221 protein-coding genes, 2 tRNA genes, 9 pseudogenes, 1 riboswitch and 3 other annotated features (2 of these 236 cut by a window edge) are annotated in these 230,686 nt (G+C 38.5%); of the genes and pseudogenes, 157 read left to right on the forward strand and 75 right to left on the reverse strand.

Annotation, left to right across the window (positions count from 1 at the left end; all coding sequences use genetic code 11):
* The 13 genes from LA20531_RS06025 to dnaA form a co-directional block, all read right to left on the reverse strand.
* On the reverse strand, positions 1–712 hold the 5' portion of the coding sequence (locus LA20531_RS06025) for a phosphate/phosphite/phosphonate ABC transporter substrate-binding protein (RefSeq protein ID WP_056940280.1). The gene continues 236 nt to the left of window position 1, outside the view; only the first 712 of its 948 coding nucleotides appear in the window; the start codon lies at positions 710–712; its stop codon lies off the left edge, out of view.
* A gap of 225 nt (positions 713–937) precedes the next feature.
* Positions 938–2,332, reverse strand: coding sequence for a replicative DNA helicase (gene dnaB, locus LA20531_RS06030; RefSeq protein WP_056940281.1), 1,395 nt, complete (start codon positions 2,330–2,332; stop codon positions 938–940).
* 29 nt (positions 2,333–2,361) lie between these two features.
* Complete coding sequence (rplI, locus tag LA20531_RS06035; protein ID WP_056940282.1) at positions 2,362–2,817, reverse strand: 50S ribosomal protein L9; 456 nt, start codon at positions 2,815–2,817, stop codon at positions 2,362–2,364.
* A gap of 14 nt (positions 2,818–2,831) precedes the next feature.
* A complete protein-coding gene (locus tag LA20531_RS06040; RefSeq protein WP_056940283.1) occupies positions 2,832–4,853 on the reverse strand; it encodes a DHH family phosphoesterase in 2,022 nt (673 codons plus the stop codon).
* A 168-nt stretch (positions 4,854–5,021) separates the two neighbouring features.
* Positions 5,022–5,258, reverse strand: a complete 237-nt coding sequence (gene rpsR / locus LA20531_RS06045) for a 30S ribosomal protein S18 (protein ID WP_003549366.1) — start codon at positions 5,256–5,258, stop codon at positions 5,022–5,024.
* A gap of 28 nt (positions 5,259–5,286) precedes the next feature.
* Complete coding sequence (ssb, locus tag LA20531_RS06050; RefSeq protein WP_013436847.1) at positions 5,287–5,808, reverse strand: single-stranded DNA-binding protein; 522 nt, start codon at positions 5,806–5,808, stop codon at positions 5,287–5,289.
* A 45-nt stretch (positions 5,809–5,853) separates the two neighbouring features.
* Complete coding sequence (gene rpsF / locus LA20531_RS06055; RefSeq protein WP_005723612.1) at positions 5,854–6,150, reverse strand: 30S ribosomal protein S6; 297 nt, start codon at positions 6,148–6,150, stop codon at positions 5,854–5,856.
* Between the two features lie 218 nt (positions 6,151–6,368).
* Complete coding sequence (gyrA, locus tag LA20531_RS06060; RefSeq protein WP_056940284.1) at positions 6,369–8,834, reverse strand: DNA gyrase subunit A; 2,466 nt, start codon at positions 8,832–8,834, stop codon at positions 6,369–6,371.
* Positions 8,835–8,844: 10 nt separating this feature from the next.
* Entirely contained in the window at positions 8,845–10,809 is a 1,965-nt protein-coding gene (gene gyrB, locus LA20531_RS06065) for a DNA topoisomerase (ATP-hydrolyzing) subunit B (protein ID WP_056940285.1), read from the reverse strand.
* Positions 10,810–11,937 (reverse strand): DNA replication/repair protein RecF, encoded by a 1,128-nt coding sequence (recF, locus tag LA20531_RS06070; RefSeq protein ID WP_056940286.1) that lies wholly within the window; start codon positions 11,935–11,937, stop codon positions 10,810–10,812.
* Positions 11,937–12,161 (reverse strand): S4 domain-containing protein YaaA, encoded by a 225-nt coding sequence (gene yaaA, locus LA20531_RS06075; protein ID WP_056940287.1) that lies wholly within the window; start codon positions 12,159–12,161, stop codon positions 11,937–11,939. The genes recF and yaaA (LA20531_RS06075) overlap by 1 nt, the downstream gene beginning before the upstream one ends.
* A 230-nt stretch (positions 12,162–12,391) precedes the next feature.
* The gene (gene dnaN, locus LA20531_RS06080) at positions 12,392–13,522 is read right to left on the reverse strand and encodes a DNA polymerase III subunit beta (RefSeq protein ID WP_056940288.1); all 1,131 of its coding nucleotides are present in this window, start codon (positions 13,520–13,522) and stop codon (positions 12,392–12,394) included.
* A 176-nt stretch (positions 13,523–13,698) separates the two neighbouring features.
* Positions 13,699–15,066 carry a chromosomal replication initiator protein DnaA gene (gene dnaA, locus LA20531_RS06085; RefSeq protein ID WP_056940289.1) on the reverse strand — a complete coding sequence of 456 codons (1,368 nt, stop codon included), beginning with the start codon at positions 15,064–15,066 and terminating at the stop codon, positions 13,699–13,701.
* 477 nt (positions 15,067–15,543) lie between these two features.
* On the opposite strand from dnaA, the gene rpmH reads away from it, so the two are divergent.
* The 7 genes from rpmH (at position 15,544) to gndA (ending at position 24,199) form a co-directional block, all read left to right on the forward strand.
* Positions 15,544–15,684 (forward strand): 50S ribosomal protein L34, encoded by a 141-nt coding sequence (rpmH, locus tag LA20531_RS06090; protein ID WP_003549412.1) that lies wholly within the window; start codon positions 15,544–15,546, stop codon positions 15,682–15,684.
* Positions 15,685–15,735: 51 nt separating this feature from the next.
* Positions 15,736–16,104: a ribonuclease P protein component gene (gene rnpA / locus LA20531_RS06095; protein WP_013438816.1), complete on the forward strand. Its 369-nt coding sequence runs from the start codon at positions 15,736–15,738 to the stop codon at positions 16,102–16,104.
* Entirely contained in the window at positions 16,085–16,981 is an 897-nt protein-coding gene (locus LA20531_RS06100; RefSeq protein ID WP_013438815.1) for a YidC/Oxa1 family membrane protein insertase, read from the forward strand. Before rnpA ends, LA20531_RS06100 begins: the two co-directional genes overlap by 20 nt.
* A 109-nt stretch (positions 16,982–17,090) precedes the next feature.
* Positions 17,091–18,476, forward strand: a complete 1,386-nt coding sequence (gene mnmE, locus LA20531_RS06105; RefSeq protein WP_013438814.1) for a tRNA uridine-5-carboxymethylaminomethyl(34) synthesis GTPase MnmE — start codon at positions 17,091–17,093, stop codon at positions 18,474–18,476.
* Between the two features lie 8 nt (positions 18,477–18,484).
* A complete protein-coding gene (gene mnmG, locus LA20531_RS06110; RefSeq protein WP_056940290.1) occupies positions 18,485–20,383 on the forward strand; it encodes a tRNA uridine-5-carboxymethylaminomethyl(34) synthesis enzyme MnmG in 1,899 nt (632 codons plus the stop codon).
* Positions 20,384–20,758: 375 nt separating this feature from the next.
* Positions 20,759–22,567, forward strand: coding sequence for a pyruvate oxidase (gene spxB / locus LA20531_RS06115; RefSeq protein WP_056940291.1), 1,809 nt, complete (start codon positions 20,759–20,761; stop codon positions 22,565–22,567).
* Between the two features lie 228 nt (positions 22,568–22,795).
* Positions 22,796–24,199, forward strand: a complete 1,404-nt coding sequence (gene gndA / locus LA20531_RS06120; RefSeq protein WP_056940292.1) for an NADP-dependent phosphogluconate dehydrogenase — start codon at positions 22,796–22,798, stop codon at positions 24,197–24,199.
* 168 nt (positions 24,200–24,367) lie between these two features.
* Here the strand turns inward: gndA and LA20531_RS06125 are convergent, their stop codons facing one another.
* Entirely contained in the window at positions 24,368–25,738 is a 1,371-nt protein-coding gene (locus LA20531_RS06125) for an IS4 family transposase (protein WP_005721666.1), read from the reverse strand.
* Positions 25,739–25,977: 239 nt separating this feature from the next.
* Here LA20531_RS06125 and LA20531_RS06130 point away from each other — a divergent pair, with 239 nt between their 5' ends.
* The 4 genes from LA20531_RS06130 (at position 25,978) to LA20531_RS06145 (ending at position 29,655) form a co-directional block, all read left to right on the forward strand.
* The gene (locus LA20531_RS06130) at positions 25,978–27,537 is read left to right on the forward strand and encodes a ClC family H(+)/Cl(-) exchange transporter (RefSeq protein ID WP_056939507.1); all 1,560 of its coding nucleotides are present in this window, start codon (positions 25,978–25,980) and stop codon (positions 27,535–27,537) included.
* A 96-nt stretch (positions 27,538–27,633) separates the two neighbouring features.
* Positions 27,634–28,737 carry a hypothetical protein gene (locus tag LA20531_RS06135; RefSeq protein ID WP_013642613.1) on the forward strand — a complete coding sequence of 368 codons (1,104 nt, stop codon included), beginning with the start codon at positions 27,634–27,636 and terminating at the stop codon, positions 28,735–28,737.
* A 60-nt stretch (positions 28,738–28,797) separates the two neighbouring features.
* Entirely contained in the window at positions 28,798–28,950 is a 153-nt protein-coding gene (locus tag LA20531_RS06140; RefSeq protein ID WP_013438808.1) for an SPJ_0845 family protein, read from the forward strand.
* A gap of 51 nt (positions 28,951–29,001) precedes the next feature.
* A complete protein-coding gene (locus tag LA20531_RS06145) occupies positions 29,002–29,655 on the forward strand; it encodes a Crp/Fnr family transcriptional regulator (RefSeq protein WP_056939508.1) in 654 nt (217 codons plus the stop codon).
* Positions 29,656–29,659: 4 nt separating this feature from the next.
* Here LA20531_RS06145 and LA20531_RS06150 read toward each other — a convergent pair whose 3' ends face one another.
* The 8 genes from LA20531_RS06150 to LA20531_RS06185 form a co-directional block, all read right to left on the reverse strand.
* Positions 29,660–30,706 carry a YdcF family protein gene (locus tag LA20531_RS06150; RefSeq protein ID WP_056939509.1) on the reverse strand — a complete coding sequence of 349 codons (1,047 nt, stop codon included), beginning with the start codon at positions 30,704–30,706 and terminating at the stop codon, positions 29,660–29,662.
* 97 nt (positions 30,707–30,803) lie between these two features.
* The gene (locus LA20531_RS06155) at positions 30,804–32,732 is read right to left on the reverse strand and encodes a copper-translocating P-type ATPase (RefSeq protein ID WP_056939510.1); all 1,929 of its coding nucleotides are present in this window, start codon (positions 32,730–32,732) and stop codon (positions 30,804–30,806) included.
* Positions 32,732–33,019 (reverse strand): cupredoxin domain-containing protein, encoded by a 288-nt coding sequence (locus LA20531_RS06160; protein WP_056939511.1) that lies wholly within the window; start codon positions 33,017–33,019, stop codon positions 32,732–32,734. The genes LA20531_RS06155 and LA20531_RS06160 overlap by 1 nt, the downstream gene beginning before the upstream one ends.
* Positions 33,019–33,396, reverse strand: coding sequence for a cupredoxin domain-containing protein (locus tag LA20531_RS06165; protein WP_025014287.1), 378 nt, complete (start codon positions 33,394–33,396; stop codon positions 33,019–33,021). Before LA20531_RS06165 ends, LA20531_RS06160 begins: the two co-directional genes overlap by 1 nt.
* 11 nt (positions 33,397–33,407) lie before the next feature.
* The gene (locus LA20531_RS06170) at positions 33,408–33,848 is read right to left on the reverse strand and encodes a CopY/TcrY family copper transport repressor (RefSeq protein WP_056939512.1); all 441 of its coding nucleotides are present in this window, start codon (positions 33,846–33,848) and stop codon (positions 33,408–33,410) included.
* Between the two features lie 104 nt (positions 33,849–33,952).
* Entirely contained in the window at positions 33,953–35,581 is a 1,629-nt protein-coding gene (locus LA20531_RS06175; RefSeq protein ID WP_056939513.1) for a peptide ABC transporter substrate-binding protein, read from the reverse strand.
* A gap of 73 nt (positions 35,582–35,654) precedes the next feature.
* Positions 35,655–35,890, reverse strand: a binding site (T-box leader).
* A 101-nt stretch (positions 35,891–35,991) separates the two neighbouring features.
* Positions 35,992–37,302, reverse strand: a complete 1,311-nt coding sequence (locus LA20531_RS06180) for an NCS2 family permease (protein WP_056939514.1) — start codon at positions 37,300–37,302, stop codon at positions 35,992–35,994.
* Between the two features lie 72 nt (positions 37,303–37,374).
* Positions 37,375–37,472, reverse strand: a riboswitch (purine riboswitch).
* Positions 37,473–37,603: 131 nt separating this feature from the next.
* The gene (locus tag LA20531_RS06185) at positions 37,604–38,911 is read right to left on the reverse strand and encodes an NCS2 family permease (protein WP_014566261.1); all 1,308 of its coding nucleotides are present in this window, start codon (positions 38,909–38,911) and stop codon (positions 37,604–37,606) included.
* Between the two features lie 180 nt (positions 38,912–39,091).
* On the opposite strand from LA20531_RS06185, the gene LA20531_RS06190 reads away from it, so the two are divergent.
* The gene (locus LA20531_RS06190; protein ID WP_056939515.1) at positions 39,092–39,823 is read left to right on the forward strand and encodes a MerR family transcriptional regulator; all 732 of its coding nucleotides are present in this window, start codon (positions 39,092–39,094) and stop codon (positions 39,821–39,823) included.
* A gap of 210 nt (positions 39,824–40,033) precedes the next feature.
* On the opposite strand, the gene LA20531_RS06195 is transcribed toward LA20531_RS06190, so the two are convergent.
* The gene (locus LA20531_RS06195; RefSeq protein ID WP_056939516.1) at positions 40,034–41,341 is read right to left on the reverse strand and encodes an NCS2 family permease; all 1,308 of its coding nucleotides are present in this window, start codon (positions 41,339–41,341) and stop codon (positions 40,034–40,036) included.
* Between the two features lie 223 nt (positions 41,342–41,564).
* Between LA20531_RS06195 and LA20531_RS06200 the strand changes: the two genes are divergently transcribed.
* Positions 41,565–42,365, forward strand: coding sequence for a Cof-type HAD-IIB family hydrolase (locus LA20531_RS06200; RefSeq protein WP_056939517.1), 801 nt, complete (start codon positions 41,565–41,567; stop codon positions 42,363–42,365).
* A 70-nt stretch (positions 42,366–42,435) separates the two neighbouring features.
* On the opposite strand, the gene LA20531_RS06205 is transcribed toward LA20531_RS06200, so the two are convergent.
* The 3 genes from LA20531_RS06205 to nagB all read right to left on the reverse strand — a co-directional run bounded on the left by LA20531_RS06205 (position 42,436) and on the right by nagB (position 44,692).
* The gene (locus tag LA20531_RS06205) at positions 42,436–43,122 is read right to left on the reverse strand and encodes a deoxynucleoside kinase (protein WP_056939518.1); all 687 of its coding nucleotides are present in this window, start codon (positions 43,120–43,122) and stop codon (positions 42,436–42,438) included.
* 24 nt (positions 43,123–43,146) lie between these two features.
* Positions 43,147–43,794 (reverse strand): deoxynucleoside kinase, encoded by a 648-nt coding sequence (locus tag LA20531_RS06210; RefSeq protein ID WP_056939519.1) that lies wholly within the window; start codon positions 43,792–43,794, stop codon positions 43,147–43,149.
* A 178-nt stretch (positions 43,795–43,972) separates the two neighbouring features.
* Positions 43,973–44,692 (reverse strand): glucosamine-6-phosphate deaminase, encoded by a 720-nt coding sequence (gene nagB / locus LA20531_RS06215; RefSeq protein ID WP_056939520.1) that lies wholly within the window; start codon positions 44,690–44,692, stop codon positions 43,973–43,975.
* A 120-nt stretch (positions 44,693–44,812) separates the two neighbouring features.
* On the opposite strand from nagB, the gene LA20531_RS06220 reads away from it, so the two are divergent.
* On the forward strand, positions 44,813–45,640 hold the full coding sequence (locus LA20531_RS06220) for an aldo/keto reductase (protein WP_056939521.1): 828 nt from the start codon (positions 44,813–44,815) through the stop codon (positions 45,638–45,640).
* Positions 45,641–45,745: 105 nt separating this feature from the next.
* On the opposite strand, the gene LA20531_RS06225 is transcribed toward LA20531_RS06220, so the two are convergent.
* From LA20531_RS06225 to LA20531_RS06245, 5 genes are all read right to left on the reverse strand, one after another.
* Positions 45,746–46,702 carry an ABC transporter permease gene (locus LA20531_RS06225; RefSeq protein WP_056939522.1) on the reverse strand — a complete coding sequence of 319 codons (957 nt, stop codon included), beginning with the start codon at positions 46,700–46,702 and terminating at the stop codon, positions 45,746–45,748.
* Positions 46,702–47,853 carry an ABC transporter permease gene (locus LA20531_RS06230; RefSeq protein ID WP_056939523.1) on the reverse strand — a complete coding sequence of 384 codons (1,152 nt, stop codon included), beginning with the start codon at positions 47,851–47,853 and terminating at the stop codon, positions 46,702–46,704. The genes LA20531_RS06225 and LA20531_RS06230 overlap by 1 nt, the downstream gene beginning before the upstream one ends.
* Entirely contained in the window at positions 47,846–49,384 is a 1,539-nt protein-coding gene (locus tag LA20531_RS06235) for an ABC transporter ATP-binding protein (RefSeq protein ID WP_056939524.1), read from the reverse strand. Before LA20531_RS06235 ends, LA20531_RS06230 begins: the two co-directional genes overlap by 8 nt.
* A gap of 65 nt (positions 49,385–49,449) precedes the next feature.
* Positions 49,450–50,535: a BMP family lipoprotein gene (locus LA20531_RS06240; RefSeq protein ID WP_056939525.1), complete on the reverse strand. Its 1,086-nt coding sequence runs from the start codon at positions 50,533–50,535 to the stop codon at positions 49,450–49,452.
* Positions 50,536–50,750: 215 nt separating this feature from the next.
* Positions 50,751–51,791, reverse strand: a complete 1,041-nt coding sequence (locus LA20531_RS06245; RefSeq protein WP_056939526.1) for a BMP family lipoprotein — start codon at positions 51,789–51,791, stop codon at positions 50,751–50,753.
* 119 nt (positions 51,792–51,910) lie between these two features.
* On the opposite strand from LA20531_RS06245, the gene LA20531_RS06250 reads away from it, so the two are divergent.
* Positions 51,911–52,516, forward strand: a complete 606-nt coding sequence (locus tag LA20531_RS06250; RefSeq protein ID WP_056939527.1) for an ECF transporter S component — start codon at positions 51,911–51,913, stop codon at positions 52,514–52,516.
* 42 nt (positions 52,517–52,558) lie between these two features.
* Here LA20531_RS06250 and LA20531_RS06255 read toward each other — a convergent pair whose 3' ends face one another.
* Together LA20531_RS06255 and LA20531_RS06260 are read right to left on the reverse strand one after the other, a co-directional pair.
* The gene (locus tag LA20531_RS06255; protein WP_056939528.1) at positions 52,559–54,898 is read right to left on the reverse strand and encodes an ABC transporter ATP-binding protein/permease; all 2,340 of its coding nucleotides are present in this window, start codon (positions 54,896–54,898) and stop codon (positions 52,559–52,561) included.
* 23 nt (positions 54,899–54,921) lie between these two features.
* Positions 54,922–56,025, reverse strand: coding sequence for a YdcF family protein (locus tag LA20531_RS06260; protein WP_056939529.1), 1,104 nt, complete (start codon positions 56,023–56,025; stop codon positions 54,922–54,924).
* 88 nt (positions 56,026–56,113) lie between these two features.
* On the opposite strand from LA20531_RS06260, the gene LA20531_RS06265 reads away from it, so the two are divergent.
* Positions 56,114–56,773 (forward strand): CPBP family intramembrane glutamic endopeptidase, encoded by a 660-nt coding sequence (locus tag LA20531_RS06265; protein ID WP_056939530.1) that lies wholly within the window; start codon positions 56,114–56,116, stop codon positions 56,771–56,773.
* 48 nt (positions 56,774–56,821) lie between these two features.
* On the opposite strand, the gene LA20531_RS06270 is transcribed toward LA20531_RS06265, so the two are convergent.
* The 3 genes from LA20531_RS06270 to LA20531_RS06280 all read right to left on the reverse strand — a co-directional run bounded on the left by LA20531_RS06270 (position 56,822) and on the right by LA20531_RS06280 (position 58,835).
* Positions 56,822–57,223: a helix-turn-helix domain-containing protein gene (locus tag LA20531_RS06270; RefSeq protein ID WP_056939531.1), complete on the reverse strand. Its 402-nt coding sequence runs from the start codon at positions 57,221–57,223 to the stop codon at positions 56,822–56,824.
* Positions 57,224–57,326: 103 nt separating this feature from the next.
* Positions 57,327–57,833: a CHAP domain-containing protein gene (locus tag LA20531_RS06275; protein ID WP_056939532.1), complete on the reverse strand. Its 507-nt coding sequence runs from the start codon at positions 57,831–57,833 to the stop codon at positions 57,327–57,329.
* Between the two features lie 135 nt (positions 57,834–57,968).
* Positions 57,969–58,835, reverse strand: coding sequence for a helix-turn-helix domain-containing protein (locus LA20531_RS06280; RefSeq protein WP_056939533.1), 867 nt, complete (start codon positions 58,833–58,835; stop codon positions 57,969–57,971).
* Between the two features lie 103 nt (positions 58,836–58,938).
* On the opposite strand from LA20531_RS06280, the gene LA20531_RS06285 reads away from it, so the two are divergent.
* Together LA20531_RS06285 and LA20531_RS06290 are read left to right on the forward strand one after the other, a co-directional pair.
* On the forward strand, positions 58,939–60,513 hold the full coding sequence (locus LA20531_RS06285) for an ATP-binding cassette domain-containing protein (RefSeq protein WP_056939534.1): 1,575 nt from the start codon (positions 58,939–58,941) through the stop codon (positions 60,511–60,513).
* Positions 60,514–60,572: 59 nt separating this feature from the next.
* A complete protein-coding gene (locus tag LA20531_RS06290; RefSeq protein WP_224429862.1) occupies positions 60,573–61,166 on the forward strand; it encodes a DUF4097 family beta strand repeat-containing protein in 594 nt (197 codons plus the stop codon).
* Positions 61,167–61,318: 152 nt separating this feature from the next.
* Here LA20531_RS06290 and LA20531_RS06295 read toward each other — a convergent pair whose 3' ends face one another.
* The 4 genes from LA20531_RS06295 to cbpB form a co-directional block, all read right to left on the reverse strand.
* A complete protein-coding gene (locus LA20531_RS06295) occupies positions 61,319–61,429 on the reverse strand; it encodes a putative holin-like toxin (RefSeq protein ID WP_082588994.1) in 111 nt (36 codons plus the stop codon).
* 169 nt (positions 61,430–61,598) lie between these two features.
* A complete protein-coding gene (locus LA20531_RS06300; RefSeq protein WP_056939536.1) occupies positions 61,599–62,768 on the reverse strand; it encodes a cation:proton antiporter in 1,170 nt (389 codons plus the stop codon).
* 40 nt (positions 62,769–62,808) lie between these two features.
* Positions 62,809–62,866, reverse strand: a sequence feature (sodium ion sensor (DUF1646 type); this cis-regulatory element may regulate processes involved in with the transportation of sodium ions).
* A 56-nt stretch (positions 62,867–62,922) separates the two neighbouring features.
* Positions 62,923–64,779 carry a heavy metal translocating P-type ATPase gene (locus LA20531_RS06305; RefSeq protein WP_056939537.1) on the reverse strand — a complete coding sequence of 619 codons (1,857 nt, stop codon included), beginning with the start codon at positions 64,777–64,779 and terminating at the stop codon, positions 62,923–62,925.
* 141 nt (positions 64,780–64,920) lie between these two features.
* On the reverse strand, positions 64,921–65,391 hold the full coding sequence (gene cbpB, locus LA20531_RS06310) for a cyclic-di-AMP-binding protein CbpB (protein ID WP_013438771.1): 471 nt from the start codon (positions 65,389–65,391) through the stop codon (positions 64,921–64,923).
* Between the two features lie 587 nt (positions 65,392–65,978).
* Here cbpB and LA20531_RS06315 point away from each other — a divergent pair.
* The 10 genes and pseudogenes from LA20531_RS06315 to LA20531_RS06360 all read left to right on the forward strand — a co-directional run bounded on the left by LA20531_RS06315 (position 65,979) and on the right by LA20531_RS06360 (position 74,434).
* The gene (locus LA20531_RS06315; protein ID WP_056939538.1) at positions 65,979–67,115 is read left to right on the forward strand and encodes a YncE family protein; all 1,137 of its coding nucleotides are present in this window, start codon (positions 65,979–65,981) and stop codon (positions 67,113–67,115) included.
* Positions 67,116–67,133: 18 nt separating this feature from the next.
* Positions 67,134–67,430: a hypothetical protein gene (locus LA20531_RS06320; RefSeq protein WP_013642571.1), complete on the forward strand. Its 297-nt coding sequence runs from the start codon at positions 67,134–67,136 to the stop codon at positions 67,428–67,430.
* A 152-nt stretch (positions 67,431–67,582) separates the two neighbouring features.
* Positions 67,583–67,735 (forward strand): teichoic acid D-Ala incorporation-associated protein DltX, encoded by a 153-nt coding sequence (locus tag LA20531_RS06325; RefSeq protein WP_013438768.1) that lies wholly within the window; start codon positions 67,583–67,585, stop codon positions 67,733–67,735.
* A gap of 15 nt (positions 67,736–67,750) precedes the next feature.
* On the forward strand, positions 67,751–69,265 hold the full coding sequence (gene dltA, locus LA20531_RS06330) for a D-alanine--poly(phosphoribitol) ligase subunit DltA (protein WP_013642570.1): 1,515 nt from the start codon (positions 67,751–67,753) through the stop codon (positions 69,263–69,265).
* Positions 69,265–70,503: a D-alanyl-lipoteichoic acid biosynthesis protein DltB gene (gene dltB / locus LA20531_RS06335; RefSeq protein WP_056939539.1), complete on the forward strand. Its 1,239-nt coding sequence runs from the start codon at positions 69,265–69,267 to the stop codon at positions 70,501–70,503. The genes dltA and dltB overlap by 1 nt, the downstream gene beginning before the upstream one ends.
* 33 nt (positions 70,504–70,536) lie before the next feature.
* Complete coding sequence (dltC, locus tag LA20531_RS06340; RefSeq protein WP_056939540.1) at positions 70,537–70,776, forward strand: D-alanine--poly(phosphoribitol) ligase subunit DltC; 240 nt, start codon at positions 70,537–70,539, stop codon at positions 70,774–70,776.
* Positions 70,769–72,055: a D-alanyl-lipoteichoic acid biosynthesis protein DltD gene (dltD, locus tag LA20531_RS06345; RefSeq protein WP_056939541.1), complete on the forward strand. Its 1,287-nt coding sequence runs from the start codon at positions 70,769–70,771 to the stop codon at positions 72,053–72,055. Before dltC ends, dltD begins: the two co-directional genes overlap by 8 nt.
* Entirely contained in the window at positions 72,055–72,996 is a 942-nt protein-coding gene (locus tag LA20531_RS06350; RefSeq protein ID WP_056939542.1) for a serine hydrolase domain-containing protein, read from the forward strand. The genes dltD and LA20531_RS06350 overlap by 1 nt, the downstream gene beginning before the upstream one ends.
* Positions 72,997–73,090: 94 nt before the next feature.
* Positions 73,091–73,489 (forward strand): hypothetical protein, encoded by a 399-nt coding sequence (locus LA20531_RS06355; protein WP_056939543.1) that lies wholly within the window; start codon positions 73,091–73,093, stop codon positions 73,487–73,489.
* A 264-nt stretch (positions 73,490–73,753) separates the two neighbouring features.
* Positions 73,754–74,434: pseudogene (locus LA20531_RS06360) on the forward strand (DUF975 family protein).
* A gap of 72 nt (positions 74,435–74,506) precedes the next feature.
* Here LA20531_RS06360 and LA20531_RS06365 read toward each other — a convergent pair.
* Positions 74,507–75,478 (reverse strand): GH25 family lysozyme, encoded by a 972-nt coding sequence (locus LA20531_RS06365; RefSeq protein WP_056939544.1) that lies wholly within the window; start codon positions 75,476–75,478, stop codon positions 74,507–74,509.
* A gap of 289 nt (positions 75,479–75,767) precedes the next feature.
* Here LA20531_RS06365 and LA20531_RS06370 point away from each other — a divergent pair, with 289 nt between their 5' ends.
* Positions 75,768–77,384, forward strand: a complete 1,617-nt coding sequence (locus LA20531_RS06370; RefSeq protein WP_082588996.1) for a putative polysaccharide biosynthesis protein — start codon at positions 75,768–75,770, stop codon at positions 77,382–77,384.
* A gap of 54 nt (positions 77,385–77,438) precedes the next feature.
* On the opposite strand, the gene LA20531_RS06375 is transcribed toward LA20531_RS06370, so the two are convergent.
* From LA20531_RS06375 to LA20531_RS06385, 3 genes are read right to left on the reverse strand one after another with little or no spacing between them, the layout of a single operon-like run.
* On the reverse strand, positions 77,439–77,675 hold the full coding sequence (locus LA20531_RS06375) for a hypothetical protein (protein ID WP_013642562.1): 237 nt from the start codon (positions 77,673–77,675) through the stop codon (positions 77,439–77,441).
* A gap of 47 nt (positions 77,676–77,722) precedes the next feature.
* Positions 77,723–80,263, reverse strand: a complete 2,541-nt coding sequence (locus tag LA20531_RS06380) for an ABC transporter permease (protein ID WP_056939546.1) — start codon at positions 80,261–80,263, stop codon at positions 77,723–77,725.
* A gap of 9 nt (positions 80,264–80,272) precedes the next feature.
* Positions 80,273–80,974: an ABC transporter ATP-binding protein gene (locus tag LA20531_RS06385; RefSeq protein WP_056939547.1), complete on the reverse strand. Its 702-nt coding sequence runs from the start codon at positions 80,972–80,974 to the stop codon at positions 80,273–80,275.
* 85 nt (positions 80,975–81,059) lie between these two features.
* On the opposite strand from LA20531_RS06385, the gene LA20531_RS06390 reads away from it, so the two are divergent.
* From LA20531_RS06390 to LA20531_RS06430, 9 genes and pseudogenes are all read left to right on the forward strand, one after another.
* On the forward strand, positions 81,060–82,367 hold the full coding sequence (locus LA20531_RS06390; protein WP_056939548.1) for a PTS transporter subunit EIIC: 1,308 nt from the start codon (positions 81,060–81,062) through the stop codon (positions 82,365–82,367).
* Positions 82,360–83,232, forward strand: coding sequence for an alpha/beta hydrolase (locus LA20531_RS06395; protein WP_056939549.1), 873 nt, complete (start codon positions 82,360–82,362; stop codon positions 83,230–83,232). Before LA20531_RS06390 ends, LA20531_RS06395 begins: the two co-directional genes overlap by 8 nt.
* Before the next feature lie 316 nt (positions 83,233–83,548).
* Entirely contained in the window at positions 83,549–85,678 is a 2,130-nt protein-coding gene (locus tag LA20531_RS06400) for an ATP-dependent Clp protease ATP-binding subunit (protein WP_056939550.1), read from the forward strand.
* 119 nt (positions 85,679–85,797) lie between these two features.
* The gene (gene lepB / locus LA20531_RS06405; protein ID WP_056939551.1) at positions 85,798–86,430 is read left to right on the forward strand and encodes a signal peptidase I; all 633 of its coding nucleotides are present in this window, start codon (positions 85,798–85,800) and stop codon (positions 86,428–86,430) included.
* A 76-nt stretch (positions 86,431–86,506) separates the two neighbouring features.
* A complete protein-coding gene (locus LA20531_RS06410) occupies positions 86,507–87,253 on the forward strand; it encodes a hypothetical protein (protein ID WP_056939552.1) in 747 nt (248 codons plus the stop codon).
* 144 nt (positions 87,254–87,397) lie between these two features.
* Positions 87,398–88,699, forward strand: a pseudogene (locus LA20531_RS06415) (amino acid permease).
* A gap of 36 nt (positions 88,700–88,735) precedes the next feature.
* Complete coding sequence (locus tag LA20531_RS06420) at positions 88,736–90,112, forward strand: amino acid permease (RefSeq protein ID WP_056939553.1); 1,377 nt, start codon at positions 88,736–88,738, stop codon at positions 90,110–90,112.
* 118 nt (positions 90,113–90,230) lie between these two features.
* Positions 90,231–90,959: a gamma-glutamyl-gamma-aminobutyrate hydrolase family protein gene (locus tag LA20531_RS06425; RefSeq protein WP_013438741.1), complete on the forward strand. Its 729-nt coding sequence runs from the start codon at positions 90,231–90,233 to the stop codon at positions 90,957–90,959.
* Between the two features lie 16 nt (positions 90,960–90,975).
* On the forward strand, positions 90,976–92,367 hold the full coding sequence (locus tag LA20531_RS06430) for an APC family permease (RefSeq protein WP_056939554.1): 1,392 nt from the start codon (positions 90,976–90,978) through the stop codon (positions 92,365–92,367).
* Between the two features lie 52 nt (positions 92,368–92,419).
* On the opposite strand, the gene asnA is transcribed toward LA20531_RS06430, so the two are convergent.
* The gene (gene asnA / locus LA20531_RS06435) at positions 92,420–93,433 is read right to left on the reverse strand and encodes an aspartate--ammonia ligase (protein WP_013438739.1); all 1,014 of its coding nucleotides are present in this window, start codon (positions 93,431–93,433) and stop codon (positions 92,420–92,422) included.
* Positions 93,434–93,504: 71 nt separating this feature from the next.
* Positions 93,505–93,748: a binding site (T-box leader), on the reverse strand.
* Between the two features lie 121 nt (positions 93,749–93,869).
* On the opposite strand from asnA, the gene LA20531_RS06440 reads away from it, so the two are divergent.
* Positions 93,870–94,928 (forward strand): DUF871 domain-containing protein, encoded by a 1,059-nt coding sequence (locus tag LA20531_RS06440; RefSeq protein ID WP_056939555.1) that lies wholly within the window; start codon positions 93,870–93,872, stop codon positions 94,926–94,928.
* A gap of 58 nt (positions 94,929–94,986) precedes the next feature.
* Here LA20531_RS06440 and LA20531_RS06445 read toward each other — a convergent pair.
* The 3 genes from LA20531_RS06445 to LA20531_RS06460 all read right to left on the reverse strand — a co-directional run bounded on the left by LA20531_RS06445 (position 94,987) and on the right by LA20531_RS06460 (position 96,348).
* Positions 94,987–95,060 (reverse strand) — tRNA-Pro (locus LA20531_RS06445).
* 8 nt (positions 95,061–95,068) lie between these two features.
* A tRNA-Arg gene (locus LA20531_RS06450) sits at positions 95,069–95,142 on the reverse strand.
* A gap of 213 nt (positions 95,143–95,355) precedes the next feature.
* Positions 95,356–96,348, reverse strand: coding sequence for a GMP reductase (locus LA20531_RS06460; protein WP_056939556.1), 993 nt, complete (start codon positions 96,346–96,348; stop codon positions 95,356–95,358).
* Positions 96,349–96,545: 197 nt separating this feature from the next.
* Between LA20531_RS06460 and LA20531_RS06465 the strand changes: the two genes are divergently transcribed.
* The 6 genes from LA20531_RS06465 to LA20531_RS06490 all read left to right on the forward strand — a co-directional run bounded on the left by LA20531_RS06465 (position 96,546) and on the right by LA20531_RS06490 (position 102,062).
* A complete protein-coding gene (locus tag LA20531_RS06465) occupies positions 96,546–97,835 on the forward strand; it encodes an adenylosuccinate synthase (protein ID WP_056939557.1) in 1,290 nt (429 codons plus the stop codon).
* 3 nt (positions 97,836–97,838) lie between these two features.
* Complete coding sequence (gene purB / locus LA20531_RS06470; protein ID WP_056939558.1) at positions 97,839–99,134, forward strand: adenylosuccinate lyase; 1,296 nt, start codon at positions 97,839–97,841, stop codon at positions 99,132–99,134.
* An 85-nt stretch (positions 99,135–99,219) separates the two neighbouring features.
* A complete protein-coding gene (locus tag LA20531_RS06475) occupies positions 99,220–99,579 on the forward strand; it encodes a hypothetical protein (RefSeq protein WP_056939559.1) in 360 nt (119 codons plus the stop codon).
* 92 nt (positions 99,580–99,671) lie between these two features.
* Positions 99,672–100,160 (forward strand): hypothetical protein, encoded by a 489-nt coding sequence (locus LA20531_RS06480; RefSeq protein ID WP_056939560.1) that lies wholly within the window; start codon positions 99,672–99,674, stop codon positions 100,158–100,160.
* Between the two features lie 247 nt (positions 100,161–100,407).
* Positions 100,408–101,049 (forward strand): hypothetical protein, encoded by a 642-nt coding sequence (locus LA20531_RS06485; protein ID WP_056939561.1) that lies wholly within the window; start codon positions 100,408–100,410, stop codon positions 101,047–101,049.
* A 92-nt stretch (positions 101,050–101,141) separates the two neighbouring features.
* Positions 101,142–102,062, forward strand: a complete 921-nt coding sequence (locus tag LA20531_RS06490; protein ID WP_056939562.1) for a DMT family transporter — start codon at positions 101,142–101,144, stop codon at positions 102,060–102,062.
* 17 nt (positions 102,063–102,079) lie between these two features.
* Here LA20531_RS06490 and LA20531_RS11365 read toward each other — a convergent pair whose 3' ends face one another.
* Positions 102,080–102,436 carry an ABC transporter substrate-binding protein gene (locus LA20531_RS11365; RefSeq protein WP_201779569.1) on the reverse strand — a complete coding sequence of 119 codons (357 nt, stop codon included), beginning with the start codon at positions 102,434–102,436 and terminating at the stop codon, positions 102,080–102,082.
* A gap of 226 nt (positions 102,437–102,662) precedes the next feature.
* On the opposite strand from LA20531_RS11365, the gene LA20531_RS06500 reads away from it, so the two are divergent.
* Positions 102,663–103,148, forward strand: coding sequence for a C40 family peptidase (locus tag LA20531_RS06500; RefSeq protein WP_056939563.1), 486 nt, complete (start codon positions 102,663–102,665; stop codon positions 103,146–103,148).
* A 329-nt stretch (positions 103,149–103,477) separates the two neighbouring features.
* Here the strand turns inward: LA20531_RS06500 and LA20531_RS06505 are convergent, their stop codons facing one another.
* Positions 103,478–104,164 carry a type 1 glutamine amidotransferase gene (locus tag LA20531_RS06505; protein ID WP_056939564.1) on the reverse strand — a complete coding sequence of 229 codons (687 nt, stop codon included), beginning with the start codon at positions 104,162–104,164 and terminating at the stop codon, positions 103,478–103,480.
* A 214-nt stretch (positions 104,165–104,378) separates the two neighbouring features.
* On the opposite strand from LA20531_RS06505, the gene LA20531_RS06510 reads away from it, so the two are divergent.
* The 4 genes from LA20531_RS06510 (at position 104,379) to LA20531_RS06525 (ending at position 107,629) form a co-directional block, all read left to right on the forward strand.
* Positions 104,379–105,659, forward strand: coding sequence for an ATP-binding protein (locus LA20531_RS06510; protein WP_056939565.1), 1,281 nt, complete (start codon positions 104,379–104,381; stop codon positions 105,657–105,659).
* A 293-nt stretch (positions 105,660–105,952) separates the two neighbouring features.
* Positions 105,953–106,837: a helix-turn-helix domain-containing protein gene (locus tag LA20531_RS06515; protein WP_056939566.1), complete on the forward strand. Its 885-nt coding sequence runs from the start codon at positions 105,953–105,955 to the stop codon at positions 106,835–106,837.
* 141 nt (positions 106,838–106,978) lie between these two features.
* Positions 106,979–107,236 (forward strand): hypothetical protein, encoded by a 258-nt coding sequence (locus LA20531_RS06520; RefSeq protein ID WP_056939567.1) that lies wholly within the window; start codon positions 106,979–106,981, stop codon positions 107,234–107,236.
* 72 nt (positions 107,237–107,308) lie between these two features.
* Positions 107,309–107,629 carry a hypothetical protein gene (locus tag LA20531_RS06525; protein ID WP_056939568.1) on the forward strand — a complete coding sequence of 107 codons (321 nt, stop codon included), beginning with the start codon at positions 107,309–107,311 and terminating at the stop codon, positions 107,627–107,629.
* A 257-nt stretch (positions 107,630–107,886) separates the two neighbouring features.
* On the opposite strand, the gene thiD is transcribed toward LA20531_RS06525, so the two are convergent.
* Entirely contained in the window at positions 107,887–108,705 is an 819-nt protein-coding gene (thiD, locus tag LA20531_RS06530) for a bifunctional hydroxymethylpyrimidine kinase/phosphomethylpyrimidine kinase (protein ID WP_056939569.1), read from the reverse strand.
* Between the two features lie 126 nt (positions 108,706–108,831).
* Between thiD and glpK the strand changes: the two genes are divergently transcribed.
* The 17 genes from glpK to LA20531_RS06610 all read left to right on the forward strand — a co-directional run bounded on the left by glpK (position 108,832) and on the right by LA20531_RS06610 (position 129,531).
* Entirely contained in the window at positions 108,832–110,334 is a 1,503-nt protein-coding gene (glpK, locus tag LA20531_RS06535; protein WP_056939570.1) for a glycerol kinase GlpK, read from the forward strand.
* A 2-nt stretch (positions 110,335–110,336) separates the two neighbouring features.
* Positions 110,337–110,714 carry a helix-turn-helix domain-containing protein gene (locus LA20531_RS11610; RefSeq protein WP_236704129.1) on the forward strand — a complete coding sequence of 126 codons (378 nt, stop codon included), beginning with the start codon at positions 110,337–110,339 and terminating at the stop codon, positions 110,712–110,714.
* Positions 110,671–111,156 carry a hypothetical protein gene (locus LA20531_RS11615; RefSeq protein WP_236704130.1) on the forward strand — a complete coding sequence of 162 codons (486 nt, stop codon included), beginning with the start codon at positions 110,671–110,673 and terminating at the stop codon, positions 111,154–111,156. The genes LA20531_RS11610 and LA20531_RS11615 overlap by 44 nt, the downstream gene beginning before the upstream one ends.
* 103 nt (positions 111,157–111,259) lie before the next feature.
* A complete protein-coding gene (locus tag LA20531_RS06545; RefSeq protein WP_056939571.1) occupies positions 111,260–112,843 on the forward strand; it encodes an ATP-binding cassette domain-containing protein in 1,584 nt (527 codons plus the stop codon).
* Positions 112,844–112,927: 84 nt separating this feature from the next.
* Positions 112,928–113,701 carry a tyrosine-protein phosphatase gene (locus tag LA20531_RS06550; protein ID WP_056939572.1) on the forward strand — a complete coding sequence of 258 codons (774 nt, stop codon included), beginning with the start codon at positions 112,928–112,930 and terminating at the stop codon, positions 113,699–113,701.
* Between the two features lie 7 nt (positions 113,702–113,708).
* A complete protein-coding gene (locus LA20531_RS06555) occupies positions 113,709–114,659 on the forward strand; it encodes a LacI family DNA-binding transcriptional regulator (protein ID WP_056939573.1) in 951 nt (316 codons plus the stop codon).
* A gap of 133 nt (positions 114,660–114,792) precedes the next feature.
* A complete protein-coding gene (locus tag LA20531_RS06560) occupies positions 114,793–115,971 on the forward strand; it encodes an acetate/propionate family kinase (RefSeq protein WP_056939574.1) in 1,179 nt (392 codons plus the stop codon).
* Between the two features lie 127 nt (positions 115,972–116,098).
* On the forward strand, positions 116,099–117,757 hold the full coding sequence (locus LA20531_RS06565; protein ID WP_056939575.1) for an alpha-glucosidase: 1,659 nt from the start codon (positions 116,099–116,101) through the stop codon (positions 117,755–117,757).
* A 3-nt stretch (positions 117,758–117,760) separates the two neighbouring features.
* Entirely contained in the window at positions 117,761–119,482 is a 1,722-nt protein-coding gene (locus tag LA20531_RS06570; protein WP_056939576.1) for a glycoside hydrolase family 13 protein, read from the forward strand.
* A 177-nt stretch (positions 119,483–119,659) separates the two neighbouring features.
* Positions 119,660–121,924 carry a glycoside hydrolase family 65 protein gene (locus LA20531_RS06575; RefSeq protein ID WP_056939577.1) on the forward strand — a complete coding sequence of 755 codons (2,265 nt, stop codon included), beginning with the start codon at positions 119,660–119,662 and terminating at the stop codon, positions 121,922–121,924.
* Positions 121,917–122,582: a beta-phosphoglucomutase gene (gene pgmB / locus LA20531_RS06580; RefSeq protein ID WP_056939578.1), complete on the forward strand. Its 666-nt coding sequence runs from the start codon at positions 121,917–121,919 to the stop codon at positions 122,580–122,582. The genes LA20531_RS06575 and pgmB overlap by 8 nt, the downstream gene beginning before the upstream one ends.
* A 22-nt stretch (positions 122,583–122,604) precedes the next feature.
* Positions 122,605–123,711, forward strand: coding sequence for an ABC transporter ATP-binding protein (locus LA20531_RS06585; RefSeq protein WP_056939579.1), 1,107 nt, complete (start codon positions 122,605–122,607; stop codon positions 123,709–123,711).
* Between the two features lie 88 nt (positions 123,712–123,799).
* Complete coding sequence (locus tag LA20531_RS06590; RefSeq protein WP_056939580.1) at positions 123,800–125,026, forward strand: extracellular solute-binding protein; 1,227 nt, start codon at positions 123,800–123,802, stop codon at positions 125,024–125,026.
* 79 nt (positions 125,027–125,105) lie between these two features.
* Positions 125,106–126,464, forward strand: coding sequence for a carbohydrate ABC transporter permease (locus tag LA20531_RS06595; RefSeq protein WP_056939581.1), 1,359 nt, complete (start codon positions 125,106–125,108; stop codon positions 126,462–126,464).
* Positions 126,465–126,466: 2 nt separating this feature from the next.
* Positions 126,467–127,324: a sugar ABC transporter permease gene (locus tag LA20531_RS06600; protein ID WP_013438713.1), complete on the forward strand. Its 858-nt coding sequence runs from the start codon at positions 126,467–126,469 to the stop codon at positions 127,322–127,324.
* A gap of 154 nt (positions 127,325–127,478) precedes the next feature.
* Positions 127,479–127,970, forward strand: coding sequence for an O-acetyl-ADP-ribose deacetylase (locus LA20531_RS06605; RefSeq protein WP_099202303.1), 492 nt, complete (start codon positions 127,479–127,481; stop codon positions 127,968–127,970).
* Positions 127,971–128,160: 190 nt separating this feature from the next.
* The gene (locus tag LA20531_RS06610; protein ID WP_099202305.1) at positions 128,161–129,531 is read left to right on the forward strand and encodes an IS4 family transposase; all 1,371 of its coding nucleotides are present in this window, start codon (positions 128,161–128,163) and stop codon (positions 129,529–129,531) included.
* 158 nt (positions 129,532–129,689) lie between these two features.
* Here the strand turns inward: LA20531_RS06610 and LA20531_RS06615 are convergent, their stop codons facing one another.
* Complete coding sequence (locus LA20531_RS06615; RefSeq protein WP_056940729.1) at positions 129,690–130,937, reverse strand: MFS transporter; 1,248 nt, start codon at positions 130,935–130,937, stop codon at positions 129,690–129,692.
* A 156-nt stretch (positions 130,938–131,093) separates the two neighbouring features.
* Between LA20531_RS06615 and LA20531_RS06620 the strand changes: the two genes are divergently transcribed.
* From LA20531_RS06620 to LA20531_RS11910, 3 genes and pseudogenes are all read left to right on the forward strand, one after another.
* Positions 131,094–132,092, forward strand: coding sequence for a cytochrome C5 (locus LA20531_RS06620; protein WP_099202307.1), 999 nt, complete (start codon positions 131,094–131,096; stop codon positions 132,090–132,092).
* A gap of 357 nt (positions 132,093–132,449) precedes the next feature.
* A complete protein-coding gene (locus LA20531_RS06625) occupies positions 132,450–132,713 on the forward strand; it encodes a hypothetical protein (RefSeq protein WP_168170602.1) in 264 nt (87 codons plus the stop codon).
* A gap of 353 nt (positions 132,714–133,066) precedes the next feature.
* Positions 133,067–133,668 (forward strand): annotated as a pseudogene (locus LA20531_RS11910) (ATP-binding cassette domain-containing protein); the annotation flags it as partial.
* A 212-nt stretch (positions 133,669–133,880) separates the two neighbouring features.
* Here the strand turns inward: LA20531_RS11910 and LA20531_RS06635 are convergent.
* On the reverse strand, positions 133,881–135,230 hold the full coding sequence (locus tag LA20531_RS06635; protein ID WP_056940753.1) for an IS4 family transposase: 1,350 nt from the start codon (positions 135,228–135,230) through the stop codon (positions 133,881–133,883).
* 155 nt (positions 135,231–135,385) lie between these two features.
* Entirely contained in the window at positions 135,386–135,748 is a 363-nt protein-coding gene (locus tag LA20531_RS06640; RefSeq protein ID WP_056940628.1) for an aggregation-promoting factor C-terminal-like domain-containing protein, read from the reverse strand.
* Positions 135,749–135,948: 200 nt separating this feature from the next.
* Here LA20531_RS06640 and LA20531_RS06645 point away from each other — a divergent pair, with 200 nt between their 5' ends.
* The 5 genes from LA20531_RS06645 to LA20531_RS11920 all read left to right on the forward strand — a co-directional run bounded on the left by LA20531_RS06645 (position 135,949) and on the right by LA20531_RS11920 (position 142,386).
* Positions 135,949–138,483, forward strand: coding sequence for a M1 family metallopeptidase (locus LA20531_RS06645; protein ID WP_056940627.1), 2,535 nt, complete (start codon positions 135,949–135,951; stop codon positions 138,481–138,483).
* 143 nt (positions 138,484–138,626) lie between these two features.
* On the forward strand, positions 138,627–139,880 hold the full coding sequence (locus tag LA20531_RS06650; RefSeq protein ID WP_082589052.1) for an RNA-guided endonuclease TnpB family protein: 1,254 nt from the start codon (positions 138,627–138,629) through the stop codon (positions 139,878–139,880).
* 127 nt (positions 139,881–140,007) lie between these two features.
* Entirely contained in the window at positions 140,008–141,501 is a 1,494-nt protein-coding gene (locus tag LA20531_RS06655; protein WP_056940625.1) for a peptide MFS transporter, read from the forward strand.
* A 140-nt stretch (positions 141,502–141,641) separates the two neighbouring features.
* Positions 141,642–141,791: a hypothetical protein gene (locus tag LA20531_RS11915; protein ID WP_265668874.1), complete on the forward strand. Its 150-nt coding sequence runs from the start codon at positions 141,642–141,644 to the stop codon at positions 141,789–141,791.
* A gap of 109 nt (positions 141,792–141,900) precedes the next feature.
* On the forward strand, positions 141,901–142,386 hold the full coding sequence (locus LA20531_RS11920) for a YczE/YyaS/YitT family protein (protein ID WP_271872662.1): 486 nt from the start codon (positions 141,901–141,903) through the stop codon (positions 142,384–142,386).
* Positions 142,387–142,833: 447 nt separating this feature from the next.
* Here LA20531_RS11920 and LA20531_RS06665 read toward each other — a convergent pair.
* The 3 genes and pseudogenes from LA20531_RS06665 to LA20531_RS06675 form a co-directional block, all read right to left on the reverse strand.
* A pseudogene (locus LA20531_RS06665) lies at positions 142,834–143,028 on the reverse strand (hypothetical protein); the annotation flags it as partial.
* A gap of 83 nt (positions 143,029–143,111) precedes the next feature.
* Complete coding sequence (locus LA20531_RS06670; protein ID WP_056940623.1) at positions 143,112–144,320, reverse strand: L,D-transpeptidase family protein; 1,209 nt, start codon at positions 144,318–144,320, stop codon at positions 143,112–143,114.
* A gap of 133 nt (positions 144,321–144,453) precedes the next feature.
* A complete protein-coding gene (locus tag LA20531_RS06675; RefSeq protein ID WP_005727342.1) occupies positions 144,454–145,311 on the reverse strand; it encodes an IS982 family transposase in 858 nt (285 codons plus the stop codon).
* A 125-nt stretch (positions 145,312–145,436) separates the two neighbouring features.
* Here LA20531_RS06675 and LA20531_RS06680 point away from each other — a divergent pair, with 125 nt between their 5' ends.
* Entirely contained in the window at positions 145,437–146,231 is a 795-nt protein-coding gene (locus LA20531_RS06680) for a DUF4931 domain-containing protein (RefSeq protein ID WP_056940170.1), read from the forward strand.
* A gap of 32 nt (positions 146,232–146,263) precedes the next feature.
* On the opposite strand, the gene LA20531_RS06685 is transcribed toward LA20531_RS06680, so the two are convergent.
* Positions 146,264–146,902 (reverse strand): hypothetical protein, encoded by a 639-nt coding sequence (locus LA20531_RS06685; RefSeq protein WP_056940171.1) that lies wholly within the window; start codon positions 146,900–146,902, stop codon positions 146,264–146,266.
* Between the two features lie 52 nt (positions 146,903–146,954).
* Here LA20531_RS06685 and yaaA (LA20531_RS06690) point away from each other — a divergent pair, with 52 nt between their 5' ends.
* Positions 146,955–147,716, forward strand: a complete 762-nt coding sequence (gene yaaA, locus LA20531_RS06690) for a peroxide stress protein YaaA (RefSeq protein ID WP_056940172.1) — start codon at positions 146,955–146,957, stop codon at positions 147,714–147,716.
* Here yaaA (LA20531_RS06690) and LA20531_RS06695 read toward each other — a convergent pair.
* Positions 147,713–148,456 carry an alpha/beta hydrolase gene (locus tag LA20531_RS06695; protein WP_056940173.1) on the reverse strand — a complete coding sequence of 248 codons (744 nt, stop codon included), beginning with the start codon at positions 148,454–148,456 and terminating at the stop codon, positions 147,713–147,715. The two genes, yaaA (LA20531_RS06690) and LA20531_RS06695, sit on opposite strands and share 4 nt — an antisense overlap.
* Positions 148,457–148,594: 138 nt before the next feature.
* Here LA20531_RS06695 and LA20531_RS06700 point away from each other — a divergent pair, with 138 nt between their 5' ends.
* The 4 genes from LA20531_RS06700 to LA20531_RS06715 all read left to right on the forward strand — a co-directional run bounded on the left by LA20531_RS06700 (position 148,595) and on the right by LA20531_RS06715 (position 151,572).
* Complete coding sequence (locus tag LA20531_RS06700) at positions 148,595–149,194, forward strand: histidine phosphatase family protein (protein WP_056940174.1); 600 nt, start codon at positions 148,595–148,597, stop codon at positions 149,192–149,194.
* Between the two features lie 112 nt (positions 149,195–149,306).
* Positions 149,307–149,834, forward strand: a complete 528-nt coding sequence (locus LA20531_RS06705) for a TetR/AcrR family transcriptional regulator (RefSeq protein ID WP_056940175.1) — start codon at positions 149,307–149,309, stop codon at positions 149,832–149,834.
* Positions 149,835–150,896 carry an ABC transporter permease gene (locus LA20531_RS06710; RefSeq protein WP_056940176.1) on the forward strand — a complete coding sequence of 354 codons (1,062 nt, stop codon included), beginning with the start codon at positions 149,835–149,837 and terminating at the stop codon, positions 150,894–150,896.
* Position 150,897: 1 nt separating this feature from the next.
* Positions 150,898–151,572, forward strand: coding sequence for an ABC transporter ATP-binding protein (locus LA20531_RS06715; protein ID WP_013438693.1), 675 nt, complete (start codon positions 150,898–150,900; stop codon positions 151,570–151,572).
* 40 nt (positions 151,573–151,612) lie between these two features.
* On the opposite strand, the gene LA20531_RS06720 is transcribed toward LA20531_RS06715, so the two are convergent.
* Positions 151,613–153,025 carry a C69 family dipeptidase gene (locus tag LA20531_RS06720; RefSeq protein ID WP_056940177.1) on the reverse strand — a complete coding sequence of 471 codons (1,413 nt, stop codon included), beginning with the start codon at positions 153,023–153,025 and terminating at the stop codon, positions 151,613–151,615.
* A gap of 95 nt (positions 153,026–153,120) precedes the next feature.
* Here LA20531_RS06720 and LA20531_RS06725 point away from each other — a divergent pair, with 95 nt between their 5' ends.
* The 6 genes from LA20531_RS06725 to LA20531_RS06750 all read left to right on the forward strand — a co-directional run bounded on the left by LA20531_RS06725 (position 153,121) and on the right by LA20531_RS06750 (position 157,164).
* Complete coding sequence (locus LA20531_RS06725) at positions 153,121–153,363, forward strand: hypothetical protein (protein ID WP_056940178.1); 243 nt, start codon at positions 153,121–153,123, stop codon at positions 153,361–153,363.
* Between the two features lie 103 nt (positions 153,364–153,466).
* Entirely contained in the window at positions 153,467–154,090 is a 624-nt protein-coding gene (locus LA20531_RS06730; protein ID WP_056940179.1) for a TetR/AcrR family transcriptional regulator, read from the forward strand.
* A 149-nt stretch (positions 154,091–154,239) separates the two neighbouring features.
* The gene (locus tag LA20531_RS06735; protein ID WP_056940180.1) at positions 154,240–154,779 is read left to right on the forward strand and encodes an NADPH-dependent FMN reductase; all 540 of its coding nucleotides are present in this window, start codon (positions 154,240–154,242) and stop codon (positions 154,777–154,779) included.
* A 13-nt stretch (positions 154,780–154,792) separates the two neighbouring features.
* A complete protein-coding gene (locus LA20531_RS06740) occupies positions 154,793–155,341 on the forward strand; it encodes an NADPH-dependent FMN reductase (protein ID WP_056940181.1) in 549 nt (182 codons plus the stop codon).
* A 96-nt stretch (positions 155,342–155,437) separates the two neighbouring features.
* Complete coding sequence (locus tag LA20531_RS06745) at positions 155,438–156,229, forward strand: tyrosine-protein phosphatase (protein WP_056940182.1); 792 nt, start codon at positions 155,438–155,440, stop codon at positions 156,227–156,229.
* 5 nt (positions 156,230–156,234) lie between these two features.
* On the forward strand, positions 156,235–157,164 hold the full coding sequence (locus tag LA20531_RS06750; RefSeq protein ID WP_056940183.1) for an FAD:protein FMN transferase: 930 nt from the start codon (positions 156,235–156,237) through the stop codon (positions 157,162–157,164).
* Between the two features lie 46 nt (positions 157,165–157,210).
* On the opposite strand, the gene LA20531_RS06755 is transcribed toward LA20531_RS06750, so the two are convergent.
* Complete coding sequence (locus LA20531_RS06755) at positions 157,211–157,747, reverse strand: CvpA family protein (RefSeq protein WP_056940184.1); 537 nt, start codon at positions 157,745–157,747, stop codon at positions 157,211–157,213.
* Positions 157,748–157,907: 160 nt separating this feature from the next.
* Between LA20531_RS06755 and rsmG the strand changes: the two genes are divergently transcribed.
* From rsmG to LA20531_RS06905, 29 genes and pseudogenes are all read left to right on the forward strand, one after another.
* Positions 157,908–158,630: a 16S rRNA (guanine(527)-N(7))-methyltransferase RsmG gene (gene rsmG, locus LA20531_RS06760; RefSeq protein WP_056940185.1), complete on the forward strand. Its 723-nt coding sequence runs from the start codon at positions 157,908–157,910 to the stop codon at positions 158,628–158,630.
* A 16-nt stretch (positions 158,631–158,646) separates the two neighbouring features.
* The gene (noc, locus tag LA20531_RS06765) at positions 158,647–159,483 is read left to right on the forward strand and encodes a nucleoid occlusion protein (RefSeq protein WP_056940186.1); all 837 of its coding nucleotides are present in this window, start codon (positions 158,647–158,649) and stop codon (positions 159,481–159,483) included.
* A 14-nt stretch (positions 159,484–159,497) separates the two neighbouring features.
* Positions 159,498–160,277 (forward strand): ParA family protein, encoded by a 780-nt coding sequence (locus tag LA20531_RS06770; protein WP_056940201.1) that lies wholly within the window; start codon positions 159,498–159,500, stop codon positions 160,275–160,277.
* The gene (locus LA20531_RS06775) at positions 160,255–161,139 is read left to right on the forward strand and encodes a ParB/RepB/Spo0J family partition protein (RefSeq protein WP_056940187.1); all 885 of its coding nucleotides are present in this window, start codon (positions 160,255–160,257) and stop codon (positions 161,137–161,139) included. Before LA20531_RS06770 ends, LA20531_RS06775 begins: the two co-directional genes overlap by 23 nt.
* Positions 161,132–161,395 carry a DUF951 domain-containing protein gene (locus LA20531_RS06780; RefSeq protein ID WP_056940188.1) on the forward strand — a complete coding sequence of 88 codons (264 nt, stop codon included), beginning with the start codon at positions 161,132–161,134 and terminating at the stop codon, positions 161,393–161,395. Before LA20531_RS06775 ends, LA20531_RS06780 begins: the two co-directional genes overlap by 8 nt.
* A 57-nt stretch (positions 161,396–161,452) precedes the next feature.
* Complete coding sequence (ychF, locus tag LA20531_RS06785; RefSeq protein ID WP_013438679.1) at positions 161,453–162,553, forward strand: redox-regulated ATPase YchF; 1,101 nt, start codon at positions 161,453–161,455, stop codon at positions 162,551–162,553.
* An 8-nt stretch (positions 162,554–162,561) separates the two neighbouring features.
* Positions 162,562–163,338: a DUF1129 domain-containing protein gene (locus LA20531_RS06790; protein WP_056940189.1), complete on the forward strand. Its 777-nt coding sequence runs from the start codon at positions 162,562–162,564 to the stop codon at positions 163,336–163,338.
* A 118-nt stretch (positions 163,339–163,456) separates the two neighbouring features.
* Positions 163,457–165,181, forward strand: a complete 1,725-nt coding sequence (locus LA20531_RS06795) for an ABC transporter ATP-binding protein (protein WP_056940190.1) — start codon at positions 163,457–163,459, stop codon at positions 165,179–165,181.
* Between the two features lie 54 nt (positions 165,182–165,235).
* Positions 165,236–167,050, forward strand: coding sequence for an ABC transporter ATP-binding protein (locus LA20531_RS06800; protein ID WP_099202374.1), 1,815 nt, complete (start codon positions 165,236–165,238; stop codon positions 167,048–167,050).
* Positions 167,051–167,231: 181 nt separating this feature from the next.
* Positions 167,232–167,918, forward strand: a complete 687-nt coding sequence (croR, locus tag LA20531_RS06805) for a response regulator transcription factor CroR (protein WP_013438675.1) — start codon at positions 167,232–167,234, stop codon at positions 167,916–167,918.
* A 3-nt stretch (positions 167,919–167,921) separates the two neighbouring features.
* Positions 167,922–169,076 carry a sensor histidine kinase gene (locus LA20531_RS06810; protein WP_056940191.1) on the forward strand — a complete coding sequence of 385 codons (1,155 nt, stop codon included), beginning with the start codon at positions 167,922–167,924 and terminating at the stop codon, positions 169,074–169,076.
* Positions 169,077–169,124: 48 nt separating this feature from the next.
* Positions 169,125–170,696, forward strand: coding sequence for a UDP-N-acetylmuramoyl-L-alanyl-D-glutamate--2,6-diaminopimelate ligase (locus LA20531_RS06815; protein WP_056940192.1), 1,572 nt, complete (start codon positions 169,125–169,127; stop codon positions 170,694–170,696).
* 11 nt (positions 170,697–170,707) lie between these two features.
* The gene (locus LA20531_RS06820; protein WP_013438672.1) at positions 170,708–171,457 is read left to right on the forward strand and encodes an aspartate/glutamate racemase family protein; all 750 of its coding nucleotides are present in this window, start codon (positions 170,708–170,710) and stop codon (positions 171,455–171,457) included.
* Between the two features lie 72 nt (positions 171,458–171,529).
* On the forward strand, positions 171,530–171,820 hold the full coding sequence (locus LA20531_RS06825) for a bacteriocin immunity family protein (protein ID WP_013438671.1): 291 nt from the start codon (positions 171,530–171,532) through the stop codon (positions 171,818–171,820).
* 184 nt (positions 171,821–172,004) lie between these two features.
* Positions 172,005–172,190, forward strand: coding sequence for a hypothetical protein (locus LA20531_RS06830; protein WP_056940193.1), 186 nt, complete (start codon positions 172,005–172,007; stop codon positions 172,188–172,190).
* Positions 172,191–172,201: 11 nt separating this feature from the next.
* The gene (locus LA20531_RS06835) at positions 172,202–172,411 is read left to right on the forward strand and encodes a hypothetical protein (RefSeq protein ID WP_056940194.1); all 210 of its coding nucleotides are present in this window, start codon (positions 172,202–172,204) and stop codon (positions 172,409–172,411) included.
* Between the two features lie 281 nt (positions 172,412–172,692).
* The gene (locus LA20531_RS06840; RefSeq protein ID WP_056940195.1) at positions 172,693–173,922 is read left to right on the forward strand and encodes a lactate oxidase; all 1,230 of its coding nucleotides are present in this window, start codon (positions 172,693–172,695) and stop codon (positions 173,920–173,922) included.
* A 41-nt stretch (positions 173,923–173,963) separates the two neighbouring features.
* The gene (locus LA20531_RS06845; RefSeq protein WP_056940196.1) at positions 173,964–174,245 is read left to right on the forward strand and encodes a hypothetical protein; all 282 of its coding nucleotides are present in this window, start codon (positions 173,964–173,966) and stop codon (positions 174,243–174,245) included.
* Between the two features lie 75 nt (positions 174,246–174,320).
* Positions 174,321–174,545 carry a hypothetical protein gene (locus LA20531_RS06850; RefSeq protein ID WP_022087570.1) on the forward strand — a complete coding sequence of 75 codons (225 nt, stop codon included), beginning with the start codon at positions 174,321–174,323 and terminating at the stop codon, positions 174,543–174,545.
* A 92-nt stretch (positions 174,546–174,637) separates the two neighbouring features.
* Positions 174,638–174,829, forward strand: a complete 192-nt coding sequence (locus LA20531_RS06855) for a hypothetical protein (RefSeq protein ID WP_014566198.1) — start codon at positions 174,638–174,640, stop codon at positions 174,827–174,829.
* A 115-nt stretch (positions 174,830–174,944) separates the two neighbouring features.
* Entirely contained in the window at positions 174,945–177,251 is a 2,307-nt protein-coding gene (locus LA20531_RS06860; RefSeq protein ID WP_056940197.1) for a glycoside hydrolase family 31 protein, read from the forward strand.
* Between the two features lie 191 nt (positions 177,252–177,442).
* Positions 177,443–178,840: an ATP-binding protein gene (locus LA20531_RS06865; protein ID WP_056940198.1), complete on the forward strand. Its 1,398-nt coding sequence runs from the start codon at positions 177,443–177,445 to the stop codon at positions 178,838–178,840.
* Between the two features lie 117 nt (positions 178,841–178,957).
* Positions 178,958–179,089 carry a bacteriocin-like peptide, LSEI_2386 family gene (locus LA20531_RS11845; RefSeq protein WP_005720990.1) on the forward strand — a complete coding sequence of 44 codons (132 nt, stop codon included), beginning with the start codon at positions 178,958–178,960 and terminating at the stop codon, positions 179,087–179,089.
* A complete protein-coding gene (locus LA20531_RS06875; protein ID WP_056940199.1) occupies positions 179,077–180,405 on the forward strand; it encodes a GHKL domain-containing protein in 1,329 nt (442 codons plus the stop codon). The genes LA20531_RS11845 and LA20531_RS06875 overlap by 13 nt, the downstream gene beginning before the upstream one ends.
* The gene (locus tag LA20531_RS06880) at positions 180,398–181,198 is read left to right on the forward strand and encodes a LytR/AlgR family response regulator transcription factor (protein WP_056940200.1); all 801 of its coding nucleotides are present in this window, start codon (positions 180,398–180,400) and stop codon (positions 181,196–181,198) included. The genes LA20531_RS06875 and LA20531_RS06880 overlap by 8 nt, the downstream gene beginning before the upstream one ends.
* Positions 181,199–181,342: 144 nt before the next feature.
* Positions 181,343–182,372, forward strand: a pseudogene (locus tag LA20531_RS06885) (IS256 family transposase).
* A 332-nt stretch (positions 182,373–182,704) separates the two neighbouring features.
* The gene (locus LA20531_RS06890) at positions 182,705–182,794 is read left to right on the forward strand and encodes a bacteriocin class II family protein (protein ID WP_082589068.1); all 90 of its coding nucleotides are present in this window, start codon (positions 182,705–182,707) and stop codon (positions 182,792–182,794) included.
* Positions 182,795–182,908: 114 nt separating this feature from the next.
* The gene (locus tag LA20531_RS06895; RefSeq protein ID WP_082589067.1) at positions 182,909–183,082 is read left to right on the forward strand and encodes a Blp family class II bacteriocin; all 174 of its coding nucleotides are present in this window, start codon (positions 182,909–182,911) and stop codon (positions 183,080–183,082) included.
* 438 nt (positions 183,083–183,520) lie between these two features.
* A pseudogene (locus LA20531_RS06905) lies at positions 183,521–185,131 on the forward strand (peptide cleavage/export ABC transporter); the annotation flags it as partial.
* Positions 185,132–185,157: 26 nt separating this feature from the next.
* On the opposite strand, the gene LA20531_RS06910 reads toward LA20531_RS06905, so the two are convergent.
* Positions 185,158–186,207: an IS30 family transposase gene (locus LA20531_RS06910; RefSeq protein WP_099202218.1), complete on the reverse strand. Its 1,050-nt coding sequence runs from the start codon at positions 186,205–186,207 to the stop codon at positions 185,158–185,160.
* Positions 186,208–186,312: 105 nt separating this feature from the next.
* On the opposite strand from LA20531_RS06910, the pseudogene LA20531_RS06915 reads away from it, so the two are divergent.
* The 18 genes and pseudogenes from LA20531_RS06915 to LA20531_RS07015 form a co-directional block, all read left to right on the forward strand.
* Positions 186,313–186,879, forward strand: a pseudogene (locus LA20531_RS06915) (ATP-binding cassette domain-containing protein); the annotation flags it as partial.
* A gap of 10 nt (positions 186,880–186,889) precedes the next feature.
* On the forward strand, positions 186,890–187,486 hold the full coding sequence (locus LA20531_RS06920; protein WP_056940559.1) for a hypothetical protein: 597 nt from the start codon (positions 186,890–186,892) through the stop codon (positions 187,484–187,486).
* Between the two features lie 160 nt (positions 187,487–187,646).
* Positions 187,647–188,954, forward strand: coding sequence for a DUF6568 family protein (locus tag LA20531_RS06925; RefSeq protein WP_056940558.1), 1,308 nt, complete (start codon positions 187,647–187,649; stop codon positions 188,952–188,954).
* Positions 188,955–189,155, forward strand: a complete 201-nt coding sequence (locus LA20531_RS06930; protein ID WP_056940557.1) for a hypothetical protein — start codon at positions 188,955–188,957, stop codon at positions 189,153–189,155.
* A gap of 794 nt (positions 189,156–189,949) precedes the next feature.
* The gene (locus tag LA20531_RS06940) at positions 189,950–190,201 is read left to right on the forward strand and encodes a Blp family class II bacteriocin (protein WP_005726423.1); all 252 of its coding nucleotides are present in this window, start codon (positions 189,950–189,952) and stop codon (positions 190,199–190,201) included.
* Between the two features lie 17 nt (positions 190,202–190,218).
* On the forward strand, positions 190,219–190,413 hold the full coding sequence (locus LA20531_RS06945; RefSeq protein WP_005721006.1) for a bacteriocin: 195 nt from the start codon (positions 190,219–190,221) through the stop codon (positions 190,411–190,413).
* Between the two features lie 69 nt (positions 190,414–190,482).
* Positions 190,483–190,698 carry a hypothetical protein gene (locus tag LA20531_RS06950; RefSeq protein WP_005721007.1) on the forward strand — a complete coding sequence of 72 codons (216 nt, stop codon included), beginning with the start codon at positions 190,483–190,485 and terminating at the stop codon, positions 190,696–190,698.
* 353 nt (positions 190,699–191,051) lie between these two features.
* Positions 191,052–191,591 (forward strand): hypothetical protein, encoded by a 540-nt coding sequence (locus LA20531_RS06960; protein ID WP_056940556.1) that lies wholly within the window; start codon positions 191,052–191,054, stop codon positions 191,589–191,591.
* Between the two features lie 14 nt (positions 191,592–191,605).
* Positions 191,606–191,815: a helix-turn-helix domain-containing protein gene (locus LA20531_RS06965; RefSeq protein ID WP_003549779.1), complete on the forward strand. Its 210-nt coding sequence runs from the start codon at positions 191,606–191,608 to the stop codon at positions 191,813–191,815.
* A 132-nt stretch (positions 191,816–191,947) separates the two neighbouring features.
* Complete coding sequence (locus tag LA20531_RS06970) at positions 191,948–192,142, forward strand: hypothetical protein (protein ID WP_013642485.1); 195 nt, start codon at positions 191,948–191,950, stop codon at positions 192,140–192,142.
* A 26-nt stretch (positions 192,143–192,168) separates the two neighbouring features.
* Complete coding sequence (locus LA20531_RS06975; protein ID WP_013642484.1) at positions 192,169–192,591, forward strand: hypothetical protein; 423 nt, start codon at positions 192,169–192,171, stop codon at positions 192,589–192,591.
* Between the two features lie 349 nt (positions 192,592–192,940).
* Positions 192,941–193,090, forward strand: coding sequence for a hypothetical protein (locus LA20531_RS11625; RefSeq protein WP_236943745.1), 150 nt, complete (start codon positions 192,941–192,943; stop codon positions 193,088–193,090).
* A 36-nt stretch (positions 193,091–193,126) separates the two neighbouring features.
* Positions 193,127–194,023, forward strand: a complete 897-nt coding sequence (locus LA20531_RS06990; protein WP_013642482.1) for an ABC transporter ATP-binding protein — start codon at positions 193,127–193,129, stop codon at positions 194,021–194,023.
* Complete coding sequence (locus LA20531_RS06995) at positions 194,016–195,230, forward strand: ABC transporter permease (RefSeq protein ID WP_056940555.1); 1,215 nt, start codon at positions 194,016–194,018, stop codon at positions 195,228–195,230. The genes LA20531_RS06990 and LA20531_RS06995 overlap by 8 nt, the downstream gene beginning before the upstream one ends.
* 307 nt (positions 195,231–195,537) lie before the next feature.
* Complete coding sequence (locus LA20531_RS07000; RefSeq protein WP_056940554.1) at positions 195,538–196,293, forward strand: DeoR/GlpR family DNA-binding transcription regulator; 756 nt, start codon at positions 195,538–195,540, stop codon at positions 196,291–196,293.
* A gap of 1 nt (position 196,294) precedes the next feature.
* A complete protein-coding gene (gene pfkB / locus LA20531_RS07005; protein WP_056940553.1) occupies positions 196,295–197,209 on the forward strand; it encodes a 1-phosphofructokinase in 915 nt (304 codons plus the stop codon).
* A gap of 25 nt (positions 197,210–197,234) precedes the next feature.
* Entirely contained in the window at positions 197,235–199,238 is a 2,004-nt protein-coding gene (locus tag LA20531_RS07010; RefSeq protein WP_056940552.1) for a PTS fructose transporter subunit IIABC, read from the forward strand.
* A 126-nt stretch (positions 199,239–199,364) separates the two neighbouring features.
* Entirely contained in the window at positions 199,365–200,414 is a 1,050-nt protein-coding gene (locus tag LA20531_RS07015) for an IS30 family transposase (RefSeq protein WP_056940756.1), read from the forward strand.
* Between the two features lie 223 nt (positions 200,415–200,637).
* On the opposite strand, the gene LA20531_RS07020 is transcribed toward LA20531_RS07015, so the two are convergent.
* A complete protein-coding gene (locus LA20531_RS07020; RefSeq protein WP_056940701.1) occupies positions 200,638–201,051 on the reverse strand; it encodes a DUF3021 domain-containing protein in 414 nt (137 codons plus the stop codon).
* A complete protein-coding gene (locus tag LA20531_RS07025) occupies positions 201,048–201,491 on the reverse strand; it encodes a LytTR family DNA-binding domain-containing protein (protein WP_056940702.1) in 444 nt (147 codons plus the stop codon). The genes LA20531_RS07020 and LA20531_RS07025 overlap by 4 nt, the downstream gene beginning before the upstream one ends.
* A gap of 141 nt (positions 201,492–201,632) precedes the next feature.
* Between LA20531_RS07025 and LA20531_RS07030 the strand changes: the two genes are divergently transcribed.
* From LA20531_RS07030 to LA20531_RS07055, 6 genes are all read left to right on the forward strand, one after another.
* On the forward strand, positions 201,633–201,911 hold the full coding sequence (locus LA20531_RS07030) for an ArsR/SmtB family transcription factor (protein ID WP_013438654.1): 279 nt from the start codon (positions 201,633–201,635) through the stop codon (positions 201,909–201,911).
* Positions 201,912–202,151: 240 nt separating this feature from the next.
* Entirely contained in the window at positions 202,152–203,042 is an 891-nt protein-coding gene (locus LA20531_RS07035; RefSeq protein WP_056940703.1) for a metal ABC transporter solute-binding protein, Zn/Mn family, read from the forward strand.
* Between the two features lie 34 nt (positions 203,043–203,076).
* The gene (locus LA20531_RS07040) at positions 203,077–203,724 is read left to right on the forward strand and encodes a metal ABC transporter ATP-binding protein (protein WP_056940704.1); all 648 of its coding nucleotides are present in this window, start codon (positions 203,077–203,079) and stop codon (positions 203,722–203,724) included.
* The gene (locus LA20531_RS07045) at positions 203,724–204,518 is read left to right on the forward strand and encodes a metal ABC transporter permease (protein WP_013642476.1); all 795 of its coding nucleotides are present in this window, start codon (positions 203,724–203,726) and stop codon (positions 204,516–204,518) included. Before LA20531_RS07040 ends, LA20531_RS07045 begins: the two co-directional genes overlap by 1 nt.
* A 100-nt stretch (positions 204,519–204,618) precedes the next feature.
* Positions 204,619–204,912 carry a hypothetical protein gene (locus LA20531_RS07050; protein ID WP_056940705.1) on the forward strand — a complete coding sequence of 98 codons (294 nt, stop codon included), beginning with the start codon at positions 204,619–204,621 and terminating at the stop codon, positions 204,910–204,912.
* 1 nt (position 204,913) lies between these two features.
* Positions 204,914–205,318: a DUF4767 domain-containing protein gene (locus LA20531_RS07055; RefSeq protein WP_056940706.1), complete on the forward strand. Its 405-nt coding sequence runs from the start codon at positions 204,914–204,916 to the stop codon at positions 205,316–205,318.
* Here LA20531_RS07055 and tnpA read toward each other — a convergent pair.
* Positions 205,315–205,779, reverse strand: coding sequence for an IS200/IS605 family transposase (tnpA, locus tag LA20531_RS07060; RefSeq protein ID WP_099202278.1), 465 nt, complete (start codon positions 205,777–205,779; stop codon positions 205,315–205,317). The genes LA20531_RS07055 and tnpA overlap by 4 nt on opposite strands.
* A gap of 99 nt (positions 205,780–205,878) precedes the next feature.
* Between tnpA and LA20531_RS07065 the strand changes: the two genes are divergently transcribed.
* Positions 205,879–207,210, forward strand: coding sequence for an RNA-guided endonuclease InsQ/TnpB family protein (locus tag LA20531_RS07065; RefSeq protein ID WP_099202315.1), 1,332 nt, complete (start codon positions 205,879–205,881; stop codon positions 207,208–207,210).
* Positions 207,211–207,392: 182 nt separating this feature from the next.
* Positions 207,393–207,655: pseudogene (locus LA20531_RS11995) on the forward strand (DUF4767 domain-containing protein).
* A gap of 68 nt (positions 207,656–207,723) precedes the next feature.
* Here LA20531_RS11995 and LA20531_RS07075 read toward each other — a convergent pair.
* Complete coding sequence (locus LA20531_RS07075; protein ID WP_236704200.1) at positions 207,724–208,050, reverse strand: pyridoxamine 5'-phosphate oxidase family protein; 327 nt, start codon at positions 208,048–208,050, stop codon at positions 207,724–207,726.
* 391 nt (positions 208,051–208,441) lie between these two features.
* Here LA20531_RS07075 and LA20531_RS07080 point away from each other — a divergent pair, with 391 nt between their 5' ends.
* The 3 genes from LA20531_RS07080 to LA20531_RS07090 all read left to right on the forward strand — a co-directional run bounded on the left by LA20531_RS07080 (position 208,442) and on the right by LA20531_RS07090 (position 211,028).
* Positions 208,442–209,956, forward strand: coding sequence for an L-lactate permease (locus LA20531_RS07080; RefSeq protein ID WP_056940737.1), 1,515 nt, complete (start codon positions 208,442–208,444; stop codon positions 209,954–209,956).
* Positions 209,957–210,061: 105 nt separating this feature from the next.
* Positions 210,062–210,367: an AAA family ATPase gene (locus LA20531_RS07085; protein WP_162252734.1), complete on the forward strand. Its 306-nt coding sequence runs from the start codon at positions 210,062–210,064 to the stop codon at positions 210,365–210,367.
* Between the two features lie 202 nt (positions 210,368–210,569).
* Complete coding sequence (locus LA20531_RS07090; RefSeq protein ID WP_082589062.1) at positions 210,570–211,028, forward strand: DUF4143 domain-containing protein; 459 nt, start codon at positions 210,570–210,572, stop codon at positions 211,026–211,028.
* A 207-nt stretch (positions 211,029–211,235) separates the two neighbouring features.
* On the opposite strand, the gene LA20531_RS07095 is transcribed toward LA20531_RS07090, so the two are convergent.
* Together LA20531_RS07095 and pepF are read right to left on the reverse strand one after the other, a co-directional pair.
* A complete protein-coding gene (locus LA20531_RS07095) occupies positions 211,236–212,459 on the reverse strand; it encodes an IS110 family RNA-guided transposase (RefSeq protein ID WP_069168716.1) in 1,224 nt (407 codons plus the stop codon).
* A gap of 270 nt (positions 212,460–212,729) precedes the next feature.
* Positions 212,730–214,526 (reverse strand): oligoendopeptidase F, encoded by a 1,797-nt coding sequence (pepF, locus tag LA20531_RS07100; RefSeq protein ID WP_056940473.1) that lies wholly within the window; start codon positions 214,524–214,526, stop codon positions 212,730–212,732.
* A 161-nt stretch (positions 214,527–214,687) separates the two neighbouring features.
* Between pepF and LA20531_RS07105 the strand changes: the two genes are divergently transcribed.
* Positions 214,688–215,920 carry an LCP family protein gene (locus LA20531_RS07105; protein ID WP_056940474.1) on the forward strand — a complete coding sequence of 411 codons (1,233 nt, stop codon included), beginning with the start codon at positions 214,688–214,690 and terminating at the stop codon, positions 215,918–215,920.
* A gap of 65 nt (positions 215,921–215,985) precedes the next feature.
* Positions 215,986–216,675 (forward strand): DUF554 domain-containing protein, encoded by a 690-nt coding sequence (locus LA20531_RS07110; RefSeq protein ID WP_056940475.1) that lies wholly within the window; start codon positions 215,986–215,988, stop codon positions 216,673–216,675.
* Here the strand turns inward: LA20531_RS07110 and LA20531_RS07115 are convergent.
* Entirely contained in the window at positions 216,650–217,228 is a 579-nt protein-coding gene (locus tag LA20531_RS07115) for a GNAT family N-acetyltransferase (RefSeq protein WP_056940476.1), read from the reverse strand. The two genes, LA20531_RS07110 and LA20531_RS07115, sit on opposite strands and share 26 nt — an antisense overlap.
* A 125-nt stretch (positions 217,229–217,353) precedes the next feature.
* On the opposite strand from LA20531_RS07115, the gene LA20531_RS07120 reads away from it, so the two are divergent.
* From LA20531_RS07120 to LA20531_RS07135, 4 genes are read left to right on the forward strand one after another with little or no spacing between them, the layout of a single operon-like run.
* Entirely contained in the window at positions 217,354–217,728 is a 375-nt protein-coding gene (locus tag LA20531_RS07120) for a 6TM ABC transporter family protein (RefSeq protein WP_013438639.1), read from the forward strand.
* An 8-nt stretch (positions 217,729–217,736) separates the two neighbouring features.
* On the forward strand, positions 217,737–219,278 hold the full coding sequence (locus tag LA20531_RS07125; protein ID WP_056940477.1) for an ABC-F family ATP-binding cassette domain-containing protein: 1,542 nt from the start codon (positions 217,737–217,739) through the stop codon (positions 219,276–219,278).
* A gap of 10 nt (positions 219,279–219,288) precedes the next feature.
* On the forward strand, positions 219,289–220,059 hold the full coding sequence (locus tag LA20531_RS07130; RefSeq protein WP_056940478.1) for a threonine/serine exporter family protein: 771 nt from the start codon (positions 219,289–219,291) through the stop codon (positions 220,057–220,059).
* Between the two features lie 3 nt (positions 220,060–220,062).
* The gene (locus LA20531_RS07135; RefSeq protein ID WP_056940479.1) at positions 220,063–220,548 is read left to right on the forward strand and encodes a threonine/serine exporter family protein; all 486 of its coding nucleotides are present in this window, start codon (positions 220,063–220,065) and stop codon (positions 220,546–220,548) included.
* Between the two features lie 195 nt (positions 220,549–220,743).
* Here LA20531_RS07135 and LA20531_RS07140 read toward each other — a convergent pair whose 3' ends face one another.
* Positions 220,744–221,457, reverse strand: a complete 714-nt coding sequence (locus LA20531_RS07140) for a C39 family peptidase (protein ID WP_056940480.1) — start codon at positions 221,455–221,457, stop codon at positions 220,744–220,746.
* A gap of 93 nt (positions 221,458–221,550) precedes the next feature.
* On the opposite strand from LA20531_RS07140, the gene LA20531_RS07145 reads away from it, so the two are divergent.
* Positions 221,551–222,096 (forward strand): hypothetical protein, encoded by a 546-nt coding sequence (locus LA20531_RS07145; RefSeq protein ID WP_013642464.1) that lies wholly within the window; start codon positions 221,551–221,553, stop codon positions 222,094–222,096.
* Positions 222,097–222,212: 116 nt separating this feature from the next.
* Here the strand turns inward: LA20531_RS07145 and LA20531_RS07150 are convergent.
* Positions 222,213–222,407 (reverse strand): annotated as a pseudogene (locus LA20531_RS07150) (class Ib ribonucleoside-diphosphate reductase assembly flavoprotein NrdI); the annotation flags it as partial.
* 159 nt (positions 222,408–222,566) lie between these two features.
* On the opposite strand from LA20531_RS07150, the gene LA20531_RS07155 reads away from it, so the two are divergent.
* Entirely contained in the window at positions 222,567–223,187 is a 621-nt protein-coding gene (locus LA20531_RS07155; RefSeq protein ID WP_056940481.1) for an LVIS_2131 family protein, read from the forward strand.
* A gap of 45 nt (positions 223,188–223,232) precedes the next feature.
* Here LA20531_RS07155 and LA20531_RS07160 read toward each other — a convergent pair whose 3' ends face one another.
* The gene (locus tag LA20531_RS07160) at positions 223,233–224,738 is read right to left on the reverse strand and encodes an O-antigen ligase family protein (RefSeq protein ID WP_056940482.1); all 1,506 of its coding nucleotides are present in this window, start codon (positions 224,736–224,738) and stop codon (positions 223,233–223,235) included.
* Between the two features lie 93 nt (positions 224,739–224,831).
* Positions 224,832–225,134 (reverse strand): DUF2187 family protein, encoded by a 303-nt coding sequence (locus LA20531_RS07165; RefSeq protein ID WP_013438631.1) that lies wholly within the window; start codon positions 225,132–225,134, stop codon positions 224,832–224,834.
* Positions 225,135–225,230: 96 nt separating this feature from the next.
* On the opposite strand from LA20531_RS07165, the gene LA20531_RS07170 reads away from it, so the two are divergent.
* From LA20531_RS07170 to LA20531_RS07185, 4 genes are all read left to right on the forward strand, one after another.
* Positions 225,231–225,779, forward strand: a complete 549-nt coding sequence (locus LA20531_RS07170) for a guanylate kinase (protein WP_056940483.1) — start codon at positions 225,231–225,233, stop codon at positions 225,777–225,779.
* A gap of 182 nt (positions 225,780–225,961) precedes the next feature.
* The gene (locus tag LA20531_RS07175; protein ID WP_056940484.1) at positions 225,962–226,516 is read left to right on the forward strand and encodes a C40 family peptidase; all 555 of its coding nucleotides are present in this window, start codon (positions 225,962–225,964) and stop codon (positions 226,514–226,516) included.
* 268 nt (positions 226,517–226,784) lie between these two features.
* Positions 226,785–227,552, forward strand: a complete 768-nt coding sequence (locus tag LA20531_RS07180; RefSeq protein WP_056940485.1) for a C40 family peptidase — start codon at positions 226,785–226,787, stop codon at positions 227,550–227,552.
* Positions 227,553–227,724: 172 nt separating this feature from the next.
* On the forward strand, positions 227,725–228,600 hold the full coding sequence (locus LA20531_RS07185; RefSeq protein ID WP_056940486.1) for a C40 family peptidase: 876 nt from the start codon (positions 227,725–227,727) through the stop codon (positions 228,598–228,600).
* A gap of 112 nt (positions 228,601–228,712) precedes the next feature.
* On the opposite strand, the gene LA20531_RS07190 is transcribed toward LA20531_RS07185, so the two are convergent.
* Positions 228,713–229,714, reverse strand: coding sequence for a CAP domain-containing protein (locus tag LA20531_RS07190; RefSeq protein WP_056940487.1), 1,002 nt, complete (start codon positions 229,712–229,714; stop codon positions 228,713–228,715).
* A 6-nt stretch (positions 229,715–229,720) separates the two neighbouring features.
* Positions 229,721–230,686, reverse strand: partial view of a GTPase HflX gene (gene hflX, locus LA20531_RS07195; RefSeq protein WP_056940488.1) — the 3' portion only. 309 nt of this gene lie beyond the right edge of the window; 966 of the gene's 1,275 nt are visible here — the last part of the coding sequence; its start codon lies beyond the right edge, outside the window; the stop codon is at positions 229,721–229,723.

Raw genomic sequence — 230,686 nt, forward strand, 5'->3', positions numbered from 1 at the left:
TGAAGTAGATTGGCACAACGTCAGTCATGGCCTTCTTATCATCTTGAGCTGCGATATTACGTGCATCTGAGAAGACAAATGCAGCATCAACGTCGCCGTTCAATACTGAAAGAACTTCTTGGTCGTCACCCTTGATGTTAACAAGTTTACATTCCTTAGTAACGTTTAAGCCTTTCTTGTAAAGTTCCGCAACTGGATAAACGTAACCGGATGCAGAACTTGGGTCACCAATGGCAATCTTTTTACCTTTAAGGTCTTTCCATGACTTGATCTTAGAACCCTTCTTAACCACGATCATACCACGGTACTTGTGCATTAAAGTGTGATTCATCTTACCAGATGGTTCATCATAGCCGTAACGTTCAGCTTGTAAAAGTACGTCCGCAATTCCACGTTTATGAGCAAGAATGTAAGAATATGGTGGCATAAAACCAACGTCAACTTTCTTAGATGACATAGCTTCAACCAAACCACTGTAGTCTGTAGAAACTGTTACGTGAACTGGAATGTGCAATTGCTTTTGTAAAAGCGTTCCAAGTGGCTTGGCCTTAGCTTCCATCTTGTTAGCTTGAGTACTTGGTACGAATTCGACATTCAATTCTTTTGGTTCATTTGATGAAGATGAACTACTCTTTTGATTGTTCGAACATGCCGCAAGTGAAACAGTAGCTAAAACTGCTAAAGCTCCAACTAATACTTTTTTAAACTTCATAAACCTGAAATTCCTCCAAAAAATTAATTAATAAGTTTCATCACATAAATAGGTATAACAGAATAAATGCTAGATTTCAATATAAAATGCGAATTATATTATTTATATTTATGACTATTGTTCTGATATTTATTTTATATTTACTGTGATATCAACGCTCATCACTTAATATTCGGATTTTGAATACTCTTAATAAATAAAAAAGCACATGCTTTTAACATGTGCTTAATTGCCATCAGGATCATCATGAGCATAATCAAGGTTCGAGAAGCGGTTATATGGCTTCGAGAACATTAATTTAACAGTCCCACGACTACCTGAACGGTTCTTTTCAATAATTACTTCAACTTCACCGTTATCGTCTTCTGCTCCGACTTCACTACTGCTACCGCTATTTTCACCATCTTCGGATTCATCACGATAGTAGTCGTCACGATAAAGGAACGAAACAATATCGGCATCCTGTTCAATTGACCCAGATTCACGAATATCGGACAATACAGGCCGTTTATCTTGACGCTGCTCAACTGACCGTGACAACTGTGAAAGGGCAATGACAGGCACGTGAAGCTCCTTAGCAAGCTTCTTAAGTTGTCTAGAAATTGCGGAAACTTCTTGTTGCCGTGATTCACTACGTGGACCTTCAATCAGCTGCAAGTAGTCGACAACAACTAAACCTAAATTACCTTTTTCTTTAGCCAGTCGCCGTGACTTGGCACGAATTTCACTCATTTTGATACCTGGCGTATCGTCAATGAAAATGTCGGTGCCAGCTAGTGATCCAGCTGCCATAACCAAATTGTGCCATTCTTCCTGATCTAATTGACCAGTTCTAAGATGCTGTGAATCAATCAGCCCTTCAGAAGCTAACATTCTTTGTACAAGCTGTTCACCACTCATTTCTAGTGAGAACATCGCCACAGATTTATCAGTGTGTAAACCGACATATTGGGCCACATTTAATGCAAAAGAAGTTTTACCAACACCAGGACGAGCGGCAATAATGATCAATTCGTCATCGTGAAAACCAGTAGTCATTTTATCCAGCTCATAGAAACCGGTTGGCAACCCCGTAACCATATTATTATCTTCAGGCAAGTTGTTAATATCATTAATCGTTGAGTTAACAACTTCCTTAATTGATCTAAAGCCACCGGTGTTGTTCTCAGACGAAACATTCATGATCTCGCTTTCCGCGTCATCAAGAATATCTGTTACATCGTCTGAACCATTGATGGCATTAGTAATAATATTTTGGCTGGCTGAAATCAGTCTTCTGAGCAAGGCCTTTCTGTGCACAATTTGTGCATAAAAGTTAACGTGTGCCGCAGTTGGCGTGGACATTGCTAATTCTGAAACATAGCCAATGCCACCTATATCATCAAGCTGATTACGTTTATTCAGCTCATCCTGAAGAGTCAGTGGATCAATTGCATCCCTACGATCAGACAAGTCCAGCATTGCCTGGAAAATAATCTGATTCGCGCGTTCATAAAAATCTTCAGGCTGGACGACCGCACTAGCATCCGCAATCGCTTCTGGATCAATGAAAATCGCACCTAGAACGGCTTTTTCAGCGTCGGAGTCATGCGGAATTTGTTGAGAAACAATATTATCCATCAATCACAACCACTTTTTTATAAAAATAATTAGTCTTGTTCAGTAACGTGAACGCGAATAGTTCCTTCAACGCCCTTGAATAACTTAACGTGAACGTTAGTGTAACCCAAAGTCTTGATTGGTTCTGGAAGGTTCAACTTACGCTTATCGATCTTGATACCGTATTGCTTTTCAAGGCCTTCAACAATCCTCTTGCTTGAGATTGAACCGAACAAACGAGAATCGTTACCAGCCTTTGACTTGAAGTTAACAATAGTGCTGTCTTTTTCAAGTTCTGCCTTAATCTTTTCGGCTTCAGCCTTTTCTGCTTCATAAGCAGCCTTTTCGTTAGCTTCAACACGCTTCAAAGTGTTCATGTTACCCTTAGTAGCTGCCTTGGCAAGACCACGCTTGATTAAATAGTTTTGTGCATAGCCATCTGGAACTTCCTTAACTTGTCCACGCTTGCCTCGACCTCTAACGTCTTGTGTAAAAATAACTTTCATTCTTGGGTCCCCCTTTAATCATTTTCTTCTTCATATTCATCAATTGCTTTAAGAAATTTTTGTTTTGCCTCTTCAATAGTAACACCCTTGATCTGAGTTGCCGCATTTGAAAGGTGTCCACCACCGCCGAGTTTTTCCATAATAATTTGAACATTGATCTTGCCCATTGAACGAGCAGAAATACCAATCGTATCTGAGCTACGTCTAGTAATGGCAAAGCTTGCACCTACATTTTCCAAATCAAGCGCAGTATCGGCCGCTTGAGCGGTGATGATCGGATCAATAATCTTATCATCAGGACCACAAAGTACGGCCATATGTGGCTTAACCATCTTGAGCGTTGCGACCAAGTGAGTTCGTTCAAGGAAGCTATCAATGTCTTCTTTTAACAACATGCTTACTACGGCTGAATCGGCACCGATTGAACGCAAGTAACTTGCGGCATCGAAGGTTCTCGTACCAGTTCTAAGTGAGAATTCCTTTGAGTCAACAACGATACCAGCAAGCATGGCTGTTGCTTCAAGGTCAGTCAATACTCGCTTGCCATTAGCTGGCTGTTGATATTCAATCATTTCGGTAACCAATTCACAGGCAGACGATGCATATGGTTCAACATATGTAAGCATTGGATTCTCTGGAAATTCCTCGCCACGTCTGTGGTGGTCAATTACGATAATTCTGTTTTTCAACCGGTCATATAACGGTTGTGAATAAGTAATTGAATACTTAGAATGGTCCACCATTACCAACATTGACTTGTCGGTAACCTTGGACAAAGCCTCTTCAGGACTGATAAAGATATCTTTATCCTGATTCTTTTGTTGCATCCGAGTAACCAAACGACCAACGTCATAATTGGTCTTATTGGTATCAAGGACGAAATTGGCTTTAACGCCGTGAAGACGAGCCAATTTTACTACACCAATACCACTACCGACAGAGTCCATGTCAGGACGTTGATGTCCTACTACGAAGACACGATCTGCATCTTTGAACAATTCACTAATTGCTTGAGAAACCATTCTCGCTCTAACACGAGTACGTTTCTCCATTGGGTTGGATTTACCACCGTAGAAACGGGCATCCTTACCTGGCTGACGCAAAACAACCTGATCCCCGCCTCGGCCCAGTGCTAAGTCTAGGTTGGATTGAGCCTGGTTAGCAATTTCGGATAATGAATCACTGCCAAAGGCAATCCCCATCGATAAGGTCAATGGAGTATTGTTACGGCTAGTTTCTTGGCGCACCTTATCCAAAACGGAGAACTTGTCCTTTTCCATTTCTGCCAAATCCTGCATATGAACCAGCAACAGGAAATGATCTTCATCAATCCGCTTTAAATAGGCCTTAAACTTCTTAGCATAATTGCTCAATGTGTTTTGCACATAGGAACTCATGCTGGTCAATTCCTGATCATGCATGGTTTCGCTCAATTCATCGTAGTTATCGATGAAGATTTGACCAATAGCTAGACGCTCAGCCTTATACTTATCTTCAATTTTTGCATAGCGCGTAATATCCAATAGATAAATTACGCCCAAGTTATCTTGAACCACCATCTCAAAGCGATGTCCATCCCAATCGACGATATGATTCTCTGAGGTTTTAGCTTCAATTGCTTCATTAAGCAGCTTATTTAAGTCCGGATCAACAGCCTCAATAGTATGCCCTACCAAATCCGTATCCTTCAAATACAATTGCAAGTATGGATTGACCCATTGAATTTGGTGATCAGAATCATACAGCAAAATACCCAAAGGCATCTTGATCATTGCTTCTTGCTCACTACGCTTTATGCGGTAAGACAAGTTGACTGCGAAGTTATTCGCATTGCCTGCCAAAATATAGGTTCCATAAATTGCAAAAGCAACGGTAAGGATAAAAATCAATACCATTGCCAACCCGAATAACGGATTCATAATCATTGTAATTACGCTTCCCAGTAAGGAAAGCGACAAAATGATTATCATGGAAGCTGTTAATCTTGAATCCTTAATAAACTCAGGCAATTCAAGCTTATGTAAAAAATCTTTCATGAAGATCCTTCCTATAAGAGTAAACTATATCAGTGTCAATTATACCTTATTAAGTACCTGTATTGAAAAGGTTGAAACTAAAAAATCAAATCCAAGTATTCACTCAGATTTGATATGAAAAAAGGCTAGGAGAATATCTCCTAACCTCTGGTTTTTATTCGATCTAAATTAGTCTTCAGCAACGAATGGCAATAAGCCCATGATACGAGCTCTCTTAATTGCATTAGCTACTTTACGTTGGTTCTTAGCACTAGTGCCAGTAACACGACGTGGTAAAATCTTACCTCTTTCTGAGATAAAACGTTTCAACAGATCGACATCTTTGTAGTCAACGTAATCGATGTGGTTAGCTGCGATGTAGTCAACCTTACGACGACGACGGCCACCTCTTCTTTGTTGAGCCATGTTCTAGAATCCTTTCTTAAATTTATTTTTAGAATGGAAGATCATCATCAGAAATATCAATCGTATCACCTGATCCAGCGAATGGATCTTGTGCATTATTTTGATTGTTATTATTCTGTGGATTATTGTTTTGTGATCCGCCATTATTTTGGAAATTGTTAGTACTTGGTGTACTATTATTTCCATTATTTGGTGTATAACCACCATTTTGACCGCGGGCTTCACGATCCTTGCGTGATTCGAGTAATGCGAAGTTATCAACAACAACTTCAGTTACATATACTCTTTGCCCGTCTTTATTATCATAACTTCTGGTTTGAATTCGGCCATCTACACCAACTAATGAACCTTTAGAAGTAAAGTTGCAGAAGTTTTCTGCTGACTTTCTCCAGATTACACAGCTAATGAAGTCTGCGCCTCTCTCACCTTGACTATTTGTAAATTGACGGTCAACAGCAAGAGTAAACGTAGCAACCGAGATTCCGCTCCCAGTAGTACGCAATTCAGGATCACGTGTTAAACGGCCAACAAGTACAACTCTATTAATCATACTTATGTCCTTCCTTTCCTAAATCACATCGATAATAAATTAAAATTATTTGTCTAACTTAACGGTCATTGAACGTAAGATAGCGTTGTCAATCTTTGACAAACGGCTAAATTCGTTAACTGCGTCAGCGTTGTCAGCAGTGAAAGTCATAATGTGGTAAGTACCTTCACGATACTTATCAATTTCATATGCGAAACGACGCTTGCCCCAGTCTTTGGATTCTACCATAGTACCACCGTTATCAGCGATAACCTTGTCGTAGTTTTCTACGAGAGCCTTCTTGTTGTCTTCGTCAACATCTGGCTTGATGATGTAAGTTACTTCGTACTTTGTAGTTGCCATGACTATTGCACCTCCTTTTGGACTATATGGTTCTTGCTAAAATCAAGAACAAGGAGTAATTGGAATATTACTCGCAATTTCTAATTCTAGCATATAAACAAAAAATTACCAAACAGTTTTTCACGTGATCCTGGCAGTTTTTTTACTGCTCACTATTTATTACGCAAAAAAGTTTGATAATTTTTTTAAAAGTTGAAATTTTTTGTTTTTTTAATTATTTATTCATCGTCATCGGTTTGATTTTGTTCAGCTTCAGTTGGAACAATGGTCAAACTTGCAACCTTGCTGTCATCATTAACCTTAATCAAACGAACACCCATTGTGCTACGTCCAGTTTGAGAAACGTCCTTGGTCTTGAAACGAATCATAATTCCGTTCGTAGTAATTACCATGATGTCCTTGCCTTTGTCCACAACGATTACACCGGCAAGAGGACCATTCTTTTCAGTGATGTTGGCAGTTTTAATACCTTTACCACCACGACCCTTAACTGGGTATTCAGCGGCAGGAGTACGTTTACCGTAACCCTTTTCTGAAATGACTAAGACCTGATCGTCCTTGCCTAAAACGCCTGAGCCGACAACGTAGTCGTTTTCACGCAAGTTGATACCACGAACACCGGCAGCGGTTCTACCCATAGCACGAACGTCGCTTTCCTTGAAGGTAACGGCATAACCCAAGTGAGTACCGATCAAAATGTTTTGGTTGCCATCAGTGGTCAAAACGTTGCTCAATTCATCCCCATCGCGGAGAGTAAGGGCAATCAAACCACTGTTTCTAATGTTAGAAAATTCGCTAACGTGGGTACGCTTAACTGTTCCCATCTTGGTGATAAAGAACAAGTAGTTATCATCCGCATTTTCAGGAATGTTGATAACTGTTTGAACCTTTTCGCCCTTCTCTAATTGGAGCAAGTTAACTACTGGCAAACCTTTAGCCATTCGACCATATTCAGGAATTTCGTAGGCCTTCTTTGAGTAAACCTTACCTGCATTGGTAAAGAACAAAAGCATGTCATGCGTACTTGAGTAAATCAAGTGTTCAATAAAGTCGCCGTCTTGAACACCCATACCTTTAATACCCTTACCACCACGGTTTTGGGTCTTAAATTCTTGGATAGGCATTCTCTTGATGTAGCCGTTATGCGTTACAGTCAAAAGAATGTTTTGCTTTTCAATCAAATCTTCGTCTTCGATTGAAACAACTTCACTGGCACCAATTTCGGTTCTACGCTTATCACCAAAACGCTTTTGGATATCGAGCAATTCATCGTAAATGATTTGGTCGATTCTTTCTGGCTTAGCAAGAATATCCTTGTAGTCTGCAATCTTAGCTTGCAAATCTTTGTATTCAGCTTCAACCTTGTCACGTTCCAAGCCGGTCAAACGAACTAAACGCATGTCTAAAATGGCTTGTGATTGTTTATCATCAAGGCCGAAACGACTGATCAAAGTTGCCTTAGCGATATCGCTTGAATGACTGCTACGGATGATGTGGACAATTTCATCGATGTTGTCCAAAGCAATTCTCAAACCTTCGAGAATGTGTGCTCTTGCTTCAGCCTTAGCTAATTCGAACTTAGTTCTGCGAGTTACAACATCTTCTTGGTGATCCAAGTAGTATTGGAGCATTTGCTTCAAGGTGAGGTAATGTGGTGCACCATCAACAATGGCAACCATATTCATCCCGAAGTTGGCCTGCATTTGAGTTTGCTTGAACAAGTTGTTTAAAACAACGCTCGCACTTGCATCCCTACGGATATCAATTGTGATCCGCATACCAGTCTGGTCGGATTCATCACGAACACCGGTAATTCCATCGATGATCTTTTCACGAGCCAAGTCAGCAATCTTTTTAACTAATTCAGCCTTGTTAACCATGAATGGAATTTCGCTGACGATAATTCTTTCACGGCCACTCTTTTCGGTTTCGATATTCGTTTTGGCACGAACAACGATGTTGCCCTTACCAGTTTCATAAGCATGGTAAATACCGCCACGGCCCATGATAATTCCGCCTGTTGGGAAGTCCGGACCTGGAATAACTTTCATCAAATCCTTGGTAGTAGCGTCAGGATTTTTCATCAACATGTGCAAACCACTAATAACTTCACTCAAGTTATGAGGTGGAATGTTAGTGGTCATACCAACGGCAATACCGTTAGCACCGTTGACAAGCAAGTTAGGAATTCTAGCTGGCAAAACTACTGGTTCATTTTCGGTATCATCGTAGTTTCTTTGCCAGTCGATCGTGTTCTTGTTAATATCACGAAGCATTTCCACAGCGATCTTGCTCATTCTTGCTTCGGTATAACGCATTGCGGCTGGTTCATCACCGTCGACAGAACCGAAGTTTCCGTGTCCGTCAACCAACATGTAACGGTATGAGAAGTCTTGTGCCATGTGAGCCATAGCCAAATAAATTGATGAGTCACCGTGTGGGTGGAACTTACCCATAACTTCACCAACAATTCTGGCACTCTTCTTGTATGGCTTGTCAGGCGTTACGCCCAATTCGCTCATTCCGTAAAGAATACGACGCTGTACTGGTTTTAAACCATCACGAACATCAGGTAAAGCACGTGCCACAATAACTGACATCGCATAGTCCAAGAAGGAACTACGCATCATGCTGGTCAGATCAACGTTTCTAATTCTATGATCTTGAGTTTGATTCTCGTCCATTTAAAACCTCCTACGCATCTAGGTTTTCTACATACTTGGCGTTCTTTTCAATAAAGCTACGTCTAGGTGCAACTTCATTACCCATCAAAAGTTCAAAGACCGCATCGGCATCTCTAGCATATTCAGGACTTACACGATCTAATCGTCTGTTTTCAGGATTCATGGTTGTTTCCCAAAGTTGTTCTGGGTCCATTTCACCTAACCCCTTGTAACGTTGAACTACTGGCTTTGGACTTGGTTGCAAGCTGCCTAAGTAGTCGTGCAATTCTTCGTCAGTATCAAGATATTTAACAACCTTGCCTTGACGAACTTGGTACAGAGGTGGACGAGCGATATAAACATATCCCTTGTCGATCATTGGACGCATGTAGTTGTAGAACAGTGTTAAAAGAAGAGTTCTAATGTGGGCACCATCGACATCGGCATCAGTCATGATAATCAACTTGTGATAACGTGCCTTTGAAACATCGAAGTCTGCGCCGAAGCCTGTGCCTAAAGCTGTGAATAAAGATCTAATTTCTTGGTTAGCCAAAATTCGATCCATTGCAGCTTTTTCCACATTCAAGATCTTACCTCTGATTGGCAAAATAGCTTGAGTCAAACGAGATCTACCTTGCTTTGCGGAACCACCGGCTGAGTTACCTTCGACGATGAACAATTCTGAAATGCTTGGATCGTTACTGGTGTTGTCAGCCAGCTTACCTGGCAAGTTGGCAATTTCCAAACCAGACTTTTTACGCGTTACTTCACGCGCACGCTTAGCAGCAGTTCTAGCACGTTCTGCTAGTTGACCTTTTTCTACAATCTTACGCCCAACTGATGGGTTTTCCATTAAAAAGCGGCTAAAGGTTTCAGAGAATGACTTGTCAACAGCAGTTCTAGCATCTGAGTTACCCAGCTTGGTCTTAGTCTGACCTTCGAATTGTGGATTAGGGTGCTTAACTGAAACAACTGCAGTCATCCCTTCACGAATATCTTCACCAGAAAGATTATCATCTTTGTCCTTTAAGATCTTAGCCTTGTGGGCATAGTCGTTAACCACACGCGTTAAAGCGGTCTTAAATCCAGCTTCGTGCATCCCGCCTTCATAGGTGTGAATGTTGTTAGCGAAGGTCATTAACGTTGTCTTATAGCCATTTGTATATTGCAAAGCTACTTCAACGTCGATACCGTTATAAGTGCTTTCCACATAGATAGGATCATCAAACAATACTTTTTGGTCCTTGTTCAAAAAGGCAACGTATTCTTTGATACCACCTTCAAACTTGTAAACATCGGTTTCTGCACTATCTTTACGCTTATCAGTAAAGGTAAGTGTTAATCCTTTGTTCAAAAAGGCTAATTCACGAATTCTGTTCTTTAAAATCTTGTCGTCAAAGACAGTAGTTTCGGTAAAGATATCAGGATCTGGGTAAAAGTGAACGATAGTACCGTGTTCACTAAGTGGAACCGTACCGATTTGTTTCATCTCATCCTTTACACGACCGTGATCAAAGTCAATGAAGTACTTCTTGCCATCACGCATAACAGTAACATCAAGCTTTGTGGATAAGGCGTTAACAACTGAAGCACCTACACCGTGCAAACCACCTGAAACTTTATATCCGCCACCGCCAAATTTACCGCCGGCGTGAAGAACAGTGAAGACAGTTTCAAGTGCTGGACGACCAGTTTTTTCTTGGATATCCACAGGAATACCACGACCATCATCTTGAACAGTAACGCTGCCATCTTCGTTGATAGTAACCTCGATCTTGGTGGCAAAACCAGCAAGTCGTTCGTCAATACTGTTATCAATAATTTCCCACACTAAATGGTGCAATCCTTGAGAACTAGTCGAACCGATATACATACCAGGACGCTTGCGGACAGCCTCAAGACCACCTAAGACTTGGATTTGACTGGCATTATACTTGTCGGCCTCTTTTTCATATTTTTTGACCTTATCAAGATTTTCTTTTGATTTATCAGCCATTTAATTCTCCTTCTCCAAACTAATTTTGCCTGATTGAATGTGGTACACGCGTGGCTTCTTGATTATTTCCCAAGAGATTCCCTCTAAGTCCGTTGTGGTAATAAACGTTTGGGTCTTTCCATGAATGTAATTAAGAAGTGCACTCTGACGACCATGATCCAATTCGCTCATGACATCATCTAACAGCAATAACGGATATTCATCGGTCAACTGGTGAACCAACTGAATTTCCGCTAGTTTTACGCTAAGAGCAATGGAGCGCTGCTGCCCTTGCGAAGCATACAAATGAGCATTTTTACCATCAAGCTTAAACTCAATATCATCGCGATGCGGACCAGATGTAGTAGTTCCTTTGCGGATTTCGGTTGCTTTATTGCGTTCAAAACTTGCTAGGATCTTTTGGTAGATCGTTTCGGTATTATCGTCTGCTTCAATATCTGAAACAGATGGATGATACGCAATTGCGAGTTTTTCACCGCCTAAACTAATATGTGCATAAGCATCACTAGCGTAATGACTCAAATATCTTAGAAATTTAAAGCGGCGAGAAATTACTTCTGCCGCGATACCAGCTAACTGATCTGACAAAACGTCTAGAAAAACCTGATCTTTTGCCTTGCCTTTAGACAGTTGCTTTAAATAATTATTCTTTTGCGTCAGTACCTGGCGATACTTGCTGGCAAAATATAGATATTCCGGATTAATTTGACCAAATTCTTGATCCATGAATCGACGTCGCAAAGCTGGCGCACCCTTTATCAACTCCAAATCTTCTGGAGAAAATAAAATTGCATTCAGCTGCCCCACATATTTGGAGAGCTTGCTTTGCTCAACCCGGTTTATCCACACTTTTTTACCCTTTTTTGTGATTAACACTCGCAAAGTCAGATCAACTTGACTCTTTTGCACATGACCTAATAAATTTGCGTATTCTCCATCAAAACCAATTAATTCTTTATCATTATTTGTTCTATGGGAACGTGTTAATGCCAAAAAATAAATTGCCTCTAGCAAATTAGTCTTGCCTTGTGCATTCTTGCCAATAAAAATATTGACGTTAGGGTCAAAGTCCACATCCAACTTTTTCAAATTGCGAAAGTTTTGCACAGTGAAATGATCAAGATACATTAATCTTCCTGCCGAAACTCGTACTCTTGTCCATTTACGAGCAAACGATCGTTAGCAAAGATTTTTTTGCCGCGTCGCTGCTCGAGTTCTCCATTTAAAGTTACGGGATTATCTTGCAGATAAAACTTCGCTTGTCCACCGGATGAAATAAAGCTTTCCTCCTTCAGGAATTGTCCCAAAGTTATGTACTCGCCTGTAATTGTAAAAAACTTGATAATACTCACCTTCAATGCCCTTTATACCTATATAATTATATTAGTTTTCGACAAAAATAACAAACCTAAAACGCTATTTAAAGCGATATAAGCGTTTTTTTAAAAAATAAACTAATCACACTAGGCCGAAGAAAAAATAACAGAGACCGATTTTGGACGCTTTAAACAAAAATGCAAAAATAAAAGCCACCTTTTGTGGTGGCTTTTTAAGAAACTTAATCTTAATATTGTGTACTTGATTAATAAGTTCTAACAGGAGTAATCAATTGAACAAAGTCAACGTCTTCTTTATCAGGATTGATGATAAATGGACGAAGTGGTTTAGTAAAGTTCATAATTACTGAATCAGTAACAGAAGCTCTGAGGGCATCGCGCATGTAATCTGGGTTAAATGAAATTTCCAAATTATTACCTTCCAAGTTTCTGAAGCTAACATCTTCTTCTACGTTACCAATTTCAGCTGATTTACCTGATAACTTAGCAGTTTGGTTTTCCACATCCAAAGTTAACGTTACAACGTTGTTGCGACCAGCGTGCGTTAACAAACTTGCACGTTCAAGCGCACTAGATAATTCAGGAATATCAAATTCAATGCTGGTAGTCTTTTCGGTTGGAATCAAACGATCGGTATCAGGGTAATTACCGTCAAGCAAACGTGAGTAGAATGAAAGATTGCCAATTACAAAGAGCGCTTGATTGTCCCCTGGGCAAACTTTTACTTCTGGGTCTGCTTCGGCAATAATTCTTGCCAATTCTTGCAAGCTCTTCCCTGGAATAATTAAATCAGTTTCTGATTGAGGTCCGTTTTCTAAAGCAATAGTTCTTTGTGAAAGACGGTGTGAATCAGTGGCAACCGCCTTAATGCTATCAGGATTAAAGAAGAAACGTACACCAGTTAAAATTGCTCTTGTTTGATCATTTGAAGTAGCAAATTGTGTTTCATTGATAATTTCTCTGAAAGCTTTACCTGAAATAGTAAATGATGCAGCATCAGAAATTTCTGGTAAACGAGGATAATTATTTGCATCCAAACCATTAATCGTAAATTCACTATTTTCAGATACGATTTGAGTTTGGAAACTTTCTTTTACTTCAAAAGAGAAATCTTTACCTGGCAACTTTTTAACAATTTCACTGAAAAATCTCGCAGGCAAAACAATTGATCCTGTAGATTCTACGTTCAAGTCCTCATTTACAGGAATCTTGATTTCAATAGAAATATCTGTATCGCTACCTGTTAAAGTTAATTCATCTTCTGTTAAATCCAATTTGATCCCACTAAGAATTGGAATAGTAGCTCTTGATGAAATGGCACGCATAACATTGTTTAAGTTCTCGATAAACAGGTTGCGATTGATCGTAAATTTCATTTTAATCCTCCTAAACGAAAGTGATTTTTCTTTTTTATTTAATTATATATTTAATTAGTAGTAGTAGGGCCTGTGAATTCTGTTGAAAACTCATAAGAAGCCTGAAAATAACGGAATTGTAACGGTTAAAAAAGATGTGTAAAACTCGCAAAGTTGTCCACAGTGGATAACTTTGATTAACGCTCAAGCATTTGTTTCAAATCGAAAACAGCCGTTTTGATGTCAGCATCAGTTTTCATTTGCTTATCGATTTTATCATAAGCGTGCATAACTGTCGTGTGATCTTTTCCGCCAAATTCTTGTCCTATCTTAGGTAAACTTGCATCAGTTAATTCCCGAGAAAGATACATCGCGATCTGTCGTGGTACCACAATCTGCCGTACACGCTTTTTACCCTTCAATTCGGCTGTCGAAGTTTGGAAGTAATTTGCGACAACTTCCTGTATTTTTGAAATTTGTAGTCCACGATTTTTTTGTACGAGTTTCAGATCAACTAAGGCTTCTCGAGCTAAGTTAACGTCGATGTCAGCCTTTTCGATAGTAGCATATGCTTGAACTTTGACTAAAGCCCCTTCGAGTTCTCTAATATTAGTATCTACTTGAGAAGCAATGTAATCGAGAGTGTTGTCATCAATAGTTAAGCCTTCAGATTCAGCCTTTCTTCGTAAAATTGCGATTCGGGTTTCCAAATCTGGAGGAGTAATTTCAACTTGTAAGCCCCATGTAAATCGAGAAACTAAACGTTCAGACAGATCAGGAATTTCTGTAGGTAAACGATCACTGGTCATCACGATTTGCTTTTGATCATTATATAGGGTTTCAAAAGTATGGAAGAATTCTTCTTGAATTCCTTCTTTTTTAGCAAAGAATTGAATATCGTCAACTAGTAATAAATCACAGGTTCTGTATTTTTCGCGAAATTGGTCCTGTGTTTTATTTTTTATTGAATTAATAAAGTCGTTGACGAAGGTCTCACTCTGTATATAAACTACTTTAGCGTTGGGTCTTTCAAGCAGCATTTGATGGCCAATTGCTTGCATCAAGTGAGTTTTTCCGAGACCTACTCCCCCGAAGATAAATAAAGGATTATAAAAACTACCGGGACTGTCTGCGACAGCTAATGCAGCACCGGCAGCTAATTTGTTTCCTTCACCTTGAACGAAATTATCAAACGTATATTTTTCGTTTAACTTCAAATCTTTAGTGAATTCTTGTTGTTCCCTATTTCTTGGCTGCACTCGAATATCGTGTTGTGGCTCAGGAGTTACGATTCTTTCAGGTGTGTCACTGTCTTCAGATATCTTAAATACAGGTAGTATTTCGATACCAGCATAGCCGTATGCTGATTGGATTAATTGTGACGAAAGATTTTTCTCCCAGTAACCTTTTGCAACAGGATTTTGAACTAAAATTTGTAGTTCATGAGTTTTTTTATCATAAGAAATAGGTTTAGTATTTTTAAACCATGCATTATAGGCAACTTCATTAAAACGAGCGCGCATTTCGTCGTTAAAGTGTTGCCAAAATTTTTCAATGTCGAACAATTTGCATTCCTCCATGTTGATAAAAAGCATATTTATTTTAGCATGTTGATAAAAAGTTTTCCACAAGCAAAATAAATATTAACAGTATAAACATCCTGTGGATATTTTAGAATTTAATATGCACAATTTGACATGATAGAGGCGAAACAATTACTTTATGCACAGTTACAGTGTGGATAGCAAAAGCTATTGTACCAAGACTTTAATTCAAAATCTATATGCGTTATCCACATAGTGTGAATTAAGTTTTTAACACGATGTGAGTTGTGGAAAAACTAGGGATTAATTTGTGAATTTTGCTTTGTGGAAAAATAAAAATATTTTTTATCCACACAAAAATAGCCAAAAAATCGAAAAATGTGTAGTAAAGAGTGCAGCATTATTTTCAAGAAATACTTGGTTTTTATTGCTATTCGTGCTATCCTTAATAAGAAATTGTGCAGTTGGCACAAAGAATTTATGGAGGTGCAGTTTATAATGACAACTAAAAGAACTTACCAACCTAAGAAGCGTCACCGTTCACGTGTTCACGGTTTTATGAAGCGCATGAGCACATCAAATGGCCGTAAGGTTTTAGCAAGACGCCGTGCAAAAGGTAGAAAAGTCTTATCTGCTTAAACCACTGAATCCCAGTGGTTTTTTTAGTCTACTAGAGTGGAATGAAACGTTTTGAGAAAGTCTTATCGAGTAAAATCTGAAAAAGATTTCCAGCAAGTTTTCGAATCTGGCGACTCCGTCGCTAACCGTGCTTTTGTCATATATGTAGTAGAAAAACCTGAAAATAAACATTTTCGGGTAGGTATTTCTGTAGGCAAGAAGGTTGGTCATACCGCTGTCGCACGTAATCGACTCAAGCGTTATATTCGGGCCGTAATTGATGAAGAAAAATTGCAAATTAATCCAAATGTTGATTTTTTAATCATTACGCGGCCTTATGCTCGTGATTTTGATATTGTTAAGGTACGCAAGAACTTGCTACATGCGTTAGCTTTGGCACATATCATTGAAGAAATGCCAGATGAAGTTGAGGAAAATTAGATTGAAGGACATTCTGACTAAAAGAAATGTCAAACGTCTTCTTGCAGTCCTAGCTGTAATCACCTTGGCTGTTGTTTTGACAGGGTGTGCAAGTCAGGGTGCAAACGGTCAAGTGGCACCAGTATCACACACAAGTGGTAACTGGTGGGACCGCTGGATTGTTTATTACATGTCAGCTTTCATTTTGTGGCTAGCTAAGTTAATGGGCAATAGCTATGGTTGGGCAATCATTGTCTTCACTGTTATTGTTCGTGTCATCTTGTTGCCTTTGAATGCTATTTCAATTCGAAGCACAACTAAGATGCAAAGCATCCAACCACAAATCAATGAGCTGCGTAAGAAGTATCCAGGACGTGACACTGAATCAAGATCGTTATTACAACAAGAAACTAACAAACTGTATAAGGAAGCAGGAGTAAATCCATATGCTGGATGCTTGCCTCTGATCATTCAGTTGCCAGTTATGTATGCTTTGTATGGTGCGATTTTACGTACACCACAATTGCAAACTGGACGCTTTTTATGGATGGATTTGAGTAAACCAGACCCATATTTCATTATGCCTATCTTGGCAATGGCGTTTACTTTCTTGTCTACATATATTAGTCAATTATCAACACCTGCGTCATCTCAAAACGGAATGACCAAGATAATGACCTACGGAATGTCCATTATGGTTGGTGTAATGGCCTTGCAATTCCAATCAGCCATCACACTTTACTGGGTAATTTCTAACTTATTCCAGGCAGTTCAAACCTTTATTTTGCAAAACCCTCTTAAATACAAGAGAGAACAAGAAGCAAAGGCTGAGGCAGAACGCGAACGTAAACGTAAGCTAAGAAGAACCTACAAGCGTTTAGGACGCAAACAAAAATAAAAGAATATTTAATCTAAAAATGATTTTAGATAAAGTAGTCAAAGTGCTTTATCCATCATGTTTATTCGTGGTGGGATAATGCACTTTTTTATTGAGAAAAGGGAAAATTATGGCTCAAACTTTAACAGAATTTGATACAATTGCAGCGATTTCTACCCCTATTGGTGAAGGTGGAATTTCCATAGTACGAATGTCCGGTGAAGATGCAGTTAAAATTGCTAATGAGGTTTTTAAAGGTGCTAATTTAGCTAAAGTTCCAACTCATACGATCCACTACGGTCATATTATTGACCCTGATACTGGTGAAACTATTGATGAAGCAATGGTTACTGTGTTGCGTGCGCCTAAGACTTTTACCCGTGAAGATATCGTTGAAATCAATTGTCACGGTGGTATCGTTGTTACTAACCGTATTTTGCAGCTTCTTTTAAGCCACGGTGCTCGAATGGCAGACCCTGGCGAATTCACCAAGCGTGCCTTTGTAAATGGACGAATCGATTTGACCCAGGCCGAAAGTGTGATGGATATCGTTCGTGCTAAGACTGACAAGGCACGAAAAGTTGCGGAAAAACAACTTGAAGGTGGACTTTTGCACAAGATACGTGCAATGCGTCAAGAAATTTTAGATACGCTTGCCAATGTGGAAGTTAATATTGACTACCCAGAGTATGATGCCGATACTGTAACTGCTAAGCAAATGGCTGACACAGCTAACTCAGTAATTAAGAAAATCGATCGCCTTTTGAGTACTGCCCAAGAAGGTAAAATCTTGCGTAATGGCCTTGCAACGGCGATTGTAGGGCAGCCAAATGTTGGTAAATCTTCATTGTTGAACTACTTAACTCAAAGTGATAAAGCCATTGTAACGGATGTAGCTGGTACTACTCGTGACACTCTTGAAGAATACGTATCTGTAAAAGGTGTACCTCTAGAATTAATTGATACTGCGGGTATTCACCATACTGATGATAAAGTGGAAAAAATTGGTGTGGAAAGATCTAAAAAAGCTCTTGAACGAGCAGATCTTGTTCTCTTGTTAATCGATGCTAGTCAAGAATTAACAGATGAAGATAAAGCACTTATTGACGAAACTAAAGACAAGAAGCGGATTATCATTTTAAACAAATCTGATCTGGGTCAAAAGCTGACAGTTGATCAGATGAAGCAAATGACTGGCAGCGAAGTTATTTCAACTTCAATTTTGAAGGAAAAGAATCTAGATCAGCTTGAAGAAGTGATCAGCAAGTTATTCTTCTCAGGGATTGAAAACTCAAATGATCAGGTTATGGTTACCAACCAACGACAAACTTCACTTTTGCAAAAGGCGAAAAAGGAATTGCAGGATGTTGTGCAAGCTGTGAATGACGGCGTGCCTGTGGATATTGCACAGATTGATTTCACTGGTGCGTGGGATACACTAGGTGAGATTACAGGGGAAAGTGCACCGGATGAATTGATCACAACTTTGTTCAGTCAATTCTGTTTAGGAAAGTAGGGGAAATAATGATTAAGACATATGATTCAAATGAATATGATGTAATCGTTGTAGGAGCGGGTCACGCAGGCTGTGAAGCTGCTCTTGCTAGTGCCCACATGGGACAAAAGACATTACTGTTAACTATTGGGCTTGATATGGTAGCTTTCATGCCATGTAACCCATCTGTAGGTGGTCCAGCCAAGGGTACCGTTGTTAGAGAAATTGATGCTTTAGGTGGTCAAATGGGTAAAAACATTGATGCTACCTACATTCAAATGCGGATGCTTAATACTGGTAAGGGTCCTGCAGTGCGTGCACTTCGTGCTCAAGCTGATAAGTGGCAATATCATGAACACATGAAGGATACCATTGAAAATACACCTAACTTGACTTTGCGTCAGGCAATTGTAGATGAAGTTGTCGTTGAAGATGGCGTCTGCAAAGGAGTAATTACCAATACTGGTGCTAAATACCATGCTAAAAGTGTTGTATTGACTACTGGTACTGCTGCCCGCGGTAAAATCATTATTGGTGAACTTACTTATTCGTCAGGACCTAACAACACTACTCCTTCAATTAAGTTGTCTGAGAATTTGGAAAAGCTTGGTTTTAAGCTTCGTCGTTTCAAGACCGGTACGCCTCCACGTGTTAACGGCAATACTATTGATTATTCCAAGACCGAAGAAGAACCTGGCGACAAGACTCCACGTCACTTCTCATTTGAAACCAAGGATGCCGATTATTTACAACACCAAATTTCTTGCTGGATGACTTATACTAACCCAACCACGCATGAGATTATCCGCAACAATCTTGATCGTGCACCTATGTTTACTGGTGTAATTAAGGGTGTAGGACCTCGTTATTGTCCATCTATTGAAGACAAGGTTGTACGTTTTGCTGATAAGGATCGTCACCAAATTTTCCTTGAACCAGAAGGTGAGACTACCAAGGAAGTTTATGTAGGTGACTTTTCAACTTCAATGCCAGAAGAAGTTCAATTAAAGATGGTTCACTCTGTTGCCGGACTTGAACATGCTGAAATGATGCGTCCAGGCTACGCAATTGAATATGACGTAGTTGAACCATGGCAATTGAAGCATACCTTGGAAACTAAGAATGTAAAGCACTTATTTACTGCAGGTCAAATGAACGGTACTTCCGGTTATGAAGAAGCTGCAGGTCAAGGCTTGATCGCCGGTATTAACGCTGCGCTTTCTGCTCAAAACAAGCCTGGCTTTACTTTGGGTAGAAACGATGCTTACATCGGTGTTTTGATTGATGACTTGGTAACTAAGGGCACTAACGAACCATATCGTTTGCTTACTAGCCGTGCAGAATACCGTTTGATTTTACGTACTGATAACGCCGACTTGCGTTTGACTGAATACGGTCATGAATTAGGTCTTATTTCTGATGAGCGTTACAAGAGATTCGAAGAAAAGAAGCAAGCCATTAGGGAAGCTAAAGAAAGATTGCATGAAATTACAGTTCACTTGACTGATGAGGTGCAAGACTTTTTGAAGAGCATTGACCAAGAACCAATGAAGTCTGGGGTTAAGGCAGACGTCTTCTTGCGTCGTCCAAATGTAAAGATTGCTGACATCGAAAGATTAACTGGTGAAAAGATTCCAGGAGACCGTTACGTAAAGGAACAGGTAGAAATTGGCATTAAATATGCTGGTTATATCAAGAAAGAGGAAGCTCGTATCGCTCGTTTGAAGCGCCAAGAAGCTAAGAAGATTCCTGCAGATATTGATTATGAAGCAATTGAAGGCTTGGCAACTGAAGCACGTCAAAAGTTTGAAAAGATTCGTCCAGAGACTTTGGCCCAAGCAGAGCGTATTTCCGGGGTAAACCCAGCTGATTTGGCTATTTTGAGTGTTTACATTCAAAACGGACGCTATTCAAGAGTTAAAAAATAATTTTTGCTAAAAGATAAAGAGGGGCATGATTCAAAAATAATCATGTCCCTCTTTTTTTACTGGAAATAAGATAACCCAGGAAATAATTAGGGCCAAGGAAAAAATAATTGAAAAATTTTTCTTAAATTTTAGCTATAAGTAAATAAAAAAATATATAAAATGAAAAAGTTTTAGTATAATAATGTTCATTAAATCACAATGTAAAACGCTATCATTTAGCAAGGCGTAAGTAATAATTTATCTGAGCTTGTGAAATGATTATTATCACAAAAGCGTTTTCATCCGCATAATAACAATACTTTTGGCGTTTTGCAAATGTGAAAAAATGTGTTTTAATACATTATGAAAGAAATGAAACTAAGGAGATGCACTTATATGACTAAAATTAATGGTTCTGATGCAATGCTTAAAGTTATTTATGACTGGGGAATTGATCATATCTATGGTTTCCCAGGTGGATCATTCGACTCCAGCATGAATGCTATTTACGACTTCAGAGATAAGATGAAATTTATCGAAGTTCGTCACGAAGAGGCTGGCGCACTTGCTGCTTCATCTGAATACAAAGTTACTGGTAAATTGGGTGTATGTTTTGGCTCAGCTGGTCCTGGTGCTGCCCACTTGTTCAACGGCTTGTACGACGCTAAGTTTGACAAGACTCCAATGCTTGCCATCGTAGCTAATGTTCCAACTAGCAAACAAGACATCGACTTCTTCCAAGCCTTTGATGAAGATAAATGGTTCTTAGACGCTAGCGTTTGGTGCGCTTCAGCTAAGACTCCAGAGCTTATTCCAGTATTGACTGACGAAGCTATCCGTCAAGCCTACGCAAGAAAAGGTCCTGCAGTTTTAATCATTCCTAAGGACTACGGTTGGCAAAAGATTGAGGACAACTTCCGTGTAAACAAGGATGCTCATCCAGAGCCAAACTACCCAGCACCAACTAAGACTTCAGTTGATGAAGCTGTCAAGCTTTTGAGGGAAGCCAAGAACCCAACAATGTACATTGGTTTAGGTGCTAAGGATGCTGGTGAAGAAGTTAAGGAATTCGCTGAAAAGTTCAAGACACCTATTATGTCATCATACTTAGGCAAGGGTGTTGTTGAAGACAAGTTCCCAGCATACATGGGTACTACCGGCCGTATCGGACCTAAGGCAGCTCGAGAAGTTCAAATGGCAACTGACTTAGTTGTTTGGGTCGGCAATAACTCACCATTCTCAGTATTATGGTTCCCTAAGAACGCTAAGGTTATCCAAATTGATGTTGACCCTGCTAAGTTTGGTAAGCGTCACTCAACTGATGTATCAATGCTTGCAGATGCTAAGAAGGCACTTCGCGCTATCATTGATGCTGGTGAAGAAAGAAATGAATCACCACTTTACAAGGCTGCTATTGCAGACCGTGAAAACTGGGATGCATGGGAAGACAGCTTCAAGAACTCAGATGAGATGCCAGTTCGTCAAGAACCAATCTGGGATGTTATTAACAAGAAGGCTGACGACAACGCTGTCTTTGCTATCGATGTAGGTAACGTAAACGTTGACTCTTGTCGTCTTTTGAACTTACACGATGATCAAAAGTGGACAACTTCTGGCCTTCACGCAACTATGGGTTACGGTGCTCCTGCCGCATTGATGGCAGCTACAGTTTACCCAGACCGTGAAGTTTGGAACTTAGCTGGTGATGGTGGCTTTGCCATGATGAACCAAGAACTTTTGACTATGTCACGCTACAACATGCATATCTTGAACGTAGTATTTACTAATGAAACTTTAGGCTTCATCGAAGCTGAACAAGTAGATGAATCTCACCAACCATTATCAGGTGTAAAACTTCCAGACAACGACTGGGCTAAGGTTGCTGAAGGTATGAATGTTAAGGGTGTAGTGGTTCGCACCAAGAAAGAATTCGAAGAAGCAGTTGACGAATTCAAGAAGATGGATGGCCCAATGTTGATTGATGTTAAATACACTCACAACATGCCTTACTCAACTGAGTTGAATTCACTGGATGATCCAGCATTCGTTAAGAAGTATGAAGCAGAAGACTTGAAGCCATTCAGCTACTTTGCTGAAAAGTATGGCTTGGAAGCTGACGCTGCAACAGGTGCATCTCAACATGAAGAATCAGAACCAGAAGAAGATACTGCTCCTGATACAGTTTCCGGTGCTTCACAACACTAATTCATTTGAGTAATAACCATAAAAAGACGAGATGAAAATCTCGCCTTTTTTGTTTCCTCAAGAAATATTTCCTGGGAAATTATAGAAATGCGCGTGAAATATTTTTGCTCAATAATAAATTAGTTATTAACTATCCAAAAATTTTCGAACTTTTCGTTTCGCTTTTTTTATACTAAAACGTATAATAATAATTGATGAATTTTGATTAAATGGAGGACGTTAAAAGATATGCAACAATTCGGCGTTATCGGTTTGTCTGTTATGGGCAAAAATCTTGCTTTAAATGTTAGAAATCACGGTTTCTCAGTTTCAGGTTATTCAATTGATAAACCTGAAATCGATGCTTTAGCAAAGTATGAAGATGGCAAACTGAAGCCATGTTATACATTGGAAGATTTTGTTAACTCACTTGAAAAGCCACGTAAAATTTTGATCCAAATTATGGCTGGTGCTCCAGTTGATGAAACTTTACAAAAATTGCTTCCACTTTTGGATAAAGGAGACATCGTTATTGATGGTGGTAACTCAAATTATCACGACACTAACCGCCGTTACCACGAAATGGAAAAGCATGGCATCCACTTCATCGGTATGGGTGTTTCCGGTGGTGAAGAAGGTGCCTTAAATGGTCCTGCTCTTATGCCAGGTGGTGACGAAGAAGCTTACAAAGAAGTTGCTCCTATTCTTGAAGCTATTGCTGCTAAGAACAAGGAAGGCAAGCCTTGTGTAAGTTACATGGGACCTGAAGGTGCAGGTCACTACGTAAAGATGGTTCACAATGGTATTGAATATGCCATCATGCAAGAATTCTCAGAAGTTTACAGCTTGCTTCGTGATGTTGCTCATAAGAGTGATGATGAAATGTCAGAAATCTTTGACAAGTGGAACCACAACGTAGTACAAGCATACTTAAGTGAAATCACTTCAAAGGTTTTGAAGCAAAAAGACGATCTTACTTCAGACAACATTATTGATCACATTTTGAACGTTGCTTCATACAAGGGTACTGGTAACTGGACTCTTGAAGATGGTGTAGCTCTTGGCGCACCTGTAACTGTTATTGCCGAAGCCGTTATGGCACGTTTCATGAGTAAACAAACTCACTTGGCACTTGAAAGCGGCATTAAGCCAACTGAATTTAAGTACGATGGTGAAATTCCTGATGACTTAGTTGATGAATTTGGTAAGACTTTGCAATTAGCTCAAGCTGTCGCATATGCTCAAGGTTTCCAAGAATTAACTATGGCTGCTAAGGCTTACAACTGGGATCTTAGATACAAGTCAATTGCCCAAGGCTGGGAAGCAGGCTGTATCATTCGTTCTGCAATGCTTAAGGATATTGAAGATGATTACTCAGACAAGAAGGAACTTACTAACTTGTTTGAAGATGGCTACTTCAGAAAGTTGATGGAAGACAACCTTCCAGCTTTAAGAAAGTCAGTTGAATTTGCTACCAAGGCTGGCGTTCCAACTCCAACTTTGAGTGCAGCACTCAACTACTTGGAATCAATCTTTACCCCTAAGTTGCCAGCTAACATGATCCAAGGTCAACGTGACTACTTCGGTGCGCACACCTACCTTAGAAATGACCGTAAAGGTACATTCCACACTGAATGGTACGAAGAAAAATAATTAGGTTTCATGTGAAACTAAAAAAGCCAGTTAGAACATATTCCAATGTCATTAAGTTAAGACATTGACAATTAATATTAGACTTTTAAAGCACTGATTTAACATTTAATTGGTTAAATTGGTGCTTTTTTCGTACAACAAATAAGGCATAGCACAGATTCTGCTTTTTTAAGCTACGCGATATAAATAATATACAGCTGATTTGGGCTTAATATTTCTCTTGTCCTTGCGGCCTGGTCTAATTGGAATGGTATAATAGCTGATCTGAATAAGGATCCGTTCAAAATCTTGCGTTAAAGAAGAAGCCAAATACATGCTCTGAATAATCAAGCATGATTGCTTGAAATTGATGGCATATTGATACTTGCAATGCTTTTGCGGAATATAGGCCTGTGCATCAATTTGACTGATTGCATTAAACATAATCATATGGGCATAAATTTCCATTTCAATAAATTTATCTTGTTTGGAATGGAACTGTACGCTGCCTAAAGAATACTTCAATTTCTTGAAGGAGGTCTCAATACCCCAACGCAGATGATAAAGCTCTTTAATTCTTTTTAGCGGATAATTTTTTCGATCAAGATTGGTTAGCACAACTTCCCATTCTTCTTTGCCTGATTTGGCATCATTAATTCTAAATTTGCAGGCTCGAAATTTTATTGTGCATAACTCGCCAAAATCCCAGCTTAGATCCTGGGTATTTTTAGAGCGATACTTAATATATTGGCGATAATGATGCTGGACATGGTGAATATTCTCACTGGCTTTATGCGTGATGTAGTAATAGTTAGAAGTAGTTACCAGGCAGGAAATCTCACGATCACATTCTTGATCAGGCAATGTCGTTATTTCTTTAACTCCGCCTTGTCCAGCCTTAGTTCGTATTATGTAATGACAGTTAGGCAGGCGATTGCAGTTTTCAATCATATTGAAACTAGTGTAGCCACGATCCATTGTTACAATATATGGACCACAATTCAAAGCTTTAAGCATTTGAACAGCCGCTTTGCGTTCATCCATTTCTGATTTAGGCTGAAAAATACAATCCTGGTAGGTATTATTCAATAGATCATATAAGGCATTAACGTGAATTTGACAATAGGGTTTCTTTTTATGAGAAGAAGCTTGTACAATGTTATTCGATTTCGGATTCCAGATTTGATTAAAGTCAGAGCCATCAATAGCAAACAAACGGTAGTGATGATCAAAAAGTTGAATATTAAATAGATTTTGATTAAAAACAGTCAGAATATGTTTAAAACAAGCAGGAGAAAGCTGGCTTTTGCGTTGAACATAGGCAGAAGTACTAACTACTTTATCGTTCTTTTTAGTTGCATCTTCGCCAAAAGCTCTAAAGAGTTCACTGTTTAAATTCTGACCTTGCATGTTAATTGTAGTTTTAAGGACTGTCGCTGCATCTAAAGTGCGTTTCCTGGTAAAAGCATGAGGATTATTAATAAAATCGTGAATATGATCCCCAGTATTATTGATAATTTGATCAAGACGTTCTAGAATATTCTTATGAAGGGCTTTCATAATTAACACCAGCTTTCTGGCAATAATTTTGAAGGTTTAAAATATATAAGATAGGCGAAAAGGCAGGTCTTTTCGCCTTTATTTTATACAAAAAAAGAGATCGGATCCAAATGATTCGATCTCTAAAAAAGCACCCTTAATTGTCAATGTCTTAACTTAATGACATTGGAACATATTCTAGCTGGCTTTTTAGTGTACAATAAATATCGGCATATTTTTCGATTTAAAGAGGGGATTCTATGAAAGACGAGGGAAATAAAACTAATATAAATCTGCTACTCCAAGCGTTGATCGTCGGCATTTGTACTGGAATAGTAGTTGGCCTGTTTAGATTCGGCATTGAAACCACTTCGGCCTTTTGGCTTCATTTGTTCCAACTGGCTCATCAAAATCCGCTTTGGTTCATCGCAATCATTGTGGGCTTTATTGCAGTGGCGGTAATTGCCGGCTACTTTGTTAAACAATATCCGCATGTTGGTGGATCTGGTATTCCAGAAGTAAAATTGCAGTTGCAAGGGAAGTTAACTTTGCAATGGTTCCCAATTTTATGGCGCAAGCTAATTGGCGGCATTTTAGTTATAGGAACAGGTCTATTCTTAGGGCCAGAAGGACCCTCCTTGCAACTAGGTTCAACAATCGGTCAAGGTGTAGGTGAAGGCTTTAAGCAAAACAAGCTTAATACAAGAGTATTGCTGGCTACTGGTGCTTCTAGTGGTTTAGCTGCCGCTTTTGGTGCTCCTCTTAGTGGTGCACTCTTTGTCTTAGAAGAAGTCTTTCATAACTTTTCCCCTCTTGTGTGGATGAACGCTTTAGCCGGTGCGATTGCTTCTAACTTCGTTGTTTCCAACTTATTTGGACTTCATCATGCACTGGCAATTCCATATAATTATTCTTTTCCAATTAATCTTTATTGGCATTTAATTATTTTGGGCGTTTTATTGGGACTATTGGGTCACCTCTACAAGGTGGGCTTATTTAGCCTAAAAAAGGTCTATGCTAAAATAACCTTTTTACCACGTTGGTTACATGGTCTTATTCCTTTAGCACTTTTGATTCCAATCGCTTATTTCTGGCCTTTAATTACTGGTCCAGGTAATCGCTTGATTTTGTCACTTCCTAACATGATTACCAAAACAGGTTGGGGCTTAGTGGGACTTTTGGCCTTTTACTACGTAATGAGAATCGTCTTTTCAATCGTAGCTTATGATTCAGGTTTACCAAGTGGTATCTTCTTACCAATTCTGACGATGGGTGCCTTGATTGGTGCTACTTACGGTGTGTTTATGGTTCAACTTGGATTATTACCACAACGCTTGGTAGTTAACCTGGTCATCTTTTCAATGGCAGGCTATTTTGCTGCAATTATCCGGGCACCATTTACTGCAATTATTTTGATTACCGAAATGGTTGGTTCGTTGCTTCACTTAATGCCATTAGCAGTTGTTGCGTTTATTGCACTTTTGGTTGATGAACTACTTGGTGGCAAGCCAATTTACGGTCTTCTCGCAGCCGCTATGGACACTAGCAGCGATAGCAAGGCTAACTATACTGGCGAGGCCGATCAAATGGTTCTGCCGGTCTATGAGAGCAGTAAATTAGTTGATAAAAAGGTCGCAGATATTAAGTGGCCTGATGATACTAGAGTTAGAACTATTCGCCGTGATGGGGGTGAAATTATCCCAACGGGTCAGACGATTATTCGTGGCGGCGATATGCTTGTTTTGGAGTTTGATTCAAGTCAACGAGGTCGTGTTTATAGTAAAATGAAAGACCTGCAAGGCGTTGAACTTGATGGATAATTGAAATAAGGGCGGCAGACGTACATGCCGTCTTTTTTCTTGCACAAAAATAGGTTATATTAGATACTTAAACTTATGTAGGAAAGAGGGATGAAGGTGAATAATTTAGTACAGATCACGTTAAATGCGGATCAGGAAAAATATAATCTGGATGGAGATGAAAGCATCACTTTTATTGATGCGAATTCTTATTATATTGGTCAAATTATTGATCGGCATCATGGCTGGATAACGTTAGAATCAGTTGACCAAGATGGTAACCGTGGTGGTGTCGTTTTTATTAAAGAAGATCAAGTAGCCAAGATCGAAGATAATACGCCAACACTGCATTACTACGCGTTAGCTGATATTAAGGATCCGTTTCACATGAAACAATTGAATACAAAAGTACTTAATTGGGACTTTACCAATATTTATGATCTTTTGCTGAATGTGGCCGATTCTCAGCTATTTATCACGTTTGAAACCAAGACAGGGATTAATTATACTGGCCTGATCACGCAGCTGGATAAAGACGAAATACGCATCCTTGAAAAGAATGAACAGACACTAGAACAATACGCTACCGTCATCCCATTAGCTGATATTGTCTGTGTCGACATTAACAGCATAGATAATCGCTTGTTTATCCATTATCTGAAGCAACATAAAGATTATGGCAATGATCTAGAACTAGCAGAAATTTATTTTGATTATACTTTTGATGACCAATTTGGCAGTTTTGCAATTGGCAGAATCGTTAAGTATGATGATGAAAATATGATTCTTGAAAGCTTGAATGATTTGGGTCAAGTCGAATCCATTGCAGTAATTGCACGTAATCACATTGCCCATTTAACTGAGGAATCTGAGAGACTTAATTACTTTAACTACCTAGTTAATTGGCAAAAAGAAAATGGCAGTTTTGATCCGGATCATTTGGAGCATTCTGTTAATCTGCAGGGGGAGATTAGGTCAATACCTGAAGTAATTGAAGAATGGCCAGAAGACAAAATAATCAAGGTTAGCGATTCAATTTATCATTATCCTGACCGTTTGGGACTCATTTCATCTTATAATGATGATGGCTTTGATTTAAAAATTGCAACTGAATACGCTGTAGGTGATGTCAGCGATCATGATTATGAGGACGTGATTAGCGTTGATTTGGCCGGCTCAGAGATGATTAGGATGCAAAAATTCCTCGATAATCGTGGATAAATAAGTTGGCAGTGAATAAAAGTTTTTTATATAATTAAGCAAACGAAAGGAAGATGTTCTATGGGATTAACATTTGACAACCCTAACAATTTACAAAAGATGCTTGATCGCTTTGCGACGGTTCCAGATCCAAAGAAGACACCAAAGCACAAGGATCCAGAAGAATTGCTTAATAAAGATTCAAAAGACAAAAAGAAGAAAAAAGATAAGTAAATTAAAAGCAGGTTGCAAACGCAATCTGCTTTTTCTCTAGGAGTAAGAAATATGAAAAAACATTCGGCAGTAGCTTGTATCAGTAGGACAGATTTATTTTCATCCTTATCATCTGATGCCCTAAAGAAAATTGCAGCAATCTCAACTCATCAGGAATATTTCCCAAGAAATACAATTATTCGTCAGCCAGGCGACGGTAAGGAAGGCATGATCTTCATGGATGAGGGTAGTGCCAAGATTTATAGCCTGAATGAAGACGGCAAAGAAACTGTGTTGGGCGTAATCAATAAGGGTGATTATGCTGGACAGCAGAGTCTTTTTAAAGAACCAAATCATGAAAATTATATTCAGGCGTTGCAAGATACGTATGTCTGCTCAATTAATCGTGATGATTTTCAAAACTTGCTTAAAAAGACGCCAGATTTAGTCATCAATTTGCTTAATACATTTGGTGAAAAGCTAGTAGCGGCAGAAACGAATTCAATTCGAAGAAATTCGATGAATGCCAAAGACCGCTTGATGGATTATCTGGTTGAACAAAGTCAAAAGTTGGGCTCAGCTAGATTTTCTCTCCCTTTGAAAAAGAAAGATTTAGCCAGTTATTTAGGAACCAGTCCTGAAACTTTGAGCAGACAATTGAAGCTATTAGAAAAGGAAAATAAGATCAGGGTCAATCGCCGAGAGATTACTATTGTTAAAAATTAATAGCTTATAATGGGCGAATGACGTAATACACAAATGCCAAGCCGATATTGATCAAGGCAAAGAAGCCAATGATAGTGCATTGCATTCTTTTAGTAATAACTAGGTAGGCAATAAATTCGCGAATAAAGGCGTTTAAGGTGAAATACCACTTGGTCTTGGCACCATAGCCAATACACTTTAAGCCTTGACGCTTAGCCAAAACAAGCGCTCTATAAACGTGATACGAATTAGTAACGATACAAAATGTGCTGTCAGGCTGCATCAGTTGATGTGAAAACTTAAGGTTTTGATTAGTTGTCTTGGAACGATCTTCAATGATGATGTCGGACTTGGGCACGCCATGTTCTTCCGCATAAGCGGCCATAGCGTGGCTTTCAGGAATTTCTTCATCGGGACCTTGGCCACCAGACATGATCAATTTTGAGCCAGGATTTTTGTGATAAATTTCAATTCCGCGATCGATTCGGCTGGCAAGAAGTGGCGTAACTTTTTTGCCAATTAATCCTGCACCTAGAACGACAACGTAGTTTAGCTTCTTGATATTGAAATTAATGAGGTTCAACCAAGCAGTCAGGGTATACATCATCATGATGAAGATTAAATAAAGAATGCTCATTGATAAAAATAGATAAATAAATCTGAACCAAGGAGCAGAATTGAAACGACCAAAAGCAGGGTAGGCGAAAATTAGTAAAATGATGACGATACCTGTTCCTAGAGACAGGAAGTTAGTCCATCTAGTGCCTTCTTTGATTAAGATCTTGATGCCGTTATAGAGAAAAATGGCGATTAAAAGAAAGACGAAGGCAAAGATGAATAAAGCGATGCCTACGGCTACTAAGAGTAAAAAGTCGGAAATTAAGTGATGTTGTTCAGGGTGCCTAATGTCGACGACAATTAGAAAATCGACGGCTAGAAAAGCCAGAAACATTAAGGTAGAAGTTAGGGTCAATCCAGCCCACATTGAACGCCGTTCATGCGTTAGTACAAAGATAAAGAGCCCAAGATTGATTAGAAACAATGCTAAAAGCCAATAGAAAAAGGTTAACATATTAAAAAACTCCTTTAGATAGCTAATTTAATTATACGTAGTTTATTAACTAAAAGAAAAATAAAAACGCATCCCGCAGGATGCGTTTTTTGATATTTTAGGCTGTTTCACCAGCAATTTTTGTTTTATTCAAAAGTAGTGAACTAGTTACAACTGATACGGAACTGAAGGCCATCGCCAAACCTGCAAGTTCAGGGCTCAAGGTCAAACCTAATCCCATGAAGAGGCCGGCGGCAATAGGGACGCCGATAGTGTTGTAAATGAGGGCCCAGAACAAGTTTAATTTGATTCTATTGAAAGTCTTCTTAGAGATGCTCCAAGCTCTTACAACGCCCATTAAATCGTTTTGAACAAGGACGATACCAGCAGATTCGATCGCAACATCTGTACCAGCCCCCATTGCAATACCTACATCTGCAGTAGACAATGCAGGAGCGTCGTTGATACCGTCACCTACAAAAGCCACCTTTCTGCCTTCATCTTGTAACTTCTTAATTTCAGCAGCTTTTTCAGTTGGTAAAATACCAGCGATAACTTGGTCAATGCCAACTTCCTTACCAATAGCGTTAGCGACGTTTGGATTATCACCAGTAAGCATGATAGTCTTTAAACCACGCTTATTAAGCTCTGCAATAGCCGCCTTTGAACTCGGCTTAGGAACGTCTTGAATAGCGATTAAACCGATGATTTCTTGACCTAAACCAACATAAACAACAGTTTTAGCTTCTTTTTGCAACTTAATGGCTTGATCTTTCATTTCCTGGGAAATGGAAATATCTTCAAGCAATCTGTCGCTACCTACAAAAGCAGTTTGACCATCATAACTGGCTCTAACTCCTTTACCTTCAATTGCAGCAAAGTTTTTAACTTGAGCTAAAGCAATTTTGTCTTCCTTAGCTTTCTTAACTACAGCTGTCGCAAGTGGGTGTTCAGAGTTTTCTTCCAAACTTGCGGCAATAGTCAAAACCTTGTTTTGATCACCAACAACATCGGTTACTTGAGGCTTACCAACGGTAATAGTACCGGTCTTGTCGAAGACAACAGTATCAAGGTCGCTAACTTCTTCAAGAACTTCACCGTTTTTGATTAAAACGCCCATCTTAGCGCTACGTGCAGTACCAACCATCAATGCAGTAGGAGTAGCAAGTCCAAGGGCACAAGGACAAGCAATAACTACAACAGAAACTGCAAATAGCAATGCAGTAACTAATGGAGCGTTCAAGAATACGTACCAAATAACGAAGGTAATAATCGCAATAATTAAAACAGCAGGTACGAAGATATTGGAGATTTTATCAGTCAAGTTTTGGATAGGGGCGTGACTAGTTTGCGCCTTCTTAACTAAATCAACGATTTGTGAAAGCATCGTGTCGCTACCAACTTTGGTTGCTTTAAAATTAAATGTACCGTTAGTGTTGATAGTTGAACCTACAACGTCATCGCCTTTTTTCTTAGTTACTGGCATACTTTCACCGGTAACCATTGATTCATCAATAGTAGTTGAACCGTCGACGATAACACCATCAACTGGAATCTTTTCACCAGGCTTAACGCGGATAATGTCGCCAACCTTAACTTGATCAAGTGGCACCTTAACGAATTCACCGTTACGTTCAACTTCGGCGTCCTTAGCTTGCAAGTCAATCAACTTAGCTAAAGTGTTAGATGCGTTATTGTGCATCTGCTCTTCCATAGCGTCGCCCAAAAGAACGAAGACCGTTACAAATGCGGCACTTTCAAAGTAAACTTCATGTCCGGTGAACATAGCGAAGATACTGTAGAAATAGGCAACAGCAGTACCAACAGCAACCAGCGTATTCATATTAGCGCTATGATGCTTGAAAGCGGCCCAGGCACTACTCCAGTATGGAGCGGCTGAAATAGCCATGATAATCGTTGTCGTTATAAATGCGATCCAATTGTAGCCAGGCATCATCCAATGGAATGGCATGGCAAACATTTGGATAAGCATTGGAATTGATAAGATAAATGAAATCCAAAACCGTTTAATGTTTGAAAGTTTCATTACTTAACGACGACCTTCCCATGGAACATGTCCATTCCGCAAGCGTAGTTGTAAGTACCTGGTTTGTCGGTTGGAACATCAATAGTAACTTCTTTTTTATCGTCTAATTTTTCGTCAAAGTTTAAGTCCTTTGAAACGACTTCGTTCATACATCCCATATTGTCTGAAGAAATAAACTTCAATTGAGCAGGCTTGCCTTGCTTGAAAGTAACAATATCAGGCTTGTAACCATGATTTTCTGCGTTTACGACAACTTTTTTAGTTTGATTCTTTGAAAAAATACTCATTATTTAACAACAACCTTTCCATGAAACATATCCATACCACAAGCAAAGTTATAAGTGCCTTTCTTGTCAGTGGGAATATCAATAGTAGTAATTTTTTGCTTAGTTAAATCTTTATCAACACCGAGTTGTTCAAAAACAACGTGAGACAAACATGCTGTTGAATCATTCATATCGAAGTTTACCTTGGCAGGTACGCCTTGCTTAAGCACAACGGTTGAAGGAGAGTAGCCACCTTTAACGACGATGTTTGCTTCTTGCGTACCTTGGTCAACTGTGGCTGTGCCGACGGCTTCTTGGTGTTTACCGAAGAACCACCAAAGAATGAAGCCGATCAGCAAGATGGCCACGATCAACGTGATAATTTGTGAAATACCCATATCTTTTCCTCCTAGCAGACGTGCTCTTTATCTGGCAAACAGTTGCAAGGAACCATGTCAGGGGCACTTTTTTCTTTTTCAGAAATTACTTGCTGCATTTTTGCTAAATCACTTTTTGAAATAGGAGAATCGGTTAATAGCTGCAAGAGAACTTCACCTTTATGCATATCGCACATGCGGTTTAACAGCTCCTGTGCGGCTTCCGCCATTACCTGCGTCTGATTGACCTTAGCAGTATAAACGAAGCGTCTACCTTCCTTTTTCGTGCTCAGCAGGTTCTTTTTAACCAAACGTCGCAATAAAGTTTTGATTGTCGATTCGGACCAATCTTTTTTGGCTTGCAGTTTTTCAATGATCTTGGTTGAGCTGACAGGCTCAAGGGTCCAAATGATACGCATGGCTTCCCACTCGCTGTCGGAAATCGTGCTTTCTTTTTCTTGAAGTTTAACCATTTCTTTCCCCCCTATAGTTTACAAATGTAACTATACAATTAAAATCTACATTTGTAAACACTGAAACTATAAAAAAAGAAAGACGTGTGTCTTTCTTAAGATTATTAGCCTAAATAAACGTTCTTAAAGTCGTATGGTACACCGGTTGGATTAAAGGATACATTCTTAACATCAGTTTTAAGAAGTTGAGGGTGGGCTACTTGAACTAATGGAATGGTACCTTGATCTTTCATTAAGATCTTTTCAGCGGCTACTAATCTGCTCCAACGTTTAACAGGATTATTACCGTAGACATTTTCAGATTGATCTAACAATTTGTTGAATTGATTGTTGTTCCAACCGTTGTTAAGGTAGCTTGATCCTTTTTGGAAAACATCTAAGAAGTTAATTGGGTCACCAAAAACGGCTTGCCAATTCTTTAGTGTAATTTCATAGTTTCCTGCAGTTTGACGAGAAATTAATTGAGTAAATGGAATATTTTGAATTGAGATATTTACGTTAGGTAAACGATCTAATTGACTTTGTAAGAACTCAGCAGTTTGCTTTGAAGAGTCATCATCACTAGCTAGCAAAGTAACTTTAATAGATTTGATGCCAGTTTCTTTATAGCCTTGTTGAAGCAATGACTTTGCTTTCTTCAAGTCGTAGCTGACACCACTTTTTACGTAAGCGTCATTTTCAAATTGAGCTCCAGTTTTTGGATTTGTACCCATGCCTGATGGAACGAAGCCTTTAGCTGGAATAGAACCATCCTTTAAAATGTTGTTAGCCAATTGCTGACGGTTGATTGCATATGAGAATGCTTGCCTAATTTTCAGATTCTTAAATGCCTTAACCTTGTTTTGGTTTAATTCAAGACGGCGAATAGCTGAAGAAAGTCTAGCGTGGTAGCCGGCCTTATTCTTGTTGGAAGCTACTTGTTGACCGGTTAAGCCTGTTTCGTCAGCTTTTCCGGCTTGGAAGAGGTTGTAGCTAGTGGTAGTTGATTCACTAACTTGTTCGTTAACTTTACTTAATTTAACGTCTTTTGCATCCCAGTAATTCTTATTTTTGACTAAAGTCCAAGTCTTATTATTGCCGGTCCATTTAGTTAAAATGAAGGGACCAGAAGAAACGGTGTAATTAGCTTGCGTGCCGTAAAGTTTGCCGTACTTTTGAACTACTTTTTGGTTTTGTGGGAAGAATAGTGGCCAAGCAAGTAAATTCTTAAAGTAACTCAATGGACGAGTAAGTTCGATATGTAAATGGTATTTTGAAGGTGCGGTTACACCAATAGTAGATGGCTTCTTCTTTCCGCTGTTGATTGCTTGAGCATTCTTAATTTGGTAGAGGTAGAAAGCCATTTGCGATTTGGTAGCTGGGTTGACAGTTCTTTGGTAGGAATAAACGAAATCTTTAGCAGTAAGAGGATCGCCGTTTGACCACTTAGCATTTTTACGTAAAACGAAATCATAAACTCTGCCGCCTTTAGAGGTCTTAACAGATTTGGCTAAAGATAGTTTAGGCTTGTTGTTTTTATCTAAACGGTAAAGGCCATCACCAGTGTTTAATAGGGCTTGAAAACTAGTAGTGTCAGTAGCTAAAGATGGATCCTGAGTTGATAACTGGGTGGTTTCTGACCAATTTAAAACTTGCTTTTTCTTTTGTGAAGCTGATTGATTACCACAAGCTGCAAGAGCTAATGCTGAAACGATAATTGTACCTGTTGCTAAAATCTTCTTTGATATTTTCATTGCTAAACTCCTTTACGATAGACGAAAATTAAGCAATGAAAAAGAAAAAGCGCCTTACTAGATCATGTCGATCTAATAGGGCGTTTATCACGCGGTACCACCTATTCTTTATGGAAGTTCCACCTCGGTTCATGTACGGCCCAAAGGGCGATATATTACCGCAATAGAGGGCGGACCCTGAATCTGCTAAATATCGCAGGTTCATGCTCGAAGGCCATTTTCAAAAATAAAAACAGACATTTCTTCTCACCAAACTAGAAACTCTCTGTAGAAAGTTTTATTTTTTACTTTCCTTGTCATTGCTTAATTTGTTTTTAATGTTGTTATCATAATATAGCCTAGGAAATAATTTGTCAACAAAAAATTTAAAAAAGGCAAACCAAAAGAGACCCATACGGATCTCTTTTGGTTTATAAGTTAGTGACCAGGAAAAAGATGACGAATACCACGAATAAGATATACATCATTGGAGTAACTTCCTTGGCACGCTTTGAAGCGATCATAGTGATAGGGTAGGCAATAAGTCCTAATGCCAAACCATCTGAAATACTGTAAGTTAATGGCATCCCTACAACAGTTAAAAATGCTGGAAAGGCAATTTCAAACTTGTCCCAATCGATCTGTCTTAAGTTACTTGCCATAAGCACACCAACAATAATCAAAGCTGGAGCCGTTACAGTAGTAGGAATAACGGAAAGAAGTGGACTGAAAATCATACTGATGATGAAGAAGATACCAACAAAGATTGCAGTTAAACCAGTTCTACCGCCCATTGCGATACCCGCACTTGATTCTACTGAAGTACCAAGTGGGGCAGTACCCAAGACAGCACCTTCAACCATAGCAGTTGAATCAGCTAAAAAGGCACGACCGATCCGTGGAATCTTACCATCTTTATCAACCATGCCGGCTTGTTCAGTCATACCGATCAAAGTACCAGCAGTATCAAAGAAAGTAACAAGTAAGAAGGTCAAAACAACCATCCAAAGTTGTGCGGTATTAATATCCTTTAAGTGGAAAACGGCTTGACCCAAGGTTGGTGCAATGCTTGGCGCACCTGAAACGATGCCGTGAGGCAATGGAATTTGACCAATGATCATACCGAAGATAGCAGTAACGATCATCCCGATGAAAATTGAACCAGGTACGTTCAAACACATCAAGATAACAGTTAAAATTAAACCGAACAAAGTAATCCAAACGGCAGGATTACTAAACTTGCCCAAGGTAACTAAAGTTGAATCGCTGTTAACGATTAATTGACCATTTTTTAACCCAATAAAGGCAATGAATAAACCAATACCAGCCGAAATTGCATACTTCATATCTTGTGGAATTGCATTAACCACCATTTCACGCAATTTGAAAATAGTGATTAAAATGAATAAGATTGATGCAACAAGCACAGCAGCTAAGGCTGTTTCCCAGGAAATATGCATTCCAACACATACGTTGTATGCGAAAAAGGCACCACTACCCAAGGTTGGAGCAAGCGCAATAGGATAGTTTGCGATGAATCCCATCAAGAAACAACCAATGGCAGTTGCTACTGCGGTAACCGTAAATGCTGCACCTTTTGGAATACCAGCTGCGTGCAAAATGTTAGGGTTAACAAATAGGATGTAGGAGAGACTAACAAACGTAGTTAATGCAGCGATTAACTCGCGTTTAACAGTGGTATGAGCATCCTGTAAATGAAAGACTTTATCTAATGTCTGCATTTTTCCTCCAAAACAAATGAAAAAAGGACACAGTTACCCACCAACTATGGGTAAAAGATGTCCTTTAAACGATTTGTGACGTCTAATACCTATAGTCCTGAATTTATGGTTCAGGGTAGACACTGTCGAACTTATCTCGACGATATATAGATATATTGATTGTTAAGTATTCTAGCAGAAATCTAGTAGATAAGCAAATTAGGGTTGGGAGGATATGTATTATAGTTATTTCCTGAGAAATAAAAAACAAGTAGCTGTTAACTACTTGTTTTTGAAAGAGGTATTTTACTAGTGAAATTAGCTAGACATTTAAAACGATGTAATAGATAACGAATACTACAAATAGAATCCACATCATTGGCGTAATCTCTTTGAAACGCTTTGCTGCGATCATTGAGATTGGATAAACGATAATTCCCCAACCTAAACCGTCTGAGATAGAGTATGTAAGAGGCATTCCGATGGCAATAAGGAAACATGGAATGGCGATTTCGAGGTTGGTCCAATGTACGTTAGCCAAGTTTTCGGCCATCAGTACACCAACAATGATTAAGGCAGGAGCAGTTACTTGAGTGGTAAAGACACTTAAGATTGGACTAAAGATTGTAGAAATGAGGAAGAAGATACCTACCCAAACTGCGGTTAAACCGGTTCTACCACCAACGGCAATACCAGAACTTGATTCCACAAATGCACCAACTGGTGAAGTACCAAGAACTGAACCAACAAGCATACCAGATGAGTCGGCAGCTAAAGCTTCACCGGCACGTGGCATCTTGTTGTCTTTCATCAAACCAGCTTGTTGAACCAAACCGATCAAGGTACCAGTGGTATCGAAGAAGGTAACAAGCAAGAAGGTGAAGACAACTACCCACATTTGAACGGTGTTGATGTCACCGATATGGAAGATTGCTTGACCAAACGTTGGAGCGATGCTTGGAACAGATGAGATAATACTCTTAGGCATTGGAATTTGACCAATAACGACACCGAAGACAGCAGATATAATCATACCGATGAAGATGGCACCCGGTACACGGGCAATCATCAAGAAGATAGTAATGAATAAACCGAAAATAGTGATCCAAACAGTTGGATTGTTAAGGCTACCGATAGTAACCAAAGTTGAGTCACTGTTTTGAATTAACTTACCACCTTGAAGACCGATGAAGGCGATGAATAAACCGATACCGGCAGAAATAGCATATTTAATGTCTGCAGGTATCGCATCAATGATCATCTCACGAACTTTAAAGACAGTTAGTAAAATGAAAAGAATTGATGCAACAAAAACGGCAGCTAAAGCTGTTTGCCATTTAACGTGCATGCCAAGACAAACTGTGTAAGTGAAGAATGCGTTCAAACCTAACGTTGGAGCTGAAGCGATTGGATAGTTGGCAACAAGTCCCATCACGATACAGGTAAATGCAGCAGATAATGCGGTAACGGTGAACAAAGCACCTTTATCCATACCACTAGCGCCCAAAACATTGGGGTTGACGAACAGAATGTAAGACATACTTACAAAAGTAGTTAGGCCGGCTAAAAGCTCGGTCTTAAAGGAGGTATTGTTCTCCTTTAAATGAAAGAAATTACTGATTGCGTTCATTTAGTCCTCCAAAATTTGTATAAAGTGAACATTCAATTAAGATTATACATATAATGTTAATAATTTCAATAGAAAAATAGTGAAATATTTGCTTTTTGAAGTTTTTTCGGGAATATTTAGCTTATTCTTGACTTTAACGCAGCGTAAACCCGTATATTTAAGTTGTGAGGTGAGAAAGTAATGTCAGAAGAATACACAATCGGAGATCTAGCCAAACAGTTGAATATAACCACCAGGACAATTCGCTATTATGATCAAAAAGGCCTGGTTAAACCAAGCAGAGTGAGTGAAAGTGGCTATCGTTTATATTCAAATGAGCAGATAAAACAATTAAAACTGATTATCTTTTTAAAAGAACTAGGCTTTTCACTAAAGGATATTCAAAAGATACTGGAGGATCCAAATAGTGAAAAAACGATTGGTCTTTTACTTAAAGATCAAATGGAAAGAAATAGCCAGGAAGTACAAAAACTAGAAAAGCAAAATAAGAAAATAGTGCAATTGCAGAAGGTATTAAATAAACCTAAAGGTATTGCTGAAGTTACTGACATTACGAAGATTATGAATAATGAAACTAGGTATAAAGAATTAACACGTTCAATGTGGAAGCTGTCAGCAGTGGAAATTGCTGTTGAGCTGATTGGTATGACATTTATCGCGTACTGTATCATCAATAAGATGAACACTACGGCGTATATTTCGGTAGCTGTTTTAGTAGCAATCTTGGTTGCAATGTCTGTTGTGTTACTTAAAAATTATTATCAAAAAGTGGCATATATTTGTCCTAATTGCGATTACAAATTTGTTCCAGAACTTAAAAGCTTTATGTTTGCGGCACATACGCCGCATACTAGAAGATTACGTTGCCCAAACTGTCATAAAAAATCATATTGTTTGGAAACTGTACGCTAGTATTTCCAGGGAAATACACATTTTTAAGAAGCTGTTATCGAGTATATTCGATAAAAGGCTCCTTTTTTGCAATCTTATCGATTATACTAGATAAGATTAATAATTTTAGTGTTTTCATCGATTATAATCGATATAAATAGGAAAAAGTGTAAACAAAAAGGACTAAGCTCAAATTCAAACTTAGTCCTTTCTTTATTTATTGTTTTTCATCTAAAAGTTCAGTACCCACAGGAAGATGATGAATACGAAGAATAGTACCCACATCATCGGGCTGATTTCCTTACCACGCTTAGCTGCAAGCATGCAGATTGGGTAAGTGATCATACCCCATGACAAACCATCAGAAATTGAGTAAGTAAGTGGCATACCCAAAATGATGAGGAATGCAGGAACCGCAATTTCTAACTTGTTCCAGTGGATGTGAGCAGTGTTTTGGGCCATCAATACACCAACGATAATCAAGGCTGGTGCAGTAACTTGACTAGTGAACACACCCAAAAGTGGACTGAAGATCATTGAGATCAAGAAGAAGATAGCAACGAAAACTGCAGTCAAACCAGTTCTACCACCAACGGCGATACCGGCACTTGATTCAACGAACGCACCAACTGGTGAAGTACCCAAAATTGAACCAACGGCCATCGCACTTGAGTCGGCAGCCAAAGCCTTACCAACACGTGGCATCTTGTTGTTCTTCATGAAACCGGCTTGTTGAGCAAGACCAATCAAAGTACCGGCAGTATCGAAGAAGGTAACAAGCAAGAAGGTTAAAACCACAACCCACATTTGAACGGTATTAATGTCCTTAACGTGGAAGATAGCTTGACCAAAAGTTGGAGCCAAACTTGGAGCAGTTGAGATTACCTTGTGTGGCAATGCAATTTGACCAGTACAAATACCGAAGATAGCTGCCAAAACCATACCGATGAAGATGGCACCAGGAACGTTCAAGATCATCAAAATAACGGTTACAAGCAAACCAAAAATGGTGATCCAAACAAGTGGATCGTGAAGTGAGCCTAAGCCAACCAAAGTTGATTTATTTGCGACAATTAACTTACCGTTTTGCAAACCTAAGAAGGCGATGAATAAACCAATACCTGATGAAATAGCAAACTTCAGGTCAGCTGGAATTGAATCAATAATCTTTTCACGCAATTTAAATAAAGTGATCAAAATGAAGATAATTGATGCAACGAAAACACTGGCTAAAGCAGTTTGCCATGAAACGTGCATCCCCACACAAACGGTGTAAGCAAAGAATGCATTAATACCAAGGGCTGGTGCTTCACCAATTGGGTAGTTTGCAACAATACCCATGATGGCACTACCAAGCGCACTGGCCAAAGCAGTAGCAGTAAACACAGCACCTGTGTTCATACCACTAGCACCTAAAACGCTAGGGTTAACAAACAAAATGTATGACATACTAATGAAAGTAGTCAAACCAGCAATAAATTCGACTTTAATACTGGTGTTGTATTTATCTAATTGAAAATATTTCCTAATAAAATTCATAAATCTCTCTCCAAAGAATTGTTCGTGTTTTTACTTCATAAAAGCAACTCTTATACTGTAGCATTGATATTTAGATTTGTAAACACGAATTATTATTAAGAGATCACACTGATTCATCATAAATTGCTGTATAAAAGTAGCTTTAGGGCCGTAAATTACTTTCATTCTCAGTTTTTTAGCATTATTCTTAATTACAAAGATTAAACAGATTAAGGGTGAAAAAATGTCCGCAAAACTTATTTTTTCAGATATCGATGGCACGCTAATTAACAATGAATTAAAGGTAACGCCTAAAACGCGTGATGCAATTAGACATCAGATTATCAATGGCAATATCTTTATTCCAACTTCAGCTCGTCTTCCTAAAGGGATTATGACGGCTGTAGGACAGATTCTTAAGGTCTTTCCGATGATTGCCTATAATGGTGCCTTAGCGCTAGATGAGATAGGTAGAGCGCTAATTACGCGCTTTTTTAACGCAAAAGAAGCTGCAGAGATCTGTCGTTACGTTGAAGAGCAAAATAGCGGTGCAGCTTGGAACATTTATAGCGGCTATGTGTGGTATAGCTCAGAAAAAGAGAGCGATTGGGTCAAAAAAGAAGAAAGCATCGTCGGTGTGAAATCTACCAAGACAAGTATCGATCAAATTGCAAAACTTCAAGGTGTACATAAAGGTTTAATCATGGGTAAATCCGAAGAAATTGACCGTATGCAAAAAGAATTGGCAAAGAAGTACACTGACCTTGATTTTGTAAAATCTTCGCCTATATTACTTGAAATTGTCTTAAAGGGTGTAAGCAAAAAGAGTGCACTTGAGATCGTAGCCCAAGAATATGGCGTAGATTTAAAAGATTGTATTGCCTTTGGTGACAACTACAACGATGAGGCAATGTTAAAAGCAGTAGGTCATCCATTCTTGATGGGTAATGCTCCAGAAGATTTGAAGAAGCAATTTAAATCAGAAGATATTACCTTAGATAATAATCATGATGGTATTGCTAAGGCGCTAGAAAATATTAAATAAACAAAATAGAATGCATACAAAAAGAGCTAGGATTTTATATCCTAGCTCTTTTCATTTATTACCTGGGAAATTAAGCTTCAATTTGAATATCAGTTGACTTATCCCAGTCCATTGGCAATTTGCCAACTTCTTTCAATTTATCAACGATTTGATCAAGTACGATTTCACGATCTTCTTCAGAAGACATGAAGTCATATTTGTCACCATCAATTTCCATCTTTGGTGAGTAATCGTACTTGTCATACCATGGCTTGTAGTAGCGAAGCAATCTCTTGTAGTAGTCTTCAAGAGTTGAATCGTAGCTCAATTGTTCGTATGGACGGCCACGTTTTTGAATACGTTTAATCATTGTGTCGTAAGAAACGTTGATGTGAACAAGCAAGTCAGGGTTCTTCTTAGGCATTCTGTCTAATTCACCCATCATATTGTGTAAAAGTTCATAGTAAGTGTCGACTTCCTCAGGAGTGGCACGACCAATGTCAGCGTTCATTTGGAAGAAGAGCGCATCTTCATAGATAGAGCGGTCCAACACGTTATTATCTTGAGTCAATGCGTCTTTAATACTGTGAAAGCGTGTATTCAAGAAATATACTTGCAATAAGAATGCGTACTTTTTAGGATCAGCGTAGAAAAGTGGCAAAACTGGGTTGTCATCAACACTTTCGTAGAATGGCTTAGTTCCTAAATATTTGGATAAAATACCTGTTAAACTGGATTTACCGGCTCCAATTGGCCCGCTTAAAACAATAACTGTCATCACGTTCCTTCTTTTTTATTAAGACTATAAGTTGCCGATTTGGTGCAACTTATCATCAATTTCAGACAATACTTCTCTTTGAGCATCCATGTTAGTAACGAAATCAAGCTTATTGCCATCGATTTTCATCTTAGGGGATGCATTGTAGTGTTCATACCATGGTTCGTAGTATTTCAAAAGGCGAGCATAGTAATCCTTTAAACCTGGATCAGTGCTGATTTGTTCAAAGGATCTGCCGCGTTTCTTAATTCTAGCAAGCATAGTATCAAGGGAAACATGGATGTAGATAAGCAAATCTGGCTTCTTACTTGGATTGCCAGGGGTATCTTCCATCATGTTTTCAAGCAAATCGTCATAGATCTTGAATTCTGTAGGATCAGCGACCTTGCTGTCAGCGTTCATCTTAAAGAACAATGCATCTTCATAGATAGAACGGTCAGAAACACTGTTTTTCTCCTTAATAGCTTGGTTAATTTGTGCTAAACGGTGGTTAAGTAAGTATGTATTGAGCAAAAAGGTGTAACGCTTCATGTCCTTGTAGTACAAAGGAAGTACTCGGTTGCTGTCGACGCCTTCGTAAAAGGCTTGCGTACCTAAATGTTCAGCTAAAATACTGGTTAAACTGGATTTACCGGCTCCAATTGGCCCACTTAAAACAATAACTTGAATCACATTCTTTCTACTATATATTGGGTTGCTTTAATAGTTTAGTCAATATCTGGTAGTGGTGCAAGGATTTTTTTAATTAGGTAAAAATCAGAATTGTCAATATGTTAGGGATAAAAAACGGATAGGATTGAAAAAAACGGCTAGGCAAGTTTGCCTACCCGTTTTTCTATTGGTATTGTTTTTAGTTCTTGTATTTGTCATCCAATTCTTGAGCAGCTGCTTCGTCAACGATAACAGTTACATCTGGGTGCTTTTGTAAAATTGATGCAGGAACTTCTTCAGTAATAGGTCCTTCGATCATTTCTTTGATAGCTTTAGCTTTCTTTTCACCAAAAGCCATCAAAATGATCTTCTTGGATTGCATAATGTTAGCAGTACCCATGCAGATAGCGCTCTTTGGTACTTCATCTTCATTGTCGAAGAAACGAGAGTTGGCCTTAATTGTGTTTTCAGTTAATTTAACTTCGTGAGTACCGATGTCAAATGGAGTACCTGGTTCATTGAAGGCAATGTGACCATTACGGCCGATACCTAATAATTGAATGTCGATAGGATTTTCTTTAATGATTTGATCGTATTCTTTGCAAACTGCAGGAATATCTTTTGCCATACCATTAGGAATGTAAGATTTCTTAAATGGCTTCTTATCAAATAAGTGTTTTTGCATGAAATAATGGTAACTTTGAGGATTGTCTGGTGTTAAGCCAACATATTCATCAAGGTTGATACTAGTAAGATTTTCACAGTTAAGGTCGCTCTTTACCCAGTTTTGGTAAAGAGTTTCAGGGGTAGAACCAGTTGCTAAGCCTAAGACCTTAGCACCGTTCTTAATACCTTTTTCAAAAATTTCGAATGCTTTTGCTCCGCCTTGAATTTTGTTTTCTGTAACAATAACTTTCATAATAAATCCTCCTCATTTACTGGTCTAGTCCATTATAAAATGGAATAGACCAGTTTGTCAATTAAATAAAAAGAAATATTCTTAACTATGTTAGAATTTGAGTAAAGGAAGTGAATAAGGATGGATTTTGAAAAATTAACGGGATTAGGTATAGGTACATGGAAGATTGGTGAAGAACCCAGAAAAAAAGATGAAGAAATAGCCGCAATCCGTTATGGACTGGATCATGGGATAAACATTATTGATACAGCCGAGATGTACGGTGAAGGTAAAAGCGAGAAGTTGGTAGGTGAAGCCATTAAAGGCTATGATAGAAGCAAATTATTTTTGATTTCAAAATTCTATCCCTATCATGCAACGCCAGAATTAGAATGCCATAGTTTGGAAGCTAGTTTGGAAAGACTAGGCACAGATTATTTGGATCTCTATTTACTTCACTGGCGTGGCAATCATCGCTTATCTGATACAATTCGTGGCCTTGAAGCTTTGCAAAAAGAAGGTTTGATTCGTCATTGGGGCGTTTCAAACTTCGATACTAGCGATATGAAGGAACTTTTCACGGTACCTGGTGGAGATAAATGTTTTGCCAATGAAGACCTGTACAATTTAAATGAGCGAGGAACCGAGTATGACTTACAAGATTGGCAAAAAAAGCATGGTGTAAGTTTTATCGGCTATTCACCGTTTAATTCGGGTGCTGGCGATACGATTCGCATTACGCGTAATTTGAAAATTGTTGCGCGTGATCATGGCGTTACGCCACATCAGATTATGCTTGCTTGGACAATGCGCAATGGCAATGTTTTAGCTATTCCTAAGGCTGCCAAGATCAAGCATATGAAGGAAAACATTGAAGCCCAGAATATCAAATTAACTGAGGATGAGCTTCGTTTGATTAATAGTGATTTTCCTGTTCCTACTGAAAAAACTCCGCTAGCAGTGATCTAATTACAAGATATAGTATTTGAAAAAGATACTATTCACTATATCTTGTGGATAACTTTGTGCATATGTGTAAAAAATATCTGTTTCATGTGAAACAGATATTTTCTTTTATTTAGATTTGATGTAGTTAACCCCGTCAGCTGCAGGTGCAACGGATTTTCCTAAGAAGAGGACTAAGACAATAATAGTAAGTACATAAGGTGCAATCTGCATGTAGACAGCTGGAATATTTGAGATAACTGGTAGTTGATTTCCAATAATACTTAAACTTTGTGCGAAACCGAAGAATAATGAGGAAAGCATTGCGCCAATTGGATTCCATTTACCAAAGATTACAGCAGCTAAGGCCATGAAGCCTTGACCAACAATGGTTGAAATAGAGAAGTTACCTGCAATAGCTTCCGCAAAGATCGCACCACCAAGTCCGCCCATGAAGCCAGAAGTTAAAACGCCGATATAGCGCATCTTGTAAACATTGATCCCCATAGTGTCGGCTGCTTGAGGATTTTCACCACAAGAGCGAAGGCGTAAACCAAAACGCGTCTTATATAAAAGCCACCACATAAAAATTGCAAGAATAATGGCGATCCAGGCAGGAGCTGAAGTGTTCTTGAAGAAGATAGGCCCGATTACAGGAATACTGCTTAAACCAGGAAAGCTGAAGTAACCGAAGTTGGCAGTAATATTTTTGGTTTGACCTTTATCATAAAGAGCTTTAATTAAGAATACGCCAATAGGTGGTGCCATGATGTTTAGCACTGTTCCTGAAATGATGTGGTCGGCGTGAAAGTTAATAGTTGCTACAGCATGAAGAATTGAAAAGATCAAGCCAGCAATACCACCGACTAAAGCACCGACCCACGGGGTTAAACTACTCATGGATGGAGCAAAGGTTAGGTTAAATACTATAGCGGCAAAAGCTCCTATAGTCATAATTCCTTCAAGACCGATATTAACGATCCCAGAATTTTCACTATAGACACCGCCTAAGGAAGTAAGGATTAGTGGTGCAGAATAAACCAGTGTTGATGAAACAATTAAGGCCATTATGGTGATGAAGTTCATTAGTTGGTGCTCCCTTCAATTACTTTTTTACCAGGACCGTCGACACCATTGTTTGGTCCCTTTTCTTTACGGGTAGGGATGTAGTATTTACTTTTATTTTTCTTGGTTTTAAAGATTTTACCGATAACGTAGTTGATTGCGATAAAGAAAATGATAGCGGCAATTACGATAGAAACGATTTCGTAAGGGATGCCGGCGATAGTTTGCATCCCCAAACCACCAATTTTTAAAACTGAGAATAAAATAGCAGCAATTAAAATGCCCCAAGCAGTTCCACCACCTAAAAGTGCAACTGAAAGGCCGTCCCAACCGATATCTACACTACTTGTTTGAGTGAAGTAGTTTTGGTATGTTCCCAAACCTTGTGCAACACCGCCAAGACCTGCGAATGCTCCCGAAATTAACATTGAAATAATAATGTTTTTCTTAGATGACATACCTGCGTAGCGACTGGCGAATGGATTAAGGCCAACTGCTTTGATTTCAAAACCGACAGTAGTTTTCTTCATGAAGTACCAGTAGAGAACTAAGCCAATAAGTGCTAAGAAGATACCACCATTGATTCGAGAATCTCCAAACATGGTTGATAACCAGCCGATTTTTAAACTGCCATTTGGAGAAATAGTTTTAGTGGTGTCAGTACCAATACGCAAGCTTGCAGGCATTACTTGTTGCATCAAGTATTGGCAAACGTATAACACAATGTAGTTAAGCATGATAGTTGTAATAACTTCGTTGGTGCCAAATTGTGCTCTCAAGTATCCGGCAATTCCGGCAACGATAGCTCCGGCAATTGCACCGCTGATGATTGCAAATGGTAAAAGAATATAACCAGGTAATTTAGGAAAGGCAAGAACAATCCAAATTGATGTCAGCCAACCAGCTTGTGCTTGTCCTGGTAAACCAATGTTGAAAAAGCCTGCTTTAGAAGCAATTGCAAAACCAACCGCAATAAAGATTAGGGGAGTGGCTTCTCTGATTGTTTCACCAATTCCGTTCATGTTGCCAAGCGCACTTGAAAACATTGAACTATAAGCTTCTATTGGGTTGTAGCTCCATGCGAGCATGATCAACGCACCAACTAAAAATCCGGCAATAATTGAAACCGTTGGTACGAGTATATTTTTAACTTTAGGAGTGACTTTAATCATTCACTGCTCCTTCTTTCTTGATTCCAGTCATTAAGAGACCGAGCTCTGTATCGTTTGTGTCTTCAGGTTTAACTTCTCCTGAGATTTTTCCGTCGTGCAATACTGCGATTCGATCAGACAATTGCATGATTTCATCCAGCTCATATGACACAAGCAAGACGGCCTTTCCTGCATCTCGTTCTGCTAAAAGCTGCTTATGAATATATTCGATAGCGCCGACGTCTAATCCACGTGTTGGTTGGAAAGCGATAATTAAATCACTATTTCGATCTAATTCTCTAGCAATGATTGCTTTTTGTTGGTTACCACCTGAAAGATCACTTGCTGGCAGTTCAGCGCTGGTAGTTCGAATGTCGTATTTTTTAATTAACTCTTCGGCATGTTCATAGATTGCTTGATGGTTGATGATTCCGTGTTTTGAATATGGTTGCTTGTAGTAAGTTTGCAAAACCAGATTTTCAGCTAATGGAAGATTTAAGATCAGGCCGTATTTTTGACGGTCGGCAGGGATGTGAGCAACCCCAGCTTCAGTTATTTGACGAACTTTTTTATTCGTCATATTTTGACCATTGATGATTACTTTACCGCCATTAACGTGACGCAACCCTGTGATTGCTTCGACAAGCTCATCTTGACCGTTACCGTCGATTCCGGCTAAGCCTAAGATTTCACCACCATGAATGTTAAGCGAAAGCTTTTTGACGGCGAATGAGCCACGAGTATTTTTAACCTTCAGATTTTCAACTTTAAGGATTTCACGTCCTAGCTTTACGCTCTTTTTGTTAAGCTTCATGTTAACGTGGTGGCCAACCATTAATTCAGCCAAACGATTATCGTCAACGTTAGCTACTTCAAAAGTACCAACATCGCGTCCGCGGCGAATAATAGTTACTTGATCTTCCACTGCCTTGATTTCACTAAGCTTGTGCGTGATCAGAATGATTGATTTTCCTTCTTTAGCTAAGTTTTTGATAATTTGAATAAACTCAGTGATTTCTTGTGGAGTTAAAACCGCAGTAGGTTCGTCGAAGATAAGGATGTCAGCACCACGGTAGAGCACTTTAAGGATTTCTACTCGTTGTTGTTGAGCAACAGTAATATTTGAAATTTGAGCATCAGGATCAATTGCGAGGCCGTATTTTTCGGAGAGTTTTAAGATTTGTTCGCGTGCCTTTCTTATATTAAGGACAATGCCATTAGTAGGTTCATGACCTAAAATAATGTTTTCTAATACTGTGAATGATTCCATCAACATGAAGTGCTGGTGAACCATACCAATACCGAGTTCTTTTGCTTTAGTTGGGCTATTAATTTCTACTTTTTTACCTTTTACAAAAATTTCACCAGAAGTAGGTTCAAGCAGTCCTGATAAAATGCGCATCAAAGTAGATTTACCAGCACCGTTTTCACCAAGTAAGGCTAAAATTTCACCTTGATGAAGTGTGAGGTTGATATCGTCATTGGCTTTAAAATCACCGAATTTTTTAACGATATGTCTCATTTCAATTGCATTTGTTTTTTCTGTCGTCATATTTTATCTTTCTATGAATAAAAACTCTTCACTAAAAAGTGAAGAGTTCAATGGATACTAAGTTTTTACTTAGAAGGAGCGGTAGCAACCTTGATTTTGCCGTCAATAATTTGCGTACGTGCTTTTTGAACTGCTGCCCAAGTCTTAGCGTCTAAATTACCTTTGGTGATAGAAACACCATTGCCTTTTAAGCTGTAAACTAAGTGCTTGCCGCCAGGGAACTTGCCCTTGTAAGCATCGTTGGCAATGCTCTTAGTAGCGATGTTCAAACCTTTCAATACGGAAGTTAAAGTAAGGTTTTCTTTCTTGCCATCTTTTGAAGTGTAGTTACCCAAGTTGCTTTGGTCAACGTCAACACCGATTACCCAAACCTTCTTTGAAGCTGGACGAGCTTGGTCATAGTCTTTAGCTTCTTGGAACACACCATTACCAGCATTACCAGCTGCTTGGTAGATGATGTCTGCTTTGTTTGCGTACATTGATTGAGCAATTGATTTTGCTTTATCAGTTGAAGTGAAGTTACCAATGTATTGAGTTTGAACAGAGATCTTCTTGTGAAGAGCTTTGGCACCATCTGCAACACCTTGCTTAAAGCCTGCTTCGAATAAGTCGATTACGGCTGACTTTGCACCACCGATGAAACCAACCTTGTTAGTCTTGGTAGTGTAAGCAGCAGCTAAACCACCTAAGTATGATGATTGGTTACTTTCGAAAGTGGCAGAAGCGACGTTCTTTTGGCCAGATACGACACTATCTACGATAACGAAGTTCTTCTTAGGATTCTTTTGTGCAGCTTCTTTAACTGCGTCTGCTAATTGGAAACCTACACCGAAGATTGTTTGATAGCCTGCTTTTGCAGCTTGGTCGAAGTTAGGGGTGTAATCTGCAGCACTACTTGATTGGAAATATTGGTAGCCGCCGCGGCCCTTTTGTAAGTTGTGTTCCTTACCGTAGGCCTTGAAACCTTCCCATGCAGCTTGGTTGAATGAGTGGTCATCCACACCGTTTTCGTCAGTGATTAAAGCTATACCGTGTTTAGTGTCTTTGTTAGCTGTTTGGTTGCTCTTTTTACCTGAGCAAGCAGTAAGTACTAAACCAACTGAAGCTAAAACGATACCGAATGAAAAGACTTTTTTGAACTTTGAGTTCATTTGAAAATGTACCTCCAAAAATATATGCGAATGATTTAATAAAATAATACAGAATAATACGTATTACGTCAATATAATGCTAAAAAATAGTCCGTTTAAAATTAAATATTCGCATTGTACTAATAATTCATTAAAATAAAAAGCGAACGTTAAGAACTGTGTAAGTTTTTAAAATAAAAACCTATCTGAATATATAAATCCAGATAGGCTTAATTCTATATTTTGATTTTTCCAGCTAATATTTTGTTTCTAGCTATTTGAACATATTTCCAAGTGGCAGGATCTATTTGACCAGGTAGGATAGAAACTGCATTATTTTTTAAATCATAGGTAATCGTTTTTCCACCAGGAAATTCATCTTGATAGCTGCGACTGGCAATATCCTTGGTAGCTACATTAATTCCGGTAATTACAGACGTTAAAACGAAGTTAGCTTCTTGGCCGCCTTTAGCATCATATTTGCCCAAGTCAGATTGATTGGCATCAACACCAATTACCCAAACTCGATCTTTGGCAGGACGGGCTTGATTGATGAATCTAGCTTCTTGGAATAGACCACTTCCGGCTTTTCCGGCTGCATGGAAAATAATATCTGCGTCTTTGCCATACATACTTGCGGCTATAGTTCTGGCCTTAAATGTATTAGTGAAATTACCAATATTTTGGCTATAAATAGTGACTTTCTTGTGCATCTTTTTAGCTTGATTGTTTACGCCCTTAGTAAATCCATGCTTAAATGAACGAATCACACTACTATTTTCGCCACCAATAAAACCAATTTTTCCAGTTTTAGTTTGACTTGCTGCTGCAACGCCAGCTAAATATGCGCCTTCGTCTTTTCTAAATCTTACAGAAGCAATATTAGGATAACCCTTGATAGTGTCATCCATGATGACAAAGTTTTTGTTAGGATGCTTTTTTGCGGCAGAAGTAATGGCTGATTTTGCTTCGCTACCAAGACCAAAAATAGTTTGATATTTTTGCTTGATCGCTTTATTAATACCAGTTTTCAAGTCATCTTTGTCTTTAATTTGAAAGTATTGATAGCCATCTGCACCTTTGTTTAATTTATATTCTGTGCCGTAATCTTCCAGTCCTTCCCAAGCTGATTGATTAAAAGAGTGATCGTTGATCTTGCCATCCGTAATCAACGCGGCAGACTTGGAGACACTGTTATCCGTATTGTTTGAAGTAGAGCACGCAGAGAGGGTGCCCATTGCTAATAGAACTACTAAAAATAATTTTTTGAAACGCATATAAATTCCTTTTCTTAATCTGTACTTATTGTACAAGAACCAAGGTGTTTTTACTGAAAAAATTATTCATTTATGATTTAATTTAATGTTGCCGAAACAAAATGAATTGGAGAGATTGAATGAGACGAGAAGAAACGAAGAGAATGGCAATTACTGCCGTATTTGCTGCGTTATTGATTATTCAAACTTTTGTGCCTAATATTGGCTACATTAGAGTTATTCCAGCTCTTCCTGCCATCACTACTATTCCATTAACAATCGCAGTTTATGGCACATTAATGGGACCGAAGGCTGGTTTTATTTTTGGCCTCTTCTGGGGAATTACCAGATTAATTGTGGCTTACACTCAACCGGGAGACATGGTGAGTTTAATGCTGTTCCAGAATCCAGTAATTTCACTTGTACCTAGTATTTTAGCTGGGTATTTCCCGGGAATTATTGGCAGATATTTTGATCAAAATAAATATGACAAGGTAGGCTATATCGTGAGTGGTGCTGCAACCTCTTTAACCAACACGGTTATGGTTATCGTATTAACTAGCTTATTCTTTATGCATGATCCTGCTAGTTTGGTACAACATTTAGGTAACTATAATTCGAGTTCACCATTGATCTTGATTTTGATCTCAGCTCTCGGATTAAACGGATTGTTTGAAGCAGCCTTCACAGCAATCGTTACACCGATAATCGTAACGCCGCTTAAAATAGTGATGAAAAGACGTTAATTTACACATAAAAAACGTATTACATTAGTAATGCGTTTTTTATTATTCACTTCTAAGTGCAATTGCGGCATCTTTTTTAGCTGCCATTCTTGCAGGAATGTGTCCGCCCAGCAAGGTAAGTATTGTTGAAACAATGATCAAAATAATCGCTGCTTTTGGATCAAGCTGTGCCACATTTGATAAATCTGTAAGGTTGTAAATCACAGTGTTGATTGGGAAGGTGAGCAGGTAGGCAATAAAGATACCCAGCACACCAGAGAAGACACCTAAGATAAAGGTTTCAGCGTCGAATACACGAGTGATGTCTTTCTTACGTGCACCTAATGCCTTTAACACGCCGATTTCCTTCGTTCTTTCAAGAACTGAAGTGTAAGTCAAAATGCCGATCATGATCATTGAAGTGATCAATGAAATTGCAGCGAAAGCAACTAGAATAGTGGTAATGCCGTTAAGAAGTCCACCTGTCATCGTTGTAACGGCACTCGACATATCGGTATAAACGATCTTGTCGGCTTTCTTCTTACCCTTGTTCCACTTGTCTAAGTAATCGAGCACCTTGTCCTTATCATCGAAGTTGTTAGGGTAGATCATGATGCCAGTAGGGATGCTAGAACCACCTAAGGTTTGCATCGTCATTTTCTTTTCGTTAGCGTTCAATTTTTGATTAGTCAAAACGCTACGGTTAGTCTTCTTTTGCGCCTTAACAACGTCAGAATTTTTGTTGTCGTTGATCACTTCTTGAGAAAGTTTATCGCTGTAAGCAATGCCAGTTGAGAGAAGGGCCATTGAATCTTCATTCTTAGGTCTAATTACACCAACGAGTATCAACTTGGTCTTTGCGTTGTTGTACATTGAGCTAGTAACTTTCTTAGGAATAAACATACCATTAGGCAATTCTTGGTAGTAATCGTTGTTAGCAACTACTTTAAATGTTTTACCAACAAGTTTATTAAATTTAATTTGATCATTTTCAGACACATCAAAACCTAAATTCTTTAAGGAATTTAGGTTAACAGTGTTTTTATTATCAGTTACTAAAATTAAATCAGTTGCCTTGGTAGGCCAGGTGCCCGATAAAATTTGGTAGTTTTGCTTTAAGAATGAACCCTTATTTTTATTCAAAGTTGTTGGGAAAACTGAAGAGCCGATACCCATTGAACTCATGGCTTGTGCACGTGCTTGTACAACGGATGAACCTTGATCAGGATCAGAATTTGAAAATTGTACTCGTTCAGGCTCGCCCTTTACCTTAGATAAAAGGTTTAAAGTAACGCCACGTTGGTAAGAAATATTGTTGGCGTAACTAGGATTGATCTTCTTAACGTAGTTAACATACTTTTGGGTAATCTTGTTAGTATGTTGAGCCTGTTCGCTTTGATCTTTTTTAGCCGTTACATAACCGCGATTTTTGACGTTTTTATTCGACTCGTTACGCTCGTTCATCGAGTTCATATCGGTGGCTGTTTGGCTAATTGAGATCGGATATTTAGCTAAAGCCTTGCTCATCGTAGTGTTGATTTGCTTTTGAAAACCATTGGAGATGGCTAAAACAACCGCGATGGAAATGATCCCGATACTGGAAGCAAAAGCAGTTAAAATTGTCCGACCTTTCTTAGTCATGATGTTGGTAAAACTAAGTTTGATTGCATTCCAATAGGACATTTTGGTCCGCTTTAAATTGAATTTGTCCTCTTCTTCCTTAGGATCAAATGGCTTAGAATCGTGTCGGATCTTACCATCTTGGAAATTAACAATTCTAGTAGCGTATTTTTTAGCTAGTTCAGGATTGTGAGTAACCATAACGACTAAACGATCCTTGGAGATCTTTTTAATCAATTCCATAATTTGAACGGAGGTCTCAGTATCAAGAGCCCCAGTTGGTTCGTCACAGAGTAAAATATCAGGATCGTTGGCAATCGCACGAGCAATGGCTACACGTTGCATTTGACCACCAGATAATTGGTTAGGGCGCTTATTGATGTGCTCTTTTAAACCGACTTCGGTCAAAGCCATAATCGCCCTATCGTGGCGCTCTTTACTTGGAACACCAGAAAGATTCATCCCTAATTCGACATTAGCGATGATTGAAAGGTGAGGGATCAGATTGTAGTTTTGAAAAATAAAACCAACGGTGTTGTTACGATAAGCATCCCAGTCAGTTTCTTTAAAGTTCTTAGTTGATTTACCATTGATGATTAAATCGCCCTTGTCGTAGCGATCCAAACCACCAATCACATTCAACATAGTCGTTTTACCAGAACCACTAGGTCCCAAAATTGCGACAAATTCTTGATCACGGAAAGAAATGGTAACGTCGTCTAACGCATAGGTGACAGTGTCACCAACATGGTATGACTTAAAAATATGTTTTAGTTGTAGCATTTCTTATCTTCTTTCTAATAGGATTAGACAACGTTAAGTCTAACGATGCCCGCTGCAGCCAAAATAGCTTGCAAGATAAAGAATAAAATGATTACTCCCATGATAACGAAATGGCGGCGTTTATGCATGACAAACACACCGGCAAATTCACGAATAATTGCATTAGGCAAATAGTAGAAGCGGGTGAAAGCCCCGACGCCATTTGCTTTTAAGCCCACTTCTTTAGCCAGCAGAGCGGCTCTAAAAATATGGTAATTGTTGCTGAAGAAGGTAGCTCTGAACTTTTCACTGCCAAAATCTTTAGTAGCTACTCGCTTTGAGAAAAGCATGTTTTGGTAAGTATTCTTAGATTGATCCTCAATTAAAATGTGATCGGGTGAGACACCACGATGTTCAGCAAATCTCGCCATAGCCAAGGCTTCAGGAATTTTTTCATCAGGACCTTGACCACCGGACATGATAATAATTGGGCGCTTTCTGCCTTTTTGATATTGGCGGTTAGAAAATTGAATGGCGCGGTTAATTCTAGCGGCCAATAATTTTGAAACTTGGTCGCCGTTGAGCAGGCCAGCGCCAAGGACGATCAAATAATCCTGCTTGTAGCGGCGAGGATAGATTTGATAGAGTAATAAATTTAACAAAAAGTTATATAAAACCAGGCCAAGGTATAGGGCAGTTGCCGGAATTGATGCAAGCAATGCACTCAACCAGTGCGGCAAATATTTCCCTGGACCAACTAAGACCAGAATGCTGAAAATAAGAACCACAAAACCAACAATCAAAGTTAATAGATTAGGTAAAGTGTGACTTTCATATTTCCAGACAAAGTAGGCGTTCCAGAATAAAAAGATCCAGGCAAAGATTAAAATTGCGGCGATGCCAAAAAGTACGACCAAGATTAAAAGATCATAGGCTCGCTGCAATCCGTGGCTGGTACTTTTGTGGATCATGACTGTTGTCCATGACAGTAGTGAAACTAAAAAGATGGTGAAAAAGACACCGTTGATTAAACGGCGCGGCTCAATTAGCCAAGAAATTAGGAAGACAAAGAAGATCACCAGCATGAAAACTGAGATGTAGAAAAATTCACCGTGTCTCCCTAGAAAAGCAACAATTTCGTTTAGCAAGATACTCCTCCTTATGCTTTTTTACTTATTAATATTATAATGAAAACATCGATTAAAAGTGGAAAGAATCAAGGTGTGAACGAGAAAAATGAAGAAAATAGGACATTACCTGGGAAATATTGCGGGGGCAGTATTGGCCTTTGCGCTATATATGTTGCTTGAAATAGCTTATTTTGCGCCTAAAAGAATAAATTTGGGTAGCGGCGATTTACGAGTGTTTGCTACATCTTTGATGACTGTGGTGATCTTATTTGTGATCTTTTATTTATATCGTCAGCAGTTAAAGGAAGAAAATCAGTGGGGCTTTAATGAAAGTCCGCACTGGGATGCACGTAGGTTAGGGATTGCGGTAATCGGCTTTATCTTAATTATGATTGGATCTGTCGTGATGCTTAATTTAGTTGGCGGTGGTGTATCTGAAAACCAACAAAGCTTGAATAGATTGGAACAAGGCAATGCAGGACTATTTAAAATTTTGGTAGTCTTTATTGCACCGTTTTGTGAGGAAACGATTTTTAGAGGGATGTTCTTCAACATCTTCTTTACTAAACCAACAACGTTGAATAAATGGTTGGGCATCATCACAAGTGGTTTTTTATTCGGCTATATGCACGATCCGATGTTGAGCAAGTACATCTTGGTTTACTGGGTGTTAGGTATCGTCTTAGCCTGGGTATATACAACAACGAAGGACTTGCGTTACTCGATGCTAGTGCACATGTGTTATAACGCGATGGGATTTATTTAAAATTGAATGCAAATTAAAACGCCGGAATTTTTTCCGACGTTTTTGTGTTTAGTGTGCAAATAATCTGATAATGATAGTAAGTATCAATGTAATTGGAAATATAATCATACCAGAATCCCAATTATCAAAGGTAAATCCGCAGATAACATAGATTGCTCCAGCAATTGCCCAAATAGCAGAATTAAGGCGCCCAAATTGAATCCATGAAAGGCTGAAGTGATGCTTATTAGTTGATTTATTACTCTTTTCTTCATTGTCATCTTTGAGTAAATAATCAGTTGAAACATCAAAAATATTAGATAAAGCAATGATTTTGTCTAGATCAGGTTTAGCTTGTCCGCTCTCCCATTTAGAAACGGATTGTCGACTAACATTTAATTTCTCAGCCAATTCTTCTTGTGACCAGTTATTATCATTTCGTAATTGTGAAATTTTTTGATTTAAGTTCATACTCGTTACCTCGATTGGTTTGATTTTATCAAAATGATACTGCTAGGAATGGTTGCATTCTACCAATTTTGCGATAAATTTTGTCAACTTGAGGTTGCAATGCTTATTTAGTAGGACGAGCATAAGTGATACGTCCCTCTTTAAGAAGGCTTTGAAAAGATTGCGCAATTGTTGAACGATGGACCGCACCCATTGGATCGATTCCACCGATTTTGATAATTTGCGTTTTTCTGCCGTGATATGAACCATCAATAATTGCTGTGTGGCCATTTGGACCATAACCAGTTCCAACATTAACAATGACAATACCACCTGGTTTCACATTTTTAGCATGAATTTGTCTAAAGTATTGATGAGCATTTTTGGCATCATTTTCCATTTCAGGAGTAGAAAAGGCTGTTTGTCCAACATTATAACCAGCCTGTTTCATCACTAGCCAAACCAGGCTTGAGCAATCAGCAAAACCATTTTTGTTTCGATGTTGTAAACTGCCAAAGTTCATTCTTTGAGAGTCAGTACCATAATTGAAATATCCAACCAAACGGCGACTATGTTTGATAATTGGGTTTTGATAATGTGAGTCATCAGTGAATTGAGTAGGTATGTTCATTGCTCTGCCTCCTATAAAAAATACGCTAAATAGAACTAAGAGACTGATTAAGACGAGAATAATTTTCTTTAAAGTAGATTTATTTGCCGCGACAAACAACCTCCTGTGTTATTCTTTTTTGATTTGATTAATATTCTATAGCAAATTGCTTTTTTTATTTAATATTTTTACTTTTTCAAAGATATCTTTAAATGTATCTGCAGATTCGGTCATTCCCATAGCTTGAGCATTATTGATAAAACTTAGAATAGAATCTTCATCTTTAGTTTTTAAATATTGCAGTGTCTTTTCTAAGAATGTCAAAGTCACTTTAAAGAATTCTAGGTATTGTGGTAGTTCGACGCTTTTAAAAGCATTAATTAATTTATGTGCATGGATTATATCTTTGCGAAAAATTAGCGATATCGTTGCATCTGATAGAACACCCATCATGGAAATTAAACCGATGGAACTAGAATTTTTTTGAATTAAATCTTGGTTGTTTAAAACGTTCATCGCAATAGCATAGACTTTGTCAGTTTTGATCATGAAAACACAGTTGCCAAAAAAGCCTAAATTATAGGTGCTCCACAAGGTGATCTTGGATAAATAAGTGTAAAGGTGCATTTGATCACAAAATGGTAAGAGGTTTTCACCCTTTATTAGTAAATATTGATTGCAAAGTATCACAGCAAGATAAAGATCATGTGCGTTTCGTTTAGCATGGTACTTATCTAATTGTACGTGGATAAGTTTATTTATTGCACTAGCATCTTCTTCTTCGATTGCTTTCAGTATTTCTGTTGGAAGATCATTTTCTTGCACAATATCTGCATAACCAATAAATTCGGTAGGGCTAATGTGAATCCGGCTTAAAAGAGCCAGTACTTTGTTGAACTCTAGCGTAATTTTACCGTTCTCCCAGCGAGATAAATTCGAAGTAGCACAAATACCTTTGGCTGCTTGTGCTAAGGTAATAGATTGTTCTTTTCGTAATTCTTTGTATTTTTCACCAATTGCCATTTTACTGTCCTACATATCAATATTGCATATATGCAATTTATCATTTCTGAATAAAAAATGCATGTAATAATATCCCCAATAACAAACAGGGGAGTTGAATTTCATGTTTTACAAATACTCAAATCATTTTAAATTTATCGCAATGATCATAACAGGATTCATTGCAAGTTGTTCCACTATCGTATCAGCATATATGGTGCAAACCTTGACCAATATTGCAACACAAAAGAAGTGGGATCAAGTAGGTGGTTTCTTAACAATTGTAATTATTGGATTTCTGCTTGTTTTTGTAGCAAGTTTGATTTTTAATCGTTTAAAAACTTCAGCCATTCAAGAAACTAATACATACTTGAGAACAAATATCTTTAAAGGGATGCTTGGTACTGATAAGGATGAAAATTCCAATGCCCTTGGTTTCTTAACTAATGATTTTAAGTTGCTTGAAACTAATCGCTTTGATGCACAAATTGAAATTATTATGCAGGCTTACACATTGGTGTTGGCCCTCGGCTATGCATTACTAGTTAATTGGCTGGTTACTATATTGTTTTTAGTTGGTTCATTCGTGCCAATGCTCATTTCTAATTTCTTCCAAAAATCAATTCAGAATACCTCAGAAAATTGGACTAAAGCCAATGGTCAGTATGTAAATCAAACTAAGAATTTTTTAGCCGGTAGCGAAACTTTGAGTTTGTACAATGGGCGAGAAAATGCAGCGAAGAAAAACCAAGTAAAAGTATTCAATCTTGAGGCTGCATTAAGAAAAATGAATCTATTGAATTTAGATACTGGTTCTTGGATTAGTCTGATCGGTAATCTTGTTACATTCTTAGTTCCGTTTTTAACAGGTGTCTACATGGTAATCCATGGCATGACAACGTTAGGTTCGTTGTTTGCTATTGTGCAGTTGGCTAACTCTTTTGTAAATCCAATCTTAACTATCTTGAATGATCGTAATGAATTATCAACTACTAAAAAGATCGTTGAAAAGGCAAATAAGTATTTAGCTTTGGCAAAAGGTGAAAAAGCTGATAACAATAAAGTGGCCTTTAAGGATCTTGTTTTAACAGACGTTTCACTTAATAGAAAAGGTCAACAGTTAATCCAAAATCTTGATTTAACAATTAAAAGAAAAAATAAGCAGGCAATTATTGGTCCATCAGGGACAGGTAAATCAACGTTGCTGCAGTTCTTGATGAAAGGTAAATATGGTGAAGCAAAAGAAATTTTGTTAAACGGGAAAATTGAAAAAGCAGGTAACTTTGAAAATATTTTTGCTTATGCAAGTCAGGCACCAGTTATTTTCGCAGATACTTTATGGTTCAATCTGACTTTAGGCAAAGATATTCCCCAGGAAATAGTTGAGCAAGTTTGTTCTAAGCTTGAACTTACTAATGTAATTAAAGAAAAAGGGTTTGATTATTCCCTGGGTGATAATGCAGATCAATTATCAGGCGGTCAGCTTGCAAGAATTGAGTTGGCTAGAGCGATTTTATCAAGACGCCCTGTGCTTTTGCTTGATGAAATTAATGCCTCTCTTGATAAAAAGACATCAGATAAGATTCATCAATATTTGTTAAATTCTGATTTAACCTTTGTAGAAGTGACCCACCATTATGAAGCAAATGAGTTAGGAAACTATGATAACGTAATTGACTTGAAAGGATATATGGAGTGATGAGAAAAATGTTGATATTAATATTTATAGTTGTAATTGCCATTGGAGGAGTTTATTTCTTGTACAATTCAAATGATATAAAGACAGTTAATAAAAACTTTTCGGTAGAATCCTTTGATCAAATAAAAGTTGATAACTCGATCGACAACATTAGATTAGTGACTGGTGATCGCTATAGTGTAAGTTACACAGGACAAGAAAAATTAGAGCCATCTGTAAAGGTGAAAAATGGTATTTTGACTATTGATTCGCCAGAAAGGTCTATAACGATTAATGGCAGCATTTTTAATGCGAAAAAGTTAAAACAAGAATTGATTATTGAAATGCCCAAACAAGAATTAAAGTATCTTTCAATTGATACATCGAATGGCAATATCTCGGCCGATCATCTGGAAGTTCAAAAGGGAAAGATTGATACATTGAACGGAAGTATTAATATTAAAAATCTAGTGATGAAAAATGAGTTCGAAATCGACACTTCTAACGGCACGGTAAAAGTAGGAAAGACTAATGCAGCAGGGTATGATTTGTCTACTTCAAATGGTCATATTACTATTGAAGGGAAAAATAAATCTGATGAGTTTGAGAAGAATACTAGTGCTGAAAATGTGATAAGTATCGATACTTCAAACGGTAATATTTACGTTAATTGATTGTATACAAATCATGTAGTTGATATAATTAGTATGAAAAAAGAGGCCGACTAAGTCGAACCTCTTTAGTGTAGAATCGCATTAGCGACGACTATTTAAAAATATTTTTTAGGTATTAATAAATAACTGCCAGCTTTGCAGAGCTAAAGCAGCTATTTTTTTCGCTGATCATGAATTTTGATCAGCTCGACAACCAATATGATCAGTAAAACGACAAATGAGCCAAAACTGATCATTAGTTGCAACGCATCTGAGACAGACACGATGGCATCTCCTTTCTAACAGGATTGTGGCAGAGTCAAAAAATCCTCATAAGCACCATCTCCTTGGGATAGCCGCCGCTTCAACTTTTCTACGCATAAAATTATACTGATTCGTATTTGCGTCTACAAGCGAACACGAAAAAAGCCTAGCATCCGCTAGGCTTTTAATCTACATAAATTCAGTATCTTGCTTACTCTTTTTGATAAAGTGATTTAAGATAAATGGTGAAATTACGGTCGTTACAATGATTACTAAAATTAAGCTAGAGTAAATATCTTCAGGGAATAGGTGATGCGTAATCCCGATCTGCGCCACGATCAACGCAACTTCACCACGTGACACCATTCCGGCACCTACAATATTGCCTTCATTCTTACTGAAACCGAATACTTCACTAGAGTATTTACCAGCCCAGAACTTGGATAAAACGGCGAAAACGGTCATCGCAATGATGAACCAGATGTCTTTGAAGAAGCTGGCAAAGGTCATTGAAAGGCCGATATCAGCGAAGAAAACAGGGATGAAGATTGAATAACCGATTGCTGAAACAGAAGACTGAACTTCTTTATGTTGCGGTGTTTGACGAATTGCCAAACCACCGAAGAATGCACCTACAACGGCGGATAAACCAACAAAGTCTGCAGCCCATGCCATTGTCAATGCTAAAACCAATGAACCGATGACTACAGAGTAATCAACAGAAATCTTTTCTGAGACCTTCATGAAGTATGGCGCAATAAACTTAAAGATCACCCAAACAACGACGAAGTAGACAATTTCGATCAAGATGTTAAGGAAGAAATTGTTAGTTAAGCCGCTTTTACCGCCTTCATGGCTGAAGGTGGTGAAGAGACTTAAAACTACCACGGCTAGGATATCATCAACCACAGCGGCCCCTAAAATGGCTGTACCAGCACGTGTATGAAGCTGGTTAGCTTCTTGCAAAACCACAACTGAGATAGAAACACTGGTTGCCGCAAAAACAATCCCAATAAAGAGTGCCTCAAGTGGCTTCATGCCGAAGAAGTAACTTGCTAGCCCCATGAAAACAACTGGCAAGATAACGCCAACGCTAGCTACCGTAAAACTCAACTTGAAGTATTTCTTTAACAAGTCCAAGTCACTTTCAAGACCGGCCAAAAACATTAATAGAATGACCCCAAATTCAGAGAATAAGCTGATTATGTCGTTGGTGTGAATCCAGTTTAAGATAGCTGGTCCTAATAAAATCCCTGAAAGCAATTGTCCAATAACTGCTGGCAAGTTAAAACGTGCAAATAATTGCCCGAGCAATACCGTAGTCAGTAGGATTAAAATTAATTCCCCTAAGAAATGCATATCGTCCTCTTTTCCTTATAAAAGCAAAAAACTTTCAAGCGCTTCTTGACCCAAAGAAGCAAATCTTGAAAGTTTTTATTTTGTGTAAAAAACCAACCACTAAATAAATATTCAGTTGAGTTTAATCTTAATATTTTTTTTAGTCCGATGCAAATTACTCTTCAAGTCCGAATTGCTTTTTGCTTGGAGTAGTCTTAGCAAGAAGTCCCAAACTGATAGTGATCATGTCGACAACTTCCTGCAAAATAGCACCCCAGAATGCTGGGATAACACCAGTGAAGGCAATTAATTCAATGATGATTACGACACCAATCGCAGTCAAAACGTCGACATTAGCAACCTTCATAGTGTGCTTAGAAATAGCAACGGCATCATTGATCTTAGACAAATCGTTAACCATGATAACCGCATCAGCACTTTCACTGGCAGCAGTAGCACCTTTAGCACCCATAGCGATACCAACATCAGCGGCGGTCAAACTTGGTGCGTCATTAACACCGTCACCAGTCATAACGACAGGACGCAAGTTCTTAGGTACTTCCTTGATAGCCTTAATCTTTTCAGATGGTAAAAGATCAGCACGGATATCAGTAATTCCGGCCTTGTTACCAACCTTTTCAGCAACTGCCTTGTGGTCACCAGTAAGCATCATGATATCTTGAGCACCTTGACGCTTCAACTTAGCGATTGTGTCAGGTGTTTCTGGACGCATTTCGTCCATCAAAGTAATGTAACCAGCAAATTGATTATCAATTGAGACAAAGACAGCAGTGGAGTTAACATCGATCTTTTCATGATCAGGTGCAACGAACTTTAATTTACCAACCTTAACGTGCTTGCCGTCGACGTTACCTTCAACACCTTGAGCAGTAGTTTCCTTTAAGTCGGTTACTGGCTTAATCAAATCTTTGCTAGTAGCCTTTACAAGTGAACTAGCAATAACGTGACTTGATTGTTGTTCAACACTAGCAGCTAAGCCTTGCAATTCATCCTTGCTTACAGATTTTTCTGCAGGGACAACTTGGTCAACTACCAATTGGTTTTCAGTTAAAGTACCAGTCTTATCAAAAGCAAAAGTCTTAGCACGAGCTAATTTTTCAAGAGTTGGACCAGACTTCACAATAATATGGTGAGCTGACATTGAACTCATACCACTGACCAAAGCAACGGGAGCTGCGATCAAAAGTGGACATGGTGAAGCGACAACCATAACTTCGGCGAATCTAGTAGCATCCCCTGAAACGGCCCATGCAACGCCACCAATAATCAATGAAATGATGGTGAATGGAACGGCGTAACGGTCGGCCATCTTAACGAACTTAGCAGGTTGTGCTTGTGATGACTTAACCAAAGCAACGATTGACTGATATTCAGAATCTTTAGCTTCTTTGGTAACCTTCATCTGTACTGCGGCGTCACCGTTGACGGAACCTGACATCAAGCTGTCGCCTGGTTTCTTAGTTACAGGAACGGATTCACCAGTCAATGAAGATTGGTCAAAACTAGAAGTACCCTTGATGATTTCACCGTCAACAGGAACTTGTTGACCTGGCTTGATCAAAACGATGTCGCCAATGTGCAATTCATTAACCTTGACTTCAGTAATTTGACCGTTAACCAGCTTGTTGGCAATACGTGGTGTATTGTTCAAAAGAGAACGGAGTTCCTTGCTGGCTTGTCCAGTAGCGTAGTCTTCTAGTGTTTCACCACCAGTGGACATTACCAAAATCATCCATTCAGCCCAGTAGTTGTTGATCAAAATAGTAGAAACAATCGCAATAACTGCTAGGATATCAACACCGTAGCGTCCAGATTTCCAATCTTCAAATATTTCCATTAACAAGAGAACGGAAATCCAAATACCAAGAATGTCGATAATAATTGCTTGTGGGTTCATCTGCAATTTAAGGAGTGGCGTAGTAAACAATGTAGAAGCATGTATGCCAAACTCAAAAAACAGACTTATTACCCCGGCAATTAAAACGACCATAAACTTCCATTGACGTTTCATGATTAAACCTCCAAAAAGTAAGTAGTATTACTTTACTTACACCATTCTAACATTCTTTCTAGGTATAAGAGATATAAACGGTTTATTATAATTTATTAATTAAAAAAGCGGCTTGAATAAAGGTCTCAAGCTGCTTGGGGGTTATTTAATTTTTTCAGATTTATAGTGCTTATCATATGTGTGAACGACATAGTTGAAGGCCTTGATCCATTCACGTCTGGTGAGGAGACCTTGAAAGACGCCGCGATCATCTACGACGGGCAGGAAGGCATTGTTAATCAGTAAATGCAGCTGCGTTTCAAGCGTAGTTTCAACAAAATTTATTTTATCGAAATCCGTTTGCATTACGTCTTTAACTTTTAAAGTATCAAGTGGCGCGGTAGAAATTGCGTCATTGGTTAGCATTTTGTCCGTAATCATGGCCAAGCTGAGTAAACCAACTACTCTTTTATCTTTATCTAAAACTGGAATTTTGGAATATTTAACTTTAGTCAGAATTAAAAATGCGTGATAGAGTGGGTTGTCTTCTTGAACAAAGGCAATACGACTAGCGGGAATTAAGAATGATCCCGATTTTTCTTCAATTAAATGTTGGATCGATGGTGAAAACATGATACGCCTCTTTTCTGACTAAAATTATACTAGAAAAAAGGAAAAGGCCCGCAAAATTTTGCGGACCTTATTAGTTTCATCTACTTTGGAGGAGTAAGAATGAATGAAATAAAAAAGTGGGAGTATTGTAGCAAGTTTCTACCGCCTTGCTACGATTTATATAGTACAGAGTAAATGTGAATTAAAAATGTTCAAATTGTTATGAAAAGGTAAAGATTTGTTTGAGAACTAGTTAAGAAGAAAATTTGGGCATAAGAAAAGCCCACGCAACGCACGTGAGCCGAAAGGGATAGATATGAAATTGACTAATTGGAGTAAGTCAATTCTTTTTATTTTCATTATTTACTTGGAGGAGTATGAATGAAAAACAAAAAAGTTGAGTTGTAATGGGAAGATGTTTTCTTCCTCACTACATTAAGTAGTATAACCTGAAATTGTGAAAAAAGTGTGACGAAATGCACTTTATTTTCAAAAAAGGCTATATTTTTGCTAAAAAGCCCGAGTTTATGCACTTATAAAGAAAAATAAATTTTTTTGGTTATAATGTAAGACATGATAAAAACGGAAAATAGAAGGGTGTAGTTTTTTTGAAAAGAATAGGCAGATTTATCCTGCATCTGTTTTTAGTACTCCTTTTATTAGCTGGAGTGGGAGCAGGGGGATATTTCGGTTATCAATGGTGGCAAAAACAGCAAATGCTGCGAGATAGGCCCAAGATAGTCAAAGCAAAGGATGGTACTAATACAAGTGCTGCTTGGCACAATTTTTCTAGTTATCAAAGATCCTTGCGTCAAAATTATTCTTTCATTAATAAGGTTTCAAATTATGTTCCACCAAGAACGTGGGATGGTAAGGACTTTGTCATTCCGGGCTTAGTTTCGACTAAGAGCTATGATTTTGCCACGAAAAAATACAATACGGCAACCGCAATGACGCCGCAGGGGATTACTGTAGCTGGTAAATATATTTTGCTCACGGCATATGATGGCGAGCACCGGCATGCTTCAGTCGTTTATGTGCTGGACAAAAAGACGGGAAAATACATTAAGACGATCCAGGTTCACGGCCGTCCTCACTTAGGCGGGATTGCTTATGATCCAGTTGCCAAAAATATTTGGGTAACCGGTAAAATGGGTAAGTCCTCAGCTCTTGCTTCATTTACATTAAAAGAAATGAAGGACTATAAAGATGGCAGTCGCATCCCGATCAAGTACAATCACCAGATTGCGATTCCTGCCGTTGAAAAAGCCTCTACTGTTACTTACTACGATGGTCAACTGTTCGTCGGCTTCTTTAACATGTATGGCCGGGGTAAAGTTGCCGCATATTCAATTGCCCGTAGCGGTAAAAACAAGGGCTCCATTACTAATAATGAAGTGAAATCCGTTACTGGTACTTTGCAGTGGTCAGATCCTACCGGTGAAACATCAATGGATAAGCAGATTCAGGGGATTGCGATTTATCAAGATAAAATCTTCTTGAGTCAGTCATACGGCAGCGGCAATTCTAAACTGTATGTGTTCCCAACTTCGGCATTGAACGCGCTTGACGAAAAGAATGCGGAGCTAGTTGTCGATATGCCGCCATATTTGGAACAAATTACTGCTTACAAGGGGCAGCTGCTTTGTGTATTTGAATCAGCTTCAAGTATTTATGCTAGACCAGACATCACGGTAATGGATAGAATACTATCGATGAATATCAATGCCTTGTTTGGCAGCTAGTTTAGAAAGGAAAAACAAATGAATGTAGATTATCGAAGAAGAGAAATCTTTCTTTTGCGTTTTTCTGGTTGGTTCTGCTTATTCCCAGCGTCAGTTTATCTCTACCTTTATCAAATGACTCATATGATATTCTGCCTTGGCGAATTAGTTATTATTGTGCTTTTTGCTGTATATTTGCTGACTACCGCCAAGAGCGAGCGCTGGACTAAACCACAAAATGTGATGCGACTATCGATTTTTGCCTTAATCTTTGTGGCAATCGTAATTTTCATCCCATTATATTTTGCATATCGCAACTGTAAGAAATTACAATGAAGAAACCGTTTTTTTGGTATTTTTTCAAAAATAGATTGGATTTCAGAAAAAGTTTAAATTTGTTAAAATGTACAACGATAGTGCGTCTAGTGTTGCTATTTGTAGTAATATAAGACAAAAGTAAAAAATATATGTTACTTGAGGGAGAAAAAATGGATAAAAAAACACAAATTGACTCTCGAGGCAAACGCATTGGAAAGTTTGTTTTAAAGACAATTGTTTATTTTGCAATCCTGATGGCCCTTATCTATTTGTATGAATATAGTGGACTTACTTCAGTTCATTTCATTTACAACGAATTTTAAGGTAGGTGCTGTCACATGATTCAAGATGTTATTAAGAAGATCGACGAGATAGCAGAACAAGAACCAGATCGTGTTGTTTACGACTATCTTGGCAAAACTAATACATATGGTGACCTTAAGAAGCGTTCTAACGCTTGGGCACACAAGATTGCTAGCTTAGATATTTCAGATGATGCTCCAATTATGATTTGGGGTGGTCAAACCTTTGAAATGATCGCTAGTTTTTTAGGCTGTGTTAAAACTGGTCACGCTTATATTCCAATTGCTAGTTACTCAAACGCTGAACGTTTGACCATGATTCAAGATGTTTCAAAATCACCATTGGTTTTGGAAATTGATCCATTGCCAGACGTTAACTTAGACAACGTTAAGGTACTTAAGGCTAGTGAAGTTGAAGATGGCGACTTCACTGTTGACGAAAGCAAATTTGTTGAAGGCGATGAAAACTACTACATCATCTTCACTTCAGGTACTACTGGTAAGCCTAAGGGTGTACAAATCAGTCACGATAACTTACTCAGCTTTGTAAACTGGGAGTTATCAGACTTTAATTTGCCAGAACACCCAAGTTTCTTGGCCCAAGCTCCATACTCATTCGACTTGTCAGTAATGAGTCTTTACCCTGCACTTGTTTCAGCAGGTAAGCTTGTTGTATTGCCACACGATGTAACGCAAAACTTTGGTCAATTGTTCCAAACTTTGCCAAAGATGCAATTTAATGTTTGGGTATCAACACCATCATTTGCACAAATGTGTTTCTTGGATAAGACTTTTGATTCTGAACATCACCCAGACCTTAGTCACTTCTTATTCTGTGGTGAAGAATTACCACACAGCGAAGCAGACATGCTTAAGAAGAGATTCCCAGAAAGCCATATCTTCAACACTTACGGTCCAACCGAAACAACTGTTGCCGTAACGCAAGTTGAAATTACTGACGACGTTCTTAAGAAGTACGACCGTTTACCAATCGGTAAGGTTAAGGAAGACACCAAGATCACTATTGATACTTCAAAGGGTGATAAGCCTGGCGAAGGTGAAATTATCATTAGCGGTCCTAGCGTTTCAAAGGGTTACATGAACAACCCTGAAAAAACTGAAGCTGCCTTCTTCCAAAAGGATGGCGACAAGTACCGTAGCTACCGCAGTGGGGATGCCGGATTCTTTGACGGCGACATGCTCTTCTATCGTGGTAGAATTGACTTCCAAATCAAGTTCAACGGTTACAGAATCGAACTTGAAGAAATCAACTTCTACTTGAGCAAGAACGAGTACGTCCGTTATGGCGTTGCAGCACCAAAATACAATAAAGATCACACCGTTAAGCAAATCGTAGCGGAGATCGAATTGAAGCACGGTGTAGCGCGTCAACACTCAGAAGCCACTTTAACTAAGGCAATTCGTGAAGATTTGGCAAAGAACATCATGCCGTACATGCTTCCACAACGTTTTGTCTACCAAGACAAGTTGCCTATTTCTCAAAACGGCAAGGTTGATATCAAGGCGGTTATTAAGGAGGTTAATAAGTAGTGAATTTTAATTTCATTAACTTACAACCTTACTCAAATCCGCAATATTTCGTTTACTTGATGATTGCTTTAATTCCAATCATTATTGGTCTTTATAACGGTCGTCGTCTCAAGACATATGAAGCAATTTTCTCAATTGTCTTCTTATTCTTGATCTTTGATGGTAGTCACTGGCAACAAGGTGTAAACCTGATTCTTTGGTTGATTTACGAATTCGCGTTGACCTTTGCTTATCAGTATTATCGTCATCATGGTAAAAATAAGACCTGGATTTTCAGTTTAGCTGTAATTTTGGCCATCATACCATTAGCTGCAGTTAAATATTTGACTGCGTTTCCTGATAATTCAATTAACTTCGTGATCGGTTTCTTGGGTATTTCATATGTAACGTTCAAGACCGTTCAAGTTATCATGGAAATGCGTGATGGGGCAATCAAGAAGGTAGATCCTGTAACGTATGCAAGATTCTTGCTCTTCTTCCCAACTATTTCATCAGGTCCTATCGATAGATATCGCAGATTTAAGAAAGATTACGATAAAGTTCCTACAAGAGACGCATATATTACAGACTTACAATGCGCTGTAAGATATTTGTTCCAAGGATTTTTATACAAATTTGTAATTGGTTGGTTCTTTGGTACTTACTGGCTTCCAAGAATCAGCACTGCTGCTTTAGCAGTAGGTAACGCAAATGGTGGTTTGAAGTTATCCTGGTGGTTACTTGCTTATATGTACTGCTACAGTATGTATTTGTTCTTCGACTTCGCAGGTTACTCACTATTTGCGGTATCAATTTCATACTTCATGGGTATTCATACCCCAATGAACTTCAACAAGCCATTTATTTCTAAGAACATCAAAGACTTCTGGAACCGTTGGCACATGACGCTTTCATTCTGGTTCCGTGACTACATCTACATGCGATTCACTTTCTTTGCAATGAAGAAAAAGTTGTTCAAGAATCGTATTAGATTGTCACAGGTCTCATACTTCCTGTTATTCCTAATAATGGGATTCTGGCATGGTTTAACATGGTATTATATTGTGTATGGTTTATTCCATGCTACTGCTATCTGTGTCAACGATATGTGGCTAAGATTTAAGAGAAAACACAAGAAGCAAATTCCACACAACAAGTTCACTGAATGGTTCGCCATTTTCTTAACTTTCAACGTGGTATGTTTCAGTTTTTTGATTTTCTCAGGATTCCTTAGCCAATTATGGTTTGGCTGGAAGTAAAAAATAGAGTAGATTTTTTGAGAGGTATTAATTATGAACACTAAACAAGGCGTATTAGACATTTTGAACGATTTAACTGGTGAAGACTTATCAGACCAAATGGATGAAAACATCTTTGACAATGGTTTGATGGACTCAATGGCAAGTGTACAAATGCTTTTGAGCTTACAAGAAAAATTTGATATCGATGTTCCTGTATCAGAATTCAACCGTGCTGAATGGGACACTCCTAACAAGATTGTTGCAAAGGTGGAAAGCTTAGAAAATGAGTAATAAACGCCGGCTGTGGCAAATTTTTGGCCCAGTCCTTTGCGCTTTTATCCTTTTACTAGTTGTATTCCTACTTCCTTGGGAAAGAACTTTTTCTAAGCAAACCATTTACGAAGCTGCTGCTTCACAAAATACTACTGTCTTCAAGGGCAGCACAATGAAGCAAGAAGCATACAATGAGGGTTATATACCATTCTATGGTTCAAGTGAATTGTCTAGATTCGATCCACTTCACCCTAGTGTTATTGCAGAAAAGTACCACAGAAATTATCGTCCATTCTTACTTGGTGGACCAGGTAGTCAATCTTTGGCTCAATTCTTGGGGATGCAAGGTACAGCTAAACAGCTTAAAAACAAAAAGGCTGTAGTGATCATTTCACCACAATGGTTCACTAAGAAGGGCCAAGATCCTAATGCCTTTGCTTTGTATTATTCACCACTTCAAGCATGTAACTTCTTGTTAAGTGCTAAGAATAATAAGACTGATCGTTATGCTGCACAACGTCTGCTTGATATGCCAGACGTAAAGGGTGAGATTAGAAATAGTCTTAAGCAAATTGCTGCAGGTAAGAAGTTAACTACTTTCCAAAGATTTTACTTAGAAAATCGTCGTATAATGTTGGTTAACGAAGACAACTTCTTTAGTTCATTCCAATTGCGTGACCGTGTAAATAAGATCCGCGATAGAGCTAAGGTTTTGCCTAGTACTTATTCTGTTGCTGCCTTGAACAAGGTTGCTGAAGAACAAGCTGCAGCACACACTAATTCAGACAACTTGGGAATCGACAATACTTTCTTTAGAACTCGTTTGCCTAAGAAGGTATTGAAGAACCTCAAGGGCAGTCAACGTCACTTTAACTACGTAAAATCAGTTGAATACGCTGACTTCCAATTGATGCTAGAACAATTTGCTAAGCAACATACCAATGTTTTGTTCATTATTCCACCTATCAACGGTAAGTGGATGAAGTACACTGGCTTGTCAGCTAAGATGTACCAAGAATCAGTTGCTAAAATAGAACAACAATTGACTAGCCAAGGCTTTGAAAACATTGCTGATCTTTCAAGACGTGGTAATGAAAAGTACTTCATGCAAGATACTATTCACCTTGGTTGGAAAGGTTGGGTAGCTGTTGATCAAGCCGTTAGACCATTTATGAAATTGCCTAACGAGCGTTACAACTACGATATGTCTAACTACTATTACTCAAAGAAGTGGCAGAATAAAGACAATGTTAAGCGAGTAAATTTAACTAGCAAAGATCGTTTAAAAGTGAAGTAGTGCGACGGGCTATTAATAGATTAGGTATTAAGGGTTCCGTATTGGTAACAAGCAATATGAAGCCTGTACTGAACTATGCAACAAACAATAGTACTGACACTAGCTACTTGATCAATTCAGTTCAAAAGTCAATGACTGCTGCAATGATAATGCGCGAGGTGCAGAAAGGTAAGCTTAGCTTAAAAGATAAGCTTTCTAAGTATTATCCAAACGTAGCTGGAGCACAGAAGGTTAGAGTCAGCAATCTGCTGGATATGACTTCAGGACTTGATTTAGAGAAGGGCCAAGAGTTAGGCACAAAGAAGTTTATTTCTGACAAGGCTAATATTGACCATGATCAGAAATACACCGTGTTTGATGCTAAGAAGCTTGGCAAATGGCACTATACTTCAGTTAACTACATTTATCTCTGTGGTATTTTATCCCAGCTTGAACATAAGACTTACGAGCAATTGTTCCGTGAGACTTATATCGAGCCGCTTCACCTTAAGAGAACTGAGTTCTTATGGTCTAACATGTCCAAATTACGCGCCGTTAATTGGGTGACTGGATATGAAATGAAAGAGGACCAGTACGTAAAGGTAAAGCGTAAGACCGCAGTAAAGGATGCACATAATGAGTTAGGTGCTGGATCGATTGTAATGTCAAATGGCGATTTAGCTAAAACGATTGAATACATTCTACATGGCAACATGCTAACCAAACATAGCAAGCAGATCCTGTTTAAGGGTAAGGCTCCTACATTCTATAATGGTGGTTTATACAACTTGAAGAAGTATAAGTCAGCTAATGGTGCAGGTGAAGGTTATTACACCTTTATGCGTAGCACTAGGGATGGTAAGAATATGATTATAATTCAAGATAATCACACTGTCCCTGGTGAGTTTGGTAAGATTAAGAAAAAAGTAAATCGCATCATGTCAATCATGATGGAATTATAAAAAAGAGGTTTGATTCCGATTTAATTCGGAGTCAGGCCTTTTTTGGTGGCATATAATTGAGGTAGAAAATAAACTGTAGAAAGTTCAAAATATTATGGAAAAGCTCGTACCTACAATTATAGGAATAGTATTAATTTTATGTGGTGTGTTGGAACTTTACATGACTTATCGCTATTCTCAAAACATTAAAAAATTGAAGAATCAACCACCAACTGCTCCTTTTGCTATTTGGAGTGGATTAATATTTGGCCTATTTTTCATTGTAGGGCCTATCATCACCATGGCCGGTGGTCTTAAGAATATGAGTCAAATGACGTCAATTATTGTAGGGATTCTATTCTGGATAGCAGCTATTTTTTCCTTAGCCAGGGCAGAACAAATTAGAAAGAAACTTAAGGCAGAAAATAAACCATTATCCAGTTCACCCCAAGCGGTTGCGACGTATGTAATTGTAATTGCTGCCGTTATATCGGGCTTGATTGCAATTTTTTAGCAAAGAAAAATTATAATATTTGCGATTAACGCCATATCGCTTGTTTTTTATTTTTTTGAATGCTAAAATCTTCATGTACCGTCGCTGATAGTAGTCATTTTCTCCGGTAGCGAAAATGTTATCTTCTATATGTGGTCAGAGGTGACGGTCAACACTGTGTGAGCCTAGTTCCGTTGTTGGTTGAATTAGGCTTTTTTGATGCTATTTTTTCTGATAATCGTATATAATTGAAGAGTATATTTATAAAAAAGTTAGGAGAAATTTATGTCTACTACACGAAAGTAACTAAAGGATAGCGCTAAGCAAGTTCTTCGCGGTAATTGGCCTTGGGCTGTTCTAATCGCTTTGATTAATAGGTTAGTTGTATGGATTTTGACTTCAGGCGGTCACAAGCTTGATGGTTTTTATATGAATTACGATGGAAATAATGTATTTTTCCAATTCCTTAGCCCAATGGGTGGCATCTTAGCTTGGATTGCTGATTTTATTGCATTGAGTTTGGCAATTTCATTTTTGAACTTAAGAGATAACGCAGATACAAGTGAAGAGAAGCCATACATCGCTGCCTTCTCAGTTTTCACTGAAAACCGCTTTGGTCCAGAATGTATTAACTATGTTATGACCAGTATCTTCACTTTCTTGTGGAGCTTATTATTGATCATCCCAGGTATTATTAAGAGCTATTCATACGCAATGACGACATACATCGTTAGTGACATGGTAGCTAGTGGCAAGTCCGTTGGCGCTACCGATGGTATTAACGCCAGCAAGGAATTGATGAATGGCCACAAGATGGATTTATTTATCTTTGACTTAAGTTTCCTTGGCTGGTTTATTCTTGGTAGTATTCCAGCCGGTATTGGTCTTTTATGGGTTATCCCATACTACCAAACTGCTAAGGCTAATTTCTACCGCAACTTAGCTGGTGACAGATACTTAAAATAAAAAATAAATTAAGCATGAAAAAACACCAGGTAAATTTCTTACCTGGTGTTTTTTGATTAGTCTTTATTAGTATTAGTAGAGGTTAGCTGCCTTAACGTAAGCATTCTTACCGATACGGTAGTACTTAACACCATTGATGGTCTTCTTCTTACCGTGGGTAGTAACAGTAGTGTTCTTCTTCAGTGACTTACGGTTTAACTTGTAGTTACCGTTCTTGTTGTAAACGCGAGCTGCGTGCTTCAACACACGAGCCTTAGTTGAACTCTTAGTAGGAGCTTGAGAAACGGCGCTACCTGATGCAGTAAGTGGCAATACGTTGATGTTACCGTCTACGTTAAGACCACGCCAGTTATCAGCAAATTGCCAAATTGAAACACCCTTCATTGATGGGAAGTAGCTGAAGTTTGGCTTGTCGATACGGCCAGCAACTGCGTATGAAGCAACCCATAAACTGTTAGGGAACTGGTTAATAACAGCGTTGGTGTTGATGTTATTTCTCAAAACTGATGAACTTGCGTATAAAAGTGGCTTGTAGCCAGCTGACTTAACTTGTTGCATGAAGGCAATGATTGCGTTAGCAGTAACGCCCTTACCCATGTTGATGTTGTTACCATCGCCTGATTCATAGTCACAAGCAAGGTATGAACCTGGTGCAAGACCTACGGCCTTAGCTGAAGCGACTGCGTAGTTTGCTTCGCGCTTAGCAACAGCGCTGTTAGCACTGAAAGTAGCGAAGTGGTAGCCCATTGGCATCATGTTTTGTGCACGTGCACTAGAAACTTGTGCACTAGCCTTAGGGTTTCTGTAACTAGTACCTTCACTAACCTTAACTACGGCAAACTTAGCACCTGATTTTGCATGAGTTGAAAGATCAGCACTTTGGTAACTTGCAACGTCGATACCAAGTGAACGAGCAGCAACTGAAGTAGTTGAAGCTTGAACAGTCTTGGTTTGAATATGTAAGGTGTTAACTACGGCAACTGAAGTAGTTGATAATGCAGCAACAAGTGCTAATTTTGTAATAAATCTCTTCTTTAATGACAACTTTATTCCCCCGAATATTATTCTTTAATTGTTAGTCTAAATTTTATCTTCATAGAAACATTTCAAGGATAATAAGAATAACGTACTGGGTCAAGAGAACTAACGGTAAAATAAACTAGAAGTAACATTATAGTAAATAATGTAATCAAATTGTATTATTTGAAGAAGAAAATAAGCTAAATTTTTTCTAAAAAAGTTCGGCTTTTATCCACTTTATTCCCAAAAAATCGAATTTCCACGTATAATAAGAAGGCAATATTGAAACTAACGTAGATTTGAGGCTTTTCTGTTGAATAAAAAAATCTTATCCGGCTCTTTCTGGCTATCATTCGGTAGTATCGTATCTAGAATACTGGGAGTCGTTTATTTAATTCCGTGGTTAATCATGCTTGGCAGTTACCACAACCAATTAAACGCACAGGCTATGTTTAATTCTTCATACACCCCATATGCGCTTTTTTTGTCTATTGGTACTGCAGGGCTTCCTTCAGTTATTGCCCGGGAAGTATCACAGTTAAATTCGCAAAATAGATACAAGGATAGTTTATACATTACTAAACTGGGACTGATCATCATGTTCGTCATGGGACTAGCCTGTGGTGTTTTGCTTTATGTAACGGCACCAATTATTGCTAAAAACAGTCCGGTAGATTCCGTTGCCAGTGCGACTATTTCCATTCGTGTATTGGTTCCAGCCGTAGTAATTTTGCCATCAATGAGTATGGTGAGAGGCTGGTTCCAGGGAAATAACGATATGAAGCCGTACGGAATTTCCCAATTATGGGAACAGTTCGCCAGAATCCTCTTTATCCTTTTATCTACGTTCTTAGTTATCGAAGTCTTTCACCATGATTATGTGACTGCCGTTTACTTTAGTGTATTCGGTGCCTGTGTCGGCGCTATTGCCAGTTATTTGTACCTCTTTGCGTATATGCGTAAGCAAAGGGGGCATTACAAGGGCCTAATCGATAAAAGCGCACCACGCACTTTAAACAACGTCTCACGGAGTTTGCTTAATTTATGGTATGCCTCAATTCCATTTGTTTTGCTTGGTTCCTTTATTACCGTGACGCAGCTGGTCGACCAACTTTTGTTTAAACAAATTTTGATCAGTTTCAACCACATGAGCACAACCTATGTTAGTTACCTCTACACGATTTTCTCAGCTAACCCAAGTAAGATCACTACGGTGATTGTTTCACTCGCTACAGCTGTTTCTGAGACGAGTCTGCCGCTTTTAGCAGGGCTTAGGTATAAATCCAAGGATAGCGTCGAAAGCATCAGAAAACTGCTCTTAGAGAACTACAGACTACTTCTGTTTGTCCTTCTTCCGGTAGTCGCACTTGGTGCCTTTGCCTCATCACCAGTTTATTCAGTACTATTTTCACATGATAGTCTTGGTGCATATTACTTGGTAGAAAATATCATCCAAAGTTTATTGGCTGGTTTAGTAATGAACTCACTGACTCTGCTTTTAGCTTTAAATATGAACAAGTTGGCCGTGATCTACATGATGTGGGGCATCTTGGCAAAAATCATTTTGCAGGTGCCAATGACCTTCTTGATGAGTGCAGACGGTGCGATCCTTTCAACCGATATTTCATTCTTGATCGTAATTTTGCTCAGCTACCACAAGCTGGACAAGACTTATGGCGTCAAGTTGCGGAGCTTATTGCCAATTATCGTTTCAAACGAAATTTATATTGTTTTGTTATTCGTTTACCAAATTCTTTTCGGCTATCGCTTCAATGATTTAGGTCGAATGGGCAGTTTTATTTACCTGGCAATTTTTGGCCTAGCATTTTTAGGCATCTACATCTTGATTGCCAACTGGATGGGAACGTCCGAAACAATCTTCGGCAAAAAGATTGGGTATCGCTATTACAGATACAAGCATTACCAATAAAATGAAAATTTAGACAGAAAAAACCAACAAGAATTTTCTTGTTGGCTTTTTTAATTAATATCTTCTGTTAATATCACCCATACTGGAGCGCATGGTTTCATCAACGTACTTAGACACTTCATCGTCTGAGTCCCGTAAAGCTTCTTTAACTTCCTTATGGTTCATTTGGTTAACAAGGTAGAATTTCAAAGCCTTGTTGATTAAGTCGCTAAATTCAACATCATGATTCTCGCTATATTTATCGATTAATTTACGAACATCACTGTTCATTTCAAAGTGTTTTCTTGCCATTTTTTACTCCACCTTTTCTTATGGAAATAATTATAGCATAGTAGCCATTAATCGATAGATGACAAAGCATCTAGCATGTTGATGCGTTTGATCTTTTGGTGAACGACGATGGCCAATGCGGCCGTGATCATAGCAGGGATGAGGGCCGAGAAGACGAAGTTCATTGGATACATATTCGGATCAAACATTGCTACATCTGGCGGCAGACTCGTGATGATAAAGTGGTGCAGCCACCAACCAAAGCCGAAGCCTACGATGATGCCAAGACCAGACAAAATGATCGTTTCACGGTAGATGTACATGGTCGTTTCATTATCGTAGAAGCCTAGCACTTTAATCGTGGAGAGCTCACGGATTCTTTCAGCTACGTTAATGTTAGTCAAGTTGTAGATAACCACAACGGCTAGCATTCCTGAAATCAAAATCAAAATGAAGATAACTTCGTTCAAACTACCTGTGAAGCTACCTAGCAATCTTCTGTTGGCGGAACTGGAAATCACTGTTTCAATTGCAGCAGACTTAACCAGCTTACGACTGACGCGATTGATGAAAGTAGAAGAGTGTTTTCTCATGGTGACCAAATATGCATTAGTAGCATATTTTTTGCTAGTAGCTTTTTCATATTCTTGTTGATTCATGAAAATGTAGTGCCCTAGGTACATTTCACAAATGCCGTTGACTTTGAAGCGGTATGTTTTACCGTGGCTGTTTTTAAGAGAAATGGTAGAACCCTTTTTAGCATTTAAAATATTGGCCAATTTTTCCGAAATAATTACGCCATTATTGGTCAATTGCAGTTTCTTCTTTGATTGACGTTCTCTTAAATTGATCGATTTTTTAAAATTCTTATTTGACTTAGGTACCATCAACATCACATTTTCGGTCGAACCGCTGCTGGCAATGTGCTTGGTTAATTGTTGGTACTGGATTGCATCAGACTGCTTAATATCTTTTTCTTTTAGCAGATTATCTAATTTATTTTGTTCTTTCTTTGTGACATTACTGCTTCTTAACGCAATTATGTCATTTTTTTGAATATCAGAATACTGAATGCCGCCAATGCCTTGCAGCGAATCGCGGATACCGAAGCCCATTACTAAAAGTCCGGTACAACCGGCAACACCAATGATGGTCATAAGCATTCTGCTCTTATAACGGAAAATGTTGCGCGCAGTAACTTTAGCCGAAAAGCTCATGTGGTTCCATAGCCAACTCCAATGTTCCAGCAAGATTCTTGAACCATTTTTTGGTGGTTTTGGTAAAAGCAAAGCAGATGGTTGCTCACGTAGCGTCTGATGCAAGGTAAAAATTGAGATCACGGTGGTAGAAATCAATGCAACCAATAGGGAAATGAGTAGTGGCCCCCAGGCAAAATTGATCTCATAACCGGTACCTAGCGTAGAAGAGGCTAAATAGGCCTTGATGATGAGATCGGGTAGGGACGTGTAACCAAAGTTGGCACCCAAAATAACGCCTAAGATTGCAGCTGAGGTGCTATAGAGCAAAAATTTAATAGCAATGGCACCATTGCTGTAGCCAAGTGCTTTTAGCGTCCCAATATTTGTCCGTTCTTCTTCGACAAAGCGCATCATGGTAGTCAAACTGACAAAGGCTGCTACGGCGAAGAGAAAGCCAGGGAAGACATTAGCGAGGACTTCAACACGTTCTGAATCAGCACGGTAAGAAGCGTAGCCTTGGCTTTCTTCACGACCACTGATTGTGTAGCTTGGGTAAGCAATTTTGATCTTATTTTTAGGTACTTTAATTTGGGCTGGATCAACAGAGATGCCACGCTTTAACATTTGCTCAGCTGCTTTTTTACGGTACTGATTTTTATACATCGTGATGTATTTTTGATGTTTATCAGCACGGTTCTTGTTTAAAGCAGTTTGCAGCTTGTCTTGATCGTGGTAGACGCGGTTACGGTAAGTTACGCTAAATGGGCTCAAATTCTGGGTATTTTTAAACGTTACACGTGAAACTTGGTACACAGGAGAAGCAAATGCACTTGGAGTAGTAACTGCAATCCCAGTTAAACGACCGTTGCCAATGTTAGTTTGTCCAATTTGATTCTTGTCCAAAAACTCGCTTGCTTTGACAAAGCCAACGATTTTAAAAGTTTTATTCTTTAAAATACCAGGCTTAGTAAAAGTGATTTTTTGTCCGATGCGATATTTCTTTTTAAGCAAATAAGATAGCGCGATTTCATTTCTGTTTTTCGGGAAATGACCACTAATTAGCTCATAGCTTGAAAGGTCCCCCGATTTTGAAAAGACGCGTAGCGTATCATTATTGTGCTTATTTTTTACATCTTGAAAATAGCCAAACGTTGCTTTTTTAACTTCCGATAAATTACGGATTGTCATTTGATCTGTGGAATTGATACCGTAATTTGAAGTAACAGTTACATCGGCCAGATTGTGTTTGTTAAAAAAGTCGGCACCCGTGGCGCGCATATCAGGGCCCGCCATTTTTAAACCAGTAAAGGCAAAAGTACCTAAACCAATTAATAAAATGATGGCGATATAACGGCCTAAGGAATGCGTTATGGCCTGGAAGGCATCCTTCCATAGAATTGTTTTACGCATTTTGCTCACCTACCATTCAATAGTACTGATATCAGCAGGCTTTTTATTAATGTGAATATCCTGAATGCCGCCATCGTGGATGCGGATCACCTTGTCGGCAATTGGAGCAATAGCAGCGTTATGAGTAACGATTAAAACGGTGGAACCATTCTCGCGGCTCATGTTTTGCAGGATTTTTAAGATACGTTTACCAGTTTGGTAGTCGAGTGCTCCTGTAGGTTCATCACATAAAAGCAGCTCTGGCTTTTTGGCAATGGCACGAGCGATAGCTACACGCTGTTGTTCACCACCAGATAGTTGAGCCGGAAAGTTGTTTTCACGATCGCCCAAATCGACGTATTTTAGCGCTTCGTCTGCGTCCATCGCATCCGGTACGATTTGTGCAGCTAATTCCACATTTTCTTTGGCCGTTAAGTTAGGAATTAAGTTGTAGAATTGGAAAATGAAACCGATGTCGTTGCGCCGATACGTCGTCAGCTCGTTAGCGTTATAGCCAGCGATATTTTTGCCAGCAACGATAACATCACCACTGGTATTAGGCTCCATGCCGCCTAGAATGTTAAGCAAAGTAGATTTGCCGGCACCAGATGAGCCAAGGATGATGACTAATTCTCCTTTGGCGACAGAGAAGGTGATATCTTTGTTGGCATAGATTTGCGTATCGCCGGATTGATAAATTTTGGTATTATTTTTAAGTTCAATGTAAGCCATGATTATCATCTTTCTAGCATAATTGTATAATGTCGTTATAACTTTATTTAAACATAATTGTAAGCGCTATATAAAGGAAAATACTATGGTAGATAAGTTAGCAAATTTGCTATTAACAATAAGAAGATTATCGATCTTCAGAGTCTTTCAGCGAACGCTGGTTATACTGATGCCGATCGCAATTATTGGTGCATACTTTCAACTTATGCGAAATGCTGTTTTTTCACCAGATAGCTTTATTTATAATGTTTTGAATTTTGATGAAACTATGCCAGACGATATTTGGTATGCCGGTGCTTTTATCAGCAGCGGAATGGTGCGAGCTACTTTTGGGCTATTTGGCTTATATGCAGCATATTTTTCGGCAAGATATACGGCGCGTTTATATAAGAAAGATTCCACTTCGGCCGGTATGACCGCCGTTATTGTAATTATGTTCTGTGCCTATGCTAATAATTTGGGCGACACAACCGGTAATCGCTCGCCGTTTTCTGCCAGTATTTTAAAAGTAAATGCCATGTTGCTGGCTTTGCTGATAGGGTATGCTGTTGGCCAGATTTTTCACTGGTTAGGTAAAGATCATGAGCCGATTGAGTTTGAACATACTAGCCGCATTCGAAAAAGGGCGTGGGATGCGCTATTACCAGCGTCAGTGTCGATCTTAGGCGGTCTGATTTTAGGTGTTTCAATTTATGAACTGCAAATCAGAATTATGAGTTCGGATACTTTTAAGACCTTGGTAGCGCAGGTGGAAAATTCAAATAATTTATTTGAAATTATCCTACTACTGATAGTAGTAATGTTCCTAAGCTGGATTGGTATTGGCTATCCACTGAATGCTTTGTCTAATTCAGCCGTTAATACTGCCGCAATGGCAAATCTGAATTATGCTTTAAAACATGGCAGCGCCTGGGACGTTCCCCACAAATTCCTGGGTAGTTCGTTAGTTTATCCATATGCTTGGATGGGCGGAGCCAGTGTTAGTCTTGCTTTGATAGTAATTATTCTGCTTGTACGTGAAAATAAGCAACATGAGAATATTGCCAAAATTAACTTATTGCCGGTAGTCTTTAACTCTAATTGGGGCTTCATGGTAGGGATGCCGATTATTTTGAATCCAGTTTTGTTTTTACCATTTATTATTATTCCCGTGGTCAATGTTTTATTAGCTTCAGTGGCAATTGCACTGCATATTATTGCTCCATGCGTGTATCCAGTGCTAAGAGGGACGCCAGGTATTTTAATTTCATTTTTTGGCTCTAACGGGAACTGGGTTAATTTAGTATTTTCAATCTTGCTATTTATATTGGATATCGTGATGCTTATCCCAATTGCCTCATTGGGCCAAAGAATCGAGAAAGGTCTGAGAGAACGTGAACAAAAGAATGAGTAAAAATCCCAACCTAAAATGGTTAATCCTAACTTTATTGCTGGTTATTCTTTTAGCTATTCCGGGCTACTCTTGGATGAAAAAAGATAACTGGGCTCGAGCACAAAGGCAAAAGTCCATGTTATCACCAGTTATTATGGTGCCAGGCTCAAGTGCTACCACGGAACGATTCAATCAATTAGTTAGACAACTGAATAGCAAAACAGCAACTAAGCATAGTGTGTTAAAGATTAAGGTTTCAACAAAAGGCACATTGTCTTATTCCGGTGCCATTGATAAAGATGATAATGAACCAATTATTGTAGTAGGTTTTCAAAATAATCATGACGGCTATAGCAACATCAAAAAGCAAGCAGGCTGGCTTGATCAGGCTTTTTACACATTGACGCAAAATTATCATTTCAATAATTTCAAGGCATTTGGTCACTCAAATGGCGGTCTGATTTGGACATATTGGCTGGAGCATTACTATTCTAGTTATGCTAATGAAATCAAAATGAAGCGTCTGATGACGTTGGGGACGCCATATAATTTTAGTGAAAGCAATTTGAAGTATAGAACGCAAATGCTTGAAGACTTTATCAAGAATAAAAATAAGTTGCCAAAGAATTTGGTTGTTTATTCTTTATCCGGTGGTAAAAGTTATGAATCCGACGGGATTGTGCCGGAAGCAAGTGTTGCAGCCGGAAAGTATATTTTCCAAAATCAGGTAAAGAGCTACACGGCCATGACAGTAACCGGTTCAGAAGCCGATCACTCGGACCTGCCACAGAATGAACAGGTTGTGCGCTTGATCAAACAATATTTACTAGAAAAGAAGAATAAAAACTTGCGGCCCCCTAGACAAGCTAATAAGAAAAGACAATAATGTAGGTGTCATGAGATAAGAGTTTTTTCTTATTATCCTGTGGATAAGTCTCTTTGAAAGCTCAACAAAAATTAGTTATAAACTGATTATCTTAAGAAATTCTTTATAATTTGTGAAGTGCAATAAACGCTGATATACCAGTGCTTATTGCACTTTTTATTTTCTAAATAACAAAAAATAAAGAAATTGTGGAAAACCTTTAGAAAAAACTTGCATTCTGTGGATAACCTGTTATACTAATAAATGTAATGAGTTAGCACTCAAAGACGTCGAGTGCTAAAAGACTTAAATTTATTTATAGGGAGTGTTTGCATATATGGCATACTTTGACAATGATTTTGACAACTTATTTAACGAATTGAACAGCTCATTCTTTAATGACGACTTCGGCAAGAGAAGTGGCAATGGAAATGGCAACTCAGGTTCAATTCCAATTAACTACTCAAGCAACATGGGAGCAACCCCACAAACTATTCAACAAAATCCTCAAAATCCAAATGAAAAACCAATTGGTGAAGATTTAGTTGAAGAAGCAAAGAACAACAAATTCGACCCAGTTATCGGTCGTGATGAACAAATCGATAACGTAATCGAAATTTTATCAAGACGTAAGAAGAACAATCCAGTTTTAATTGGACCTGCTGGTGTTGGTAAAACCTCTATCGTAGAAGGCTTGGCTGAAAGAATTGCTTCTGGCAACGTTCCAGCTAAGATGGCAAACATGCACATTATTTCAGTAAATATTAACGACATGGTTGCTGGTTCAAGCCTTCGTGGTAGCTTTGAAGAGAGACTTAAGAAAGTTATCGACAAAGCTAAGAGTGATCCTAACATTGTTTTATTCATCGACGAATTACACAACATTGTAGGTGCAGGTTCTACTGATTCAGAAAACAACAACGGTGACGCTGCTAACATCTTGAAGCCAGCTCTTGCAAGCGGTGACTTGAAGTTAATCGGTGCTACTACTACAAGCGAATTCCAAAGAATTGAAAAAGACCCAGCATTATCACGTAGATTCCAAGCTGTACAAGTTCCAGAACCTACTACTGATGTAGCTGTTAAGATTTTGGAAGGCTTGAAGAAGAAATACGAGGACTACCACCACGTAAAATACACTGACGACAGCCTTAAATTAGCCGTTGAATTATCAGAAAGATACATTCAAGGTCGTTACTTACCAGACAAGGCCATCGACTTGATGGATGAAGCTGGTGCTAAGAAGGCTTTGCTTGTACAACCAACTGATGAAAAGAGCTTGAAGAATCAAATCAATGCTCTTGAAGCTAAGAAGTCAGAAGCTGCTAAGGCTGAAGACTACGACAAGGCTTCAGAAATTAAGAACAAGATTGCTGACCTTGAAAAGCAACTTAAGAACGTAGACACTAAGAATACTCCAGAAGTAACTGAGAAAGACATCTACGAAATTATTGAGCAAAAGACGAAGATTCCTATGAGCGAACTCCACGCTGACGAAGCTCAAAAGAACTTAGACCTTGCTAAGAAGTTAAAGCAAAACGTTATTGACCAAGACAGAGCAATTGATGTAATTACTGACGCTATTGCTCGTAAGCAAATCTTTAAAGACAGCGATCGTCCTACTGGTTCATTCTTACTTACTGGTCCTACTGGTGTTGGTAAGACTGAACTTGCTAAGCAATTAGCTATCCAATTATTTGGTAACAAAGACCACTTAATCCGTTTGGACATGAGTGAATACCAAGACGAGATGGCTGTTAACAAGTTAATCGGTTCAGCTCCTGGTTACGTTGGCTACGGTGAAGGTGGTCAATTAACTGAAAAAGTTCGTCACCAACCATACTCATTGATTTTGTTCGATGAAATTGAAAAGGCTAACCCACAAGTCTTCAACGCACTTCTCCAAATTATGGACGATGGTCGTTTGACTGACGCACAAGGCAGAACCGTTTCATTCAAAGACACTATCTTGATTATGACTTCAAACGCAGGCTTCTCAGACAAGCTTCTTGAAGACGGCAAGGTTGACCAAGACAAGTTAATCTCAGCTCTTGAAAACTACTTCAGACCTGAATTCTTGAACCGTTTGGACGCAATCGTTCCATTCAACTCACTTACTGAACAAGACATGGGCAAGATCATCAACATTTACTTGAAGAAGATGTCCCACGTACTTGCTAAGAAGGGTGTAACTGTTGAAGTTTCAGACAAAGCTAAGGCATTCTTGGCAGAAAAGGGTTACGACAAGAAGTTCGGTGCTCGTCCACTTAGAAGAGTTGTTGAACAAAACCTTGAAACTCCAGCTGCTAAGTTGATCTTAAGAGAACCTGACACTAAGAAGGTTGAATTTACTGCTGACGACAAGCACTTGTACTTGAACGGCAAAGCAATCTTCGACATTTCTCCAAAGATTGAAGGAAAGGTTAAGGAAGACGAAGCTAAGGCTGACGACAAGAAAGAAGACTAATTAGTAGTTAATTATTAAAAGGATATTCCCCCGGGAATATCCTTTTTTTGTTATCACGGCTTTTTTGCTAAATTTTGTGTTTAGCTGTATTCTAAGTAAAAAAACTATTGGAGATTTATATGGCTAAACAAAAAGAAGAAAATGAATCATGGGGCAGATTTGTCCTTGATGTAGTAATTATTTGGGCCGTATTAATGGGAATCTTTTTCTTGCTCTTCCGCTTTGTCTTGAGCAACGATACAGTTTCCGGCCCATCAATGGAACCGAGTTTTGAAAACGGACAACGTTTAATTTCTGTGCGTCATGCTGCAATTAAACGTGGTGAAGTAGTAATCGTTAAGGCACCGGATGAACCAGGTGCTTTGTATATTAAGCGTGTGATCGGTCTTCCTGGCGAAAAGATCGTCAGCAAGAACAATCAAATTTATATCAATGGCAAGAAGTTGGCTCAACCATGGCTGGCTCAAGGCCGGAAGATGGAAGACACTGCAACTGATACTAGCTTTGCAGCTACGCAAAACTTCACAATGAAGTCACTTGCTAGATCACGCCAATTTGCGCAATACTACACCAAGTCGCAATTAACGTATATTAATCAACAAAACCGTATTCCTAAAGGAACCTACTTCGTAATGGGTGACCACCGAAGTGTTTCAAAGGATAGTCGTTATATCGGTACGATCAAGCGTAAGAACATTGTGGGTGTCGTTAAGCTAAGATACTGGCCATTCAATCAATTCAAAGTATATTAAACTGAAAGGATATTTCTTCGGAAATATCCTTTTTGTTATAATGAAAGTAATACAATTCGAGTAAAGAGATAGGAATATGAATAAGAAAACATTTGATTTAATTATCAAAATAATATTGTCAGTTTTGGCCATTGCATCAGGAATCCTAGCTTTCATTTTGCGCTGGCCAAGTTATTCAGCTGTTGAAGCAGCCATTTTTGGAATTGCATATTTTATTGCGGCTATTTCGTTTTGGTTTGCGGATAAAAAATATTGGGTTCGAGTAGTGATGATTGTAGCTTTGATGGTTACGATTTTCTTTACGCTTGACCAAGCTCTATCAGGGATGCCACTGGGTATAGGGCAAATTAATAGCGCACTTTATTCACTATTGATGGTTCTACTTGCTTCGCCTGCGATTCTGGGCCTAATCTACTTTAACTTAGAGATGGATCACAGCAACATGGAACTGTTACTAGTGTTTATGCGTATCGTGCTCAGCTTGGAAGTAGGACTTATTGCATTTATGTTAATCATTATGCTAGAAACAAGTGGCGCATCAATTTGGGCTTTGCCACTTTGGGGACAATATGTCTTTGTTTATGGAATCTTGCTTCTGGTAGTTTTAGACATCGTTTACGCGGTGATCAATTGGTTGAAGTTTTATCGCGGTAAAGTGGCCTGGATTACTACCGCTTTGATGGTGCTTGAGATCATTGCTTGCTTCCCAATGATGGGAGTACTAGATGTAAGTGCAATCGTCTTTGGCTTGGTAGCGATCGCAATTCTGATTTTTACTGCTTACTTGAACAATCATGCCAAAAAAGAATTGCGCAAAAAGTAAGATGGCTTTATAATTCAAAACAAAAAGAATTTTGATGGAGCGTCCGTTTCATTGTTGGTCGCTCCTTTTTTTCTACTTAGGGAAGGTGACACTGTGAATGAGAGTAAAAAGTTAAAACGGGGACTGAAAAGCCGTCATGTAACAATGATCGCAATAGGGGGCGCCATTGGTACAGGCTTATTCTTAGGGTCGGGTTCGGCCATTCACAGTGCCGGACCCTCGATTATTTTGTCGTATTTGATTGTCGGGATTATCACGTTCTTTATGATGCGTGCGTTAGGCGAATTGATTTTAGCCGATCCCAACAGCCACTCATTTTTGGAATCGATTAAAAAGTATTTAGGTAAGCGTGCCGAATTTGTAGCAGGCTGGACCTATTGGGCCTGCTGGCTTAGTTTGGCCATGGCCGATTTGACCGCTACAGGGATCTATCTGCGTTACTGGTTTCCATGGCTGCCGCAATGGGTCGGATCACTGGTCATCGTCGTTTTATTAATGCTAATTAACATGGTTAATGTCGGTCTATTTGGGGAGCTTTAAAGCTGGTTCTCCATGATCAAAGTGATCGCTATCGTTGCACTAATCGTTACGGGTGCTGTGATGATCGTGCTGCAAACCAAGGTTAAGGGCGGCACCGTTTCGCTAACCAATTTAGTTAGTCACGGCGGCTTTTTTCCAAGCGGAATTTGGGGCTTTTTGCTCTCTTTTCAAATGGTAGTTTTTGCCTTTGTTGGGGTAAAAATCGTAGGTAAAACTGCTAGTGAAACAGCTGATCCGCATAAAGATATTCCAAAGGCAATCAACACTTTGCCAGTCAGAATTGGGCTTTTCTATGTTGGATCAATGCTGGCTATTATGTCAGTTTATCCATGGAACCAAATTAAAACGACGTCTAGTCCGTTTGTCCAAGTATTTACAGGAATTGGCATTACCTCTGCAGCAGGAATCTTGAACTTTGTCGTTTTGACAGCTGCATTATCTGCTACTAACAGCGCAATTTTTTCAACGAGTCGTTCGCTTTATTCATTGGCACGTAACGGTCATGCTCCTAAGAAGTTGGGCAATTTAACAAGTAAAGCTATTCCAAGGAATGCTTTAATGACTTCATCGACGATTTTATTTGTAGTGGTAATATTGAACTATGTCATGCCAGCTAGGATCTTCGATGTGGTATCGACAGTTTCTACCATCTGTTTCGTTATCGTTTGGATCATGATCATGGCTGTGCATGTTGTGTACCGTAGACAAAATAAGGACAACCTCGGTGAATTTAGAATGCCTGGCTATCCTTTGACTAGCTGGCTCACAATTGCATTTTATGTTGCAATTTTAATTTTGCTGTTCTTTATTGAATCAACAAAATTGGCTTTAATTATTTCGATTATTTTTGTCGTAATTTTGGCGATTAGTTATAGTTTTATCAAGAAGAATGAAAGTATTTCCTAGGTAATTTTTTGCAGATGCTAAGAAGGGGAGTTGTGTATGGCGAAGAAAGCACCTGAATTAAAGCGGTCGATGACGGCCGGACAAATGGAAATGATCTCGCTCGGGGGAGCGATCGGAGTGGGTCTATTTATGGGATCAGCTTCAACTATTAAGTGGACTGGTCCATCAGTACTGCTTGCTTACATGTTTGTAGGATTGATTTTATATATCGTAATGCGAGCTCTGGGAGAAATGCTCTATGTTGATCCTGGTACTGGTTCTTTTGCGGATTATGCCTCAACACACGTGCATCCAATTGCCGGATATTTGGCAGAGTGGGCAAATGTCTTTCAATATATCGTTGTAGGTATTTCAGAAGTTGTGGCGACTACAGAATATTTGCGTTTCTGGTGGCCTGGCACAAGCGACTGGATTGCTGGTATAGTCATTATTTTGTTCTTATTGCTAGCCAATTTAGCCAGTGCTAGAGCGTATGCAACGCTAGAATTCTGGTTTGCGATGATCAAAGTAGTCACGATTATTTTGATGATTGTATTAGGCTTTATGGTCATCTTATTCGGCTTTGGTAATGGCGGACACCCAGTTGGTTTTTCTAACCTATGGAGTCATGGTGGCTTTTTCACAGGCGGTGTAAAAGGCTTCATTTTTTCAATGGCCATTATCGTTGGTTCTTACCAGGGGATCGAACTAATTGGGATCTCTGCTGGTGAAGTAGCCCACCCTCAAGAAGCAATTGTGAAGAGTGTTAAATCTGTTTTATGGCGAATCTTAATCTTTTACGTAGGAGCTATCTTCGTAATTGTGACCATCTATCCTTGGAACGAACTTGGCAGTATTGGTTCACCATTTGTAAATACCTTTGCTAAAGTAGGGATTACGGCCGCAGCTTCTGTAATTAACTTCGTTGTGTTAACCGCAGCTTTATCAGGGGCTAATTCAGGTATTTATTCTTCAAGTCGCATGCTTTATAAATTGGCTCATGAGGGTGAAGCGCCAAAAACATTTAAGTACGTGTCAAAGAGAATTGTTCCAAGTCACGCAATTATCGGTATTACGTCAGGAATTTTCTTGGGCTTTATGTTGAATGTGATTATTCAATTCTTTAATAAGTCTTTGGCAAACGTCTTTGTCATTATTTATAGTTCCTCAGTTTTACCAGGAATGGTGGCATGGTTCGTTATCTTGCTTGCAGAATTAAGATTTAGACGTAAGAATCCGCATTTAATGGAAAAGCATCCATTTAAATTGCCACTATATCCATATTCGAATTACTTTGCTTTGTTTATGTTAACTTTAATCGTAATCTTCATGTTCATTAATCCGGAGACACGTGTTTCAGTTACAGTTGGTGCCATTGTTTTGATCGTGGCAGCTGTAGTTTATGTAATTAAGCATCGTAAAAAGGCTAAATAGACATCAAAATTTAAAATAAGCTAAACTTATAAGTCCAATTACAAATATTAATTGGACTTTTTTGGTAGATTAACTATAATATTAATCACGTATTAAAAGTAAGTAAGGAGGAGTAAGTATGAGTAAACCAATTATTGGAATCTCTGGTTCCGTAATTATCGACGATGGAGGTATTTTTCCAGGATATCATCGTAGCTATGTAAACGAAGACTACGTTGATTCAGTAGTACAAAATGGCGGTGTGCCTTACATCATTCCGTTTACTGAGGATGATGAGGTAATTAGGGAACAACTTAACCATGTCCAAGGTTTAATCCTTTCTGGTGGTCACGACGTTGATCCACATGGTTACGGTGAAGAACCTTTACAAAAAATTGGCGCAACTTGGCCAGAGCGTGATCACTTTGATATGCGCTTGCTTAAATTGGCCGAAGAAAATGGAATTCCGGTTCTTGGTATTTGTCGTGGCGCTCAAATCATTAACGTTGCGCACGGCGGCACGCTTTATCAAGATCTTTCTTACCGCAAAGAATTAACTTTGAAGCACATGCAAGGTCATACGCCTGACCTGCCAACTCATGGAATGAAGGTAAAAGAAGATAGTAAATTGGCTAAAGTTTTGGGTAAGACAGAATTTAGAGTTAATTCATTCCACCACCAATTAATTAAAGATGTCGCTCCAGATCTTATTGCTTCCGCAACTGCTCCAGATGGTGTAGTTGAGGGGTTGGAAAACAAAAAAGGCAATGTGATCGCGGTTCAATGGCATCCGGAAATGCTGCACCGTAATCCTAAAGTTGCCTTCATGAATAATTTATTCAAATTTGTAATTGAGAATGCAAAATAAGAAAAGGGAACATTAAATGAATGAGAAAACAGGAGATAAATTAGGCTTCTGGTCAATTGTCTTGCTGGCCATTAACGCTATTATCGGTTCAGGTATTTTCCTAACTCCAGGTAGTGTGGTTCAACAAGCCGGTTCTAAAGCCTTAATTGTTTACTTTATTGCCGCAATCTTTGCCTCAATTTTGGCAGTTTCGTTTGCGGCCGCATCAAAATATGTAACTAAGTCAGGCGCCGCTTATGCCTACTCTAAGGCCGCTTTTGGTGAAAAGGTCGGCTTCTACATGGGTGTCTTGCGTTACTTCTCAGCCAGCGTTGCATGGGGTGTAATGGCTGTCGGAGTTATTAAGTCGACCATTTCTATTTTTGGCGGCGACCCAAATAAAGCATTAAACGTAACGGTTGGCTTCTTAATCTTGATGGCTATCATTACGATTATTAACTTATTTGGTCAACGTGTATTGAAGTGGGTGATGAACTTGGCCACTATTGGTAAGTTGGCTGCCTTAGTTTTAATCATTATTGCCGGGGTAATATTATTAATTACCACAGGTGCATCAAGCAACTTATCTGAGGTTGATCAAATTACCCAAAATGGTCAAAAAATTGTACCCACTTTAACTACTACGACCTTCGTTATGGCTATCGTTTCAGCGTTTTATGCCTTTACTGGTTTTGAATCAGTAGCTTCAGGTTCCGATGATATGAAGGATCCTGAAAAGAACTTGCCACGTGCAATTCCTTTGGCTATTTTGATCATTGCGGTAGTTTATATTGGCGTTGTAGCAGTTGCTATGGTCCTTAACCCTAAGGCTCTTATGACAACTAAGCAAGTTGTAGCAGTTGCTGCTATCTTTAAGAATGAAATCTTGCGTGACGTGATCTTGGTTGGTGCGCTTGTTTCCATGTTCGGAATTAATGTCGCATCTAGCTTTAATGCACCACGTATCTTGGAAGCAATGGCCCGTGAAGGTCAAATGTCTAAGGCTCTTACTAAGAGAACTAAGAATAATTTTCCAATTAGAACCTTCTTTATCTCAGTAGGTTTGGCAATCTTAATTCCAATGGCCTTTGAATACAACATGGTTAACTTGATCACTTTAAGTGCCATGGTTAGATTCTTAGGTTTCATCGTTGTGCCAATTGCGGTTATTCAATTCTACCGTGGCAAGACTAAGGAAGAAGTCTTGAAGGCAGACAAGAACGCCTGGACTGATGTTGTTGTGCCAATTTTATCAATCGTGATCGTTGTCTTCTTGCTTGTTGAATACAACTGGAAGGCTCAATTTGGTGTAGCTAATGCGGCAGGTCAAATTGTTGGCGTTAACTGGTATGCCATCGCAATGATGGTCTTCGGCTTCGTAATTTTGCCATTGATCATGTCTTGGATTTCAAGAAACGAACGGAAATAATTGAGTAAAAAATAAAAGTGCATCAGCTGATGCACTTTTTTTATTGCGTTTTTTAAAGTAAATGAATGTGGTCTGCTTCACACTTTTCAACCATGTCTTTTGGCCAGATGCTTGCTTGTACTTCGCCGATGTGGGCTTTACCAAGTAAAAGCATGCAGAGACGTGATTGACCGATACCGCCACCGATAGTGTATGGTAATTCGCCCTTTAAAAGCATTTGGTGGAATGGTAACTTAGCACGTTCTTCGCAGTGGGCTTTCTTAAGTTGTTCGCGCAAGCTTTCTTCGCTAACACGGATACCCATTGAAGAAATCTCAAGCTTCTTTTGTAATGGTTCATACCAGAAGACTAAATCACCGTTTAATTGCCAGTCATCGTAGTCAGGTGCGCGCCCATCGTGTGGCTTACCGCTACGCTTTAACTTGTCACCAATTTTCATGATAAAGACAGCCTTTTCTTCCTTAGCGATTCTGTCTTCACGTTCTTCTGGTGAAAGTTCAGGCCAACGATCTTCCAATTCTTGTGTAGTAATGAATGAAACGTGATCACCCAAGCGGTAAGTAGAACCAGGGTAGCGAGCTGAAACTAATTTTTCGGTTTCTTTGATAGCTCTAAAAATCTTGTTAACAGTAATTTCCAAAGTATCAGTGTTACGTTCTTCCTTGCGGATGATCTTTTCCCAATCCCACTGGTCAACGTAGATTGAGTGGAAGTTGTCAAGGTCTTCATCACGACGAATGGCGTTCATGTTAGTGTAGAGACCTTCATGCATACCGAAGCCGTATCTCTTAAGAGCTAATCTCTTCCACTTGGCAAGAGAGTGCACAACTTCGATGGTATCGTCTTTCGGCATAGCCTTCATGTCAAAAGCAACAGGACGTTCAACACCGTTTAAGTTGTCGTTCAAACCAGTATTTTTTTCGACAAACATTGGTGCAGACATTCTTTGAACGCCTAAGATAGAAGCGAGCTTGTCTTGGAAAGTCTCACGAATGTAGACAATTGCAGCTTCGGTATCGCGGACAGTTAAAGTTGGACGGTAATCTTCAGGTAAAATAAGTTCCATAAAAATCCTCTTTCTAAAAATTATTTTTGTTTTTAGTTGAGAGTAAAGAAAAAGCCCTTCGCTCCCTAGTTGTTAGGGACGAAAGGCTTTTTCCGCGGTACCACCCATGTTGTCTATAAATAGACCTCCTCATGAAGCACTATCATGCTCCACCGGCGTGGTAACGTACCAGAGACGTCTCAACCTACTATAAGAATATTAGTTCGGTGAGCTGCTAAAAGTGTTTTTCAATAATCCAGGGTCTATTAGTTTCGCACTAGCACTAATTCACTGGAAAGAATTAGATTATTTACTCGTCTTTTTCATAGCTTTTTAATTTATTTATATGTATTTAACAATATTTCAAACAAAAAAGCAAGAAAAATTTGTGCTATGATAGTTGAGAAAGCGTTTTACTTATAGATATAAAAGATATTCATAAATTTAGAGGATAAGGATGTTAGGTTTTTCAGTTTATCTCGGACATGATTTAACTTCCGAGGATTACAATTATTTATTAGCGATGCGAAATAGTGGCTTCACGTGTTTATTTACCCAGCTTGAAGCGGCAGATACCGATAGTGAAACTATTTTAAAAAGACTAGCCAATTTGACTGATTGGTGTCAAAAGTTGGATTTGAAAATTATTGCGGACGTTTCAGAACCAATCCTGCAGAATCTAGGCATCAATGTTAACAGCGTACAACAAATCAAGAGTCTGAATCTAAAGGGTATTCGGGTAGACAAGGGCTTTTCAATTGAAATGATTGCCAAGCTGTCTAAAGAGATGCCAGTGGTGCTTAATGCCAGCACGATTACGCAAGATGACATTGATAATTTGAAATACAGCAATGCTAATTTTGAAAAGTTAACTGCAGGTCATAACTTCTACCCCCGGCCTGAGACTGGACTTGAAGCTCATTGGATGCATGAGAAAAATAAGTGGCTGCACAAATATGATTTAAAGACCGCGGCCTTTATTGCAGGGAATGGCAAGTTGCGTGGTCCAATCTTTGCTGGATTGCCAACGCTTGAAAAGCAAAGATATGAGAATCCATTGGCTGCAATTTTGGAATTAAAGCGATATGATTGTGACTACATTTTTGTAGGGGATCCGCAATTAACTAGGGATGCAATCGAGACAATCACCAATTATGAAAAAGAGAATGCGATTACGTTGCATCTTGATACTGATATTCCAGAATTGTTTGAAAATGAATGGCACAATAGACCTGATGTCGCACGTGACGTTGTCAGATTGCAGGAGAGTAGGGAGAAGCGTCTTTTACCTACAGAACCACAAGACAATATTTACGCCCGTCCTAAAGGCAGCGTGACGATTGATAATAACCTGTATCATCGCTATGAAGGCGAGATTCAGATTACCAAACGTGATTTACCATGTGATCAAAAAGTTAATGTCCTAGGGCAGGTTAAGACGTATGATTTGGCTTTGCTTGACTACATTAGCTCGAATACACGCGTGATCTTTAGAAAAGCAACCAAGCAAGAATAAAATTAAGCAATAAGACAAAAAAAGAAGCATTTCCTAGAAAATGCTTCTTTTAATATTATCGGGAAAACAGGATTCGAACCTGCGACCCCCTGGTCCCAAACCAGGTGCTCTACCAAACTGAGCTATTTCCCGTTTTTAAGTGCGCCCTGAAGGATTTGAACCTTCAACCTTCTGATTCGTAGTCAGACACTCTATCCAGTTGCGCTAAGGGCGCGTCTGTCTTTCAACTCAGTTAGTATAACACAAATATGAGTGATGTCCAATTATTTTTGAAAAAATGCCCGAAAATATAAAAAAGCCTAGTTACTGTCTACCCTCCAGTAACTAGACCTATACTATTCTATCGAAAAAATGACAATAAAACTATACTATCTTAAAATTATTAACAAAAAAACAATGAAACTGTAACGAAAACCATTAGTATCCGCTATCTGTCGCCATCAAAAATATTGTCTTTTACAATAACGTAGTCAACTAACTTGATAGAATTAAGGTCACGACCACCCGCGTAAGAAATAGATGATTGCAAATCTTCTTGCATTTCACGCAAAGTGTCTTTAATTGAGCCGCGGAATGGCACTAACATTTGTTTACCTTCCACATTTCTATAAGCACCTTTTTGTACTTCAGAAGCTGAGCCCCAGTATTGTTTATAAGTCTTGCCGTCAATCTTAATGATGTTACCTGGAGATTCTTGGTGTCCTGCAAGCATTGAACCAATCATTACCATTGTAGCGCCGAAACGAACAGACTTCGCAATATCACCGTTATGACGAATACCACCGTCTGCGATTAATGGTTTTGAAGCCACCTTACTACACATACGAAGTGCGGCCAGTTGCCAGCCACCTGTACCAAAGCCTGTCTTGAGTTTGGTGATGCAGGCACGACCAGGACCAACACCAACTTTAGTGGCATCAGCGCCGGCATTTTCAAGTTCACGTACGGCTTCTGGTGTAGCAATGTTACCAGCAGTCAAAAATGAATCAGGCAATTTTTCCTTAATGTACTTGATCATCTTAATTACATAAACTGAATGACCATGGGCTACATCGATTGTGATGTATTCAGGCTTAAGGTTTTGCTTAACCAATTCGTCGATAAAATCATATTCGCTATCTTTAATACCGACTGAAATAGAAGCAAAGAGGCCCTTTTCGTGCATCATCTTGATAAAAGGAATTCTCTTCTCTGGTTCAAAACGGTGCATTACATAGTAATAACCGTTTTCTGCTAACCAAACTGCCAAGTCATTATTAATGACGCTTTCCATATTAGCTGATACAACCGGTATTTTAAATGTTCGGTTTCCGAACCTTACGCTAGTATCCGCGTCACGACGGCTTTTGATGATTCCTTTATTAGGAATAAGTTGGATATCATCATAATCAAAGGCTTCCATACTAAAATAATTACTCAATTTGATTTGCTCCTTATGTAGTGCTTTACCAAACGAAAACTACTATATGGGATAAAATTTAATTTGTCAATATAGAAATCGAACTATGAAAGAAAATAAAAATAAAATAATTCGGATTTTGCATTGACTAATAATTCACAAATTGCTAGACTAGCTTACGTAATATTTATAGAAATTTTTTATGAGGTGAATTTCAAATGACAGCAGTTGCAGTCGTAGGTAGTCAATGGGGCGATGAAGGGAAAGGAAAGATTACTGACTTTTTGAGTAAAGAAGCCGCAATGGCAGTTCGCTCAAATGGTGGTAACAACGCAGGCCACACAATTGATATTGATGGCAAAGAGTTCAAGATGCGTTTGATTCCTTCCGGTATTTTTGCCGCATCTAAGGGTGCAGTAATTGGTAACGGTGTAGTTATCAACCCAGAAGTTATGTTTGGTGAACTTGATAACTTGGAAAAGAACGGAATCGACACCAGCAAGTTAAGAATTTCTAACCGTGCTAACATCATCATGCCTTACGACATTAAGCAAGATGAATACCAAGAAGAAGCTAAGGGTGCTAACAAGATTGGTACTACTAAGAATGGTATTGGACCCACTTACATGGACAAGGCTTCAAGAATCGGTATTCGCGTTTGTGATTTACTTGAAAAAGATACTTTTGAAGAAAAATTACGCCTTAACTTGAAACTTAAGAACGAATTATTTACTAAGGTTTATGGTAAGCCAGCTCTTAAGTTTGAAGACATTTTTGACAAGTACTATGAATACGGCCAAAAGATGAAGAAGTACGTTACTGATACTTCAGTTTTGGTTAACGATGCACTTGATAACGGCGAAAAGGTCCTCTTTGAAGGTGCACAAGGTACTATGCTTGATATTGACGAAGGTACTTACCCATACGTAACTTCATCAAACACTATCTCAGGCGGTATCTGCTCAGGTATTGGTATGGGTGCTAACCGTTTGAACACTGTAATCGGTGTCTGCAAGGCTTACACCACTCGTGTTGGTGAAGGTCCATTCCCAACTGAACTTCTTGATGAAGTTGGTGACAGAATTCGTGACACTGCTCATGAATACGGTACTGTTACCGGTCGTCCACGTCGTGTTGGCTGGTTCGACTCAGTTGCCCTTCGTCATGCTAAGCGTGTGTCAGGCATTAACGGCTTAAGCTTGAACTTGCTTGATGTCTTCTCAGGCTTTGACAAGATTAAGATTGCTACTACTTACGAACTTGATGGTAAGAAGATTGATTACTACCCAGCAAGTTTGAAGGAACTTTACCGTTGTAAACCTGTTTATGAAGAACTTCCAGCATGGGATGAAGATATTACTCAAGTTAAGACTTGGGATGCTCTTCCAGAAAATGCTAAGAAGTTCTTGAATCGTGTTTCAGAATTGGTCGGTGTACCACTTGTTACTGTTTCAGTTGGTCCTGACCGTGAACAAACTATCGTATTGAAGAATCCATGGGAAATGTAATTTATGATTAATCGTTATACTCGTCCCGAAATGGGCAAAATTTGGACTGATGAAAATAGATACGCAGCTTGGCTTGAAGTAGAAATTGCTGCTACTAGAGCATGGGCTAAACAAGGCGAAGTGCCTAAGGAAGATGCAGAAAAGATTGCTAAGAATGCATCATTTACTGCAGAACGTGTGGCAGAACTTGAGCAAGTAACGCACCACGACGTTGTTGCCTTTACTCGTACAGTTTCTGAAAGCCTTGGACCTGAAAAGAAGTGGGTTCACTTCGGTCTTACTTCTACTGACGTTGTTGATACTGCTCAAGGACTTTTACTTAAGCAAGCTGACAACATTATCAGAAAAGATTTGCATGAATTAAAAGAGACCATTGCGGAAAAGGCTAGAAAATATAAGTACACTGTTGAAATGGGTCGTACTCACGGTGTGCAAGCTGAACCTACTACTTTTGGTTTGAAGCTCGCTCGCTGGTATGCCGAAATCAACCGTGATATTGAACGTTTCGAACACGCAGCCAAAGGGGTAGAATCAGGTAAAATTTCTGGTGCTGTTGGTACTTTTGCTAACGTTCCACCTGAGATCGAAACTAGTGTTATGAAGCAACTCGGTTTAACGCAACAACCAATCACCAGCCAAGTATTGCCACGTGATTTGCACGCAGAATACATCGCAATGCTTGCCTTGATCGCTACAAGTATTGAAAACTGGGCTACCGAAATTCGTGGTTTGCAAAGAAGCGAAATTCATGAAGTTGAAGAACACTTCCGTGCAGGTCAAAAGGGTTCTTCTGCAATGCCACACAAGCGTAACCCTATTGGCTCAGAAAATCTTTGTGGTATGGCCCGGGTAATGCGTGGTCATGTCGTTACAGCTTACGAAGACGTTGCCCTTTGGCACGAACGTGATATTTCTCACTCAAGTGCTGAACGTGTAATTTTGCCTGATACCACAATCGGTATCGACTACATGTTGCACCGCTTCAACCGTATTTTGAGCAACTTGGATGTCTTCCCAGAAACTATGCTCAAGAACATGGATCGTACCTACGGTTTGATTTACTCACAACGTGTGCTTCTTAAGTTGATTGACGAAGCAGGACTTTCTCGTGAAAAGGCCTATGATATGGTTCAAAAGTTGACTGCTAAGTCATGGAACGAGCAAAAACAATTTAAACCTCTAGTAGAAAATAGCGAAATTATGAACTACCTTTCTAAAGAAGACGTTGATGATGCCTTTGATTATCACTATCACTTGCGTCATGTGGACGAAATCTTCAAGAAGTGTGGTTTAGACTAATTGATAAAATACCTAATAAAGAAGCGTTTGGAGAAATTTCAAGCGCTTTTTTGGTACAATGGGAACATGTTAGAGGGAAAATATCATGAAAAAATTTGGTTCATTTGTTGTTAGATTAATCGTATTGCTTGCTGGTATTGCCCTAGCGGGTTTTCTTGTTTGGCAGTTATTCACTGATGCCACTTTACTTGACGTTGACGTGCAAACTAAGGGACCGGTCATTGTTGTAATTTATAGTTTGATCGCATTGATTTCATTAGGCGCCGGCGCTAGCTTTTTTACCGATAAAAATTTAGGTTCAACGATCTTTTTAGGATCAGTCTTAGCAGTAATTGCTTTAGTTTTGTGGGTTCAAAACCAAGATTTAGCTAATATCTATCGCTGGTACTTCATTTACGGCTTATTAGTCTCACTATTAAGTCCATTTTTTAGAAAAGAAGACTAAAAAAACAAATTCCGAAAAAAATTCGCACCTTTTTTGCGTAATAAATAGTAGAGGGTAAAAACTCTACTATTTTTTTGGAATGAGGTTTTGATATGTTAAATGATGAATTATCAGCAGAGATGGTTGACCACTTAACTGCTGGAATTTTGAAGAAATACAATGAGCATTTATTATCTGCGGTACAGCGAGTATTTCCAGAACTCGATATAACAGAGGTGCAGTCACTTGATGATATGAATAGAAATGCTCTGGGAGAACGAGCAGTAGTTCACGCGATCGCACGGGACAAACAACGCAATAAATATGGCCTGATCATCCAAGTTGGTTCACAACGTGATGGTGAAAACATTTTGGAAATTGCCAATGGCTATCAGGAAGAGATTATCTTTGGTGGATTAGGGGGATGCCCTGAAAATGAATTCAAGGCTTCATATGTGGTATTCTTCTGCCGCGAAGATCCATTTGGCAAAGGCAAGTTTCGCTATGAATATTTCGGTGGTGAGTACGATAAGCGAACTGGGAAAACTACATCGGCACCTAATGTAATTTTCTTTAATTTGGATAGCGAAGGAGAATTTTAAAAAATAGCTATGCATATGATTGAAAAACATAATTAAAGCAAAATGAGAATGAATATTGAGCTATCTGATGTATATATTCGAAATTAATTGCTTAAAATTAGTCATTAAAAATGTATATATCTGCGAAATAATGCGATTAAAAGGCGAAAACATCGCCTTTTTATTTTTTTAACAAAACAATGGACAAACCGAAAAAAAGGAATATAATCTTTGGTAAATCAAGCGACTATTAGAAAATGGTGAGAATATGAATGGACAAATGGACGACCACATGAACAAGCAAGAGCTTAATCATTGGTTACATAGTCGTAAATGGAAGAAGATATTGTTAATTTCAGAATTCGTTTATGTAGTAATTCTGATGTTGACGCTAGTTTTCAACTTTTCCGTTTTCATGCATTTAATAGTATTTCAAGGGATAGCAATTTTCATTTATTTATTAATCGGCTGGATCTTCGATAAAGGTGATTCAACTGTTCAGTTTAAAAAGCGTGATACATTATGGGAAACGATCACTAGCATTCGTCTTAATCGTTTATTCTTTATCAGATTTTTTGAAATAGTTACGTTCTGGGTAAATGTTGCAGCAGACATTGCATTTGGACGTAAGCTCTGGGACGACATTTTGAATGCGCCTTTAAAAATTCAACACGCGACTGCACTTGAGAATGCGGCATTATATGGTGATTTTGCTTGTGTAATTTTGCTGGCAGTAGTTTTTATTGCTATCATTCTTGCAAGTAAAAAGGCGATGCGTATTTCCGCCATTTTAGCAATCATTTTCTTATTGACAGTTTTGCTTATTCAACCAGAAATGATGAAAGCTTCTATTGTAGGAATTATCGGTAGTATCAGTGCAATCATGCTTTCTTACCAAGCTAAGCTGTAGCTAAAAATGAATAAAAAATTAACGGACTAGTTCAAGCTAGTCCGTTTTTGTTATTATATAAGTTGCTAGTTTATTGATGAGGATTAAGAAGAATGGTTACACAAAAACAACGTCGTCTTTGGGCATTCTTGGCTGCCTTAGCCTGCGTCATGTGGGGAATTTCAGGTTTATTTGCCAAGAGTTTATTCAATGTTAGTTCAGAAATTACGCCGATGTGGCTTTCACAAATCAGAATGGTCGTATCTGGCATTATCTTGTTGATTGTAGCAGGCTTTTTGAAGCAAAAACCAATTGCAACTATGAAAAATAAGCATGATGCCTGGGTAATTATTGCTTACGGTATTTTCGGTTTATTACCCGTGCAATTATTTTACTTTATCGTTGTGCAACAAGCTAACGCTTCAATCGCCACGATTTTGCAGTTCATCGGTCCATTTTTCGTAATGGGCTACTTAGCCTTTACGCACAAACAAGTAATGCGCCGGATCGATGTGATTGCAGCGATCTGTGCCTTTATCGGTGTTGTCTTGCTTGCAACGCACGGCCGTTTCAATCATTTCGCCATTACGCCAAGCGTTTTATTCTGGGGCTTGCTTTCAGCCGTTGGTGTAGCGACTAACACCTTGATTCCAATCGGCGTTTTAAAACGCGTCTCAAGCTTAGTCGTTACAGGTTGGGGCCTTTTATCTGCAGGAATCTGCTTGATGATCGTTCACCCACGGATGCCACATATTCCTAATACGCCACACGTTTGGCTTGATGTGGCAGCCGTAATTGTAATTGGTACTTTGATTCCGTTCCAGCTGATGACCAACTCATTGCGTTTCATCAAGGCTTCTACGGCAAGTTTGCTTGATGCATTTGAACCATTCTCTGCCACAGTTGGTTCAGTTCTCTGCTTTGGCTTAGTAATGACGCCAATGGACTGGATTGGTTCAATCTTGGTTGTTGTAGCTGCAATGGCTTTGAATTTGACGCCAAAACAAAAGAAGAAAAATAAAGTTCATGAATGAAAATAAAGAAGAGAGGTTTATTCAACCTCTCTTCTTTTGTAAAAAATTAAATTAGTTAAACAGACAAGTAATGTAATAATGCCATAGACAATGAAGATGCTGGTGATTAAGGCAAGAGAAGAAAATTCGATCCAAAAGAAGACGGAGATCGAAATTAAGATGGCTGCTAGGATAATAGTTACAATATTTAGTCTTTTAAATTGTAAAGTAATTCCTGAAGCAAAGGTGCAGGCGGTTGCAATAGATAGGCAGGCTAGGTTGATCATTGATGGGGCGTAAGATGATAGATCACGAAATTCTGAAACTAGTGAAAGGCCCAGAATTAAGGCGATCAGTATTAAAAAATGTCGTGCATAACTGTCTATTTTCTCCATAGTTTTTATTCAACTCCTGTAATCAATGTTACAAGCATATAAAAAAGTGAAAAATTTTTCAAGTTGAGCAAAGAAACATAAGCTCTTTCTTATCAAAATTACAAAATAAGACATTTTCAGTGATTTTGCTTAATTTGATAGTATTACTTTTAAAACATAGTTGTAATATTTCTCAGGTAATATATAAAGCGTCGAAAGATAAAAAGCATTTAAGGAGAAATATCAATTGAGTTTTAGACGTAATTTAGTTAAGTTTGCCGCAGTTTTATCAGTATTCTTTACAGGAATTTCATTTATTAATGTTCCTAATCAAACACAAACTGTGCACGCAGCAGAGCAAAGCACTACAGAAAAACGTGAAGCAGTTGCCGATCTTGCTAAAAAACAAGTTGGTAAGCGTTACGTTTACGGCGCTACCGGTCCATCCGCATTTGACTGCTCAGGCTTAACCCAATACGTTTACAAAAAAGCCGCTAACAAGACTTTACCTAGAACTACTTACACTCAAGTTAACAAGGGTAAGAGCGTTTCAATGAAGAACCTTAAGAAGGGTGACTTGTTGTTCTGGGGCTCAACCTCATCTCCATACCACGTAGGTGTTTATGTTGGTGACAATAAGTATGTTCACGCTGCAACACCAGGTCAAGGTGTGGTTGAGCAAACTTTGAGTTCATACTTTTACCCATCAGCAGCTAAGCGTGTATTAAACTAATTTGACAAAATAAGCCTAAAAGAAAATATCGATCGGAAATAATCCGGTCGATATTTTTGTTTTATTTTTGTATTTTGATATCAATGTATATCCCCAGCATGATTAATAACCACCACACAATTGTGAAAGGAATCCGTACTATTACTAAGGTGATGTAAGTACTCCAATCTAATATGAAAGGGAAGAATAAAAATATCCATGTAAGGACGATCAAGGTAATCATTGCTAGCTTGCTATGATCGTAACAGCAATAAACACAATTAGGCTGATCATTGCTTATACCTCTAAATAAAAAATACCATTAACAGTAGATGTTAATGGCATTCTGTTTATTCAGCTACTGTTTCTTTTTCGCTAATACGTTGCTTGTGCCAATCTAAAATCATGTTAACGATGGCATTTGCTACATTAGTGTTTTTAAGAAGTGGGCCGTGTGAGTATGAACCGATAAAGTTGCGGTAACGTAAACCTTCGACGTGGTCTTGTGGGTTGTTGCCATAGCCTTCGATCATGTTACCAAGGGGATGCAACTTGTCTTTGTTGTCGAAGTAAGTTTGACCTGAGTGGTTTTCAAAAGCCTTAACTTCGCCCCATTCGGTCATGTAACGAGTATCACCGATCATTCTCTTGTCTGATTTGAAGACGGTGTGTAATGGCAAAATATCGAGTCCTGGGATGGTTACACCAGAGTTGGTCTTGTAGTAGCTACCCATAAGTTGGTAGCCACCGCAGATGCAGAGCATTGGCTTGTCACTGTTGATGTATTTTTCAAGCGTTTCTTTGTGTCTTGGCAAATCTTTAGCAACCACAGTTTGTTCGAAGTCTTGGCCACCACCGAAGAATACGAAGTCGTAGTCAAAAGCGTTGAAGTCGTCGCCAAGTGAGATATTATCAACTTGGGTGTCATAGCCTTCACGTTTGAGTAAGAAGCTAAGAATCTTAACATCGCCGGAATCGCCGTAGGTGTTCATCAAATCTTCGTAAAGATATGCAATTTTGATTAATTTGTCGCTCATTTTATCGTCCCTTAATTTGCTAGAAATTTATGTACTTAGTATAACGTAAATCAAGAAGATTTGGCGATAAAAGATCTTGAAATCATGTTTCAATTATAACTGATAAAAATATGCTAAAAGTTTCAGATATAATCGAAACTTCTGTGGAAAATCTTTCGGATATAATATAATAAAGACAAATATAAGTATATTTGTACATTATGAGGAATAAAAAATGAAAACAAGTCTATTAAAAGGAATTATTTATGGGCAACGGCAAATTATTAGAGAGGCTAAAATAATACCGCGTGAATACTCGTTTGATCCGAATTTCAATTATGTCCTTGTAGGTTTAAGAAGAGCAGGAAAATCCACACTTCTTTATAAAGTAGCACAAGATTTAGTTAAAAATGGTGTTGATTGGGATCAAATCATTTATGTAAATTTTGAAGATGAACGTCTATTAGATTTTACAGTAAATGATTTCAATGACATTGTACTTACGGCTAATGAAATAACACCTAAAAAACATTATTACTTTTTTGATGAAATTCAAAATATTGATGGTTGGGAATATTTTGCTCGACGAATGGCTGATGAAAAACAGTATGTTTATATAACCGGTAGTAATGCCAAGATGTTAAGTGGAGATATTCAAACTCATTTGGGAGGTCGCTACATGATTAAATATATTGCCCCATTCAATTTTAGAGAATATCTAACAGCTAAAAATATTCGTCATGATGAAGAGGCGCTGTATACCACTGCATTGAATGGCCAAATACGTGGTGCTATGAATGCTTATTTAAAAGATGGTGGTTTACCTGAGACTATTAATGCCATCGAAAAAAGAGATTACCTAAACAATATTTATAATAATGTGCTACTCAGGGATGTAGTTTACAAAAATGGTGTTCGTTCACCTGAAGTATTACGGAATTTAATAAAGAAATTATCTGAATCTGTAATGCAAGATGTTACATATAATCGTCTGGCAAAATTATTGACACAAATTGGCCATCGTGAAAACGAAAAGAAGGTAAGTCCCGAAACTATAATTGATTATCTTGACTATGCTAAAGAAGCCTATCTTATTTTTGATATTGAAAACTATGTTGCCAGATTTGCTGAGAGAAAAGCAAGCCCCAAATATTACTTTACTGATAATGGAATTTTGAATCTATTCTTGTTTGATAAAAATGCCACACTTCTAGAAAATGTTGTAGCTATTGTTCTTCATAATAAATATAAGGATGATGTTTACTTTCTTAAGTCGGCTAAGACAAAGATTGATATCGATTTTTATTTACCAGAACATAGCAAAGCAATTCAGGTAACATGGGAACTTTCAGAGACTGATAAAAAAAGAGAGATTAGCAATCTAGTTAAATTGCATCAAACTAATCCGGAGATAAAAGATTTGATAATAGTCACAGCTGAAGATGAGGATGAAATTCAAGTAGGTGACTGTAAAATTCAAGTAATACCTGTATACAAATTTTTGCTGAAAAACTAAATTAAAATATTTGATCATCATAATAGTGGTTGTGTCGCTAAGGGCTTAATAATATCTGCAGTTAATTCTTAGACAGAAAAAAGTCTAACTTTGTCAAAAATGATTAGTTGAAAAAGCCGACTTTATTAAAAGAATAAATAATACCCATGTGAGTCATGGTTTAATGTAATTGCTATACAAATAGGCGTTTAATAACTGGTAGCGCAATTCCAATCACGACCAAACCTCCATTGAAAAGGTAATTAATAAATTTTTTAAGAATAAAAGTTGATTTCATAATCGGAGTCCTTTCTATGAAACATGAAATATATGGTATTAAATTTCGCAAATTGCGTAAACAACAACATCTAAGCCTAGAACAAGCTGCCGAAGGTATTACTTCAAGGCAAACTTTAGGAAACTGGGAATTAGGCAAGGGTGATATGGATTTCACTAAAGTGCTGCTTTTATTAAGAAAAATTCATGTACAACCAATTGACTTTTTAGAAAATAGTGTATCGGAGTATCTTCGACATATTACAAGTGAAATTTCCAGTATGTATGTAAATGATCAAATAGATGAGTTGCATCAGTATGCGCAACATGCTTTAAATGTTAGCCATGATAATGTTCAAGATAAGATTGTTTTCTTTCGAACATGTGTTGCTTGTAACTATTTGTTAGATTTAACTGGAAAAGATCTAATGAATAAGAGTGATAAGCTTCGACTAAATTCATTTTTTAATAGAGTACAAAACGAAGATGAACATTGGTATTACGAAGATGTATATTTCTTTGGAAATACACAAAGTGTTTTGACTGCCAGAAAAATCTATGAATTAGCCTATTCACTTAATTATTATGCAAAAGGACATTTAACTAGCAATAAAGAATGGACTACAGCAGTATTAAATACCTTAATTAATGCATTATTTGTACTTGTAAAAAAAGATATCGATTTGGCACGAAAGTTAGATTTAATTTTAGGCGAGAATTTAAATCAAATATCAGATACATATTCTTTTGAAAAAATTAGATTTAATTTCATGCATAACTTAATTGAATATGTTTTTACCCAAGACAATGCCAAAATATTAAGACAATTTGAGTTTTTACAGTTTGAAAATTTAATAGATTTAGAGTCAGGATTTAGAACAGCTTATGAACAGGTGAATGAAATTTACTTTCATATGAACTAAATCCTACTATTATTATATTTCCTAAGAATAATCAAAAATGTTTTTTGCTAATATATTGGCATTAAAAATAATGCGCTTACATTCTGTGCTATTTTGATAATGTAATCTGAATGATATTGAAAAATACAAGGAGGCTATATAATGAATAAATTTATAAAAGTAACAGCTCAGACAACACTAGCAATTAGCTTATTGCTAACAGCAACTCCATTAACTTCACTTTCAGTTAATGCTACTGCTGTTGAAAAGGATATGACACAACAAAAATTAAGTTTGTCCACTCAAAAAAGAATTGATCCATATATTGCTGTTAAGAATAATCAATATGTTCTGAGTGATAATGCTACTTCTGTAGTTTCGAGAGACGATTATATTGCTGCTAAACAACTAATTGCTTAAGCTAATATAGTTATAGCTGAAAAAGGTTTAGTAATTAATCCTCAAACTAAAACGGCAACTACTGCTTTAACAATGTCTGATAATTCATCCTTATATAACACTAACTTAATGAGAGCAAGTAAGAAAAAATATCATTATGGTGTTAATAAAGTTACGGTTCATTGGAATTATATTAGAATTTACATGGATAAAACTCTAACTAAAAATGTTGCTGCTGGAATAACTGGTGGTTTAAGTGGACTTATTGGTGGAGCTGTTTCTGGTCCCGCTGCAGCGGGAGCAGCTGGTGCAATAGGTGGTTTTGTTGGATCAGCCGTGGGAAATAGCATCAAAGGTGGTATTTGGATCGATTATAATTATTATCAAGGTGTAACCAATTGGGGTTGGCAATAATTATGAAAAAGAATCTAAGAATACTGTATTTTGTAATAGTATTTACTATTTTTGAAGTATTGTATACTACTTATGTTTCACCACATTTATCCAATTTTTGGATTAATGCTTTAGTGAGTGTATTATGTGGTGGAGCTCTAGCTATAATCCTTTATAAAGTTTTTGAAAGTAAAAAATAAATCAAGTTAGAGAGCACTAAAAATAAGCATCTAGTCGAGAAAAAACTAGATGCTTATTTGCTTATTTAATGTAGTAATTTATTCCTTCTCATTCTTTTGTGCAGCTAAGTGATTGATTGGACCAAACTTTGAACCAACAGCAATCGGATGTGAAATTGCTTCGTAGGTAAAGTCCTTAGCGATTTTTACACTATCAATTAAATCGTTACCTTTAGCAAGCTCAGCAGCAATAACAGCAGATAATGTATCACCAGTTCCGTTTACGCGATCAGTCTTAAAGTATGGCTTAGTAAAGGTATGGAATTTGCCATCTTCGGTAAGTAAAAGATCAGTTACTTCGGTTTGTTCACCGTCGTGACGCCCCTTCATCAAAACGTTTTTGGCACCCATATCTTGCAACATTTTTGCGCCTTTTTTAACCTCGTCAAGATCGTTTAATTCAAGACCGGTTAATTTCTTTTGTTCATAAAAGTTTGGCGTAATGATGTCTGCAAGTGGCACTAAACGATTAATAAAAGTGTTGTAAGAATCATCATCCATTAAAGTATTGCCGTGTTTAGTAGAAATCACGGGATCGATGACAATTTTACCGAAATCATATTTTTCAAGGTTGTCGGCAACTACGTTCATCACTTTGGAATCGGCAACCATCCCAGTTTTAGCAGCATTGATAGTAAAATCATCTGCTAAAACGTCGAATTGTTTTTGAATGAAATCAAGTGGCATTACTTGTTGGGCAAAAATGCCTTTAGTGTTACCTGCAACGGCTGCAGTTAGCAGTCCCATACCATAAACGCCACGTGCATAGAATGAGTGTAAATCTGCAGGCATCCCTGCGCTACCATCACTATCATTACCAGCAATGGTTACTGCAATTTTTTGATTTTGATCTGTCATTAATTTGAAGGCCTCTCTTTTTTTTATTTATAAAAAATTATAACGCGATTAATTGGACAACTGCTAGCAACTACACTTTAAAAACTGTAAACTAATAAGAAAGCGCTTTTGATAGGAAGAAATAATATGAAAGAAAAATATATTTTATCGATTGATGAGGGAACTACATCAACTAGAGCAATTATTTTTGATCATAATGGTAATGAGATCGCTTCAGCTCAAAAAGAAATTACACAATACTTTCCTGAACCAGGTTGGGTTGAACACGATGTTAATGAAATTTGGATGGCAGTACAAACGACAATTGCCAATGCTTTTATTCAATCAGGTATTTGGCCGGGACAGATTGCAGCAATTGGCATTACGAATCAACGTGAAACTACTGTAGTCTGGGATAAAGATACCGGTAAGCCGATTTATCATGCCATTGTCTGGCAATCACGTCAAACAACTGAATTAGCTGAAAAGTTGAAAAAAGAAGGCTACGGAGAAAAGATAAGAGAAAAAACAGGCTTAATCATCGACCCATATTTCAGTGCAACTAAGATTCGCTGGATTCTTGATCATGTAGACGGTGCGCAAGAAAAGGCGGAGCAGGGCAAGCTTTTATTTGGAACAATCGATAGCTGGTTGGTCTGGAAATTGACTGATGGACAAAAACATGTGACTGACTACACCAATGCTTCAAGAACTATGCTCTTTAATATCCATACTCTTAAGTGGGACAAAGATATTTTGAAGCTGCTCAATATTCCAGAGCAAATGTTACCAGAGGTGCGTTCTAACTCTGAAGTTTATGGTAAGACGGCTACTTACATGTTCTTTGGCGGAGAAGTACCAATTGCCGGAATGGCAGGGGACCAACAAGCTGCTTTGTTTGGTCAGCTTGCTTTAAAACCTGGCATGGTGAAGAACACTTATGGAACAGGTGCCTTTATCGTGATGAACACTGGTGATAAACCAACCACGTCTAACAATAATTTACTGACGACGATTGGTTATGGCATCAACGGCAAGATTACTTACGCCTTAGAAGGTTCAATCTTTGTGGCAGGTAGTGCAATTCAGTGGCTGCGTGATTCGATGAAACTGATTAAGAATGCACCGGATTCTGAAAAGGCTGCATATGAATCAACTTCTGAAAATGAAGTCTATGTTGTGCCTGCATTTACAGGACTGGGTGCACCTTATTGGGATGCGGAAGCACGTGGTGCAATTTTCGGTGTTACACGTGGAACTACTGACAAAGATATGATTAAGGCAACGCTTCAATCACTTGCTTATCAGACTAGGGATGTAGTTGATACAATGCAAAAAGATTCTGGTATTGATATTCCAGCGCTTCGCGTTGATGGTGGCGCAAGTAACAATGACTATCTGATGCAGTTCCAAGCAGACATTTTAGGCAAGAAGATTGAACGTACTAAGGTCTTGGAAACAACTAGTATGGGTGCCGCATTTTTAGCTGGACTTGCTGTTGGATATTGGAAGAATATTGATGAATTAAAGCATGTCTTCACTATTGGTCAGACATTTGAGCCTAAAATGGGTGAACTAGAGCGAGAAAAATTGTATTCAGGTTGGCAACGTGCAATTAAAGCTACACGAGTTTTTGCACACGGTAAATAAATATGACAATTGGTGAGGCTTTAAAGAAAGAGCGAAAAGATCTTGGCTTAACACAGGCAGAAATGGCAGCTGGCGTAATTACAACTGCGCATTATTCTAAAATTGAACGTGATAAACATGATATTTCTGCCTATGATCTTTTTGAAATATTGACCAAAAATAATATTAATTTGGTGGACTTTATTAAGGAAATAGAAGATACATATCAATCTACTCCTGAAAATCAAATAAATTTAAATTTGAGATTAATACATGCCTTTTATCAATCTGATCAAAAAAGTGTAAGAATCCTAAATAAAGAGATTCAAGAATCTGCAGCTACTAAAGAAGAAAAAAATGCGTGCCATTTTAATCGAAGCGAATGTAACACATACAATTGACCAGATTCCTGGGAAAGTTCGTAAGGAAATTAAACGTATTTTATTCGAGAATGATGATTGGGTGGATGATAAATTAACTTTAAGATTATTTTGCAATTCGATGCTGATCTTTTCACATAATGAATTAAATTTTTATATTAATGAGATTATAGATAAGTATTCTGCACATTTTGATCAAGAAGATTTTCATCATCAAAAACTCATCGCATCTATTTGTGTTAACTTTTTATACGTTAATTGCATTAATAATAATTTGGACTTTGATTCTCGGATTTTTTCACTACTTGATCAATTGCCCGAGATGCCAGAATTTTTCTTTTATAAAGTTTTGCGCAATTACTATAAAGCAGTTGCGGGTAAAGATACGACAAAATGTCAATCTATAAAGAGCTTTTTAGCTCAAAATGGCTTGCCTCATTTTAGTGACACATTACCTAAATAAAAATGCATAAATGCAAAATTTGTTCAATTTTGCATTTTTTTGTGCTTTATAAAAATAATGTATCAAAATAAGATGTATATATTTAACGAAAGCAGTAAAACACATGAACGTAAACTTCAAATGGATCATTAAAAATTTGCCATTTTGGCTGCTAATCCTTATTGTCATCACATTAATCGCTGGTGGCTTTGAAGGAGTTATCAACGGTATAATCTTAGGACAATTTCCAAATTTAGTTGGTAAAAGTGGCACAGAATTAATTCTATTCTTGATTAAAAGTACAATCATTTTCATTGCCACATATACTGCCATTGTTTTGCAGAATATTTTTCTTAACATAGCTCGTAAGCGTCTTAGAGTGAAGTTGAAGAAGACAATGTTGATCAATAGCTTCGCCTTAAAAGAGGATGCTGCAAGTGGACTTAATCACATCAGTAACGACGCAACTAAGATTGATGATCAATATTTCGCTGTCATTGCTGGCATTTTATCAACTGGGACGGCCGCAATTATTTCGACGATCTATGTTCTGAGAGTAAACCTGTTAATGGGGATCATCTTTGTTGCTTTCTCATGCTTAAGCCTCATCCCCATGCTTTTTGGTAAAAATAAACTGGGGCAACTGGGTGAACAATGGAGTAATGAAAACAGCAAGATGATGCGTACGGCTAGTGATTGGTTCAAAGGCTTACGCGATATCTTACAATACCAAGCACAAAAGCCATTCTTCAAGAGAGTTAGCCAAGATGTTGAAACTAGTGAAAATACTCTATTAAAGCAAGAGAACCTGCAGTGGTGGATTCAATATGCTAACTTGCTCTTCACGGTTTTAGCAATTATTGCGCCATGGGCAATTGGTTTTTACTTCATTACCACGCACCAATTTGGCGTAACGATTAGTGCACTGCTTTCGTTAACTTTATCAGCAAATAGCGTTGTACAAAATTTCCGTGGGTTAATGCAGTATTGGGCACAGGTTGCTAGCACAACTGAAATTAGAAAAATTAAACTTGCTAAAAATGATATTTTTGAAGATGCTAAGACGGAAAATGAAAAGCCGAATATCAAATTTGATGATGTTAGCTTAACTTACAAGGATCATCCAATTTATCAGAATTTGAACTTTGATTTGGCTTATGGCAAAAAATTATTGTTGCAAGGTCCATCCGGATCAGGCAAGAGTACACTACTTAATATGGTTTCAGGTCTGCTTAAACCATCACATGGTACGATAAAAATTGGTGGTGAAGATCCTAGTCCAGCACAATCTGTTTATATTGCTCAAACGCCATGGTTATTCCAAGGGACGATTAAAGATAATCTATGCTTAGGTGAATCATTTACTGATCAGCAACTACTAAAAGTTTTAAGTGAGGTAGGCTTAGCTGATGAATTAGGTAAAGATCCGCTGAATCGAGTAATTCACCCTGAGCAAGAAGATTTATCAGGTGGTCAAAGACAGCGTTTAGTCATTGCTAGAGCTTTGTTACGTGATCGACCGATCATTTTACTTGATGAAATCACCGCAGCTCTTGATGAGAAGAATTCAGATGATATTAGAGAGATTTTATATAATACCCCTAAGACGATTATTGAAAGTGCGCACCATATTAATTTTGATCTAACAAAGAAATATGGTTTTGAATCTTGGATGATTGAAGATCATCATTTAGTAAATAATAAATAGATAAAATTAGAGTTGACAGTAATCAGCTCTTTTTTTGTATAATAAAAGTAATATATTAATTCTTTCACAAGGAAGGCGAGACGCATGGAGCACGATAGAATAGTAGCTTTAGATGGGCCACTTAACTTTAGAGATATTGGCGGCTACAAAAATAATAAAGGCCAGCATGTAAAGTGGAATAAAATTTATCGTTCCGATTCGCTTAGTTCTTTATCAAAAGAAGATGAACAAAAACTAGTTGATCGCCGGATTGTTGTAGATATCGATTTACGTTCTACCTATGAACAAAACGCCGCTCCAGACAAGCAATGGCCTGGTGTTAGATATGTAGATGCACATATTTATTCGGATAATCCTAAGGAAAATAAGGGTGATAATAAGCTGTTTCGCTTTATTCACCATATCCCCGACATGGGTGACAATTCCCTAGGTAAAATTTACCAACAGGTTTTGCTTAATTCACACAGCCAAGAAGAATTTGCAAAAATCTTCGCGGAGTTAATTGAACTGCCTGAAGAAGATGCTCTTGTCTATCACTGCAGTGCCGGCAAAGACCGTACCGGTATGACATCAGCCTTGATTTTGACTGCACTCGGCGTTGATGATGATACGATTGCACAAGATTATCTGTTGACCAATGAACTTTACGATTTTGCTATTTCCAAGCAATATCCTGATGAAAATCAAATTGCCAAACTCGTTTCCAAAATGAATTTGACCAAGGGCGAAGGCCCAGCTATCCGCGGCATTACCGAAACTATCCGTAAAGGTTGGGGCAGTTTTGATAACTTCTTCAAAAAAGAGATTGGTTTTAGTCAAAAAGATCTAGATAGATTTAGAAAGATGTACTTAGAATAGGAATAAAATGACAACTTTATCTGATGTAGCTAAAGAAGCAAACGTCTCCAAAATGACGGTATCACGGGTAATCAACCACCCTGAACAAGTAACGCCAGAATTGCGTGCCATGGTTGAAAAGGCGATGGAGTCTTTAAACTATCATCCAAATTCTATCGCGCAGGCTTTAGTCAATAATCGTTCTAACGTGGTTAAGTTCGTTACACTAGAAGATATCGATACAACAGAGCCATATTATATTAACCTGCTGTTTGGTTTTGCTCGCGGCTTGAATTCTAAGCAATATGCGATGCAACTGGTAACGGATTCTGATCAGATTGAAAAGGGCCGTGCCGATGGCTATTTGATTACTGGTGCCCGTAACAAAAACTACGATATGTTTGATAAGCTGGATAAGCCATTTGTTTTATTTGGTGAAAATCACCGCGGCTATGATTTCGTTGATAGCGATAATCAAATGGGAGAAAAAATGGCCACGCAGTATGCCTTAGATCGCCTGTATAAGCACATTATTTTTATCGGGATCGATATTAAGGAACCTTTTGAATACTCACGTGAAGCCGGCTATATTAACACGCTGCAGCAACACCAATTAATTCCGCAGATTTATCGTGTGGCCAACCACAGTCACGTGGCAGAAAAAGTTGTTCGTGAACACTTTAAGGAGTTCAAAAAGGATACCTGTTTTATCTGTGCTAGTGACCGTATTGCAATTGGTGTTGTGCGGGCATTGCAGAGCCAAGGCGCACGAATTCCAGAAGATTTTGGTGTAATCGGCTTTGATGGCGTCTTCTTGGACCAAGTTTCAAATCCTAAGTTGACCACGATTAAGCAGCCAATTTTTGAAATGGGCGAAATGCTGGCCAAGATGCTTTTGCAAAAGATCGCCCAATCAGGTTCACCCCAAGGCGAGATTATGCTTAAGCCTAAATTAGTTAGACGACAAACAACTAGATAGTGGAAATGCACATTTGACACAAGTCGTGTGCATTTTTTGATTTGAAAAATCTTTTCATATCGCGAATGAAAGCGCTATACTTAAAACTAAGGGATAAGTTATAAAGAATCAATTCGGAAACAGAGGTCAGGTTATGAAAAAAGTTTTAGCAATTAATTCAGGTAGTTCATCTTTTAAATACAAGTTATTTTCTTTTCCAGATGAAAGAGTAATCGCTTCAGGTATGGCTGACCGTGTAGGAATGGAAAATGCGGTATTTAAGATTAAACTTAGCAATGGTAAAGAGTACATCAAAAACACAGCAATTCCTAACCAAGCTGCAGCCGTTAAATTATTAATGGATGATTTGAAGAAATTCAATGTAGTTAAAGACTTAAAAGAATTTGCTGGTGTAGGCCACAGAGTCGTTAACGGTGGTGAAATCTTCAAGGATTCAGCCCTGATTGACCAAAAGAAACTCCAACAAATCTTTGACTTGGGTGAATTGGCACCATTGCACAATATCCCTGAAGCTACAGGTATCAAGGCTTTCATGGAAACTATTCCTAGCGTGCCACAAGTAGCTGTATTTGATACTTCATATCATACAAGTCTTGACCCAATTCATTACCTTTATTCAATTCCTTATAAGTATTACAAAGAAGACAGCATCCGTAAGTATGGTGCACACGGTATTTCAGTTGAATATGTAGCTCACCGTGCTGCCAGAATGATGGGCAAGAACCCTAACATCGTTAAGTTAATTGTTTGTCACTTGGGTTCAGGTGCTTCAGTTACGGCAGTTAAAAACGGCAAGTCCTTCGATACTTCAATGGGCTTCAGTCCTTTGACTGGTGTAACAATGGGTACGCGTAGCGGTGACTTTGACCCATCTGCTTTGCGACAATTGATGCATAAAACAGGTATGTCAATTGATGATGCCGTTGATATGCTTAACCATGAATCTGGTTTGCTGGGTATCTCAGGCATTTCATCTGACATGCGTGACTTGATCGAAAGCAAGGAAAAGAGAGCTAAGCTTGCTCGTCGTATCTTTATTAACCGTATTGTTCGTTATGTTGGTGCATATGCCGCAGAAATGGACGGCGTTGACGGTATTGTGTTTACTGCCGGTGTTGGTGAACACGATTCAGGCGTTCGTGCTGGTGTAATGTCATACTTGAAGTACTTAGGTTTAAGACCAGACTACAAGGCTAACAGAACTAACGGTGAGAAGTTTATTTCAATGCCGGATTCAAAGGTAAAGGCTTTGGTTGTGCCAACAAACGAAGAGTTGATGATTGCTCGCGAAGTCATCCGTTTGACACGTTAACAAAAAATATTGCTAGACAATGAGTGCATCCCCAAACAGGGATGCACTTTTTTGATACCGCTAACATATCGCTATGTGTTGAAAACGGTTTCTCCAATCAACTAAACTATGCATGGAGGAAAAAATTATGGCACATTGGTACGATCACGCAATTATTTATCAAATTTATCCTAAGTCTTTCCAAGATAGCAACGATGACGGTATCGGCGATCTTAACGGTATTCGCAAACGTATCCCATATTTAAAGAATTTGGGCATCAACGCAGTGTGGCTGAATCCTATTTTCGTTTCGCCTCAAGTAGACAACGGTTATGATGTCTCAAATTACTTTGCTATCGATCCTCACATGGGGACGATGGAAGACATGGAGAACTTAATTAAGGACTTACACAAAGCAGGCATCCATCTCATCATGGACTTCGTTTTGAACCACACTTCAGATCAACATCCTTGGTTCCAAGATGCAATCAAGAATCCAGATAGCCTGTATCGTGATTACTATATTTTCGCTGGGCACGACAATAAACGTCCTAACAACTGGGGATCATTCTTTGGTGGCAGCGTATGGGAACCAGATCCAGCTGGAACCGGTCAATCATATTTCCACTTGTTTGACAAGCACATGCCAGACCTTAACTGGAAGAACCCTGAAGTACGTCACGCAATGCTTGAAGTGGCTGAATTCTGGCTTAAGAAGGGGATTGATGGTTTACGTCTTGATGCCTTTATTCACATCGGCAAGGCTGATTTAAGACAAAACTATCCTACTGTTGATGGCAATACCGAGCCAGTTGTCGCAGAGCCATTCTTTGCCAACTTACCACAAGTGCAAGAGTGGATGAGACCATTCTGTGAACAAATCAAGCAAGATTATCCTGATGCATTGCTGTTAGGTGAAGCTGCCAGTGCAAGTGTCAACTTGGCCGTTGATTATACTTCAAAACGTAATAATTTAATGGATAGCGTAATCACATTCCGCTACTTCACTGAAGATGATTCAAACGTCGACAAGCGTTTTTCAGCCCAATACCAACCTAAAGATCTTGATATGACAGCCTTTAAGCAAAACCAAGTTGTTTGGCAACAGACTTTAGCTGGTGTATCTCAACCAACTTTGTACTGGAATAACCATGATATGGCTAGAATTGCGACTAGAGTTGCTAAGACACAAACGCAGGCTAAGAGTTTGGCTATGTTGATGTATTTGCAACGCGGAATTCCAGTTATCTATTACGGTGAAGAGCTTGGCTTGAAGAACCTGCACTTTGATAACGTTGATCAATTTGAAGATCAAACTGTTGGCCCTTGGCTTAAGGATGCAGAAAAAATTATCGGCAAAGACAAGGCTTTAGCCATGGTTAGCGACACACATAAATTGCCAGCTCGTGGTACAATGCCATGGAATGACACTAAGAATCACGGCTTTACCGAAGGAACACCATGGATAAACGGAACTAGTCAAAATGATGCTACAGTAGCTAGCGAAGTTAACGCCGATGGCAGCATGTTTACTTTCTATAAAGATATATTGGAACTTAAGAAAGAAGCTTTGTTCCAAGATGGCACTTACTACATGATCTCAACTGATAAAGACAGTTACGTATATAAAAGAGACTTAAACGATGAAAGTGCCATCGTAGCTGTTTCATTAAGTGATAAAAAGACGAAGATCAAGCTTCCTGCTGGCTATACTACAGAAGCTTTGAAAGCCGGAGAATACAAATTAACTGACGGAGTATTAACCTTGATGCCTTATGCAGGCGTTGTGTTGAAAAAGGAGAATTAAAATATGCAATTAGCTGCTTTAAAGCACCGAACTGAGAGTGAAGATAGTTTTGTAATTGATCCTAAGCACGTTCGCGTTCGTTTTCACAGTGCAAAGGGCGATGTTGAAAAGGTAATTGTTCACTACTGCGATAACTATTTGCCACTGAAATACGCAAAAACGATTGAAATGGATAAAATCGGCGAAGGACAAGTAGAAGATCACTGGGGTGCTACGCTTGAAGCACCATTTCACCGTTTAAAGTACACCTTCGAAGTTATTGGTAAAGATGGTACCAGCGTAGTTTACGGTGATCGTGCTATCAGCAGCGACATCGAAGCCACAGTTAATAAAGACGGATCATACTTTAAGATTCCATATTGTCATGAAATCGATATGGTTAAAACACCTGAATGGGTTAAGCATACCGTTTGGTATCAAATCTTCCCTGAACGTTTTGCTAACGGCGACAAGTCTAACGACCCAAAGAATGTAAAGCCATGGAACCCATCCGATCATCCTGGCCGTGAAGACTACTACGGCGGTGACTTACAAGGTGTGCTCGACCACTTAGACTACCTTAAGAAGTTGGGCGTTAACGGCTTGTACTTCTGTCCTATTTTTAAGGCTGGTTCAAACCACAAGTACGACACAATCGACTACTTACAAGTTGACCCAGAATTTGGTGATAAAGATTTGTTTGCCAAGGTGGTTAATGAAGCTCACGCTCGCGGCATGAAGGTTATGCTTGACGCGGTATTCAACCACTTGGGTGACAAGTCAATGCAATGGCAAGATGTAGTCAAGAATGGCCCAAGTTCACGTTTTGCTAACTGGTTCCACATTAATAAGTATCCAGTTGAACCATATCATGACCCATTGAAGGGTGAAGGCGACCCACAATTTGATACCTTTGCTTTTGAAAAGCACATGCCAAAATTGAACACTGCTAATCCAGAAGTGCAAGATTTCTTGCTTGAAATCGCAACCTACTGGGTAAAATACTTTGATATTGATGCATGGCGCCTTGATGTGGCTAACGAAGTAGACCACCACTTCTGGAAGAAATTCCACAAGGCAGTTACCGACATTAAGCCAGACTTCTATGTTGTAGGTGAAATTTGGCACTCAGCACGTCCATGGCTTAACGGCGATGAATTCACTGGCGTTATGAACTACCCTTACACTTTGCAGATCGAAGATCACTTCTTTAAGAACAAGTTGACTGCTACGCAATTGACTAGAAGATTGACCGACCAATTGATGAAGTACAGGGATGAAACCAATGCCGGCATGATGAACATGCTTGATTCGCACGACACAGCCAGAATTTTAACTGTGGCTAATGGTGATCAAGACTTGGCATTACAAGCTCTTGCTTTTGAATTTATGCAAAAGGGTAGTCCATGTATTTACTACGGTACTGAAATGGGCATGTCCGGCGGCAACGATCCAGATTGTCGTAAGCCAATGGACTGGTCAAAAGAAGATGGCCCAGTATGGCAAAGAGTTCACAGCTTAATTGAATTCCGTTTAAAGCATGATGAAACCTTTGGTAAAGGCCAAATTAAGTTACACGTAACAGAAGATGGCTTAATTGAAGTCGATCGAGCAGGCAAAGAACAGATTCATGCCTACTTTAATACCACAAAAAAGAATGTAAAAATTTCTTGTGAAAATGCATTTAGTCAAAATTATGAAAATGGCGAATTAGCTCCAAAGGGCTTTGTAGTCGAGGTTCGTTAAAAGTTACTTTTAATAAGCAATCTAAAAGAAGGTAGATTAAGTTCCGCCTTCTTTTTTTGATTAATTAATTCTGATACCGGTAACATGCATTTGGATATTGTAAACCGCTTTCAATTCAAGGATAATGAAAGCGTAAACAAAAGAGCACATCAATAATTTGCGGGAGATATGTAATTTATGAAACGAATTTTTGAAATTGACCCTTGGAAGGTAATTACCCATAACTTCGATCCAAAAGATAAAAGATTGCAAGAAAGTATGACTGCAATCGGTAATGACTACATGGGTATGAGAGGAAACTTTGAAGAAGGTTACTCAGGTGACAGTCTTCAAGGTACATACTTAGCTGGGGTTTGGTTCCCAGACAAAACTGTAGTTGGTTGGTGGAAGAACGGTTATCCAAAATACTTTGGTAAGACCCCTAACGCACCAAGCTTTATCGGAATTGGAATTACAGTAAATGGTGAAAAGGTCGACTTGGCTAAAGTAAAATTTGACGATTTTGAATTAGCACTCGATATGCACCAAGGCCTTCTTACAAGAAGCTTTGTTTATGAAGGCAAGGACGTTAAAGTAAAATTTGAATTTGAACGTTTCCTTCACATCATTCAAAAAGAAGCTGCTTTGATCAAAGTTAAAGCGACTGTACTTGAAGGTCACGCAAAGATTGATTTTGATTCAACTTTAGACGGTACTGTTGTTAACGAAGACAGTAACTACGGTGATCGCTTCTGGATTCCACTTGGCGAAGACAAGGATGAAAAGAGCATCCAAGTTAAAACTAAGGCAAATCCTTATGACGTTCCACAATTCACTGTTTTGCTTAAAGAAAGCTTACGTCATAACGGTGAAACGGTTAACGGCGACGTTACTACTGAAGATGCAAAATTAAGCGAAAAGTTTTCAGTAGACTTAAACGAAAACGAAAGTTACGAACTTGAAAAAGATGTCATTGTTGTAACTAGCCGCGACGTTGAAGACAAGGATCAAGCTGTTGTAGCTGACAATTTAATGAAGAAACTTCAAGCAAAGAGCTTCGGTGAAAACTTAGCAGATCATACCGAAGCTTGGAAGAAGCGCTGGGAAACCAGTGATGTTGAAATTGCCGGCGATGATGCAGCTCAACAAGGTATTCGTTTCAATATTTGTCAATTATTCATGACTTATTACGGCGAAGACAAACGCTTGAACGTTGGTCCTAAAGGCTTTACCGGTGAAAAGTACGGTGGTGCTACTTACTGGGACACTGAAGCTTACATCGTTCCAATGTACTTAGCCGTAACCAAGCCAAGCGTTACAAGAGCACTTCTTCAATATCGTCACGATCAATTGCCAGGTGCTTACCATAACGCTAAGGAACAAGGTTTGCCAGGTGCATTGTTCCCAATGGTTACCTTTAACGGTATTGAATGTCACAACGAATGGGAAATCACCTTTGAAGAAATCCACAGAAATGCGGACATTCCTCACGCAATTGCTATGTACACTGATTATACTGGCGACGACAGCTACGTTAAGAACGAAGGTATGGACGTCTTAGTTGGTACCGCAAGATTCTGGGCAGCTAGAGTTCACTGGTCAAAGTGGCGTAACAAGTACGTAATGCACGGTGTAACGGGTCCAAACGAATACGAAAACAACGTCAACAACAACTGGTTCACCAACACTATGGCAAGATGGCTCCTTAAATACACTTTGGAACGCTTGCCACTTGCCACTAAGGAAGCTCAAGAAAGAGTTCGCGTAACTGATGAAGAAAAAGCTAAATGGCAAGACATTGTAGACAAGATGTACTTACCAGAAGATAAGGAACGCGGCATCTTCTTACAACAAGATGACTTCTTAGACAAGGACATTCGTCCAGTTAGCGAAATCGAAGATCAACGCCCAATTAACCAACACTGGTCATGGGACAAGATCTTAAGATCACCATTCATCAAGCAAGCCGATGTTTTACAAGGTATCTACTTCTTGAACGATGAATACACGATGGAACAAAAGGAAAAGAACTTCGACTTCTACGAACCATTAACAGTTCACGAAAGTTCACTTTCACCATGTATTCACTCAATCTTAGCTGCTGAACTTGGCAAGCAAAAGAAGGCTGTTGAGCTTTACCAAAGAACTGCTCGTCTTGACCTTGATAACTACAACAACGATACCGTTGATGGTTTGCACATCACTTCAATGAGTGGTTCATGGCTTGCAATTGTTCAAGGTTTCGCAGGTATGCGTTACGACCACGATCAATTGAAGTTCAACCCATTTGTTCCTGAAGGCTGGGATCACTACAGCTTTAAGATTAACTACCGCGGTCGTTTGATCGAAGTTTATGTTGATCATGAAGGAACTAAGCTTACTTTGCTTAAGGGCGAAGACATTGATGTCTTAGTTCATGATAAGAAAGTTACTCTTAAAGAAGGTGAAACTACAAATGCTTAAAGGATTGTTATTCGATTTAGATGGTGTTTTAACCAACTCAGCTAAGTTTCACCTTACAGCTTGGAACAATTTAGCTAAGGAATTAGGCATTACCTTAACGGATGCTCAACTTGATAGCTTACGTGGTATTTCAAGAATGGATTCACTTAACTTGATCTTGAAATACGGCGGTCAAGAAGACAAATACACTGAAGCAGAAAAAGAAAAATTCGCTGCAGAAAAGAACGCTAAGTTTGTTGAACAAGTTGAAACAATGACGCCAGAGGACATCTTGCCTGGTATTCCTGAATTATTAGCAGATGCCAAGAAGCAAAACTTAAAGATGGTAATTGCTTCTGCTTCAAAGAATGCACCTAAGATTTTAACTAGATTAGGCATCATGGATGAATTTGATGGAATCGTTGATCCAGCAACTCTTCACCATGGTAAGCCAGATCCAGAAATTTACATCAAGGCGCAAGAAATTGCTGGTTTAAAGGCAAACGAAGTGATCAGCTTCGAAGATGCTAAGGCCGGTGTTGAAGCAATTAAGGCTGCTCATCAATTTGCAGTCGGCATTGGCGATAAAGAGCTTTTAAAGGAAGCTGACTACATCGTTCCAACAACTGCTGATCTTAAGCTTAGTGAAATTGAAAAAGTTTTTGAAGAAAAAGAATAAAAGTTAGAGAGTAGGGAAAACAATGGTTGAGGTTGATTTAAACCATATTTACAAGAAATACGAAGGAAATGATAAGTATTCTGTAAATGACTTTGACTTACATATTAAAGATAAGGAGTTCATCGTTTTCGTTGGACCGTCTGGTTGTGGTAAGTCAACTACATTAAGAATGGTTGCTGGTTTGGAAGACATCAGTAAAGGTACTTTGGAAATTGATCACAAGGTAATGAACGATGTCGCTCCAAAGGATAGACACATTGCGATGGTTTTCCAGAACTACGCTTTGTATCCACACATGACTATTTATGACAATATTGCTTTCAGCCTTAAATTACGTCACGTAGATAAAGCTGAAATTGATAAACGTGTTCATAAGGCCGCTAAGATGTTGGGCTTGGAAGAATACTTAGATAAAAAGCCAGGCGCTTTGTCCGGTGGTCAACGTCAGCGTGTTGCTTTAGGGCGTGCGATTGTACGTAGTGCCCCTATTCTATTAATGGACGAACCTCTTTCTAATTTGGACGCTAAGCTTCGTGTATCAATGCGTGCCAACATTGCCAAGCTGCACCAACAACTTGGCACAACCACTATTTACGTAACTCACGACCAGACTGAAGCCATGACTTTGGCTGACAGAATCGTAGTTATGTCAGTAGGTAAGGTTGAACAAATTGGCACACCACTTGAGGTTTACAACCACCCAGTTAACCAATTCGTTGCTGGATTTATCGGTTCACCTCAAATGAACTTCTTTAACGTCCATTACAAAGACCAAAGAATTTCTGATGGCAAGGGTCTTGATATCGAAGTCCCTGAAGGTAAAGCTAAGATGCTTGAACAAAAGGGATACAACGATAAGGATGTTGTCTTTGGTATTCGTCCAGAAGACATCCACTCAGAAGAATCATTTATGGAAACTTGGCCAAACTCAGTTATTGAATCCAAGGTTGTTGTTTCAGAACTTTTGGGTTCAATCATCCAACTTTATCAAGAAGTTGACGGAACTGAATTTGTAGCCTTGGTAAACGCTCGTGATTATCACAAGCCAGGCGATAAGGTAAAGATGGGCTTCGATGTTAACAAAGCTCACTTCTTTGATAAAGACACCACAAAGGCTATCGTTAACTAATTTTAATTAAAGCTTACAACCATATGTAGCAAAGGCTACTGTTGTTAAGAAATTGTTTATTGTTTTGATTTTTTAGGAGGAAAAAGTCATGAAGTTTTGGAAGAAAATGGCTTTAGGTAGTACTGCTGTTTTAGCTGCTATGTCACTTGCAGCTTGTTCAAACGGTTCATCAAATTCATCAAGTAGTAGTAGCGGCTCAAACAAGAGTGCTAATTTGACCCTTTGGGTAGATACTGAACAAGTTCCTTACTACAAGCAAATTGCTAAGGACTTTACTAAGAAGAACAAGAACATTAAGGTTCGTGTTGTTCAAAGTCCTAACGGTTCAGCTAACGCTAAGACTGATGTTGGTAAGGACCCATCAAAGGCTGCCGATGTATTTGAAGTTCCTAACGACCAATTAGGTCAAATGGCTGAAGCTGGTTACATTAACCCACTTTCACCTTCAGCAACTAAAGACATTAAGGCTAACTACATTAGCGTTGCATCAAAGGGTGTAACTTGGAAGAACAAGATTTACGCATTCCCATACGCACAACAAGCTCAAACTCTTTACTACAACAAGTCTAAGCTTTCTGCCAACGACGTTAAGGATTGGAAGACTTTAACCTCTAAGGGTGTTGTAGCTACTGACTTTACTAACGCATACGTAATGTGGCCAGTAATGTTCTCAGCAGGTACAAAGCTTTACGGTGACAACGGGGAAGACCTTAAGGGTTCAACATTTAACTCAACTAACGGTGTAAACGCATTGAAGTGGTACGCAGCTCAAAAGAACAACAAGGGCGTAATGCAAACTTCAAACGCTTTAAACCAATTGAAGAAGGGTAACGCACAAGCTATTCTTGATGGTCCATGGAACGCAGCTAACATTAAGAAGATCTTAGGCAAGAACTTCGCAGTTGCTAAGTATCCTAAGATTGACGTTGGTGGTAAGAAAGTACAAATGGAAGCATTCCTTGGTATCGAAGGCTTCGCAGTTAACTCACACACCAAGAACGCTAAGGCCGCTTCAGAGTTAGCTGCTTACATCACTAACAAGAAAGCTCAATTAATTGCTCACAAGGAAGCTGGTCAAATTCCTGTACTTAAGGCTGCTGTAAACTCAAGTGCTGTTAAGAGTGACCCAGTTGCTGAAGCTGTAATTGAAATGGCTAAGCCAGGTAACTCAGTATTGCAACCAAAGCTTCCACAAATGGCAACATTCTGGAACGAAGCAGCTCCACTTATCAGTGGTACTTACGACGGCAAGATCAAGCCAGCACAATACAAAGCAAAGCTTGCTAAATTGCAAAAAGATATTTCAAAGAAATAATTTAAATCAAATATTTCTTAAAGCATAAGCAAAGGTTGGCAAAAAATTCCAACCTTTTTGCCTAAGAAGGGGAGAAGTTATGTTTCTAAAGAAAAAGCATGTAGCTCCTAAAGCAACATATCGCGAAGTATGGTCTAAAGGCGATGCTGCTACCAAATTATCATTCTTTATAATGGGTAGCAACGCCTTATCCAACAAGCAATGGGCAAAAGGTCTCGTATTTCTGATTTCAGAAATCGTATTCATTGCTTGGTTCGTACTTAGCGGTGTTCCAACTTTAAACTCGTTAGCTACATTAGGTACTGATAAAACAAAAAAAGTTGTCTATGATGCCGCGCAAGGTGTTTATGTCACCAAGCAACCTTCAAACTCAGTTTTGATTTTGCTGTTCGGTGTTTTGGCTATCATGTTATGTATTGTAATGATTGCTCTTTACATCGCCAACTTAAAATCAACTAGACACAACTACGTTTTGAAGCGTGATGGTGAACATATCGCAACTAACGTTGAAGAACTTAAGAGTTTGCTCGACACTCGTTTGCACGCAACCTTAATGTTTATTCCATTAGTTGGTATTCTGTTCTTCACGGTTTTGCCAACGGTCTTCATGATCTCGATGGCTTTTACCAACTATGATCGTCAACACCCAATTGCCTTCTCTTGGACCGGGTTTCAAGCGTTCGGTAATGTGCTTAGTGGTGACCTTGCTGGTACTTTCTTCCCAGTATTAGGCTGGACTTTGATTTGGGCTGTAGCTGCTACTGCTACTACCTTCTTCTTCGGAGTATTGCTTGCCTTATTGATCGAATCAAAGGGTATTAAGTACAAGGCATTCTGGAGAACTATCTTCGTAATTATTTGGGCTGTCCCACAATTCGTATCACTTTTGATGATGGCTCAATTCTTGGACTACCAAGGTGCTTTGAACAACATCTTGATGAACTTGCACTGGATTAGTTCGCCAATTCACTTTATTGACAACCAAGCTTCTCCATTAGTTGCAAGATTAACCGTTATTATCGTTAACATGTGGATTGGTATCCCAGTTTCAATGTTAGTTTCAACTGCGATTATCCAAAACTTACCACAGGATCAAATTGAAGCTGCCAAGATTGACGGTGCTAACGCAGCACAAATCTTCAGATCAATCACTTTCCCACAAATCTTATTTGTTATGGCACCTTCACTTATTCAACAATTCATTGGTAACATCAACAACTTCAACGTTATCTTCTTGCTGACTGGTGGTGCACCAATGAACAGTAAATATAACGGCGCCGGATCGACTGACTTGCTGGTAACGTGGCTATATAACTTGACCTTCGGGCAAGAGCAACGTTATAACGCATCAGCGGTACTAGGTATCTTAATCTTCATTATTAGTGCGGTTGTCTCGCTGATAGCTTACAGACACACTAATGCTTACAAGGAGGGCTAGACATGAAGTCATATACAAATCAAAGACGGCTCTCATTAATCTTCCGGTATATTCTCTTAGCGCTTTTAGCAATTATCTGGATTTTACCAATTGTGTGGATCGTCTTAGCAAGTTTTTCATATAACGATACTGGATTTGTTTCGACCTTCTGGCCAGAACAATTCACGTTGCAGAACTATATTGGGATTTTTACGAACCCACAATATCCATTTGGTAACTGGATTATTAACACATTGATTGTTTCTCTTGCATCAATGATCGTTTCAACATTCTTGACTATTTCAGTTGCTTACGTTCTGTCACGTCTTCGTTTTAGATTTAGAAAACCATTCTTGCAAATTGCTTTGGTTCTTGGGATGTTCCCAGGCTTCATGTCAATGATCGCTTTGTACTACATCTTAAAGGGTCTTAACATGTTAAACCTCTTTGGTTTATTCTTGGTTTACGTTGGTGGTGCCGGCCTTGGCTTCTACGTTGCTAAAGGATTCTTCGATACTATTCCTAGATCAATTGACGAAGCTGCCGAAATCGACGGTGCTACTAAGTGGCAAGTATTCATCCACATTGGTTTACCACTTTCAAAGCCAATGATCGTTTATACTGCTTTGACTGCTTTCATTGCTCCATGGACAGACTTCATTTTCTCAGGTATTATTCTTTCAACCTCAGGAAATGCCAAGACCTACACGGTTGCTTATGGTTTGTACAACATGGTGCACACAGCCAAAGGTAATGCGACTGCATACTTCGCACAATTCGTTGCAGGGTGTGTAATCATCGCGATCCCTATTACTATCTTGTTTGTCTTCATGCAGAAGTTCTATGTTAACGGAATTACTGCTGGTGCAGATAAGGGCTAATCAAAAATTTGCTTATGCTAAAAACGTCTTGCTTTGTGCAAGGCGTTTTTGTGTAGCGCTGATAAAAAAGAGTGGTTTATTTTCGAACTATCAAGATCTTTGCGTGCTAGAATGAAGGCGGGAGAAACTGGATTAGTTTCGTAAGGACATAAAAGTGAATAAAATAAAAATAATTCAGGGCGATATTACCAAGATGAAGGCAGATGCCATCGTTAATGCAGCTAATAATTCGCTTCTTGGTGGAGGTGGCGTTGATGGTGCTATTCATGCAGCTGCTGGTCCTTGCTTGTTAGAAGAATGTATGACGCTACACGGTTGTCATACAGGAGATGCGAAGATTACATTAGGCTATGATTTGCCTGCCAAACATGTAATTCACACGGTTGGCCCTGTATATTCTGGGATGCATAGCGATGATGAGTCGCTGGAATCTTGTTATCGTACCTCTTTAAATGTAGCTAAAAATGCAAATCTGCACAGTATTATCTTTCCGGCCATATCTACTGGAGCGTTTGGTTTCCCAGCAAAAATTGCTTATAAGACAATTACAGATTGGCAAAAAGAAAATAAAGCATATAAGATGCAAGTTGCTATGTGTGCATATGATGATAAAACTTATCAATTGTACAAGCAAATTGCAGCATAAGAAAAACTGTTTAGTTTCAAACCAATGTCATTAAGTTAAGACATTGACAATTAAGGGGGCTTTTTTAGAGATCGAATCATTTGGATTCGATCTCTTTTTTTGTATAAAATAAAGGCGAAAAGACCTGCCTTTTCGCCTATCTTATATATTTTAAACCTTCAAAATTATTGCCAGAAAGCTGGTGTTAATTATGAAAGCCCTTCATAAGAATATTCTAGAACGTCTTGATCAAATTATCAATAATACTGGGGATCATATTCACGATTTTATTAATAATCCTCATGCTTTTACCAGGAAACGCAATTTAGATGCAGCGACAGTCCTTAAAACTACAATTAACATGCAAGGTCAGAATTTAAACAGTGAACTCTTTAGAGCTTTTGGCGAAGATGCAACTAAAAAGAACGATAAAGTAGTTAGTACTTCTGCCTATGTTCAACGCAAAAGCCAGCTTTCTCCTGCTTGTTTTAAACATATTCTGACTGTTTTTAATCAAAATCTATTTAATATTCAACTTTTTGATCATCACTACCGTTTGTTTGCCATTGATGGCTCTGACTTTAATCAAATCTGGAATCCGAAATCGAATAACATTGTACAAGCTTCTTCTCATAAAAAGAAACCCTATTGTCAAATTCACGTTAATGCCTTATATGATCTATTGAATAATACCTACCAGGATTGTATTTTTCAGCCTAAATCAGAAATGGATGAACGCAAAGTGGCTGTTCAAATGCTTAAAGCTTTGAATTGTGGTCCATATATTGTAACAATGGATCGTGGCTACACTAGTTTCAATATGATTGAAAACTGCAATCGCCTGCCTAACTGTCATTACATAATACGAACTAAGGCTGGACAAGGCGGAGTTAAAGAAATAACGACATTGCCTGATCAAGAATGTGATCGTGAGATTTCCTGCCTGGTAACTACTTCTAACTATTACTACATCACGCATAAAGCCAGTGAGAATATTCACCATGTCCAGCATCATTATCGCCAATATATTAAGTATCGCTCTAAAAATACCCAGGATCTAAGCTGGGATTTTGGCGAGTTATGCACAATAAAATTTCGAGCCTGCAAATTTAGAATTAATGATGCCAAATCAGGCAAAGAAGAATGGGAAGTTGTGCTAACCAATCTTGATCGAAAAAATTATTCGCTAAAAAGAATTAAAGAGCTTTATCATCTGCGTTGGGGTATTGAGACCTCCTTCAAGAAATTGAAGTATTCTTTAGGCAGCGTACAGTTCCATTCCAAACAAGATAAATTTATTGAAATGGAAATTTATGCCCATATGATTATGTTTAATGCAATCAGTCAAATTGATGCACAGGCCTATATTCCGCAAAAGCATTGCAAGTATCAATATGCCATCAATTTCAAGCAATCATGCTTGATTATTCAGAGCATGTATTTGGCTTCTTCTTTAACGCAAGATTTTGAACGGATCCTTATTCAGATCAGCTATTATACCATTCCAATTAGACCAGGCCGCAAGGACAAGAGAAATATTAAGCCCAAATCAGCTGTATATTATTTATATCGCGTAGCTTAAAAAAGCAGAATCTGTGCTATGCCTTATTTGTTGTACGAAAAAAGCACCAATTTAACCAATTAAATGTTAAATCAGTGCTTTAAAAGTCTAATATTAATTGTCAATGTCTTAACTTAATGACATTGGTTTCAAACTAAACAGCTTTTTTGATAGTATGTTTATTCATCGCGATACGATATTCCCCAGGCAAAGATCAAAACCAACAAGAAGTTGAGTAAAAGAGTAAATCCAGTTACCCAGAATACTGTTGCATAATTTGATAAACCGGAAATCATTGAACCCATTAATGAACCAAGAACGGCACCAACAGCCTGGAATGACTGGTTATATGAAAAAATACGGCCGAAACTTTCACTTGGTGTGTTCAAGGTCAAAACAGTTTGAGCGGCTGGCAACATCCCCGCACTGGCAATTCCTAACAAGAATCTCAAACCTGCCAGAACCCACGGATTATTAGTTAATGCCATTGGAATAAATAGGATAAAGCCAACAATTAAACCAATTCTTAATACTCTCAAAGGTCCAACTTCATCCATCTTATGTCCAATCTTTGATGCAGCAATCAAAGTACCAAGTCCTGGTGTTGCGGCAACAACACCGGCAACCAAAGCCACGTTTTTACCGTTAGGCATCATCGATTTAACATAGAGCGAAACAATAGGATCGATTGACATGGTTGATGATTGAACAAGCATGGTAGTGATGAACATAACGATGATCAATTTTACACTAGGCAAACTCTTCATGATTTCACCCATAGGTTTCATCTTTTCACGAGAAATTGGAGTGAAGTCTTCGTGAACCAAGAATGTGGTGCCTAAAAATACTAGGAACATCAAAAATCCAGTAATAAAGAATGGGATACGATAGCCCCAGGCACCGCCAAGCCAGTTACCAAAGAAACTTGATAATGCACCACCTAAAAGTGGACCAACTAGGTTGCCGGCAGTTCCGGCGGTCATCATTTGACTCATTACCCAACCACTTCGTTGGTGCGGCGTTTCGCCAGCCATTAATGCCGTTGCATTATTGATATAACCGGAAAAAGCTCCCTGAATAAAACGCATAACGACGATATAAATAGCGTTTGGTGCAAAACCGGTTAAGGTGATGGTCAATGCCATAACACCAGAGGCACGCATACACATTAACTTTCTGCCTTTACGGTCAGCTAAGTTTCCCCAATATGGAGAAACAATTGCCTGGGCAATAAATGTCATGGCAAATGCCAAACCTGAGTAAAGATTGATTTGAAATTTGGAATAATTACCTAAATCAGAAATGAATAGTGAAACAAAAGGCATGGTCATTGAGTAACCCATACCGGTAATAAAACAGCCTAGCCATAGGGTATAAAAGGCCTTATGCCAGCCAGCAGGAAAGGCAATAGATTTTGCAGTAGTCAAAAAGTCATCTCTTTCAAACTAAAAATAAATGTTAATCAATAATATTAATTTTAGCACATGCAAAAAGCTAAAATTTTCCTCAAATTCTTATATAAAGCGTAACTATTGCAATTATAATGTGCTACGATAGTGATTCGAGGAAGGAGTTGTCAAAAGATGGCACATATGTCACGGCGAGAATACCGGATGAAAAAAGAGCATGGCCAAGCAGGTGCTGATCAATCCCGGATTAATTATTCAAGAAGCAAAGTAAATAGCCGAGAAGAATTTAGAAGTAGGAAAATTAGCAATCCGCAACCAATTGATCATGCTAATGTTGCTCGTGCATCTAGAGAAAATACCTCTAGAGAGAATTATCATCACGTTAAGCTAAACTTTTGGACGATTTTCTCGGACCGTCCTTATGTTTCCGTAGCGATCATCGTTTTAGCCCTATTCTTCATTATGATTAAAATGTGGTGGGGCCTGGCAGCATTACTCGTGCTAGTTATTATTGGAATTTTCGTTATCGGACGTAGTCACCACCCAGATCGTGTACTGAGTCTGGAATTCCATATGAAGGCTTCGAGAAAATTAAGCATGCTACGTGCCTTTGAACTTGGTGGCTCAATGGTCATGTTTTTGGCAACTTATATGAAGCAGGTTGTAACGGTCGACTTCTCATCGGCAGGATCAACCGATAGCTTCCAAATCGTCCAAGGCGTGCTTTCAAATAATGGTGGCTACTACGGCCAACAAGGTTCATATTTCTTAAGCTTGCTTAACACTATCACGGGCGGTCAGCTTTGGAGCTCATATCGTTACGCAACTAACAGTGCACAAATGATGAGTAGTAGTTCTGGGCGCTGGATCATTATTTGGATCATGCTTTTAATGATTGCGCCAGCTATTTGCGTTTTGGCTCAATTCTTTAAAGAGCCATATTCAAGAAATGCCACTTTGATTACGTCATTAATTACAACGATCAGTTTTGTTCTAACGCCAGTTTTGATGCGTAGATGGGTTGTCGGTTATGCCATGGAAAATCAAATGACCAGAGCAGCCGCTAATAATGCGGTACACATCGGAACAATGGCTTATGTCGGTATGGCTTGCTCAATCATGGTGTTGGTCATTGCAATTTATCGGTTTGTAAAACAAGATAATTTTGAATAAGGAAAAACTTTAATTTAGTGTTAGATGAGGATTTGATGGAATACTCATCTAGCACTTTTATTTTGTCTAAAATAATTAGCTTACGAATTCATAGATTTATGATCCACCATTTAGTCTAGGAAAATAAAAATACTACTAAAACTTGAATTAATGAAATCGGCCTAGAATTTATTTATTTTGTAAGCAAGAAAATATATGTTTTAAATACATTTCTAATGTCGGGGCTGTTCTAAAGAATTTATCTGGAAACAGTTCATTATGGGGAAACAGGTAAATTTATTACCATTTATCCTACTTCACTTGTGAATTTTAAACATATATTGTTTAAGTTATATAACTTGTTAAACTGTCAGAATAATGGAAGAAACGTTTTTAATGCCACAATATAAAATTCTGAATTTTGCTTTAGATATAATTTTTTCAGCAGCAGTAGTGTTAACATTTAATATTTATTTGTTGGTCCTTATTTTTTGTTTAGCATTTGCGTTATTGCTATTACCCGAGTATATTTCTGGGCCACTACAAAAATTGACTAATAAAGTTTCTGAAAAGAATAAAATATACCTTGATTTAATTGAAAAATGGATGAGCGGATTAGCTGTTTTACAGCGTTACCATTGAAAATTCAAGTTGCTAGATGTGTTGTCAGAAGGCTCACGCGGATTAGAAAAAGCTAAGATAAATAAGGAAAAAACTTCTGCAAGCATTAATATGTTGTCCACGGGACTGAATATGATGGCTCAAGTTGTAATTAATGGTTTAACAGGATATTTAATTTTGACAGGTAATTTGTTCATATGTTCATAGGTGTATTTTTTAGTATAGGTAATTTTGCTAGTCTTATATTTTCTGAATTAGTTGTTTTGAACCAAAATACGACTATGATTCAATAAGCAAAAGACCTAAATAATAAAGAAAATGGTCAAAATAATATTGCTAATTTTGCGGAACTATCAATAGTTAAACTCCAAGAGCATTTTAGTAATGGTGAGGTTGTTTCATATCCTGATATTACAATTAAATCAGGCGAAAAAATTCTTTTATCAGGTGACAGTGGTACAGGAAAAAGCACATTATTTAAGTTAATATTAGGGGAATTAAAACCTACCGAAGGAAAAATCATTTTTAAAGATAAAAATGGTCAGCAAATTCATCCTGATTTAGCTAAAATTGGATATATTCCTCAAGATCCTACGCTTTTTCCAGGAACAATTAAGGAAAATATTACAATGTTTAATAATAAGTTAGATGGTGAAGCTGAAGAAGTTGCTAAAAAAATGCAATTAGGTACAGATCTAAAAAAATGCCTAATGGCATAAATACATACATTAATTGGGATCAATTGAATCTATCGGGTGGTCAAAGAAAAAAAGTTGTTTTAGCAAGGACTAAGGTCTATGGTAGTAAGTTACTATTAATTGATGAAGGAACATTAGCTATTGATGAAAAAGCTACTTTGAAAATTTTAAAGAATATTTTACAAGGCCCTGAAACAATTGTCTTTATTGCACATAATTGGTCGAAGGAATTACATGATCTTTTTGATAGAGAGATTTATTTACAAGATAATAAATAATGTTATACCTATTGTGGGATGGAGGTGAATCTTCATCCCACAAATTTTTGCCCCAAATGAGATTTAAACGCAACAAAAAAACAGCTTAATCAATTTGACTAAACTGTTTTTTCTTTTATTTTTCTGGGAATTAAGTAGTGACTGAAACTTGAAAGCACTAAAACTAGCCGGATCTCTTATCGGATCTGGCTTTTTGTTTCTTAAATTAGTTTTTAAGTTGTCCTCAGAAGTTGCTTTTGAATGAAAACCGGCAATAACTTAATAAAGTTGTCTAATATTTGTTCCACTGTCGCGGAGATTTCGGCCTTTACTTCTTTGAAAGCTGTAAGCAAGTAGACCAATGCTTCTTCAAAGGCTAAATCAGGCAGCGCCTCATTCATTAGATAGAATAAATCGCCTAAGGTTCGATCATCGGTACTTTGTCTTTCTTGCCAAGCTAACAGATCATAAGTTAGAGCCGTCACGGCAATGTAGCCGCATTGTCCATCATAGCTTTGGATCTGTGATTTGTTTAAGGCTAAATATTGCTTAGCTGCTTTAAAATAAGTTTCGATCTGCCATCTGCGGCCATAGAGCTGAATGATTTCTTGTGGATGCAGCTTGTATTGCGTAGTTGCCAGTACTAAATATTTTCCTTTACTGCCGCGTTTAGTGACATAGACTAATCTAATTGGAAAAGCATGTCCTTGATATTCGGCTTCAACCACGCTGCTATAGAGATAGTCTGTTTTCTGATGCATTTTGGAAGCAGCCAAACGTTCATACAGTCCTTTGACATCATAAAGGCGGCCGCGGTAACGATAATAAACTTTCTTGGTCTGCTTAAGCATGCCTACGCTATCTAACCCTAATTGCTTCAGCTGCCAGAACATTTTAGGTGAAGAGAACCAGCTATCAAATAAGACATATTCAGCTGATATGCCCATAGCGACAGCTTGCTTAATCAGCTCTACGGTGACAGTATTCATCGGTCTTTGAGCTTGAGTTCTTCTACGGCCAGCAATTGAGCGCTGATCAGTAGTGACTGGTTGGCTGCCAATCATATTCTCTTTTTTCTTGGTTGACATCAAAGCAAAATTAACCGGTAAGAAGGTATTACCGTCGCTCCAGCCAATAGTTAAGCCCCGATAGCCGGTTAGAAATTCATGTTTATCATGATCATAGACTTTAGCCAATAGTTCAGTCTTCTTAGAACAAGAGCGAGCCATTAGCGTATCATCAACGATTAAAGCTAATCTTCTACGCCGATCGATTACCGGCTTCAAAACAGAAATCAGTTTGACAGCAGTCAAACAAACTAGCTTCTGCCAGTTAATACGACCATCATTAAGCACATTTCTGCCAGTTTTGGCAGTAAAATCCTTTGCGCGCTGACAGCGGTAAAGCGACTTTCTTGCAAATCTAGCCTTGATCATCCAGGTAATAACCATTAACAAGCTAACCAGGGAATGGCGTTTAAAATTTACCTTTTTGCTTAAATCAGCTAGACCAATTAATTTAGAAAAAGCAAAAATTAAAGATTCAGTGTCCTTTTCTTGGTCGAATTGCGTTATACTTTTCATTGCGTAGGATCTCCTTTACTTTGAATTTGACACTTAAAGTATAACGCGGAGAGATCCTGCGTTTTTATTTTTACGCAAAAAAGACTAGGAACCATGGCAAAAGAGCATGATTTCTAGCTTTCAAGTTTCAGGTAGTGAATAATAAACCTTTATTTTTAATACCAGTTGTGGGCTAACCAAAACTTCTTGGCATTTACCCATGAACCGTAACGGCCGTAAACGTAGTTGTCAGCAGTACGTTCTTGGTTCTTTGGTGATAAGTCGCCACGTAAGTAACTGATATTTAATTGGTACTTACCGTAACAAACACCGTTTCTAGCAGTGTAGCTACCACCTGATTCGCGCATTGCGATCCAGTTCTTAGCAGCCTTTTCTTTCTTTGAAAGCTTTCTGGTTGCGGCTTGTACAGTTTGATTGCCTGAGTTGGTAGAAAAAGTTTCGGCAACTGCGACACATGCAAAGGCAAGTGCTAATGCAGCTATGATTTTTACTAAAGTAGATTTAACGTGTTTATTCAATTTATTCATTCCTTATTTAAAACTTAAAAAAATTATTTATTTCTTAATGACTATGATTATATAGTACAAGGTCAATGTGACAGCAGTGTTACAAAACGACAACGTCACTCTTACAATCAAGAATAATTAGCCTTTTTTAAGCGTTTACGTCCTTAGTTTGGTAAAATTTAAGGGAAATATGTATTATTTAGGAGGTCAAAATGGCTGTAAAACGTTTTTATGAAACTTTTCACCCAGAGCATTACGATTTGCGCATCAATGTAAACCGTAAGAATAAAGAGATTAACGGTACTTCTACTATTACTGGTGACGTAATTGAAAACCCAGTATTCATTAATCAAAAGTTTATGACCATCGACAGCGTTAAGGTTGATGGCAAGGACGTTGATTTTGAAGTAGTTGAAAAAGACGAAGCAATCAAGATTGAAACTGGCGTAACTGGCAGAGCCGTAATCGAAATTGCTTATAGCGCACCACTTACCGACACTATGATGGGTATTTACCCTTCATACTACGAATTAGAAGGTAAGAAGAAGCAAATTATCGGTACGCAATTTGAAACTACTTTTGCTCGTCAAGCATTCCCATGTGTTGACGAACCAGAAGCTAAGGCTACCTTCACCCTTGCTCTTAAGTGGGATGAAGAAGACGGCGAAGTTGCACTTGCCAACATGCCAGAAGTTGAAGTTGACAAAGATGGCTACCACCACTTTGAAGAAACTGTTCGTATGTCAAGCTACCTTGTCGCATTTGCCTTTGGTGACTTACAATCAAAGACCACTCACACTAAGGATGGCGTTTTGATTGGGGTTTACGCAACTAAGGCTCACAAGCCTAAGGAATTAGACTTCGCTTTGGATATTGCTAAACGTGCAATTGAATTTTACGAAGAATTCTACCAAACTAAGTACCCACTTCCACAATCATTGCAACTTGCTTTGCCAGACTTCAGTGCTGGTGCCATGGAAAACTGGGGTCTTGTAACTTACCGTGAAGCTTACTTATTGCTTGATCCGGACAACACTAGTCTTGAAATGAAGAAGCTTGTTGCCACTGTTATTACTCACGAATTGGCTCACCAATGGTTCGGTGACTTGGTAACCATGAAGTGGTGGGACAACTTATGGCTTAACGAAAGTTTCGCTAACATGATGGAATACTTGTCAGTTGACGCTTTGGAACCTGACTGGCACATCTGGGAAATGTTCCAAACTAGTGAAGCTGCTGCCGCATTATCACGTGATGCTACAGACGGTGTTCAACCAATTCAAATGGAAATTAACGACCCAGCTGATATTGACTCTGTCTTTGACGGTGCCATCGTTTACGCTAAGGGTTCAAGAATGTTAGTCATGGTTCGTTCACTTCTTGGCGACGATGCTTTGAGAAAGGGCCTTAAGTACTACTTCGATCACCACAAGTTTGGCAATGCCACTGGTGACGATCTTTGGGATGCACTTTCAACTGCTACTGATCTTGATATCGGTAAGATTATGCACTCATGGCTTAAGCAACCAGGTTACCCTGTAGTTAACGCATTTATCGATGAAGATGGTCACTTGAAGCTTACTCAAAAGCAATTCTTCGTTGGCGAAGGTGAAGACAAGGGTAGACAATGGCAAATTCCATTGAACGCAAACTTCGACGCTCCTAAGATTATGTCTGAAAAAGAATTAGACTTAGGTAACTACAAGGTTATCCGTGAAGAAGCAGGTCACCCACTTAGACTTAACATTGGCAACAACTCACACTTCATCGTTAAGTACGACAAGACTTTGCTTGATGATATATTGTCAGAGGTTGACGAACTTGAACCAATTGATAAGTTGCAATTATTGCAAGACCTTAGACTTTTGGCAGAAGGTAAGCAAATTTCATACGCTTCAATCGTGCCACTTCTTACTAAGTTCGCAGATTCTAAGTCAAGCTTGGTAATCAACGCATTGTACACTACTGCTGCTAAATTGCGTCAATTCGTTGAACCAGATTCTGCCGCAGAAAAGAACTTGAAGAAGCTTTACGATCTCTTATCTAAGGATCAAGTTGCTCGCTTAGGCTGGAAGGTTAAGGCTGGCGAAAGCGATGAAGATGTTCAAATTCGTCCATACGAATTAAGCGCAAGTCTTTACGCTGAAAACGCGGACTCAATTAAGGCAGCTCACCAAATCTTTACTGAAAATGAAGATAACTTGGAAGCATTGAATGCAGATATTCGTCCATACGTTTTAATCAATGAAGTTAAGAACTTTGGCAATGCTGAATTAGTTGATAAGTTAATTAAGGAATACCAAAGAACAGCTGACCCATCATACAAGGTTGACTTACGCAGCGCTGTAACCAGCACCAAGGATCTTGCAGCTATCAAGGCTATTGTTGGCGACTTTGAAAATGCTGACGTAGTTAAGCCACAAGATTTACGTGGTTGGTATCGTGGTTTACTTGCTAACCATTATGGTCAACAAGCAGCTTGGGACTGGATCAGAGAAGACTGGGATTGGCTTGACAAGACTGTTGGTGGTGACATGGAATTTGCTACATTTATCACTGTTACTACAGGCGTTTTCCATACCCCAGAAAGACTTAAGGAATTCAAGGAATTCTTTGAACCAAAGATTAATGTTCCACTTCTTAGTCGTGAAATTAAGATGGACGTTAAGGTCATCGAAAGTAAGGTTAACTTGATCGAAGCTGAAAAAGATGCTGTTAATGATGCAGTTGCTAAAGCAATTGATTAAGTAATATAAAGTAATAAAAATAAGGATCTATCTGTAAATAGGATAGGTCCTTATTTTTCGTGGTATAATTGTTTTTATTGATTAATTGACGGAGAAAACACGGGATTTCAATCCCGTGATGAATTCGGCCTTTTTTAGTTTTTTTGCTTGTTCCCCCCTTCTTTCTTAAACATATGTTTGATATAATCTTAAAAAGAAAGGAGGGAACAAATGTGCTAAAAGGGATCAAATTAAGACTCTATCCTAATAAAATTCAACAAGGTCAGCTTGAGCAGATGTTTGGCAATGATCGTTTTGTTTGGAATCAAATGCTGGCCATGATGAATGAGCGCTATCAGAATAATAAAGCTTTGCCTTTTTTAGGCAAGTTCAAGCTGAATTATCTGCTTAAGCCGCTTAAAAAAGAATATCCTTTTTTGAAAAACAGCGATTCTTCAAGCTTGCAGGTAGTTAATGAATTCCTAACTCAGTCTTGGAAGAACTTCTTTCAAGATAAAACTGGTCAAATTGGCAAGCCTCGTTTTCATTCACGCAAGTATCTGAAAAAGTCTTATACAGGCAAGGCAATCATAAAAACTGCAGGTAAAAGGTACTTGAAGATTCCTAAATTAGGCTATGTCAAAACCAGCAAGACTGGAGTTTTGCAAAACACTAAGATTAAGCGCTACACTGTTCTGCTTGAACCAACGGGCAAGTATTATTTGTCTCTACAAGCTGAAATACCTGAACCAGAGAAGTATAGCTTAACTGACAAACAGGTTGGAATTGATGTTGGCGTAGCTGATTTAGCAATTCTGTCTAATGGGCTAAAATATCCTAGTTTTGACAGTTCTTATTTTGAAAAGAAAGCCAAAGTCTGGCAAAGAAAATATGCTCGTCGCAGACATTTAGCTAAATTATTAGTTTTGCAAGACAGGAATAAAAAAGTTCTTTGTCCTAGAAGCTTAGAGAGTTTCACTAATTGGCAAAAAGCGCAAAAGTCAAAAGCTAAGTGCCAAGCTAAAGCAGCTAATCAGCGCAGAGATTATCTGCATAAACTAACTACGCATTTAGTTAAGCAATATGATGTAATTGCGATTGAAGATTTGAAAACCAAGAATCTTCAGAAAAATCATCATTTGGCTAAGTCAATTGCCAATGCTTCATGGCGGATATTCAGACAAATGCTAGAATACAAATGCGAATGGTATGGAAAAAAGCTAATTGCAGTTGATCCTAAGAATACTTCCAGAATTTGTTCAAAATGTGGCTATAACAGTGGCGCTAAGCCATTAGAAATTCGTGAATGGACCTGTTCTAGGTGTCAAACCAAGCATGACCGAGATATTAATGCGGCAGTTAATATCCTGCATAAAGCAACGCCAACTGGTCAGGGACTGGCCATGGTAACAAGCTGAGTTCTGTGAGTTAGGTATTTGACTAGTTCAATGTAAGATCCTAAACACTACTCAGTGTTCCCAGAAACCCGGCACTTTAGTGCCGGTGTAGTTCATTGCTTACCTTAGATAAGAAGGGAGTTTTTCTTTGGGTAAACGAGATTCAAATACAGCATTCTTTGGACAGCCAAATGGCTTGTCCACTTTATTCTTCACTGAAATGTGGGAGCGTTTCAGTTACTACGGCATGCGGGCTATCTTATTATTCTACATGTATTACGCAGTTACCAAGGGTGGTCTGGGTATGGACCAAACTACCGCTGCTTCAATCATGTCAATTTATGGTTCGCTTGTTTATTTATCTACCTTAGTTGGTGGTTGGCTCTCAGATAGAGTATGGGGTTCAAGAAAGACCGTCTTTTATGGTGGTGTCTTGATCATGCTCGGTCACATTGTTTTGGCTTTGCCAGCTGGTGTTAGTGCATTGTATGCCTCAATCGCTTTGATCGTGGTTGGTACGGGTTTGCTTAAACCTAACGTATCTTCAATGGTTGGTGGTCTTTACTCTGTAGAAGATCGTCGTCGAGACGCTGGTTTTAGTATTTTTGTTTTTGGTATTAATATTGGTTCATTCCTTGCACCACTTCTTGTACCATGGGCAGCACAAGGCTTCGGCTTTAACGTGTTTGGCACCGAATGGAACTTCCATGCCGGCTTCTCACTTGCCGCTATTGGTATGTTCTTGGGTTTAGTGCAATACACTCTGGGTGGTAGAAAATATCTTTCAACTGATAGTTTGACGCCAAATGACCCAATTGATAAAGGCGACTTGCTCAACATTATTAAATGGGTAGTTATTGGTATTGTCGCAATCGCTATTGTATTAGCTGCAATGGCTGGTGTAGGTCAATTAAACGTTAATAACGTTATTACTTTGCTTACTATTTTGGCTATTGCGTTGCCAATCTACTACTTCGTCATGATGCTCCGGAGCCCTAAGGTTACTAAGATTGAACGTTCACGTGTTAAAGCTTATATTCCATTATTCTTCGCCGCAGCTATTTTCTGGGGAATAGAAGAATCCGGTTCAGTTGTTTTAGCACTTTTTGCGGAACAAAGAACTGTGCTTCATGTTGGCAGCTGGCACTTTGCGGCAGCTAACTTCCAGTCACTTAACCCATTGTTTATCATGATCTTGACGCCAGTATTCGTTTGGCTTTGGGAACACTGGAAAAAGCAACCAAGTGCACCAGGTAAATTCGCTACAGGTCTTGTATTTGCAGGCCTTTCATACATGTGGATGGCTTTGCCAGGGATGCTCTTTGGTACCAGTGGCAGAGTTAGTCCATTATGGCTTGTCGGTTCATGGTTCTTGGTTGAAATTGCGGAAATGCTGATTTCACCAATTGGTTTGTCAATTACGACTAAGCTTGCGCCAAATGCTTTCCGTTCACAAATGATGAGTATGTGGTTCATGGCTGATGCAACCGGTCAGGCAGTTAACGCCCAAATTGTTAAATTCTATTCTTCTGGTACTGAAGTTCAATACTTCTTGGCTGTTGGTATAGTGAGTGCAATCTTCGGCATTATCATGTTTGCTTTAGTTAAGAAAATTAACGTCTTAATGGAAGGCGTACACTAGTTGAAAAATAATCCTACTGAAAAAGTAGGATTATTTTTATTGGTCAAAAAGCGAATATTAATTTAAAATGAAATGCCAAAAGGGAAAGGATTTATGAAAAAGAAGAAAATTATTGAGCGAATATCGCCTATAAAACGTTGATGTCATTTATTGGTGTGGCTATTTTATCAATGGGAACCACGTTTTTGCGTGGTGGTCTAGATCCATTTACTGCCATGAACACCGGTATTTCTAACAAATTAGGAATCGGACTTGGTGATTTTCATTTTTATTTTGTGGCTGGACCGTAAGCAAATCGGAATCGGTACTATCTTAAACATGGTTCTGGTCGGATTTTAAATTCAATGGTTTACTACGATTTACCACCAATTATTTGGCTACCGAACTACGTTCTTGATTGTGGCAGCTGACACCTTGATCGGTTTGACTTTGTTCACGCTGGGTGCATCGCTTTACATGGCACCGGACCTTGGTGCGGCACCATATGATGCTATTGCACCAATTATCACGCAAAGAACGAAGTTATCTTACCGAACTGCTAGAATCACACAAGACGTTTTATTCATGGTCGCTGCCGTTATTGCAGGCGGTCCTGTCGGCTTTGGTACGATCATCGTTGCCTTCTTCACTTGTCCACTTATTTCATGGTGGAACGATCACGTATCAAACCCAATGGTTAAGACGATTGACGCCGCCACTAAGCCTAAGGAAGAACGTAATCAAAACTCTGCCGTTATGCTTTTGTCGCACATCGGTAAGCGTACTTATCACACTATCTATAACGCGTTGCAAACGACTGAAACGATGCGTAACAATATGTCTGAATACTCAACTTCTGATTTAAGAAGTCAGTTGGATTGTTCGCCGCAACATGGCCAACTCTAAGGAAATGGATGATTCATTCGTTGAACAAGAAAGGCTCTTGCAAGATGAGTTGAATAAGAGAATAGCTAAGGCTAAAAAAGTAAATAAACCTAATAAATAAGGCTCTACGCAAGTAGGACCTTTTTTATTTGCAAGAGTAAACTTTTAAACTTCTTAACGTCCTTATGCTTTAAGCAAGATTCTCTTAAACTGATCATTAATTTATCCGCATAATTTATTCAAATCCTCCGAGTATTCTATAGACAATCAAAATTTAAGAAAAAAGGAGAGATGTAAATGAGAAAAATGATATTTGTTGCTAACGGTAATCAAAGAAGACAAAGGCAATTAAACTAGTAAATTCTAATTTAGCATGATAACAAATTCTTAAATTACACCCCCAATCCCCTTGAAACGAAAAGATTCCTGAAACTCGGTTACGAATTTCGGGGATCTTTTTATTGCTTTAAAACTGTGCAAAGCGACTGCGTAGACAACCAAAATCACACCCAAGATTAAGAAAATAATTGCAAGAGTGCGTTGCCATTTGGCTTCGTTTGTACTGTTTTTATTATTTTTCTTAGCATTGTTTTGCTTTTCGCTTAAGTATCTAAAGTATGAAATTGCCGCTACAAACAGGCAAAGAATTCCAATTATTAACATAAGAGTCCTCTCAAAAATCTGTATCTTTTTTATCTAATTTTACGCAAAAAAATAAAGCTCTTCAAATTCGAAAAGCCTTATTTTTAATAAACAATTACTGGTTCATTAGTTATGACGTTGTCCCAAACGCTTCTGATTTCTGCAGGGCGAATGTTAACACAACCGTGTGAACCACCTTGTAAGTAAGCTGTCTTGCTCCAGTCGGTTCTCCAACTAGCATCATGCAAGCCACAACCACTTAAGGTAAATGGCATCCAGTATTGAACCTTTGATGCGTATTTAGAACCGTCATCGTTAAATCCGCGGAGCACACTTGGTGATTGCTTGTACATGATGTACCAAACACCCTTAGGAGTTTGGCTGCCTTTACCGCCTTTAAGAGTACCAGTAACGACATCATTCAAGTGAACTGCCACACGGCCCTTGCGGACAATCCATAATTCTTGGTTCTTGATAGAAACTACAACGTAGTTATTGCCGATACCGTTGTTGCTCTTGCCATAGCCGTGAGCATAAGTACTGAAGCCTTCGCCGTAGATGTATTTACTACCATCAACAGTAGCATCGCCGTTCATAAAGGCTTTTTCTACAGCTGTAGTGGCTTTCTTTACATAAACGCCCCAGCCGTAGCTTTCGTTAGTAGTGGTAATGGTTTTACCATCAACTTTATTGCCAACGGGAACTACAATCTTGTAAGTTTTTTTAAGCGTCTTAACTTGGTTATTGATTTCTTTTAACTTCTTAGTTAAGCCCTTAACGTCAGTAAATTGATATTTGCCATCCTTATAAGTAACTTCACGAATCAAATCAGCGGCATTTAGCTTGAAGCTCTTACCAGCAATGTTGTAAGTAACAGAAGCTTTTTGCATCTTTTGCAAGTTCTTCTTTGCTTCGCTTAAGTCCTTTGAGTTGTAAGTGTACTTTTTATTGTTAGGCAAGTCTGTATGTTGTTTATCGAAGTAATTTTGTACAGTTTGACTATCAATTGTTTGGATGTTGGCGTCTCGCTCAGAAACCAACTTCTTGTTTCTCAAGAAGAATACGTTGTCGGCCTTTTCGTTAATCTTGTTGGTAGCCTTGTTAACAGTTAAATTGCCAACCTTGACCCCGTAGATAGTAACGTTAGGGTTGAAGTGAGTAGTCGCAAAAGTGCGTTGCTTTTGTTCGGCTTGAACTCGCTTGTTGTGAATAAACACACCACAAATAATTGCAATTATGATAATTACGCCGATAATTATTAAATAGAGATTATTGCGGTTATTATGTTTTCTAAGTTCTCTTCTAGATTGCATATTGTTATTATCCATCTTTTGAATTTTCGAATAAGCGTTTGCTTTGACACAGTATAGCAAGTATTACTAATATAGTAAAGTTACGTGCTTATTCTACTTTATTAGCAATGTAGATAACAGAATACGCGTGGTGCTAGTTAAATCGTTCTAGACAATAAGCCAAATTATAAGCTAAAATTGCAATTTCCAACCGGCTTTGAAAGCCTATCAGACTACGTGCTCGATTGTTCTCGGCATTGTAATAGGTCAGAAGCGAAAAGTCGCTTTCAATTGTTCTGCGAATAGCCATCAATTGATGATCATTGTGCTTTTTAGCTCCTGTCATATTTTTACGATATGGTGTCCAAAGTTCATAACCCATTTGTTTTAGCTGTTGATGCAGTTCTTTGCCTAAATAGCCTTCGTCGCCAAGAAGATAGTAATTAGATGGATGGGTATTTTCTATCAGTTCAACTGTCTCCCTGGCATCATGAACTGATGCCTTTGTTACGACATAATCAAGAATGTAACCGTCATCGCTAACAATAGCATGAACTTTGAAACCATAGAAGTAAATTTTCTTGGTGGCCTTATAACCAATGTTGGCATAACCGCGAAAAATTTTAGCACGATAGTTGCGAATTGGTTGGCAAACAGGTACCGGAAAGCTGTCAATGATCAAGAACTGTCCATTCAGGTCAACCTTTTTATTCATTTCTTGCCGTATCTGATAAATCAATTGCAATAGCTGACGTGAACGCCGATTAAAACGTGAGTGTGATAAACAATTGAAACATTCACAGAATCTTCTTTGTGATTCAATTCCTGTCTTAGCTTGCCAGATAAGTAAAGCCAAAATCAGACTGTCCGTAGTTTTAATTTGATCAATATTTCGCCGATGAGTAAACTCAGCCGGTGCATACAAACGATACCAGTGCCGACAAATTATCACTAAATCTTTAAAACTAACTTGTAAATGGTGGCTAAAACGCTTAAGCTTAAGGCAGTTCAATCAGATCAGACTCTTTTCTTTTTGATACTACAACTTGAGTCTAGTCCGATTGGACTTTTTTATTAACTAAAACGATTTAACTAGCACCACGCGTATAACAGAATTTATTTTAGGAGGGGGAAAATATGAATAATGATCCATTAGTTTTCCAGCTAAGCGTGGCAAAGGATAAACCCCAGTCTTATCGTAAGGATAAGAAGAAAAATGTTTGTCCCTTTTGTGATGTCGCAAGCCTAACTGACATTTACAAAAAAGAGGACGACATTATTTGGCTGCACAATAAGTACCCAACTTTACGTGATACTGTTCAGACTGTTTTAATCGAGTCGAGCGACCATAACGGCGATATAAGCACCTATACTAAGGAACACAACCGTAAATTGATGCGTTTTAGTTTGGATTGCTTTGACCAAATGAACCGAGATACCAACTACGAGTCAGTGGTGTGGTACAAAAATTATGGTCCTCATTCTGGTGGCTCATTGATTCATCCCCATATGCAGATTGTTGGCTTCAAGCATGAAGATGGCTATAAGTACATTCACCCTAACAACTTTGAAGGCGAGACCCTGTTTGATGAAGATGGGGTAGAGGTCAACATCGCGGAACATCCCGTCCAAGGCTACACTGAATTAAATATTAACTTGATTGATCGTATCGGTGTTGATCTTTGGGCCGACTGGTTGCAAAGTGGTGCGAAATACCTGCTTAACGTTATGTATAATGGCAGATGCGATTCGTATAACTTATTCTTTTATCCACGTAACGATGGTGGCATTTGTGCTAAGTTTATAACGCGTTTTGAAGCGCCACCTTACTTTGTGGGTTATAAACTGTCCCAAGTAAACGATGAAATCACGCTGGATAAAGAAGCACATCGCTTTAGAAAATTTTATGATGAAGGTTCTAAGGTAGAATAAAAAAAGCATTCTCGATTGAGAATGCTTTTTCGCTAGAATTCAGTATGAATAATGTCGTCTTCAGGACGGTGAGCTTGGATCCGGAGTACGTTCCAGTCAAAGACGTCGTCTGGCTTAATCAAATTAATGGTCAATTTGCCATCTTTCATGGCAAAATCAAGTTCAGTTCTGTGCTCGATCCATTCAACGCGGTTAGGCTCTTTATCTAGGCCTTCAACTACGATCTTAGCTGGAATATCCTTCAAGAAGACATATTTCTGATAATCAGCATGGCGGTTTTCTAAAATGAAACCATCACTGACAGTTAAAGGGCTAGGCTTGCCTTCGTTAAAGGCATGACCAAATTGGTGCATCCATGAATTAATGGTATCAAGCAACTTTTGGGTAGCTTCATCGAATTTACCGTCATTAACAGGGATGTTAATAATGGTAGCTTCACCATTTTTACGATTATTAACCATCGTATCAATTACGTTATCGCTGGCTAAATCGAGGCCAGCTTGCTCGTCAGCTAAAAAGATCGTGTACTTTTCGCAGGCTTCTTTAAAAGCGGCAGGATCGCTACTCATAACGGCACGGGCACCAATGTTACGTGCAGTTTTAACTAAAAAATCGGCGTCAAAGTCACCAGTTGTTTTAAAATTTAAGACAATTGCAAAATCAGGATTCATCTTTTTGTCCTCCTTGTTAATTACTAACTTAGTTTACCGTAAAGGAATAAAAATGAAAATTATTATTGCCCCAGCAAAAATTATGAAAATCGACCGTGATTCATTTTCCGTGCAATCAAAGCCGGAGTTTTTGACTAAGACCAGAATACTAGAGCATTTTTTGAAGTCATGCACGAAAGAGCAACTAGATACTTTGTGGCATGCTAGTCAAAAGGTGATGGAACAGAGCATTCTTCAATTAAAAAATATGGACTTGGATGATCGCTTAACACCAGCAATTTTAGCCTTTTCGGGCATTCAATATCAGTACATGGCACCAGACATTTTTACCCAGCCAGCGCTTGATTATATCCAAAAGAATTTGCGCATTCTTTCCGGTTTTTACGGGATGCTCAGGCCATTTGACGGTGTTTGTCCATATCGCTTGGAATTAAACACCAAGATGATCGGCTTTCGTGACTACAGTCTCTACCACTTTTGGGGCGATGACATTGCCAATAGTTTGTTTAAAGAAGACGATACAGTAATCAATTTAGCCTCAAAGCAGTATATGCGCTTGATCAAGCCATATTTAAATGAAAAGCGTAGAATGATAACCATTGATTTTCAAGAATTAAAAAATGGTGAATGGAAAACCGTTGGTGTCCACGCTAAGATGGCGCGCGGTGAAATGGTGCGTTTTATGGCAGAAAACCAAATAAAAAATCCCGCAGATTTGCGAGATTTTCATGATTTTGAATTTCAATTTGAGCCAGAAGTTAGTTCAGATGATCATTATATTTTTAGAACTGACTTCGATTTTAGTCAGCGCTAGAATAATGGTTTTAAAAATTGTGCGGTTAGGTCAGCTGCTTCATCTTTGTATTGACCAGTAAAACTATGATCTGCATTTTCGATAGTATGCATTTCACTATTTGCGTAAACTTCGTCATACTTTTTAGCATACTTAGGATCAACGACTTGATCGTTAGTGCCAACAATGACTGATACCGGACCAGTGAAGCGCTCAGATACTTCGTAAATTGGCAAAACTTGTGCGGTTCTTAAGTAGAAGCCGCCTAATTTTTTATCGCCAAAAGGCACAGTTGCAGGAATGCGATCAGGATTGTAAGTTGCGCCTTGTGTATCGCCCTTTAATGCATCGTCCTTAAGTTGGGCTGCAGGGGCCAAAAGCACAACCTTTTTGATAATGTCGGGATAAAGTCCAGCGAGCATTGAGGCAATTACGCCGCCTTGAGAATGACCTACTAAAAAGATATTGCGCACGTGTGGATCGGTACGGACATATTCCAAAATAGCTTGACCATCGGCAATTTCGTTGCACACAGTCATATTTTCAAATTTACCGTTGCTTTCACCATGACCATTGAAGTCAAAACGCACGCTGGCTACATTTTTGTCACGTAAGTCGTCAGCAATCTGTCTTAATAGATCAGTATTTCTATTTGCAGTGAAGCCGTGCATAAGTATAGCCATGTCATAAATTTCGCCAAAAGGCTCTTCACGATCTCCTACTAAGGTGAGACCATCTCTTTCAATTGTAATGCGGGACATAGATTTTCCCCTTTCTTCATGCTTTACATTTATTGTAAGCTTTTTAAGTTTAAAAACGGCAAAAAAAGAGTTTAAGAAATTGGAAAGATTGGCGCAATGAGCGTAATATTTAGCTATTGAATATGGGAGGAAACAATAATGGAAATTGTATTTATCCGTCATGGTCAAACAGACGTAAATAAAGATAACCGACTTCAAGGTGCAAAAGTTGATGCGGAATTAAATGATTACGGCCACGAATATGCCAGAAAAGCAGCCAAGAATTTTGATGAAAGTGAATTTGATGTTGTTTACTCAAGCCCAATGAAGAGAGCGGTAGAAACAGCCAAGATTTTTACTAAGGGTAAAAAAGAGATCAACTTGGATGACCGCTTGCTTGAATTCGACTTCGGCGATTGGGACGGCATGAAGATGGATGAAATTGGTGAAAAATATCCGGATGTTGTCGATCCTTGGGGCAAGGTAAATCGTGACTATGTTAAATATTCTAAGAATGGCGAAAGCTATGAAAATTTTGACAAACGTTGTGGTGAATTCTTAGATGAAATGTACCGCAAATATCCTGATAAAAAGGTTTTGGTTGTAGCTCATGGCCGTTTAATCAGAATGATGGCTGCTCACTATTTGACTAACGGTGACATGGATAAAATCGATACGCCAGACAACAGTGCCTTAACTAAATTCAGCGTAAAAGATGGCATTGCACGTTTGGTATACTACAACCGTGTGCTTGCTTAAGGGAAATAAAAAATTCCTCTTTTTTTATATGCGTGTATTGACAATGTGTCACAAAGAGCTATTATATTACACAAGTGACAATTCGTCATTAATAGGGGAAAGAGGGATAACGATGGTTAAGTCTACATTTACAAATTTACCAACTGCTAAACGTCAAAAAATTGAAGCAGTATTGCTGGAAGAATTCAGCACCTATCCTTTAGCACAAGCTAAAGTGTCACACATTGTCAAAAAAGCAGACATTGCTCGAGGAGCATTTTATAAATATTTTGATGATCTAACAGATGCATATCTTTACATGTATCACATTGCAATCGAAACGATTCATACAAATATGAGTCCTGATGAAAAATTTGATCCGGATCATTTTTATGATCGTGTAGTGAAATTCATCGATGAAACGCAATACAGCAAGTTTGAACCGATGATGAAACTGCACATGGCTCAAAATAAATATTTGATTCCGGATAACTTTAAGATTTACTCCAGACAATTGCTTAATATGAGCCCAGAGATCTGGAGTGCCATGGTCTTAAGCCATGAAGTAATTAATCTCTGCTTATCTGATCCTAAAAACAAAGAAAAGAATTTGGCTCGCTATAAAAAGAGCTTGGAAATCATTGCAAAGGGGATGGACTAGTTGTTTTTAGCGATTAAGGAAATTAAGCATGAAAAGCTTCGTTACGGATTAATTATTTTAATGATTTTCTTGATCAGTTATTTGATCTTTATGTTGTCATCTTTATCAGTGGGACTGGCAAGTGAGAATACGCAAGCCATTGAAAGTTGGGATGCACAAAAAGTAATTCTGAATAAGAATTCCAATGTCAGCATGTTCCAATCTATTCTTACCAAAAAAGATGTTAAGAATGCCAATGTAGGCAAGGATGAAGCATATGTTGGTCAATTAGGAATAGTTGTCAAAGAAAAGAATCGTGAGACTGTTTCTGCACAATTTTTAGGGGTTAAGAAAAATCAATTTATCTATCAAGACCAAAAATTAGTTTCTGGTAAGAAGGCTACTAAAAACAATCAGGTTACAGTAGATTCTAGTTTTCGAGATAAGGGTTATAAGCTGGGCGATAAAATTAGCCTAAATGGTTCAAGCAAGAAATATAAGATCGTTGGTTTCGTTCAAAATGCCAAGATCAATATTGCCCCAATTGTTTATGGCTCATTAACTACATGGAAGAAAATGCGGATGGCCGCACCAAATGTAGTTGCCTCAGCTATTATTTCACGAGATAGCAGTTATAAATATAACCATAAGAATGCTAAAACTTATCCAATTGCTAAATTCATCAATAAATTGCCAGGCTACACCGCTCAAAACACAACCTTTGAGTTGATGATTGGCTTCTTATTTGTCATTTCACTTATTATCGTTGCAGTCTTCTTGTACATTTTAACCATGCAAAAGATACACAATTTTGCCGTTATGCGTGCGCAAGGTATTCCAAGCAAGACCTTGGTTGGGGCAACGATTAGCCAATCAATTATCTTAGTAGCTATCGGTGTCATTATCGGTTTGATTTTGATGTGGATCACTAACGCAGCTTTGCCTGCAGCAGTTCCAATAAGTTTCACGCCAATGATTATGGTTGGTGGAACAGTTGGCATGCTTTTAATGGGAGTTATTGGTAGTTTGATTCCAATCAGATCTATCTTGAAAGTTGATCCAGCAAAGGCGATTGGTGAATAAAATGGCAGTAATTGAATTAAAAGACGTAAAGAAAGTTTATGGTAAAGGCGACGCGCAAGTTGTTGCTTTAAAAGATATTAACTTTAAGGCAGATAAAGGCGAAGTTGTTTTAATTATGGGACCTTCCGGTGCCGGTAAGAGTACTTTTTTGACGATTGCAGGTTCATTGCAAAAGCCAACTTCAGGCGAAGTCTTGATTAACGATGAAGATATCAGCGATTTTTCTGCCAAAAAGCGTAATGAATTGCGTTTGAACAAAATCGGTTTTGTTTTGCAAGCTTACAACCTAGTACCATTTTTGACAGTGAATGAGCAATTTACTTTAGTTGATAAGGTAAAAAAACAGAATAATATCTCACGAGAAGAATTGCAAGATCTACTTAAACAATTAGGTATTACAGATTTGGTCAAGAAATACCCAAGTGAATTATCAGGTGGTCAGCAGCAACGTGCAGCTATTGCGCGTGCGCTTTACGCTAATCCAGAAATCCTGCTAGCAGATGAACCTACTGCTTCGCTTGATACGAAGAATGTCGAAGAGGTAGGACAATTGTTCAAGGATCTCGCAAAAAAGCGTGACAAGGCCGTTATGCTCGTTACACACGATCCTCGACTTGAGAAGTATGCCGATCACATCTATGAAATGATGGATGGGCAAATGACCCAGAAAAAATAGCAAAAATAAAAAGCCACATTTGTGGCTTTTTTAGTTTGGATTATAAGTTTGGATCCATCTTGAATCTAAGAGGTGAATCACCGGTTTGTTGCGTGATCAATTTGGCAATGAGCTTCTTGTAAATATCAAGTGCAGCCTTAGCCATCTTGTCGTTAGCTTCATTAACCAAGTCAGTTTGCTTAGCTGAGTCAGTTTCATTAGCTAGTTTCGCATCATATTCATGACGCAAGCGCGTTGTCTTTTCGCGGGCTTCAGTTTGAGCTGAGCTTAATTCGCTGCTGTATTTGCCCCAATTGCGGTCGACCAAGACGCTAGCCAGTTTGAATACCCAGTAAGCCGAGTTGGAAGAATAAGTTTCCTTGCCGTATTTATACATGGTAGGAACCTTGGTGCCTTGTGGGTAAAATGGCACATAAACACTTTGCGCACCGACACCCATTGCTAACCAATGAAACATCTTTTCACCGTTCAATTCAAGCAAGTGCGATTCTTGCGTGGTAGCAACGGAAATAGGACGGAAGGTAGCGTTGTCCTTATTCTTAGGGTTGGTTAAATCGTAAGGCGTATTTTGGTAGTGATTGCACAATACGTCTTGGGCGTCGCGGATTGAGATTGGCTTGTCTGCTTTTTGAACAAATGGCAAGTCAAAACTTTCAGGCTCTTGCTTAACTGATGGAGTTAATAATTTTTGCCCAATCCAAACACGTGGTGTGTTGTAGTGGAGGTCGCTATCGTCGTGCGTACCAAAGATTTCTCTAAAGTTAAAACTTTGATTTGCTGGCCATAACTTGTTTTCTTTAACGAATTCTTGAATTTCTTTTGAGAACATGAAGTTTTTCGCATCGTTAAAGTCGATTTCTTGGATGGCTAATTGGTTAGCGACAACGGCGTATGAGTCGTCAGGGATGCGCATAGCTACCCAGTGGTGACCAGAACCGATTTCCATGTACCAAGCTTCGTCGCGATCGCCGAATAAAATACCATCGGCTTCAGCAGCACCATGTTTTTCCACAATTTTGCCTAAACGTTCAACACCTTTACGGGCAGTTTTTACGTAAGGCAAAACTACAGTAACCATAGCTTCTTCCAAAATACCTTTTTCAGTCTCAAAAGGATCAGCAGCCAATACTCTTTCATTAGCATAAGCACTTTCGGTGGCACTCATTGCCACGTGATATTCGTTGATGCCGTCTTCTTCAAAGACACCGTACTTGTCAGTCCACTCTGGAGTTGAAGAGTAAGAAAAACGTTCTTTCGGCAAATCCATCTCAAATTTGTTATCCTTAGATTTGAAATGGTTATTTTGAATTATTTTATGTGCGTTAAAAGCAAGGTGTTTTGGCCAAGCAGTTTTGGCATCTTCGTTACGTCCAATAACAACGCTACCGGTCAAAGAAGCCTTTTTACCAATTAAAATTGAAGTACAAGATGAACGACCGATTTTAGTATTCATTTTTTACACTCTTTCTAAATTAATTTGTAATATAATTATAATGTAAAAAATGAAGTTTTATATTATATTATTTTTTGGGAAAATGAGGTTTTGATATGAACGATAAACCAGAGGATAAATCGATCGAATTAACGACAGATTACGACGCTCATACGATCAATATGAAGTTCTCAGATAATCTGAAGGACGATCGTGAGCGTGGTTACATTTTATCTGCTGCTTTCTTTTCCTTCTGCGCAGCACAAGGCTTAGATAAGCAAGCAGTTATTGAAATGGTGTCTTCACATTATGACCAATTTACCGGAGACAATGATTCATCAGGCGACTATAAAAAATAATAAATAAAACTTGCATTTGTTATTTTGAGGATATATGATGATCATAAAAATAACAGGTGTATTGAAAAGCGCGTTGGGATAAAAATGATTGAGGTGCATTAAAATGGCAAGAAAAAAAGAAATCAGTAAAGGCAAAATTTTAGACACAGCTTATAAGATGGCAATTAAGGATGGTATTGAAGGCTTGACTGCTCGTAGCATTGCTAAGGCAGGTCACTTCTCAACCCAACCTTTGTATCTTGAATTTGACAACATGGAAGATCTTCGTAGTCAGGTACTGAAGAGAATTTCCGATGATTTAAGAGCTCACACTTTGCAACAAAAATACACTGGTGAACCTTTGATTGACCTTGACTTGTCATATATTGATTTTGCCAAGAAACATGTAAACTTGTTCCGTGCAATGTTTGTTGATGGTAAATTCGGTAGCAAAATCATTGCTGACACTTTAATGGACTTAGGCGTTGAAAAATTCAACGAACAATATCCTGATACTGATTATGATCAAGACAAGATTCACGACATTGTTGTAGCCAACTGGATCTCAACTACTGGTATGGCTGCACTTGTAGTTAACGAATTTGCAAGCTTCAACCAAAACCAAATTATCAACGTGTTAAATGCACAGATTCACGATGCTATGCTTAATGATCGTCTTAGTGAAACTCAAGAGAATACTATGTTCGCCGCAGATGACGAAGCTTCTCTTAAGGACAACTTGGCATAACAATTCGCCAATCATTAGCGCTTTTCACCCGCAAGAAGACATTTTCAATTTGAAAATGTCTTTTTCTTTTGTTAAAAAACCTATTTTTGCTTTCTTTTGAATGCATTAAGTTATAATTATTATGAAGTTATTTTCGAAAGGTGGTTTTTATGAAGGTACTAGCTTTATCTGGCTCTAATGCCGATAACTCATTTAACGAAAAATTACTTAGAGTTATCATGAAGAACCTAGATTATAAATATGATTTTGACTTTGCAACAGTTAAAGGCTTGCCAATGTTTAAAGAAGGCGTTGAAGCACCTCAAAACGTACTCGACTTGGGTAAGAAAATTGAAGATGCTGATATGATTTTGATTGGTTCCCCAGAACAACAACACTCAGTGACTAGCGCATTAAAGAGTGCTCTTGAATGGCTTTCAAGTTCTGTCCACCCTTTCCACAATAAGCCAGTAGTAATTGTTTCAACCTCACCAATGCCACAAGGTGGTGCTCGTTCACAAACTCGTTTGAAGAGCATCTTGGCTGCTCCTGGTTTTAGCGCACACGTATTCAACGGCGATGAATTTATGATGGGCAATGCACCAAAGCAATTTGATGAAGAAGGCCATTTGACAGAAGAAGGTACGCTTAAGTTTTTGAAACACTTCTTTGACGAAGTTGATGACTGGTACGCACAACTTGTTAAGTAGGGGGCTTAGATAAATGAAATTATTAGCAATCGTTGGTACAAATGCTCCATTTTCATATAATCGTTTTTTAGCAAAATTTATTGCTAAACGTTATGCTGAAAAAGCCGATATCGAAGTAAGAGAAATTGATGACATCAAACCATTCTGTAGAACTGAAGAACCAGACGAAGCTACTAAGAAGTGGATTGAAGATATTAAAAACGCTGACGGTATCATTTTGACTACGCCAGAATACGACCACTCAATTCCTGCTGTTTTGAAGAGTGCACTTGAATGGTTAGGTTCACACGCTGGTCCTAACGTAATGAAGATGAAGCCAGCAGCAGTAGTTGGTACTTCATATGGTGTTCAAGGTTCAAGCCGTGCTCAAGAAGACGCACGTGAAATCTTGCTTTCACCAGACATGAGTGCAAATGTTTTGCCAGGTAACGAAATCTTAATCGGTGGTGCTGCTAGAAACTTTGATAAGGAAAGCGGCGACTTAACTGATGAAGCTTCTATCAAACAATTAGATGCAATGATGGACAACTTCGTAAATTTTGTTGCACAAGCAAATAAATAATTTTGTCAGTTTGCTAACTCAATAGTAAAATTACCGAATAGGAATACTATTCGGTTTTTTTCATTAAAAAAATAAATTGTAAAGAGGTGAGAATTAATGGTAAATCCTGTTGTTTTACCGTTAGAAAAGGTACGCAATCCGCGTGATTTAGGCGGTTATGTTGGCTATCAGGGACGCAAAGTAAAAATGCATCGTTTAATTAGATCAGGAAAGATTAGCAATATCACCTCAAAAGATAAAAAGTTTTTGCTTGATTATGGTCTAACTAAGATTATCGATCTGCGTTCACCACATGAATGTGGCAAGATGCCAGACAGTGAGATTCCTGGTGTAGAGCATCTCGATATCTCTATTGCTAAAGATGACAACACCAACGGCGGCAAGAAGGACTTAGATAAAGTTTTTGCAACTTACCGTAAGGACCAATATGCTGGCTTTAGAATGATGTGTGACCGTTATCGTTCACACGTTGTTAAAGAGCACGCACAAAATAGTTTGCATCAAATCCTTGAAGTGCTTGCCAATACTGAAGACGGTGCCGTTTTATACCATTGTTCCGAAGGAAAAGATAGAACGGGTATTGTAACGGTGATGATCTTGTATATTTTAGGCGTCGACATGGAGACGATTAGACAAGATTATCTGTACTCGAATTACATGCTCAACGATTATCGTGCTAATCGAGACCGTGCTATCAAAGAAAAGGGCGGTAACCTCTGCCTTCGCGCCAACATGCGTATTTTGGGCTCAGTGAGCGATGCATTTTTGGATACATCATTAATTGCAATTGAAAAAGAATTTGGTGGGATCGATAATTATCTACGAGAGAAGATTGGTTTAACGCCACAATTGCAAGATGCATTGCGTGAATTATATTTGGAAGACTAGAGAAAATGATTAAAAATTTAGCATTAGAACAAGTAGTCGGACATCATCATGCATTAGGTACTTCAATTACATTGCAGATTTTTGGTACGCAAAAACGAGACCTATTGCAAAAATCATTTGAATTGATTGATCATTATGAGGATTTATTAACGGTTAATAGGGATGAATCTGAAGTAATGGACATCAATCATGCGGCTGGTGAACACCCAGTTCAAGTTTCAAGTCCGGTTTACGGCTTGGTCAAATTAGCGGTTGAAAAAAGCCGCGAGAACTTTGGCTTTAATGCTTTGATTGGACCTGTTGTTAAGTTATGGCACATCGGCTTCAAGGGAGCACATGTACCAAAAGACAGCGAAATCAAAGAGAGAATGCTGTTAACCGACCCATTTAAAGTTGTTTTAGATGATCAAAATCAAACCGTTTTTCTTAAGATGAAAGGTATGGAGCTTGATTTGGGCGGTATTGCCAAAGGTTGGATTGCTGATAGAATTCGTGATCTTTGGCTGGCCTATGGCGTAGAATCCGGTATCATCAACTTAGGCGGCAATATCTTGCTTGTAGGTGATTCACCTAAGAGAGTTAATGGTCAATGGGTAATTGGGATTCAAGACCCTAAGGAGCCACGTGGCGACAATATTACCTCGGTAATGGTAGCGCAATGTTCTGCCGTTACAAGCGGTACATATGAGCGTTATTTGGTGGTTGACGGTCATAAGTACCACCACTTGATCGATCCTAGAACGGGTTATCCTGTTGAAACAGATTTGGCCGGGGTAACCACTTTTACCAAGACATCGGTTGAAGCCGAAATCGAATGTAAACGACTATTTTTCGCAGGTCATCCAATGAAAAATTGGCGCGATGATTCAGATCGAATCGGTGCGATCTTTGTTTATAACGACGAACACGTTGAATACGATAATTTTGATAAATAAAGCAAAAAAAGAGAACTAAGCTAAACTTAGTTCTCTTTTTTGGTTATTATCCAACTGTCTTACTAATATTAAAGATATTGTTGAAGACACCGTTGGAAAGACCTGGTGTGTTGTAAATGATAAACCGCAAGAACGATGAATCAATCGTTTGCTGCGTGAACCATGGGTTTTGCAAAGCGTTGAACATTGATAAGACAACGTAAACGATGAAGTAGCTGGCAACTAACGAAGCCAAAGCACCTAAAACATTGTCTAAAATGCTGCCCACGTTTGTAGCGTGCGGATTCTTTGCTGGAATCCAGTTTTTGAAGATCTTCATGATCATTTTTCCAACAAAGAAGACAAGGAAGAATGCGACGAAACGCGCGATCATTAATTCAACGTTATTCGTTGCGTTGCTTCTAATCATTTCCCCGGTAAATTGTGTGTAAAGCCAATTGCCGAGTGGATTCTGTGCGAAAATCGCTACCATGAAGACAATTGCGGAACAAATTAATCCGATAATGTATCTCGTAAAGCCGGTTTTATAACCTGTATAAGTTTTATAAGCTAAGTAAGCTAAAACTATCAAAGTAACAATCATTTTTTTAATCTCCTTGCGCCTAATTATACCCTATTTTTCAGGCTGCAAAACTTTGACGATTGCAATAAAATACTTCATAATTATAAAGACGATCTGTCTTTACTTATGAACGCATTTGGCGTTAAATTTAGAATGTGAAACAAGGCTCCACGGGTGAAAAATGAATCCTGAAAAATTTGTCTTAGAACTATCAAAACATAATTTTGAATTAACTAATAAACAAAAGCAGCAATTTAAACTTTATTTTAAAATGTTGATCGAAGTTAACGAACACGTTAACTTGACTAGAATCACTGAAGAAGACGAAGTATATCTTAAGCACTTTTATGATAGTATTACGCCTCTTTTTACTTTTGGCGAAGTTTTTAAAGATGGCGCAACGCTCTGTGATGTTGGTGCTGGTGCCGGCTTTCCTTCAATTCCGCTCAAGATTTTAAAACCAGGTCTTAAAGTGACGATTGTTGACTCTCTTCAAAAGAGACTGAATTTCTTAAAAGATTTAATTAGCGAATTAGGTTTAACCGATGTAGAGCTAGTTCATGGTCGTGCCGAAGATGTCGGCCAAAACAAGCTTTATCGTGAAAGGTTCGATATCGTAACTGCTCGTGCCGTAGCCAGAATGTCAGTTTTGAGCGAATACTGCCTGCCTTTGGTTAAGAAGGGCGGTTATTTCGTTGCCTTAAAAGGCCCTAAAGCTGAGGATGAATTAGACGATGGCAAAAAGGCGCTTGAAGTCTTAGGCGGCAAGCTCATCAAGGACGAAGAGCTTACTTTGCCAGAAAGTGAAGAAGAGAGAACTTTGGTCTTAGTTCAAAAAGTAAAGTCCACGCCGAAAAAGTATCCACGTCAAGCTGGTACGCCGCGGCGTAAACCAATACATTAATTTAGGAGGGAATATTATGTCATTATTTTCTTTTATGCGTCATGATGAAGAAATTCCTAAAAACAAACAAATTCAAGATATTGAATTAGATAAGATTGTTCCTAACCGTTATCAACCGCGTCGTGAATTTTCAGACGATTCAATCAAGGAATTGGCTGAAACGCTTGATAAGGACGGTTTGCTTCAACCAATCGTTGTTCGTGAAGACGGCGAGGATCAATATGAAATTATTGCTGGTGAACGTCGTTATCGTGCAGCTAAAAGCTTAAACTGGGAAACTATTCCAGCAATCGTCAATAACATGAATGATGATCAAGCTGCTTCACTTGCTTTAATCGAAAACTTGCAACGTGAAGACTTGAACCCAATCGATGAAGCTAAGGCCTACACTAATTTGATGAAGTTGAACGACTTGACTCAAACTGCTTTAGCTAAGGACATGGGTAAGTCACAATCATACGTTGCTAACAAGTTGCGTTTGTTAAAGCTTGACGATGATGTGCAAAAGGCTTTGGTTGAAGGCAAAATTACCGCTCGTCATGGCCGTGCTTTGCTTAACTTAAGTGACGATGATCAAGAACGTGTTTTAAAGGAAATCGAAGAAAAGGGCTTAAACGTAAAGCAAACTGAAGAAATTGCTAAAGACGTGAATGCCTACTTTAACCCTAAGCCTAAGGAAAAGGAAACTAAGCGTGAACGTGTTGTAAAACGTATCCCTAAGGATCTTAAGGTGCAAATCAACACCATCAAGAAGGCTGTTAAATTGGCTAAGGATTCAGGCATTAAGGTCAAGGTCAAGGAAAACAACGATCCTGATGATTACAAGATCACTATTGAATTGAAGAGAAAGTAGGAAGGATGGAAAATATGGTAAATGTAATTTCGGTTGCTAACCAAAAAGGCGGCGTAGGTAAGACTACTACTACCATTAATTTAGCAGCCTCAATTGCCGACCGTGGTTATCGCGTGTTAATTGTGGACATTGATCCACAAGGCAACGCTACCTCTGGTTTAGGAATTGAAAAATCAGAGATTGACCAGGACATTTACAATGTTTTAATTGATGAAGTTCCTATTCAAGATACAATTCATCATACTTCAACTCCTAAGTTGGACATGGTTCCAGCAACCATCAACTTATCAGGTGCTGAAACTGAACTTATCAGCATGATGGCACGTGAAACTCGCCTTAAGTCAGCACTTGATGCAGTTAGCGATAAGTATGATTTTGTCTTTATTGACTGTCCACCATCACTAGGTCAGCTTTCAATCAACGCTTTTACTGCATCAGACTCAATTTTGATTCCAGTACAAAGTGAATACTACGCTATGGAAGGTTTGAGCCAACTTTTGAATACCATTCGTTTGGTTCAAAAGCACTTCAATAAAGACCTTGGCGTTGAAGGCGTGCTTTTAACTATGCTGGATGCCAGAACTAACTTGGGTGCCGAAGTTGTTAAGGAAGTTCAATCATACTTTAGCAATAAGGTTTACAAGACAATTATTCCTAGAATTACCAAGTTGGCAGAAGCTCCAAGTTATGGCCAACCAATTACGGAATATGCTCCAAAGTCACGTGGTGCGAAGGTATATGATGATTTAGCAAAAGAGGTGTTGAAAGCTCATGGCAAGAGACTCAAGAAGTAAGGAGCCAAGAAAAAAGGGCGGCTTAGGTCGCGGGATTGAGGCTCTTTTTGAAGATGAACCTCAAATTGAGGAAGTTGAAGAAGTCAAAGAACTCGATTTAAGCGATATTCGTCCTAATCCATATCAGCCAAGAAAGCGATTTGACGATAAGAGCTTAAGAGAATTATCCGATTCCATTAAAGAAAACGGCGTTTTTCAACCAATTATCGTGCGTAAGTCTGTTAACGGCTATGAAATTATCGCTGGTGAACGCCGCTATCGTGCTTCAAAGTTAGCTAAGAAAAAGACGATTCCAGCAATTGTCCGTAAATTCGATGAAAGTCAAATGATGGAAGTTGCAGTCTTGGAAAACTTGCAACGTGAAGACTTAACTCCACTTGAAGAAGCACAAGCTTACGAGATGCTCCAAAAGAACCTCGGCTTGACGCAAGAAGAAGTTTCTAAGCGAATGGGCAAATCTCGTCCATATATCGCCAACTACTTGCGTTTGCTTACTTTACCAAGCAAGACTAAGCGCTTGCTCCAACACGGCGATTTATCAATGGGTCAAGCTAGAACCCTTTTAGGCTTGAAGGATAAAGACAAGATTGATGCCTTGGCTAAGCGAGTAGCTAAGGAAGGGATGCCGGTTCGCAAGGTTGAAGCTTTAGTTAGCGAAATGAACGCGAAGAAGCCACAAAAGAAGACGGTTAAAAAATCCGCATTTATTCGCGCAAGCGAAAATCAACTTTCAAACAAATTTGGCTCAAGCGTTAATATTTCTGAAACGAAAAAGGGTAAGGGACATCTTTCAATCGACTTTGCTTCTGCCGATGAATTGAATAGAATTCTTGATATGTTAGGTGTTGATTTAGATGACTAAAGATATCGCTTATAATTTAGCTGATACAGTTCAAATGAAAAAGCCCCATGCATGCCAAGTAAATGACTGGGAAATTTTGCGTATGGGTGCTGATATTAAGCTGAAGTGTATGGGATGCGGTCACATGGTTATGATGCCACGTAGCGAATTTAACCGGAAGCTGAAAAAGGTTCTAACTAAGGCTAATGATCCGGTTAATGCAAAAAAAGAGCAATATGTGCCAAAAGATCGTATCGCTCGCCCAAATTTTAGATAAAATAGACAAGTAAGAAAAATATAAAATAATAGATTTTTTAGAAAAAGAGGACAACAAATGTCATTAACTGCTGGTATCGTTGGTTTACCAAACGTTGGTAAGTCAACTTTGTTTAATGCGATTACTAAGGCTGGTGCAGAAATGGCTAACTACCCATTTGCCACCATTGAACCAAATGTCGGAATGGTTGAAGTTCCTGATGAACGTTTAGCTAGAATCCAAGAATTGATTCCTGCTAAGAAGATTGTTCACACTACTTTTGAATTTACTGATATTGCCGGTTTGGTAAAGGGTGCTTCAAAGGGTGAAGGTCTTGGTAACAAGTTCCTTGAAAACATTCGTCAAACTGATGCGATTGTTCACGTAGTACGTGCTTTCGATGACGACAACATTACTTCAGTTACTGGTAAAGTTGATCCAGAAGAAGATATCAACACTATCAACTTGGAACTTGCCATCGCTGACCTTGATGCTGTTAATAAGCGTATCGGCAAGGTAAAGAAGGTTGCTCAACAAGGCGATAAGGAAGCTAAGGCTGAAATGGCTGTACTTGAAAAGCTTAAGCCAGTTCTTGAAGAAGGTAACGCTGCTCGTTCAATCGATTTTAACAAGGATGAACAAAAGATTGTTAAGGGCTTGTTCCTTTTGACTGCTAAGCCAGTTATTTACGTTGCTAACATTGCTGAAAGCTCAATGGCTGATCCAGAAAGCGACAAGTACTTCCAAATCGTTAAGAAGCACGCTGAAAAGGAACATGCTGAAGCTTTGGGTATTTCTGCATCTGCCGAAGAACAAATTGCTGGTCTTGACGGCGATGAAAAGAAGGAAATGCTTGAAATGGAAGGCGTTAAGGAACCAGGTTTGGACCGTTTGATTCGTGCCGCTTACCACATTTTAGGCCTTAGAACTTTCTTCACTGCTGGTGGTCCTGAAACTCGTGCTTGGACTTTCCACGAAGGTATGAAGGCTCCTCAAGTTGCTGGTATTATTCACTCAGACTTTGAACGTGGTTTCATTCGTGCCGAAGTTGTTTCATTCGATGACTTAGACAAGCTTGAAACTATGCAAAAGGTTAAGGAAGCAGGTAAGCTTCGTCTTGAAGGTAAGGACTACGTGGTTCAAGACGGTGACATTATCGAATTCAGATTTAACGTCTAGGAGTAAGAATGGCTGAAAAAGAGCAAGAAAAGAATAATTCAAATATTAACGCTGAAAAACAAGAAAAATTAAAGAAGCAGTCTGAAGTTGATGCTAAAGACGAAGAGTTGAAAAATGAAGACCCTAAGACTTTGCGTCAAAAGTTAAGTAACAAGAACCAAGACTACGTTTTCCGTTTGGAAAAGGAACTACAACGTCAAGGTTCACTTTCACATGAAGAAGCAGTCGCCATGACTGATGGTTTGCTTAGTGAAATCGTGATTGCACAACGTCATGGTCAACCTGCTAATGGTCTTTACTTAGCTTCACCAAAGATCAAGGCTGAAGAAATGCTTCACCCAGAACAAAAAACAGTAGAAACTCCATTCTGGCAACGTGCCGTTGATGGTGCACTTCTCTACTTAGCAATCTTCGTTGGTTTATTTGGTGTCATTGCCTTGTTTGAAACAAAGCAACATCAAAACTCACAAATGGGTATTTTGACTTTAGCCAGTGTAGGTATCTTGATGGGTGTCTTCATGGTTAAGTACAACGATTGGGTAATGCCAAAGAACGGCCAACGAATCGGTTTGCCAAAATTGCTGTTAAGTGGTTTAGGAATTGCTGTCGCATTGTTCGTTTGGATTTGGATCTTATCATTGCCAGCAATTCGTGTAATCAACCCAGTATTGCCAGGTGCTGTCGACATCGTAATCGCCGCAATTGCCTACGGTGCCCGTTACTTATTTAGACAACACTACCACATCACTGGTTCTTCATTTGCGTCTCGTCCACAACGCAAATAACTTGCTTCTTTAAAAAAAGAAGTACATACTAATTAGATAGTTGTAAAAAAGATAAATGGGCATTCCCCATTTATCTTTTTATTTACAAGGATGCATAGAAATAGAAGGGTGGTTTTATATGGTCAAAACATTGAGCCAATCGATTCGACAATACAAAAAATTGTCATTGCTCTCGCCAGTCTTTGTTATTGGTGAAGTTATTATCGAAATGCTGATTCCATATTTAGTTGGTATTTTGATCGATAACGGAATTATGAAGGGCAACATGGCCTACATTAGTAAGCTAGGCTTGATTTTGTTTGTATTGACAATTATTTCATTAGCATTAGGTGCAAGTGCCAGTTATGTTTCTGCCCATGCAGCTGCTGGTTTCGCGGCTAACTTGCGTAAGGACATGTTCTATCACATGCAGGATTATTCATTCGAAAACATCGATCACTTTTCAAGTGCCAGTTTGGTTACGCGTTTGACAACTGACGTTAACAACGTGCAATTGGCTTACCAAATGTTGATCAGAATCGCTGTTAGAGCGCCAATGATGTTCATCGTTTCAATTATCATGTCTGTGATTATCAGTCCACGCTTGTCACTTATTTTCTTAGTATTAGGACCAATTTTTGCAATTGCCTTAGGCTTAATTATTAGATCGGCTTACCCATATTTCCCTAAGATTTTTAGAGGATATGATCGCATGAACCAAGTGGTTCGTGAAAATGTACGTGGTATTCGTGAAGTTAAGACTTACGTTCAAGAAAAGCCCCAAATCGAAGAATTTGAGAAGTCATCAGGCCTTATTTACAAATTATTCGCAACTGCTCAAAAGATTATGTCTTTAAACGCTTTAGTAGTTGCAGCCGTTTTGAATATTTCAACTTTGGCAATTTGCTGGTTTGGTGCTAGAGAAATTGTTGGCGGTAGCTTACAAACTGGTCAACTTATTTCAATGTTTACGTACTCAAACTCAGTTTTATTCAGTTTGAACATTTTGGCTATGATTACCACCCAGTTGGTTATTTCAGGTGCTAGTGGTCGTCGTATCGCTTCTGTAATCACTGAAGAACCAACTATTGAAAATCCTAAGAAGCCACTTAAGCGTTTGACTAACGGTGAAGTTATTTTCGACCACGTTAGCTTTAAGTATGAACCAGCTGATAAAACTGATGCTCTTGATGATATCAACTTGCGGATCCATCCAGGTGAAACGATTGGGATCATCGGTGAAACGGGTTCATCTAAATCAACCTTGGTTTCAATGATTCCACGTCTTTATGATGTAACGTCTGGTGCCGTCCGCGTTGCGGGGCATAACGTTAAGTCATACGACTTAAAGACCTTGCGTGACAACGTTGCGATGGTCTTACAAAAGAACGTTTTGTTCACCGGTACGGTTAAGGACAACTTGAAGTGGGGTAACGAAAACGCCACTGACGAACAAGTTGTTGCGGCAGCTAAGATTGCGCATGCCGATGACTTTATTCGTGAAATGCCAGATGGCTACGATACAATGATCGAACAAGGTGGTAACAACGTTTCAGGTGGGCAAAAGCAAAGAATTACTATTGCCAGAGCCTTGTTGAAGAACCCTAAGATCTTGATCTTGGATGACTCTACTTCAGCCGTTGATACTAGCACGGAACGTGAAATTAGAACGTCACTTGCTAAAGATATGCCAGATACGACCAAGATCATCATTTCTCAGAGAATTGTCTCAATTAAAGACGCCGATCGGATCATCGTTATGAACCACGGTAAGATTCAAGATATTGGAACGCATGAAGAATTGATGAAGACTAACGAGCTTTACAGTTCAATCGCTAAGTTCCAAGAAGAACAAGGAAAGTAGGTGAGCAATTTGGATAAAGCTTTAGAAAATAAAGATCAAGCTAATGGTCACAGAATGAAAACTTTGGGCCGCTTGCTTAAGCTGATTGCGAAGACTAGTCCGTGGATGCTCATCATTTCCATGATTACGATTGTCTTGGCAGCAGCCAGCAACGTTATCGGTTCACTCTTTATTGAGCGTTTGATTAACAACTACATTGTTCCATTAACTAGAGAAAAGGTGCCAAACTATGGTCCATTGGAAACGGCCATTGCGGTAATGTTTGGTATTTATGCTATTGGTTTTCTTTCCAACTACCTCTTTAACATGTTAATGGGTGTCTTAGCTCAAAAAGTACAATATCGTGTTCGTAACGAAATGTTTACGCACATGGAGAGTTTGCCAATTTCATACTTTGACCAAAATGAATTTGGTGATATCATGTCGCGTTACACCAACGATATTGATACTTTGACGCAGATGATTTCACAATCAATCCCACAATTTACTAACTCAGCCTTGAGTTTGCTATTCGTTGTATGTGCGATGTTTAGTTTGAGTTGGCAATTAACACTCTTCTCATTCATCATCTTTGCGTTGTCAATTGGGATTGTTCGTTACCTTACTGTTAGATCAGGTCACTACTTCCAAATTCAACAAAAGAAGCTTGGTCAAATTAACGGTTATAACGAAGAAATGCTTAATGGTTTGAAGGTTATCAAGGTCTTCAGCCACGAACCAGAATCAAAAGCTGGTTTTGACAAGTACAACGAAGAATTACGTCAAGCTTCAAGTAGAGCTAACACTTACGCAACTGTTCTTTTCCCAATCATGGGTAACATTGGTAACTTGCTTTACGTATTGATTGCCTTTATTGGTGGTGCTGTTGCGATTAACCGTTGGGCTCCACTTTCACTTGGTGCTATTGGTTCATTCTTGCAATTATCAAGACAGTTCAGTATGCCTATTGCCCAGATTTCACAACAATTGAACTCAATCGTAATGGCCTTAGCTGGTGCCGAAAGAATCTTCAATTTGGAAGATCAAGCTTCAGAACCAGATGATGGTACAGTTACGATTTCTAAAGGTGACGAAGTCGGCAGTAACTGGAATTGGAATGTCCCACAAAAAGATGGCTCAATTAAGAAGGTTCCAGTTCGCGGTCATATTGTCTTTGATCACGTTAATTTCAGTTATGTGCCAGAACACCAAATTTTGCACGACATTTCAATTGATGCTAAGCCAGGCATGAAGGTAGCCTTGGTTGGTGAAACTGGTGCCGGCAAGACCACCATTTCTAACATGCTTAACCGCTTCTACGAAATTGATTCAGGCACGATTACTTATGATGGTATTCCAATCAAGAATATTAAGAAGGACGACTTGCGTCAGTCATTATCAATCGTCTTGCAGGAAACACACTTGTTTACTGGTACGATTATGGATAATATCCGCTTCGGTAATCCAGATGCTAGTGACGATGACGTCTACCAAGCAGCTAAGTTGTCTCATGCCGATGAATTTATCCATGACCTTGATCACGGCTACCAAACTGTGATTGATGGTGATGGCGGTGATTTGTCACAAGGACAAATGCAGCTGCTCAGTATTGCCCGGGCAATGATTGCCGATGAGCCGGTAATGATCTTGGATGAAGCTACATCAAGCATCGATACTAGAACTGAAAAGATGGTTCAAGCTGGTATGGATAACTTGCTTGCTGGACGTACAAGTTTCGTTATTGCCCACCGTTTATCAACTATTGTTAACTCAGATTTAATCTTGGTTCTTGATCATGGTCATATCATTGAACGTGGTAATCACGAGGAACTTTTGAAGCAGAAGGGCTACTACTACGAGCTCTACACTGGTAAGAAAGAGATCAAATAATAAGCTAAATAAATTAGAACTTGGAATTTCCAGGCTCTTTTTTTATGAAAAAATAAAGAAAGCCTTGTTCTTAGGCGTTTTGCTTTAAAATTAAGTAAAATAGTCGTAAGGTTTGATAAACTGTATATAGAATAAACAAGAGAGATAAAATAATTAAGAACGAGAAGGGGGAAGTTTCCTCGTGAAAATTTTAGTTGTTGATGATGATAAAGAAATCGTTGAACTTTTAAGCATATATTTGAAAAACGAAGGCTATGAACCTATTGCGGCATACAGCGGCAAGGAAGCCATTACTAAATTAACTACTACACCAGACATCGCATTAATGATCTTAGACGTGATGATGCCTAACATGTCCGGAATCGAAGTAATTAAGGAAGTTAGAAAAGATTCAGATATTCCAATTATCATTGTTTCTGCTAAGACTGGTGATATGGATAAGATTCAAGGCTTAATTACCGGTGCCGATGACTACGTATCTAAGCCATTTAACCCACTTGAAGTTATGGCCAGAGTACGTTCACTTTTACGTCGTAGTCAAAAGCAAGTTAAGGATGAAAAGCCAGATATCTTGGAAGTTGGCCCACTTGTCATTAATCGTGATTCTCACGAAGTAAAGACAATCGATGGCAAGGCTATTCAATTGACGGCTTTGGAATTTGGTATTCTTTATCTTTTAGCTAGTCACCCTAACCGCGTATTCTCTGCTGATGAAATCTTCGAACGTGTTTGGCAACAAGAATCCATCGTTTCTGCCAAGACCGTTATGGTGCACGTATCACACCTTCGTGACAAGATTCAAAAGGCAACTGGCGGCGAAGATGTTATTCAAACTGTTTGGGGTGTAGGATACAAGGTCGAGGCGTAGTTAATGAAAAAGGAACGCGTCAAGCTAACTGGCGCTGAAAAGAGCGAATTGTTTGCAGAAGGGGTCGTAACGGTCATCCTTCTGCTTTTGTTAAATCTATCAATAATTATTTTGATCCACCTGGCTATTTTGCAGGATGAGAGTCTGGTTAATGGCATCTACTTTTTGAAAAAGACGATGACCTTTGCGGGTGGCTATCACTTATGGTCCTGGCAAAATATCTTTATTATTTTGATGGGGATCGGCGATTTGGTGGTTTTATATTGGCGTTTGATCAGAAGATATCACCAAATGCAGCTACGTCACGTCATTCTGGAGCTGCATTATATTGCTAATGGTCACTTTGATCACCGTATCAACTTTAGGGTGCGGCCTGAATTGCAGCGTGTAGTTGATTCAATTAACTCACTGGTTGATAGTACTGTGAACTCCATCAATGAGGAACGGGCAATCGAACAATCTAAGGATGAATTGATTACTAACGTTTCACACGATATTAGAACGCCGCTGACTTCAATTATTGGCTATTTGGGATTACTAAAAAGTGGCGTAACGTCTCCTGAAGACCAGCAAAAATATATTAATATTGCGTACACCAAGGCTGAGCAAATGAAGTCACTGGCCAATGATTTGTTCGAATATTCAACGCTGAAATCTACTAATACGAAGCTGAATTTAGCCAGATTACACATTTATTCAATGCTCGAACAAGTAGCAGCCGGGTTTGAACTTGAAGCTGAGAAAAAAGGTATTGAGATTGAAATTGAGGCACGGCCTAAAGATTTAACCATTCAGGCTGATGCCGAAAAATTAGTGCGAGTATATAACAACTTAATTTCTAACGCATTCAAATATGGTACGGGAGCTACCAAGATTAAATTAGTGGCTAACTTAGTTAATAAGCGCGAAGTCGAATTGCGTGTTGAAAACAATGGGGAGCCAATTCCAAAAGATTCACAGAAAAAGATCTTTGAACGTTTCTACCGAGTGGAAACTTCCCGTAATACCAAAACTGGTGGTACCGGATTGGGCCTTTCAATTACCAAGAGCGTGGTCGATTTGCACCATGGTACGATTCGCTGCCAATCAGATAAAAACTGGACTAGTTTCATAATTCGCTTGCCACTTGATCCTAAGAAAGCGACAAGTAAGCACTAGCTGTGTTATAATTTTGACTGAATGTATTAATACAACGAGGAGAAAATGATGAGTATTTCTTTAAATACCTGTATATTAATTTTAAAAGAGCACCACTTGCTCAAATCAAGCGCAGTTCAAGACACTGTAGCTACTAAGATGGATTACGTTTCTTACTACTCACGTGATATCCAAACTAACACATTATTTTTCTGCAAGGGTGCAGGCTTTAGACCAACTTATTTATCAATGGCTAAAGACAATGGTGCTATTTGTTACGTTGCTGAACAACCTTATCCTGAAGGCAAAGGTATGCACGCTTTAATCGTTCGTGATGTTTCAAAAGCAATGGCATTGCTTTCAGCCGCATTCTTCCGTTTCCCACAAGATGATTTATACGTTGTAGCCTTCACTGGTACTAAGGGTAAGACTACTTCCGCATACTTCTTGAAGGGGATGCTTGACCAAGCTAACGGCGGCAAGACTGCTTTAATTTCTTCAGTTAATGACGTTGTTGGTCCTAAGCCAGAAGACAGCTTCAAGTCAAGTTTGACCACGCCAGAAAGTTTGGACTTGTTCCGTGACATGCGTACTGCCGTAGATAACGGTATGACTCACTTGGTAATGGAAGTATCTAGCCAAGCTTACAAGAAGAACCGCGTCTTTGGTTTAACTTATGACTTAGGCTTCTTCTTGAACATCAGTCCAGACCACATTGGACCAAACGAACACCCTAACTTTGCAGACTACTTACACTGCAAGCTTCAATTAATGGTTAACTCACGTAAATGTATTATCAATGCGGAAACTGCCCACTTTGATGAAATTTACGCAGCAGCTACAACCACTACTAACCCAGACAGTATTTACTTGTTTGCTAGAGAAAACTTCGAAAATCCAGATTTGAAGGTGCCAATCGACTTTAGATTTGCTTCACAAGAATTGGATATGAAGGAAACTCGCTTCAAACTTTACTGCGCAAGTGATAAGGCTAAGAAGTTGCCTATCAATGGTGACTACACTTTGAAGATGTTGGGTGACTTCAACGAATCAAACGGTACTGCCGCAATTATCGGTGCTGGTCTTGCCGGCCTTAACCATGATCAATGTGCTAAGGGTATCCGCGACGTGACTATCCCAGGTCGTATGCAAATTGAAAGAACTAAGAGTCACGGTATGGTTGTTGTTGACTACGCTCACAACAAGGCTTCAATGATGGCTTTGATGAGCTTTATGCAAAATGAATTCGACAACCCTAAGATCATCGTAGTTGTAGGTGCTCCTGGCGATAAGGGCGTTTCTCGTCGTCCAGGCTTCAGTGAAAGTTTGACCGCATACGCTGATAAGGCATTCTTGACAACTGATGACCCAGGCTTTGAAGATCCTAAGTCAATCGCCGAAGAAATTGATTCAGGTATTGACCACTCTAAGTGTGACGTTACTATTGAATTGGACCGTAAGAAGGCTATCCACGATGCCATCGCAATGGCTGGCCCAGATGATGTTGTTTTAATCTGTGGTAAGGGTGCTGACGCCTTCCAAAAGATTCGTGGCGTAAACACTCCATACCCATCTGATATCGTTGTTGCTCAAAATGTCATCAATGAATTAGAAGGCCAAAAAGAACACTTTAGAAAATAAGAGTTGATACTATGAAGCACTTTTTTAGTATTATTGGTGGCATGGGAACCATTGCCACTGAGAGTTATGTGCGGTTAATTAACCACCGCGTTAAGATCGCACGCGACCAAGATTATTTAAATTATATTTTGGTCAATGATGCACAAGTTCCTGATAGAACTGCCTACATCAAGGATCACAGTAAGCCTAACTTCTTTTATGATTTAAAAGATGACGTAGAAGGTCAAGACAAATTAGGTACGGACTTCATGGTTATGCCATGTAACACAGCGCATTATTTCTATGATGATTTGGCTGCATTGACTGACAAGCCATTTTTACACATGATGCGCATTGCCGTACATAATTTTACTGACAATTATCCAGATGAAAAGAAGATTGGTTTAATTGCTACTGAAGGTTCTATATATGATCACTTGTATGCCGATGAAATTAAGCGAGTTGGCCGCAAGGTGGAATTGGGTGGACCAGAAATTCAACCAATGGTTAATGAATTGATCTATTCTGATATCAAAGAAAAGGGTACTGTAGATCACGATCTGTATCACAAAATCTTGAAGACAATGCATGATAAATATGGTTGTAACGTGATTTTGCTGGGATGTACCGAGTTGTCACTAGCTCAAGAAAAAGCACCTGACCATCCATATCACGTAATTGATCCACAATCAATTCTTGCAGATGTCTCAATCGAATTAGCTCTTAAGATCCGTAACGGTATGGATCCTAAAGAAGCTTGCGCAAAATACATGTATAAATGAGTTAGAGAGTCATGAACTAAGTTCATGGCTTTTCTCTTGTGCTAAAATCGAAATTAGATCGGAGGCTAAATTATGAAATATCCAAAACTGGAAGGCGTGGGTACTCACCTTAATATCAATCCAAAAGATAATGATTTTATGATTAAGGTGAGAGAGCTAGTTAATAATGATCCTGAATTGTTGGGCAATAACGATATTATGAAGTTTGTTAAGTTGGCTTTGTTTAGAGCTAGTGAAGACGAGCCGGTTCAGGAAATTGCTAAGGAACTTGATGATGAATTGTCAGGTTATTTGGTTAAGACTGATTTTAAGGTGCCTGCTGGTGTGACGAAGTTGCAGGAGACTTTGAAGTCATATTATTAGATTTGTAAAACATAGGCCTTCAGAAGCGAGCACTTCTGAAGGCTTTTTTTTGATTTGTCTGGTAAATATTTCAACATAGGGTCTGCTAAAATTAAAGGGTAGTATTAAAAAGATTGTGTAGGACTATTATGACTGAAATTATCGATGTGTTTAGAGAATTGATTAAAGAATATCCCCGAGCTGTTTGGGGCTTTTTGGATATTACCAAGCTCTAATTAGACGAACTAGTCATTTCGTTAATAATCAACAAAAAAGTATTAAGAAAAACCAATTTTCTTCCTTTGGTATTGTTGCTGGTTACTACCAAGGTGCCATCATTGCCGTTGTTGGCGTGGGGATGCTTTTAGCAGGTATTTTCATTAGTGGATGAGGTTAGCAATTATGTTAAAGATTGTTGTTCCATTAATTATTGGATTATTAATGATTATCGGTGGTTGCTATACCATTGTTGCAGCTAAGAGATATTTCAAAAACGTAAAAATTGAAGGAACAGATAATGTTTTTAGTCCACTGGCTATCTATTATGGCTTTGCCATTGGTTTTATGATGATCCTTGTTGGAATATCTGTACTTTGCGTAATGTTCAGTTAAAGTTGAGTTGTAGAAAAATAAAGATATTAAGATAACTGTTTGACCCATTAGGTAGAACAGTTATTTTTGCTTTTCGGATAAAAATGCAGAAAACGCTAAGAAAATAATAAGTTAAAAATAACAGTATATACAAAACTAAATATAACTTTGTGAAATGATAATTGCTTACTATCCTTGTTATTAAAACGTCTTTTAGTCTTTTTTCACTAACTTTTGTATGTGCTTTCAACTATAATGAAAGTAATAAAAGATGCAGAAATAAACTGAAAGAAGGAAGAACTATGACTTATTATTACAAAGGTTTTCCTCAAAGTGATCGGGATGAAAAGATCTCGATGATCAATGTCGATGAACTAGAAGAGCGGGCCAAGAAAGTTATGCCTGAAGGTGCATATTACTACATCGCTTCAGGTGCTGAAAATGAATGGACTTGGCGTGCCAATACTTCAGCCTTTAACCATTATCAAATTGTGCCACGTGCTTTGACCGATATGGATGATCCACAAACTGATACCGAATTTATGGGGATGAAATTGAAGACACCAATTATGATTTCTCCAATTGCTTGTCACGGTATTGCTCACAAGGATGCTGAAGTAGCTACGCAAAAAGGTGCTGCCGCAGCTGGTGCACTTTTCTCATCAAGTACTTATGCTAACAAGAGCGTAGAAGACATTGCGACAGCCGCTCCAGAAGCTCCCAGATTTTTCCAATTATATTTAAGCAAGGACTGGGACTTCAATAAGATGATCTTTGATGCAATCAAGAAAGCAGGCTACAAAGGCATTTTCTTGACCGTCGATGCCCTTGTGTCAGGTTATCGTGAAGCTAACCTTAGAACGCACTTTACTTATCCAGTGCCACTAGACTTCTTCACCCGTTATCTTGGCGGTAAAGGTGAAGGTCAAAGCGTTGCGCAAATGTACGCTTCTAGTGCCCAAAAGATTGGCCCAGAAGACGTTGCACGCATTAAGAAGGAATCAGGCTTACCTGTCTTTGTAAAAGGCGTTATGTGTGCTGAAGATGCTTATAAGGCAATTGGCGCAGGTGCCGACGGTATCTACGTTACTAACCATGGTGGTCGTGAAGTCGATGGTGCTCCTGCAACGATCGATGTTTTGCCAGAGATTGCTAAAGCTGTTAACCACCGTGTGCCAATTGTCTTTGATTCAGGCGTTCGTCGCGGTTCACATGTCTTTAAGGCTTTGGCACTTGGTGCTGATATTGTTGGTATCGGTCGTCCATATCTTTATGGCTTAGCATTAGGCGGCCCTAAGGGTGTTGAGAGCGTCATTAATCAATTAAATACCGAATTAAAGATCGATATGCAACTGACCGGCTGCAAGACCATTGATGATGTAAAGCGCGCTAAGATCGATCGTATTCATTACGGTTTAGACACTATGCCTTCAAACACTGATCCTAGCCGCATTAAGCCATATCCTGTAACGGCTGATAACCAAATTAAGAGCGAAGAACCAGACGCTACTTCAGGCGCATCAAAGCACTAATTTTTCTTCAAAAAACTATTAAATTCCTCACAACAAGAACTATAATTGATTCAAAAGTTGAGGAAAAGAGATACATACAATGTATAACGAAGAAAAAGATGACCAATGCTAAGCACCAACTTGAAAATGGCGAATCCGCAAATTACGTTTGCAACTTGGTTCGCGTTGGTCTTGATCCATTAAGTTGGCAAAGTAAATTGTCTAAAGGCGTGATGAAATTCCACCAAGCAATTGTTTCTGATGCTCGTCCTGTCTCACACCAAGCAGGCGCATTAGGTGGCGCTGCTCTTGGCCTGGCTTTTAGTAGCATCGGCAGAAGATAATTAATTGATAATAATTCAGAGAGCTATTAAACTTAAATGAGTTTAGTAGCTTTTTTATTTTTTGAGGAAAATTAGATGAGTAACAAAAATTCACAAAATCAATTTTCAGCTTGGCGCTTAATTCTCTCGATGGTCATTGCCTGGGTAATAACATTCTTTGCAATGTGGGCTGCCCGCGGTTTCGGTCAAGATTTTTTTATCATGCCCCGTTTTGCCTTTGTTTTGGTTTTATCTGTAGCCGGTGCAATCATTATTGGCCCAGCGATCTATGGCCTTTTATACATTGGCAGGAAAAAGTAAGCAATAAAAAATGATTGACAAATCCTCTAATAGATATTAGTGTATTAGTTAAGTAGTACAGAAGAAACAACTAATATGACGGAGGTGCAATCATGCTTTATCTTTTATATATCTTTGTTGGTTTGTTAATTATTTTTGGTGTGAACTTGATGATCACAGGATTGTTGGCAGTGCATGATATGTACACTCGTCGCGATGATGAAGAGCCAACCTTTGATACCTTTAAAAAGTATTTTGCCAAAAATAATAATATTCCGACAAAAATGTCAGACATATTCAATTAGACTTATCAGCTAGCAAATTTGCTAGCTTTTTTCGTTGCTTGAAAGACAGTTTCATAAACTTATTGTGTTAAAATTGAAAACGAATACATAGCTTTGATTTAAATAGAGGTAAATTATGGTTAACAAACTTATCAATTTTACTCAAGACGGGCAAAAACTTACTGTAAATTATGGCAACAAGCCGTTGATTTTGACGGTGATCACACCAGAAATCGTGCGTGTCTTTCAAGATCGCGGCAACGCCAGCAACTCTTATGCTATTGATGGCGATAAATCAATCAAGACTGACTTTAAAGTTAAGGAAAAAGATGGACACGTCGAATTATCAACGGCTAAACTTACCGTTAAGATCTACGATGACGAGAAGATCGATGTCTACGATGAAAAGGGCAATCCATTAATTCTCGATTATCGTAAGAAGCGTACGCCAATCGATCGTCAAATGGACGAGGAACATCTGAAATTAGCGGAATCCGAAGGCCATGACGTTAAGAATTTGCTTGGTGCACACGACAAGGATTACTACGAAATTGTAAAGTCACTTGCAGACGATGAACAATTCTACGGCTTGGGCGACAAGACGGGCTTTATTAACAAGCGTCACTATGCTTATGACAACTGGAACACCGATAATCCAGACCCACAAGTCGAAAGCTTTACGCGTTTGTACAAGTCAATTCCGATCTTGCTTGGTCTGAAAAATAAGCACCCATACGGAATTTTCTTTGACAATACTTACCGCAACCACATCGACTTAGGTAAGGAAAGCAACGACTATTACTACTACTCTGCAGTTGACGGCAACATCGACTACTACATCATCGGTGGTGATTCACTCAAGGAAGTTATTACCAACTACACTTATTTGACGGGCCGTGTGCCAATGCCACAAAAGTGGACTTTAGGCTACCAACAATCACGTTGGGGCTATAGTGTCAGCCAAAAACAAGTTGAGAAGATTGCGGAAAACTTGCGTAAGTATGATTTGCCGTGCGACGTTTTACACCTTGATATCGATTATATGCGCGGCTACAGAGTATTTACCTGGAGAACGGATAACTATGAGTCACCAGAGAAATTCGTCGCTAAGATGCGTAAATTGGGCTTCCGAATCATCACGATTATTGACCCAGGCGTTAAAAAAGATGATGACTATAAGATTTACAAGGAAGGGCTTGAAAAAGGCTACTTCGTTAAGGCACCAGATGGTACGGTTTATGTAAATCAAGTTTGGCCTGGCGATTCAGTCTTCCCAGACTTTGGCCGCAAAGAAGTACGTAAGTGGTGGGCTAAGAACTGCAAGTACTTAGTTGATCTTGGTGTTGCAGGTATTTGGGATGACATGAACGAACCTGCATCATTCAAGGGTGAAGTGCCACAAGATATTGTTTTCCATAATGAAGAGCAGGCTTCAACCCATAAGAAGATGCACAATGTCTATGGTCATAACATGGCTAAGGCAACTTATGAAGGCTTGAAGAAATATTCAGGTAAGCGCCCATTTGTCATTACGCGTGCAGCATATGCAGGAACGCAAAAGTTTTCCACAGTTTGGACTGGTGACAACCAAAGTTTATGGACACATATCCAAATGATGATTCCGCAATTATGTAACTTGGGGATGAGTGGCTTCAGCTTTGCTGGTACAGATATTGGTGGCTTCGGTGCTGATACGACACCTGAATTGTTGACTCGTTGGATCGAAGGCGCATTGTTTAGCCCATTGTACAGAAACCATGCGGCTCTAGGCACTCGCTCACAAGAACCATGGGTATTTGGCGAACCAACTTTGTCAATTTACCGTAAATACTTGAAGTTGCGCTACCGCTTTATTCCATATTTGTACGATGAATTTTATCGTGAAACTAAGACAGGTTTGCCAATTATGCGTCCACTTGTCCTTAATTATGAAAATGATCCACAGGTGTATAACTTGAATGATGAATATATGGTAGGCGAGGACATTTTGGCAGCCCCAGTTGTTCAAGAAGGTCAAACTAAGCGCGCCGTATATTTGCCAAAAGGAAAATGGATTGACTTCTGGAACGGCGTTGAACATGCTGGAAAGACCACGATTTTGGTTGATGCACCAATTGGTAAGTTGCCGCTGTTTATCAAGAATAACACTATCTTGCCATGGGGCAAGGAAGTTAGTCACATCTCTGATGAACCAGACGAAAGCATGACCTTTAGATTATTTGGTAAAAAGGGTAAGTACGTTCACTATCAAGATAACGGAACTGACTTCAAGTACCAAAAGGGCGAATACAACTTGTACGAAGTTAAGGTAAATAAGGACGGTAGTGTGAAAGTTAAGCTTGAAAAGCACGGCTTTGGTCCTGTATATCGCAGAATTACGGTTCAATTGCCTAATAAGAAGGTTGTATTTAAGTACAAGAACGGCGAATACGTTAGAAAATAGATGAGATAAATTAAGATGAAAAGACCGTGCAGGGATGCACGGCCTTTTTACTAAATTTAAGATCTTCGCTATTTCTCTAAGTAACGGCCATTTTTATTACAAAAATAGAATACACCACATTACGTTATACTATATCGTATTATAGTATAATATAATGTAGTATATTACGATATAGTAAAAAGGAGCACGTTATGTTTGTAGGTAGACATCAAGAATTAGAACAATTGAATCAGGCGTATCAAGAAAATGATTTTCAATTTACAGTGATCTATGGTCGAAGAAGAATTGGAAAGACTTCACTGATCAATGAGTTTTTAAAAGATAAAAAGGCAATTTATTATGTAGCACTTGAAGAAAATGCGGAAGATAATCTAAAACGTTTTTCTGATGCAATTAGTATTTTTAAAAATACAGATCAGGGTGGAAAAGAAAAATTTGCAAATTTTGAGGAATGCTTTAAAGAAATTACACGTTTAGCCCAAGAACAGCGGGTAATTTTGGTTATTGACGAATTTCCTTATTTGGCTAAGGCTTACCCTACAATTAGTTCAATGTTGCAATCCTACATTGATCATGAATTCAAAGAAACTAACCTATTTTTGATTTTATGTGGTTCATCGATGTCATTTATGGAGCGACAAGTCCTAGGCTACCAAAGCCCACTATATGGTCGTCGCACTTTAGCCTTAAAGCTTGAACCATTCAAACTATCTGAAGCATGTGAAATGTTGCCAAAACTTAGTAAAGAGGATGCTTTTATCATCAATACGGTTTGTAGCGGTGTGCCCCAATACTTGAGTTATATGTCAGACAGCATGTCAGTTGCGGATAATATTAAGAAAAACTTTTTGACTAAATCAGGTCGCTTATTTGATGAGCCTAATAACTTGTTACAACAGGAATTACGCGATCCAACTAACTATAATTCGATTATCAATGCGATAGCTTCAGGTGCTTCTAAGCATAGTAAAATTGCGCAATCCGCCCACTTGCAAACTGGTCCGCTAACCACGTACCTGAATAATTTGATAGATTTAGGTATTGTTGAGAAAAAGTTACCGGTTACTGAACAAAAGAAAAGTAGAAGCAAAAATATCGTTTATCGTATCTGTGACGGGATGTTTCGATTCTGGTATACCTTTGTTGGCAAGCAAGCCGATCTAATTGAGCGTGGCTTAACTGATCTTGCTTGGGTAAAAGTACAAAAGAGTCTATCTGATTTCATGGGACCTGAGTTTGAAAAATACAGTCAAGACTTCATGTGGTCTCAGGATATGAATGAAAAAATTGTTCCTAATCCGTTTATCCACTTGGGCAATTGGTGGGGAACCGATAAGAGAACACATCAACAAGTTGAGTTAGATATTGTAGGATTCTCTGACGATGAACGTGATGGATATTTCGGCGAATGTAAATGGAAGAATGAACCGATCTCTCGTAGTGTGTTAGAAAAATTGATTACAAATAGTGAAATCTTTAAGTATCCGATTAAGCATTATTATCTATTTTCCAAATCTGGCTTTACGGACAGCTGCCAAGAATTAGCTGAGAAAATTAATTGTCAGTTGTTTACGTTTGAAGAGATATGAAACCGAATCGGTACGAAAATATGACTGAATTGGTATCTTTTTTAATTTACTCAAAAGACCATGATATATTAAAGACGTAAACAAGTTGAGTATAAAATCATGAAAGGATGAAATATCATGAAGAAGCAAAATGTTAAAAAGACTGTTTTGAAGGAAGAAGAATTGACTAAGGTTGTTGGTGGAAGCACGGCACATGTTGGTTTTAATTTCTTGAGTAAAAAACTTTGGAATAATATATGGAAAAGATAGTCTTATTTCTTTTTCTTAATGTTTTTTCTAGTTTAGCAGATGTATGGTGTTTTTTTAAAATATCAAGAATAAGATCTAAAAAGAGACAGATTCTATTTTTGTGTATTGCTAATATTTTTTTAGGGTTGTTATTGTCTATAGGTAATATTGGCGTAATCTTCACAAATATACTTGAAATTTTGCTTTTTGTATTATATTTGAGAAAAAATAATACATTAGAAATACTATTTGGTTCAATAATATTAGTATGCACATTAGATTTATTAGTTGATATTGTGTCTGATATGATCGCTCAGGTTATGTCATTTACTTTGATAGGCCAATTATCACTACGTTTCTTACTAATACTAATGATGATAGTTGCAATAAAACTAGGTAATGGAAAAATATATAATTATCTAGCAAACCAAAATAATAAAATTTTCGTAGGCATATTAGCTTATACCTATGTTTCTACGGTGAGCATCTCTATCATATATATTCAAAGCAAATCTTTTACACCATTAACTTTGTTCTTTTCTCTCTATATTCTTATCCAAACTATTTTTGCTATATTTATATATCATGAAATGACGATGGTACAAGAAAAACTTTTAAATAAAAAGGATCAAGAAAAATTAAAGCAACAGCAGCATCAGCTTGAAGAATATGCTTCTTATCTTGAAAAAAGTGAAGATGATCTCCGTGCCTTCAGACATGATTACAAAAATATTCTTAATTCTTTAAAGGTAAGTGCGCAAGAAGGTAATGTTCAAGAAGTAATTCAAAAACTAGATAAATACACTGAAACTAAATTAAATTCTAAAGCCTTACTTAAATATAAAGACGTAAATCACATTTACGTTAAATCAATTAAGAGCATTATTATTTCAAAGCTAACAGAATTGTATAATTTGGATATACCATATAATTTTGAATGTCGAAATAATATCCGTAATTTACCAGACCATGTAGATGAACTCGATCTAGTACGTATTATTGGCATTACTTTCGATAATGCAATTGAGGAAAGTAAAGCATTGATTGCCGAAAAGCATGATATTCGGAGTGCTGAAGTTCAAATAATGGTCTACTCTGATGGCCCTGGTGAATTTGAATATGAAATTCGAAATAAGATAAAAAATAGAAAAATATCCACTCAAGAAATTCAACAACGTGGCTTTACTACTAAGAAGGACCATAAAGGACTCGGATTAACTAATATTAAAGAAATTGATAGTAAGTATCCTGATATGTCTATTTCTTATACAGTTCGAGATGGTTGGTTTGACTTCTATATGACAATTGATACAGAAGATGGTGAAGAGGATGAGTAAGTTCCCAATTATTGTATGTGACGATGACAAAGATTTAGCTGATCAGATGGCTAGGAATATTAATGCATCTATTCAAGATTTAACAGATGATAATGAAGGTTACGCTGAATTAAATGAATCTGTTACGTTTGTTGCTAATGATTTTGCTCAAACAGTAGGATATGTCGTTGCAAATGATATTAAAAACGGCATTTATTTCTTAGATATTGAATTAAGTCGAGAGTCTAAAGCTAAGAATGGCGTAGATTTAGCTGAATTCATTAAGAAAAATGACGAGAATGCTCAAATCATCTTTGTAACGGCGTACGACAAGTACGCTCCATTAACATATCGCCGTCGTATCGGTGCAATTGACTATATTAGTAAGTCCATGTCATCTGATAAGATTATTCAACGTATTGAGGAAACTTTGCGTGATGCTTTCGATAATTTATCTAGCAGGATTAAGTTGGGTCAACGTGATTTTACTTATAAAATTGGTCGGCGTATATGTAAAGTGGCTGAAGACAATATACTTTTTATCGAACACAGTACTACGCAACATAAGGTACATATGGTTACCGAAAATGGAGAGGTAGAGTACAAGGGAAATATTAGTCAAATTGATAAAAAGAATTCATTCTTAGTAAAAGTCTCTCAGTCTTATTTAGTAAATCCAAGAAATATTAATGCAATCGATATGAAAGAACATACTATTATATTCGATAACGATAAGATGGTAACTTATTCTAGAGCATATAAAGATGTGGTTAAAACACTTGTAAATAAATTTAAAGATATTGAAGTTAAATAGTAAAAAGTTAGATTTTGAGACCGTAAAATATTTTGTGTAAGGATGAATATTTCCTTAATTTTATTTCCCTGAATATTAGAAAAAGGAATCCTTTTCCCGTATGATTGATTTGAACGAAAAACATACTAGAAAAGAGATTCCTTAATGAATGATTTTACCAAAGATATGGCTAATGCTCTATTCAATCAGGATAAAATTAATGATTTATTTAGACAAAAGCTCCAACAGGCTGTCAATGACCTGCTTGAATCCGAATTGACTGCCTTTTTAGGCTACAATCCTTATGAGCGCGATGGCTGGAATACCGGAAATTCTAGAAATGGGGCTTATTACCGCAAGGTTGATACGCAATTCGGACAAATAGAAATCAAAGTTCCTAGAGACAGAAACGGTGAGTTTCATCAACACACTATGCCAGATTATAAAAGGCATACTGATGTTTTAGAGCAAACTGTTATCAAGCTCTATTCCAAGGGCGTCACAACCCGAGAAATCGCTGATTTGATTGAGAAAATGTATGGCGGCTATTATTCTCCAGCTATGGTTTCCAATATTTCTAAAGAAATGATTCCCAAAGTTGAGGCATATTATCAGCGACATCTGTCAGATAAGTTCTTCTGCGTTTATCTCGATGCCACCTATATTCCTCTTAAGCGGGTCACTTATGAGCGCGAAGCAGTTTATATCGCCATCGGTATCAAACCTAATGGTCATAAAGAAGTGATCGACTACTGTATTGCGCCTACTGAAAATATTGAGATTTGGAGCGAAATGCTCAAAGGCTTCAAGAGTCGCGGCCTTGAACAGGTAGAGCTCTTCTTGTCTGACGGAGTAGTTGGCATGAAAGAGGCTATCTGCCAGTCCTATCCTAAAGCGCATTTTCAACGCTGCTGGGTACACGTCATGCGTAATATCAGTGCCGGTTGAGCCTGATCTGTTAACCTTTTACAACTATCCGCCAGCTATTAGAGCTTCAATTTACTCAACTAACATGATTGAATCCTTTAACAACAGGCTTAAGCGGAAAACCAAGCCTAAAACAGAATTTCCAACTGAGCAGTCGCTTGCCACCTTTATTGGAGTTCAGGCAATGGATTACAATGACCGTTACTTTAACAGGATTCATAAAGGATTTGGGCAAGTTCGAGACACCCTAGAATCCTATTTTGATTAAAAGATAAATAAAAAAGTCAATCAACGAGAGAGATTATTTACACAAACTTCTTGACAGTCTCTAGATTTTTCTTATGTCCAGTATTCATTGAACGAAAGAAATAGGCAATTCAACAATACTTAAATGGTGATATGAGTGCTGTTGAAATAGCTAGATAATTCAATATAAAAGGCAAGCATGGAGATGATACTAAATCAGTATAGAAAAACAGAATTGGTTTTTAAAATGGCCAGATTAGTTCAATTTATTTCTAATGATTGTGACATTGCTATCCTATATGTGTAAGTTGAAATGAGATAAAAATCTCAAGTAGTTATTAGGAGGTAACTAAAATGGAAAAATTTAAAACTTTGAATGAAACTGAATTGATTAGTGTAGTTGGTGGTAAGCCCAAGAAAAAAAGAGTCTTTGCCCTTATGTAGCTACTGGTATGGCCGTAGCTGGTGGAATTTTTACTGGGGGAAATCCGTTTGGAGTAGCAGGCGGTTGGGCCACAGCTTTTGCTACACCATTTTGTAATTAAGAGGGTGATAAAAATGGTAAAAAGAATAAATGAGAAAGAGTTAGTAAAAATAGTTGGTGGAAAGAAAGGCCGTAATTGGTCAAAATGTGTAGCAGGAACGTTAGGTGGTGGCTTAATTGGAGCTACTGCTGGACCTGAATCAGCAGCTCTTGGTGCAATAATGGGGGCTGCTACATCTTGTTTTTAATTTGATGAATGATCGCTTTAAAAACAATTTTTTATATTGAGAAAGTAAAATGTTATCAGATAAAAGAAAACAAATTCTAAACATAATTGGAATGTTAATAATGATGGGGATTTTAGTACTATCAGGTATAGGTCAAGGAACCTGGAACTGGTGTAGGATAACATTATTTTTAATTGGCTTTGTTGGATTGATTATAAGTGTTGTAATTAAAATAATACAAATCATAAAGAAATAGATATTGAACTTAATCAATTCAATTTCTTTTATCATTGTTTAAGATAATAATCTGCCATGGATTAACAAGAATACTACTTGGTCATGTATCGCTAAATTTAAATACTGAATCGGTAATAATAAAAGCTGACTCAGTATTTTTTTTACATCCAATTCTCTAGTTATGAAATAATGAATTCAACTTAATACAAGGAGTGAAAAAATATGCTACTACAATATAAATCAATTTATGTACCACAAGTAGATGAATCAGATTGTGGTGTTGCCTGTTTGGCTATGATTCTTAAAAAATATCATTCTAGAGTATCATTAGCACATTTGCGCCATTCAGCACGTACTAATTTAGAAGGAACTACCGCCCTGGGCTTAGTCAAAACAGCGCAAGCATTTAATCTGAAAACTGAAGCAGTCAAAGCTGATATGTCCTTGTTTGATTCAGATACAGATATCCAATATCCTTTTATCGTTCATGTCTTAAAACAAGGCGAATTACTCCACTATTATGTTGTACTTAAAGCAACTAAAAACTATCTAGTAATTGCTGATCCAGATCCTAGCGTTGGTTTAACAAAAATGTCTAGAGAAAAATTCTCTCAAGAATGGACGGGTATTGCCCTTTTTATGGTTCCTAACGACGATTTTGAGCCAGTTAAGGAGAAAAAACGAAATCTTTTGTCGCTGTTTCCATATATGTTCAAGCAAAAGAAATTAGTTACTAATATTATTTTGGCTGCACTTTTGATGACAATTATTAGTATTTGTAGTTCATATTTCTTACAAGGCTTAATTGATACTTATATTCCTAGTGGTACATATCAAACCCTATCAATCTTAGCTATCGGTTTATTGATAGCGTATGTCTTTAATTCCATCTTTTCTTATGGTCAAAATTTTTTGTTAAATATCTTAGGACAACGATTAAGTATTGATCTTAATTTACAATATATTCGCCATATTTTTGAGTTACCAATGGAATTTTTTGTGACTCGTAGAACAGGTGAAATCACTTCTAGATTCTCTGATGCTAGTCGAATTATTGACGCCCTAGCTAGTACAGTTATTTCATTATTCCTTGACCTTTCAATTGTAATCGTAATGGGAATTGTTTTGGCAATTCAAAACTCTACTTTATTCATGATTACTTTGTTGGCACTGCCAGTCTACGCTGTAGTGATTCTTAGCTTTTCTAAGAAATTTGAAAAGATGAATAATGATCAGATGGAAAGTAATGCTGTCTTAAGTTCTTCGGTAATTGAAGATATTCAAGGAATCGAAACAATCAAAGCTTTAAATAGTGAACAAACACGTTATCGCAAGATTGATAGTCAATTCGTCGATTACCTCAAGAAATCTTTTCGTTACAGTAAAACTGAATCTTTGCAGTCAGCTTTAAAGACCTTCATTCAGTTATCTCTCAATGTAATTATCCTCTGGGTAGGGGCTAAGGTTGTAATGAACGGGCAGATGAGCATTGGTCAATTAATGACCTTCAACGCATTACTATCATATTTTGTAGATCCACTTCAAAGTATTATTAATCTGCAGCCAACTCTACAATCAGCTAATGTAGCGCAAAATCGATTGAATGAAGTATACATGGTTAAGAGCGAGTTTCAGAAAGATGCTCAGATTAGGGATGCAAAGCAATTAGCAGGAGACATTGAATATCATAATGTCGATTATCATTATGGTTATGGTATTGATGTTTTAAAGGACGTTAATTTAAATATTAAGCAGAATGACAAGTTGACAATCGTAGGAATGAGTGGCTCAGGTAAGTCTACTATGGTAAAACTTTTAGTTGATTTCTTTTCCGTAAATTGCAATAATAAATTGAACATTTATACTGCTTGATAGATATGATCTAATTCTTTCTCAAAGATTTCATCTGGAGTATGATATGCCAAGATCTTTCTTGGTAGCGAATTGCACCAGGTTTCAATATTAATGATATCTTGAAGAGAATAGTTATTGATGTAATCACCTTTGGGAATAAATCTGCGAATAAGGCCATTGTGTCTTTCAACAGTGCCTTTATCACAAGAAGTATATGGATGAGCATAGTAAACCAGGGTTTTTGAAACTGTCTCCAGATTGGATAAATCCGCAAACTCTGATCCATTATCAGTTGTAATTGTCTTAAAGATGTCATTCCAGTGTTCACTATACTGTTTGCGCAGAGCCTGAAAAGCAGTCATCACACTGGCGGCTGTCTTATCAGGAATACGCAAGATTAAAAATTCACGGCTCATTCGTTCAGACAAAGTTAGCAGTACTTGATCATCCTTAGTTTTATGTCCTAAGACTAAATCGCATTCCCAGTGGCCAAATTCCTTACGATCATTGATCTCCTTGGGACGTTCTTCAATACTTCGGCCAAGCTTTTTCTTATTTTTACGAATGCGATGTATTTTAGTATTGCGCTTTAACTTTTCTGGCAAATCAGAATTTCTCATACCCATTAAGCATTGATCTACATAGTTGTACAAGGTTCTAGTGCAAACTACCTGATCACGAGAAAATTCTCCTAAAGCTAAGCAGCGATTGGCACATACATCAAGAGACCAGCCATCTTCGCAGAAATGCTTATTAACGTATTTGATAAAGTCAGATTTCTTTAAGAAATCTGATTTACGACCGCAATTCTTACGATGTATTTGGTAAGCTTTATCACCTTGTTGTGCCTTATAGCGTTTTTGCTTACCATGATAAAGCAAAACAGTACCACGTTTAACCTCATAACTGATAGTAGAAGGAGAGCAATCAAGCTCACGAGCAATAGCCCTAAGAGAGAAACCGTCTTTAATACGGGTTTGAATAACAACCCGTTGCTCAAATGATAAATGCTTTCCCTTTTGGTGCTTAGGCATAATAGAATGTAAAGAGTCCATTTGTGACCTCCAATAGATGTTTTTGTGATTATTAACATTCTATCAAACAGGTCCAAATGGACTTTTTATTTTTCTAAAGTGTTCAATTTGATTTTACAATCAGCGGTTGATTTCTTTTCTCCTAGTGAGGGTAAACTAACTTTTAACGGATTCGATTCTACCAAAATAGATAAGCATGTCTTACGATCATATGTGAATTATGTTCCTCAAACACCTTACATTTTCTCAGGAACAATTAAAGAAAATTTACTCTTAGGTAGTCGACCAGATATTACAGAAGAAGATGTATTGAAAGCCTGCCAGATAGCAGAGATTGGGTCTGAAATCGAGCAATTACCACTGCAGTTTGAAACTAAGATGGATGAAAATGCCAAGATTTTATCCGGTGGGCAAAAGCAAAGACTAACTATTGCACGTGCATTATTGTCACCAGCTAAGGTTTTGATTTTTGATGAAGCCACAAGTGGACTTGATACGATTACGGAGAAAAAAGTAGTAGATAATTTAATGAAATTGAAGGATAAAGCTATTATTTTTATCGCCCATCGTTTAGCAATTGCACAAAGGACTAATAATATTGTGGTTATAGACCATGGTCAAATTGTTGAGCAAGGAAGCTATGATGAATTAATGCAAAAACATGGATTCTATTATAACTTAGTTGAAAATTAGGAGGTAATTTATGAATAGCAAAGACTATGAGAGTACTGAATTCTATTCTTATAAATTTAAAAATTTTTCAACTATGATTATCATTCCTATGGCACTTTTAGTATTTATCTTGATAATTGGCTCTTTCTTTGCAATCAGACAGAGTACAGTTACATCTACTGGAATTGTAGAACCCCAAAGTACACTTGATATCGCCAATAAAAATTATCATGAAGGACAAATTATTAAAAGAAATAGAAGTAAATGGATGGTTCATCTAGATGATAAAAAAGAAAATATAGTGCATTTATTACCAATAATTAAAGCAAAAAAATCAGTTAATATCGTTACATATTTCCCTGGTAATAAAATTGGTGTAATTAAAAAAGGACAACCCTTACATTTTCAATTATCTAACGCCAATGGAACAACAGATAGACTAGTTGGGGAAGTGAAAGAAGTAGGAATATACCCTGTTAACTTACACGGAAACAATGTTTACGAAGTGATTTGTAAAGCTAAATTAGATAAAGATGTGAAGTATGGAATGGAAGGCAATGCAACAATTATTACAGGTAAGAGTACATATTTTGAATATTTTAAGGACAAAATTCTTAACCAAAATTAAAAAGAGCTGAAAAGCTCTTTTTTAATTGGGATTAATTCCGATTGCCATGATTAAAGAAAACTGATTTGGTTAAAAAGTGTACTGAATAAGTCTAATAATCCAAAATATAGCGTACAATTGATATATTTTTCTTAGTTATAAAAGATATGGGGGAATATCTATGAATAAGAAAAATGTATTAATGCTAATGTTAAGTCCAGCGATTTTATTAATAATGAATAGTACTATTGTGCATGCGGATGGAGGTAATACTTCTCATGAGATTAGTAGTGAAGTAGTATCTAAAACAGAAAATGATGATAAAAATGTTTCTGAATCCGAGCAAAAAACTAGTAGTAATAACGAAGTTGACCAATCTCAAGGTAAGCAGGAAGAAGAACAAGCAATTCCTGAAGATCAAAATGATCAATCTCAGAATACAAATAATCAGGATCCTAATGACGCAAATGAAGAAGATAGTGAAGATGATGATGAAGATGAAGTATCTGTTGAAGATTATGAAAATAATGTAAAAGATTTTCATAGAGTGAAAATGCAAGAGGTGAAAGATCTTCTAGCAGAGCAAAATAATCAAGAACATCTTATGTACATTGGTCGTCCGACATGTTACTATTGTCGACAATTTTCACCTGATTTAAAAGATTTCAATGAAATCGTTAAAGGCAAGCTACTTTATTTCAATATTGATGCTGAAGAAGGAGCACATGATTATGCCTTCAAAGAAATCGGTATTCCAGGTACTCCAACTACAATGCGATTTATTAATGGAAAAATTATTAGTGCATGGGTCGGTGGAGAAAAGACGGGACAGGAGTTATATAACTTTTTGTATTCTGATGCAGCTAATAAATTAGCGGAACAGGCAGTAATTAAGGACCAACCGAAGGATGATAATACTACTGAATCTGAAAGTAATGAAATACCTGAAGTGACTGTAGCAGAAGATAGTCAAACACAGTCTAGCAATGATGTTGCTATTACTGACTTTGCTGAGAATAGCGTGTTTGAGAATGCCGTAAATGTTGCTAGCTCTACTACAGATTTGACTAAAGTTACGACAGGTAATCAAGAATATGTGGCTCCTAGAGCTGAAACTAAAAAGAAAACTATGAAGAAGCCAGTAAAACATAAAGCTGTAGATAATAAAGTTAAAGAACAAGCTAAATCGCATAAAAAGAATATTATTCTAGCAGCAGTTAGTGAAAAACACAGAGGTGTGAAAGAAAATAAACAATTTGATGCGCCGAAAGTGCAAAGCAAGCCTTATAATGCCGTTAAGAACAATCAAATTAGAATTACTAAATTAAAGCAATTGGGAAATGACACTATTAAAAATGGTTCTACTCGGTCTTTACCATCTACTGGTGAGAAAGATAATATCTGGGTTCAATTAATGGGAATGATTAGTATCTTGGTCAGTTTAGTTTTGGGCATTTCATTAGGAAAGAAAACTAAGGAGGAAAAGTAGATGAAACGAATCATTATTTCGGAAGATGAATTATTGTTAAGCAGAATATTAGGTGGGTCAGGTTCTGTAGATGATATTGGCCTAACTGATACTGAACACATGCTACCCTTATACAGTAAGAAAGGTGGTAATAATAAACGAGACGTTTATTTGGAAGATCCTAAGTTTTTCCAAAGTTCTTTTCATAGAGGTAGGTATTAACTAGTAGATAAGTATTGAAAAAATTCTGATCTTTTTATTTCTACCTGAAATCAAGTATTATCAATAATTTCCTTGGTTAAGTTACACTATAATTATTAAAAATGCTGGTACGAATAGGCTAGAAATAGCTCCAATAGAAAATATCGTAATACTTAGAAGGTAACACAAAGAAATCTATGAAACTTGTGATTTTTTCGTAATTACTACACTAAAGATGATTATTTAATTCTAACTCAAGTCTTTGGTTTTGAGTGACTATGTTATAGTCGTATAATTGGTCATATTTTATTAAAGCAAAGAGCGTGCGTATCAGTTTATGCATTAATGTGATGGCAATCTTCTTCTAGCCTTGGCTATGAGAAGATTGTTTTTGTTAGCCATTCTCATAATAAGTGCATTGTGTCTATTAGTAGCGATTAAGCAGACTGTTGACGATAGAATGGGCATTTCTTACATATGTATCACAAAAATTGAAAAAGTGTATAGTTCTTTCTGGTCCGTCTATTGGCAGTATAGTTTATATAATCTACTAGATGTTTTTACTAGTTTTCGGATTTATAAAACAGAATATCAAGTTAGCGTAACAATTAATAAGAACCCTTTGTAAATTACTAATATACGAAAACTTGGCCGATTTGGTAAATATTTTCCAAATAGATCTTGTTTCGTGCTAAATCGGTATTATACGCCAATGAAGGTAAATTGTTTTGTATTAATAGTGTGTAAGTTGAAGAGAGGTAAAACTTAATTCACTTATGAAAATTGTAATTAGAAGTTTTATAAAGGCGAAAAACATGAACAAATTTGAAACTTTAACTTATGAAGAACTGTCAGCTGTTTTCGGTGGTAACGGTGGTAAAGCAAGACGCCGTAGAAAAATCACAAATTGTGCTAAAGCTATTGGAATGGGAGCGTTGAAGGATGGACTAAAATATGGCATTGCAGGCACTGCATTTGGTACTCCAATTGGTACAGTAGGTGGAGCTATATTTGGTGCTAATGTGGGTATTATTAGCGGATCAGTTTCTTGTGTATCACATTTGTAAAAAATGAGGTAACTTTTATGATGAAAGAAATGAATTATAAAGAATTAGAAAAAGTAAGTGGTGGCACTAACTGGCTTGGTGTAGGTGGATCATGTTTATCGGGTTTCATTGATGCGCTCCCTAGCGGAAGTGGTATGATAAAAGGATGTGTAGAAGGCGCTGTTAAAGATTTCGCCAAACAAAATAGACATAAAAAACATAAACATAGATAATATTAAAAAATAGAAAATTCGGTTAATAGATTTCCTATTTTTCGATATGATAATAATGGGGTAAAAATTATGAAAAATAAAATTTTAACCGAGCGCCAAGTTAGAAACAGAAGTATCATCGCTGGTATTTTGGCCCTGTTAATAGGATTGGTATGGGACTATTTTCAGTACAAAACATTAAGCTTTGGAACAGTATTTTGGAATATAGTTGAAAGTGTAGCCTTTGTTATCTTTATGAATATTTTCATGAACTCTTACTATAAGAAGAAAAGTAAAAAGCAGTAGCTTGGAAGATAAAACATAATACCAAGTTAGTTTAACGACTAATTTGGTATTTTTTTATTATCCCAAAAAAATATTTTATTTCTGTATTGCAATTATAAATTATCGTAATACAATAATTATAAAAGACGAGAAAGAGATAGATAGTTTTATGGAAGAGAGGGATAGATATGCTTCCAGAAAAGAAAAGACAGATAGGTTCAATTATTGGAATGCTGATAATGATGGCAATCTTAGTGTTTGCTAACTAGGTGGAACATGGAATGTTCTTAGAATTACATTATTAGTAATTGGAGTAACGGGTGTAGTTGGCAGTGCTATATACAGAATCATCCAGATTTTGAGGGGATAAAAAAATGAAAAAGTTTATTTTGAATTTATTGACAGTTTTTGCTTGGATCTACCAGATAATCTGTGTAATAGGAATAATTATGTGGATCGTTATGGGCGGTGTTATATTATTTGGCATAAAAAATCTAGATTTTCGTGCTGGATTTGAAAGTAGTATGTATGTAAAAGGCGTATCAGTTGATAGCTATGTTGGAGTATTAATAGTTATGTTGCTGTTAATGATCATGATGAGCGCTGCAGCTTTTTTAATCTGTCGATATGCCAGATTAATTGTTAAGAATATCAAGCAAGAAGTTTACTTTGCTGATAGTAATTTGAATTTACTCAAGAAGTTACTAATTTCAGTTGCTGGATATACCATTATTTCAATAATAGATTACATTATTTTCATAACTCACCGCACTTGGTTCGCTAAATCCTCGAATAATGTACTTTATCCAAGTGGTGTGACAACTGGCTTGCTTTTCCTAGCAGTACTATACGTAGTCTACTTGGTATTCAAGTATGGAATGAAGGTTCAGGAGGATGCAGACTCGATTATTTAGAAAGGTTGATATAGATGATTGAAGTGACACTAGATTTTATGCTCTTGAAGCGAAAGATGTCTTCAAAGGAGCTGGCAGAGAAGGTTGGCATCACGCCGGCTAACTTGTCGATTCTGAAGACAGGAAAGGCGCATGGCGTTCGCTTCGACACGTTGAGCAAGATCTGTGAAGTCTTGGATTGTCAACCAGGGGATTTATTAGTTTATAAAAAAGATGAAGAATAAAATGCAAAATCAGTCCGAAAAATGACAGAATTGGACGGTTTTACCTTTTACATGAATGATAGGGATATGATTAATTTAAAAGGATAAAAGATTATTTCCTGGGAGATAATCGCTGAATTGGAGGAAAGAAAAATGCTGTACTTAATTTATATTGTGCTCGGTTTGTTAATCATTTTAGCCGTTAATTACGCCGTTACAGCATTCTTAGCTGTTCATGATTTGCTTGAAAATAGAGAAAAAGATCAATTAAGTTTTGGGGATGCATTCAAGAAATACTTCGCCAAGAACAACAACATTCCGACTAAGTTTTCGGATTTGTTTAATTAGCTGAAAATTTCCTTGAGGTAAGAACAATGAATAATGAAAAATTTGCTCGTGAAAACAAACGAATTATTGAAGGTATGGGAATTGGAGCATTTGTTGGACCAATATTAGCTCTTGTGATGATGTATGTTAAGACCGCTGGTTCGCCTCAACCTTTTCAAATTATTATGTCGATGGGAGCTGGATTGGCTTTCGGTCTAATGTTTGGTGGCATCATGTCCGCAAGCTTAGTCCTTAATAAAACGGTCGCATCAAAGATTCCATGGCAGAAGAAAGTGTTGAAACTTGCCCCTCAAGTTATTGGTACAGGGGTAGTGGTTGCTGCTGCTGGTGTAGTGATTACTTTAGTAACCAATTGGGGGTCAGTTGATATTGTAAAAACAATTTTTTCAACCGATACTTTATGGCAGTTCTTTGACGGTGTACTTCTAGGTCTAATAACCATTAGATAAAAAGCCGAGGGGATAGATAATGTTGGAAAAAGCTAAAAAAATTTACTGGAGCTGCGATTTTTTCTGTTATTGCACTAATTGTCGCAATTTTTAGTATTACTGGTAATGGTACAACTTGAAAATTATGTACCGTTATTGTTATCTTGTTGATCTGGGTAGGCTATACAATTATCAGATATTTTAAGCTTAAAGCAGAAAATGATAGCGACAATTATTAGTATATGTACCACATAATTCCCATAGCAGAAGTTAAAAAGAAATGAATGCCATGAAAAATACTGTTATTTCTATAATTATGATAATTGTTATAGTAATTGCACTATGTTGGTTAGTTACTATTCCCCAGGTAATGCGGAACAAAACATCAGATGGTTATCAACTGATAAAATTTACCAGAAAATCTACTAAGGTATATCCTCATTTTTGGCAAGTATATTGGCGGCAAGCACTGCTGAATATTTTGGATGTGCTTGCATTCTTTGGCGATAATTATTCTTAGATATTCAATCAATATCAAAAAAGTTGAGGAAAAATTATGTTAAAAATAGAACACCTAAATAAAAGCTTCGGGTCAACACAGGTTTTGTTTGATGTTAGCTTCAATGTGTCAGATGGGCGTATTCTTGGACTGGTTGGTAAAAATGGGTCGGGTAAGTCGACGATCTTTCATAGTATTTTGAAATTCGTTGATTATGACGGTCAGATTAGTATTGATGGACATTCTTTCAACGCTAAAGATTATGACAATATTGGCTATCTGCCTGAAGAGCGAAGTTTGATGCCTAAGTTAACTATTTCAGATCAGGTAGTGTTTTTAGCTAGTCTTAAAGGGATGCCAGCTAAAAAGGTAAAAGAAGAATTGCCTGATTGGTTATCACGTTTGGCTGTTAAAGGGATCCCCATGGATAAGATTAAGTCTTTGTCTAAAGGTAACCAACAAAAAGTACAGATGATTGCGACTTTAATTCATCAACCTAAATTGATTATTTTAGATGAACCATTCAGTGGACTAGATCCTGTTAATGTTGATCTAATGAAGCAGCTGATTTTGGAAGAAAAAAGAAAAGGCGCTACAATCATTTTTTCTGATCATGATATGCGTAACGTGGAAGAATTGTGCGATGACGTCGTAATGATCAATGATGGGCATATCGTCTTGAATGGCCCAGTAAATGAAATTAAGAACAGCTTTGGCCTAACTCGAATTTTTGTCAGGACAGACAAAAATGCTACTGAATTATCAGCCTTACTAGGTGTAAAAGATATAATTTTGCAAAACAATGGAATGAAGCTGCTTATTCTTGCAGACGAAAAATATGGTAAGGATATTTTTAACCAACTTTCGGCCGGTCAATATATCCAGACTTTTGACCAGGAACCTCCAACTTTAGACGAGATTTTCAAAATGAAAGCAGGTGCGCGTCATGAATAAGATCTGGCTTGTCGCAAAAGAAACCTATCGTAGAGAAGTGAAAACCTGGTCATATTTGCTGATGATTTTAGCACCGTTTCTGCTCGTCTTCTTTTCATTTGTTATCGGAATGGTATCAGCTGGCGGTAGTGATGACAACTATGTCGGGGTAGTTACTTCTAATTCTGCCTTAAAGCAAGCAATTAAAAAGTCAGAAGATTTTGACAACTATAGCACTGAAGCTAAGGTTAAAAAGGCGTATAAAGATGAAGATATCGATGGCTATGTTTTAATTGAACAAAAGAATAATCAATTAGCTGCAACTTACTATAGTGATGAAAAAATGGACAGTGATCTAAAATCAGAGCTGCTAACGAGCCTAAACACCGCCCAGCAACAATTGAATTTAAGTAAGGCCAAGCTAACGACAAAACAGACTCAGTCTTTAGCTACGCGGGCGCAATTTAAGCAACAAGTTAAGCATGTTGAGAAGAAGAGCTTTGACAATGATCCTGTTAAGCGAATTTCCTTCTGGGTTTTACTGATTATCTTGTACATGCTTGTGATCACTTATACGCAAGTAACAGCACAAGATATCGCTACGGAGAAGGGTACCAAGATAATGGAAGTAATCTTTTCGAGTATGCCAGGTGGCGATTATTTCACTGGGAAGATTTTAGGTATTTTTGGTGAAATTATTACCCAAGTGTTAATTTATGTTGTTGGTTTTGTGGCAGTTTATTGCGCGGCCCCATACATCGATGGCTTTAGCGATTTATTTAGACAGTATAAGCCGATGATTGATCAAGCAATTGGCAATCTGGCTTCTTGGGGATTGGTGTTTACGATAATCGGCTTGGTATTGTTTATTATCTTTGCAGCTTTCTGTGGCGCTTTGGTTGCTAAAAGCGAGAATGCCAACAAAGCGGTGGGACCACTATCTACATTGATGTTGATCGGGTTCTTGTTCACAGTCAATATGCAATCAGGTGGGGATACGATTTTGGCTAAAGTATTATCGTACACCCCATTTCTATCATCATTTGTAATGCCAGCTAGAGTAATTATGGGTAACGCAACTAATTTAGAGGCAGCTATCTCTGCTTTAATTGCTTTAGCCGCTACAGTAGCGTCATTTATCTGGATTAGAAAAATCTATCCAAACTTGATTTTGCAAACAGATGATGTCGGCCCATGGCAAAACTTTAAGCGTAGCTTGAGAGGTTAGACAAAATATATTTAATAGTAAAACGCGCTGAATCAATAATGATTCGGCATGTTTTGCTTTTGCAAGGTTAATAGATCTTTGGTTCTCTTTCTTAGTCATCTTTGCAAATTCTTAGTCAAATAGGGTAAAATGACTAAGAATAATTCCAAATGACGAAGAAAAGATGTCGTTTCAAGCAAAAAACGGCATCTTTTTTGCATATAAATGAATTTTATTGAACGATAATAAATAAAAATGACGCTTTTTGAAGAAAAATGATTGATTTTGGAGGAAAAAGCGAATACAATATTTATCGAGGTGAGAAATAATGCTGACACAAGAACGCCAAAGCTTAATTGAAAACTACGTTAATCAGCACGAATTGTGCCGCGTTAGCGAGTTATGCGATTTAACTGATACATCTGAATCAACTATCCGTCGTGATCTGATTCAAATGGAGAAGAATGGCATCCTCAAGCGAGTTCATGGCGGTGCCCAATCAGTAAAGAATTTCTCGCGCGATGTTTCCCAGAACGTCCGCTTTAGTTTGAATCATGAAGTAAAGATTTCTATTGCTAAATACGCAGCAGAACACTTCGTTCACCAAGGTGATAACGTCTTTATCGATGCAGGAACAACAACCTATGAGATGGTTCCATTTCTAGCTGATATTCCTAACGTAAAGATCATCACCAACGGAGTTGAAACGGCGTTATGCAGTTTAAATCATGGAATCAAGACTTTCCTAATCGGCGGCGAGGTCAAAGACGACACGCATGCCGTGATTGGTCAAACTGCTTTGAGTCAAATTAAGGCGATGAATTTCTCAGCTAGTTTTGTCGGAGCTAACGGAATCGAAGCCAACGGCAATTTAACCACGCCAGATCCCGAAGAAGCCGCAGTCAAGACAGCCGAGATTAAGCAAGCTAGACATGCTTATGTTTTAGCCGATAACACTAAGATTGGCGAACGGAACTTTGCCGTATTCGCCAATACTAAAGACGTTGTTGTGGTAACAAATAAGCTTAAACCAAGTCAAAAAAAGGCATTACCTGCCGATACAAACCTAGAGGAGGCAAAATAGGATGATTTACACAGTAACTGTTAACCCAGCTCTTGACTATGTTCTTCAATTAGAAAAAGTCAACCGCGGGGAAGTTAACAGAACTAACAATGATTCATTTTTAGCAGGGGGTAAAGGAATTAACGTTTCTCAAATCCTTAACCAATTGAACGTTGACAATACTGCATGGGGCTTTGTTGGTGGCTTCACCGGTAAGGAATTGGTTCGTCAATTGAACCAAAAGAGAATCGAAAGTGACTTCGTTACTATTTCAGACAACACTCGTGTGAATGTTAAGATCCACGCAGAAAAGGAAACTGAAATTAACGCAGCTGGTCCAGACATTACTGACCAAGAAATCACTGCTTTCAAGGATCGTTTGAACGACTTGAAGAAGGGTGACATCGTAGTAATGAGTGGTTCACTTACTCCAAGTCTTCCAACTGATTTCTACCAATCACTTCTTCCAACTATTAAGGAAGCTGGTGCTGACTTCGTAGTTGATACTACTGGTCAAGCTCTTCTTGATACTTTGGAATACCATCCATTAGTAATTAAGCCTAACCACCATGAATTAGCTGACTTGTTTGGCGTAACCTTTGACTCAAGTGACGTAATGCTTGAATACGCACAAAAGTTGCTTGAAAAAGGTGCACAAAACGTAATGGTTTCAATGGCTGGTGAAGGTGGCTTCCTCTTGACTCAAGATCACGTATACCATGCTAAGGGTGCTGTTGGTACTGCTGTTAACTCAGTAGGTGCTGGTGACTCAATGATCGCTGGTTTCGTTGGTACTTACTACAAGACTGGTGATCCAAAGGAAGGCTTCAGAATTGGTATGGCTTGTGGTGCTGCTACTGCCTTTACTAAGGACATCGCAGTTAAGAGCCAAATCGATGCAGTATTGCCACAAATTAAGGTTGAACAAATTTCTTAATTTTTAAATACGAGGGGAAAGACATATGAGAATTAAGGACATTTTAAGCCCTGAATCCATGATTATGGAGCTCAAGGCTACTAACAAAGAAGATGCCATTAAGGAAATGGCTGACCTTGAAGTTGCAACCGATATCGTTAATGACGAAGATGCATTTATCAAGTCCATCTGGGACCGTGAAAATGAATCAACTACTGGTATCGGCGGCGGAATTGCGATGCCTCACGCACGTAACAAGTCAATCAACAAGGCTCGTGTATTGTTTGCCAAGAGTAAGGAAGGTATTGACTACAACTCACTTGATGGTCAACCAGTTCACTTATTCTTCATGATCACTGCACCAGCTGGTGCTGATAACACTCACCTTCAAGCTTTAGCAAAAATTTCAGGTTTGTTAATTGATCCAGACTTAGTTGAAAAACTTAAGGCTACTAAGACTCCTGAAGAAGTTATCGATCTTTTCGAAAAGGCTGAAGCTAAGAAGGACGAAGAAGACAAGAAGGCAGCTGAAGCTAAGAAGGCTAAGGAAGCTGCTAAGGCAGAAGGTAAGAACGACGATGACGACAACAAGCCATTAATCGTTGGTGTTACTGCATGTATTAACGGTATTGCCCACACTTACATGGCTCAAGAAGCCTTGATTAAGGAAGGTAAGAAGCGCGGCATCGAAGTTAGAATCGAAACTAACGGTTCTGAAGGTGTTAAGGACAAGCTTACTCCTGACGAAATCAAGCGTGCTAAGGGTGTAATTATTGCATCTGATAAGAAAGTTGACATGCCACGTTTTGACGGCAAGCCTTTAGTTAACCACCCAGTTGTTGATGGTATCAACAAGCCAGGTGAATTGATCGATGACATTATAGATGGCAAGGCAGATGTTTACCACGCAAGTGCATCTGACAAGTCAGAAGAATCATCATCAAGCACTGAAAAGCCAGGCGTATGGACAGGTATTTACAAGAACTTAATGAACGGTATTAGCCACATGCTTCCATTCGTTATCGGTGGTGGTATCTTAATGGCTATCTCCTTCATCGTAGAAAACTACGGTGGTGGTGCAAAGACTCCTGCATTTATCTTCTTGAACAATGCGGGTAACTTAGCCTTCGCCTTCATGGTTCCAGTTCTTTCAGCTTACATCGCTGAATCAATCGGTGATTTGCCAGCATTGATGCCAGGTTTCGTTGGTGGTTACATGGCTTCTATTGCTAACGGTCAATTTCAAGTTAACGTTCAAGCTCACGCAACTTCACCAGCTGGATTCTTAGGTGGTATTGCCGCTGGTTTCATCGCTGGTTACTTAATGGTTGGCTTGAAGAAGTTATTTGCTAACTTACCTCACTCAGTTGAAGGTATGAAGCCAATGTTGTTCTACCCAATTTCGGGATTGCTCTTCATTGCAGCAATTATGTTCTACATCATTAACCCAATCTTCAGTGGGATCAACTTTGCAATTACCCACTTCTTGAACAGCATGGGTACTGGTAACTTGGTACTTCTTACTACTATCTTGGCAGGTATGATGTCAATCGATATGGGTGGTCCTTTCAACAAGGCTGCATATGTCTTTGCATCAGGTGCATTTGCTAACGACCCACACTCAACTACTGCTGCTATCTTAATGGCTGCCGTAATGGTTGGTGGTATGGTTCCTCCATTTGCTACTGCTATTGGTACTACATTCTTCAAGAACAAGTACACTCAAGAAGAACGTCGTGCAGGTGTATCTAACTGGGTATTAGGATTCTCATTCATTACTGAAGGTGCTATTCCATTTGCCGCAGCTGACCCAGGTCGTGTAATTCCATCATGTATCATCGGTTCAGCCGTTGGTGGTGCCTTAGTTGGTTTATGGCATGTTGGTGTTCCTGCTCCTCACGGTGGTCTTTGGGTATCACCACTTGCAGGTAACATTGGTGGTCCTCAACACATCTTGTTCTACTTCTTAGCAACTATCATTGGATCAATCGTAGCCGGTTTAATCATGAGTTTCTGGAAGAAGGACATTAAAGAAGATCCTAATGAATAATATTATTAGAAAAAATATGTAGGTCGATTGTAAAATTAAGTTGAACACTTTGTAAAAAATAAAAGTCCATCTGGACCTGTTTGATAGAATGTTAATAACCACAAAAGCATCTATTGGAGGTCACAAATGGACTCTTTACATTCTACCATGAATCAGCACGTTAAAGGCAAGCACTTGTCATTTGAAGAACGGGTTATTATCCAAACTCGCTTAAAAGATGGCTGCTCTATTAGAGCAATTGCTCGCGAACTGGGCTGCTCTCCTTCTACGATCAGCTATGAAGTCAGACGGGGCACTGTTTCTCTCTATCACGGCAAGCAGAAGCGCTACAAGGCTGATCAGGGCCAAAGCGTTTATCAAATAAATCGGCGCCACTGTGGCCGCAAATCAGATTTCTTGAAGAAGGCTGGCTTTATCAATTATGTCATTAAGCATTTCTTTGAAGACGGCTGGTCGCTTGACGTTTGTGCCAACCGTAGTTTAGCTACCGGGGAATTCTCGCATTATCAAACAGTCTGCACCAGAACTCTGTATAACTACGTTGATCAAGGACTGATGACCATCAAAAACTATGACTTGCCCGAAAAGCTCAAGCGCAATACCAAGCTTCATCATGTTCGCCAAAACAAGAAGAAGCTGGGACGAAGCATCGAAGAGCGGCCTAAAGAGATTGAGCAGCGCAGCGAATTTGGTCATTGGGAATGCGATCTTGTCTTGGGTCATAAGACCAAGGACGATCAGGTTCTGTTAACTCTTTCCGAGCGCATGAGCCGCGAATTCCTGATTATTCGTATACCTGACAAGACCTCTGCCAGCGTCATGCAGGCTTTTCAAATGCTTCAAAAACAGTACAGCGAGCATTGGAACGATATCTTTAAGACAATTACTACTGATAATGGTTCAGAGTTTGCGGATCTAGCTAATTTGGAACAAGTCTCTAAAACGCTTATTTATTATGCTCATCCTTATACTTCTTGTGATAAAGGAACTGTTGAAAGACATAATGGCCTGATCCGCAGATTCATTCCTAAAGGAGACTGCATCAATAACTATTCTCTCCAACAAATCATTGATATTGAAACCTGGTGCAACTCTTTGCCTAGAAAGATCCTGGCATATCACACGCCAGATGAAATCTTTGAGAGAGAATTAGATCAAATCTATCAAGCAGCTTAAGTGTTCAATTTATTATTGCAATTTACGAAAAAAATATGTAAAATAAATAGTTGAATAATTTAAGTTATTATATGTTTTTGACAAAAAGTGTAAAAAAACGTATTATAATAAAAGCATCTTGATGATCAAATCAAGATACTCTGTTATGTTTTGCGCTACCCGAGTGGGTAGCGTTTTTTGTTGTCAAATCTAAAAGGAACCCTCGTGCGAGAGCGTCCTTTCTTTATAATTTCTGATTAATACTAGATACTTGTGATTTAACCTTGTGGTAGATAATTGCCCAAATAATTAAATAACCAATTATATAAACAAATGTAAAAATGAGTAGAGGAATGAACTGCGCTTTGATCCAATTGTTAATTAGGTAAATGATTAGGTAGTCCAAGTAGATGACGATTGCATCAATTAATGTGGCGACGCCTAATGAAATTTTTTCTACGTTGAAAATAGCACTTATTCCCCCGGCAATAAAAGCTAGGATCAAACTTGAAATGATGTTGAGATTTACTTGCGATGCGGGGATGCTAGTAATTATGCCTGAAAGCTGCAAGCCCAGATAAATTGAAACCAAAATTAATGGGCCAAAGCCAGCGGCAATCATACCACGGAGGGCGAAGTCTTTAACAAACTTTTTCATAGGTCATCAAGCTCCTTTCTGATTTTGGCGAAGCATCTGCGTGAGACATAGTCGGTTAGACCATTTTTCATGATGATGTTTATGCCAGCCGTTTGTGTTTCCGCAAAACGGCTAATTTGATAGCGATTGGCGATGCTTGACTTATTAATCCGCCAAAAATGTTTTGGTAATTCATTAACTAATTGATAAATTCTCTTTTTGATACGGTATTGCTTCTGATTATTGCAAATAGCGTAAGTTTTATCGTCGATAATCGTGATCAGGGCTATGTCGTCAAGCGATAAAGTAATTGCGTCCTTATCATCGTAAACGAGTAATTGATTGGAAGTGCCGTTGGTTAAGACGAAGTCTTTAAGTTCTTTGGTAAAATCATTTTCTTGATGAACTTGTGCTTGGACAAATTCATCTTTTTTGGGATTGATTAGTAGTTTGAATTTCATCTTTATCGCTTCCTTTCACTAAGAAGTATACGGTGATTGACGATAGATTACACGTTTTCCAAGGTTATCGGTTGAAAAGGGCAGATAATCGGTATAATAAGGCTTATAATGGATTAAGACTAACGATAGGTGGAGAAGAGATTGAACGATCAGATTATTCGAATTACTAGAGCGCTGAATCATCCAATTCGCATTCAGATACTTTATTATTTGAATGACCACAAGGAAAGCAGCGTCAATAATTTAGTTAAACAATTCGATGTCAGCCAACCAGCAATTTCACGACATCTAAGAATTTTAGAGGAAGCCAGATTGGTAAAAAGCAAGCGTGTCAAGCAAGAGAAGTACTATCAATTGTTTGACAACCACATCATTAAGATTCTGGATGTTTTGAGACAACACGCTAATGGTGAGTTTTAGTTTGACAAGCATATAAAAATATGTTTATATAATGATGTAATTCTAGAAAAAGCATTTAAATTATTTCAGCAAATTTTTTAAAGACTTAAATAAAAGCGATAGCATCAGGGTTAATGAACCTTGGTGCTATTTGTCTATCTGTAAATATATTGACACACCATAAAATCTAGCTTATGCTTACTTTAAATCAGAAAACTTGCTGAAATTCTGATTTAAATGCTTTTTTGTTATGGAGGTTTTATGCAAAAATCTAGAATTACAAAACATATTTTTATTTTGGGCTTACTGAGTGCAGTGATGCTGCTGCTTTCTGCATGCTCAAGTAGCCAAAAGTCTACAAGTAGTGATAAGGTATCGATCGTTGCGTCTACTAACGTTTGTGCCGATATTGCCAAAAATGTGGCAGGCAAGTACGGAAACGTGCAAGCTGTGATCAAGAACAGCGCAACTGATCCGCACGATTTCGAACCAACTACGGCTGATGCCAAGGAATTATCCAAGGCCAACATTATTGTGGCAAACGGCCTAGGCTACGATGACTGGATGAATAAATTAGCTAGTTCAGTTAACAAAAAGCCAGTTTTAGTGGGTGAAGATTTGATGCACCTTAAGAAGGGTGACAACCCCCATATTTGGTACAATTTAGATATGCCAACTAAGTACGTGAACTATTTAGTTAAGCGCTTGTCAAAGTTGCAACCAAGTCATGCGGCTTACTTTAAGGCTAATGGTAAAAAATACCTAGCAAAGATTGCGCAAATTAAGCAACTTGCTAAATCAGGCAAAAAGGACGGCAAGCCAGTTTACGTTAGTGAGCCTGTCTTTGACTATGCCTTGCAAGAAGCCGGCTACAAGATCGGTGACAAGGACTTTGAAAAAGCCGTGCAAAATGGTACTGATCCAAGTCCTAAGACTATCAACAAGATGACTAAAGAAATTGAAGATAAGAAGATCGCTTTCTTCGTTAATAACACGCAAGCAAGCAGTTCAACTGTGAAGACTTTTGTTAAATTGGCAAAAAAGAACAATGTGCCAGTGCTCAGCGTGCGAGAAACAATTCCGAACAACACAACTTACTTGGATTGGATGAAAGAAAATTATCAGAATTTAGCTAATATTAGTAAGCAATAAATGAGCTAATTTAGCGAGTAAAGGGGATGCTAAATTGATCTTAGATGTGAATGACCTTTCAATGAGATTTGATACAACGACCGTCTTTCAAGATTTGAATTTCAAGCTTGAAGATGGTTCAATGACTGCTCTGCTTGGTCCAAACGGAACAGGAAAAACTACTTTGATTAAGATTTTGATGGGGATGCTTACACCAACAGGCGGTAGCTATAAATTCTCATCAGACGTCAAGTTGGGCTATGTTCCGCAATTTAGAAATATTGACTCAGAATATCCTCTTTCAATTCGTGCCTTTATCGAATTGAACGCTCCACTTTTTAAGACTAAAAAAGTAAAAGAGCAAATCGATCGTCAAATTACTGAGACGCATTTGGACAAAATTCAAAATACGCGCATGGGTGAAGCTTCAGGTGGGCAAAAACAACGTGCCTACTTGGCGCAAGCGCTACTCGACCGTCCTAACATGATTATCCTGGATGAAGCGACAGCGAGCCTGGATCCGGCTGCTAAGGAAGAATTAATGGGCCTGATCAAACACTTGAATCAGGAACACAAGATTACTGTGCTATTTGTAACGCACGATATACCGCTGGCTAAAAAGTACATGAGCGATTATCTGTACTTAAACAAGGGGACGATCAGACAAGGAAAGATGAAAGACTTTAAGGAGGATTTTGAATGATGTTTCAATATGAATTCATGCGTTATGCCTTCTTAGCAAGTACTTTTATTGCGATCACCTGTGGTGTGGTTGGCGTGTACGTTGTAGCGCGTAGTTATGCGTTCTTAGCTCACACCTTGTCAGAAATCGGTTTTGCCGGTGCTGCTTTTGCGGTGTTTATCGGTATTGCGCCGTTATGGGGGATGCTTTTGTTCACCTTGCTTGGTGCGATCAGTGTTGGCGAATTGTCCATGCACAGCGATCAAAAGGAATCGTCAATTAGTGCGATTTCAGCACTATTTATTGGACTAGGCGTTTTATTCCTGGCGATTTCTGGTTCCAATAGCCGTTACGCTACGAACATCTTGTTCGGTAGTATCATAGGTGTAGATCGACAAGGTGTAACCCAATTGGTTATCTTGTCCGTCATCGTTTTGTTGATGATCCTTTTGTTGCAACGGAGTTTGAACTTCGATTCCTTTGACCATATCGGCGCTGCTGCGCACGGTATTCATACCGGTTTTGTTGGCATCGTCTTCTTGGTTGCAATGGCTATGTCTGTTGCAATTGGTGCGCAGATCGTTGGTTCATTGCTAGTATTCATTTTGTTAACACTGCCATCATCGACGGCGCGTTATATCGGTAAAACGATCCCCGCAATGATCGGCTGGTCAATCGGCTTTGCCTTAATCGGTGTATGGGCCGGACTTTACTTGGGCTTTATTACTAACTGGCCAGTTACCTTCTTCATTGCTACGATTGAAGTTGTGATTTACTTGGTTGCTTACATGGTTCACGTCATTAAGCACCGTTAAAAAATAGAATCAAAATTATCAAAACGCATTAAGGAACGATTTTCCTTGATGCGTTTTTTGGTGCTAAAATCGAAACTGTTTGATAAGGGGGAGATCTTGAATGAAAAAGTGGATTGCGATAATTGTAGCAAGTATCGCGGGAAGCTTCAGTACTTCTGCTTACACGAGCTACTACATCAACAATACGGATAAAATTGGGGTTCAACAAGGTGGTGCCAACTTAGGGTTAGATGGTCCTAAGAAATATAAGTCTAAGGCCGAATTGATTAAAAAGTATGCACCTTACAAGAATGACGTTGACCAAATTTTGCAAGGCTTGGAATACAACAAGGCACAAATGAAACAAATTTCTAAAAAATTGAATAAACAAGCAGAAGAGGAAACCAACAAGTAAAATGAATAAAGTAAGAAAAATCTGTCTAATCATAGTTGCTTGCGTTTTAGTGATTGCAGCAGGAGTCGTGGTATATCTCACTGTTCAAAGTGGAAAATCGTCGAACTCTGCTTCTGAAGTTGCCACAAGTAAAAATAAGCATAAAGGTTCAAGCACTAGTTCTTCATCTTTATCACAATCATCAAGTAGCGAAGAAAGCAGCAGTGATGATCAAAGCAGTAAATTTGCGCAATCAGGTTGGAGCAGTGATCAAGAAGCCCAACTTGCAAGCTTCATGAACCGATTTGGTACCAAAATGAAGCAAAAATACAAGGAATATAACGGCCAAGAATCAATCGAAACTTTAGCTGGTGAAAAATATCCGGACGACTTTAATGAAAAACGCCCGAAAATCCCCGTATTTTAATGCGGGGATGGATAGGGCTTGCCGTCTCTAACGGCATTGTAGATCTGGTCATTAATGTACTTTTCTACTACTTCTTTAGACATATTCCCTACCGTGCCAAAGTAATAGCTGGGTGACCATAAATGTCCGCCCCACATCTTGTTTTGCTTAATTTCGGGATGATTCTTGAAGAATAAAAAAGCACTTCTTCCTTTGAGTGCTTTGACTACGCTTGAACCTGATTTTGATGGTCTAAAGCTGATAAGCAAATGAATATGTTCAGGCATTACCTCCATTTTTTCAATTTTGATTTGATTATCTTCAGCTATTTGCTTGAGCAGGTCTCGCATTTCTTGAGCCAGGTCTTGGTTAGTAAAGATTTGATTGCGGTATTTAGTACACCAAGTTAGATGATAGTGTGCATTATAGACGTAGTGTTTTTCATAGCCTGCGTCTTTTATTTTGTCTCTCTTATTATTCATAGTCTAATATCCTTTCGTCTATTATGTATCTATTTACTGTTGATTATAAGATATACATAGGATATAATCAAATTACAATAATACAAGGAGGTGAAATACATGAAAAGAATGAGCAGTTTAGCCTATCATTTTGGCGTTAAGCTTCGCTTTTATCCTAGTTCTAAGCAAAAGAAAATCATTAAACTAAACTATGATGCGCAGCGCTTTGTCTACAACTCTTATGTAGGACGCAATCGGACTAGCTACCATGCTAAACGTTATTTAGCTAATAGGCAAAATCGAGCAATGCCCTTTGCTTTTTCTGCTCTTAATAGCTATGAAGTCCAACTGGCAGAAACAGTAGTCATCAATAATGAATTATTGGCTAAGCCTAAGAATATTCGTGATGCTTATAGCTTTTTACGTGTTAAAGAAATTGATAGTCTCGCTCTTGCCAATGCGATTCAAAACTATCAGAAAGCTTGGAACAACTATCGCAAGATTGGTCATGGAATTCCGACTTTTCACAAAAAACGCAGCGACTGGTCATATCAGACCAACTGTCAATATCCTAAGCAGTCAGAAGCCTATCTTGATAACGGGACAGCTAGATTTATTGATGCTAAACATATTAAATTGCCTAAGCTGGGAATTGTCCGCATTGCTGGTTTTAGAAAACTGATTAAAGAGCGCTTGCTTAAGCAGATTCCAACTAGAATTGGCACAGTCACGATAAAAAAGACCGCTGATGACCAGTTCTACCTGTCTATGCAATTAGGCAGCGATACTGCTTTTGTTAATGAATTACCTAAAACACAAAGTCAAATTGGCATTGACCTCAATTTAGATAACTTCCTAACAGCATCTAACGGAGCAATGGTCGCTAATCCACGATTTTATCGCAAAACCAAAAAGAAGCTGGCCCATGCCCAACGTGTCTTGTCTCGCAGGCAGCGCCGGGCAAAAAAAGAAGGACGCAATTTGTGGCTAGCAAAAAACTATCAAAAACAGCGTCTAATAGTCGCTAAACTGCACGATAAGATCAGAAGACAGCGTAATGACTTTTTACAAGTACTCTCAACTGCACTAATCAAAAACCACGATTTAGTAGTTGCCGAGGAATTAAGAAACAGAAACCTGTTAAAGAATCATGCCTTGTCGCAATCAATTTCTGATGTCGGCTGGCGTAGTTTCCTGAATATGCTGGCTTATAAGGCAGATCTATATGGTAAAGAATTTCTAACAATTGATCCTAAATATACTACTCAACGCTGTCATGCTTGTGGCAGTATTATGGGCCAAAATGGTTATAAGAAATTAACCCTTAAGGATCGGGAGTGGACTTGTCCAATTTGTCGAATGCCCCATATTCGTGATTGGAATGCGGCAGTGAACATCTTAGAAAAAGGATTAGGAAATTGGCAAAATCCTAAAATAAAAAAAGCAGCCTAGAAAGGCTGCAGTCCGTTAGCAACTCGCGGACTTAAAAGGCTTTGGTAATTAGACGACCTCTATCGGCAATAGTCAAAAGACTATTGCTGGTAAGTCAAGTCCGTATCTAAGCAAGTTGGTGTTCTGGTTAGCGCAAGCTAACGAGCCACTAAGCCCTAGACTTCAGTCTAGGGTAGTTGACGATGTATTCCGATAATAGCAAGAAGACAGAGACAATCAACATCGGCTGGTATCCATCTTTGAAGAAGGACTATGATTACCACGTCGTTTCGATCTTCAACTGCAATGTTGGCAATCCTGAACAACATATTACTTATTTGTTCAGGATTGCCAACCAGTTGCTTTAGTCGATCAAACCACTAATGGTTCTGACTGCATGGTCAAGGAAACAGCCAACCAAGAAGTTAGAACCTCATTTGCTAATATTTTTGAAGGCAATAATTAAAAAATAGAAAATACAAAAAATAACCAGACTGAATCTCCAGCCTGGTTATTTTAATTTAGATGGGAAAATTATTCGTAGATTTCTTCGATATCAATATCTACAACGTAAGCAGCAGGTGCGCCGCCTTCAGTTGCGATCTTCTTTTGGTAATCGTCATCTTCGTGAATGTGAGCAGTACCCTTGATACGAACGTTGGTGTGTGATGGAACGTCAGCAACCACAACAGCAGCCTTAGAACCGTTCTTCAAGTTTTCGTATGCATGTGCCTTGGTCTTTTCAAGGTATTGTAAGTGACCGTTATCAAGCACCTTCATTGATTGCTTAGGACCAACTTGTGGTTCACCGTTCTTGTCAACGGTTGAAAGGTAAGCTAAGTGGGTCTTGAAGAATTCGATTTGTTAGTCAGTAAGTTTAGTTGCGTCTAATTTTTTCATGTTGTGCCTCCTGTATTTGACTTATTGCCTATAGTATAAGAGCAATTTAAACTAAAAGAATTGACATAGATCAAGAAAAAGCAATTTTTTATATCACTAATCTGTATTATAGAAAGATGCATACAGAAAGTCTATGAAAACGCATTAAAAAAACTGCTCTATTCCGAGGAGCAGTTTCAAAAATGATGTGAGAAATTTTACTTTCCATTAAATGTTATATATTTTGTGAGCTAAACTTGCAAGCAAAACTTTTATAAATTGCAATAATTCGTCAAAATGAGTTTCAAATTTTTATTTTTTGTCCAAAAATGATTAAATATATTATTAGAGAATTTTTTGATGGTGATATACGATGTGGATTAAATTTGCAATAGCATTGATACCAATTATCTGGCTGATCATTTCGCTGGGCGTAATGCGTATGTCTGCGGCTCGTGCTTGTATAATTGGACTTGTTTTAACGGTTTTATTGGCAATCTTTAGCTTTAAGTTGTCTGTACCGAATACGCTGACGGCAGCCCTAGAAGGAATCATCATGGGTATCTGGCCGATCATGTTCGTAATCGTGGCAGCGTTATTTGCGTACAATGTGACGACTGAATCAGGCGGGATGAAGACCATCCAGGACATGTTAGCCACTATTTCTACTGACAAGCGAATCATTGTCTTGATCATTGCTTGGGGCTTTGGTGGTTTCTTGGAGTCAATCGCTGGCTTTGGTACTGCTGTTGCAATTTCCGCGGGGATTTTAATTTCGTTTGGCTTAGAACCAATTCAGGCTTCTGTCATCAGTTTAATTGCCAACACGACAGCTACTGCCTACGGTGCAATTGGTTTGCCTATTTTGACATTAGGTGAAGTAACCAATTTGAATCAAGTGTCATTATCTTTCCTTGTTTCACTGCAGTTATGCATCTTGGTAGTACTTGTGCCATTTATCTTGGTAATTTTAACCGGTGGTGGTTTAAAAGCAATTAAAGGCGTTGGCTTTATTACCTTGATGTCAGGATTGGGCATGGCTATTCCCCAGGTAATTGCGGCTAGATTCGTTGGTGCGGAACTTCCTGCAATCGCCGGTTCAATCTGCTCTACTGCCGTAACTATTTGGTTAACTAAGTGGCATAAGGATGAAAAAGTGTCAGAGGTTGAAAGACCTGATAATAAGACATTGCTTAAAGCATGCTCTACTTTTATTTTGATCTTTATCTTCGTAATTTTGGCATCTTCACTTGTTCCACCAGTTAACAACTTATTGAACAAAGCAACCACAAACTTGGTTGTTTACACTGGTAAGAACCCTAACACACTTTCAATTAGCTGGCTTTCATCCCCAGGTACATTGATTTTGATTGCTACTCTTATTGGTGGCACGATTCAAGGCGTTAGCTTCAAACGCATGATGCAAATTTTATGTAAATCAATCAAGGCAGTGGGCATGACCACCGTTACGGTTTGTGCGATTGTTGGTCTTGCCAAGGTGATGGTTTACGCTGGAATGACTGATGCATTGGCCGTTGCTTTGGTTAGCTTGCTTGGTCAAGTTTATCCATTATTCGCTCCGCTTATTGGTGCGCTTGGTACATTCCTTACTGGTTCCGCAACTTCAGCCAACGTATTATTTGGTAACTTGCAGTTGTCGGCAGCGACTGATTTGGGCGTAAACAAGTACTGGGTTGTTGCTTCGAACATGACTGGTGCGACAGCAGGGATGCTTTCACCACAGAACATTGCGGTAGCCACGGGTTCGATTAACCGCGAAGGTGACGAAGGTGAAATCCTGAAGGAAACTGTCAAATGGGGTAGCCTGTACTTGGTTGTCTGCTGTGTGTTCTTGTACATTACAGGTTTGTTGACAGGTATGATTTAGAAAAAATGATTGATGCGGCTTCTGCTGTGATGGCGGAAGCTTTTTTATTTATCTTATAATTTCTTTTATAGAAGATATTAGACAAAATTTACGAAAATGTTTTTTATGGAAGATATTACTATGATAATAAAACGTGATAAATACATGAAGTTCCTGAATGAATTCAAGGATAATGATGCAATTAAGGTCATTACTGGAATTCGCCGTTCAGGGAAAACATTTTTGATGAATATGTTCATTGATCAGCTTAAGGATGAAGGCATACAAGATGATCAAATCATTCATATTAATTTTGAAGATTTGGCCTTCAACGATCTAAAAAATGAGATGGACCTATATAAGTTTGTGCATGAGCATGAAAATAAAGAAAAAAAGAATTATCTTTTCTTTGATGAAATTCAGAATGTGTAAAATTGGGAAAAAGCAATCAACAGTTTTCGAGTAGATATGGATGCTGACATTTATATTACTGGTTCTAACTCTTACTTGTTTATCTGGTGAAATGGCAACTTTACTATCTGGCAGATATGTTGAGCTAAAGGTTTATCCATTATCATTTAAAGAATATTACGATTAGTTTTACGTGATATAGCTCTTCGCTCGAATACTCGAGATGACAAGGCAATTGTTGCAACAATCATATCTATTCTATGAGACTAAAAAGTATAGCATTCGTGGTAAAAAATTACTGTCTACTTTAGGCAAATATTATGTTGCAGATACAGGTTTGAGAAACATTAGGCTTAATAAAAATTATCGTGATAATTTAGGTCATCAGATTGAGAACATTGTCTTTATTGAACTTCTTCGCAGAGGCTACAATGTTGACGTAGGCGATTATTCTGGTAAGGAGATCGATTTTGTTGCCCGCAAAGGTAATGAAATTAAGTATTATCAGGTAACAGAACATTTACCAGAAGGGAGTACGCGTGAAACTGATAATTTACGCTATATTCCTGATGGATATCAAAAGACAGTATTATCATTGTCACAGTTTGATGAAGGAACGGTTGATGGTATAGCTGTAAAATATTTGATCGATTGGTTATTAGAAGAACAAATAAAAAGATGATAGTTTCACGTGAAACATATCATCTTTTTTCTACTCTAAGTCAAGTATTATCAACGATTTTAGGTAATTTTATTTTGAAATAAGAGCCTAATTTGAATGGAGCCTCCGGAGAATCAAGTCAAATATCTGACTTTAGGGCATGAAAAATACAGCCTGCCTTCTGTAATTTCAAAAAAGAGGCTGTTATAATATCTATTGGATCAATTTTTATGACAAAAGTCTTTGGTTATGTTTGGCTACGTCATAGCTATATAATTGATCATTCTTAATTAAAGCGAAGATCGTCCGTAATAATTTATGGATCGATGCGATAGCGGCCTTCTTGTGACTTGCAGTCTCAGAAGACCGTTTTCGTTTCTCGTAATAATCCGCAATATGGCAAGGGTTGCCTGCTTTCTTGGCCGATTGAATTTGGTTGATTGCCAAGTACAGCACCTTTCTGCCGATAGCTGTCCCACGCTTTGAAATTGACAGGTGGGCCGTGAGGTTGCCAGATTCATAAACTTGAGGGTCAACGCCAACGAAGGCATTTAATTGGTTAGGGTTTTTAAAGCGTCTGATATCTCCGAGCTCACTAATAATTCTCAAGGCAGTGTTTTCGCCGATGCCTGGAATGCTTGTGAGGATCTCCAGATCCCGCTTAGGAGCCAGCTTAGCCATCTCCTGTAAAGCAGTCTGGCACTCTTCTTCAGCGCTTAGGATGTTGTTAATAGCTATTTTGAGGCCATGAACATAAGCACTGTCTTTTTTGACAGCTGGGCATGCGACTTTAGCTAAACGAATAAGCTTTTGCATTATATCGTTAGCACGTTTCTTACCAATACCAGATAAGCTCTTTAAGAAGTCGATGATATCGGCTTCTTTTGTTTCTAATACGATATCAGGGTGCGGGAATCTGAGAACAATACTCCAGTAGTTTTTTCCTCTTGGAGTAGCCATCACGTGTTCGATCTCTGGGAAAGTAAGCTGAATGGCTTTGTGCAGTCTATTCTTGTTGGTTATCAGATCGTGCGAAGCCTGCTCGTAGATGCGGTTGTTGGCCATCAATTCTTGATATTCTTCGCTTTGAACATAGGCCAGCCGTTGCGGGTGCTCAGATTGCAGCTTGGCGAGATACATTGCATCAAGCTTATCGGTCTTGTTCTGGTGCAGGTCATCCTTTGTCTTTCTTTTGGCTTCCAGTGGGTTCATCATGACATAGCGTAATTCGTGCATGTTCAAAAACGCCTGGAGTCTTCTGGAGTAGACGCCAGTTGCTTCAAAGATAATTTGCGGGTTGGTAACCTGTTTAAGGTCATCTAGCAGCTGATTGAAGCCTACCATATCGTTGGAGATGGCATAGTCATTAACTTTTTGGCCATTGACCATAATGCATACGTTAGACTTCCGGCTGCTAACATCAATACCGAAAACAGTTTTCAATAAATCCATAAGAATAAACCTCCGCTTTACTTGGAGATGAGCTACCTTCACCCAATTCAATCAGATCTAATTTTCTCAACCGGACTTTAACAGCCAACATACTTAGACGAGATTCTAAATTGAATGGTGAAGCTGCCAGTTTTGCTTACGACATCATGTGTCCAAAAGACGCACGGCATTGGCTTCATCTCCACTTTACATAGTAAAAGAAAAAGTGTTGAACGACTACTCCGTCGAGTAATCATCCAACACTAGATTAGTATGTTTTGCTATTAATATTTACTTTTCAATCAAGCTTTCAAATTCGTTTAAACGCTTTTCAAAAGTCTTGAAGGCATCTTCCAAGTAGTCTGGCTTAGTCATATCAACGCCAGCATGCTTCATGATTTCAGTTGGATAATCACTTGAACCTGCCTTAAGGAAGCCAAGGTATGCCTCTCTATCAGCGTCAGTACCATGAACCACCTTGTTAGCCAAAGCTGTTGCAGCCGCAAAACCAGTCGCATATTGGTAAACGTAGAAGTTGTAGTAGAAGTGTGGAATACGTGACCATTCAAGCGCAATGTCGCCGCCTGGTTCAACGCTATCACCGTAATAGTGTTGGTTAAGTTGACCATAAACGTCATCCAAAGTGTCGGCAGTAAGTGGTTCACCCTTAGCGTCAGCTTCATGGATAAATTGTTCAAATACGGCAAATTGAGTTTGACGGAACAGAGTACCCTTAAATGAATCAAGGTAGTAGTTCAAGATAAAGGCACGCGTCTTAGGATCAGTGATGTGGTCCAAGAAGTATTCAGTCAAAATGTTTTCGTTAGTGGTTGAAGCAATTTCAGCTACGAAAATTGGGTAGTCACCATAAACGTAAGGTTGGGTGTTACGAGTGTACCAAGAGTGAACTGAGTGACCAGTTTCGTGCACTAATGTGTAAAGTGAATCAACGTTGTCTTCCCAGTTCAAAAGTTCATATGGATCAGTATCGTAGGCACCACCAGAGTAGGCACCAGTGACCTTGTTCTTTGATTCCACAACGTCGATGACGCGATTGTTAAAAATGTAATCGACGTGCTTCAAGTAGTCTTCACCAAGTGGAGCTAGTGCCTTCTTAGCAACTTCTTTTGCTTCTTCGAAGTTATAGGAAAGAGCAGGTTTACCAGTTAGTGGCACATACATGTCCCACATTTGTAAATCTTTGAGTCCTAAAATCTTCTTACGTAGCGCAACATAACGGTGGAGTAAATCAAGGTGAGAATCAACTTCTTGAATTAAAGTGTCGTAAACCTTGGTAGGTACGTTGTTTTCAGACAATGCGGCTTCGCAAGCTGAATCGTACTTGTGCACCGTAGCGTTATAGTTGTGCTTCTTTACCACGCCAGAAAGCGTAGAAGCAAGTGAGTTTTGGAATTGGCCATAAGCGGCGTAAAGCGTGTCAAAGGCGCCTTTTCTGACGTCACGGTTTTGTGATTGGATCAAAAGTGAGTATAAACCGTCAGACAATTGTTCCATGTTGCCGTCTTCGTCTTGCACGTAGCCGTATTCCATGTCGGAGTTGGTTAAAACGTTAAAGGTATTTTCTGAAACGCCCATTGCGTCGCTAGCGTCAGCGATGATCTTTTCTTCTTCAGCTGGCAAAGTGTGAGGACGCTTGTTGGTGATCGTTTCAAGGTAGTGCTCGTAGTTCTTTAAGCGAGGTTCGTCCTTTTTAAATTGGGCTAACTTGTCGCTAGGGATGCTCAAGATCTCAGGGCTAATAAAACTAGTGATAGCTTCGAATTGGTTAGCCAAAGTTTGCACGCGGCTAACGTAGCCTAAATAGTGTGAGTTAGAAGTATCAACGTCACTAGACATAGTGGCATAAACGTAGATGTTTTCGACATCGCGCTTAACTGCCAAGATCTTGGTTAAGCCTTCATACAAATCTTTACCAGACTTAGTCAAAGTACCTTTCAATGCTTCCAGCTTTTCAACATCGTCTTTTGCCTTGTCAAAAGCTGCTTCCCAGTCTTCATCTGTCTTAAAAATTCTGGTTAAGTCCCATTTCAAATCTTCAGGGACTTCATTTCTTGTTGGAATTGCCATAAATTCTTCCTCCGTTGTTTCAATTTGTTTACATATTAACTTGTTGTACAACTGAACACAAAAAATAAGTTATTATTAATTATCGATATTTTTATTTTATCTAGAGATTAAAAGTGATACAAATGAACTTGTATTAATTTTGAAGGGAAACGATATCAAGAATGGATCCAAATTCCAAACGCCGGGAAGGTTATCGCAATAAATCTACTGCGCTTAACCTTCACCGCAACCATGCTATTGCAGCTGATCAATCCTCATATAAACCGGGTAATGTTTTTGCTCGCTTCTTTGGCTTGCTCGCTTTAGTAGCAGTCTGCTTGGGTGTAGCCTGGGCAGCGCATATGTATTTTACGATTCATAGTGCAATTGATGGCAAGGGTGGCGGCCCAATCGCTAACTCAGCCAAGATTGTAAATAAACAACCAATTTCAGTTTTAGTTTTAGGGGTTGACCAAGGGATCGAAGGTCGTCATGACCGAGGAAATTCCGATACTTTGATTTTGGCAACGGCTAATCCGCAAAAGAACACAGCTACAATGACCTCAATCCCACGTGATACCTTGACCGATATTAAAGGAGACCCAGGCAATAAGTACTTTATGTTTAGGGTGAATTCAGCCTATGAAATCGGTGGTAGTGCGGCCAGCGTCAAGACCGTTAAGAGTATGTTGAATGTGCCAATTGATTATTATGTTGAAGTTAACATGAAGGCGCTGCGCAGCTTAGTTAATGCGGTCGGTGGTGTTGATGTTAACGTGCCATTTGACTTCTCATACGACTGGTGCGACTTCCATAAGGGTAAGCAACACTTGAACGGCCGACACGCCGTAGCTTATGTTCGAATGAGAAAAGAGGACCCACGTGGTGACTACGGTAGACAACTTCGTCAACGTCAGGTAATCACAGCGATTGCCCACAAGGCGATGTCAGTGAACACCATTAGTAACTACCGTAAGTTGGTGGATATCTTTAACAAATACGTCAAAACCAACTTGTCGTTCAACGATATGCTTAGCTTAGCGCTGAACTACCGCGGCTGCATGGATAACCTGAAGAGTGGCTACATTCAAGGCCACGATGCCTGGATCGATGGTTCTTCAATTCAAGTGGCTTCAACTGAAGAGTTGCAAAAGACTTCCAACAAGATTAGAAGAAATCTAGGTTTGGAAACTCAAACGTTAAACAATGCAGAAACACGTCAAAATGAATTAAACGAACAAAATAACGACATCAAGTGGGATGATCCAACCGCGTTTACTAATTACCGGATTTATGATTACAATGAAAATAAACCAGCGAGCGGTTCAAATTCCGGCTATGGTAAAAATAGCAATACTTCATCATCGTCTTCAAGTTCGTCGAGTTCAAGCAATACGTGGAAATTCCACTGGTAAAAAATTAACAACATCCCTCGGGGATGCTGTTTTTTTGCGCTAAAATAAAAATAGAGGTGAAAAAGATGATAGGAACAATCATTAACACAATTGCATTACTCGTCGGCACGTCCATTGGCTGCCTGCTCAAGAAAGGCTTAAACAAGGGTTTCGAAGACGTTTTATTCATCGCAATGGGTCTAGCTGCACTCGGTATCGGCTGGAAAAATGTCACCAACAATATGCCAAAAAGCCACTATCCCGTTTTGTTCATTGTCAGTCTAGCGCTAGGTGGCATTGCTGGTACTGCACTCGATATCGCTGGCCATTTTAATCGTTTAGTCGACAGGGTTGGTAAGTCTAACCTAGGCAAAGGGCTAGCTACCGAAATTTTACTGTGCTGTATCGGCGCTTTATCGATCGTTGGACCCGTTATGGCGGCAGTCAAAGGTGATAACACCATGCTTTACACCAACGCTATGATGGACTTTGTAACGTCGATGGTCTTCGGCGCTAGCTTCGGTTGGGGGATGCTGCTGGTTGCACCGGTACTTTTCTGCTGGCAGGGCAGCATTTATCTCGTAGCCAAATTCCTATCGGCTAGTTTCTTCACCGGCCCGCTTGTAGCCGAGATTTCGATCGTCGGTGGTTTCTTAATCGCCTGCTCAGGCTTAGCCCTATTAAAAATCCGCGACGTCAAAACGTTGAACTTTTTGCCATCGCTACTTGTTCCGATTATCTTTTTTATAATTAAAGATCTGACTGGCTGGTTCTAGCCGGATTTATTTTTCTAAAAATCTGACCATCGTCACTGCCATGAATCAGCTTAGGTCGAACGCCCATCAACTTGAAATCAGCGTGTTCAGCAACGCGGCTGCTTGAGCCATTTTGTACGGCAGCAATCAAATCCACATACTGCAAATTTAACTCGTGAAAAGCGTATTGGCATAGTTCTGTAACGCTGCGTGTAACGATACCGTTGCCTTGGAACTTGCTGGAGAGCCAGTAGCCAATCTCGCCTTTTTTATTTTTGACTAAATTATGCAGATCGATCATGCCGGCAGGTTGGCCGTTAACCAAAATTGTGAGCACGATCATGCGCTGATTGATCATGTCTTCTTGGATCTTTTTAATAAAAGCAGCTTCATCTAAAGGAGACTTCATCTGGTAAGCCCAAGGCAGCCACTTGCCGATGCTGGCCCGATCATCTGCGATAGCATGATAAAGATCGACTGCCTGCCAAGCTTGCGGCATAGCAAGACTAATTTTAAAGTCGTCAATATTAAAGTGAATCAATGAAAAGTAATAATGTGTTTTTTCTTGGGTCATAGTTCAATCTTTCTACCAAAATAATGTTACAGAGATTATACTTAATCTATCATTAGTTGCAAAGCCTACTAATTTTTGATAACTTCAATAAAGTTATAGTGTCTCAATAAAAGAAGGGAAAAATTATGCAAAAAAAAGAAAGTATCTTTCCAGTTATCTACGGGATAATTTCCGCACTCATTTCTTTTATCGCCGTCGTTTTTATTTGTTTGCATACATTTAAATTAAACTTACAGCTGGCAATCATCGTCGCTGGAATTTTTGCGATTTTTTTCTTCGGCCTGTCTTACTTTAGAGGACATGCATCAGTCGAAATTAAGCGAATAGTTTACAAATATAAGCTGACCGACCAAGAAGTAGCCAAGATTACGGGTATGAAGGCAAGCGACTTTCCAATCTATCACGATCGCTTGCAATTGATCTTGCCTAAGAGATACTGGCCAAGAGTTCTTGATGCATTACAAAAATATGAAAAAGAACGCGAATCGGCTGAGGAATAAGAGGGAAAATGAGTTTATTAACTGTTAAAGACTTAAGTCAAAGTTTTATCGATAAAACTTTATACGAAGATGCCAACTTTGTTTTAAATAAAGAAGACCACATGGGGGTTACCGGTCAAAACGGGGTAGGTAAATCTACTTTAATCAAGATTTTAACTGGCGAGATCATCCCTGATGAGGGGCAAGTTAAGTGGCAAAACAAGATTGATGTCGGTTACTTGGATCAGTACGCTAAACTGGCACCGGGTGTCACCATCCGTGGCTTTTTGCGGACCGCATTTGATGATTTATACAAAAAAGAAAAGGAATTAAACGAGCTCTACACCAAATACGCCGAAAATGGCGATGATGCTTTGCTTGAAAAGGCAGGGAAGATTCAAACCTACCTTGAAGAAAACAATTTCTACGACATCGACACCGAAATTGAACAAGTTGCCGCTGGTTTAGGTTTAGCCGACCTCGGTTATGACCACGATGTTTCTAAATTATCTGGTGGTCAACGTTCTAAGATTATTTTGGCTAAGCTTCTTTTGCAAAGCCCAGACGTTTTGGTTCTAGACGAACCAACCAACTACCTTGACGTGTCCCACATCGACTGGCTGGTTGACTACTTGAACAACTTCTCAGGTGCCTTCATCGTTGTCAGCCACGATTACGACTTTTTAGGGCGCATCACCAACTGTATTATCGACATCGACTTTGGTACGATTACGCGTTATACAGGTGCTTTGAAGCAGGCTTTGCGTCAAAAGGCAGCTAACCGTGAAACCTACCTTAAGGCTTATGCCAACCAGCAACGTAAGATTGCCAAGACTGAGGCCTATATCCGTAAAAATAAGGCAGGTACGCGTGCTAAGAGTGCCAAGTCACGTGAAAAGCAACTGGCTAGAATGGACGTTTTGACGCCACCTAAGAACAACCGTCGTGCTAAATTCGAATTTCCATATGTGGCTACGGCTTCTAATTTGCTTTTGCAAACGCAAGATTTGGTTATTGGTTACGACCATGCTTTGGTTAAATCAGCCTTCAACTTCTCAGTTGGTGGGGATGAAAAAGTAGCCATCACCGGTTTTAACGGAATCGGTAAAACTACCTTGCTTAAGACGCTTTTGGGTCAATTAAAGCCAATCTATGGGTCATACGAATTATCCGTTACGGCTAAATTGGCCTACTTCAAGCAGGATTTGACCTGGCCAAACAACAACATGACACCACTACAATTCTTGCAAGAAGAATTCGAACGCAAGAAGCCAAAGGAATTGCGTCAAGCGTTAGCTCGTATGGGTCTAACCGCGCAACAAGCGATGAGTCCGTTAAAGGAACTTTCTGGTGGGGAACAAGAAAAAGTAAAATTGGCTAAGATGCAATTTGAACCAGCCAACTTGCTCTTCCTTGATGAACCAACTAACCACTTGGATAATGACACCAAAGACGCCTTGCGCAAGGCAATCATGAACTTCCCAGGTGGTGTAATTATCGTTAGCCACGAGCGCGACTTTTTCCGTGGTGATTGGGTAGATAAAACAATCGATATTGAAACAATGAATTGAGGCTAAGACTATGTCCGACAAAAAAGATACTCAATTTTACCAAGAAGTGTTAGACATTTGTCTAACGGCTGGCCGACTCATGATTGAAGGCGGAAGCGAAATGTACCGTGTCGAAGACACGATGATGAGAATTGCCAAAAATGCGGGGGTTGATGATCCACGTGTCTTTGCGACGCCCACCTGTGTGTTCATGAGTCTTGATGGTGGCGATTTATCGCAGATGAAGCAGATTCGCGATCGGAACATCAATTTGGAATTGGTGGACCGGGTCAATAATTTGTCGCGTAAGTTTGCAGCTAAGAAAATTAATCTGCAAGAATTGCGCCAGCAGATTATTCAGGTCACCAATGCGCCATCTTTTCCGATGTGGATTCAGGTCGTAGGAGCTGCGGTTCTTAGTGCGACCTTGATGGTGCTCTTTATGGACGACTACGATTGGATCGATTTCCCGGGGGCAGCCTTGGTTGGTGCGGTCGGTTTCTGGGCTTACTGCAAGTTTAAAAAGTACACCAAGGTCCGCTTTTTGTCGGAATTAGTCGCTGCAATGATCATGGGTCTTCTTGCAATCGGACTGAATTATCTCGACCATGAAATGATCATCGACAACATTTTGATCGGGGCCCTGATGACCTTGGTGCCGGGCCTGGCTTTAACCAACGCCTTGCGTGACCTTTTTATGGGTGACCTGCTTTCAGGGATCGTGAGAATGTTCGAAGCAGCGCTGAGTGCCTTAGCCCTTGGCGGTGGTGTCGGTTTAGTGCTGAAGTTTGTGGGGGCTTAAAAAATGCTATTTTGGTTAGAGATCGTAATTAATGTCGTATTTTCTTATTTAGCCTCTGTGGGCTTGGCCTTAACCATTAACGTACCGCACCGTGCACTGAATTTTTCAGGGATTAGCGGAGTAGTTGGCTGGATGGCTTATTGGTTCTGCTTTCGTGCAGGGATGGGCAGAATGTTGTCGAATCTGCTCGGAGCCTTTTTGATCGGTATCTTGAGTCTGTTTTTTGCGCGGATTAAAAAGTGTCCGGTAATGGTGTTTAACATTCCAGCATTGGTGCCGCTGGTGCCGGGGATGCCCGCTTATCAAGCAGTGCGTGCCTTAATAGTAGGCGACTATCCTCACGGTCAAGAATTGATCTTGCGGGTAGCCATCGTTACAGGTGCAATCGGGATTGGCTTCTTGCTTTCAACGATGTGTATTGAAGCTTTTTATAAAATAAAAAATGGTCATTTAAAGAAACTGCAGCTGTACATGAAAAAGAAAAGGTAGTATACTTTCCAATTGACGAGTCGATTAATGAACGCGAGATGCGTATATTTATGAGATAGAGGACATCCGCCTTAAGTGGCAGACGCGGGAAGCGTCGATGTTGGGCACACTGATGTGAACAGTTTAAATGCCCACATATGCTTATGCATGTGCCTTTAGTAAAAAGGACCAAGCTTTTGCTTGGCCCTTTTTGTATTATCTAATATATAAAGCTTGCCTTCCTTGCTGGTTGTAGCTAGCTTGCAAGTTCTTCCAATTAACAGGCTGATTCTTATAGCCATAAGGGTTGTTCACGTAGACAACTTTTTTCGGCTTACTATAGCCGGTAATCACGCAAGCGTGCGAAGATGGTGTAACGTTTACTTTGCCCGTATTGGTATCCCACGTTTGCATATTGTTAACCTTGTTAAAAGTGGTCGTGGTGATGATCATGACAGGGTGACCGTTTGAAACTAGCTTGAGCAGGCTCAAAAAATTACTCCCTGTGATATTTTCGATGTGGCTAGTATATTTACGCGCAACGTTGTAAAGCGGCTCGTTATAAACACACCAGCCGGCGTTGGCGATCGTCATATGACCGACGAATCCCTGGTGTGGATTGCCGCGGTATTTGCCACCATCGGTAAAGGAATCGACGTGCTGGATCGTTTCAGCTAGTTCATTTTTCGAAACCTTGATGCCATAGTAATTCATCAACATCGACAAGCTGGTAACCTCGCAGCCATTAGGCAGATCCGGCATTTGATTTTCGAGCGGAACGTTTAATTTTTGTTCCTGCTTCATGGTCATCCAGTCGATTTCATCGTTAATTTTATTTTTGTTAAAAAGATAAATAGCACCTATAATAAGAATTATTGCTGCTGGAATAATCCAAAATAGGTTTTTAAGATTAAATTTTTTCTTGTGCATGATTCTTATTCTAGCAAAATCCCATTAAAAAGATGACAAAAAAATTTTTTGTAGTATGTTGATAGTAAGACAAACAAAAAAGGATAGTTTATTTTGAAGATTAATTTAAAAGATTTAAACGATAAAATTGAAAACCAAGACTACATTCAAGATCTTGAAACAGTAAAATACGCCGACATCAGTAAATCTAAAAGTAAAATCAAGCCTTACGCCAAAAAGATGGTCAAGGAAGTCGTAGCTGCATTCAAGCATGATTCATTAGTACAAACGCAACTGGCAGTAACCGGTCAACGTCCCGTTACTTTTGCACTTGAAACTAACATCATCAACTTGCCATATGCCAATTATAAAAAGGTGGCTAACTTCTTTGAAGAAGGCCAAGAATATGGCTTGAACGTCTATTTTGAAACACGTTCAGAATACGTTAACGTTTCTCACTTCAGAATCGATCAATTGGCAACTGAAGAAGAAATCGAACAAGACTCTGACGCAGTAGTTGATAAGTTGGTTGACGCTATCGTTGAAAAGATAAAGGTAGTGCGTGAATACAAGAAGCCTGAAAGTAAGGCTAAAACTACCAAGACCACTACTAAGAAAAAGACAACGACCAAGAAGAAAGCTACAACTAAAAAGAAGTAGCGACAAAAATACCCAGGAATTTGTTCCTGGGCTTTTTCATTACTTAATTTCTTTGAATTTTGTTAGTGAATGATTATTGGTGTAGAAGAAGTCTTCAAAGACTGCACTCTTGATTACACCTTTTTCACATCTTCATTAGTACCACTGAATTCTAGTAAATATAAAATGGGCACTTCCAAAGTTACTGCGATCTTCTTAGCGGTTTGAGCGAAAAGGTCGTTGAAGTTTCGGTTGCCACAACCAATAATTCCTATTAAGTTTTTCTTGTTGTCTTTATATGTTAAAAAATCAACGACAGAGTCCATCATGAAGCCCAGTTATTGAATAAAATGCAATTGCTACCATATTTTTCCCTAATAAATCTAATGTACCTATGAGTATCATCTCACCTGTAAGCAAAATATTCAATGTATCTGCTATTCAAATTTTTAATAAATTCCCCTATAATTAAAAGCAAGGAGGACGACGCAATGTTTAGTTGGAACATTATTGGGATCTTGATTTGGGTCGCAATTATTCTTTATTTAGTTTTTATCGTCCAGAATATCCGTCAACGGCGGATCAAGATGATTATCAAACAGCATAAACGCTTTACTTGGCCCAACTTTTTAATTAACGTAGTTGAAGTTGTTGTGTTGCTAGTGGCAGCTGGCTGGATGTTCAATCAGACTTTTATGGACAATCCGGATTTGGAAGATGCTAACCGCATTACTTCAACCATTAAGTATGAACCATTGATTATGAGAACTGGTTCAGGCAATTCAAGCTACGTAACCATCAACTCTGATAAGAGAAAGAACGGTTCACAGACATATACTTTCTATCGTGCAGGAAGCAAGATTACGACATCAAGTGACTATGCTTCAATTGCATACGGCAACACTGCACTTGATGTGGATGCCGAGAAGATCCCTTACGTTAAGAAGGATCTGACGAAGATGGATAAGAAATACCAACGTGCTTATGTTGCTATTTATACGGCATTTTATAAGAAAAACTGGCAAAACGGGATAGGGATGCACGCAGGGCATTTAGCTACGCGCTACTACTTGATCCGTGTACCAGATCAGAGCTTTATTAAGCAAGAATAGGCAAAAGAAAAACTAGATCAGTTAATTCTGATCTAGTTTATTTTTTTAGTCTTCTTTTTTAATCTTACCGAGCATCCCGCCTTCGACAAAGGCCAAGATAAAGCTGGCGGTTAAGAAGTCCATCACGTTGCCTGAAAGAAATGCCGCCAAGAGCATGAAGGCAATGGACAAAAGCATCGAACTAATGAGGTATGTCCGCAGTTGTTTATTCATTAGCCACTTGATCAAAGCATAGAGCATGATCACGACGTAAGGACCGATAAACAGTAGCATGCCGACCCAGCCAAGGGAATAGACCTGACTGGTAAAATCACGCTCTAGATTGAAGATATTGTTTTCTCTGGTATAAGAAATACCGAATACCTTGTCGAGCTTATTATTGTTAGTTTTAATCACCTGATCCAGCATCGCCTTTTCGACGTGGCGGTTTTGCATCCGTGAAGTGCCTGGTTCGTTCATGATCTTGAGCCAGAATTCTGGATCGTATTTATATGGATAGCTCTTGGTGACAAACTTTTTGTTTAAAGCATAATCTTGATAGTGCTCGCCAATGAAGTTGGTCAAAAATTCCTTGCGCTTTTGACCACTAGGATACTTCTTAAGGCCTTCAGCCAATTCTTCTTTAACTTGGGTCAAACTGTTGTCGGATTGTTGAGCCAAGTATTTTTCGTAGTTGTAACGTTGAATGGCTGGGCCAAAGGGGATGATTGCAAGAGTTCCGGCTTCCATGAGCAGTGCAACAACGATTGCTTTCCCACTTTTCTTTACATCTTTAACAATGTACAAATGGAAAACGTAGAGCAGAATGCCTGCGATAATACCGCCGATTAAACCGATCAAGGCAACCTTCGTTCCCAATTCGATCATGGCTAAAGCTTGGACTACGTTCAACGTAATAGTCTTCCAATTGAAGTGGCTGAACATGAAGTAGAGCATGAGCGGTACAAGCATAAACAATACGGCCGAAACCATGTTGGCAAAGTTGAAGAAGCCCTTCGAAGCCATATGCGAGTAGCCGATATTTGGATTAACGAACCATTCGAAGATATTGGCACTGATAAAGCCTGTTTCGTAGCTTCTCAGCGAGATTACGAAGAGATTGCTGATGACGATCGTGAATGAGAAAAGTCCGCTGATTCCTTCGATTACGTGTCTAAATTGCTCTCTGGTAAATTCGAGTTCTTTGGTAAAGAAAATTACCAAGAGGGGCAAAACCATTCTAATTAAATAGAAGATTTCGCTGACGGTTGAGTAATTATAATCGTTGGGGTTTACGCTGTTGAAGTGACGGACGTGAATCAGGTGCAGAATCGAGTAGACAATCAATAATGCTAGATAAACGATCAACCATTTTTCTTGTCCCAGTTTTTGCCAATTTTGCTTTTGACTGAAAAACATGCAGAAGATGACAAAAACAGCCAGGATTCTAATAATTGTTGGCAAAGTGAATGGCAAGACGTCAGCCAATTTGCCGTTGTAGAACCAGTACAAGTCCAAAAATGGTTGAATCAAAATGAACCAAAAGAGGACGGTTCTTGTTTTTTCCTTCATTTTTTCTCCCTTGTAAATTAAATTTCTTCCTAATTTTAGGCAAAAAAGGATCCTACGTAAATAAACACGTAGGATCTTTTTTACAAATTTGAATTATTTCTTGTCTTTAGAAGACTTCTTGTCGTCCTTCTTGGCAATCTTTTCTACCTTAACTTCGTTAGTTGAAGCAGTCTTACTGTTCTTGACAGCACGAGCAACCTTTAAGTTCTTGAAGTTGACTACGATCTTGTTGTTCAAGTCGCTGACTGAAGTTGCGTCAACGGGATCATATGAAGTGATAGCTAAGAGTGCAGAGTTTTCGTAAATTTTTTCAACTTTGCCTTGGAATGGCTTTTTAAGTTCTTCTTCTGACTTAGCGCCAACGATTGCGCCTACTTTTACGTCTGCTTTTTTCATTATTTATATTTTCCTTTCCAAATGAAAAGTCTTAGTCTTTTTTGACAGTAGAATGTTAATATATAAAAGCAACATTTTCAAGTGGGGGATATTCTTTTGAAAAAAATAATTTTAATTGCGGGACCAAGTGGTGCTGGCAAGACGACCATTTCCGATTATTTAAATGAAAAATATGACATTCCGCGCGTGTTAACGCACACTACGCGGCCAATGCGTTTAGGTGAAAAGCAGAATGTGTCATATCACTTTGAAACAGATAATTCATTTAAGAAATTACACTTCTTTGAACATGTAAAATATGGTTCATATCAATACGGTTCAAGTCGTGAAGCATTAAACCTCGCTTGGGAAAAACACGATCTTGTGTCATTAATTGTCGATATTCAAGGCGTGTATTCTTACATTAAACAATTAGGTGACAAAGTTTATTTCTTATATGTCACAACTACAACCAAAGATGAGCTGAAAGAGCGTCTGCTCAAGCGTGGCGACGATCCTGAAAAGATCAGGGAACGCCTCAGCGGGAGCGAATTAAACCTATTACCAGCTGATTTAAAGCAGTACGCTCATGTAATTGTTAACGATGATCTTAACAAAACGAAAAACACGCTAAACTCAATCGTATCAAGGCTTCAGGAAGATTAGCTGCTCCTTTTTTACAGATTATTTCTTATTCTGCAATGTTTCTTAACGCGATGGTAGTTTTTTTGAAACATTCATGTAACATTCGAACGTTATTATATAAAACGTCAGCTGATCTGAGAGATCACTAAATAAACGAATTTAAAAACTAAGAATAAAAAATGATTTTTAAGGAGAAATAAATTTTGAGTTTTAAACGTACTTTGGTTAAATACACAGCAGCTTTATCAATTTTCTTTACAGGTCTTGCAACTGTTAATGTTCCTGCAGCAACTGTTCACGCTGACGACATTAACACTACTACTGTAGATACTGACAATTCTATTTCTGATATCGAAACAACTACTCCAGCAGATTCTTCAGTTAAGAAGACTTCAGCAGCTGACCAAAAGCGTAATGCAGTTGTTAAGCTTGCTAAGAAGCAAGTTGGTAAGCCTTACATCTGGGGTGCAACTGGTCCTTCAGGTTTCGATTGCTCAGGTTTAACTACCTACGTTTTCAAGAACGCAATTGACAAGACTTTGCCAAGAACTACCTACGGTCAAATCACTTTAGGTAAGTCAGTAGCACTTTCAACTAAGAAGCTTAAGAAGGGTGACTTGTTATTCTGGGGTAACTCACACGTAGCTATCTACATTGGTAACGGTAAGTACGTTCACGCTCCAGCTCCTGGTCAAAACGTTAGGATCCAAACTTTGGGTTCATTCATGCCTTCATCAGCTAAGCGTGTTATCGACTAAAACCAAATAAAATTATATTTCTCAAAAATCTATTCAAGAAAAGAGTTGGATGAAAAATCCAGCTCTTTTTTTAGTCAAATTTACGAAAACGTTTTTTTATTAAGTTAGTATTACTTTTGTAACGGTTCTGTAACATGAGGATATTATTATGGACGGTGTAAATACATTAAATAAGTTTAAAGATTTTCCGAAAAAACGCATTTTCGTTACCAAATTTAAAAAATCTGACAACTTGATTAAAACTAACAGACATATATAGGAGCATTTGATGAATATTAAGAGCAATTTTGTAAAAATTACTGCAGCTGCTGCTTTAACTCTGACCGGTGTAGCTACAGTAAGTGCTGTTAAGCCAGATTCAACTACTGCTAAAGTTCAAGCTGCTACTACTAAAGTAAAGATCAACTACGTTCCAGGTTACGGTATAAATATCTGGGATAACTACAACGGTGGTCACTTCACAGGTCAACGTGCACAACACGGCACCACTTGGGATGTCCTTGATCAAAAGACTGACAAGAAGGGACGCGTTTGGTACCAAGTTGGTCAAAACCAATGGATCATGGCTCAATACACCACTCTAGCTGGTAATACAGTAACTAAGAAGACTACAACTCAAGCTACTGCAACAGCTGCTAAGCCAAAGAAGGCTAAGAAGTCAGTTCAAGCAACTGGGGACGCATCAGCTATTGTTACTTTAGCTGAAGCACAACTTGGTAAGAACTACGTATGGGGCGGTACCGGTGCCAACGGTTTTGACTGTTCAGGTCTTACCTCATACGTTTACTCAAAGGCTGCTGGTGTTAACATCGGTAGAACTACTTACGACCAAGTTAAGCAAGGTACTTCAGTTTCAATGAAGAACTTGCAACCAGGCGACTTGCTTTTCTGGGGCTCAGCAAGTGCTCCATACCACGTAGGTATTTATGTTGGTAACAATCAATACATCCACGCTGCAACTCCAGGTCAAGGCGTTATCAAGCAAAGCTTGAGCAGCTATTTCTATCCAAGTGCAGCTAAGCGTATTTTGAACTAATCGAAAATTGAATATAAGAATTAAGCGAATCACACAATTTGTGGTTCGCTTTTTTTGCGTTTATAAGACTATTTGAATAGTTACGTTTGCGATTTTTAATTACACATGTGATAATGAAGACGTTGTCAAGTAGTAAAAGTGAGATAGTTTTCGCTACCAAGGGGATTGAATTATGTCGAAACATAAATTGTTTAAGTTGGGAGCGGCTGCGGCACTATCTGTTACAGGCGTTTCTGCGATTACATCACTGAAAACCGTTCGAGCAGCCAATTTTACTGCTATTAAACGTGTCAAAATTAGTTACTTGCCGGGCAAGAGTCTGAATATTTGGACAAATTATGAAAACGGTAAGTTCATGGGCTATCGTGCAAAAGACGGTTCCGTTTGGAATGTGGCTGAGACCGCGGTCGATAGCAAGGGTAGCTTGTGGTACAAAGTTGGTACGCGTGAATGGATTGAAGCGCGTTACACTGTTGACGTTAATGAAGAAACGCCAGTTAAGACTGCGGCTAAAACTACCAAGAAAAAGTCGGCAGTTGTTAACTTAGCTAATAAAGTTAAGCAGGCTACGCAAAAGAAAAAGACTACTAAGGCAGACAAAGTCAAAAAGGCTAACCAAATTGTTAATGAAACGGTTAAAAAAACGACGGCTAATAAGAAGAACAATACTTCATCAATCCAAGCCTCAAGCAAGGCCGCTTCTGTTGTTGCACTTGCAAAAGAGCAAGTGGGTAAGCCTTACGTTTGGGGCGCAACTGGACCAGACAAGTTCGATTGCTCTGGCTTAGTGCAATACGTTTATCAACATGCGGCTGGCATCAACTTGCCACGTACGACTTATGATCAAGTTAAGGTAGGTCAAACCGTTCCGCTGGATAAATTGCAAGCAGGCGATTTGGTCTTCTGGGGTTCTGAAACGGCTCCATATCACGTTGCGATTTATATTGGCAATAATCAATATGTTAATTCCGCAACGCCAGATCAAGGTACGATTTTGCAAAATATGTCGAGTTATTACTATCCTACGATTGCTAAGAGAGTGCTATAGATAATGATGCTATCCAAAAATGGATGGCTTTTATATAAGTTTTTATTAATAACTAATTATATATTTAAATCAAAAAAGGCAACCGAAATCTCGGCTGCCTTTTTGCATACTATTAACCTTTTTGTCTAAAGAATCTAAACGTGTATGTGTAATACTTGCCAATCTGCACCTTATACTTGTGCGTGTTGACCAGCTTGACTTTGTCCGGACGATACGTGATCGTCGTGGTGTAGCCTTCGCCATAGAATAGCGTCTTGAAGTTGCGCACCTGCGTTGCGCGGTAACGCTTCTTCTTGTTCTTGGTCAAATCCGTGATATAAATCTTCGGCTTGCTCGAGATCCGCTTCGTGGTCGAGTATGACCAAGGCGTGTCCTTGCCGACCAATTCATATGGGAAGACCTTCGCAGCTGGATAAGCGATTCGTGACTTTACTGGCGCACGCAAGATGTCGTCGGCGAACAGGCCATATTCAACTGAATAAAGCATATCGGTGCTCATGCCGTACGCTGCACCGATTCCCATGCGCGTTGCGCGTGTTGATAAAATTATAGCGCGGTGGCCGATATTGCCGGCACCCGCAATGTTGTTATCTTCGCGCATCAAGTCCGTTACGATCTCGCCGGCTGAGGCGCTATGCGCATCGTCCAAGAAGTTGATGTTGCCTAGCGTAGCGTTCTCGGCGATGCCCCAATCGTTTTCGCTGATGTAGTTGGGACGCAGGTAGTTAATTAAACCGTGCGCTTGTAGGCTGGCACTTGCGTTGACTGCGGCGAGGGATGCAGCACCGATCTGGGCGCTACGGTTAGCGTCATCAGGATTAGCTTCGCTAGGCAGTCCCACCAAATCACGGTAGTAATTAACGTAATCCATCGTGGTTGAAATGTATGCCGGATTCAAGACCCCTGGTGAAAAAGGATTGGCAAAATTTGGTGCTTGCTGGTAAATGCTGTTGCGGTTGTATTGCGCTTTATCCAAATTCTTGTATTTACGTTGGAAATACTTAACCTGCTTAGCCTCAGACTTCGAATACTTTGCTGCTTGAACGGGCTGAGCAGTGAACGCAATGCATTCAACCACTGCAACGATGGCCACCAGCAAATTGTGTTTCTTCATTATATATTACCTATTATTAACCAAATATTTTTCAAAGCGGCCCTGATCATTAGGCGCAATGTTGGCTTCAATGTGGACGCCGTCTTCTTCGTAATTTTCACTCAAAACTTGAGCATTCTCATGCAAATAAGCCAGTTCCTTGCCTGCACTTAATGGGAGGTTCAGGTTGAGCTTCTCGTAGTTGGAGAATACGCGCTTAGTAATCAAATCGGCCAGCAATTTGATCGACTTAGGATCGATTGCGGAATAAAGAATGTCGCTGCCTTCAATCTGGGGGTAATTGCGATCAGTCTTATCGGCCTTGTTGTAGGCGGTGATCATTGGGATACCCTTTACGCCAATTTCATTCAAAACGTTCTGCGTAGTGCGGATCATCTGCACCATGTTCGGGTCAGAAGCATCGACCACGTTGATTAAGAGATCGGCATCTTTAGTTTCTTGCAAAGTTGCCTTGAATGATTCAACTAGGTTGTGAGGCAGTTTTGAGATAAAACCAACGGTGTCAGAAAGAATAAAGCTGAAGTTGTCTTTGAGATCAATGCGCCGCACGCTAGTGTCAAGCGTTGCAAACAGCATGTTTTTGACGAAGACTTCCTTGCCGCTGCCTTCTTTTGAAAATTCTTTGAGCAAACCGTTCATTGTAGTGGACTTACCGGCGTTGGTGTAGCCAACAAGGGCGACTTTAGGGATGCGGCTTTGGTTACGGCGAGCCGACTTGATCTCTTCTTGACTGGCAACGGCCTTAAGTTCCTTCTTAATAGCGGAAATTTGCTTGCCGATTGTCCGGCGGTTCATTTCCAGCTTACTTTCACCGGCACCACGGTTGGCGAAACCACCACCACGCTGCTGGTCCAAGTTGTTCTCGGAAGGGTGAAGACGTGGCAACTCATATTGCAATCTGGCGAGTTGCACCTGCAGTTTGGCCTGCTTAGTGCGAGCACGACTGGCAAAAATTTCCAAAATTAATTCAGT

Source organism: Lactobacillus amylovorus DSM 20531 (assembly GCF_002706375.1).
In the GTDB taxonomy this organism is placed as follows: Bacteria; Bacillota; Bacilli; order Lactobacillales; family Lactobacillaceae; genus Lactobacillus; species Lactobacillus amylovorus.

Bases quoted from the DNA above. Each gene is read 5' to 3' on its own strand.
- dnaB (WP_056940281.1), bottom strand. From the start codon at position 2,332: ATGGATAATATTGTTTCTCAACAAATTCCGCATGACTCCGACGCTGAA.
- rplI (WP_056940282.1), bottom strand. From the start codon at position 2,817: ATGAAAGTTATTTTTACACAAGACGTTAGAGGTCGAGGCAAGCGTGGA.
- LA20531_RS06040 (WP_056940283.1), bottom strand. From the start codon at position 4,853: ATGAAAGATTTTTTACATAAGCTTGAATTGCCTGAGTTTATTAAGGAT.
- rpsR (WP_003549366.1), bottom strand. From the start codon at position 5,258: ATGGCTCAACAAAGAAGAGGTGGCCGTCGTCGTCGTAAGGTTGACTAC.
- ssb (WP_013436847.1), bottom strand. From the start codon at position 5,808: ATGATTAATAGAGTTGTACTTGTTGGCCGTTTAACACGTGATCCTGAA.
- rpsF (WP_005723612.1), bottom strand. From the start codon at position 6,150: ATGGCAACTACAAAGTACGAAGTAACTTACATCATCAAGCCAGATGTT.
- gyrA (WP_056940284.1), bottom strand. From the start codon at position 8,834: ATGGACGAGAATCAAACTCAAGATCATAGAATTAGAAACGTTGATCTG.
- gyrB (WP_056940285.1), bottom strand. From the start codon at position 10,809: ATGGCTGATAAATCAAAAGAAAATCTTGATAAGGTCAAAAAATATGAA.
- recF (WP_056940286.1), bottom strand. From the start codon at position 11,937: ATGTATCTTGATCATTTCACTGTGCAAAACTTTCGCAATTTGAAAAAG.
- dnaN (WP_056940288.1), bottom strand. From the start codon at position 13,522: ATGAAATTTACGATCAATCGCAACCTGTTTATCGAGAACTTAAACAAT.
- rpmH (WP_003549412.1), top strand. From the start codon at position 15,544: ATGACAACTAAAAGAACTTACCAACCTAAGAAGCGTCACCGTTCACGT.
- LA20531_RS06100 (WP_013438815.1), top strand. From the start codon at position 16,085: ATGAAGTTGAGGAAAATTAGATTGAAGGACATTCTGACTAAAAGAAAT.
- mnmE (WP_013438814.1), top strand. From the start codon at position 17,091: ATGGCTCAAACTTTAACAGAATTTGATACAATTGCAGCGATTTCTACC.
- mnmG (WP_056940290.1), top strand. From the start codon at position 18,485: ATGATTAAGACATATGATTCAAATGAATATGATGTAATCGTTGTAGGA.
- spxB (WP_056940291.1), top strand. From the start codon at position 20,759: ATGACTAAAATTAATGGTTCTGATGCAATGCTTAAAGTTATTTATGAC.
- gndA (WP_056940292.1), top strand. From the start codon at position 22,796: ATGCAACAATTCGGCGTTATCGGTTTGTCTGTTATGGGCAAAAATCTT.
- LA20531_RS06125 (WP_005721666.1), bottom strand. From the start codon at position 25,738: ATGAAAGCCCTTCATAAGAATATTCTAGAACGTCTTGATCAAATTATC.
- LA20531_RS06130 (WP_056939507.1), top strand. From the start codon at position 25,978: ATGAAAGACGAGGGAAATAAAACTAATATAAATCTGCTACTCCAAGCG.
- LA20531_RS06140 (WP_013438808.1), top strand. From the start codon at position 28,798: ATGGGATTAACATTTGACAACCCTAACAATTTACAAAAGATGCTTGAT.
- LA20531_RS06145 (WP_056939508.1), top strand. From the start codon at position 29,002: ATGAAAAAACATTCGGCAGTAGCTTGTATCAGTAGGACAGATTTATTT.
- LA20531_RS06150 (WP_056939509.1), bottom strand. From the start codon at position 30,706: ATGTTAACCTTTTTCTATTGGCTTTTAGCATTGTTTCTAATCAATCTT.
- LA20531_RS06155 (WP_056939510.1), bottom strand. From the start codon at position 32,732: ATGAAACTTTCAAACATTAAACGGTTTTGGATTTCATTTATCTTATCA.
- LA20531_RS06160 (WP_056939511.1), bottom strand. From the start codon at position 33,019: ATGAGTATTTTTTCAAAGAATCAAACTAAAAAAGTTGTCGTAAACGCA.
- LA20531_RS06165 (WP_025014287.1), bottom strand. From the start codon at position 33,396: ATGGGTATTTCACAAATTATCACGTTGATCGTGGCCATCTTGCTGATC.
- LA20531_RS06170 (WP_056939512.1), bottom strand. From the start codon at position 33,848: ATGGTTAAACTTCAAGAAAAAGAAAGCACGATTTCCGACAGCGAGTGG.
- LA20531_RS06175 (WP_056939513.1), bottom strand. From the start codon at position 35,581: ATGAAAATATCAAAGAAGATTTTAGCAACAGGTACAATTATCGTTTCA.
- LA20531_RS06180 (WP_056939514.1), bottom strand. From the start codon at position 37,302: ATGCAGACATTAGATAAAGTCTTTCATTTACAGGATGCTCATACCACT.
- LA20531_RS06185 (WP_014566261.1), bottom strand. From the start codon at position 38,911: ATGAACGCAATCAGTAATTTCTTTCATTTAAAGGAGAACAATACCTCC.
- LA20531_RS06190 (WP_056939515.1), top strand. From the start codon at position 39,092: ATGTCAGAAGAATACACAATCGGAGATCTAGCCAAACAGTTGAATATA.
- LA20531_RS06195 (WP_056939516.1), bottom strand. From the start codon at position 41,341: ATGAATTTTATTAGGAAATATTTTCAATTAGATAAATACAACACCAGT.
- LA20531_RS06200 (WP_056939517.1), top strand. From the start codon at position 41,565: ATGTCCGCAAAACTTATTTTTTCAGATATCGATGGCACGCTAATTAAC.
- LA20531_RS06205 (WP_056939518.1), bottom strand. From the start codon at position 43,122: ATGACAGTTATTGTTTTAAGCGGGCCAATTGGAGCCGGTAAATCCAGT.
- nagB (WP_056939520.1), bottom strand. From the start codon at position 44,692: ATGAAAGTTATTGTTACAGAAAACAAAATTCAAGGCGGAGCAAAAGCA.
- LA20531_RS06220 (WP_056939521.1), top strand. From the start codon at position 44,813: ATGGATTTTGAAAAATTAACGGGATTAGGTATAGGTACATGGAAGATT.
- LA20531_RS06225 (WP_056939522.1), bottom strand. From the start codon at position 46,702: ATGAACTTCATCACCATAATGGCCTTAATTGTTTCATCAACACTGGTT.
- LA20531_RS06230 (WP_056939523.1), bottom strand. From the start codon at position 47,853: ATGATTAAAGTCACTCCTAAAGTTAAAAATATACTCGTACCAACGGTT.
- LA20531_RS06235 (WP_056939524.1), bottom strand. From the start codon at position 49,384: ATGACGACAGAAAAAACAAATGCAATTGAAATGAGACATATCGTTAAA.
- LA20531_RS06240 (WP_056939525.1), bottom strand. From the start codon at position 50,535: ATGAACTCAAAGTTCAAAAAAGTCTTTTCATTCGGTATCGTTTTAGCT.
- LA20531_RS06245 (WP_056939526.1), bottom strand. From the start codon at position 51,791: ATGCGTTTCAAAAAATTATTTTTAGTAGTTCTATTAGCAATGGGCACC.
- LA20531_RS06250 (WP_056939527.1), top strand. From the start codon at position 51,911: ATGAGACGAGAAGAAACGAAGAGAATGGCAATTACTGCCGTATTTGCT.
- LA20531_RS06255 (WP_056939528.1), bottom strand. From the start codon at position 54,898: ATGCTACAACTAAAACATATTTTTAAGTCATACCATGTTGGTGACACT.
- LA20531_RS06265 (WP_056939530.1), top strand. From the start codon at position 56,114: ATGAAGAAAATAGGACATTACCTGGGAAATATTGCGGGGGCAGTATTG.
- LA20531_RS06270 (WP_056939531.1), bottom strand. From the start codon at position 57,223: ATGAACTTAAATCAAAAAATTTCACAATTACGAAATGATAATAACTGG.
- LA20531_RS06275 (WP_056939532.1), bottom strand. From the start codon at position 57,833: ATGAACATACCTACTCAATTCACTGATGACTCACATTATCAAAACCCA.
- LA20531_RS06280 (WP_056939533.1), bottom strand. From the start codon at position 58,835: ATGGCAATTGGTGAAAAATACAAAGAATTACGAAAAGAACAATCTATT.
- LA20531_RS06285 (WP_056939534.1), top strand. From the start codon at position 58,939: ATGTTTTACAAATACTCAAATCATTTTAAATTTATCGCAATGATCATA.
- LA20531_RS06300 (WP_056939536.1), bottom strand. From the start codon at position 62,768: ATGCATTTCTTAGGGGAATTAATTTTAATCCTACTGACTACGGTATTG.
- LA20531_RS06305 (WP_056939537.1), bottom strand. From the start codon at position 64,779: ATGAAACGTCAATGGAAGTTTATGGTCGTTTTAATTGCCGGGGTAATA.
- cbpB (WP_013438771.1), bottom strand. From the start codon at position 65,391: ATGTTTTCACCATCGATCCAACATTTAATTGAAGAAAAATCGGGATCA.
- LA20531_RS06320 (WP_013642571.1), top strand. From the start codon at position 67,134: ATGAATGTAGATTATCGAAGAAGAGAAATCTTTCTTTTGCGTTTTTCT.
- LA20531_RS06325 (WP_013438768.1), top strand. From the start codon at position 67,583: ATGGATAAAAAAACACAAATTGACTCTCGAGGCAAACGCATTGGAAAG.
- dltA (WP_013642570.1), top strand. From the start codon at position 67,751: ATGATTCAAGATGTTATTAAGAAGATCGACGAGATAGCAGAACAAGAA.
- dltC (WP_056939540.1), top strand. From the start codon at position 70,537: ATGAACACTAAACAAGGCGTATTAGACATTTTGAACGATTTAACTGGT.
- dltD (WP_056939541.1), top strand. From the start codon at position 70,769: ATGAGTAATAAACGCCGGCTGTGGCAAATTTTTGGCCCAGTCCTTTGC.
- LA20531_RS06355 (WP_056939543.1), top strand. From the start codon at position 73,091: ATGGAAAAGCTCGTACCTACAATTATAGGAATAGTATTAATTTTATGT.
- LA20531_RS06375 (WP_013642562.1), bottom strand. From the start codon at position 77,675: ATGGCAAGAAAACACTTTGAAATGAACAGTGATGTTCGTAAATTAATC.
- LA20531_RS06380 (WP_056939546.1), bottom strand. From the start codon at position 80,263: ATGCGTAAAACAATTCTATGGAAGGATGCCTTCCAGGCCATAACGCAT.
- LA20531_RS06385 (WP_056939547.1), bottom strand. From the start codon at position 80,974: ATGGCTTACATTGAACTTAAAAATAATACCAAAATTTATCAATCCGGC.
- LA20531_RS06390 (WP_056939548.1), top strand. From the start codon at position 81,060: ATGGTAGATAAGTTAGCAAATTTGCTATTAACAATAAGAAGATTATCG.
- LA20531_RS06395 (WP_056939549.1), top strand. From the start codon at position 82,360: ATGAGTAAAAATCCCAACCTAAAATGGTTAATCCTAACTTTATTGCTG.
- LA20531_RS06400 (WP_056939550.1), top strand. From the start codon at position 83,549: ATGGCATACTTTGACAATGATTTTGACAACTTATTTAACGAATTGAAC.
- lepB (WP_056939551.1), top strand. From the start codon at position 85,798: ATGGCTAAACAAAAAGAAGAAAATGAATCATGGGGCAGATTTGTCCTT.
- LA20531_RS06410 (WP_056939552.1), top strand. From the start codon at position 86,507: ATGAATAAGAAAACATTTGATTTAATTATCAAAATAATATTGTCAGTT.
- LA20531_RS06420 (WP_056939553.1), top strand. From the start codon at position 88,736: ATGGCGAAGAAAGCACCTGAATTAAAGCGGTCGATGACGGCCGGACAA.
- LA20531_RS06425 (WP_013438741.1), top strand. From the start codon at position 90,231: ATGAGTAAACCAATTATTGGAATCTCTGGTTCCGTAATTATCGACGAT.
- LA20531_RS06430 (WP_056939554.1), top strand. From the start codon at position 90,976: ATGAATGAGAAAACAGGAGATAAATTAGGCTTCTGGTCAATTGTCTTG.
- asnA (WP_013438739.1), bottom strand. From the start codon at position 93,433: ATGGAACTTATTTTACCTGAAGATTACCGTCCAACTTTAACTGTCCGC.
- LA20531_RS06440 (WP_056939555.1), top strand. From the start codon at position 93,870: ATGTTAGGTTTTTCAGTTTATCTCGGACATGATTTAACTTCCGAGGAT.
- LA20531_RS06465 (WP_056939557.1), top strand. From the start codon at position 96,546: ATGACAGCAGTTGCAGTCGTAGGTAGTCAATGGGGCGATGAAGGGAAA.
- purB (WP_056939558.1), top strand. From the start codon at position 97,839: ATGATTAATCGTTATACTCGTCCCGAAATGGGCAAAATTTGGACTGAT.
- LA20531_RS06475 (WP_056939559.1), top strand. From the start codon at position 99,220: ATGAAAAAATTTGGTTCATTTGTTGTTAGATTAATCGTATTGCTTGCT.
- LA20531_RS06480 (WP_056939560.1), top strand. From the start codon at position 99,672: ATGTTAAATGATGAATTATCAGCAGAGATGGTTGACCACTTAACTGCT.
- LA20531_RS06485 (WP_056939561.1), top strand. From the start codon at position 100,408: ATGAATGGACAAATGGACGACCACATGAACAAGCAAGAGCTTAATCAT.
- LA20531_RS06490 (WP_056939562.1), top strand. From the start codon at position 101,142: ATGGTTACACAAAAACAACGTCGTCTTTGGGCATTCTTGGCTGCCTTA.
- LA20531_RS11365 (WP_201779569.1), bottom strand. From the start codon at position 102,436: ATGGAGAAAATAGACAGTTATGCACGACATTTTTTAATACTGATCGCC.
- LA20531_RS06505 (WP_056939564.1), bottom strand. From the start codon at position 104,164: ATGAGCGACAAATTAATCAAAATTGCATATCTTTACGAAGATTTGATG.
- LA20531_RS06510 (WP_056939565.1), top strand. From the start codon at position 104,379: ATGAAAACAAGTCTATTAAAAGGAATTATTTATGGGCAACGGCAAATT.
- LA20531_RS06515 (WP_056939566.1), top strand. From the start codon at position 105,953: ATGAAACATGAAATATATGGTATTAAATTTCGCAAATTGCGTAAACAA.
- LA20531_RS06520 (WP_056939567.1), top strand. From the start codon at position 106,979: ATGAATAAATTTATAAAAGTAACAGCTCAGACAACACTAGCAATTAGC.
- LA20531_RS06525 (WP_056939568.1), top strand. From the start codon at position 107,309: ATGTCTGATAATTCATCCTTATATAACACTAACTTAATGAGAGCAAGT.
- thiD (WP_056939569.1), bottom strand. From the start codon at position 108,705: ATGACAGATCAAAATCAAAAAATTGCAGTAACCATTGCTGGTAATGAT.
- glpK (WP_056939570.1), top strand. From the start codon at position 108,832: ATGAAAGAAAAATATATTTTATCGATTGATGAGGGAACTACATCAACT.
- LA20531_RS11610 (WP_236704129.1), top strand. From the start codon at position 110,337: ATGACAATTGGTGAGGCTTTAAAGAAAGAGCGAAAAGATCTTGGCTTA.
- LA20531_RS11615 (WP_236704130.1), top strand. From the start codon at position 110,671: ATGCGTGCCATTTTAATCGAAGCGAATGTAACACATACAATTGACCAG.
- LA20531_RS06545 (WP_056939571.1), top strand. From the start codon at position 111,260: ATGAACGTAAACTTCAAATGGATCATTAAAAATTTGCCATTTTGGCTG.
- LA20531_RS06550 (WP_056939572.1), top strand. From the start codon at position 112,928: ATGGAGCACGATAGAATAGTAGCTTTAGATGGGCCACTTAACTTTAGA.
- LA20531_RS06555 (WP_056939573.1), top strand. From the start codon at position 113,709: ATGACAACTTTATCTGATGTAGCTAAAGAAGCAAACGTCTCCAAAATG.
- LA20531_RS06560 (WP_056939574.1), top strand. From the start codon at position 114,793: ATGAAAAAAGTTTTAGCAATTAATTCAGGTAGTTCATCTTTTAAATAC.
- LA20531_RS06565 (WP_056939575.1), top strand. From the start codon at position 116,099: ATGGCACATTGGTACGATCACGCAATTATTTATCAAATTTATCCTAAG.
- LA20531_RS06570 (WP_056939576.1), top strand. From the start codon at position 117,761: ATGCAATTAGCTGCTTTAAAGCACCGAACTGAGAGTGAAGATAGTTTT.
- LA20531_RS06575 (WP_056939577.1), top strand. From the start codon at position 119,660: ATGAAACGAATTTTTGAAATTGACCCTTGGAAGGTAATTACCCATAAC.
- pgmB (WP_056939578.1), top strand. From the start codon at position 121,917: ATGCTTAAAGGATTGTTATTCGATTTAGATGGTGTTTTAACCAACTCA.
- LA20531_RS06585 (WP_056939579.1), top strand. From the start codon at position 122,605: ATGGTTGAGGTTGATTTAAACCATATTTACAAGAAATACGAAGGAAAT.
- LA20531_RS06590 (WP_056939580.1), top strand. From the start codon at position 123,800: ATGAAGTTTTGGAAGAAAATGGCTTTAGGTAGTACTGCTGTTTTAGCT.
- LA20531_RS06595 (WP_056939581.1), top strand. From the start codon at position 125,106: ATGTTTCTAAAGAAAAAGCATGTAGCTCCTAAAGCAACATATCGCGAA.
- LA20531_RS06600 (WP_013438713.1), top strand. From the start codon at position 126,467: ATGAAGTCATATACAAATCAAAGACGGCTCTCATTAATCTTCCGGTAT.
- LA20531_RS06610 (WP_099202305.1), top strand. From the start codon at position 128,161: ATGAAAGCCCTTCATAAGAATATTCTAGAACGTCTTGATCAAATTATC.
- LA20531_RS06620 (WP_099202307.1), top strand. From the start codon at position 131,094: ATGGCACATATGTCACGGCGAGAATACCGGATGAAAAAAGAGCATGGC.
- LA20531_RS06625 (WP_168170602.1), top strand. From the start codon at position 132,450: ATGGAAGAAACGTTTTTAATGCCACAATATAAAATTCTGAATTTTGCT.
- LA20531_RS06635 (WP_056940753.1), bottom strand. From the start codon at position 135,230: ATGAAAAGTATAACGCAATTCGACCAAGAAAAGGACACTGAATCTTTA.
- LA20531_RS06645 (WP_056940627.1), top strand. From the start codon at position 135,949: ATGGCTGTAAAACGTTTTTATGAAACTTTTCACCCAGAGCATTACGAT.
- LA20531_RS11915 (WP_265668874.1), top strand. From the start codon at position 141,642: ATGTCATTTATTGGTGTGGCTATTTTATCAATGGGAACCACGTTTTTG.
- LA20531_RS06670 (WP_056940623.1), bottom strand. From the start codon at position 144,320: ATGCAATCTAGAAGAGAACTTAGAAAACATAATAACCGCAATAATCTC.
- LA20531_RS06680 (WP_056940170.1), top strand. From the start codon at position 145,437: ATGAATAATGATCCATTAGTTTTCCAGCTAAGCGTGGCAAAGGATAAA.
- LA20531_RS06685 (WP_056940171.1), bottom strand. From the start codon at position 146,902: ATGAATCCTGATTTTGCAATTGTCTTAAATTTTAAAACAACTGGTGAC.
- yaaA (WP_056940172.1), top strand. From the start codon at position 146,955: ATGAAAATTATTATTGCCCCAGCAAAAATTATGAAAATCGACCGTGAT.
- LA20531_RS06695 (WP_056940173.1), bottom strand. From the start codon at position 148,456: ATGTCCCGCATTACAATTGAAAGAGATGGTCTCACCTTAGTAGGAGAT.
- LA20531_RS06700 (WP_056940174.1), top strand. From the start codon at position 148,595: ATGGAAATTGTATTTATCCGTCATGGTCAAACAGACGTAAATAAAGAT.
- LA20531_RS06705 (WP_056940175.1), top strand. From the start codon at position 149,307: ATGGTTAAGTCTACATTTACAAATTTACCAACTGCTAAACGTCAAAAA.
- LA20531_RS06715 (WP_013438693.1), top strand. From the start codon at position 150,898: ATGGCAGTAATTGAATTAAAAGACGTAAAGAAAGTTTATGGTAAAGGC.
- LA20531_RS06720 (WP_056940177.1), bottom strand. From the start codon at position 153,025: ATGAATACTAAAATCGGTCGTTCATCTTGTACTTCAATTTTAATTGGT.
- LA20531_RS06725 (WP_056940178.1), top strand. From the start codon at position 153,121: ATGAACGATAAACCAGAGGATAAATCGATCGAATTAACGACAGATTAC.
- LA20531_RS06730 (WP_056940179.1), top strand. From the start codon at position 153,467: ATGGCAAGAAAAAAAGAAATCAGTAAAGGCAAAATTTTAGACACAGCT.
- LA20531_RS06735 (WP_056940180.1), top strand. From the start codon at position 154,240: ATGAAGGTACTAGCTTTATCTGGCTCTAATGCCGATAACTCATTTAAC.
- LA20531_RS06740 (WP_056940181.1), top strand. From the start codon at position 154,793: ATGAAATTATTAGCAATCGTTGGTACAAATGCTCCATTTTCATATAAT.
- LA20531_RS06745 (WP_056940182.1), top strand. From the start codon at position 155,438: ATGGTAAATCCTGTTGTTTTACCGTTAGAAAAGGTACGCAATCCGCGT.
- LA20531_RS06750 (WP_056940183.1), top strand. From the start codon at position 156,235: ATGATTAAAAATTTAGCATTAGAACAAGTAGTCGGACATCATCATGCA.
- LA20531_RS06755 (WP_056940184.1), bottom strand. From the start codon at position 157,747: ATGATTGTTACTTTGATAGTTTTAGCTTACTTAGCTTATAAAACTTAT.
- rsmG (WP_056940185.1), top strand. From the start codon at position 157,908: ATGAATCCTGAAAAATTTGTCTTAGAACTATCAAAACATAATTTTGAA.
- noc (WP_056940186.1), top strand. From the start codon at position 158,647: ATGTCATTATTTTCTTTTATGCGTCATGATGAAGAAATTCCTAAAAAC.
- LA20531_RS06770 (WP_056940201.1), top strand. From the start codon at position 159,498: ATGGTAAATGTAATTTCGGTTGCTAACCAAAAAGGCGGCGTAGGTAAG.
- LA20531_RS06775 (WP_056940187.1), top strand. From the start codon at position 160,255: ATGGCAAGAGACTCAAGAAGTAAGGAGCCAAGAAAAAAGGGCGGCTTA.
- LA20531_RS06780 (WP_056940188.1), top strand. From the start codon at position 161,132: ATGACTAAAGATATCGCTTATAATTTAGCTGATACAGTTCAAATGAAA.
- ychF (WP_013438679.1), top strand. From the start codon at position 161,453: ATGTCATTAACTGCTGGTATCGTTGGTTTACCAAACGTTGGTAAGTCA.
- LA20531_RS06790 (WP_056940189.1), top strand. From the start codon at position 162,562: ATGGCTGAAAAAGAGCAAGAAAAGAATAATTCAAATATTAACGCTGAA.
- LA20531_RS06795 (WP_056940190.1), top strand. From the start codon at position 163,457: ATGGTCAAAACATTGAGCCAATCGATTCGACAATACAAAAAATTGTCA.
- LA20531_RS06800 (WP_099202374.1), top strand. From the start codon at position 165,236: ATGAAAACTTTGGGCCGCTTGCTTAAGCTGATTGCGAAGACTAGTCCG.
- LA20531_RS06810 (WP_056940191.1), top strand. From the start codon at position 167,922: ATGAAAAAGGAACGCGTCAAGCTAACTGGCGCTGAAAAGAGCGAATTG.
- LA20531_RS06815 (WP_056940192.1), top strand. From the start codon at position 169,125: ATGAGTATTTCTTTAAATACCTGTATATTAATTTTAAAAGAGCACCAC.
- LA20531_RS06820 (WP_013438672.1), top strand. From the start codon at position 170,708: ATGAAGCACTTTTTTAGTATTATTGGTGGCATGGGAACCATTGCCACT.
- LA20531_RS06825 (WP_013438671.1), top strand. From the start codon at position 171,530: ATGAAATATCCAAAACTGGAAGGCGTGGGTACTCACCTTAATATCAAT.
- LA20531_RS06835 (WP_056940194.1), top strand. From the start codon at position 172,202: ATGTTAAAGATTGTTGTTCCATTAATTATTGGATTATTAATGATTATC.
- LA20531_RS06840 (WP_056940195.1), top strand. From the start codon at position 172,693: ATGACTTATTATTACAAAGGTTTTCCTCAAAGTGATCGGGATGAAAAG.
- LA20531_RS06850 (WP_022087570.1), top strand. From the start codon at position 174,321: ATGAGTAACAAAAATTCACAAAATCAATTTTCAGCTTGGCGCTTAATT.
- LA20531_RS06855 (WP_014566198.1), top strand. From the start codon at position 174,638: ATGCTTTATCTTTTATATATCTTTGTTGGTTTGTTAATTATTTTTGGT.
- LA20531_RS06860 (WP_056940197.1), top strand. From the start codon at position 174,945: ATGGTTAACAAACTTATCAATTTTACTCAAGACGGGCAAAAACTTACT.
- LA20531_RS06865 (WP_056940198.1), top strand. From the start codon at position 177,443: ATGTTTGTAGGTAGACATCAAGAATTAGAACAATTGAATCAGGCGTAT.
- LA20531_RS11845 (WP_005720990.1), top strand. From the start codon at position 178,958: ATGAAGAAGCAAAATGTTAAAAAGACTGTTTTGAAGGAAGAAGAATTG.
- LA20531_RS06875 (WP_056940199.1), top strand. From the start codon at position 179,077: ATGGAAAAGATAGTCTTATTTCTTTTTCTTAATGTTTTTTCTAGTTTA.
- LA20531_RS06880 (WP_056940200.1), top strand. From the start codon at position 180,398: ATGAGTAAGTTCCCAATTATTGTATGTGACGATGACAAAGATTTAGCT.
- LA20531_RS06890 (WP_082589068.1), top strand. From the start codon at position 182,705: ATGGAAAAATTTAAAACTTTGAATGAAACTGAATTGATTAGTGTAGTT.
- LA20531_RS06895 (WP_082589067.1), top strand. From the start codon at position 182,909: ATGGTAAAAAGAATAAATGAGAAAGAGTTAGTAAAAATAGTTGGTGGA.
- LA20531_RS06910 (WP_099202218.1), bottom strand. From the start codon at position 186,207: ATGGACTCTTTACATTCTATTATGCCTAAGCACCAAAAGGGAAAGCAT.
- LA20531_RS06920 (WP_056940559.1), top strand. From the start codon at position 186,890: ATGAATAGCAAAGACTATGAGAGTACTGAATTCTATTCTTATAAATTT.
- LA20531_RS06925 (WP_056940558.1), top strand. From the start codon at position 187,647: ATGAATAAGAAAAATGTATTAATGCTAATGTTAAGTCCAGCGATTTTA.
- LA20531_RS06930 (WP_056940557.1), top strand. From the start codon at position 188,955: ATGAAACGAATCATTATTTCGGAAGATGAATTATTGTTAAGCAGAATA.
- LA20531_RS06940 (WP_005726423.1), top strand. From the start codon at position 189,950: ATGAACAAATTTGAAACTTTAACTTATGAAGAACTGTCAGCTGTTTTC.
- LA20531_RS06945 (WP_005721006.1), top strand. From the start codon at position 190,219: ATGATGAAAGAAATGAATTATAAAGAATTAGAAAAAGTAAGTGGTGGC.
- LA20531_RS06950 (WP_005721007.1), top strand. From the start codon at position 190,483: ATGAAAAATAAAATTTTAACCGAGCGCCAAGTTAGAAACAGAAGTATC.
- LA20531_RS06960 (WP_056940556.1), top strand. From the start codon at position 191,052: ATGAAAAAGTTTATTTTGAATTTATTGACAGTTTTTGCTTGGATCTAC.
- LA20531_RS06965 (WP_003549779.1), top strand. From the start codon at position 191,606: ATGATTGAAGTGACACTAGATTTTATGCTCTTGAAGCGAAAGATGTCT.
- LA20531_RS06970 (WP_013642485.1), top strand. From the start codon at position 191,948: ATGCTGTACTTAATTTATATTGTGCTCGGTTTGTTAATCATTTTAGCC.
- LA20531_RS06975 (WP_013642484.1), top strand. From the start codon at position 192,169: ATGAATAATGAAAAATTTGCTCGTGAAAACAAACGAATTATTGAAGGT.
- LA20531_RS11625 (WP_236943745.1), top strand. From the start codon at position 192,941: ATGCGGAACAAAACATCAGATGGTTATCAACTGATAAAATTTACCAGA.
- LA20531_RS06990 (WP_013642482.1), top strand. From the start codon at position 193,127: ATGTTAAAAATAGAACACCTAAATAAAAGCTTCGGGTCAACACAGGTT.
- LA20531_RS06995 (WP_056940555.1), top strand. From the start codon at position 194,016: ATGAATAAGATCTGGCTTGTCGCAAAAGAAACCTATCGTAGAGAAGTG.
- LA20531_RS07000 (WP_056940554.1), top strand. From the start codon at position 195,538: ATGCTGACACAAGAACGCCAAAGCTTAATTGAAAACTACGTTAATCAG.
- pfkB (WP_056940553.1), top strand. From the start codon at position 196,295: ATGATTTACACAGTAACTGTTAACCCAGCTCTTGACTATGTTCTTCAA.
- LA20531_RS07010 (WP_056940552.1), top strand. From the start codon at position 197,235: ATGAGAATTAAGGACATTTTAAGCCCTGAATCCATGATTATGGAGCTC.
- LA20531_RS07015 (WP_056940756.1), top strand. From the start codon at position 199,365: ATGGACTCTTTACATTCTACCATGAATCAGCACGTTAAAGGCAAGCAC.
- LA20531_RS07020 (WP_056940701.1), bottom strand. From the start codon at position 201,051: ATGAAAAAGTTTGTTAAAGACTTCGCCCTCCGTGGTATGATTGCCGCT.
- LA20531_RS07025 (WP_056940702.1), bottom strand. From the start codon at position 201,491: ATGAAATTCAAACTACTAATCAATCCCAAAAAAGATGAATTTGTCCAA.
- LA20531_RS07035 (WP_056940703.1), top strand. From the start codon at position 202,152: ATGCAAAAATCTAGAATTACAAAACATATTTTTATTTTGGGCTTACTG.
- LA20531_RS07045 (WP_013642476.1), top strand. From the start codon at position 203,724: ATGTTTCAATATGAATTCATGCGTTATGCCTTCTTAGCAAGTACTTTT.
- LA20531_RS07050 (WP_056940705.1), top strand. From the start codon at position 204,619: ATGAAAAAGTGGATTGCGATAATTGTAGCAAGTATCGCGGGAAGCTTC.
- LA20531_RS07055 (WP_056940706.1), top strand. From the start codon at position 204,914: ATGAATAAAGTAAGAAAAATCTGTCTAATCATAGTTGCTTGCGTTTTA.
- tnpA (WP_099202278.1), bottom strand. From the start codon at position 205,779: ATGAATAATAAGAGAGACAAAATAAAAGACGCAGGCTATGAAAAACAC.
- LA20531_RS07065 (WP_099202315.1), top strand. From the start codon at position 205,879: ATGAAAAGAATGAGCAGTTTAGCCTATCATTTTGGCGTTAAGCTTCGC.
- LA20531_RS07080 (WP_056940737.1), top strand. From the start codon at position 208,442: ATGTGGATTAAATTTGCAATAGCATTGATACCAATTATCTGGCTGATC.
- LA20531_RS07085 (WP_162252734.1), top strand. From the start codon at position 210,062: ATGGAAGATATTACTATGATAATAAAACGTGATAAATACATGAAGTTC.
- LA20531_RS07090 (WP_082589062.1), top strand. From the start codon at position 210,570: ATGACAAGGCAATTGTTGCAACAATCATATCTATTCTATGAGACTAAA.
- LA20531_RS07095 (WP_069168716.1), bottom strand. From the start codon at position 212,459: ATGGATTTATTGAAAACTGTTTTCGGTATTGATGTTAGCAGCCGGAAG.
- pepF (WP_056940473.1), bottom strand. From the start codon at position 214,526: ATGGCAATTCCAACAAGAAATGAAGTCCCTGAAGATTTGAAATGGGAC.
- LA20531_RS07105 (WP_056940474.1), top strand. From the start codon at position 214,688: ATGGATCCAAATTCCAAACGCCGGGAAGGTTATCGCAATAAATCTACT.
- LA20531_RS07110 (WP_056940475.1), top strand. From the start codon at position 215,986: ATGATAGGAACAATCATTAACACAATTGCATTACTCGTCGGCACGTCC.
- LA20531_RS07115 (WP_056940476.1), bottom strand. From the start codon at position 217,228: ATGACCCAAGAAAAAACACATTATTACTTTTCATTGATTCACTTTAAT.
- LA20531_RS07120 (WP_013438639.1), top strand. From the start codon at position 217,354: ATGCAAAAAAAAGAAAGTATCTTTCCAGTTATCTACGGGATAATTTCC.
- LA20531_RS07125 (WP_056940477.1), top strand. From the start codon at position 217,737: ATGAGTTTATTAACTGTTAAAGACTTAAGTCAAAGTTTTATCGATAAA.
- LA20531_RS07130 (WP_056940478.1), top strand. From the start codon at position 219,289: ATGTCCGACAAAAAAGATACTCAATTTTACCAAGAAGTGTTAGACATT.
- LA20531_RS07135 (WP_056940479.1), top strand. From the start codon at position 220,063: ATGCTATTTTGGTTAGAGATCGTAATTAATGTCGTATTTTCTTATTTA.
- LA20531_RS07140 (WP_056940480.1), bottom strand. From the start codon at position 221,457: ATGCACAAGAAAAAATTTAATCTTAAAAACCTATTTTGGATTATTCCA.
- LA20531_RS07155 (WP_056940481.1), top strand. From the start codon at position 222,567: ATGTTTAGTTGGAACATTATTGGGATCTTGATTTGGGTCGCAATTATT.
- LA20531_RS07160 (WP_056940482.1), bottom strand. From the start codon at position 224,738: ATGAAGGAAAAAACAAGAACCGTCCTCTTTTGGTTCATTTTGATTCAA.
- LA20531_RS07165 (WP_013438631.1), bottom strand. From the start codon at position 225,134: ATGAAAAAAGCAGACGTAAAAGTAGGCGCAATCGTTGGCGCTAAGTCA.
- LA20531_RS07180 (WP_056940485.1), top strand. From the start codon at position 226,785: ATGAATATTAAGAGCAATTTTGTAAAAATTACTGCAGCTGCTGCTTTA.
- LA20531_RS07185 (WP_056940486.1), top strand. From the start codon at position 227,725: ATGTCGAAACATAAATTGTTTAAGTTGGGAGCGGCTGCGGCACTATCT.
- LA20531_RS07190 (WP_056940487.1), bottom strand. From the start codon at position 229,714: ATGAAGAAACACAATTTGCTGGTGGCCATCGTTGCAGTGGTTGAATGC.